This window comes from Nocardia sp. PLKS1-43 (genome assembly GCF_059510335.1).
In genome coordinates this window covers 230,687-457,054 of sequence record NZ_JCAJZQ010000006.1, presented here as the reverse complement: position 1 = coordinate 457,054, position 226,368 = coordinate 230,687, and the positions used below count along the sequence as shown (strand labels likewise).

Genomic DNA, 226,368 nt, shown 5'->3' with positions numbered 1-226,368 from the left:
GTCTACGACTATCGGAGTGATCCGGCCACGCCGCCGGTGTCGACGATGCGGTACCCCGCCTCCTCGCCCGTACGACGGCGGCACATCCATGACTTTCCGGCGCTGTGGTACGTCTCCACGACCGGAGTGGTACATGTGGTGGCGGCCGGACAGGTCGTCGACGGCGCGATGATCGATACGATCGGCCCCGGCGTCGGAGTGTTCTTCGATCCGGCCGCGCTGGGTGATCAGGCGGCGGCCCCGTGGCCGGCCTGGCGCTCGCACCCGCTGCTGTATCCGTTCCTGCATGCCGAACGTGACGGACTGTTGCAGCTCACCGTGCCCCGGGCGCGACGTCCGCTGTGGGACAGCGCGATCGCGGCCATCGAGGCCGAGTTGGCGCAGCGGGAGGAAGGATATCGGCAGGCGGCCTGTGCGCATCTGACTCTGCTGCTGATCGACCTCGCGCGAGTGGCCGCCGACGTGGTCGGTGATGTGCGCCGCAGCGGCGAACCCCTGCTGACCGAGGTGTTCGAGGTGATCGACGAACGTTACGCCGAGCGGTTGTCGCTGCGCGATGTGGCGCGGGCGGTCGGCATGACGCCCGGCTATCTGACCACGGTGGTGCGTCGCCGCACCGGCCGCACGGTGCAGGACTGGATCCTGCAGCGCCGGATGGATCAGGCCCGCCGACTGCTGTCCGGTACCGATCTACCGATCGCCGAAATCGCCCGTCGCACCGGGCTTCCCGACCCCGGATACTTCAGCCGCCAGTTCCGCCGCACCTTCGGTGTATCCCCCCGGAACTGGCGGGCGGTCCCACTCGCCTGAGCGTTGAACCTGTCGGTCGCTCCGGTGTCCGCCCCGCCCACAGACCGCTGTCGTGATCCCAGCGCCATCGCGTTGTCGATTGTGAAGTTGAACCGGCCGGTCATTCCCGTGTGCCCCACGCGCGCATCATTTCGTGGTCCTTGCGAGCATCAACGTGTCGCCGTTCGGGAGGCTGAACGGGCCAGTGGGCGCTCACGCGCAGATTATTTCGTGACCCCCGCGAGCATCAGCGCGCCCCGAACGGCAGTTGGCAGTCCTTCGCCGGCAGCGTCTCCGCGCCGGTGGTAGCCGGGCGGATCGGAGACGGTGGCGGTGCAAACGGCTGTGGGCGGTCCACGTGCGTACCTGGACCGCCCACAGCCGGCGAGCGAAAACTACAACCAGGTGTCGAGAGTGGTTGTGGTGAGGAAATGTTCGAGGTCGGCGCGCCAGGGTGCCGGGGTGGTCTTGTCCGGTTCGATGGCGGTGTACTGGCCTCGGTAGAAAAGCAGCGGCCTGCCGGAGTCGGTGGACTCCGACAGGGCCTGTACTCGGCCGATCACCACGTAGTGATCGCCGCCGTCGAGCACGTTGTCCACTGTGCACTGGATCGTGGCCAACGCGCCGTCCAGGGCGGGGAGGTTCAAGTCGGTTGTGTGCCAATCGATTCCGGCGAACTTGTCGGGTTCGCGGGAGCCGAAACGGGCACAGACGGGCTGCTGTTCCTCGGCGAGCATGTTGACGCAGAAGCTTCCGTTGCGCTCGATCGCCTTCCAGGAGCGGGATTCCTTGGTCGGGCAGAACAACACCAGCGGCGGGTCGAGCGACAACGCGGCGAAGGACTGGCACGCGAAGCCGATCGGCGCCGCGTCCTCACCGAAGGTGGTGATCACGGTGATGCCGGTGCAGAACTGCCCCAGCACGTTTCGGAACTGGCGCGGGTCGATGACGGGTTGCTCACTCGTGGTCATGGTTCGCGGCCCTCTACTTGAATCCCACCGAGAAGTCGTGACCCCACAGGCTCACCGCGGTGGACTCCCGCGCGATCCAGGAGTGATCGTCGACTTCCAGTCCCTCGCAACCGTATTCGATGTCGAAACCGCCGGGGGTCTTCATGTAGAACGACAGCATCTTGTCGTTGATGTGCCGGCCGAGCGTGGCGGACATCTTGACCTTCTTGCGCATCGCGCGATCCAGGCACAGCCCGACGTCGTCGGAGTTCTCCACCTCGACCATCAGATGCACGATGCCGGTCGGGTTCGGCAGCGGCAGGAACGCCAGCGCGTGATGGCGCGGATTGCAGCCGTAGAAACGCAGCCAGGCCGGATCGCCGTCGGCAGGACGCCCCACCAGCTGCGGGGGCAGCCGCATCGAATCGCGCAGCCGGAAGCCCAGCACATCCTGATAGAAAGCCTGTGCGGCGGCGTCGTCGGTGCAGGTCAGCACGACGTGACCGAGACCCTGTTCAGCGGTGACGAACTTGTGCCCGTACGGACTGACGAACCGCCGGGCCAGGTACTGCGCGCCGTAGAACGCCTCGAGCGTGTTGTCCGAGGGGTCCTGGAACCGGATCATCCCCTCGACGCGGCGGTCGGTGAGTTCTTCCTTGGTGGCTTCGGTGAACGCGACGCCCGCCTTGGACAACGTCTCCCGAAGACGTTGCAGCGCAGGGGCATCGGTGACCTCCCAGCCGGACACCTGCAGCCGGTCCTGCTCGCCGGGGAGGATGACCAGGCGGGCGGGGAAGTCGTCCATGCGCAGGTAGAGGGCGTCGGGGTTGGGGCCCTCGCCCTCCATCATGCCGAGCACCTTCAGCCCGTACTCGCGCCAGGCCGCCATATCGGTGGCCTCGATGCGCATATACCCGAGCGCACGAATACTCATGATCGCCTCTCCTGTGACTTGCGGGACACCCGCACTCGGTCGGCCGGATGACAGGCTGCGCCACGGTATGTCATCGGGCCTCCTTGACGCCGAGCAGGAAATCGGTTGTCAGGCGGTTGAATTCGTTGAACTTCTCCGCCTGAGCCCAGTGGCCGCAGCCACCGAACACGTGAAGTTGTACCCGGGGAATGGACTTGACCGCCACCAGTGCGCCGTCGAGCGGGTTGACCCGGTCCTCGCGGCCCCAGATCAGCAGGACGGGCTGACGCAGCTTGTAGGCGTCGCGCCAGAGCATGCCCTTCTCGAAATCGGCCGAGGCGAAGGATTTACCCATCGCGCGCATGGCCGCGAGGGATTCGGGCGTGCGGGCGAGTTCGAAACGCTCGTCGATCAGCTCGTCGGTGACCAGCTTCTGGTCGAAAACCATGATCCGGATGAACTTCTCGATGTTCTCCCGGGTCGGCTCGCCGACGAAGGTGCTCAACGCCTTGACGCCCTCGGTGGGGTCGGGGGCGAACAGGTTGGTGCTCACGCCGCCGGGGCCCATCAGCACGAGTTTGCCCGCGCGATCGGGATAGTCGAGTGCGAAACGCACCGCCGCACCGCCGCCGAGCGAGTTGCCGAGAATGTGTACCCGGTCGGTGATTTCGAGGGTGTCGAGCAGGTCCTTCAGCGCCGAGGCGCTGTGCACGAAGTACTGCGGATGCTCGGTCGGCTTGTCGGACAGGCCGAATCCGGGCTGGTCCACGGCCAGCACATGGAAGTCCTTGGCCAGCACCGGAATGTTGCGCGCGAAATTGGCCCAGGACGACGCGCCCGGACCACCGCCGTGCAGCAGCACGATCGTGGGGCCGTTGCCCACGCCCGCCTCGTGATAGTGCAGCTTCAGATCCGGCCGCACCTGGGCGTAGCGGGAGGTGGACTCGAAGGTGATCTCCGAAACCGTGGTCATCACACCATCCCGTCGGTGACCGGCATGCCGAACGCGTGCGTGCCGTACATCGTGTAGGCGCGCTCGGGATCGTTGGCGGCGTGCACGCGCCCGGCGTGCGCGTCCCGCCAGAAGCGTTGCAGCGGAGTGCCGTTCGCCAACGCGGTGGCGCCGGAACTCTCGAACATCTTGTCGATCGAGGCGATCGCGCGGCCGGTGGCGCGGACCTGATCACGACGCGCGGCCACGCGCAGATCGAATGGGATCTCCTCGCCCGCGACCAGCAGTTTGTACTCGTCGGCGACGTTGCCCGAGAGCTGGCGCCACGCGGCGTCGATATCACTGGCGGCCTCGGCGATGCGGACCTTGGCGAACGGATCGTCCTTGGCCTTCTCCCCGGCGTAGGCGGCGCGCAGGCGCTTGCCCTGGTGCTCGACGTGCGCCTCGAGCGCGCCGTAGGCCATGCCGACGATCGGGGTGGAGATGGTGGTGGGATGGATTGTGCCCCACGGCATCTTGTAGACCGGGTCGGTGTTCTCGGTCAGGCCCGGCGCGGTCAGGTCGTTCATGGCCTTGTAGCTCAGGAAGCGGTGCCGCGGTACGAAGACGTTCTCCAGCACCAGGGTGTTGGAGCCGGTTCCCTTGAGGCCCACCACATTCCACACGTCGTCGATGCGATAGTCGGTGCGCGGCACCAGGAAACTGCCGAAGTCGACCGGTTTGCCGTCCTTGATCACCGGGCCGCCGACGAAGGTCCAGCTGGCGTGGTCGCTGCCCGAGGACCACGCCCAGGAACCGTTGACGATGTAGCCGTCGCCGCTCTCGGTGACCACGCCCGCGCCCATGGGGGCGTAGGAGGACGAGATGCGCACCGAGGGGTCCTCGCCCCAGACCTCTTCCTGGGTCTGCTGGCTGAACAGCGCCAGATGCCAGTTGTGCACGCCGATGATGCCCGAGACCCAGCCGGTGGAACCGCAGGCGCTGGCGATCTTGCGCACGGTGTCGTAGAAGATGACCGGATCGCACGCGTACCCGCCCCACTGGCGCGGCTGTAGCAGCTTGAAGAAACCGGTTTCCTGCAGCGCCTTCATGGTCTCGTCGGGGATGCGGCGCAGATCCTCTGCCTCCTGCGCCTGTTCGCGCAGCTTCGGCAACAGCGCTTCGACCCGTTCGGTCACTTCTTGCGTCATCTCGGTGGCTGCTCCTGGCTCGATCGGTGCGGTGATCCTTCACCCCGGGGGCCGATATGTCCCCGGGACTGATGCTTACTCTGAGACTAGAACACGTTCTTGTTCATGTCGAGAACGGGTGTTCGCCGAGGGTGTCGGGTGACCCGTGCCTGGTAGTAGCGGGAATAACTGGCGCGCGGCCGGACAATTTTGTAACGTGTTCTAGTAATCGTAGAGGAGGGATCGCAATGGCAGTAACCCCACCGCGGGGCGGTAAGGTCCGTGAGATCGATGTCGGCACCGTGCCCACCCGGTATGCGCGGGGATGGCATTGCCTCGGCCTGGCCGCACCGTTCCGGGACGGCAAGCCGCACGCCATCTCGGTGTTCGGCACCAAACTGGTGATCTTCGCCGATAGCAAGGGCGAATTGCAGGTGCTGGACGCGTACTGCCGGCACATGGGCGGCGACCTGAGCATGGGCGAGATCAAGGGCGATTCGGTCGCCTGCCCGTTCCACGACTGGCGCTGGGGTGGCAATGGCCGCTGCACGGAAATTCCGTACGGCCGCCGGGTGCCTCCGCTGGCCCGGACTCGTTCGTGGACGACGCTCGAACGCAACGGCCAGTTGTTCATCTGGCACGACCACGAGAACAACCCGCCGCCGGACGACGTCACCATCCCGCACATCGAGGGCCCCTACACCGACGCCGACGGAAATCCGACCGAGACGATCGACGACGGCTGGACCGAGTGGACCTGGAACTCGATGCTGATCGAGGGCGCCAACTGTCGCGAGATCATCGACAACGTGGTCGATATGGCGCACTTCTTCTACATCCACTTCGCCTATCCGACGTTCTTCAAGAACGTGTTCGAAGGGCATGTGGCCTCGCAGTTCCTGGAGACCAAGTCGCGTCCGGACGTGGGAATGGGCTCGCAGTACGGTGATTCGCTGCTCAAGTCGGTGGCGGCGTACTACGGCCCCTCGTACATGATCAATCCGCTGCACAATTTCTACGGCGGATTCGAGGTCAAGAGCGTCCTGATCAACTGCCACTATCCGGTGACCCAGGATTCGTTCGTGCTGCAGTACGGCATCACGGTGCAGAAGCCTCAGGGCCTGGACGCGGAGTCCTCCCAGAAGCTGGCCGAGAAGATGACCGAGGGCATCGGCGTCGGCTTCCTGCAGGACGTGGAGATCTGGAAGCACAAGTCCAAGATCGAGAATCCGCTGCTGTGCGAGGAGGACGGGCCGGTCTATCAGCTGCGCCGCTGGTACGACCAGTTCTACGTCGATGTCGCCGATGTCGATCCCAAGAGCACCCAGCGTTTCGAGTTCGAGGTCGACACGACCAAGGCGAACGAGGCGTGGGAGGCGGAGGTCGCCGAAAACCTGCGCCGCAAACGGGAATCCGATGAGGCGGCCGCCGCGGAGGCGGGAGTCTGATGACCACCTGGGCGAAAGCACCGGACTTCGCGGACCGTCCGGAACGGCGGGAGCAGGTGCGCGCCCAGACGGTCGCGGACAAGCAGCGCTATCTCGAGGACGGGATGACTCCGGTCTCCTGTGTGACTTGTGCGGCGAAAGTCCTTGTGCGCAAGTCCAGTGCGCAACAGACCTCGGTGCAGTGGATGGTGAATCCGGCCGATCACTGCCCGGTGTTCCAGGAGTTGGCCGGCGGGCCGGGCCGTCCCGAGGGGTGCCCGAACCTGCATCGCGCGATCGAGCACGCCGTGCACGAGGGGATCATCCCGGTCGGGGATTAGCGGCAGAGCCGTTGCGCCCGAACGCATCCCGCCCGATCATTCGGGCGCGATGCGTTCGCGTGTCCGCGGCGCGGTGCTCGTGCCAGGAGAGGCGGGTTCAGGGCGCCGGGCAACCCGGTGGCTTGGTGAAGTCACAGGGCGTGAAGAGCAGCAGGAGTTGCTGCGACCCCGTGGACAGCAACGACGCGGAGCCGGTCGCGGGCAGGTTGGCGACCTTCTGTCCGGACGGCGTATCCGTGGCCGGGGTGGCGGGCTGTAGCGGGATCGTCGCAGAGGCCGGGCTGACGACCGGTCCCAGCATCGTCGCGCCCGCGATCGCAGTGCCGAGTACGAAGCGTTTGATGGCCACTATGATTCTCCTATCGATCCATCGAACGTAAGAACTGTAAAAGTGAGAAGTACGTTCTGGAACGACACGATTTGCAGTGCCCCGGAAAAGGGGGTTCCGCCTTCGGGTTCAGTCGAGGCGGAAGTCGGCGAAGTCGAATCCGGGGGCGACGATGCAGCTGACCAGGACGTACTCGTCGGTGGCCGGTGCGGCGGACTGGCTGACTCCGCCGGGGACGACGGCCTGGAGTAGTTGTCCGCCTTCGACATCCGGCCCAAGGGTGATTTCGTCGCCGCCGATGTTCAGCAGCAGCGGTCCGCCGCGCTGCCAGAGCCAGATCTCGTCCGAGCGGACCGTGTGCGGTGCGGAGTGTTCGTGCGGAAGCAGCAGGAAGTGGATCGCGGTCGCGGCCGAGCGTCGGCCCTCGTACCCTTCGGGCGCGAATTCCACTGGGCTGCGGTAGGTTTCGCGGAACCAGCCGCCCTCGGGGTGGGGTTGCAGGTCGAGAGCGCGGGCGAGTTCGGGGCGGTCGGTCACGGTGTCCTCCTGGGCTGGCGGATGCGGTCCATCGAGACGATCGTGTCGTGTGGTGCGGGTGAATGCGAATCGGGGCCGCGCTCAGCCGTTCTCGCGCGGCCGGCTGTAGGCCAGGGCGACGTGGGTGAACAGGTCGACGCGCTGGGCGTGCGCGGTGCTGCTGTCCGGCTCGAGCAAGCATTGGGTCCCGGTGCCGTCGTGGACGGCGACCAGGGCGCGGCCCAGGGCACGCGGATCGGTCACCGTGCGGCCGGCACGGTCGAGCAGAGCTGCCCACACCGGCAGCAGCGCGGCGACGATCGCCTCCTCGCGCGCGGCCATCACGCGCCGCAGCGCGGGATTGCGCAGGGCGTGCGCGGTGAACTCGTAGGTGATCCGAAACCATTTGTCGTCCAACGGGATCGCGCGCAGGACCCGTTCGACTCCGGCGTGCAGGTCGTCGACTTCCGCGACCTCGTCGAGCACCACGGACAATTCGCGCAGCATAGCCGCCGACCGCTGCTCCCACATCGCCAGGAACAACTCGTCGAGCGAGGTGAAATTCGAGTAGAACGCCCCGCGGGTATATCCGGCCCGCTCGCAGATCTGCTCGACGGTGCAGCGGCCGAAACCCTCCTGCGCGAACGCCTCGAACGCGGCATCCAACAGCCGTTGCCGAGTTTCGGCACGCCGCTTGGTGACCCGGGGTGCGCGCGGTGTCGGCGCGCCGGTCTCGTCGGCCTGCACGGACATCGCCACCTCCCGCTCCAATGGATACACGACCGTATCAAACTCCGGATCAGCGCTGGTAGCTCGGTGTACGCCGAGCGGTTTCGGGCATTGCGGCCGATGCGCGGATTAGTGTGTGGAGTATGAGCTGGCGGCGGCGTGGCGGCTCGGTCGGAGTACTGACCGGCGCGGGAATTTCGACCGATTCCGGAATTCCGGATTTTCGTGGACCGCGCGGGGTGTGGACCGAGGATCCGATCGCGGAATTGCTCTCCACCTACGACAACTACATGGCCGATCCCGAATTGCGCCGACGTGCCTGGATCGCGCGGCGGGACAATCCGGCCTGGCAGGCGCGGCCCAATGCGGCACATCGCGCGCTGGTCCGGCTGGCGCGCGAGCGCACGGTCGGCATCATCACCCAGAACATCGATCGACTGCATCAGCGCGCCGGATCGCCGCCGGAATCGGTGGTGGAAATCCACGGCAACATGTTCGAGGTCGAATGCACCGTCTGCGATTTCCGCACGACGATGTCGGCCACCCTGGCGCGGGTGGCCGCCGGCGAGCCGGACCCGCCCTGCCCCGAATGCGGCGGCATCCTCAAGGCGGCGGTCATCATGTTCGGCCAGCAATTGGATCTGCGCAGCATGCTCACCGCCCAGCTCGTCGCCGAAACCTCGGAAATCTTTCTGGCCGTTGGTACTTCACTCCAGGTGGAACCGGCCGCCTCCCTCTGTGCCGTCGCCGTGGAGCACGGCGCGGACCTGATCATCGTCAACGCCGAGCCCACTCCCTACGACCTCATGGCCACCGAGGTCATTCACGAACCCATCGGCACCGCCCTGCCGCACCTGGTCGAAGACCTGCTCGTCGCGCCCTGAGCATGGCGCCGGTCAGGCCTGGCGACCGGGCCGGTCGGTGACGAGGAAGTCGCGGACCGCGGTCAGGATCTGCTCGGACAGGTCGTCGCCCGCGGTGGCTCGGGCGAGTATCACCGCGCCCGTGATGGCGGCGAGTTCGACCAGGACTTCCCGGTTGTCCTCGGGTGCAACCGGATTCAGGCGGCCGAGATCGTCGACCATCTGCCGCAGGCCCTCGAGATACGCCTCACGCAGCGGGCTGCCGGGGGCGGTGCGGGCAACATCGCCGGCCAGGGCGGCGATGCCGCAGCCTTGCGCGGGTGTGTCGCGATGTCCCGGGGACAAGTAACGGTCGAGGAAGGTGCGGCGTGCGGCGCGTTCGTCGGGACCGGCTTCGAGCAGATCCGCTCGTTCGCGTTCCTTTTCCGCGCACGCGGCCGAACATGCCTGTGCCACAAGGTCTTCCTTGGATCGGAAGTGCCGGTAGAAGCCGCCGTGGGTGAGTCCGGCCGCGGCCATCACATCCGGCACTGTCACGCCGCCGATCCCGTCGCGGCGCACCAGTGCCGAGGCCGCGTCGAGGACCTCCCTGCGGTGCGTCTCGGCCTGTGCGCGCGTTGCTCGCGGCATGGCGTCCCCTTTCGCTGATCTGTGCGTCGCCTCACCAGTCTTGCGCATCAGAATAGATGATGGACATAATCTAAACACTGCCGGGTGCGGGCGGACGTACCCGAACCGAATCGAAAGGACGGATATGACCAGGATCGAAGGGGTGAACGCGCTCGTGACCGGCGGTCAGCGCGGTCTGGGCGGCGCGTTCGCCGAGGAGTTGTTGCGGCGTGGCGCGCGGAAGGTCTACGTCACCGCCCGCCGTCCGGTCGATGTCGAGGATCCCCGCATCGTGCCGCTGGCGCTCGAGGTCACCGACCAGAATTCCGTCGCGGCCGCCGCGGCCCGAGCCACCGATGTGAGCATCGTGGTCAACAATGCCGGTGTTCTGCGGCCGGGCTCACTTCTGACTGCCGAGATCGCCGATGTCGCAGCGACTTTCGAGACCAACGTCTTCGGCCCGCTGCGCGTCGCGCAGGCCTTCGCGCCGATTCTGGCGGCGAACGGCGGCGGCGCGCTGGTCGACATTCATTCGGTGCTGTCGTGGGGCTCGGGCGCGGCGGCCTACGGCGCGTCCAAGGCGGCGTTCTGGTCGCTGACCAATTCGCTGCGGACCGAGCTCGCCGCGCAGCACACGCAGGTGGTCGGGGTGCATCTGGGGTTCGCCGACACGGATATGACCAAGAACATCACCGCCGAGAAGATCAGTCCCGGACAGGTCGCGGAGGCGGTGGCCGACGGTCTGGAAAAGGGGGAGACCGAGGTGTTGGTCGACGATCTGACCAGGCGGGTCAAGGCCGCGCTGTCCGGTCCCGTGGAGAACCTCGCATTGCCTATCGGTGGTTGAGCGCCGCCGGACCCATCCGACCGTAAGGATTCGACCCATGCCGCTGTGGCACATCCACCACCCCGCCGACGTCTACTCCGAACAGGACAAACGCAATTTCGCCGCCGATATCACCAGGTATTACACCGACGTCGGTCTGCCCGCGTTCTACGTCGTGGTGCAATTCCACGAACTGGCGGCGTCCGATTTCTTCGTCGGCGGCGCTCCGTCGTCGGACACCGTGCGTATCGTCGTCGCGCATCTGGCTCGGAGCATCGATGATCCGCAGCGGCGAAAGCGGATGACCGAGGGCATCAACGCGATTACTCTCCCGTACACCCGAGAACGTGGGCTGCACTGGGAATTCCACATCGACGAGAGTGCGCGCGATCTGTGGATGATCGAGGGACTGTGGCCGCCCGCCGCGGGTAGCGATGCCGAGAAGGCCTGGGCCGCAGCGAATTCACCGATACCGGAATCCTGATCCACGACACCGGAACGGGCGGCGGCATCTCGGGGTGATGCCGCCGCCGTGACTTGTGTTCGGCTCATTCGCCGCTCGGCCGTCCTGCCTGTACCTGGCGTTCGGTCAGGCGAACGGGGACTTCGGGCGGGTTTGGAGTTCACCGTCGAGGTAGATGTCGACTTTTTCGTTGTAGAAGCAGGCCAGGCCGGTTATCTTCTGGCTTTCCGGTACCGGGGTCCGGTAGATCCAGACCAGGTCTTTGTGCTTGGTGCCGTCGATTTCGAGATCGAAATAACCGGCGGTGCCCTTGTACGGGCAGTGGGTTTGCGTATCCGAGGGCGCGAGGAGGTCCTGGCGGGTATCGGTGAGCGGCAGATAGTAGCGCGGCGGAAGGCCGGTCTCGAACAGAATGCGCGGGGTGTGGGAATCGGCGACGGTGACGCCGTCCACCACGACCCGGACGTGCCGGGAACTGCTCAGAATGTCCACGCGGGTGTAGGGATTGCGCGGGTGGACGTAAATCGGTTCGTCCTCCTCGAACCATTCGTCCATCGCACTCCACTCGAGCCGGACCAGATCGCGCAGTTCCGGGATCGGGGAATCCGGATAGCGCAGCGCCGCACCGGATTTGACGACGCCGTCGACGGCGACGTCGTACACCTGGCCGTCGCCGCGGCTGGGGGAATGCCGGGTCTGCCCGGTCGCCTTCAACTCGGCGCGCACATCGTCCAGCGGCACGTAGTAGGCGGGATAGTACGGAATTTCCCAGACCAGGGTGGGATGAATGGTGTCGGCGATGAGCCGACCGGCGGCGTAGGCGCGTACACGCTTGTGTCCGGGTTCGGTCCTGACCCGGCCCCGATTCGTCTCGCTCATACCCGCCCAAGGTACGCCCGCGAAATGACGTTCCCCGGTTTATCGGCGGCGGTTCTGCGACCGGTTTCGATGGAAACGAGGACGGCCGCCGCGGCATCTCACCGAGGAGATGCCGCGACGGCCGCGCCGCGAGCTACCGGATCAGTTGCCGGTGATCAGGCGGAAGAAGGTGGAGTTGATCTGGGCGCTGTTCGGGCTGCCGATCGCGCCGCCGATGGCCGCGCCGAGCGCGCAACCGGGCAGGACGAAGAACCAGAAGCCCAGCAGGCAGCCGATGATCGCGCCGACCGCGCCGCCGTGCTGCACACCCCAGACCCACTGGTTGATCAGCGCGTTGCCGGTGTCGGTGAACGCGACCTGCTTGAGGGTCATCGAGCGGCCGTTGTTGCTGATGGTGGCCGCGACCGGAACGGCCTTGCCCTTCGTGGTCATCGGGATGGACTCGGTGGTCTTACCCGCGGCGTCGAGGATGTCGATCGAGTGGGTGGTCGTGTTGTCGACGAAACGACCCGTGGGCAGCGTCGCGGTGATGGTGTGCGCCGACGTGTCGTTCGTGGCGGAGACCACCTGGGTCTCGACGTTCTGCGGCTGCTTGACCGGGGCTGCGCCCGAGGTGCTGGAACCGATGATCACCGCGCCCGCGGTGAGGACGGCGAGGGCCACGCTGCGGCCGAGGGTCTGGATCGAAACTGACACGAGGATTCCTTCATCAGCGCAATAGTGTCGGGTCATGGCGAAAGGGAGCGTCGAAAAAACAACGCCCCGTTCGACATTGCGCTCACACTATGTGGAAATCGGCCGCATGTAAATTGGTGATCACCCGACGTCCGAATCGGCGAACCGGGCAATCGATGTTCTCGTCCGGTAGTTGTCGCAAATGTGCCATGAATTCGCTGTGGGCCGCTCCGAGATGGAGCGGCCCACGATTCGAGCCTCACGAACAATCCGCGATCAATCCTCGCCGACGCTGATCGCCTGCGCCTCCTCGACGCTGTGCGGCTCGGGATCGTGATCGTCCACGTGGGCCAGGTACGAACGCCCGGCCAGCAGAACGATCACACCGGCCGCGGTGCACGCCGCGCCGACCCAGAACGGCAGCGCCATATGCTCCTCGCCGAGCTTGCCGGCCAGGTAGGGCGCCGCCGCGCCGCCGACGAAACGGACGAAGCTGTACGCGGCCGAGGCGGTCGAACGCTCCACCGGCGCGGAGATCATCACGGCCTCGGTGATCAGGGTGTTGTTCACGCCGAGGAACAGTCCGGCCAGGACGGTTCCGGCGATCAGCACCACCCTGTGGTCGGCGCAGATCGCCATCACCGCGAGGTCCGCGGCGAAGAGGGCCAGGGCCAGGGCGATCATCGGCACGGTGCCGAACCGGCGTTGCAGTTTCGGTGCGAGAAATACCGAGGCCAGCGCGAGCATCAGACCCCAGCCGAAGAAGATGAACCCGATCGAGTAGGTGCCCATGTTCAGCGGGAACGGGGTGTAGGCGAGCAGGGTGAAGAAGCCGTAGTTGTACAGCAGTGCGGTGATGCTCACCAGCAGCAGGCCGCGGTGCCGCAGTGCCTTGAACGGTGCGGTGATGGAGGTGTGGTGTGCGGGCTCGGGCATGTCCGGCAGGAGGGTGACGATAGCGATGAAGGCCACGGCCATCAGCACCGAGACGCCGAAGAACGGTGCGCGCCAGCTGATTCCGCCGAGTACGCCGCCCACCAGCGGGCCGGCCGCGATGCCGATGCCCAGGGCCGCCTCGTAGAGGATGATCGCGCGCGCGACGCCGCCGGTGGCCGCGCCCACGATGGTGGCCAGCGCGGTCGCGATGAACAGCGCGTTGCCCAGGCCCCAGCCCGCGCGGAAGCCGACGATCTGCCCGACGGTGCCGGAACTACCCGCCAGGGCGGCGAACACGACGATGACCGCCAAGCCCGCCAGCAGCGTCTTCTTCGCGCCGAAGCGGCTGGACACCACGCCCGTGATCAGCATGGCCACGCCGGTTACCAACATGTAGCTGGTGAACAGCAACGTCACCTGCGAGGTGGACGCGTGCAGTTGTTCGCCGATCGGTTTGAGGATCGGATCCACCAGGCCGATGCCCATGAAGGCGATGACCGAGGCGAATGCGACGGCCCAGACGGATTTGGGCTGTTTCGCCGAGGTGGAATGGGCGGTGTGCGGTGCGTCGGCGGTGTCGGCGCGCGGAGACACAGTGCTGCTCATCAGAGACGCTCCTGGGTGATCTGCTTGTTACGCGGCCGATTTCAGGGCCTCGAGCAACTCGTCGAGCTCGCCGCGCAGATGGGCGAGCCGGGCCGCGTCGAAGCCGGGCAATCGTGTCGTGAGGGCGGTGCCGATCGCGCGGCGGGACACGGCCAATCGGTCGCGTCCCGCCGGCGTCAGCGCGACGACCACTGCTCTGGAGTCGCCGGGATCTGCTGTGCGGCTGACCAATCCGGCTGTCGCCATTCTGCCGATCAGCGTCGTTGCCGTCGGCTGTGAGCAGCCGTCGATCCGAGCGAACTCGCTGACCCGCAGGGCGCCCCGCTCGTCCAGGACCGACAGCGCACGCAGCATCGCATGCGGTAGATCGTCCTTGCGGAGCACGCGGGCCAGCCGAGTCAGTTGCGCCGTCGCGACCACGATGTCGACCAGGTGCTCCTCCCGCGGTGTGGGGGATTCGGACTCGACTGCCTGGTTCAACTGCACACCTCTAATTTACATAGACTAACTATCTATGTACATAGCCTACCTATGTAAATGCTTGTGAGGTCCCCCACCGGTGGAGTCGAGTGGGTTCGGCTCGGCCGGTCAGTGCTGGTGAGAGCGTCGGCGAGGCCTTCGGTCGAGGGCCGGAGCGAATCGGGAGGCGGAAGTGAATTCCGCGATTCGAGGATCGGTGGGAGCCCTGCTGGGTCCTGATGTGCGGAGCGGCAAGGCGGCGGTGCGGGTGCGGATCCGGCCGGAGACCCTGTCGAGGCCGACATGGGTCGGATGGCCGGTCGGTAAGCTCGGCACTGCCGCGGGCCGGTGGTCCGCGAAGATCGATCGTGCGGTGCTGTCCAGTGGGCGATACATCCCGGGCTCGTATGCGGGGCACCTGCCGCGTACCGGTGCGGCGGCTGCCCGGGGCGGACGGTTCACCCAGGTCAGGGCTCTGTTTGCCGGTGCGGCGGCATCCCTCGTGACGCCTCGTGCCGCAAGTGGCGGGACGAGCGTCCGCGCGGCGCGACCGACGCGCTCTGTTTGAACCGGAGACGCTCGGGAATTGCGAGTTCATTGCATCCAACAACGTTGGGATACATCATGATTGCACTCGTCGGTTTGATCGTATTGATTGCTGCCGTGGTCGCCGGTGTCGCGGCAGTGACCGGGAACATCGGCCAAAGTCACCTTCTGACAACGGATTTCAACATCTTCAACCAGCACTACACCGGCTCGGCGGGCGAGGTGTTCGCCGCGGGCATCGTCGTCGGCGCGGTCGGCGCGATCGGTGTGGCTCTCCTGCTGGTGGGGTCTTTGACCTCGACCCGCCGCCACTGGGCGACCCGCCGCGAGCTGCGCCGGTCGCGGCGTGAGGTCGACGCCACGCGCCGCGATCTCGACCGCACCGCGCCCGGCAAGACCCGGACCGCGACGACGCGCCGGGCTCAGCCGCAGGCCTGACGCGCAGGTCCCGGCCCTCGCACGGGGCTGTCCCCCGAGGCGGACGTCATATCGAATGAGCGAGGGGCGGACCGGTTGGTCCGCCCCTCGTTTCATATCCGGATCAAGCCGGTCGGGCCAGCGGGCGCGCGGGTTGGCCGAACAACTGGGCGTCGCCATGGGCGCGCTTGAAGTACAGATGCGCCTCGTGCTCCCAGGTGATGGCGATGCCGCCGTGCATCTGCACGGTCTCCCCGACGATCGCGGAGAAGGCGTGCGAGCAGTGAATGCGGGCGGCCGCGATGTCCAGCGGATCGACATCGCCCGCCGCGAGATCGGCGATCACGGCATAGGCGGCCGACCGGGCCGATTCCACCAGCACGTACATATCGGCCATGCGGTGCTTGAGAGCCTGGAAGCTGCCGATCGGCCGGCCGAACTGCACGCGGGACTTGCTGTATTCGACCGTCATCTGCAGGCAGGCATCGGCCGCGCCGACCTGTTCGGCCGCGACCGCGGCCCAAGCGATTTCGCGCAGCCGGGTGATCGCGGCCGCATCGCCGCCCAGGGCGCGCGCGGGTGCGTCGGTGAAGGCGATCTCGGTCAGGCGACGGCTCGGATCCATCACCGGTGCGGCGGTGCGGGTGAGTCCCGGTGCGGCGGCGTCTATTTCGTACAAGCCGTCGGCGGTGACCACTATCAGTGTGTCGGCGATCTCGCCGTCGAGGACGTAATGCGCTGTGCCGGTGAGCTTTCCGGCTTCGGCGCGAACTCCCGGCTGGTCCCAGCCCGCCGCGCTCGCCCAGCAGACCGCGAGGGTGCGGGCGCCCTCGGCGACGTCGGGCAGCAGCCGCTCGCATGCCTCGGTATCGCCCGAGAGCAGCAGGGCCTGCACACCCAGCACCGCCGAGCCGAGCATCGGCGGCGTGTGCAGGGTGCGGCCGAGTTCCTCGACCACCGTGAGCGCCTCGACCAGTCCGGCGCCGATCCCGCCGTATTCCTCCGGTACGGCCAGCGCGGCCACCCCGACCTGCTCGCACAGCAGCGTCCACAGCGCCGGGTCGTAACCGGCCTCACTGTCGATCGCGCGGCGCAGCACAGCACGATCACCGTGCTTGGTCAGCACCGCGCGCACGGTGCTCACCAGTTCCTGCAGTTCGGCCGTGCTGCTCACGGTGTTCCTCCTGTGTTCTCGGCGTCGGAGACGCTCATGCGGCATCCGGATCGCGCAGCGCGGCGGCAACCCGCGAACGATGGAAATCTGCTGTGCCCCAAGCAGATTGCAGCGCGGTAACCTTGGTGAGCCACAGCGACAGGTCGAATTCGGCGGTATAGCCGATCGCGCCGTGCACCTGCAGAGCGATGCGAGCGGTGCGGTGGGCGGCGTCGGCGCAGGCGATCTTGGCCGCCGAGATGTCGCGGGAGTTGGGTTCCAGGGCGGCGCGATACAACAGCGGCTGGGCCATTTCGAGGCCGATCAGGGCATTGGCCAGGTGGTGTTTGATCGCCTGGTACTGGCCGATCGGCTTGCCGAACTGATGCCGCTGCTTGACGTACCCGACGCTGGTGTCCAGCAGTGCCCGGCCCGCGCCGAGCAGCACCGCGGCGGTCGCCAGGGCGCCGGCGTCGAATGCCGCGGTGGCGGCCGCGCGCACCGAATCACCCTCGGCCAGAAGCTCGTCGGGAGCGACGGAGAACAACCGGCGGGCCCGGTCGACGGACCGGACGTTCGCCGTGCGGCGCGCGGTGTACAGCCGGTCGCCGTCGACCAGCAGGATCACCTCGGCGGTGTCGGCGTCGACCGCGGGCTGATCGGGGGACAGCGCCAGCGTGCCCAGGGCGCTGCCCCCGGCGAACCCGCCCAGCCAGCGCGAGGCCGGTGCGCTGTCCGGAAGCGCTTGCAGCAGTGCGGGTATCGCCGCGGCGGTTTCCACCAGCGGGCCGGGCACCGCGGCGCGGCCGAATTCGGTGAAGGCGACCACGGAGTCGATCGTCTCCGCGCCCATGCCGTCGTGCGCCTCGTCGATCGCCAGGCCGAGCGCGCCCGCACCGGCGAGCTGGCGGATCAGTCCGCGTCCGCCGTTCTGGTCGCCGTCGCCCCAGGCGCGGATGATGCCGGGGGTTCCGGCAGCGTCGCTCATCTTGCGCAGGCTGTCGGCGAAGTCGCGCTGTTCGGGGGAAAGTGCAAATCTCATCGATCGGTCCAATCCGGGTCTGGCGAGGTCAGCGGGGCAGGCCGAGCAGGCGTTCGGCGATGATGTTGCGCTGAATCTCGTTGGTGCCCGCGTAGATCGGGCCCGCGAGGGAGAACAGGTAACCATCGGTCCAGGCGCTCTCCTGTTCGGCGGCCGGGCCGAGCAGTTCCAGGGCGGTCTCGTGCATGGCGATGTCCAGGTCGGACCAGAACACCTTGTTGACCGAGGATTCCGCGCCGAGCTTGCCGCCCTCGGACAGCCGGGTGACGGTCGCGAACGTGTTCAGCCGATACGCCTCGGCCCCGAGCCAGGCGTCCACCACGCGATTTCGCGACGCGGTGTCGCTCGCCTCGGTATTCGACCGCCACAGTTCGATGAGCCGTTCGGCGGTAGCGCTGAACCGGCCCGGACTGCGCAGTGACAGTCCGCGCTCGTTACTGGACGTCGCCATCGCCACGCGCCAGCCGTCGTTCGGCTCACCGATGACGTCGCGGTCGGGCACGAACACGTTGTCCAGGAAGATCTCCGCGAAGCCGGGTTCGCCGTCGAGCTGCGGGATCGGCCGCACGGTGACCCCGTCGGCGGACAGCGGGAACATCAGGTAGGTCAGCCCGCGATGACGTTCGGCCTCGGGGTCGCTGCGGAACAGCCCGAATCCCCAGTCCGCGAAGGAGGCTCGCGAGCTCCAGGTCTTCTGCCCGTTGAGCACCCAGCCGCCCTCGGCGCGCCGGGCGCTGGACCGGATGCCGGCCAGGTCGCTGCCCGCCTCGGGCTCGGACCACGCCTGCGCCCAGATATCCTCTCCCCGAGCCATTCTCGGCAGGATCCGGTCGAGCTGCTCGGGCGTGCCGTGTTCGAACAGCGTCGGCGCGAGCAGGAAGATGCCGTTCTGGCTGACCCGTCCGGGCGCACCGGCCGCGTAGTACTCCTGCTCGAACAGAACCCATTCCAGCAGGGAGACATCGCGTCCGCCGTATTCGCGCGGCCAGGCGACCACCGAGAGCCGGGCCTCGGCCATGGTGGCCTCCCAGCGCCGGTGCGCCTCGAAGCCCTCCGCCGTGTCCATCGACGGCAATGGTGTCGCCGGGACGTTGGCGCGCAGGAATTCGCGCACCTCCAGCTGGAATTGCTCTGCGGCTGAACCGAGTTCGAGATCCATTCAATTCGCCCTGTTCTGTGCGGTGCTCGCGTCGGGTCCGGCGGCGGCAGCTCGCGTGACCATCCGGGGTCCGCGAGCGCCGCCGTCGGACACAGTGGATACGGTGGCGGTGGTCTTCATCGACCGGTCACGACTTCTCCTCGCGCAGTTGCCGTTTGAGTACTTTTCCGGCCGCGCTGTAGGGCAGCTCGTCGCGGAACTCCACGTAGCGCGGGACCTTGAAGTTGGCGAGTGTCTGCTTCGCGTGCGCGATCACGTCCTCGGCGGTGAGCGTCGAGCCCGGACGCCGCACGACGAACGCCTTGCCGACCTCGCCCATGCGCTCGTCCGGCGCGCCGATCACCGCGGCGTCCGCGACGCCGTCCAAACGGGCCAGCACCTGTTCGACTTCGGCGGGGTAGACGTTGAATCCGCCGCTGATATAGAGGTCCTTGAGCCGGTCGGTGATCTTCAGGTAGCCGCGCTCGTCCAGGACGCCGACATCACCGGTGTGCAGCCAGCCGTCGGGGTCGATGGTCTTGGCGGTGTTCTCGGGATCGTCCAGGTAGCCGAGCATGACGTTGGGCCCGCGCAACAGCACTTCGCCCTGGTCGCCGATGCGCACCTCGAAGTCCGCGATCGGGCCGCCGGAGGTGTTGGCGACCGTCTCCGTGTCGTCGTCGGGCAGGCACATGGTGCCGAATCCGGCCGATTCGGACAGCCCGTAGGCGGTGACCACGACGTCGAATTCGAGTTCCTCGCGCATCCTTTCGATCAGCACCACCGGAACCGTCGCCGCGCCGGTGACCGCGACCCGCAGGCTGCTCAGGTCGAAGTCGGCTCGGGCGGGGTGGTCCAGGATGGTCTGGTAGATCGTCGGGGGGCCGGTCAGCACGGTGATCCGCAGCTCGTGCACCATCCGCATCGCCTGCGGCACATCGAAACTCGCCTGCGGCACGATGGTCGCGCCGGTCACCAGGCAGGCGAGCATCGCGGCCTTGTAGCCGAAGTTGTGGAAGAACGGCGGGATGACCAGGTAGCGGTCCTGGCTGTTCAACGTCGAGCACGCCACCCACGCGCGCACCACGCTCAGCGCCTGCCGGTGCGCGACGAGGGTGCCCTTGCTGCGCCCGGTGGTGCCGGAGGTGAACAGGATGTCCGAGATATCCTCGGGCCCAACCGATTCCCCGCGTGCGAGGACGTCCTCGCGGGAGACCCGCGACGATACCGCGGCAAGTTCGGTCCAGCGCAGAACCCCCGCGTCCGGCGCCGTGCCCGCCGAATCCCATTCGGCCGGTTCCACCGGCATCACGATGATCGTCTCGATATTCAGATTCGGTGCGGCAGCGCGCAATTCGGCCAGACGATCGCGTCCCAGGAAAGGCCCGGAGATGAACAGCGCCTTGGCGTGCACCCGCTCGAGCACATCGACGGCCTCGTCGGCGACGTAGCGGGTGTTCAGCGGGACCAGCGCCGCGCCGGCGTAATGCGAGGCGAGGGCGGCCACGACCCAGTGGAACGTGTTCGGGGCCCAGATCGAGATGCGATCACCGCGCTGCACGCCGCGGGCGATCAGCGCTCCCGCGACCTGTTGGACCTGGTCGAGCAGTTCGGTCCAGCTCAGCCGCACCTCGCCGTCGTGGACGGCCGGTGCGTCGCCGTAGGCGCGCGCCGCATCGTGCAGGGCCCGGGGGGTGGTCTGCGAAAGGGTGGTCACGGGCGTCCTCCCGCGGCGAGCCGCGATTCGAAACTGTCGGTCTACAAAGCAAGTGCTTGGTAGGTTACTCTACCGGAGTGAGTGTGATCCAGACCCCCGATACCGCGGCCGGTAGCGATACGTCCGCGGATCTGAAGTTCCGCGCCGACGTGCGCGAATGGCTGGTCGAGAACCTCGAGGGCGAGTTCCGCGAGCTGCGCGGACTGGGCGGGCCCGGTCGCGAGCACGAGGCGTTCGACGAGCGGCTCGAATGGGATCGCCACCTGGCCGCGGCCGGCTGGACCTGCCTGGGCTGGCCCGAACAGTACGGCGGACGCGACGCGACCCTGCGCCAGCAGGTGATCTTCCACGAGGAATACGCCAAGGCCGATGCGCCCAGCCGCGTGTCGCATCTGGGTGAGGAGCTGCTCGGGCCGACGCTGCTGGCATTCGGTACCGAGGAGCAGAAGCAGCGCTTCCTGCCCGGCATCCGCTCGGTCACCGAACTATGGTGTCAGGGTTATTCCGAGCCGGGTGCCGGTTCGGACCTGGCCGCGGTGACCACCTCGGCGCGGCTCGAGGGCGACGAGTGGCGGATCAACGGCCAGAAGATCTGGACCTCGCTGGCGCACCTGGCCGACTGGTGTTTCGTCATCGCCCGCACCGAACCGGGGTCGAGCCGCCATCACGGCCTGTCGTATCTGCTGGTGCCGATGAAGCAGGACGGCGTCGAGGTGCGCCCGATCATCCAGCTCACCGGGACGGCCGAATTCAACGAGGTGTTCTTCGACGACGCCCGCACCGAGGCGAGTCTCGTGGTCGGCGAGCCGGGCAAGGGCTGGGGCGTGGCCATGGGCACCCTCACCTTCGAGCGCGGCATTTCCACTGTCGGACAACAGATTCGGTTCGCCCGGGAGCTGGCCGACCTGGAGGCGGTCGCGCGCGAGAACGGCGCATTGGAGAACCCGGTGCTGGCCGAACGCATCGATCAGGCGTGGGTGGGTCTGCGGGTGCTGCGCGCGCACGCGTTGCGCACCTTGGCCTCCGCGCACGGCAACGTCGACGCCCGCACCGCCGCTGGGCAGGCGTCGGTCTCGAAGTTGTTGTGGGCCAACTGGCATCGCGATCTCGGCGAACTCGCCATGGACGTACTCGGCGCCCCCGGCCTGATCGCGCAGAATCCGCTGGGCGGCCGCGCGGGGTCCCCCGTGGTTACGCGAGCTGCCGCCGCCGGGGCCGCCGGCCGGCCGGCGGCGGACGACCTGAACGAATGGCAGCGGCTGTTCCTGTTCAGCCGCGCGGACACCATCTACGGCGGTTCGAACGAGGTGCAGCGCAACATCATCTCCGAACGCGTGCTCGGCCTCCCGCGTGAGGCCCGCTAACCCCTGACCGGATCGGCCGCACATGGCCGGATCGACCGATCGGACGTGCAGATCCGATCAGACCTGGAGGAATAACAGTGACCGATCTTTCTGTTGCGCCGCAGCCGGTTTCCGGACATGGGCTGCTTGCCGGGAGGGTTGCGGTGATCACCGCCGCGGCGGGCACCGGGATCGGATCGGCCACTGCGCGACGCATGCTCGACGAGGGCGCGGACGTCGTCGTATCCGACTGGCACGAGCGACGTTTGAAGCAGACCGAGGAGGAACTGGCCGCCGCCTACCCGCAGCGCCGGGTGGCTTCGGTGGTCTGCGACGTCACCAGTACCGAACAGGTGGACGAGCTGATCGCGGCGGCCGCGAAAGCGCTGGGCCGCATCGACATTCTGGTCAACAACGCCGGATTGGGCGGTGAGACGCCGGTCGTCGAGATGACCGACGAGCAGTGGGACCGGGTCCTGGACATCACTCTCAACGGCACGTTCCGCTGCACTCGCGCGGCCCTGAAGTACTTCCGCGAGGCCGGGCACGGCGGCGTCATCGTCAACAACGCCAGCGTGCTGGGCTGGCGCGCCCAGCACGGCCAGGCCCACTACGCCGCGGCCAAGGCCGGCGTCATGGCCCTGACCCGCTGCAGCGCGGTCGAGGCCGCCGACCTGGGCGTCCGCATCAACGCCGTGGCCCCGAGCATCGCCCGCCACCCCTTCCTGGACAAGGTCTCCTCCACCGAACTACTGGATCGCCTAGCGGCGGGCGAAGCCTTCGGCCGCGCCGCCGAACCCTGGGAGGTGGCCGCCACCATCGCCATGCTCGCCAGCGACTACACCTCGTACCTGACCGGCGAGGTCGTCTCGGTCAGCAGCCAGCGGGCGTAGCCGCCCGGACTTCGCGACCGCATATCGCCGATCACGCCTTCAGCGACGTGCGGTTGGCGTTGATCTCGTCGCGGTGCGCCATCGCCCACTCGGCGAGGGATACCAGTAGCGGTAGCAGCGTACGGCCGAGCGCGGTCAGCTCGTATTCGACGCGGGGCGGCACCTCTGCGTAGGCAGTGCGGCCGACCAGGCCGTCCTCGACCAGGTGGCCGAGGGTGAGGGTGAGCATCCGCTGGGAGATGCCCGCCACGGCCTCGCGCAGGTCGCCGAACCGCATGGGGCCGTCGCGCAGCGTGCCGATCACCAGCAGGCTCCATTTGTCGCCGATGCGATCCAGCACCTCCCGGACCGCGCCGCCGTCGGGGATCCGCACCGGCTTTCGTGTGACTTGCGTCATACGGAGGGCTCCTTCCTGGACACACACATTCTTGTGCCTTTTGTCGCCGCATCGGCGTTCACCCACGATATGACCACGTACTGACGTGAGGATCGGGGAAATACGGTGAACATCTCGCTGTGGACAGCGCAGGGCCTGCTCGCGGTCGTCTATCTGGTCGCCGGTGGGCTGAAGGTGGTCCGCTCGCGCGAGCAACTCGTGGCGACGGGGCGGCTGGACTGGATGAAGGACAACTCCGATGCCGCGGTGAAGGCGGTCGGCGCGGTCGAGATCCTCGGCGCACTCGGCCTTATCCTGCCCGAGCTGACCGGAATCGCTCCCGTGCTGACGCCGATCGCCGCGGCCGGTCTGGTCGTGGTGCAGATCCTCGCGCTGCGCGTCCACCTGCTGCGCGACGAGCGACAACCGTTGCCCGCCAACGTGATTCTGCTCCTGCTCGCCGCCTTCGTCGCGGTCGGCCGCTTCCTCGGCTGAGCCCGTCGAAGACGCTCGCCGCAGGGTGCGGTTCCAGCTGGTCGGGCGCTTGGATATCGAAGACCGCGCGGTCTCGTGTTGGCTATGATCGATCCTGCTCTTCGAGGTATCGCAGACAAGTTCGCAACCACAGAACGGAGAGATCTATGCCTGTGCGCGACACGTCGTGGCCGGCGGGGACCCCGTGTTGGGTCGACTGCCAAGTTGATGACCCGATCAAGGCGAGCGAGTTCTACTCCAGCCTGTTCGGCTGGCAAGTTCAGGACAGCGGGCCGGAATCCGGCGGATATCTCATGGCAACCGTGAACGGCGCGGACGCCGCCGGAATCGGTCCCAAGCCGCAACCCGGCATGCCCTCGGTGTGGACCACGTACTTCGCCACGGAGGACAGTGAGGCCGTGACCAGGCGGGTTGCCGCCGCGGGCGGCCAGGTGATGATGCCGCCGTTCGACGTACTCGACGCGGGCCGGATGGCGGTCCTGGCGGATCCCGGCGGCGCGGTGTTCGGCCTCTGGCAGGCTCGCGCGCACAACGGCTCCGCCGTCTACAACGAACACGGCGCGTACTGCTGGAACGAATTGCACACCCGCCAGTTCGAGGCGGCGAAACAGTTCTACGCCGACGTTTTCGACTACACCTATGCCGATGTCGGCGACGACGCGAATATGCGCTACACGATGTTCATCCCGCCCGGCGGCACCGAAGGGGTGGGCGGCATCAACGACGACACCCGCATGCCCGGCGAGCCGATGCCCTCCTACTGGCTGACCTGGTTCCAGTTCGACGGCGTCGACAACGCGGCGCAGCGCGTCGCGGAACTGGGCGGGACCGTGCTGATGCCTCCGGCCGATTCACCGGCCGGAAGGATGACGACGGTCGTGGCGCCGCAGGGTGAGATGTTCGGTCTCATCGACACGTCGGTTCGCGGCGGGTAACACCTGGCCGCATGAGTTGCCGGTGAGGGCTGGTGCACTGTATTCGGCCGGCCCTCAACCGTTTCCGCTCCCGGATGCGGCACCGGATCATGCCGCTGATCAGCAGCAGTCGTCGCCGCGCCAGGACTGCACGCCCTGCCGCAGCGCCGCGCCCGCTACGCCGAGGCCGACGATCGGGTCGAGCCACCAGCCGCCGCCCCACAGTGCCGTGAGCGCCAAGGAGACCAGGACGGCGGCGGCTTGGATCGCACACAGATAGTTCTGCGTTCCCTCCCCGGCGGTTGCCGCCGAACCCAGGCGGACGGCCAGCCGGTGTTTCGCCCGGCCCAGCAGTGGCATGGCCACCAGCGACAGGGCGGTGACCACGATTCCCAGGACCGTGCTTTCGGATCGGTGTTCGCCCAACATGTTTCGCACGGACGCCACGGCGATGTACGGAGCGAGCAGCCAGAACGACACGGCCACAAGCTTTTGCGCGGTTCGTTCGGCGGCTTCGGACGTGGTGCGCTCACCGGTGAACCGCCACACCACGATCACGCCGGCCACGCCTTCGACCACGCTGCCCAGCGCCCAGCCGAGCAGGGCGATCGACCCCGCGGCCGCACCCTGGCAGAGTCCGATCGCGCCCTCGGCGAGCATCCATACCAGGCTCACCCAGGCCAAACGCCGCGCCCAGCGAGCGGCGCGATGCCACGCCGCGTCCTTGCTGACCGGCGCTGCGCACGCGCTCGCGCTCGCGCAGCAGCCCGGTGTAACAACCGCATTCGTGGTCGCATCCAGATCTGTCACGACGCGTCCTGCGGGCAGCAAGTCTCGATGCCGTATTCGGGACACAGCGCGACCGCGTTTCCCGTCGCGGCCAGCACCGCCTCCGCCGCGGCCAGCATCTGCACCAGTTCCGGACGGGTCAACCGGAACAGCGACGCACGACCGACCGGCTCGGAATCCACCAAGCCGCAATCACGGAGGCACGCAAGATGTTTCGAGACCGTGGACTGAGCGAGCCCGACCGCCTCCACCAGATCCGTCACCCGCGTCGGCCCCGCCGCCAATCGGCGCACGATCGCCAACCTGGCCGGATCGCCCAACGATCGGAACAAGGCCGCGGCGGGAATCAACTCCACCCGCTCGACATCGACACTCTGCGCTTTCATCGCCATATGGCGATGCTAGACCGCGCGGTGGCTCTCACCAAGTGTCGGGTTCGTCTTCGCGCAGGCGCTGGAGGGTCCGTTCGATCCAGGTTTCGAAAGTCGTGGTGAGATCTTGCGGGCCGGCGGGTCGCACGGTGAGGTGCTCCCGGGTGCGTTGTTGTAGATAGCGGCCATCTCGGGCGATATCCACCCACTGGACGGTGTACCAGGGATCGAGAATGTGGAAAACCGAGCCAGTGAACAGCGCCGCGCCGCCACCGCCGTCCACGGGACGCTGAGTGAAGCGGTCGTAGCGGTCGCGGGGAGTGTTGCGGCTGAAACCTTGGGCGGGGCGCCGGATGTCCTCCAGATGGAAGGTGTCCGGCTTCTCCTGGCCCGGCGGAAAGGACGGCACGATGGTGGCCAAGCGAGCGGCCAGCTGTTCGGTCCGGAACAGGCGGCAGCGCACCGTACCGTCGATGCTGTCCCGAGGCCCCGGATCAGCGGTCTGGGTGAGCATCATCGCGTTGAATCTCGTTCGCGCGCCGATGATTCGGTAATCCTTCGGCTTACCGCGGCCGAGAGTCGTGGACTGCCCGAGGATCTGGATGCGCAGATCGGCGTCGGTCAGGGTCCGGAAGGCGAGTTCGATGAGGTTGCGTTCGTCCGCGTCGTACCGGCCGTGCACCTGCTGACGGTGCAGGCGCACCTCGTCCTGAGTCGGGAAGCGGCTGGTGTAGCTCAGCGGGCTCGGCAGCCGATCGCGCGCCTGACCGAGCCACATCGCAGCGAAATCATCGGGCTCCCAACTCCATTCCGCCATGGAACATCCTTCGATCACGAATTCCGGTCATCTGAAAACACTCAGCCGCGGGGTTCGGAATTCTGGTCGAAATCCCCGCCGATGACGCCGCCCGGAAGGCTCTTGGGCGTCGGGCCGAGCAGTTCCTCGGCATTTTCCATATTGCGCAGCCAATCCGGGAGCGAGTGCTCTTTGTCGTCCTCGCCCTTGCCTTTTCCGCCCGCGCCGCCGAATCCGCCCATGCCGGCCAGGTTGCTGGTCTTACCTGCGGCGTTGGCGGCGTTCGCGGCCGCAGCGGCCGCGTTGGATCCGGTTCCCGGCACACTCTTGCCCAGTCCGCCGCCGGTCGCCGAGCCCAGCCCGTTCAACGCGCTATCGCCGCCCGACCCACTGCCGATCCCGCTGTAATTGCTCGGCGTGGTGGAGGTCGGTGAGGTGCCGCTGTAATAGCCGGCGGGCGTGGTCGCCATCGAACTCGAATACCCGGACATCGACGGCATCGACGAGGAGCTGTAACCCGCCGTCGACATGGAATCCGACTGGCTCGAGGAGGTACCCGACCGACTCCCGCTGTCACCGCTCGTACCGCTCTGACTCGGCCCGGGGGTACTGGGACCGTTACCGGAGTTGGGCGTGTACGCGCTGGAGCTGGTCGGCGTGTAGCTGTAGAGCGGGTTGCTGATCTCGTTCGGCTTCGGGATGACCGGAATCTTCTTGTCCGCGTCGACGAAGTTCTTGACGTAGTTGTTCTTCATCGCCTCGCGAGCTTCGTCGCGCGCTTGGTCGATCTTCTGCTTCGACCGGTCACCGTGCCAGAAGAGGAGGTCGCCTTCCCAGAAGTTCAAGCGGCTTACATGCTGCATCGGTACGGCGACACCGTTTTTGGTGCCATTGACGCCGTCGATCGCTGAGGTCACCTGAGTGGACATGGCGTTCAGTGCCTCGGTCAGATCCTCAGCCCGCTGGGCGTAGTTGGAGATCGCAGTCCGAGAGGCCTCGGCAGCTTTGCCTTGCCACGCCGCTGAACTCGATTGACGAATGCGAGCAGCAAAGAAGGATGCCGCCGATGACCATTGACTTGCGAGCGTGCTGTAATTTTGGGAGGCAGTGTGCGCTTTATTGGTGTCCAGCGGGTGAAACTTATTGTAGATATCCCAGTGGGAAAAGCTGTCTGGGTTCTCGCCACCGCCGGGAATCTTAGCGGGCTCGTTGGTGACTGCCATTACTTGGACTTCCCCAGTGCAGGGTTGGTGGTTACCCCCGGCTGCATCGGTGTACCAATAGGACTCTTCTCGATGTTCGCTGTGATTCGGTTGTACTCGGCAGCGAAATTGGAGTCCTGCTCGCAATATTGTTGTGCAATCGTGTGATGGAGAGTCTGAAGGTCGTCAACTATCTTATAGTGCTGATCGAGGATGCTGTAGAGGTTATCATCGGAGTCGGTGGGGAGCCCGGCGTGATTGGCCTTGCTACGAAAGCGGGCTACAAGGGTATTCGCGGACGGCAAGCCCTCTGTTGATTCGCCGAGGCCCCAATCCGACTGTTCAGAAATGGTTCGCGCCAGGGCCTGAAGCTTCGTAATTTCCGCTTTGAACGCCTTGCAGTCACGTTCTATATAAGCGAACTCATCCGCATTGAGAAGGAAATCTGTCGCCACGCCATTTCCGAAACTGACGCTGAGATTGCCATTCTGGGCCTCGGTAATCAGACTTGCCAGCGGGCCGGTCTGGGTCGGCTTGCTGTCGTCGGCCATCCTGTCGGCCTCCTCCCCACTGAAGTTTTGCCAAATCGAAAAACCTACACCGATGCCGGAAAGGTGGGTACCAAATCGCCAGCTAATTTCTTGGCGATTGTGCAGGAATCCTGAGTTCCAGTCGCCTTGTGTGATGCCGGATTAGTTACCAATATTTCCAGCCCCCCGCCCTTCATCTCGACATTGAGGATGCAATCTGCGCGCAAGTCTGCCAGATCAGCTTCGTGATAGGTGATCGCTTGCCGCCCATCGATCGTCAAATGCTCAATATTGTTGAACTTTTTATTGGCCTCGATCAGAGGGATCGTAAGGTTCGTAGTGCGGATGGTCGTCCCGTAGCCGTCCCCCTCGTACGTCGAGTAGACACACCCTTTCCATGCGGCGCCGCTGGTGGGATCGGTTGAGTCGGCCGGTATTGGACCAGGATCGATGTGATCGGCATCGGTCACCGATTGGGGCAACTCACACGCATTGAAGGCGGTGGGTGCGCTCGGCGCGATCGTTGACGCCGCGGAGGACGCCGATGAGTTGACATTCGACGTCCCGCCCCCGCCGCCGTTGCACCCGGCCAGCACTGCGGCCGCACCGACTCCCACTGCCGCACAACGGATTACGCGTCCCCAGTCGGTCATGTCGTCCTCTCGGCCCCGATACCACGATGAGGAAGGGCCGGATCGACTCCCACCCCTCAACGGCTCGCAACGAACCTACCTGTTCGCGGTGTCCGCTTCAATACACTTGGGCATCGCCGCACCCTCTACAGCCAGGCTGTGAGGTGGATCGCTTCGCGGGCGTCGCGATGGTCGATAAAGATGGCGCCCCAGTCGAACTTGGAGTGGACGCCCCGCATGCAGCGCCATTCGCGGGCTCTCTCGCGCTGGCCAGGAAGAAGGCCGGACTGGGTGACAGCCAGTCACGGCGCTGACACTGCGGCGTAAACGATTGGGCCGCATGATCCGAAGAGAGATGTGCTGGTTCCGGCGGTCGCGGGCTGCGTGTCCGATGTGACGCTAGATCGTCCGGTCCGGCCAGCGATTTTTCCTGCGCGTCAGGCCATGGCAGTGCTGGCCTTTTGTGCGGGCGGATGGATGACGCCGTCGACGTAGCTGCTGCCAGGCGGGTATTTGTGCTGGCGTACCGCATCGCCCGAGTTGCCCTCGATGGTGTAGATGGTGCCGTCGGGATCGACCTTCTTCACCACGCCGATGTGTCCGACGCCGTTCATGACGATGAGATCGCCGACACGGGCATTGGACGCCCTGTCGGCAAGCCCGTGGCGCTTGGCGTCGGCCCAGATCGTGGGCACATAGGTGGTGCTGGTGGTCCAGTTCAACGGGATATGCGCCTGCTTCCAGGCCCAGGTGGCGAAGGACGCGCACCACGGCCCGCCGATGTCGTATGCCTTGTGACCCGGCAGGTGGTTGGTGCTGCCTATCTCGTGAACATTGAGCTGGGACAGCGCAGCCTGCACCGCGCCAGGAGCGCCGGGGGCCAACGGAATCGGGACGATGCTGCCGGTCCCTCTCGTCGGGTCCGGCGCGGACGAAAATGTCACGGCGGGATGGTAGTTCGGAACCGAATTCTCGATCACCTGCTTCTGCCGGCGGATCTGCTTCCCGGCGGAGTCGACCCTGCCGTGCACGTAGTCGACGGCGTCGAGGGCGGCGGTGATCACGGCCCGTTGCTGACTCGGTGTCAACGGTGTGCCGCTCTCATTCCTCTTCGACATGTCCGCGAGCGCGCCCTGGAGCTCGTGCACCTTTCTCATGCAGGCGGTGAAGGTCCCGTTCGATACGTCGAAGGTCGAGTAGACGGCCGCGCGAACGTCCTCGTTGTGCTCGTTGATCGCCACCTTGGCGGCGCGGATCTTGTTCAGCATCGAGGCGTAGTTGTCGACCATGACGGCGTGGTCGTGCTTGTCGTCGAGTCCGTCCTGGAGCAATCCTCGCTTACCCAATTCGTGCAGCAGATCCGGTTGTTCCGACGGCTTCCCCGACGCCAGTAACCCGATCGATTGACGGAGCGCTTTCTGCGCCGTGTGGAGTACGACGATCAGGCCTGGTTGCGCACCTTTCGGGGGCGTCAGCGTTATCTCGCTGATGTGAAATATGTTCGGGCTCATCGTGTCTCACATTGCGGTCGATCCGGTAGCGACGGGCGGTGCTCACGAGCAAGCGACTGGTCGGCAGTACGCCGGCCATCTTGATGCAAAACAAGTTGCACCATGCTGATCATAGGCAAATTATATTGCATCGATCGGTCGTGTGGGGCGAACCGAAGCGGCTCGCTGCACAGGACCGGCACTGCGACTCGCTCGGCCGTCGACGCCGCCGTCGGATGCGACGACACGAACCGATGCGGGTATCGCATCGAAGGTTCGGGTTGTGCTGCTGACGCAGGCTGAGCCCGGCGCCTTGCCGGTGCAGGACAACGGGATTCGTCATCGCCGGCGTTTGCTGGGGTCGGTCAGATCCACCGGGTCAGTTCCGGGCGGGTGAGTTCGCACCAGAGGACGGTGCGGCCGTGGTGTTCGTGGCGGCCGCAGTGGTGGGCTATGTGTTCCACCTGGTCGGAGATGAGGTTGTCGGCTGCCGAGATGAGGTGGGCGTTTTCGGGGGAGTCGTGGATCTCGATGACGAGGCGGCCCGCGGAGAGGGCTCGCAGGCGCAGGGTGAGGCGGGTTACGCGGCTCGGGTCGTCGTCGGCCACGGCGGCCACGAACGCTTTGACCAGTTCGTAGGTGACCAGGACGGCGTCGAAGACGACATCATGCCACCACCACGCGGTCAGTTTCTTGCGGACGAACCATCCGGCGACGGTGACCGCATTCCATTGGGCCGCAAGGTCTATGCGCTCGTTACCCGCACCCGGGAAGGTGCCCGGCGGCGGCATGCCCCGACCGATTCCGGCGCGGGATGCCAGGTGCGCGGCGATCATGCCCAACTTTCCTGCCAGGATATTGATTTCGCGATCGTCGAGCAGTTCGGCGACAGCGTCGAGGGTGGCGTGGTCGCACCAGCCGACCCGGCGTAGCTCATCGCGTACAAGGTGGAACCTGTTGTCTGCGTTCATATGCCGGCCTGCGGGACGGGCGGTGCGAATGTGTGCAATCGTGGACCGGGGAAATCCGGCACCCTGCGGCGACCCGCGTGGATTTCCCACACCAGATCCTCGTAGGCGACAGCGAGTTCGGACATGCGCTGCCAGAGGTAATGCCGATGCGGTTCCAGAGTCCCTTGCGCCGAACCGGCTTGTGCTGCGATCGAATACTCCGCGATTCGGTCTATCACCATGCCGACGGTCTCGGTGTGCAGAAATGGTGCGTTCGGCGTCTGCGCGCCGCTCGCCGACAGCCAGCGATCGACTTCCCGCACTGCATTCCGGCGCGCTTCAGCAATTTCGGGAGTATCCGCATTGGAATGGTCCAAACGGGCCTGATGCAGACACGCCAATTCCCGAGATGCCAATAGAACTGGATGACTCGGTATCGCACTGCCCATGCACGCTTGAACGAGCAGAACTTTCGATGGAAGTGCGATCATGCCGTCCCCTCCAACGGCACGACCTGTGCGGTGCGTCCGCCCTGTTGCCGACCGCATAACGCCAGGCGAGGCGTCATCGCAGGACAATCGAGGTTCGCACATTGTTCAGCAGTCGAACACTCGACAAGGACAGTGCCTTTCGCTCGAACTGATGATCGATTCACTCTTGTCGAGACCTCTGATCGCATGGTAATCATGGAGTTCCCCGGATTTGAGTCGGAAATGTGGGACGAACGCCCGAAACCTGGCCGGTGGGTGGTGCGTTCGAAGCCTCTGTGCGGCTGCGGTTCCATGTCACACCGTCGTCGCTGATTTCACAATCCAAAGCCGAGAATCGGTCCGCTTCGAAAAAACGAATCGAGCCGATTCGGGACCAAGAATGCCCAGGTCATGTCGAGGAGGATCGTTCACAATGCCCGCCGTACCGAATGTTCCGTCCGTGCCGCGTCGTCAGGTGGCACACATCCTGTCCAAACTGCACGGCGAGTCCGGCCTGTACATCAAGGACATCGCGGAGCAGATCGATCTCCATCACACGACGGTGTCCAGGATGCTCAAAGGTGAGCCGTGCAAGCTCAAAGCGATCTATATCGACAAGCTGTGCGACATCTACGGCGCTTCCGATGTGGTCAGACGGGAGCTGAAAGTACTTGCTGTAGAGGCGGAGTCGGCGCACGGGTGGTGGCACACGCTCACTGACGTAGAGTCCGCGAGCCAGTTGAGTACATACATCACCCTCGAAACCACTGCGGCATCTATAACGACGTATCAGAACACCCGTCTGCCTGGCCTGATCCAGACTTCCGAGTATGCACGGGCTCTCTTGCGAACCAGTCCGTACCTCACTTCGGAAGAGGTGGAGCACAACGTGGAGATCAGGATCGGGCGGCGGGTGACTCTTACCAGGGCTGGAGCGAAGCTGGATATCGTGTTGGATGAGAACGTAATTCGACGCTTTCTCGACGAGCCCGATGTAGCGGTGGGCCAGATCCGGCACATCATCGACACGTCGAAAATGCCGAGTGTGCGGATCCGTCTCGTCCCCTTCGATGTAGGAATCTATCGCGGCACCGAGACTGGTCCCTTCAGCATTCTCGAGTTCGCAGCCATCGGGAACCTCGCCCCCGATCCTCCCGTGGCGTACGTAGAGTCGGGAGTTGGGAGCGCTCTCTACTTCGACACGCCCGGTCAGGTGGCGCGGTATCGTAAATCGTGGGCTGAGATCGAACGGGTTGTGCTGAACGCAGCCAAGACTCGGGCCCGTTTGACCGAGATCATGCAGGAGGTATCCCAGTGAACGCTCCGAATGTCGGGTGGTTCAAGAGCAGCTACAGCACTCAGAGCGGTGACTGCGTCGAGGTCGCGTTCCAGGCCGCTGGCATGATCGCTCTCCGCGACTCCAAGAATCCCTCGGGACCTGCCCTGTCCTTCACGTCATCCGAATGGGATGCCTTCACCGCCGCGCTTCGGTCCGGTTCGCTCGCCGATCCCTTCTGAGTCATGGACGCGGGTCCTGCTGCGTGAGTAAGGTTTCGCACCGCATCTGATTTCCGGCAAGGCCGCTGATCGGTCGGGCACCCAGCGAAATCTGCTGTGCGGCAGCGTTGTACAGCTCAGTGCACCCGACGCGGCGCTGCAGGTGAGAGTCACGAGAACGCGCCGGATAGCCGGGATTTCATATGACAGTCGGAGCGCTGCGGCGGCCTCAGCGCAGCGTCTCGATTGCCGCCATCAGGTCTCGCAGCGCCTGCTCGGCGAGTCTGGCCATGGACGTCCGATTGCTGGGTTGCAGCCAGCGGTGGAAGGCGTCGCCGAGGGCGAGCGCGCCGATGTTGGCGGCCACGCTCGCGGTACATTGCTCCACTCCGCGCGCAACGAGCGCATCCGCCATCGCCGTGGTCAGCGCGGCGGACTTGAGCAGGTCGCGCTCCTGCAGTTCGGGATTGTCGGCGATGACTGCCTGGCGTTTCGCCAGAAATTCGCGGCGATCGTCTGCGAGGCCGTCCGCGAACGCGGCCAGTGCCGCACCGATCGCTTCCATCGGGGTGGCTTCGGCGGGCGCACCGGCAATGGCGGTGGCGAACATCTCTCGGTACGCATCCTGGCCGCTGGACAGGATCTCGCGCTTGTCGGCGAAGTGACGGAAGAACGTGCGTTTGGTCAATCCCGCACGCTCGGCAATCTCCACGACGGAGACGTGCTCATATCCCCGGGCGGCGAACAACTCCACCGCAGCCACTGCCAACCGCTCCGCTGCGTTGGGCTCCCACCGACTCATGCCCACATCGTAGAGCGCCCGACGAGCTGACGACACTAAGTGTCATAAACGGTGATAGCCTGATGGCACTTGGTGTCATGACGGCAGTCGTCGGTGCCACCGGCGCCACTGCGCAGAGAGGAATCAGCATGAAAGATCTTCGCGTCACATACGGCCGGTATGCAGTCGTCACCGGGGCGTCCTCGGGTATCGGCGAGCAATTCGCGCGGCATCTGAGCGCCGTCGGAGTCAATGTTGTTCTCGTGGCGCGCCGCAAAGACCGTCTGGAGGTTCTGGCCGACGAGCTGTCCCGCGACCACGGCACCGACAACATCGTGTTCGCGCTGGACTTGCTCGCCGACGGCGCCGTCGACGAATTGGCCCGTGGGGTAGCGGATCTCGACGTCGGGATCGTCGTGGCGAACGCCGGAATCTCTTCCGCCGGACCGCTGGTGAACAATTCGCTGGCCACCGAACTCGATGTCCTGACCCTCGACGCGGCGGTGCCGCTGCGGATGACGCACCACTTCGGGCGTGAGTTCGCCCGCCGGGGTCGCGGAGCCATCATCCTCGTGGCGTCCAGCCTCGAAGCCAGCGCCACACCGTACACCGCCAACTACGGCGCGGTGAAGGCTTACGTGTCGTCACTGGGCCAGGCGTTGCACTACGAACTGAAGAATCAGGGCGTCGACGTCCTGGTCGTTTCCCCCGGGATGACGAAAACCGAAGGCGCGCAGCGGTCCAACGGCCTCGACTTCCAGAAGATCAGCAGCCCGAGGATGGCGCCGTCGCAGGTGGTCCAGGCCGCGTTGCGCAACCTCGGCAAGCGCGCCCGCGTCATCCCCGGCGTCACCAACAATGCCGCGGACCTGCTGATCAAACATGTCCTTCCGCGATCGTTGTCGGTCACCATGTTCGGCCGGCTGTTCGGCCGCGCGCTCGTCGACACCGCACCGCGCGAATCCTGATCCGAACGAAAACCATTCTGCCGCAACTTGTTCAGAGAGGAACCAGTCATGCCGACAGCTGGTGCGCCAGTGGACATCCCCGCAGAGATGATCTCCACCCTTATCCGGCCCGAATTCGCCGCGCTGCCGCCGGTGGAGGTATTCCCCGGGGTAGCGAGCCATCTGGATCGCATCTATGCCACCCTCGCCGGATTCCGGCCGCTCACACTGGACCTGCACATCCCGCACCGTCCGGTGACGACACCCATTCCCGTTGTGGTGTACGCACATCCGGGAGGATTCTTCGCCGGAATCAAACAAATGGGGCCGTGGCGATATCTGCTCGAGGCGGGACTCGCTGTGGTGTCGGTCCAGTACCGGCTCAGCGGCGAGGCCGTCTTCCCCGCTGCCATCCAGGATGTCGCCGCCGCCGTTCGCTGGGTGCGGGCCAACGCCGATCATTACGGGCTGGACACCGACCGCATCGTGGGCTTCCGCTCCAGCGCAGGCGCATATCTCATCAGCGCCGTGGCACTTGCCGGCGACGGCAGCGATCTGGTCGGCAGCATCGGACCGCACTCGGAGGTGTCCTGCGGACTCGCCGCCGTCGTCGAGCACTACGGACCCACCGATTTCCTCAGACACGACGAGGATGCACACCCCGAGGCCATCGAACTGATGACGGGCCCGGACAGCACATTCGCCCGCTTCTTCGGATTCCCACCCGCCGTTCGCCCGGACGTGGCCGAGCGCGGAAACCTCTGCCTTCTCGCACACCCCGGCGCGCCGCCCTTCCTGATCGCTCACGGGGACCATGATCGCCGTGTCGGGATCGAACAGAGCCGACGCCTTCACCGCGCACTCACCGCGGTCGGAGTTCGGGCGGATCTCGTGGAAATCGCCGGTGGCGACCATGGATCCTCCGACTTCGACGCGCCGCCGCTGCACCGGACGACGCTGGCGTACCTCGAATCGGTTCTCGCACCGCCCTTGCATCTTTGACACACGACATCACCGAAGGGAGAACTCACATGACGATGAGACGGATCCAGTACCACCGCTACGGCGGACCGGAGGTCATGCGGCTCGAAGACTTCGAGCCCAGAGAACTCGGCGCTCAGGATGTTCGCGTCCGGGTGCGAGCGGCTGCCGCGAATCCCATGGACTTCGGGATCCGAAACGGTGCGATGAAATGGATGACCGGGCGAAGCTTTCCGCGTGGGATGGGATACGACTTCGCCGGCGTCGTCGAGGCCGTCGGCGACGATGTCACCCGGCTGCGCGTCGGTGACGAGGTCCTCGGCGGCGCACCGATCAAGTGGTCGGGTGCGTTCGCCGATGTGGTTGTCGCCGAACAAAAAGGCGTGGTCGGCAAGCCCGCCGGACTGTCCTTCGAGGCGGCGGCAGCGCTTCCCACCGTCGGCCTCACCGCGTATCAGGCCTTGTTCGACAAAGCGAGGCTACAGCCCGGCGCTGCGGTGTTCGTGCACGGGAGCCTCGGCGGAGTCGGTCGCGCGGCCGTGCAACTCGCGTCCGCGCACGGTGCGACGGTGGCGGGAAGCTGCCGCGCCGGTTCGACGGACGAGGCACGCGACCTCGGCATCGATCCCATCGTCCACTTCGACTTCGACCCCGCGGCGCTCGCGCGGCGATTCGATATCGTCTTCGACACCGCCGGTCGAACAAGCCCGGAAGATGTTGCGGCCGAACGGTCGCATCATCAGCACACGCCCCAGCCCGGCGAACATGGTGAGAAGCGCTCTGCCCGGCCCGTTCCACGTGGTGATCGCCCGCGCGGTGACGGCCGATATCGAGGCGGTCGCGCGAGCCGCCGGCGAGGGCCACCTCGAGCTACCGATCGCCCGGACCGTGCCGCTGGCCGACGCGGTCTCGGCGCTCACGGAACTGGAACGAAACGGGAGCGCGAAACGGGGCAAGCTCATCATCGTGCCCGGGTGAGCCCCTCGGTCCCCGGGCAGTTCGACCGCGTCGATTGGAAACTGTTGGCGCACAGTGACTTCCCCGCCCATTCCGCACTGGTGGACGGCAGGTATTCGATTCGTGCGGTATTCGGGCACTGTGCGCACCTTTCCTGGCACCGCATGTGTCCATGGGCTCGCAGATTCTCGCGGCGACAGAGCGTGCTGAGGGCTGGGTGTGGCGTGGCGAGCGTCGGTGCGCACGACCTTGTCCATCGTCGGAGCGGTCGAACGGTGAGTGCAACGGGCGTTGCTCTGGTGTGCCGCAGCGGCTGTCCGTGTTCGCGGCGCTCGCTCTGTCCGCCCGGCGATCCTCGCTCTGCGATTGAGTCACGCGGGGATTCGGGATGTCGCCTGTCAAGGCGTTGGTTCCTCGGCGTGCCTGCCGTGGGTATGGCCGCTGTCCACGCCGAGCCGACGGCTCCCGAATATGTGGGCGCGTGCTCCGGTCGCATCGCTTCGGCGGGCATGTCCGGCTGCTCATCCGCCCGGCGGAATGCCCAATTCGTCGAGTAGGGCGCGGATGCGGTGTTCGATCTCGTCGCGGATGGGACGGACCGCGTCGAGGCCCTGGCCGGCCGGATCGTCGAGTTTCCAGTCCAGATAACGCTTTCCGGGGAAGTACGGGCAGGTGTCCCCGCAGCCCATGGTGATCACCACATCGGAGGATTCGACCGCGTCCGTGGTGAGAACCTTGGGGATTTCGGTGGATATGTCGACGCCGATTTCGGCCATGGCCTGTACGGCTGCGGGGTTGACCCGGTCGGCGGGCTCGGAGCCTGCGGAGCGAACCTGGACGCGATCGCCCGCGAGGTGGGCCAGGAATGCGGCGGCCATCTGGGAGCGTCCGGCATTGTGGACGCATACGAACAGCACGCTGGGGATGGCAGGCATCGGCGAGCGTCTTTCAGTTGGCGGCCGGGACAGGGCGCTGAGTGGTGTTGTGGAAGAAGCGGTTTCGCAGGGCCAGGGATACGTAGACCAGCCCGACCAGAACGGGCACCTCGATCAGCGGGCCGACGACTCCGGCGAGGGCCTGACCGGAGGTGGCGCCGTAGGTGGCGATCGCGACGGCGATGGCGAGTTCGAAGTTGTTGCCCGCGGCGGTGAACGCGAGGGTGGTGGTGCGTTCGTAGCCGAGGCCCGCCAGACGGCCGTAGAGGTAGCCGCCGCCCCACATGATGGCGAAGTACGCAAGCATCGGGATCGCGACGCGCACGACATCCCAAGGGCGAGAGGTGATCTGGTGGCCTTGCAGCGCGAACAGGACCACGATCGTGAACAGCAGCCCGTACAACGCCCACGGCCCGAGCCGCGGCAACAACCTCGATTCGTACCAGTCACGGCCGCGGACCTTCTCGCCGAATCGGCGGGTGAGAAAACCTGCGACCAGCGGGACACCCAGGAAGACCAACACCGATTTCGCTATCTGCCAGGGCGAGGTATGGATCGTGGTCTGCGCCAGGCCGAGCCAGCGGGGCAGCGCCGAGAGGTAGAACCAACCCAGCACGGCGAACATGACGACCTGAAAAATCGAGTTCAACGCGACCAGCACGGCGGCGGCCTCCCGATCGCCGCAGGCCAAGTCGTTCCAAATGATCACCATCGCAATACATCTGGCCAGGCCGACGATGATCAGCCCGGTCCGGTATTCGGGCAGGTCCGGCAGCAGCAGCCAAGCCAGGGTGAACATCAGCGCGGGACCGATGAGCCAGTTCAACACGAGCGAGCCGAGCAGCAGGCGGCGGTCGCCGGTCACCGAGTCCAAGCGGTCGTAGCGGACCTTGGCCAGCACCGGGTACATCATGATCAGCAGGCCGATCGCGATCGGCAGCGAAATTCCGTCCACCTGTACCGCGGACAGCGCACTGCCCAGCCCGGGGACTCCGTGCCCGAGCAGCAGCCCCGCGGCCATGGCCACACCGATCCAGACCGGCAGAAACCTGTCCAGGGTGGACAGTTTTCCGGCGACCGCCGGGTGAGTGATGTGGTCGGTCGCGGTCATACGGTCGCCTCGATTCCGGCGTTGTGGCCCAGTACCTCGGACAGGTGCGCCAGAGCGTCGGGGACGATGCGGTAGTAGACCCAGGATGCGCGGCGTTCGCTGGTGACCAATCCGGCCTCGCGCAGCACTTTCAGGTGGTGCGAGATGGTCGGCTGGGTGACATCCAGGCCGTCGGAGACATCGCACACGCACGCCTCGCCCCCGGCGCGCGCGGCGATCGCCGACAGCACCCGCAGCCGGACCGGATCGGCCAGCGCCTTGAACATCATCGCCAGCCCAGCGGCCTGCTCCGCGGTCAGCGCCGGTCGCAGCCGGGCCGTGGGCTCACACGATGGTCCGGCCACCGCTGACGACACCGCTGGATTAGACATACATCGATATTGATAGGTATCGATGCGGAAGAGCAAGCGAATGTTCGGTGAATAGATTCACGCCCGAGTGCCGTATTCACGGCCGGTTCGGCCAGCAGCCTTTGCGTGACGTGCGCATTCCGGGTTCGGCAGTGGCAGGAGCACTCGGCGGCTCGAACACCGAAATCGCGGCAGGGTCCCGCGACTCGGGACAGGGCCATATGGCATCGAACGCTTCGACATCGCTCCCGCGGGCTCCGGCTACGCCGCGATGGCCGGGCAACTGCGCGATACCGTCAACTCCATCGCCGATATCGGTGCCGCTGCATAAGTCACCGGCGGCGGGTTGAGGGACGGTTCTGGTGAGCTGCCTTCGGTATCGCGGCGGGGCTCGGTGACTCGAATATTGCTGTTGCGGTGGAAGTTTCCGGTAGCGGGTTGAGGGGCCGGTTCTGGTGAGGGCGCCTTTGGTATCGCGGTATGGTCCTGCGACTCGGATATCGGTGTCGCGGCATAAGTCTCCGGCGGCGGGGTGACGAGTGGTTCTGATGAGGGTGCCTTTGGTATCGCGGCGGGGCTCGGTGACTCGAATATTGCTGTTGCGGTGGAAGTTTCCGGTAGCGGGTTGAGGGGCCGGTTCTGGTGAGGGTGCCTTTGGTATCGCGGTATGGTCCTGCGACTCGGATATCGGTGTCGCGGCGTAAGCCTCCGGTGGAGGGGGGTGAGGGGCCGGTTCTGGTGAGCTGCCTTCGGTGTCGGGCGGGCTTGGCGACTCGAATATTGCTGTTGCAGTGGGAGTGTCCGATGGCGGGTTGTGGAGCGGTTCTGATGAGGGTGCCTTCGGCTTTGGTTCGATCCGCGGAGAATTCAAGGCCGATCGCCGTGGCCAGTTCCAGGGGCGATGTCACATCGGCTGCGATACCTCGAGGAGCAGGGGCGCGGCCACAGCGTTCCGGGTGATGGCTCGAGCGCCGGGGTGCGGCAGGGATTTTCGGTGGCGCGAGCGTCGCGGGCGCAACGGAAATCTCTGCTGGTGGCCCGGTTTGGTGTCGCCGTGGATTCAGGTGGCGGTCGGGGGTTCGGTGTCGCGGTCGGCGTTCCGGGTGGTGGCTCGAGCGGCCGGGCTGCAGCAGACGTTTCCGGTGGTCTGGTCGTCCGTGTTGCAGCATGTTTGCACGTTGGCGCTGTCTACCTCGAATTCTTCTGCGGCGCTGAATGTTTCGCTGTCGGCGAGTACGGTGTAGACCTCCCATCTCTCGGTGTCCGGGCCGGTGACCCACACCTTGTCCTGGGTGGCGAAGCAACATGTGGTCGCGATCTGCTCCTCGGTGAACAACCCCGCCTGCGACAGGCGGGCGATTTCGTCGTGGACCTGTTCGGAGGACTCGACCTCGACCCCGAGATGGTTGAGCGTGCCGCCCTGGCCGGTGTTCTCGAGCAGCACCAGCTTCAACGGTGGGTCGGTGATCGCGAAGTTGGCGTAACCGGGCTTGCGCTTGGCCGGTTCGGCATCGAACAGCGTGGAGTAGAACGTGATCGCCTGCTCGAGGTCGTCGACGTTGAGTGCGAGTTGGATGCGAGACATCGGAAACCTCCATTGTGTGACATATGTCGAAAAGGTTGTGCGGTCGATTCTTGCACCTTTTCGACATATGTCAATGCCGTCGCTAGCATGGAATCCATGCCCAAGACGCTGCCCGTGATCGATATGTCCGCGCCGGTGTGCTGCGCGCCGGTGGCCGCGGGCCCGGTCGACGACGCCGCCGCGCTCGAAGTCGCCCTCCGGCTCAAGGCCCTGGCCGACCCGGTTCGGGTGAAACTGATGTCGCTGCTGCTGGCCGGGCCGGAGACCGGCGAGAACGGGGGTGCGCTCGCCGCTGCGGTCGGGCTGTCCGAGTCGACGGTCAGTCACCATCTCGGCCAGCTCCGCAAGGCCGGGCTCGTCGAATCCGAACGCATCGGGATGAGCGTCGTCCATCGGGCCAGGCGTGACGCGCTGTCCGCGTTGTGTGTTGTGCTGGACCCGAATTGCTGCCGCTGACCAGAGAAACGAATATGGCCACGTCGATATTCGTATCGAGGGTGACGTGCGGTATCTGACCATGCCGACCGGAGCCGTGGTCCGGGAGTATCTGGTGACCGTCGACGACGAGGCTCGTCGTCTGGCGTATTCGGCCGTCGAAGGATTTCGGTTGCCGATCGAGCATCATCACGCGTCGTTCCAGGTTTTTCCGGACGGCGACCGGGCGCGATTTGTGTGGATTACCGCTGTGTTGCAACGAGTTCCGAAGGGAAACGTCGATGTCCGGATCGATCGCGGCGCGCATCGGCCGATCGGGCCGCGGACTCGGGCGAGCGGTCGGGGATCTATGCGGATCGGACAGGTTGCGCCAGGGGGCCGGTGTGGGATCATGAATTGGCGGCGGCCAGCGGTCCGATGAATCGGCTGTCGCGGTTCACAGTTTCATGAACACCCGAGTGCAGTTCGGCTTTGCATGCTCAATGTCTGCAATCCACGGCAACAACTTCGGGAGGCTTGTCATGAACGATGCGATCGACCAGTTCGCTGACCTGTCCGAGGTCAGGATGTGCTACCGCGACGAAGGTGATCCGGCCGGGCCGCCGATGCTGATGATCATGGGGCTCAACTCGCAGCTGATCCACTGGCCGCAGCCGATGATCGACGACCTCGTCGCGCGCGGCTACCGGGTGATCCGTCCCGATAACCGCGACAGCGGCCTGACCTCGTGGAACGCCACCCCTCGTCAGTACTACCTGCGAGCGATCGCACGGGACTGCGCCGAGTTGCTCGATTACCTCGACATCGACCAGGCGCATATCGTCGGTGCATCGATGGGCGGGATGGTCGCTCAATTGTTCGCGATCGAGTACGAGCCGCGAGTGTTGTCGCTGTGTTCGATGATGAGCACTCCGCATGCCGGCATCGGCATGGCCCACAGCGACGTGCTCCAGGAACTGCTGAAACCGCTGCCGGCGGATCATGACGCCGCGATCGAGCAGATCGCCGCGCTGTACGCGCTGATCGGCTCGAAGACCTACGCCGAGAGCGAGCGGGCCCGCCGGTACGACATGGCGACTCGGGCCTACGAGCGCGCGCGTCATCCCGAGGGTGCGGCTCGTCAGGTGACCGCGGCCGTCATCGCGCCCGACCGCACCAGCAGACTCCAGCAGTTGGAGGTGCCCGCGCTGGTCATCCACGGTGCGGAGGATTCGCTGATCAGGATCGCCGGAGGCGAGGCGACGCGTGCCGCGATCCCCGGGTCGAGCTATATGCCGCTCGACGCGATGGGGCATGATCTGCCCGCACCGCTGCTCGGTGCGGTGGTCGAGGCCATCGCCGAGAACGCCGCTCGGCGACCCGCTGTCGTGTAAATCCGCATGCTCTGCCGTCGCCGGGTGGCCGTCAGCGGTCACCCGGCGACGCGCGTTCCGGCGGTTTTCGAGTTCGTTGCGAAATATGTTGATGCGCAGTGCATTTCACTAGCGTTGGTGTTCATTTCGGGGCGCTCTTCGCCGTGGGGTGGGCCGACCTAGGACGGCGGCAAGATCATCGAGGGCGTTGACGGTGATGGCTTCCGCGCTCGGAGTAAGCGCGAAAGCGTTTGTCGCGCAGGGTAATCAGTTCGCCGGTGCAGTCTCCAGCCTGGATCTGCCGTGCACGGGGAATACAGTGTCGATCCGAACCGGCTCGACGATATCGTCACTCGGCTGTCGAGTCCGGCCCAGTTCGTCGAGGAGCATCTCGACGCTCTGGATCAATCGGGGCAGTGCACGCCGGGTCCTGGTCCGGCGCACGAGCCAGCGCATCGTGAATGAAATTCCGCCGCAACGGAATTCGTCTCGAGAATGTCGAGATGAGTACGGCCGCCCGGAACGCGCACATCCAGTACGCCGCCGCCAAGACGGCGAACATCCGCATGTTCGGCAGACGGGAGCTGGTCTCCGCCGACTCGCGGATCTACGACGACGCAGCCGAGAAACTGGCCGATCGTCGTCTGTCTTCCTCAGACCACGTCCGTTGACGCGCCGTCGTCCGTTGGCATCCCGGCGTCGTGGACGGTCGGCTGTGGGGCGGAGGCGGGCGGGTGCGGTGGCGATGCATCGGACATACCTCGCACAGGTTGATGATCACCTGCGGAGCGAATCCCGGGCATCCGGAAAATCGGTGGCGCTGACCACCCTGGATTGTGCGATCCTGAGGTAGGCCGGTTCGGCGGAAATTTTCGAAGGGACCATGGCCCATGGGTCTGGACCACCGTGACAACGAAGAGCTGGAACTCGAGCTGGTGCGTGAAGTGGTACTGGCCCGCAGACGGCTGGACGGCAAGGTGATGGCCGCGTTGGCGCTGGGCGCGGAACTTCTCGATCACGAATCGGATGATGTCGCCGCGGCGAGGGCTGCGCAGATGCTCGAGGAGTATGCGGTGGATGAGGACGAGGTCGCACGCGATCCGCGGTGCGCGCTGCGGGCCGATATGGCCCGGGACCGGGCGCGGGCGGTGCGGATCGGGCGCTCGGCCGCGCCGGGGAGTGTGGAATCGGAGGAGGATCGGCGGCGGCGTCAGCGCACACTGCTGCTGTGCGAGGTGCGGTCGGATCTGCTCGCGGTGGTGCGGCGGTGCCGCAGATTCAGCTATGACCGAGTGGCCTTCGCCGACGGGATCGCCGAAGGATTGTGTGCCGCGACGGACAAAATGGTGAACGGCGCGGATATGGACACCTACCGCGCCTGGCAGCGGGGGATGGTGCTGAAACTGATCGAGGAGCCCGTCGCGAGCGGACCGCCGCGGGTGCTGGCGACGGTCGACGCCGGACCGGGCCGTGGACCGCTGACCGTCGAGTGGGACAGTTGTGAACGGCGGCTGGCACTGGTCGCGCGGATGGCGCGGGCGGGGATATCACCGGTGGCGATCTGCGATCGGCTGCTCGCGGATCTGTCGGTGTCCTCGCCGCTGCGTTATTCCGTGCGATGAGCCATCGGGTGATGGAGATCCGGGGTCGCCGAGGACACAGATAGACCAAGCAAATGCTTGGTTGTACGATGGGCGGGTGCCCCCACCCGACGCATCCAAATCCGCACGTCGCGCCGAACTGCTCGCCATCGCGGCAGGTCTGTTCGCCGAGCGTGGGCTGCGTGCGACCACGGTCCGCGATATCGCCGACGCCGCCGGAATCCTGTCCGGCAGTCTCTACCACCACTTCGATTCCAAGGAATCCATGGTGGACGAGATCCTGCGCGGCTTTCTCGACGACCTGTTCGGGCGATACCGGGAGATCGACGCGTCCGGTCTGCCCGCGCGTGACACGCTCGAGGCGTTGGTCATCGCGTCCTTCGAATCGTTCGATCGGTCGCACGCCGCGGTAGCGATCTATCAGGCCGAGGCCAAAAGACTCAGCGGCACAACGCGTTTCGAATACATCGACGAGTACAACCGGGAGTTCCGGGAGCTGTGGCGGCGAGTGCTCGACAAGGGCGTCGGCGACGGCAGCTTCCGGCCCGAGCTCGATACCGAACTGGCCCTTCGTTTTCTGCGCGACACCGTCTGGGTGTCCGTGCGCTGGTACAAGCCCGGCGGCCGCATCACCGTGGACAACCTGGCCAAGCAATATCTGACCATCGTGCTGGACGGACTCACCAACCCCGAGCCCGGCGCGAAACCCACAGTCCAGCAAGGTAAGTAGGAGTCATCCATGTCAGCACCTGCCCGTCGTCAGTATTCGCCCGTGCGGGAGGCGTACGTCGTCGATGCCGTGCGCACGCCGGTCGGCAAGCGCGGTGGCGCGCTGTCGGGTGTGCACCCGGCCGATCTCGGCGCGGCGGCACTGCAGGGTCTGTTGGGGCGCAACCCGATCGATCCCGCCGCGGTGGACGACGTGATCGTCGGCTGTGTGGACAACATCGGCCCGCAGGCCGGCAATATCGGCCGCACCATGTGGCTGACCGCCGGATATCCCGAGCAGGTGCCGGGGGTCACGGTGGACCGGCAGTGCGGATCCAGCCAGCAGGCAATCAATTTCGGCGCGCAGGCCATCATGAGCGGCACCGCGGAGGTCATCGTCGCCGGCGGTGTGCAGAACATGAGCGCGATCCCGATCTCGTCGGCCATGCTGGCCGGTAGGGAGTACGGGTTCGATTCGCCCTTCGTCGGCGCACAGGGCTGGGATCACCGGTACGGCACCGGCGAGGTGTCGCAGTTCAACGGCGCGCAGCTGATCGCCGAGAAGTGGGATATCAGCCGCGAGGATATGGAGCGCTGGGCTCTGCGCAGCCACGAGCGCGCCCGAAAAGCCATCGCGGAGGGCACTTTCGACCGCGAGATCGTGCCGGTCGGCGATTTCTGGATCGATGAGGGCCCGCGCGAGACGACGCTGGAGAAGATGGCCGGACTGAAGCCGCTGAGCGAGGGCAGCCGCCTCACCGCCGCGGTCGCGAGTCAGATCTCCGACGGCGCGAGCGCGACTCTGCTCGCCTCGGATTGGGCCGTCGCGGAGTATGGGCTGAAGCCGCGGGCGCGCATCCACCACGTCAGCGCGCGCGGCGCGGACCCGATCTACATGCTCACCGCACCGATTCCGGCGACCAGGTGGGCGTTGGAGAAGACCGGGCTGAGCATCGAGGACATCGACGTCATCGAGATCAACGAGGCCTTCGCCTCGGTCGTGCTGGCCTGGCTGAAGGAGACCGGCGCCGATCCGGAGAAGGTCAACGTCAACGGCGGCGCGATCGCGCTCGGACATCCCCTCGGCGCAACCGGCGCGAAACTGTTCGCGACACTGCTGAACGAACTCGAGCGGGTCAACGGCCGGTACGGGCTGTTGACCATCTGCGAGGGCGGCGGCACGGCGAACGCCACCATCATCGAGCGACTGAGCTGAGTCCGTTTGTGGCCGAGGAGCTTTCGTAGCGCCCCTCGGACCCGGGAGCTAGTCGACGCGGGTTGCCACAACCGCCCACACGGGCAGGTGCACCCGATCGTTCCGCAGCAGCGGCGCGAGGATCCGGAATTGTTCCTGCACCGGCCTCATCCGTTCGGCCCATCCGGAGTCGCCGTCCATCTCCTCGGTCAGCCGGATGAACGTCTCCGGGGAGAAGGTGGCCTGGTACGTGGTGGTTCCCAGGTAGTCGATGCGCCATCCGGCCGCGGGCAGCACCCGGTCGAAGTTCTCCGCCGGTAAACCTTCGGGTTGCAGGCCGTTGACGTTGTGGCGGCCGAATTCGAACATGAACAGTCGCGCCCCGGACCTGGTCGCGCGGTGCAGGGCCTGCGCGTACCGGTGCTGGGTTTGCTCGTCGTCGAGGAACACGTGGTAGAACGCGCTGTCGACGACGGTGTCGAACCGACCTTCGAGGCCCTCGAGCCGGGTGGCGTCGGCCACCTGGAAGTCGACGCGCACCCCGGCGTGCTCCGCGTTGCGTTTCGCCCGCTCGATCGCCGCCGGCGCCGCGTCGATTCCGGTGGCCGAGTAGCCCTTGGACGCGTAGTGGATCGCATGATGTCCCGGGCCGGTTCCGGGGTCGAGCACTTCGCCCCGCACGGCGCCGTAGGCCACCAACTGCTGCACCGCGGGTTGCGGGCCGCCGATGTCCCAGGGGATCGAAGCGGGGGCGTTCTGCTCCGGCGGCGCGTCGCGGTACAGCGCTTCGAAGTCCGGTGTGCGGTTCGGTTCCCTGTCCATGACTCCTCCTTCGATTGCGGACGGGCCACACCTGAGGGGTCGTGCTGGAGATGAGACCAATGGTTCCGCAAGTCCGCGGCGGGCGCCAGCGCCCCGGAGGCCGGCCGGCCGCAATCAAGGTCGTTCGGCTGTTGCCTTCGACGTCGGACAGGGGGACGCTCGGGTTCATGGCCAAGTCGTATCGGGCGGGGTGGGCTGTCAGGGCGTCAAACGCGTGGATGCGGGTCGTGATACGCGCTGGACTGCCGATGTGGACGTTTCGCGTGCTCACGGTGGCCGGACGCCGGACCGGCCGGGCGGTACAGACGCCGTTGACGGTGTTCGAACACGACGGGCGGCGCTATCTGGTGGCCGCCTACGGAACGGTGAACTGGGTGCGCAACCTGCGTTCGGCGCGCGGGGCGGCGACGCTGCGACACGGTAAGCACGTCGAGCGCGTGACGGCTGTGGAGCTGCCCACCTACGAGGCGGCCCGGGTGTTCCGCGCGGCGCTGGTGTCCGGGCCGCCGCGCGTTCCCAAACCCTTCGTGGCGCTGTATCGGCGGTATTTCGTGCTGCCCTATCTGGATGTCGACGAGGATTCCTCGCCGCAGCAATTCCTCGACAACGCCCGCACCCACCCGGTCTTCGAGATCGTTCCGGCCTGATACCCGAGCTGGACCACGGACCGTCGTCGGATACCGCCGTGGTATCGGCCGCCGCGATCGGCGCGCGATCCTAGGTACGGCTCACCGGGAACTTAATGAGATCCGGCGTGCGTGCGAGAGCCGGAGCCGGTCAGAGGCATCTCGGGCCTGCCGGCCGGAGCGGGGGACGGGGCCGGGCAGCGGATCTGCTGGTTACGATCGATCGGGTGAAGGTGTTCGGGGCTTGCGCGCTGGATTGTCCCGACGGGTGCTCGTGGGAGGTGACCGTCGAGGACGGCGTCGCCGTGGGGATGCGGGGGACCAAAGCACACCCGGTGACCAGGGGTGCGTTGTGCGTGAAGGTGAACCGGTATCTCGAGCAGTTGAACGCTCCGGACCGGATTCGGTATCCGATGCGTCGGGTCGGTCGCAAGGGCGAGGGGCGATTCGAGCGGATCGGCTGGGACGAGGCGCTGGACGAGATCGCCGGACGTCTGCACGGAATCATCGACGAGTATGGGGGAGAAGCGATCTGGCCGTTCCTGGGGACGGGGAACCTGGGCTATGTCCAGGGCACCGAGGGGCTTTCGGTGCGGCGGCTGTTCAATGTGCTGGGGGCCTCGCTGCACGATCCGACGATCTGCTCGGCGGCCGGGTCGGCGGGGCTGAAGTACACGCTCGGCACGGCCGGCGGGATGGATCCGGAGGATTTCGCGCATTCGGAACTGGTGTTGCTGTGGGGCACCAACCCGCTGACCTCCGGGCATCACCTCTGGAAGTTCGTCCAGGACAGCGGGGCGTACACGGTGGCGATCGATCCGGTGCGCAGCCGCACCGCCGAACGGTGCGACGAGCATCTGGCGCCGCTGCCGGGTACCGATGCCGCGCTGGCACTCGGATTGATGAACGTCATCGTGTCGATGCGGGCGCACGATGCGGGGTATCTCGCCGAACACACCGTGGGCTGGGATGAATTCCGCAGCCGGATAATGGAATTCACGCCCGATCGGGTCGCCGGGATCACCGGGCTGCCGGTCGAGCGGATCGTCGGGTTGGGGGAGCGGATCGCCCGCACCCGGCCCACCGCGATCCGGGCTTCGCAGGGCATCCAGCGGCATGCCGGTGGCGGGATGGCGCTGCGGACCATGGCCTGTCTGCCCGCGGTGACCGGTGACTGGGCAATTCGCGGTGGCGGACTGCACTATTCGACGTCGGGGCATTTCCAGCTGGACGTGCCGGGGCTGGCGCGGTTCGATCTGCTGCCGCATCCGGTGCGCACGTTGTCGCAGACGCGGGTGGGCGCGGGATTGCTCGAGGCGTCCGACCCGCCGGTCAAGGCGTTGTTCGTGATCGCGGCCAATCCGGTGGGATCCAACCCCGAACAGCGCGCCGTGGTCGAGGGCCTCTCCCGCGAGGACCTGTTCACCGTTGTGCTGGAACACTTTCCGACCGACACCGTCGACTATGCCGATATCGTGCTCCCGGCGACCATGCAGCCCGAGCATACGGATTTCGTCGCGGCCTACGGGAATCTCTACCTGGTCTGGAACGAGAAGGCGGTCGAGCCGCCGGGTGAATGCCTGTCCACGACCGAGACGTTCCGCAGGCTCGCACGCCGGATGGGGCTGACCGAACCGGCGCTGTACGACTCGGACGAGGAACTGCTCCGAGTCGTGTTGCAGGGTTACGACATCGACCGTCTGCGCTCGGAGGGTTTCCTCAAGATCGAGCCGCGTCCGGTACCCATCGAGAAGATCAACTTCACCTCGACCCTCGCCGAACGGGCCGGGCACGATCGGCTGCCCGGCTACACCCCGCCCGCCGACCCGGGAACCGGGCTGGTGCTGATATCCGCTGCGCCGCACTATTTTCTGAACACCACGTTCGGCTCGAACCCGGAATTGCGCCGTCGTGCAGGTGAATCCCGCATCGCCATCCACCCCGAGGACGCCGCCGTCCGCGACATCGCCGACGGCGCACCGGTTCTGGTCGCCAACGCCCGCGGCTCCTTCGAGGCGGTTGCCGAGGTCTCCGATCGGGTCCGTCCCGGCGTCGCGGCCACCACCAAGGGACGCTGGGCCAAATTCACCAACGGCGCCACCGTGAATGCGACCATCGCCGAACGTGATTCGGATTTCGCCGGCGGCGCGGTGTTCCACGACAACCGGGTGGAGATCACTCCACGCTGAGCGATCGGTCCGCGCTCAGGCCGGTTCGGTGCGCGCGGCGTGATGTGCCGGGGCGCAGGCTGAAGCGTCGCCGGTCGAAGTCCCAGAAGCGGTAGAGCGGCCACTGGATGGTGTGCGTCAGCCAGGCGGCCGAGATGAGCATTCGATGGATGGGCTGCACCGGCAGGCTGTGGTCCCGCAGGGTGCGCAGGCCCAGTAGATGGAACCGCCAGCGGTTGATCGGGGTGTCGCGGCGACGCCGGGCCGAGGTCCGGGCGCGCATGTGAATCAGCTGGTCGATGCGAATCCCGCTCTTGCACAGGCATAACGCCAGATCCAGATCTTCGATGACGTCGCGTCGCGTCTGGGTTTCGGCACGGACTTTCAACCATGCGTCCTTGCGTATCGCCATATTCGGCCCGTACATATTGCCGACCTGACCTCCCAGTCTTCCGGCGCGGATCAATATCCGCTGGCCGAATTGCAGGAAGAAACCGATCGGGGAATCGTGGTATGTGCACAGGCCGGTCAATGCCCCGGTTTCCGGGTGGCCGACGAAGTAATCGCGAACGGTCGCCGCCCAGTCCTGGCCGACGATGGTGTCGGCATCGGTGCGAGCGACGAATTCGCCACGCGCCGCGTCGAATCCGGCGTTGCGAGCAGGGGCGATACCGCGATTCGGCTCGTGCAGCAGGCGCACCCGCGGATGCTCGGCCAGGAAAGCGCGGACGATCTCGACGGTGCCGTCCGTGCTGCCGTTGTCCACGACGATCACCTCGTCGACCGCATCCTGAGCGACCAGACTTCGCAACGTGCGTGAAATATTCGCGGCTTCGTCGAGAACGGGAACGACTACCGACAGAACGATCGGTGAATTGGTTTCCGTCATGAATGCAATCCGTCCGGGGGCCCGTACTCGACGACCAACATATCGCACGAAAGTTACGCCGAATACCGAACTATGGCATCCTCCAACGAGTTACCGGCCGCGATTGGAGTCGATCTCGGCGCTACTGTCGGCATTCTGCCTCGCAGGACCCGATCGAGGAACAGCGGCGGTGATGTGCGTCACGCTCGTACCGCGAGCGCTCGGTGCGCCACCCGCTCGGCGTCGTAGGTTCGCAGCTGCAAGCGGTCGTAGATGGCGACGATCCGCTCGGCCTGCTGCTCCGGCGACATAGCGGACGAGCGATATAGCAGTCCGGCCTCCCGGGCGCCCTCGCGGACCTGGCGATTGCGTTCGACGCGTAACTCCTCGTAGCGCCGCAGAAGCGCCGGAATGTCTGCGGCGCAGGCATTTTCGAGCAGTACGGCGAGCGTGATGGCATCCTCGACGGACTGGTTCGCGCCCTGCCCGAGGTGTGGGGTCACCGCGTGGGCCGAATCGCCCAGCAGCGTGATGCGCTCGGTCGACCAGCGCCGCATGGGCTCGCGATCGTAGATTCCCCACCGGAAGGTCTGGTCCATGATCGCGATGACGTCCTGAACCTGCCGGTCCCAACCGTCGTATGCCGCGGCGAGGGCGGCGACATCGCCCGGCGCACTCCAGCTTTCCTCGACATTCAGGTCGGTGGGGACGAACGCGACGAGATTGAGCAACGCCCCGTCCGAGACCGGATAGGTCAGGAAGCTCTGCCCCGGCCCGACCCACAGCGACCACAGGCCCATGTCGTAGACGCCGTCCAGGCGCTCGGCCGGGATGAGTCCGCGATAGGCCATGATCCCCTCGCTGACCGGTTCGCTCTTCGCGCCGACCAGCGGCTGGATCGCCGAATGGATGCCGTCGGCGCCGATCAGCAGGTCCGCGCGCGCCGCGCTGCCATCGGCGAAGTCGATTCGCACCCCCGCGCCGTCCTCGGCGGCGGCCACGCACTCGTGACCGAGCCGGACCGTACCGGGAGGCATCGCGGCTACCAGCAGGTTCTGAAATTCCGCCCGATGCAGGGAGTAGGTCTCCGTGGCGGGATACGGCGGCCGGTAACCGGGCAGCGCCTGGCCCTGCCAGGTCTGCATCGTCACCGTCGAGGACTTGCCGGCGATGGCGGCGATCGAATCCAGCAGGCCCAGGCTGTGGTAGACGCGGGCCCCGTTGGCGCCGATCACGACCCCGGCGCCCAATTCCCGCAGTTCGCGCGCTTTCTCGTAGATCGTCACGTCGATTCCACGCCGGTGCAGCGCAATTCCCGCTGTGAGCCCGCCGATGCCGGCTCCCACGATCGCGACCCGTAACCCACTCATGATCCACAGCCTCCGATTCCCGCAAACGCCTTCTCCTCCTGCACAGCCTCGCCCCACCGGACCCGCCGGCGCCAGTGCCGAGCACTCCTAGGAGTGCCGCACCCACGGCACCCGGTCCGGCGGTCTGACCTGGACTAACATTGGCGCTGTGCTGAACAGGCTGGGGGAATTCCTTCGCGCCCGCCGAGCGGCCGTGCAACCGCCTGCCGACCCGCAGCGCCGCCGGCGGCAGACACCCGGCCTGCGCCGCGAGGAGGTGGCCGTGCGCGCCGCCATCAGCACCGACTATTACGTCCGGCTGGAGCAGGGCCGCGAACGGAATCCGTCACCGCAGGTACTCGATGCCCTCGCGAAGGCGCTGGAACTGTCGACGGCCGAGACCAGTTATCTGCACGGCCTGGTCAGGCAGCCTCCTGCCGCGCGCAAGCCGACCGGCGTTCGCGAGGAGGTCAACGAATTCCTGTCGCTGGTCATGCGATCGTGGGAGCCGGGCCCGGCCTACATCGTGAACCACCGCAGCGACGTGCTGGCGGCCAATCGGTCGGCGCGGGAACTCTTCGAGCGTTTCGAGATCTCGGACAACATTCTGCGCATGCTGTTTCTGGACCCGGCCGCCCCGCGGATATGGGCGGACTGGGACGCGTTCGCGCGGTTCTTCGTCGGCGGCATCCGCCGCATGATCGGCCCTGTGCCCGAGGACGATCCGGTGACCAGCGCACTGTTGGCGGATGTCGCGGCCCGCAACCCCGCGTTCAGCGAGCTGTGGAACCGGCACGAGATCGGCGTACCCGAACGCAAGCAGAAGTGGATTCACCACGAGGAACTCGGTGAGATCGGGCTCGACTTCGAGCTAGTGGCCGCGCTGGACACCCCGCATCAGTATCTCGTGCTGCACCGAATCCAGCGGCAGTGATCAGCGGTCCGGTGCCGCGATGACCGACGGCTCCCGCTGCGCCGCAACGGTATCGGCGTATCGGTCGGCACGCGAAGCGCAGGCCGCCCCGTGAGAGGCGTTCGGGGCGGCCTGCGGTGATCGGCTCGTGAGAAGCCGATCACGTTGTGGGGGTGGCGCTTCCCGCGTTGCGCAGTTCGGCGAGGGCGTCGATGCGGGCGACCGCCTCGGCGATGATGCGCTCGATCAGGTCGGCCACGGTGGGCAGATCCTCGATGATGCCGGTGACCTGCCCGGCGGCCAGCACGCCGGCCTGCGTATTGCCCTCGACCAGACCGGCTTTGAGCAACATGGGGGTGTTGGCGGCCATGATGACCTGGGACCAGGTCAGGTCCTTCTGCTTGCGCATGGTGAGGCCGTCGCGGACGATCGTGGACCACTTCATGCCGGTCATGGACTTGAACTTCGCGGCGTTGGCGACCGCGGCGGCCAGGCCGCGCCAGCTGCCCGAATGCTCCAGGCGGTCGACGAGATCTGTGTTGAGCACGCGGTGCGGCATGCCGTCGACCTTGCGGGAGACGACCGTGTCCTGCAGGCCGCGGCGCAGGTATTCCTGCTTCACCGAATCGGGCACGCTGCTGTCCTGGGTGAGCAGGAAGCGGGTGCCCATCGCGACGCCCGCGGCACCGTAGGACAGGGCCGCGGCCAGCCCGCGACCGTCGAAGAAGCCGCCGCCCGCGATCACCGGGATGTCGACGGCGTCCAGGACCGAGGGCAGTAGCAGGGTCGTCGCGACCGGGCCGGTGTGGCCGCCGCCCTCACCGCCCTGCACGATCACCGCGTCCGCGCCCCAGGAGGCGACCTTCACCGCGTGTTTGGCCGCGCCGATCGACGGGACGACGACCACGCCGTTGTCCTTCAGTCGCGCGATGAGCTCCTTCTTGGGCGCGAGCGCGAACGAGGCCACCTTGATGCCCTCGCGGATCATCAGCTCGATCCGGTCCGCGGCGTCGGTGGCGTCGGCGCGGATGTTGACCCCGAAGGGTTTGTCCGTCTTGGCTTTCGTCTTGGCGATTGCCTCCTCGAGTTCGGCGAGGGTCATCGTCGCCGACGCCAGAATGCCCAGTCCGCCCGCATTGGCGGTGCCCGCGACCAGGCTCGGACCGGCGACCCAGCCCATGCCGGTCTGCACGATCGGATGCTCGATGCCGACCAGTTCGGTCAACGGGGTGCGCAACCGCTGCCCGGTCACGACTGAACCTCCTTCTCGCGAATGCCCTTGGGGTCCAGCACATTCCGGATGATGTCCAGTTCCTCGTCGGTAGGCAGCCGGGTTTCGCCCGCCTCGGCCAGGCCCGCGACCTCGAACGAGGTGTTCTCCGCTACCTCCTCGGCGCTCACGCCCGGATGCAGCGACAGCGCGCGCAGCGTGTGGTCCGGCCCGCCGAAGTCGAACACGCCCAGATTCGACACCACTCGGTGCAGGTGGTGGAACCGGTACGCCGGATTGGCGGGATCGACCTTGTCGTAACCGATTCCGGAGACGATGTCCACGCTGTCGCAGAACACCCGCTTACTGTGCCGGGGGACGAAGTAGCTGGTGGGGTGGTTGATGGTGTTGCCCGGGGCGCCGCGCACGCCGAACATCTGCCGGGTCGGCTGTTGCAGCGGGCCGAACGCGGACAGGTTCTGATTGCCGTGGCGGTCGATCTGATTCGCACCCATGACCACATGGCGACGCCCGGAGTTCACCACGTCGAACACCTTCGAGAACGGAATCCAGCCCTCGATGGGAGCCTTCCCGCCGATCGGCGGAACCTCGGCGAAGAACAGTGCCTCGCCGTCGGACAGCAGCAGATCGGGTTCGAAGGTCAGCCGTGCCAGCCGGGCGCCGATGGTGGTGATGGTGGACATCGGCGAGGCCATGATTTCGCCTGCGCCCCGGAATATTTCGGCCGCGGCGATGACGCAGACCTCGGCCCGCGTGATTGTGCTGGTGTCTGTCATTACTTCTGCTCCTCGGCGAAAGCCTCGACGGCGGCCTGGTATTCGTCCTCGGACACGTCCAGATAGCGAGCCTTGAACTCGGCCCACGACTCGGGTGTCTTGGCCGCCTCGACGTAGTGACGCTGGAACTTCTCGTCGCGACGGTAGCTGCCGGAGAAGGTGAAGTGCGCGCCGCCGGGCGCCTCGACCACGCCGTCGACCATCATCCGGTTGAGCAGCAGTGCTTGCTGCGGAACGGTTTTCACCAATTCCTCGGTTTCCACCAGGCGGTCCACCGACAGGTAGCGCTTCTGCCCAGCGAGGGCGAACAGATCGTCCATGTACGGATCCACGCCGGTGTACGCGGCATTGCCGTGCTTGTCGCCCAGATCCAGGTGGAAGAATGCCGCGTCCAGATTCAGCGCGGGCATGGCGACGAGGGTCTCGGCCTTGCCGTCGGTGGGGTACGGGGAGGTGACCGTCTTCAGCTCGCCCTCCCAGAAATCGATGACCGAGGAACCCAATCCGGCCCGCACCGGCAGGAACGGCAGCCGGGCCGCGGCGGCCTGCAGGCCGGATTTGACCATGCCCTCGTCCATTTCGCGGACGGTGATCGCGCCCTCGGTGCGGGCCTTGGCGAACCACGGATCGTAGAACGGCGCGGAGTCCAGGGATACGAAGCCGTAGTAGGCCTTTCGCACCTTGCCCGCCGAGCACAGCAGGCCCAGGTCCGGGCCGCCGTAGCTGACGACGGTGAGATCGGTGACGTCCGAACGCAATAGCGCCCGCACGAAGGCCATCGGCTTGCGTCGCGAACCCCAGCCGCCGATGCCGACGGTCATACCGCTGCGCAGCTCGCCGACGGCCTCGTCGAGCGTCATTCGCTTGTCGCGCATGGCTTCTACTTCTCCTTCTTCTGTGCGGCCAGATCGTCGTCGAACCGAGCCCGGATCTCGTCGGCCACGCCGGCCAGGTTCAGCTCCATCGTGAAACCCTGCTCGAAACGGTAGGAGCGGTGCACGTCCTGGACGTCGATCCCGTTGAGGGCCTTCTTGGCCGCCCGGATCACGCGTCCGTCCTTGTTCGCGATGTTCTTCGCGACTTCCAGTGCGGCAGCGTCGAGTTCGGCCCGCGGCACCACCTGGTACACGGAGCCGAAGTGGTGCAGCTGCTGCGCGGTGAGCTTGCCCGCGGTGAAGAACATCGTGCGCATCAGATGCTGGGGGACCAGGCGCGCGAGATGGGTGGCCGCGCCGAGCGCACCGCGATCCACCTCGGGCAGGCCGAAAGTGGCGTCATCGGAGGCGACGATGACATCGGAGTTGCCGACCAGGCCGATACCGCCGCCGAGGCAGAAGCCGTTGACCGCGGTGACGACGGGGACCTGGCAGTCGTAGACGGCCCCGAATGCCTCGAAGCAGCCGTGATTGGCGCGGATCAGCGCGGTGTGCCCGGAATCGGCGTTCATCTCCTTGATATCCACGCCCGCGTTGAACCCGCGGCCCTCCGCGCGCAGCACCACCACCCGGGTCTCGGGGGCGCGCCCGGCCTCGCGGATCGCGTCGGCGAGGGCGAACCAGCCGTCGGACGGCAGGGCATTGACCGGCGGGTAGTCGACGGTGACGACCTCGACGCCGTCGGATTCGGTGTGACGGTTGATCCCCATCTCGAGTCCCATCGTTGGCAAAGCAAGCAAGTGCTTGGTAGGTTATCACGGTGGCAATAGAAGTGGACCTCTCCGGATCCGTAGTTCTCGTGACCGGCGGCGTGCGGGGCGTGGGCGCCGGGATCAGCCGGGTCTTCCTGGACGCCGGGGCGACCGTGGTCACCTGCGCGCGCCGTCCCGCCGAATCCCCGGTCGAGAGTTCGGGCCGCGCGGCCGAATATCTGCCCTGCGACGTGCGCGACGGCGATGCGGTGACCGCGCTCGTCGATGCGATCGTGGCCCGCCACGGCCGGCTGGATCATGTCGTCAACAACGCCGGTGGCGCACCGTTCGCCCCGGCGGCGACGGCCAGCAAGAACTTCCACGCCAAGATCGTCGAGCTGAATCTGCTTGCCCCGCTTCTGGTTTCGCAGGCTGCCAATGCGGTCATGCAGAAGCAGCCGGAGGGCGGTTCGATCGTGATGGTCTCCAGCGTCAGCGGGCATCGGCCCTCGCCCGGCAGCGCGGCCTACGGTGCGGCCAAGGCCGGGGTCGACAGCCTGGTTTCCTCGCTGGCCGTCGAATGGGCGCCGAAGGTGCGGATCAATTCGGTGATCGTGGGCATGGTTCACACCGAGAGCAGTCATCTGCACTACGGCGATCAGGACGGAATCGACGCGGTCGGCGCGACGGTGCCGCTGGGGCGCCTGGCCGCGCCCGAGGAGATCGGCCGGTGCGCGCTGTTCCTGGCCTCGCCGCTGGCCTCCTACGTCACCGGCGGCACCCTGCTCGCGCACGGCGGCGGTGAGCGCCCGGCCTTCCTCGATGCCGCGACCGTCAACGAGCCGGCTGCGGCTCCGCGCTGAAATACACTGCACCACAACGGAAATGAGAGCAGAAGAGATGGCTGACCGAGACAAGCTCTGCGCCGGACGCACCGTCATCGTGACCGGGGCCGGCGGCGGCCTGGGCCGGGCGCACGCGCTGGCCTTCGCGGCCGCCGGGGCGAATGTGGTGGTCAACGATATCGGCGCGGAACTCGACGGCACGCCGCGCACCGATTCCCCGGCCGCGCAGGTCGTGGAGGAGATCCTGGAACTGGGCGGCAAGGCCGTGGTCAACGGCGACGACGTCGCCGACTGGGCGGGGGCGAAGCGCCTGATCACGCAGGCAGTGGAGACCTTCGGCCGGCTGGACGTGCTGGTCAACAACGCCGGAATCGTCCGGGACCGGATGCTGGTGAACCTTTCCGAGCAGGAGTGGGACGCGGTCGTGCGGGTGCACCTCAAGGGCCACTTCGCGACCATGCGGCACGCCGCGGAGTACTGGCGCGGGGAGTCCAAGGCGGGCAACGCCGTGGACGCGCGCATCATCAACACCAGCTCCGGCGCGGGCCTGCAGGGCAGTGTCGGGCAGGGCAACTACGCCGCGGCCAAGGCCGGTATCGCCGCGTTGACCATCACCGCGTCGGCCGAATTCGGGCGTTACGGCGTCACCGTCAACGCGATCGCCCCTTCCGCGCGCACCCGGATGACCGAGACGGTGTTCGCGGACATGATGGCCAAACCCGAGGACGGGTTCGACGCCATGGCCCCGGAGAACGTCTCACCGCTGGTGGTCTGGTTGGGCAGCGCCGATTCGGCTGGTGTGACGGGCCGGATGTTCGAGGTCGAGGGCGGTAAGGTCGCGCTCGCGGACGGCTGGCGGCACGGTGTTCCCGTCGATCGCGGCGCGCGCTGGGAACCGGCGGAGGTCGGCGCGGCGGTGCGCGAGCTGATTGCCGGATCGACGCCGCCGGAGGCCGTCTACGGCGCCTGAATCACGCGTGCGGTCCCGGGGCGCCGAGCCCGGGACGATGCGGACGGACCGGATCGCGTGAGCTTCCCCCGCGCCCGATCCGGCCCGGTTCGGCACCGAATACCCCTGTGCGCGTTGCGATGATCGTGCGACCCGCGCACCCGCGAGAGCGTGCACATCGCCGGATCGCGTTCACCGCCGAGGTCGTCGCCGACCGTGGAACGTGACGTCCGCGGACCATGTGTGCCGACCGCACGAGTGGGATGTCTCACATCATCCGACTGCGCGAGCAAACAACCCGCAGTTATGATGATCGGCATCCGTTCAACTCCCGGATGATCCGCGACCGGGTACAGATCTGCGCTGAAGATGATGAGGGGAAGGCAAGCGCATGGCCATAGGTCGCATTCTGCGCGTCCTGACCGTGACCGGGTTGGCTGCCGGTTACGGGCTACTGGGGGCGTTCGCCGCCCAAGCGCAGCCCGCCCCGCTCTGTCCTCAGTGCACTCCGGCGACGCCGAACAGCCCTGCGAAACCGGGCAATCCGCTGAAACTCGGCAATCCGCTGACGCCGGGCGGTCCGATCGGGCCGGGCAACCCGTTCTCTCCGGGCAACATCTTGACGCCGGGCTCCGCTGTGCGGCCGGGCAACTCGCCGAAGCCGGGTGATCCGGTGCCGCCGGGCAACTCCACGAACCCCGGCAACGCGGTGCGGCCGGATAGTGCGCCCGATCCCGACCAGGGCATTCCCCTGCAGATCCCGGGCCGGTCGACGGCACAGTCCGGCGTACCTGTGCGGCAGTCGCCGCAGCGGAATTCCGCCGCGGGTTCCACGCCCGCGCACGCCACTCGCCCGGCACCGGGCCTGCCCGTCAGGCCCGCTCCGGCCGCCGGAATCGAAGGCCTGGCGGGGCTGCTGGGTCTGCTCGGCACCGGGTCGGCCGCGGCCGGATCGGCTGCGGCGGGCCCTGCCGTGGCACTGGCCGGTACCGGCTCCGCGGCCGTCGGCTCGGCCGCCGCGGGGACCGGTTCGGCCCTGGCCGGCACCGGGTCGGCCGTCGCGGGCGTCGGGCTCGGCGCAACCGGTTCCGCCGCAGTGGGTTCCGCCGCCGCGGGTACCGGTTCGGCCCTCGCCGGAACCGGATCCGCCGCCACCGTGCTCTTGGCGACGTTGCTCGGAACCGGTTCCGCCGCAGTCGGTTCCGCGGGTGCGGCCACCGGCGCGGCGCTGCTCGGAACCGGTTCCGCCGTCGGCCCGGCGCTGGCTGCCATCCTCGGAACTGGTTCTGCCGCAACGGGTTCCGCTTTGGCAGGGCTGGCCGGAACGGGTTCCGCGCTGACCGGTTCGGCCGCGCTCGGTTCGGCCGCTGCCGCCTCGCCACTGCTGCTCCTGCTGCTGTTGCAACCGCCGCCGTCCCCGCCGGCGCCCTCCGCGCCGCTGGCCGTACCGCCCACCCCCGGTGGGGCCGGGGCCCCGGCTCCCTCGGTCCCGATTCCGGGCGCGGCGGCCCCCGCCGCGGCCCCGGCCGCGCCGGCCCCAGCGCCCGCCGCGCCGCCGGCCGCCTCCCCGGCTCCCGCGTCGCAGGCCCAGCCGAATCCCGATGTGCGCCCGACTTCGGCGAACTCCGCACTGCCCAAGCCCGCGGTGCTGACCGTCCTCGGCGGTCTGGTCGCCATGGCCCTGGCGGCGGCCGCATCCGGCGCGATCAGTTTCCAGAGCGCTTCGGCCGCGCAGGCGCGCATCGACGCCGCACGCGCGGAATTCTTCGGACCTCGGGCATAGGGGGTTGAGGTCATGACCGGGAGTCGTACCCAGAGCGGCCGTTCGTATCGCCGCGTCGCGGCCGCGGTGGACGCGGTGTGCGCGGTGGCAGCCGATTTCGACGCGACCGATCTGGACGAGGTGGTCCTGGCCGTCTCGGCCGAACGCCGCCGCCCGATCGAGATCGCCAGTGCCCAGCTCGGACCCGGGGTGTGTGGTCAGCGACGGAGTTATCCGGAGAAGGACGTCATCGTGCTGGCCTCGGCGCTGCCGGGCCGCGAGCACACCCTCGCACACGAGTTGGGGCACATCATCTTCGATCATCCGGGCGAGGCGGCCACCGAGGTCACCCTCGAGGCCAGCGACGATCTCATCGCGTACATGCTCAGCCAGCGCTCGCATCAGCAGATCGTCGACGACGGTGAGGACGAGCAGGCCGAATGGGAAGCCGAGACCTTCGCCAACATGCTGATGACACGTCTGCGCGTATTCCACAATCGCGGTGCGGGCGTCTCGGTCCTGCGCTTCGACGAGGCTCTGGGATGAACGCGCGGATCCCCGAGCGGACAGCACGCGCGGGCACACCGGGTGGCGGCGACGTGCGCGGTGGGGCACAGCTCGAGTGGGCCCCGGACACGACGAACGCTGCGATGACGGGTCGTCCTGTGGCGCAACGGATCAGCACGCGCCGGGCGTGGTCGTCACGAACCTCCGTGGACATGCCGCGGTGCCGTATCGGCCCGTGCCACGGGGAAGAGTTCACCCGCATGCTGTCGGTGACCGGCGAGCCATCCGGTCACCCGGACGCGCGCCGAGGCGACCTCCGTGGCGGCGCGCGGCTCGGACGGGCGTCGCCCATGGCGAGCGCGGCAGTCGATTACGCAGGCGCACAGGGAAATTCGCGAGGGGAAGCGGCATGACATTCTGGTTGACCGCGCTGCTGATCTGGATGGCGGCGGGGGCCCGGGTGGGCCGGGTGCTGGTGAAACCGGCGACGACCGCGCGGGTGGCGATCGTGATCGCGGTGGCCTCGGTCGCGGCCGCGGCGACCGTCTCGGTCCCGGAAATCGCTCTGGCACTGGACAATCTGGTGCCGCACGGCATTCACGGCATGATGTTCGGCGACCGGATGGTCGTCGCGGCCTGGTTGTTGTTCGCCGTGGCCACCTCGGTGGTGGCCGCGGCGGCCTGGCCGGTGGTGTCGCGGCGGAATCTGCGGCAGATCGCGCTGGTGATCTACGGCGTCGGCCTGATCGCCATCGCGCTCACGCTGGCCTGGTCGGTGCTGTTCGGCTGGGTGATGACCCTGGCGGGCTGTGTGTTCATCGCCGTGACGGGCCTGCGCAACCTCGACTGGACCGCCCTGGGCCGCGGTATCGCGCTCTACACCTTCGGCACCCTCGTGGTCGGTGTGCTCGCGGCGTTGTCGATCCGCCGGCTGGCGATCGGCGAGGTGCCCGCGCGGCCCTCCACCGCGGGGTGGTACTGGCCGGTCTGGCAGATCGCGAGCCTGCTGATCGCGGTGGGCGCGGTGTGGATCGTCATCGAGCTGTGGGTGCGAGCGCGCGTGCTACTGCGGCAGATTCGGCCGCTGCACCACACCATGATCAAGCGTTTCCCGGAGGTCGTCGCGCACGATCAGACCGGCTCCACGACGCAGCTAAAGGCCTCGGACCACGTCGCGCAGATCATGGACGCGCTGTATCTGCAGTCCGGCGGCGGCGTCGAACTGGCCGCGGCCGGGACGCCGCCGGGGTCGGCCGCCGAACGCGCCGAATTCGTCGCGCGCTGGGCGCACAACCCGCTGGGCGATGTGGTGGTCGACGCGCGCTGGATCGCGCCGCCGCAGGGCCTGAGCCCACGCGGATGGGTGCAGGCGATTGCCCGCGCATTCGATGCCGAACCGGGACGTCCGGCGATATCGCGACGCACATGAAATACCCGGCTCGAAAGTCCGGTATGCATGTTTTGTCTTCTGTGTTTACGGGAACACCAATGGGTTTTTTCGTGCTCGGTCACAAACGCTCGGTGTTCGCCGAACCAACCGGTATGGCGGCGTCGATCACATCCGCTAATCCGTTGTGTACACATGTGTGTGCATGACAGATCGCCGGAGCGCAACCTCGAGGTATGTGCTCGCACTTGTGACCGAAGCGTTGTCCGCTTCGGTTTTCGACCCAAAAGCGACACAGCGCGGAAATCGGACTCCGCACTGTGTCGCTTTGTGGGACTTCCTATTCCGTGCCGTCCGGCGGAATCTCGGGTAGACCCTCACTCGCCCGCAGCTTCTCGGCCATGGAGGTCAGGAGATTCTGCGATTCCTCGGAGAGATCGAACGCCCTACTCGACAGACGACGCAGTCCATAGCCCTGGAGCTGGGACAGCAGCTCGAGATCATGATCGATCTTGGCCGCGTAGATGTCGTTGAAGAAGTAGTCCGGTTTGACCTTGAAGAACTTCGCCAGCGCGGCCACCGTCTCGTCAGAGGGGTTTGTGCGCTGTCCCGACCGCAGCTGAGAGAGATACGGTTTCGAGATCGGATGGCCGGAGGCCGTCAGCGCAGCCGCCACCTCGGCGTTGGTGTGCGGCTTACGCCCCGGGGGATGCACGGTTTCGAACAGCTTGTTCAGCCGCGCCGCGAAATCAGCCATTGTGAGCCGCCCAATTCCCTTCGCTGTACTAACAGTCGTTATCTCGGATACGTATCATTGATATTAGCGGCTGAGTAACTGAAAACCTACGCCTGATTCGCGATTTCCTTGAAGCTTCCAGACACCGGGTTCGTGAACCGGCGGTGGCGGCGGCGTTTGCGGGCCACCGCAACGGTTGTCGGGAACCGCAGGTAGACGCCGGTTCTGGCCCGTCGCAAGGGTCGTTCGACCCAAACCGTTGATTGCCTCGTAATAGCTGACGTCTCATCGTCCTGTCTGTACCGGAGATTGTGTGGCGTACGACACGTTCGGATATTTCGGGCGTGAAGGTTCAACAACGGCTGATAAGAGCCCTGATCGAATCCGCGTGGCCCCTGATCTGGGCTGTCACATGTACGCCAGCGACGCACATGAGGACCATACTCACAACTCCGCCCCGGCGCGCGGGAAGGTGCGCGCCGGGGCGGAGATGCCGGGATCGTTGCTGACCGATTTGTCGGGTATCAGATCCGCTCGATGATGGTGCCGGTGGCCAGGGCGCCGCCGCAGCACATCAGGATCATCGCGGTGCTGGAGTCCGAACGCTCGAGTTCGTGCAGGGCCGTGGTGATCAGGCGAGCGCCCGTGCTGCCCACCGGATGCCCGATCGCGATCGCGCCGCCGTTGACGTTCACCCGGTCCAGATCCGGCTTGTGCACCGAGGCCCAGGACAATACGACCGAGGCGAAGGCCTCGTTGATCTCGAACAGATCCAGATCGCCGATGCTCATGCCGCTGCGCTCGAGCAGTCGCGAGCACGCCTGCACCGGGCCGTCGAGGTGGAATTCCGGCTCACCGCCGACCAGGCACTGCGCCACGATGCGGGCGCGCGGGCGCAAACCCGTTCGGGCCGCGGCCTTTTCGTCCATCACCAGCACCGCGGCGGCGCCGTCGGAGATCTGCGAGGAGGTTCCGGCGGTGTGCACGCCGCCCTCGAGCACGGGCTTCAACTTGGCCAGCCCCTCGCGGGTGGTCTCGCGCAGACCCTGATCCCGGCTGACATCCAGTTTCTCGCCGGTGAGGTTGCCCGCCTTGTCGACCTGTGGCGCGCCGGTGACGGTGAGCACCTCGCGATCGAAACGCCCCTGCGCCCATGCCTGCGCGGCCAGGCGCTGGGACCGCTCGCCCCACTCCTCGACATCGTCGCGAGTCAGCCCGCGCCGCTTGGCGATTCGTTCCGCGGCCTCGAACTGGTTGGGCATATCGATATCCCACGACGCCGGGCGGCGCGGTCCGGCGTTCTCGCCGACGTTGGCGCCCAACGGAACATGACTCATCGACTCGATGCCGCAGGCGAGTCCGATCTCGATGGCGTCGGTGGCGATGAGTCCGGCGACCATGCCGACGGCCTGCTGGGCGGAGCCACACTGGTTGTCGATCGTCACCGCGCCGGTCTGCCACGGCAGTCCGGCGTGCAGCCAGGCGGTGCGGGTGACATTGTTGCCCTGCTCGCCGACCTGCATGACGCAGCCGCCGACGACCTGCTCGACGAGGGCGGGATCCAGCTGAGCCTTGTCGAGCACACCCTGTTGTGCGACGCCGAGTAGTTCGGCGGCGTGCAGGCCGGCCAGCCAACCGTTGCGCTTACCGATCGGGGTGCGCGCTGCCTCGACGATGACGGGTGTTCCCATAGCTATCCTCCCGTACATAAACTGTAACAAGTTCCCCAGATGTCATGCGAGCAGAATCTGGCTTCTTTACTACTGATACCACCTATGCTGCAATGAAGATAGAACGTGTTTCAGTTAGTCGAAGGAGACAAGCTGGTGGTTGACACTCGCATCGCGCCGAATCTGCCCGAGGGCTTCGATGTGACCGATCCGCAGATCTGGGCGGAACGCGTGCCGGTCGAGGAATTGGCCGAGCTGCGCCGTAGCGCACCGATCTGGTGGAATCCCAAGTCGCCGGAGGTGGGGGGTTTCCAGGACGACGGCTTCTGGGTCGTCAGCAAGCATGCTGACGTCAAGGAGGTGTCGCGTCGCAGCGATGTGTTCTCCAACTACGAAAACACCGCCATCCCGCGGTTCAACGACGACATCCAGCGCGAGAACATCGAGATGCAGCGTTTCGTGCTGCTCAACCAGGACGCGCCGCAGCACACCCGGATGCGCAAGCTGATCTCCAAGGGCTTCACCCCGCGCGCGGTCAACGGACTACGTGACGAGCTGTCCGCGCGGGCCAAGGGGATCGTCGAGGCGGCCGCCGCGTCGGGCGCCGGCGATTTCGTCACGCAGGTGGCCTGTGAGCTGCCGTTGCAGGCCATCGCGGAACTGATCGGCGTGCCGCAAGAGGACCGGATGAAGTTGTTCCAGTGGTCCAACGATATGACCGGGTACGACGATCCCGAGTCCACCGCCGACCCGCTGCTCGCCTCGACCGAGATCCTGGGTTACGCCTGGCAGATGGCCGAGGCGCGCAAGGCCAGCCCGGCCGGTGACATCGTGACCGAGCTGGTCAACGCCGATATCGACGGCGAGTCGCTGACCTCGGAGGAGTTCGGCTTCTTCGTGATCCTGCTGGCCGTGGCCGGTAACGAGACCACGCGCAACGCCATCTCGCACGGCATGGTCGCCTTCCTGGAGAATCCGGATCAGTGGGAGCTCTACAAGAAGGAGCGTCCGGCCACCGCGGCCGACGAGATCATCCGCTGGGCCACGCCGGTCTCCTCGTTCCAGCGCACCGCGCTCGAGGACACCGAACTCGGCGGCGTGCGGATCGAGAAGGGGCAGCGGGTGGTGCTGGTGTACCGCTCGGCCAACTTCGACGAGGAGGTGTTCGAGAATCCCTTCTCCTTCGACATCACCCGAGACCCCAACCCGCACTTGGCATTCGGCGGCACGGGCGCGCACTTCTGCATCGGCGCGAACCTCGCCCGGCTGGAGATCGACCTGATCTTCAACGCGATCGCCGATCACCTGCCCGACATCTCCAAGCTGGGTGACCCCAAGCGCCTGCGTTCCGGCTGGCTCAACGGCATCAAGGAATTCGAGGTCAAGTACTGAGAGCGCGAGAAAGGGGCGGGCACCTGATGGTGCCCGCCCCTGTTTGTCTCGATCCTACCGAGACCCGTTGTCAGGTACGGGGTTTCACTCCTGGGGGCGGATTGTCCGCATCGCGCGGTCGGTCTCCCAGTAGGCGCGCAGGGCGGCGATCTTGCCGGTGTCGTCGACGCGGTAGGTGAAAACGCCTTCCGCGTCGATGATCTGGCCGCCCATGCGGGTACGGATCAGGCCGGTGTAGGCCACCTCGTTACCGCAGGCGAAGGAGTCGCCGAAGACGAACTCGATGGACTCCGTCGCGGCGATCGCCTTGTCCCAGAACGCCGAAATCGCGTCGCGGCCACGGTGGCCCTTGCCTTCGGGGTCGAAACCGGACGGGCCGATCGGGTCCTCGACGATGCCGTCCGCGGCGAACAGGTCGAGCCAGGCCTCCTTGTCGCGGGCGCGGACCGCCGCCTGGGAGGCGCGACCGGCCCGCCGGGCAGGATGTTCGTCCTGCCCGCTCGCGGCCGTGCTCATTTCGCCCCCTGGATGTGCTGATCGGCGAAGCGGCGCAACGAATCCTGTTTCGCGGAGAGTTCGGAATCGAAGCCCAGGCCGTCGAAGACCCACGGGACCACGATGGAGTCGGTGACCCCGGCCGCGGCCAGTTCCTCGTAACCGGACTTGCCGAAGCGGTCGATGCAGACCACCTGGATCTCGAATGGCTCCGCCGCGCGGCCGTATTCGGCGCGGAGCTTGGTCAGTTCGGCGATGGTGCTGACGATATCGTCGTACTTCATCATCGCCGAGGTCCAGCCGTCGCCCACCCGGGCGGCCCGGCGCAGGGCCGGACCGGTGTGGCCGCCGATGTAGAACGGCACGGGTTCGGTGGGCGCCGGGCTCATCTGCAGCTTGTCGAAATCGTAGAACTCGCCGTGGAATTCGACCATCCCGCCGGCCAGGACCAGCTTGATCACGTCGATCATCTCGTCCACACGCGCGCCGCGACGCGCATAGGGCACCCCGCACCAATCGAATTCCTCAGGCGCCCAGCCGATTCCGACGCCGAAGCCGAACCGGTTGCCGCTCATGGCCGCGACCGACCCGACCTGACGCGCCAGCAGCAGCGGATTGCGCGAACCGAGTTTGAGCACGTTGGTGTAGAAGTGGATCTTCTCGGTGACCGCGGCCATGGCCGTCGCGCCGATCAGCGGATCCACCCACGGTGTGTCCGGGCCCCAGAAGCGGTTGCCGTCGGGGGTGTACGGATACTTCTCCGACTGGGACTGCATGTAGAACAGCGAATCCGGCAGCGCGATGCTCGAAAATCCGCATTCCTCGGCCGTTTTCGCGAGCTCGGGCAGCTGCTCGAGCGGGCTCATCGCGATTCCGACGGTGAATTTCACGGCTGCTTGCTCCCGACCACCCACATCGAGAAGTACTGCGAACCACCGCCGTACGCGTGCCCGAACGCCTTGCGGGCGTTTTCCACCTGGTAGTCGCCGGCGCGTTGCATGACCTGCTTGGCCGATTCGGCGAAGCGGATCATCCCCGAGGCGCCGATCGGGTTCGAGCTGAGCACGCCGCCGGACGGGTTGACCGGCAACTTGCCGCCGATGCGGGTCTCCCCGGCGTCGGTCAGCTTCCAGCCCTCGCCTTCGGGCGCGAAGCCCAGATTCTCCAGCCACATCGGCTCGAACCAGGAGAACGGCACGTAGATCTCGGCCGCGTCGATCTCCTCGACCGGATTGGTGATCCCGGCCTGCTTCCAGAGTGCGGCCGAGGCGTCCTTACCGGCCTGCGGGCTCACCTGATCGCGGCCGGAATAGGCCAGCGGCTCGGTCCGCATCGCGGTGCCGTGGATCCACGCCACCTTCTTGCCCGACGCCTCGACCGCGCGGGCCGATGACTCGTCACCGAAGACGATCGCGCACGCGCCGTCGGAGGACGGGCAGGTCTCGTCGAAACGGATCGGGTCCCAGAGCATCTGGGAGGCGAGCACCTTCTCCAGGGTGATGTCCGACTGCTGCAGATGGGCCAGCGGGTTGCGCGACCCGTTCAGCCGGTCCTTCACCGCGACCATCGCACCGATGTGCAAGGGGGCGTTGGCCCTTCGGATGTAGGCGCGCACGTGCGGGGCGAAATATCCACCGGCGCCGGCGCCTACCGGCTTGGTGAACGGCACCGGATTCGACAGCGCCCACATGGCATTGGACTCCGACTGCTTCTCCCACGCGACAGCGAGCACCTTGCCGTGCACACCGGCCTGTACGTGGTTGACCGCGACGATCGCGGTCGAACCGCCGACCGAACCCGCGGTGTGCACGCGCAACAGCGGTTTTCCGGTGGCGCCCAACGCATCCGCCATGAACAGCTCGGGCATCATCGAACCCTCGAACAGGTCCGGAGCCTTGCCGATGACGACGGCGTCGATCTCGGCCATGGTGACGCCGGCGTCCTCGAGGGCGCGATCGATCGCCTCGCGACACATCCCCGACATCGAGACGTCACCGCGTTTCGTCACATGATGGGTTTGTCCGGTGCCGAGCACCGCGGCGGGGGAACTCATTTGGCCTCCAGGGTGGCGACGAGGTTCTGCTGCAGGGCCGGGCCGCTCGAGGCGTGTGCCAGGGCGCGGTCGGCGGTGCCGTTGATGATTTCGGTTGCCGCGTAACCGATCCGCTCGAGTCCGGCGGAGAACATGGGGTTACCGGACAGCGCACCGCCGGACGGGTTGATCCGGGTCTTGTCGCCCAAACCGATGGCCTGCTTCAGGATCAGCTGCTCGTGGCTGTACTGCGCGTGCAGTTCGGCCACGTCGAAGTCGGCGGAGTTCGAGCCGAGCACCGCTTTTGCCGCCGCTGCGGTCGAGGGGGAGGTGCTCAGGTCACGCGCGCCCAGCATCGGGGTATCGATGCGATGCGCGATGCCGGTCAGCCAGGCGGGGCGCTCACACAGCTCGCGGGCGCGATCGCCGGCCGCGAGCACGATGGCCGCGGCGCCGTCGGTGATCGGCGCGATGTCGTGCTGGCGCAACGGATCCGCGACGAACGGTGCGGACAGACGCTTATCGATTTCGGCGTCGTCGGCGGCGTTGACAGCGGCCATATCGCGTTCGGTCCACTTCCCGGCGTCCAGACCCGCGCGGGCCTGCAGGCCGGCCATCGAGACCGCGTCCGGCCACAGCGGCGCGACCAGATACGGATCGGTCTGCAGCGTCAGCACCTGACGCAGCGTGCCCGCCGAGGCCTTGCCGAAGCCGTACACCAGGGCCGTTTTCGCCTGGCCAGAGCGGAGTTTCACGTACGCCTCGTACAGCGCCCACGCCGCGTCCATCTCCACGTGCGATTCGTTGATCGGCGGCACGGCGCCGATCGAGTCGATCGCCGAAATGAACGAAAAGGCCCGTCCAGCGAGGTAATCCGAGGATCCCGAGCACCAGAAGTCGATATCGGACACGCCGATGCCCAACTTGTCGTACAGGGTGTGGAAGCAGGGGATCAGCATTTCGACACCATTGGTGGTGCCGTAGGTTTCCGCGACATGCGGAGCGTGGGCGAAACCCACCACCGCGATGTCATTGGTGTTGTCGCTCACGCCTGCACCTCGCTGATGCTCGGTTCCGGCGTGCGCGACGCGCGCTGTGTCGATGATTCGTTCGCAAGCTCACTCATTGGTTCTCCTACAGATGCTGCGAGAAGGACTCGTAGTCGGCGTCGGGCTCGCCGCTGGGTTCGAAGTGGGAGACGTTGTCCAGACCGTCGTAGGTCCACTCCTCGCGGGGCTTCCACACCGCCTTGACCCGCATGCCCATGCGGACCTCGCCGGGCTCGCAGCCGAGCACCAGGTGCAGGAACGGGATGTCGCTGCCGTCCAGCAGCACGTAGGCGGCCACGTACGGCGGCTTGATGCGCTGGCCCTGGAACGGCACGTTCACGATGCAGAACGTGGTGACGATGCCGGTATCCGGCAGGTCGACGTAGTCCTCGGTGGGATCGCCGGTGCGCGGATCCGCACCGCGCGGCGGGAAGTACACCTTGCCGTCACCGGCGCGGGCGCCGACCAGGCGGCCCTCGGTGATCGCCTTCAGGAAGACGGTTTCCTGCGGCGAGGCGGTGTGCTTGTAGCGCAGGTCGATCGGGGTGACGATGCCGGTCACCGGCTCGGCCGCGGCGTCGCCGGATGTGCTTGGCGCGGCGGCGGTTTCACCGGGTTCGAAGGCGGCGATGTCGTGGATGTCGCCGGTGCGCTCGGCGGCCCAGCGCGCCCGCACCCGCAGGCCGGTGTGGATCTGATCGGGGGAGGTGACGTCGACCGCGTGCAGCAGTGCGGTATCTGCGCCGTCCAGCTTGATCAGCGCCCAGGCGAAGGGACGGTCGAACGGCTGGCCGGGCAGCGGCTCGGCCACCCAGCTCCAGCTCTGCACCGTGCCGACATCGGCGACGTCGACGAAGTCCGTCAACGGCTCGGCGGTGCCGGGATCGAATTCGGCCGGCGGAACGATCACCCGGCCGTCGGAGCCGCGCACGCCGACGATGCGGCCCTCGCGCAGTCCGGTCAGGAATCGTCCTATGGTCGGGCCGACCGATCGGGTGTAGTCGAACTTCATCCGCAGCTCTGCGGCCAGTACTTCGGGAGCGGGTTCCGATTTCGAACCGCTTCCTTTCGCAATTGTGCCGGTCATGGTGTTCCCCTGAGTCACGATATCGAGTAGAACAGGTTCTTATTCTGGTGGCAAGAGTAGCGCGGGCAAGGAGATGATCATGCGGTTCGGGTTGCAACTCGGATATTGGGGCGCGAGCCCGCCGGTCAATGCGGCACAGGTGGTGGCCGCCGCCGAGGAGGTCGGATTCGACGCGGTGTTCACCGCCGAGTCCTGGGGTTCGGATGCGTTCACGCCGTTGGCGTGGTGGGGTGCGGCCACGCGGCGGGTGCGGCTGGGCACCTCGGTGGTGCAGATGTCCGCGCGCACGCCCACCGCGACCGCGATGGCCGCGCTGACCTTGGACCATCTCAGCGGCGGGCGGCACATCCTGGGCCTCGGCGTATCGGGGCCGCAGGTGGTCGAGGGCTGGTACGGCCAGCCGTTCGCCAAACCGCTGGCCCGGACCCGCGAATACGTCGGGATCGTCCGGCAGGTGCTGGCCCGCGAGGCCAAGGTGACCAGCGACGGAGCGCACTATCCGCTGCCGTACAGCGGTCCGGGCGCGACCGGGCTGGGGAAACCGCTCAAGCCGATCACCCACCCGCTGCGCGCGGATCTGCCGATCTGGCTGGGTGCGGAAGGTCCCAAGAACGTCGCGCTGACCGCGGAGATCGCCGACGGCTGGCTGGCCATCTACTACACCCCGCGACTGGCCGGAATGTACGACGAATGGCTGGCGGAGGGTTTCGCCCGGCCGGGTGCGCGGCGCACGCGGGAGGAGTTCGAGATTGCCGCGAGCTGCCAGGTCGTGGTGACCGACGACGCGCGCGCGGAGATCGACCGGATCAAGCCGGTGATGGCGCTGTACATCGGCGGTATGGGTGCGGAGGAGCTGAATTTCCACGCTCAGGTCTACCGCCGGATGGGGTACGGCAACGAGGTCGACGAGATCACCAGGCTCTTCCGGTCCGGGCGCAAGGAGGAGGCCGCCGCGGTGGTGCCGGACGAGCTGATCCTGGACACCATGATCGTCGGCGACGAGGCGCAGGTCCGCAGCCAGTTGCAGGTCTGGGAGAAGGCCGGGGTCGACATGCTGCTGGTGTCGGCTCGCGATACCGAACAGCTGGCGAAGCTGGCGCCTCTGGTGCAGTAACTTTGGCCTCCGCTTCGCTCCGGCGGGTTCGCGGCCCTCTGGGCCGCGAACCTTGGGGTCGGCGTTGTTCGGGGTTGGTGGAACAGGGTGTTCGGGGTGTTGCAGGGCGCAAGCTGGTGAGATGGGTCACTCCGGGGTGAAGGCCCTCCAATTAGTGAACCCCGTAAATCAAGTCTTGTCAGAGGCGAGAACACGTTCTATTTTTGTCGTGTGAGCCATAACATAGCGGACCTTGTCGAACACACGATCGACCTCGTGCCGGAGCGTGTCGCGCTGGCCGATGACACCCGCTCGGTGACCTATGCCGAGTTGGAGGATCGGGCCAACCGGCTGGCGCATCACCTGCTGGAGCACGGTGTGCGACCCGGCGACAAGGTCGGCATCTACTCGCGCAACACCATCGAGGCCGTCGAGGCCATGGTGGCGGTGTTCAAGGCGCGGGCGGTCATGGTCAACGTGAACTTCCGGTACGTCGAGAACGAACTGCAGTACATCTTCGACAACTCCGACATGGTCGCGCTCATCCACGAGCGCCGCTACACCGATCGGGTCAGCGCGGTGCGGCCGAACACCCCCAAACTGAAGGCCGTCCTGGTGGTGAACGACGGCACCGAGGAGCAGTATCCGCTCGCGGAGGACTCGGTGGAATACGAAGCGGCCCTTGCCACCTCGCACGGCGAACGGGACTTCGGCGACCGCTCGCCCGACGACATCTTCATGATCTACACCGGCGGCACCACCGGCATGCCCAAGGGCGTGATGTGGCGGCAGGAGGACTGGTGGCGGGTGCTCGGCGGCGGCATCAACTTCGTCACCGGCGATTACATCGACGACGAGTGGCAGCAGGCCAGGAACGGCGCGAACGGCGCGCAGATGGTCCGTTATCCGATTCCGCCGATGATTCACGGCGGTTCGCAGGCGGCGACCTTCCACAGCCTGTTCGACGGCGGTAAGGCCATCATGCTGCCGGAGTTCACCGGCCACGGCGTATGGCAGGCCATCGACCGGCACAATGTGAACCTCATCTTCATCACCGGCGACGCCATGGCGCGCCCGATGCTCGACGCGCTCGAGGCGGGGAACCCGGAAACCGGTGAGCCCTACCAGCATTCGAATCTGTGGGCGATGGCCAGCAGTGCGGCGCTGTTCTCCCCGGCGCTGAAGGACAAGTTCATGGAGCACCTGCCCAATACCGTCATCACCGACTCGATCGGTTCCTCGGAGACCGGCTTCGGCGGACTGTCCATCGCGGCCAAGGGCGCCACCCACACCGGCGGCCCGCGAGTCAAGATCGATGCGGCCACAGAGGTTCTCGACGAGGACGGCAATCCGGTGACGCCCGGATCCGGTCAGGTCGGCATCCTCGCGCGCAAGGGGCACATCCCGCTGGGCTACTACAACGACCCGGTCAAGACCGCGGCGACGTTCAAGGAGTTCAACGGGATTCGCTATTCCATCCCCGGTGACTTCGCCCGCGTCGAGGAGGACGGCACCGTCACCATGCTCGGCCGCGGTTCGGTCAGCATCAACAGTGGCGGCGAGAAGATCTACCCCGAAGAGGTCGAGGGTGCGCTCAAATGCCATCCGGAGGTCTTCGACGCGCTGGTGATCGGCGTGCCGGACGAGCGCTGGGGGCATCGGGTGGCCGCGGTGGTGCAGTGTCGCGGCGCGGTCCGGCCGACGCTGGAGGAGTTGCGTCCTGTTCTGTCGCAGGAGATCTCGTCCTACAAGCTGCCGCGCAGCCTGTGGTTCGTGGACGAGATCAAGCGCTCGCCCGCGGGGAAGCCCGACTACAAGTGGGCGCACGCGCACGCGGAGTCGCGTCCCGCCGACGAGGAAGCACACGCTCCCGCGACGAAGTAGGGCACCACGAGAAGTGAAGCCTCTCCGGCCGGAGACGCCCCGTATGTGGGGCGGCGTCTCCGGCCGGATACGTTGCGTGTCCGGGATATCCGCTGAGGTGTGGCTCTGCCCGTCGCGACGCTGGGGCCGGTGAGATCACCGAATTCGGCGCGAACGGTTCGGTGGTGTGACAGGCCGGGGCGCCATCGGTCCTCGGGCCCATAGGCAGACCGATGGATGGAATCGGAAAGTCTATTGGCGCGGATCGGGTCACCCGGCGACGATGAGGGCATGCGACAACGCACTCTCGGTAGTTCCGGACCAGTGGTTTCCGCGATCGGTCTGGGTTGTATGGGATTCTCCCAGGGGTACGGCGCGGTGGACGACGACGAGTCGATCGCCGCGATTCACACGGCGATCGATTCCGGTACAACGCTTTTCGATACCGCGCAGAGTTACGGCAGCGGGCACAACGAGCGGCTGCTGGCGCGAGCGCTGCGCGATGCGGGCCCGGATGTGCGGGTGGCGACGAAATTCGGCATCGTGCGCGGCGAGAACGGCGTGTACCTGGACGCGAAACCCGAACGGGTGCACGGGTATTGCGACGCCTCGCTGGCTCGGCTCGGGCGTGAGGCGATCGATCTGTACTACCTGCATCGCGTCGACCCCGAGGTGCCGATCGCCGAAACCATCGGCGCCATGGCCGAACTCGTGCACGCGGGCAAGGTTCGCCACCTCGGTGTGTCCGAGGTGAATCCGGAGCAGCTCGCCCAGGCCGCGGCGGTGCATCCGATCGCGGCGGTGCAGTTCGAATGGTCGCTGCTGTGGCGCGAACCGGAGCGCGACGTGGTGCCCGCGGCGCGCGAACTGGGCGTCGGACTGGTGCCCTACAGTCCGCTCGGGCGCGGATTGCTCACCGCCACACTGACTTCCGAGACCGTGGCCGCCAGCGACTTCCGCCGAAATGATCCGCGGTTCTCCGGTGAGAATCTGGCGAACAATCTGACGCAGGTGGCGGCGTTGCGCGCACTCGCGGACCGGCTCGGAATCACGGCTGGACAGCTGGCCCTGGCCTGGCTGCTGGCGCAGGGGCCGGACGTGACGCCGATTCCGGGCAGTCGCCGGGCGCAGCGCATCGTGGAGAACGCCGCGGCCGCGGCGATCGAGTTCGATGCCGAGGATCGTGCCGAACTGGAGAAGATCGTCGCCGCGGGGTGGTCGGGCGATCGGCAGTCCTTCGCCGCGCACGGCACGTCGCGGTCGGACTCCTGAACACCCGGATACGCGGTGACTCTCGGATTCGCACGCCGCCGGGCGCACCGGATCGCGGCACCGTTCGACCTGGGAGTTTCCGCGTTGGTCAAGTGATGTGAATCACGTTTGAATTTGTCTACCCCCGGATTCGGGGGCACTTACTTGTCGGTGGCCTGTGCCAGAGTGTGTGACATGAGCCATCGAATCAGATTCACAGCCGAGCGCTAGCGGGGTCCGGAATGAACCAGACGCGTTCCACCGGCGCCGTCGACGAGGTGCTGCAGCAGTTCGAGGGGTATCGGCGGGAGCTGTGTGCTTACGCCTACCGGATGTTGGGGTCCTCGTTCGAGGCCGAGGACGCCGTTCAGGAGGCCTTCACCCGGGCGTGGAAGTCCTACGACTCGTTCGAGGGCCGGGCCAGCGTCCGGTCCTGGTTGTACAAGATCACCACCAACGTCTGCCTGGACATGCTCGACGGCCCGCAGCGTCGCGCCCGGCCGATGGATCTGAACGGGCCGTCCAGCCCCAGCAGTCCGATCCCGGCCCCGCAGCCGGACTACGTCTGGATCGAGCCCATCCCCAACGGCCTGGCCTTCGGGGCCGATCCGGCCGAGCACGCCACCGCGAAGGATTCGCTCCGGCTGGCGTTCGTGGCCGCGGTGCAACATCTTCCGGCAACTCAGCGCGCGATTCTGATCATGCGCGAGGTGCTGCGCTTCTCCGCCAACGAGACCGCCGACATGCTCACCATGTCACCGGCTTCGGTCAACAGCGCGTTGCAGCGGGCGCGGGCGACCATGTCCAAGGTGCAGCCGGACAGCGGCGACGGTTACGACGAGTCCGACGAGAAGCAGCGCCGGCTCGTCGACGGCTTCGTCGAGGCGTTCGAGGCATACGATATGGACGCGCTGACCACCCTGCTGAAAAAGGATGTGGCGCTATCGATGCCGCCGATCGAGCTGTGGGTCTCGGGGCCCGGCCACGTCGCGGACTTCATGCTCAGTCCAGGGCCCTCGGCCTGCCGGGGTTCCCGGCTGGTTCCGCTCGAGGGGGCCAACGGCCTGCCCGCCTTCGGTCAGTACAAGCCGGGGGAGCGGCCGGGCGTGCTCGAGCCGTGGGCGGTGGTCGTCCTGGAGCTCGACGGTGACGGTATCGGCGGGCTGAACTTCTTCCTCGACACCGACCGGATGTTCCCGTTGTTCGGGCTGCCGCCGGAGTTGCGGGTATAGGCGGGATCAAGCGCTCGGGAGGGCCATACAGAACGGTTCCCACTGATGGCCGTCCGGATCGGCGAAGGTCCGCCCGTACATTCCGACCTCCCGTTCCTGTGCGCGCTTGTCCTCGTTGATCTCCTCGGCCCCACCGGCGCGCAGGGCCGCGCCGGTGAGGTCGTCGACCTCCTGCGCACTGGCCAGGGCCAGCGCGTAGATGGATCCGACCGAGGCGGTGGTCTCGGCCAGGGGCCGGTGGGTGAAGGTTTCGAAGAACGGTTTGATCAGCAACATCAGGCAGATGTTGTCGTCGATCACCACGCAGGCGGCGTTGTCGTCGGTGAACTCCTGATTCACCGTCCAGCCGAGGGCCGCGTAGAAGCTCTTGGACCGTTCCAGATCGTCGACCGGGAGATTCACGAAGATCATTTTGCTGGCCATATCGGTCCTCTCGGCACACAGTCCCGTCGTTGTCACCTATGCCGACGATGCGAGCGGGCCAAACTCATCGGATGATTCGCAGGCCGTCCATGAGTAGATCCATCATGCGTCCCGCCTGCTCGCGTTGTTCGGGTGCGCCGCAGGCCAGGAAGATGCCCAGCAGGCTCGCGACCACGTCCTGTGCGGGCACGTCCGGGCGCAGTGTGCCCTGGGCCGCACCCGCATCGATGAGTTTCTGTACGGCTGTGGACAATTCGGCGCGCGCCTCCTCCGCGGTGATCGCGCCGGAGGCGATGATCGCGCGCAGGGCGTCGGCCATCTCGCGTTTGGCGCAGATGTAGTCGCCGAAGCGGTCCATCCAGATGCGCAGCGCCGCCGCGGCGTCGGGGCCGGTGACCAGGTCGTCGACGGCATCGCACAGGCGTCGGCGTTCGGCCCGGTAGACTGCCTCGATCAAATCCTCGCGGGTGGGGAAATGCCGGTAGAGCGTGCCGATGCCCACTCCGGCCGCGCGTGCGATCGATTCCAGGGACACCTTGTCACCCTCGGCGAAGGCGGTTTTGGCCGCCTCGAGCAGGCGCTCTCGGTTTCGATGCGCGTCGGCGCGCGGTGCCCGGGTTCTGTTCACCAATCGGAGGACCCTCCGTTTCTGCTACGCTCGAACTATACGGAGGATCCTCCGCATAGTCGTCGACTCCACTATCCCACTCGGAACAGGATCACGCAGATGGCAGTCCAACAGGAATTCACCGCTCCCGGCGGCACCGCATCGCTCGGTTCGCGGAAGGTCGCCCGGATCGGTTACGGCGCAATGCAATTGACCGATCACGACGGCCGCTCCTGCGACCGGCAGGCTGGTATCGACATTCTCCGCCGGGCCGTCGAGCGGGGTGTGAACCACATCGATACCGCGCAGTTCTACGGGGCCGGCGCGGTCAACGAGCTGATCCGCGCGGCATTGTCGCCCTATCCGGCCGATCTGGTGCTGGCGACCAAGGTCGGCGCGGTCTACGACGCGGACGTCCGTTTGCTGGCGGCGCAGCGGCCGGAACAGTTGCGCGCCCAGGTAGAGGCCAATCTGGTTGCGCTGGGCGCGGATTCGCTCGGCGTGGTCAATATGCGCCGCGCGGACGTACCGCCCGGCATCGTCGCCGAGGGCGATCAGGTCGTGGATCTGGACGATCAGCTCGCCGAGCTGACAACCCTGCGCGACGAGGGCAAGATCGCCGGAATCGGCCTGAGCCACGTCTCCGCCGAGCAGCTACGTCAGGCCCTGCCCGCCGGAATCGTCTGCGTCCAGAACCTGCACAGCCTCCTGAACCGTTCCCACGAACCCGTCCTGGACCTGTGCCGCGCCAACGACATCGCCTGGGTCCCGTACTTCCCGCTCGGCTCGGCGTTCCCCGGCTTCCCGAAGGTCACCGAGCACCCGGCCGTCCTATCCGCCGCGGCTGCCCTGGACGCGACCCCCGCTCAGATCGGCCTGGCCTGGCAACTGGTCCACTACGACCACACCCTCCTGATCCCCGGCACCTCCAACCCCGCCCACCTCGACGAGAACCTCGCCGCGGGTTCGATCCACCTCCCCTCCGACGTGATCCGAACCCTCGACAGCTTGGCCGCATCCGAAAAATAGTTCAGCGCAACGCCATCGCGGAAGTTCAGCGGCGTCGGCTGGTTTCGCTCACCCCTGAAGGTGTGAGGACTCTGGACGGCGCTGCGAGTTCGTGATCGCGTCGGTTGCTACGCCCAGGGCCGAAATAAGTCGTTCGGCAATATCGGCGACTTCTGTCAGCGCGCCCGATGCGACGTCGATCATCATGTCATAGGCCAGATCATCGTCGAGAGCGTCGACGTCGATACCGTTGCGGGCCAGGAAGATCACGGCGGAAGTAAGAGAAAGCCGCTTGTTGCCGTCGACCAGTGGGTGGTTGCTTGCGATCGAGTGCAACAACGCCGCGGCCTTCTCCCAAATCGTGGGGTATGCGTCCGTGCCGAATACCGTCGTCTGCGGCCGGGCAGCCGCGGACGCCAGAAGGCCCGGATCTCTGAGGGCGAAGGCGCCGACTGCATCGTCCGCGATGACCCGAAGGTCGGCAACTGTCAGATAATAGACCGAATCTTCGCTCATTCGGCCAGCCGATCGAGCAGTGTGCGGTGCTTGGCCGCGAAACGTGCTGACAGAGCCCGTACCTCGTTGTCTGCGGTCTCGGCCATCGGCTCGGGCACAACTGCCGCAACGCGGCGACCATGCCGCGTCAGGTGGACAACGGTGCCTGCCTCCGCCGCGGCTATGACCTCGGCGAGTCGATCACGCGCCTCGGTCACCGGTAGTTCCCAAGGGTCGTTCGCGAAGGGTGCCGTCATGCTTTGAATTGTACAGTCGGCGCGCAATTACGTACGAAAGCGTTCGCCTCGTCCGTAGTCGTGACGAGGCGAACGCTTCACCGGGAGATTCGGTCAGGCCGGGGATTCGGCCAGTTCGGCGCCCAGGGCGCGAAGGTGGTCGGTGGCGCCGCCCAGGGCGAATTCGTTGTGTTTGGCGGCGGTGAAGAACTGGTTGACGATGTGGTCGCGGTCGATGCCGACGCCACCGTGGACGTGCACCACGGTGTGTGCGACGCGGTGACCGGCCTCGGCGGCCCAGAACTTGGCGGTGTGAATCTCCGCGGTGGCGGGCAGGTTCTCGGACAGGCGCCAGGCGGCCTGCTGCACGGCCAGGCGGACGCCCTGCACGTCGATGTAGCCGTCCGCCAGACGCTGTGCCACGGCCTGGAAGCTGCCGATCTTGCGGTTGAACTGCTCGCGTTCGCGCGCGTAGCCGGCGACCAGCTCCAGGCCCTTCTCCACCACGCCGAGCTGGTGTGCGGACAGGCCCAGCCAGGCCCGGTGCAGCAGCCAGTCCAGGATTTCCGCGCCCTGCTCGACGGTGCCGACCAATTCGGCAGGGGCGCCGGAGAATTCGATCTCCACCTCGGGCGTGCGATCGGTGACGATCTGATCGGTGATCCGCACCCCGGCCTCGGCCGGATCGACCAGGAAGACCGCCGCCTGCCCGGACACGCTGGCGGGCACCAGGATTCGCGACGCCTGCCGCGCGAACGGCACGGTGATCTTCAATCCGGTGATCCGCCAGCCGGCGCCTTCCCGCGCGGCGGTGGTGACCGGTTTCGACGGCTCCCAGTTGCGCTCCTCGCTCAGCGCGACGGTGAGAACCTTTGTGCCCGAGGCGGCTTCGGCCGCTTGCGCGCGCTGAGATTCGGAGCCGAACTCGGCCAGCGCCCCCGCGCCCAGCACGATCGACCACAGGTAGGGCACCGGCGCCACCGAACGTCCGAGTTCGCGCAGCACCGCGGTCTGCTCCAGGACGCCGAAACCGCCCCCGCCCACGGCCTCCGGCAGCGCCGCGGCCAGCACGCCGGTCTCGGCCAGCGATTTCCACAGCGGTTCGTCGAAGCGCGCGGTGTCCGAGTCGGAATCCAGTTCGCGCAGCCGATCGGCGGTGACCAGCTTGCCGGTCACCTCGGCGGTGAGTCGCGCCAGATCCTGCTGCGCTTCGGTGAGAGTGAAATCCATTGTGTTACTCAGCTTTCCAATCAGCGCGCAGCGGCGGGCTGCTTCAGGGCGGTCATGGCGATGATGTCGCGCTGCACCTCGTTGGTGCCGCCGCCGAAGGTGAGAATCAGGCAGGCTCGGTGCATGCGCTCGAGCCGGCCGAGCAGTTGCGCACCGGCCGAACCCTGACGCAGATAGGCCTGCGGGCCCAGCACTTCCATCAACGTGCGGTACGCCTCGGTGGCCAGTTCGGTGCCGAGCACCTTGCAGGTGGAGGCGTTCCACGGCTTGGGGGCGGAGTCGCCGCCCGCGTCCGCACCGGACGCGATTTCCCAGTTCAGCAATTTGAGGTACTCGACCTTCGCGTGCACCCGCGCCAGATTCAGCCGCACCCATTCGCTGTCGATCACGCGACCGCCGTTGGAGTCCTTGTTGTTCTTGGCCCACTCCACCGTCTGGGCCAGCGCCAGCTGCAGGGAGGCGGCCGAGGTCAGCGCGACGCGTTCGTGGTTGAGCTGGTTGGTCACCAGGGGCCAGCCGCCGTTCTCCGGGCCCACCATGTTCGTGTGCGGGATGCGCACGTCCTGGTAGTAGGTGGCGCTGGTGTCCGGACCGGCCATGGTGTGCACCGGCGTCCAGGAGAAGCCCTCCGCGGTGGTCGGCATGATGAACATGCTGATGCCCTTGTGCTTCTTGGCATTCGGATCGGTGCGCGCGGCCAGCCAGACGTAGTCGGCGTACTGGATGAGGCTGGTCCACATCTTCTGCCCGTTGACGATCCAGTCGTCGCCGTCGCGGACCGCGCTGGTGCGCAGCGAGGCCAGGTCGGTGCCCGCGCCCGGTTCGGAGTAGCCGATGGAGAAGTGCAGCTCACCGGCGGCGATCTTGGGCAGGAAGAACTTCTTCTGCTCCTCGGTGCCGTAGTGCATGATCGTCGGCGCGACCGAGTTGATGGTCAGGAACGGCACCGGTGCGCCGGCGATGGCGGCCTCGTCGGTGAAGATCAGCTGATCCATCGTGGAGCGGTCCTGGCCGCCGTACTCCTTCGGCCAGCTCAGCGTGAGCCAGCCGTCGTGGCCCATCTGCTGGACCACCTCGCGATAGACGTTGCCCTGCCCGTATTCGCCGGTCTGCGAGGAGAGCGCCTCCCGGCGCTCTGGGGTGATCAGCGTGGCGAAATAGTCGCGCAGTTCCGCGCGTAGCTGTTCCTGTTGCGGGGTATACGCAATCCGCATGGCAATCACCTCGTCCGTTCTGCTGGTGGCCGGCTCGTTCCATAGCCAGCCGATATGGGCTGCGCCGGTTGTCCCGATCATTGCACAACCACTGAAACATGTTCCAGTATGGACCCCGAACGGGCCGCTTCCGCCTCCTTGGCCGAGGCGGGCTTGTAGGCTCGGGCTATCAGTGGCGAAGGAGTTGTCAAAATGAAGGTCAGTGTGGATTTCGACCAGTGCGAGGCCAACGGCATCTGTGTCGGATACGCCCCCGACGTGTTCGAACTCGACGACGAGGACAACCTGCACGTCACCTCGGGTGATGTGCCGGAGGACCAGCTCGACGACGTGAAGACCGCGGTCGCCCAGTGCCCGAAGGCGGCGTTGAAGCTCGTCTGAACCGATGCTTGCCGTTAACTGGAACACGTTCTAGAGTCGCCGTGTGAGCGAGCGGAGCGAGGGAACCGAAAATACAGCGCGCGTCGCGGGCGGCAGCCCCGAGCGCCAGCGAGGGGCTGACGGGCGCGAATCCGAAATCAGCTTGTCCGGTCGGGTGGCCATTGTGACGGGCGCCGGTGCCGGGCTGGGGCGGGCGGATGCGCTCGCCTTGGCCGCTGCCGGCGCCTCGATCGTCATCAACGATCTTGTCGAGAACGACGCGGTGTCGGCCACGCTCGCCGATATTCGCGCATTGGGAGTCAAGGCTGAATTCGTCGCCGGCAGTATTGCCGAACGCGCTACCGCGGATGCTCTGATCAACACGGCGGACGAGACGTTCGGCGGCGTCGACATCGTGGTGAACAATGCCGGAATAGTCCGTGACGGAATGCTTTTCAATCTCACCGACGAGGATTGGGATTCGGTCCTCGCCGTTCATCTGCGCGGACATTTCTTGTTGTCCCGCAATGCCGCCGCATACTGGCGCGGCAAATCGAAGGCGGCCGGTGCGCCGATCTACGGCCGTTTGATCAACACCTCGTCCGAGGCCGGTCTGCTCGGTCCGGCCGGGCAGCCGAACTACGGCGCCGCCAAGGCCGGAATCACGGCGCTGACCTTGTCCGCGGCGCGCGGGCTGGAGCGATATGGCGTGCGCGCCAACGCAATCTGCCCCCGTGCGCGCACATCGATGACCGAGAAGGTCTTCTCCGACGCGCCCGAAGAGGGCATCGATCCGCTCTCGCCCGATCATGTCGGACGATTGGTCGCCTATCTCGCCTCGCCCGCCGCGGACAAGGTGAACGGGCAGGTATTCGTCGTCTACGGCCCGATGGTCGCACTGATGGCTGCGCCGGAAGTCGAACGGCGTTTCGATGCCGCCGGCGCGGAATGGCGTCCGGAGGATCTCGCCGACACGCTCGGCGGATATTTTGCCGAACGCCCGGCGGGGCGTACGTTTTCGGCGTCATCGTTGCACGAACTGGGCTAGTAGCCGACAACTACCGGCCGCATTGTTGATCGCCGGTCCGCCACTTGGTAGACATGGGGATCGACGGTGTGGGGTGACTCACACAGTTTTTCCTCATGCCGTATGAACAAGTTCTATCTTCCGATCACAGTTCGGCAGGAAAGAGCAGTTCGATATCGCCAAACTGGGTTCGGCAACAGAGTGAACGTGTTCTAATCTTCAGACCGACGGGCCGGTTGTTACCGCCGTCACGAGCTCGACGTGCAAGGCATGGCAAGGAGGAATCGGGAATGAACGAGGTTCTTGCCGTGCCGTTGCGGGCGGTCGGCGGGTTCTTCGAACTCACCGCCGCGGTGGCCAAGGCGACCGTGCGGCCGCCCTTTCAGCGTCGTGAATTCGTGGACCAGGCGTGGTTCATCGCCCGGGTCTCGATCCTGCCGACCCTGCTGGTCGCCATCCCGTTCACCGTGCTGGTGAGTTTCACGCTCAACATCCTGCTGCGCGAGATCGGCGCGGCCGACCTGTCCGGCGCGGGCGCGGCCTTCGGCACCGTCACCCAGGTCGGCCCGATCGTGACGGTGCTGATCGTCGCGGGCGCGGGCGCCACCGCGATCTGCGCGGACCTGGGCGCGCGCACCATCCGCGAGGAGATCGACGCGATGAAGGTGCTGGGCATCGACCCCATCCACCGGCTCGTCGTCCCGCGCGTGCTGGCCTCGATGTTCGTCGCGGCGCTGCTGAACGGCCTGGTCTGCCTGATCGGCATCGGCGGCGGCTTCCTGTTCTCGGTTTTCCTGCAGGGGGTGAATCCGGGCGCGTTCGTCAACGGGATCACCTTGCTGACGCACCTGCCCGAACTGGTCATCGCGGAGGTCAAGGCGACGTTGTTCGGCCTCGCGGCCGGGCTGATGGCCTGCTATCTGGGACTGAACGTACGCGGCGGACCCAAGAGCGTCGGCGATGCGGTGAATCAGACGGTGGTGTTCTCCTTCATGGTCCTGTTCGTTTTGAACGTGGTGGTCACCGCGGTCGGTATCAAGTTCACGGTGCGGTGACCACATGGCCTTCGTAATCCACGCTCGCTTCCCGCGTACTGTTCGACGAGTGCGCCGCCTGTCAGACTCACTCGACAGTGTCGGCAGGCATGCGCTCTTCTACGCCGAATCACTGCGCGCCGTGCCCAAGGCGCTGGTGAGCTATCGCACCGAAACGATCCGGCTGATCGCCGAAATCAGCATGGGCACGGGCGCATTGGCCGTCATCGGCGGCACGGTCGTCATCGTGGGCTTCCTGACGCTGTTCGCCGGCGGCACCATCGCGGTGCAGGGATACAGCTCACTGGGCAATATCGGCGTCGAGGCGCTGACCGGATTCTTCGCCGCATTCCTCAACGTTCGCATCGCCGCGCCGGTGATCTCGGGGATCGGCCTGGCCGCGACCATCGGCGCGGGCGCGACCGCGCAGCTGGGCGCGATGCGCGTCGCGGAGGAGATCGACGCACTCGAGTCGATGGCGATCCGGCCGGTGCCGTTCCTGGTCGGCACGCGCGTGCTGGCCGGGATGATCGCGATCGTCCCGCTGTACGCGCTGGCGGTGATCGCCTCGTTCATCGCGAGTCGCTTTGCGACCGTGGTGATCTACGGGCAGTCGGCCGGTGTGTACGACCACTACTTCTCGACCTTCCTGATTCCCAGCGACATTCTGTGGTCGTTCGTGCAGGCGATCGTCATGGCGTTGGCGGTCATGATGATTCACACCTATTACGGCTACCACGCGACCGGCGGACCGGTCGGCGTCGGCATCGCGGTCGGTAACGCGGTGCGCACCTCGCTGGTGGCGGTGGTGACGGTGACCCTGCTGGTCTCGCTGGCCATCTACGGCACCTCCGGCAATTTCCATCTCTCCGGGTAGGCGGTATGGCGAGAAATACACTTGTCGAAAAGGACGGTGCCGGAAGGGTCTTCGGCGCGGGATGGGGCGTCAAGCTGGCGGGCCTGGGCCTGGTGCTGAGCCTGGTGGCGATCGTCGCGCTCGCGCTGACCATGTTCGCGGGCGGATTCCAGAGCACCGAGGCGATCTATGTCGATTCGCCGCGGGCGGGCCTGGTCATGGACAAGGACGCCAAGGTCAAGATGCGCGGGGTCGACATCGGCACGGTCAAGGCGATCTCGTACACCGGCAACAGCGCGCGGCTGAGGCTGGCGATCGATCCCGATCAGCTGAAACTGGTTCCGGCCAATGCGGGCGTGGATATCCGCTCCACCACGGTATTCGGCGCTAAGTACGTGAATTTCACTGTGCCGCAGAATCCTTCGTCGGATCATCTGCGGCCGGGCGCGACGCTGAGCGCGACGCAGGTTACCGTCGAATTCAACACGCTGTTCCAGCATCTGACCGATGTGCTGAGCAAGGTCGCCCCGGAGAAGCTGAACGCCACGCTGACCGCGCTGGGCACCGCCCTGCAGGGCCGCGGCGACGAGCTCGGGCAGCTGCTGGCGAACAGTGACCAGTACCTGAAGGACATCAACCCGAGCATGCCGGACCTGCAGCGCGATCTGCGCACCAGCGTTCCGGTGACGAATCTGTACGCCGACGTCGCGCCGGATCTGCTGCACACCACCGACAACGCCGCGGTGACGAGTAGAACGCTCGTCGATCGCAAGAGCGATCTGGACGCGGTGCTGCTGAACCTCATCGGCCTGGTGAACACCACCGACCCGATCCTGAAGCAGAACCAGAAGCCGCTGGTGACCGCGCTGGATCTGCTGCGGCCCACGACCGCGCTGCTGAACGAGTACAGCCCCGGGCTGTACTGCATGGTGGTCGGTATCGCGAACGCGGTGCCGGTGGCCAATCAGGTCTTCGGCGGCCTGGGCCCCTACGTGACGCTCAACGCCAGCTTCATGCCCGGCGGCACCCCGTACCAGTATCCGAAGGATCTCCCGAAGGTGAACGCCACCGGCGGGCCGCGCTGCGACAACATTCTCGATCGCAAACCCGGCAGCCATTCCAACTATCTGGTCACCGACACCTCCCAGGGCGAAGTGTGGACGCCGTCGCTGAGTTCACATCTCAACGACCCGAACACCAGCGTCTTCCAGTTGCTGTTCGCCGGAATGCCGGGGGTGCGCAAGCCGTGAGCGTCAAACCACGGGCCGTCACGGTCAAACTCTCGATCTTCACACTGGTGATGGTGCTGGTCCTGGCGCTGCTCGCGGTCGTCTTCAGCCAGATGCGGTTCGCCAGCGAGACCGGATACCACGCGGTGTTCACCAGTTCCTCGGGCATGCTGCCCGGAGCCAAGGTGCGCATCGCGGGCGTGCCGGTCGGGTCGGTCAAGCGGGTCTACGTGGGCAAGGACCATCTCGCGCACGTCGATTTCCAGGTCGATCATCAGTACCACCTCTACGAGAGCACCCAGGCCGCGATCCGCTACGAGAACCTCGTCGGCGACCGGTATCTGGAACTCATGGACGGGCCCGGCAACGCGAAGGGGATGTCCGAGGGCGGCACGATCGGCACCGACCGCACCAAGCCGGCCCTCGACCTGGACATGCTGCTCGGCGGGATCAAACCGCTGCTGCGCGGCCTGAATCCGACGCAGGTCAACGATCTGACCAACGCGCTGCTCCAGGTGTTCCAGGGTCAGGGCGGCACGCTGGTGGCCCTGCTGAACAGCTCCGGCTCGTTCGCCAAGACGCTGGCCGATCGGGACGCGCTGATCGGCAGCGTGATCAACAACCTGAACACCGTGCTGTCCACCATCGACGCGAAGAACAAGGATTTCGACGCCACGCTGGTCGAACTGCAGCGCGTGGTCAGCGGGCTGGCCGCGGACCGCGACCAGATCGGCGATTCGCTGCCGCGTCTGGCCGGGGCGACCGGTGACCTGACCGGTCTGCTGCGCCAGGCCCGGCCCGATCTGAAGAACGACTTCGACCAGCTGGGCCGGTTGTCGAGCAACCTCGACTCCCGCACCGACGACGTGCAATGGGTGCTGGACCGGCTGCCGGAGACCTACAAGAAACTCGTGCGGCTCGGTTCCTACGGTTCGTTCCTGAACATGTACGTCTGTGGGACGAACTTCCTCATCGACGGACCCGACGGCAAGCCCATGCATATCAACCTGCCCGGTTTGCAGACGACCGGAAGGTGCTCGGCGCAATGAAGGAACAACGCTCCCCCCTGATCGAGATCGGCGTCGTCGGCGTGGTCCTCGCGGTCGCGATCTCGTTGTCCGCCTTACAGTTCCAGCGGCTGCCCTTCATCCGCAGCGGTGCGGAGTTCAGTGCCTTCTTCGCCGATGCCGGTGGCCTGCTGCCGGGTGATCCGGTGCAGGTGGCCGGGGTGCGCTCGGGACAGGTCGAGGACGTCACCCTGGCCGGTGCGAAGGTGAAGGTCCGGTTCAGCCTGGACGAGTCGATCGTGTTGGGGCGCAAGACATCCGCCGCGATCAAGACCAACACCGTGCTGGGCCGCAAATCGCTCGAGGTGACCCCCACCGGCGACGGTGCGCTGCGTCGCGACGACACCATCCCGCTGTCCCGAACGACCTCGCCGTACTCGCTCAACGACGCCCTCGGCGATCTGGCCTCGACCGTGCACGACCTGGACACCGATCAGGTGAACAAGACCCTGGACACGCTCTCGGCCGCGTTCGACAAGACTCCCGGGCCGCTGCGTTCGGCCCTGGACGGCGTCACCGCGCTCTCGCGCAGCCTGAACACCCGCGACCAGGCCCTGACCCAACTGCTCTCGCACGCGCAGGACGTCACCAAGGTGCTCTCGGATCGCGCGGACCAGATCAACGCGCTGCTGCTGAACGGCAACGATCTGCTCGGCGAACTGAACGCCCGGCGCACCGCGCTGAGCCAGCTCATCCAGTACGTCAACGGCCTGGCCCAGCAGCTCACCGGGTTCGTGCGGGACAACGAGGCCTCGCTCAAACCCGATCTGGACAACCTGAATTCGCTGCTGGCCCTGCTGCAGAAGAACAAGGACCAGCTGGGCAAAGCCCTGGACGCGCTCGGCCCCTACGCCGGTGCGCTCGGTGAACAGGTCGGCAGCGGTCCGTACTTCCAGGCGTACGTGTCGAACGCGTCGAGCAAGGTGCTGCAACCGCTGGTCGACGCGCTGGTCTGGCCGCAGCACGTGCCGGACTCGTTCCGGAGCTATCTGAACCCGCTGCCCAGTATCGGTCCCTCCATCCAGGAGCCTCCGCGATGAAAGCATTACCGAAGTTGCGCACGGTGCCCCGCTGGGTGCGGGCCGTCGCCGCCGCGCTGGTCGTCGCCCTGGCCGGATGGATCGTCTACGGCGCGGTGACGAATATCGGCAAGACCCACATCACCGCGTACTTCCCGTCCACGACCGGCATCTACAACGGTGACGGGGTGGAGATCCTCGGGGTCAAGGTCGGCAAGATCAACTCGATCGAGCCGGGCCGGGACAACGTGAAGGTGACGATGACCGTCGACCGCGGCGTGGACATCCCCGCGGACGCGAAGGCGGTCATCATCGCGCCCTCGCTGGTCTCGGCGCGCTTCATCCAGCTGGCCCCGGCCTACACGGGCGGGCCGAAGATGCACGACAACGCGACCATTCCGATCGAGCGCACCGCCGTTCCGGTGGAGTGGGACGACATCAAGGCCGAGCTGACCAAGTTGTCCAAGGCGCTGGGACCGATCGGCCAGGACAAACAGGGTTCGTTCGGACGGTTCGTGAACACCGCCTCGGACAACCTCGCCAACGGCAACGCGCAGGCGTTCCGGGATACGTTGAAGGAGCTGTCCAGCACGCTGGGCACGCTGTCGGACGGGCGGACCGATCTGTTCGGGACGATCAGGAATCTGCAGCACTTCGTGGACGTGCTGTCCAAGAGCGACGATCAGATCGTCCAGTTCGGCGGTCGGCTGGCCTCGGTGTCCTCGGTGCTGAACAACGTCTCGGGCGACCTCGGTGCGGGACTGGACAATCTGGACGTCGCGGTCGCGGATGTGCAGCGTTTCCTCAACGAGCGCGGCCCGGCGCTGACCGACAGCGTGCAGCGCCTCGCCGATGTCACCCAGCTGCTGGTGGACAAGAAATCCGATATCGAGCGCGTGCTGCATTCGGGCCCGACCGCGCTGGCGAACTTCTATCAGATCTACAAGCCGGCCCAGGGCACGCTGACCGGCGCGGTCGTCGGCACCAACTTCGCCAACCCGTTCGCCTTCCTCTGCGGCGCGATCGAGGGTCTGCAGACCGACGATTCGGACAGGACCGCCGCGTTGTGCAAGCAGTACATCGCGCCGGTCATCCAGTCGCTGATGATGAATTACCCACCGCTGCTGTTGAATCCGGCGTCCGGACAGGGTGCGTTCCCGAGTCAGCTGACCTACAGCACGCCGGATCTGGCCAAGCGGGTGAACACCAACCCCGATGCCGGCGCGCCCGCCGCGGCCCCGGCGGCCACGCCTGCGGTCGTGGTCCCGAACGGCATTGCCGGACTTCTGCTTCCGGGAGGTGGGCACCGATGAGCTGGAACGGTTCGGGTAGGACGCGCAGGCGGCTCGCGGGCGCGGCGATCGGCCTGGTGCTGGCGCTGGGCGTCACCGGCTGTCAGTGGGACGGGCTGAACACCCTGCCGATGCCGGGAGCGGCCGGAACGGGCGACGGCTCGTGGCAGGTGCGCATCCAGATGCCGAATGTGACCACGCTGACCCGCAATTCGCCGGTCATGGTGGACGACGTCACGGTCGGCACGGTGAAGAATATCGAGGTGCAGGACTGGCACGCGCTGGTCACGGTCAGCCTGGATCGGGGTGTTCACCTGCCCGCCAACGCGATCGCGCGCATCGGGCAGACCAGCCTGCTGGGCAGTAATCACGTCGAACTCGCCGCGCCGCCGTCGAATCCGCAGGGCCAGTTGAAGAACGGCGACGTGATTCCGCTCGATCGCGCCGGTGACTACCCGACCACCGAACAGACGCTGTCCTCGCTGTCGGTGGTGCTCAACGGCGGCGGTATCTCGCAGCTCGAGACCATCACCCACGAATTGGACGCGACGTTCCACGGGCGGACCGACTCGATCCGGGACCTGTTGCCGCAGTTGCAACAACTGACCGGCACATTGGATCAGCAGACCCAGGACATCATCGCCGCGATGGGCGGCCTGGACCGCCTGTCGGGTGTGCTGGCCCGGCAGAAGGATCAGGTCACCACCGCGATCACCAAGATCCACCCCGCGTTGACAGTACTGGCGGATCGTCGGCAGAACATCACCAAAACCCTTGTGGCGCTGGGTAATCTGAGCGACGTCGTGCAGCAGATCATTCAGCAGGGCGGAGACAGCCTGAAGACGGACCTGGCGAATCTCGGTCCGGCGCTGAAGTCCTTGTCCGACACCGGCGGGAAACTGGCCGATTCGCTGCAGATCCTGCTGACCTTCCCGTTCCCGATGAAGAATCTGGACAAGGCGCTCAAGGGCGACTATCTGAATCTGCTGATGACGGTGGATATCACCGGCGCGCGACTGGATTCGAACTTCCTCACCGGAACTCCGCTGGGCGGCCGGTTCGGCGGCGTCGAGGGCGCGTTGGGCGCCATCGCCCCGCAGACCGCGCAGGGTAAGGGCGATCCGGTGCGCGGGCCGCTGCAGACCCAGTCCAGACCGGCCACCCCCGCACCCACGCCGAGTATTCCCGGGTTGCCCGCGATTCCGGGGCTGCCCGCCATTCCGGGGATCACCGTTCCCGGCCCGTCGCAAGGAGGCGGCCGGTGAAGCTCACCAAGTTCGTCCGCACCCAGCTGATCATCTTCGCGGTGCTGACCGTGGTCGGCCTGGTGGTGATGGCGGGGGGCTATGTGCAGCTGCCGGCCATGTTCGGGATCGGCCGGTACGGGGTGACGGTGCGGCTGGCCGCGACCGGCGGGCTGTATCCGACCGCCAACGTCGCCTATCGCGGGACCAATATCGGCAAGGTGCAGAGCGTTCGGCTGACCCCGCAGGGAGTGGACGCGCAACTGTCCATCAAGAGCGGTTACAAGGTGCCCAGCGATGTCGAGGCGTACGTCCGGAGCGTCTCGGCCATCGGTGAGCAGTACGTGGACCTGGTACCCGCCGAAAACCCCAGGGGCGGAAACCTTTACGACGGTGCGGTGATCCCGCGGGAGCGCACCAGGCTGCCGCAGGATGTCGGCGCGATGCTCGATCAGGCCGACCGGCTGCTGTCCAGCGTCGCGGACACCAAACTGCGCGAGCTGATCGACGACGCGTTCACCGCGTTCAACGGCGCGGGACCGGACCTGCAGAAGTTCATCGACTCCGCCTCGCTGCTGGTGCAGGAGGCGCAGAAGAACACCGCGCCGACCAAGGATCTGCTGAAAAAGATCGGCCCGCTGCTGAACACGCAGAACCGCTCGGCGGATTCGATCCGCACCTGGACCCATGACCTGGTCGCGGTGACCGATCAGCTGCGCCAGCACGATCCGTCGCTCAATCAGCTGCTCCAGCGCACACCGGCGGCTGCGCAGCAGGTCAGCCAGACTTTCCAGGATCTCCAGCCCACCCTGCCGATCCTGCTGTCGAATCTGGTCAGTACCGGCCAGGTCGCGGTGACCTATCACGCCGGTCTGGAACAGATCCTGGTGATCTACCCGCAGATGATCTCGGCGCTGCTGACCGCCGTGCGCGGGCCCGTCCAGTACGGCGCGATGGTCGACTTCATGCTCGGCCTGAACGACCCGCCCGGCTGCATCACCGGCTTCCTGCCGCCGAGCCAGCGTCGTTCGCCCGCCCAGACCGACACTCCCGACACGCCGGGCAATCTGTACTGCAAGGTTCCGCAGAACGCCAAGGAGGCCGTGCGCGGTATCCGCAACACGCCGTGTCAGGACGTGCCGGGTAAGCGTGCGCCGACTCCGGAGCTGTGCCACGATCCGCGCGGTTATGTGCCCGAGGGAAACAACCCGCCGTTCGGCCCGCCGCAGCCGGTCGACAATTCCGGTGCGCCGCTGCCGAATCCGGCCGCGAAGCCCGGAACGGTCCATCCGGCCGCATTCGAGAACAGGAGTTACGACCCGACAACCGGAACCTTCACCGGACCCGACGGGCGCACCTATCGGGAGGGGGACGTCAAGCCCGGCGGCTCGGGCACGGTACCGTCCGGGTGGCAGGCGATGCTCGAGGAGCAGCAAAAATGAGCGAAACCACACCCCCAACACCACCTACATCGGGACGAGTCCGGCGGCGTGCGAGCCGCCAGGCCGGTCCCGTCGGCGACCAGGGCCGGCCCGCTGCCGAGGTGACGGTCGTTCCCACCGGTAGCACCGCGAACTCGGACGCCGCACGGACGCCGCCGACCGATACCGCGACGTCCTCGGCCGCTGTTCCGGTGCACGCGCACGAGGCGGATGCCGCGGCGGCGGGGAAGTCCGCCGGGGCGGTGGGCGACGCCGGTGCGACTTCCACGATCGCGACTGGATCGTCAGCGAAAGCTACTGCGGCTGAAGGCGTTTCGGACGCCGAGCTGCGCGGTCCGGAGGCCGGGGGCGCGGGCGGCTCCGCTGATATCGATGCGGGCTCGACCTCCGGTCAGCACGCCGCAGGAGCCGCGAAAATCGTTGCCGCCGAAGCGGATTCGACGGTGGAGCGCGATTCTGCCGGGAATCCGGCGGCCTCCGGTGCAGAGCCCGTCGACGCGCCGGTGGACGAACCGGTCGACGCGCCGGGCACCCAGGGCGAGGTCGTCTCGGGAAAACGCCGGTTCCGGAGCTCGATGCGGCCGATCGAATGGGCGGCCGCCGCGGTCGCGGTCCTCGCACTGCTCGGCCTGTTCGGCAGCGGCGGGGCGTACGCCTACCACCGGTCGCACGCCGACGCGCTGGCCTCACAGCGGGCCGAATACATCCAGACCGCCAAACAGGCCATCCTGAACCTCACCAACATCAAGGACGACACCGCCTCGCAGGACATCGACCGCGTACTCTCGGTGGCCTCGGGCGATCTGAAGGCCGAGTACTCCCAGCGCAAGGACGCCTATGCGCAGGTCGTCAAGGAGGCCAAGGTCAAGGCCAGCGGCGAGGTGATCGAGGCCGCGATCGAGAGCCAGAACGACGATTCGGCCCAGGTGCTCGTCGCGGCCAAGCAGACCCTCACCAATGCGGGCGATTCGCAGCCGCAGGACCGGTACTACCGGTTCCGGGTGACCGTGAACCGCGGTGACGGCGGCGTCACCGCGTCGAAGGTGGAGTTCGTGGCATGACATCGCGAGGAAAGCGTCTTCCGATCCTGCTCGCCGCGGCGGGCGTGCTGCTGATCGCGGCCGTGGCGGTCGGTGCGTTCACCGGGTACCGGTTCTGGAACGACCGGCAGGCCGAACAGGCGCGCAGCGCCTCGGTCGATGCCGCGCGCCGCACGGTGGCGGCCATGTTCACCTACGACTTCAACAGCGTCGACACGCAGCTGCCCAAGGCCGCCGACGCCCTGACTCCCGCCTTCAAGAGCGATTACCTGAAGCTGGTCGACAAGGCCATCGCCCCCGGCGCGAAGCAGAAGCAGCTCACTGTGCAGGCCACCACGCAGGCGGCCGGGGTCGTCAGCGCCGACAGCTCGCACGCGGTGGTGCTGCTGTACCTGAATCAGGTGACGACCAGCAAGGACTCCCCGCAGGGCACGGTCACCCCGAGTCGCGTGCGGGTATCGCTCGAGAAGGACGACGACCACTGGCTCGTCGGCCAGGTAAGCCCGATCTGAGGTCGGTTCGCCGCGCACCGGCGCCGATCCTCGGCGCGAAAGACGTTGTCAGCGGCCCGGATCCAGGTCGGCATCGGACAGCAGTGCGCTGCCGGCCACCTGATCCTGGGCGAGCGCGTCGAGAAACGCTCTGGCCCAACGGTCCACGTCGTGCGCGAGGACCTGGCGGCGCAGCGCGCGCATGCGGCGGCGACGGGTGTCGGGATTGTCGGTGAGCGCGGCCATGATGGCGTCCTCGACGCTGTCCAGGTCGTGCGGGTTGCACAGGTACGCCTGACGCAATTCGGCTGCGGCGCCGGTGAATTCGCTCAGCACCAGGGCGCCGTTCAGACCGCTGTGGCTGGCCACGTACTCCTTGGCGACCAGATTCATCCCGTCGCGCAGCGGGGTCACCAGCATCGCGTCGGCGGCGACGAAGAAGGCGAGCAGTTCCTCGCGCGGAATCGGCCGGTGCAGGTAGTGCACCACCGGATAACCCACGCGGGCGAATTCGCCGTTGATGCGCCCGACCTGACGTTCGATATCGCCGCGCATCTGGATGTAGCTCTGCACCCGCTCCCGGCTGGGCGTGGCCAGTTGCACCATGGCGATCTCCGCCGGGTCGATCCGGCCCTCGCGCAACAGTTCTTCGAGCGCGGCCAGGCGGATATCGATGCCCTTGGTGTAATCGAGCCGATCCACGCCCAGCAGAATATGTTTCGGGTTACCCAGCTCGTCGCGGATCTGCGCGGCCCGCTCGCGCACCGAACGCCGCCGGGACTGCTCGTCGAGTTCGGCCGAGGAGATCGAAATCGGGAAGGCGCCGACCCGTACCGTGCGGAAACCCACCTGAACCACACCGAGTTTCGAGCGCACGCCGACGGTGCCGCGGGAAGTCGGTTGTCCGGCAAGGCGTTTGGCCAGGTACAGGAAATTCTGGGCGCCGCCGGGTAAGTGGAAGCCGATCAGATCCGCGCCCAGCAGGCCCTCGACGATCTCGGTCCGCCACGGCATCTGCATGAACAGTTCCACCGGCGGGAACGGGATGTGCAGGAAGAAGCCGATCGTCAGGTCCGGGCGCAGCATCCGGAGCATCTTCGGCACCAGTTGCAGTTGGTAATCCTGCACCCAGACCGTGGCCCCCTCGGCGGCGACCTTCGCGGTGTACTCGGCGAAACGCCGGTTGACCTCGACGTAGGCGGTCCACCAGTGCCGCCGGTACTCCGGCCGCACGATCACGTCGTGATACAGCGGCCACAGGGTGCCGTTGGAGAATCCCTCGTAGTAGTCCGCGACCTCGGCCGAGGACAGCGGCACCGGATGCAGTTCCAGCCCGTCCTCGATGATCGGGTCCAGATCCACGTCGGGGACGCCGGCCCAGCCCACCCACGCGCCGTTGTTGTTGCGCAGGACCGGTTCCAGGGCGGTGACCAGGCCGCCGGGACTGCGCTTCCAGCGGGTCGTACCGTCGGGAAGCTGCTGCAGATCCACCGGCAGGCGGTTGGCGACCACGACGAATCCGGAACCCGCGCCATGTGGAGCTGTCGCAGGCGGTTGGGCTCCCGCATCCGATCGTCGCTGATCCGATGGGTTTGCGCTCATCTGGTCCATTACTGGAACCTCCGGTTTGCCGCGGGCCGGGAGAGCCCTGTGGAGTTGTAAGTGCGGGGTCGGGGTCGGTTATTCGCCCCGGCCGCTGGGACCGATACCGAGCATCGACAGCAGCATCCGGCATTCGTCCGCATCTTCAGCGTAAGCGGCGACGACTCGTTGGGCCTGTCGAGCAGTCTCGTCGGCGAGCGGCTCCAGATCGTCGTCCGCGATGTCGTTGGCGCCCTTCGCGGCCATCATCGTGTCCTCTCGACTATGGGTTGAGTTCTCACGGTTGCGAGAAGTCAATCGTATCGGTCATGGGAATGGGGCCGGTTGGGCGGCAACCGCGTGAAGCGGCAACCCTGAAACGATGAGGTTCGCGATGCCTATACCGTGGGAAGACTGTATGTGTCGGCAGAAAGGGTTCGGATCATCATGCCGTTGGCCACGGTGAACGGAATAGCACTGAACTACCAGGTCAAGGGGGACAAGGCCAAGGGCAGCGATATCAAGGGCGCCGCCCCGCTGGTCGTGCTGATCATGGGAACCGGGAGTCCGGGCCGGGTGTGGGAGCTGCATCAGGTCCCCGCGCTGGTCGCGGCCGGATACCGGGTGTGCACCTTCGACAACCGCGGCATCGCCCCCTCGTACGAGGCCGCGCACGGAATGACCATCGATGACCTGGTGAAGGACACCGCCGCGCTGATCGAGTTCCTGGACGAGGGTCCGGTGCTGCTGGCCGGCACGTCGATGGGTGCGCGGGTCGCGCAGGAACTCGCGCTGGCTCGTCCCGACCTGGTTCGCAAGGCGGTATTCCTGGCCGGTCACGGGCGGTTGGACCAGTTCCAGAAGACACTCTCGCTGGGCGAGCACGAACTCGACGCCAGCGGGGTGAAGCTACCGCCGAAGTACGAGGCCGCGCTGACCGCTGTGATGAATCTTTCACCGGCGACTCTCTCCGACGTCAACGCGGCGCGGGATTGGCTCGACCTGTTCGAGTTCACCGGCGGGCCGGTCGCGCCCGGAATCCGGGCGCAGCGCGCGATGGATCACGATTTCGACCGGCTGCAGGCCTACCGCGGGATCAAGGTGCCGTGCCTGTCGGTCGGATTCGCCGACGACCGGATGATCCCGCCGTATTTGGCCAGAGAGGTCGCGCAGGTGATTCCGGCCGCGCGGTATCAGGAGATTCCGGACGCGGGGCACTATGGTTACCTGGAACGCCCCGACGCGGTGAACAAGGTGCTGCTGGAATTCTTCGGCGGCTGAGGCGGTCCGTTCGCGAAGGCGGCCCCGGTGTCGTGGCGGCCAGGTAACTCCCCGGCGGTAACGCCGGTCTTGCTAGGGTCGATATCAGGTATTGGGGGTCGCTCCGCCCGGAGGGCCGTCAGTGTTTCGTACCCGTAGCGCATGCCCAACACACAGTGCCAGTATCAGTGAGGTGAGATGAGCACCAACCCCTTCGACGACGAAGACGGCCGCTTCTTCGTTCTGGTCAACGACGAGGAGCAGCATTCCCTCTGGCCAGCTTTCGCGGAGGTTCCCGCCGGGTGGCGGGTCGTGTTCGGTGAGGACAGCCGGGCTGCCTGCGTCGAGTACGTCGAGAAGAACTGGACCGATATGCGTCCCAAGAGCCTGCGCGACGCGATGGCGGCCGACGACGCGGCCCGCCAGGCTTCTCAGTCCTGATCCCGGCTACTCGACACCGCGTGAGCACGACGACCCGGCGACCGCATGTATCCCGCATGCGGTCGCCCGGCCCTGCCCATCCCCGCTGACCACGCTTTTTCGCCCCCAGCCATCCCCCCGGTTATGATGGCTCCGCTTTTTCCGCCTCCTTAGCTCAGTGGTAGAGCACTCGCCTTGTAAGCGAAAGGTCGTCAGTTCAATCCTGACAGGGGGCTCCAATAGGCTCTGACCTGCGAATCGGGTCGGAGCCCATTTTCGCTGACCAAGCGCGCCGTCCGGACAACGCTGAACTTTGCTGTCGCCGCATGACGGCAGCGCGCCCACGGCATACGGGGTTGATGCCGGATAGGTGGCATCGTGACCTGCCCGGTCGGGGTCACAGCACCTGGCGAAACTGCGCACGGCCCAGGTCGTACAGACCCGAGGCTCAGGCGCCGGGATCTAGTCCAGCGTTGCTGACCGGATCGCTGGTTCCGTCGGTGTTCCTCGCCGGCGCCGCAGTGGCGGCCCGATGGTCACGGCTGCGATGATCGGGCGGCCGAGTCGCGGTGAACAGGGTGCGTCACTGCACATACGACAGCACGGTCATCATGCCGGCCTCGCCGTGGTAGGCGTTGTGGCAGTGCAGCATCCACTGCCCAGGGTTGGTGGCGTCCAGTTCGGCTTCGACTGTTCGCATGGGTAGCACGATGGCGGTGTCCTTGCGTGCGCCGGTGCCGTCCGCGGTGACGATCTGGAAGGTGTGGCCGTGCAGGTGCATCGGGTGGAACATCATGGTCTTGTTCACGAACCGCAGCCGAATTCGTTGCCCGGCAGACACATCCAGCGCCGTGTGCTCGCGGTAGGCCTTGCCGTTGATCGTCCAGATGTATTCGGACGAGGCGGTTCCGAGGGCCACCTCGAGGGTGGTGTCCGGGGCGCGGCGAGGCAGGCGCACCGCCTCGGCCGCCGCGAGCCGGGCCGCTGTCAGCGGTGCGGCCGCCAGTTCCGAAAGCCGCGTGTCGGCGGCGGGCGGGGCGCCTCCGCCGGTGCGGATCAACGCGAAGGCCTGTCCGGTTTTGCCTTCCGCGGCGGCGATGAGCGGGAACACGCCGTCGCCGAGGTCGATGATCGCGTCGTAGCGTTCTCCCATGCCGATCAGGACCGAGGCCGTGGTCACCGGCTGGACGGGGTAGCCGTCGCTGTGGGTGACGCGCAACCGGTGGCCGCCGACCGCGACGCGGAACGCGGTATCAGCGGCGGCGTTGATGATCCGCAGCCGCATCCGCTGCCCGGGTCTGCCGCTGAAGACGACCGGGTCGGCAGCGATACGTCCGTTGATCAGGTAGTACGGATAGTCCTTGATGTCACCGGCATCCGAGCCCAGCGGCGCATTCGGATCCATCGGCATCGACATCGGCGAGGAACCCATGTTCATGCCGCCCATCGCGCCCATATCCATCCCGGGCATGCCGGCCATCCCCGTGGCGCGTAGCCGCCGCAACTGTTCGTCGGGGTTGCGGCCGTCGACACCGTCGAGCCAATCATCCAGCACGACAACGGCTTCCAGATCGTAGTCGGCGCCGTCGGCGGGGCCCTCGACGATCAGCGGCGCGTACAGACCACGGTCGAGCTGTACTCCCACATGCGGGTGAAAGAAGTAGGTGCCCGCGTCGGGCACGGTGAACTCGTAACGAAAGGTGCCGCCGGGCGCGATCGCGGACTGGGTCAGATCGGGCATTCCGTCCATGTCGTTGCGCAGCGCGATGCCGTGCCAGTGCACCGTCGTCGGGGCAGGTAGGGCGTTGGTGAGATCCGCACGAAGGACCTCGCCGCGTCTGAGCCGGATCTCGCTTCCCGGAAGCCGGTCCGCATAGGCCCAGGTCGACACCTGAACGCCACCGAGGTCCACATTGGCCGGTGCGGCACGCAGGCGCACCTGCCGGACGGGAGCATTCGCGGCGCGGCGAGCGTTCTCGACTGTTCGGACGGCCTCGGAATCGGGGCGCACGAGGCGGGGCGAGCTCGACGAGCCGGTCGAACACGAGGCAAGAACAGCGGCGGCACCGGCACCGAGAGCTAGAAAGCCTCGCCGAGTCACCGGCGCCGAGGTCGCGGGTAGTTGTCGCGGTAGCCGCTGATCAGCCATGACGCGATGATACATAACCCCGGTGGGGTATGCGTTTGGTGTGTCCGGAACACGTCCACTCTCTGCTGTGAGAGCGGTACCGAGGTGGGCATTCCGGTCGCAGGTCACGATGTGGCGGTGGGGTGAACATCGGATTCATCGGCGGCTCTCGGTTCTCGTTGAGCGAGTGACCGTATGTCGGCGTGCCCGCACGGTTCGCAGCCGGGTGAACAGCATCCGGCTGTCCGAACTCGGCTACCGCCCGGGAGAGCCTGCTGGTATGCCTCGACATGAGGCCTCACGAGCCGGGTGGCGCTTCGGGCGGCTCGGCTGAGCTACGTCCGCGCGACGCATGAAACTTGTTGTCCGCCAACGTGGTCAGCGACTCGGTAGCGACCTCACCAGGGCGTGTTCCACTCCCGCGAGACTTCGGGCGGGTCGGTGGCCGGGGGTAGCGGTGCGGGGGTGCGGGTGACCGGCCAACCGGCGGCGCGGGCGACGGCGGCGAAGCGGATGGCGTTGTGGATGGCCGCGCCGCCGGGGTCGTTGTTGAAGTAGACGTAGATGTCGTGACCGGCGTCCCAGGTTTCGCCGAGGCGGTGCACCCAGTCGTCCAGGACGTTCTCCTCGTAGCAGGGCCACGGCATGCCGGTGCCCTCGTGAAAGCGCAGGTAGCCCCAGTCTGTTGTGCGCCACAGCGGGGTGACGGGCCGGTCCAGCCGGTCGGCCCAGCACAGCGCCGCGCCGCGTTCCGCCAGGACGGCGCGCACCTCGTCGGTCCACCAGCTCTCGTGGCGGGGCTCCACCACCACGCGCACATCCGCCGGGATCAGCCGCAGCGCGGCCGACAGGCGGTCCGGTGCGGCGGGCAGGTTGGGCGGCAATTGGATCAGCAGCGGACCCAGCTTGTCACCGAGCCCGCGCGCCGAGTCGAGCATCCGCTCGAGCGGGATCTCCGGGTCGAGCAGTCGCCGATGATGGGTGAGCACGCGGCTCGCCTTCACCGCCATGACGAAGTCGTCCGGGGTGCGGGTGCGCCAGCCCTCGAAGGTCGTGCGCGCCATCGGGCGGTAGAAGGCGGCGTTCAATTCCACCGTGGCGAACGCGCCCGCGTAGTGCTCCAGCCACCGGCGCTGCGCGACGCCCTTCGGATAGAGGACCCCGCGCCAGTCCGCGTACTGCCATCCCGACGTGCCGATGATGATCGCCATTCAGGGAACGTTCCCGCCCGCAGCCACCGCAATCTCCCGTGCCGGTGAGGTACGCGGTCGCGAACGAACTCGGGGCGCCGCGTTTCAGCCGCCCGCGCCGCCGTCGACCGGGATGATGTCATGGCGGCGCGGAGGTCCACGGCCGATACGACGCCGTTGTATGGCATCTCCGATGCCGCGGAATTCCGGCACCACGTCGTGATGCACCTGCCCTCCACCATCGCCCGTTATCCGTCGGGTCCGGCGGTGATCGAACTGGTTGACGAATTACGGTCCGGCAGTTCGGAATTCGACCGGCTGTGGGATCGGCACGACGTGCACGCGACGCCGATGCTCCGCAAGACCTTCGATCACCCCGCCCTCGGCGAGGTCACCGTCGACTGCGATGCTCTCGCACTCGTCGACCGCGACCAGACCTCGTGCTCTACAGCGCGCCGACGGGATCCCGCGATGCGGAGGCACTGGCATTGCTCGGTGTCCTCGGGGCCGACGTCGGCGATTATCGGCGATAGCTCCCCGCGAGCGTCCTCAGTTCTTGCGGGCGACGCCCGCCCAGCACCCCGCTTCGGCGTCGCGCCAGTCGGGCAGGTCGGATTCGGGACGCCAGCGGTGCACGCCGACCACGCCGGGGTCGAGAAGTTCGTAGCCGTCGAAGAAGCGGGTGACCTCGTCGCGGTTGCGATTCTGGGCGTGCACGCCGCTGGCGCGATAGGTGGCCAGGGCGCGGCGCATGGTCTCGGGGTCGAAATCGGCGGTGACATGCGAGATGACCAGGTACGAGCCGGGAGCCATGGCGTTCATCAGGGTGTCGACGATGCGGTACGGCTCCTGTTCGTCACGGACGAAATGCAGGACCGCGATCAGGCTCACGGCGACCGGTTCGTCCAGGTTCAGGGTTTCGGCGAAGGCCGGTGCGGACAGGATGGCCTCGGGATCGGTGGCGTCGGCATCGATGTAGGCGACCTTGCCCTCGGCGGTACTCGCCATCAGAGCGTGTGCGTAGGCCAGGACCAGGGGATCGTTGTCCACGTACACCACGCGGGCGGCCGGATTGAGCTTCTGGGCGATCTGGTGCAGGTTCGGTTCGGTCGGGATCCCGGTGCCGATGTCGAGGAACTGCCGCACTCCGAGATCGCTCAGCGTGCGCACCGCGCGGGTCATGAAGTCGCGGTTGTGGTGCACGCCGGAGGCGACGGTCGGCCACACCTCGAGGATTTTGGCCGCGGCCTGACGGTCGACCTCGTAGTTGTCCTTGCCGCCCAGGAAGTAGTCGTAGATGCGAGCGCTGCTGGGTTTGGTGGGATCCACGACCCGGTTGTTCGCCATCACTCGACCTCCTAGTCGACAAATGTTGCTACGCAAGAGCCAATATCGAGCGGACGCAATGCAATTCGCATGATAATACGGTTTCGGCGGGTGCGTCCGAGGAACGCCCCGAGGTTGCCGGTATCCGCGCGGGCGTGGTGCGCGCGACTCGGGTTCCGAGCCGCGCCGCGATCGTGGTTGGCGCTCAGCTGATTTCCGGACAATCTGCGCGTATCCGGTTGGGCGGGACGGATTCCCGGACGTTGCAGGGCACGTGACCGATCCGCTCCGGTCACCCGGCGGGCTGCGGGACACCGGCCGGGTGGTGCTTGCCGCATACCGGCTCTCACCAGCGATATCGCCGCCGCTCGCGGCCGGTTCCGAGCAATGCCCGAGATGCTTCCCAGGAAACTCCCAGGCTACGTTCAGCAGGTTCCGCACTGGGCGAGGGACGATGTCCCTCATGAATGGTGTGCCAGCGGACCGGGCGCCCGAGGCCAGGATTCTGGTCGTCGACGATGAGCCCATGATCGTCGAACTGCTGTCGGTGAGCCTGCGCTACCAGGGGTTCGAGGTCACCTCGGCGGTCAACGGCGCCGAGGGCCTGGACAAGGCCAAGACCTTCCGGCCCGATGCGCTCATCGTCGATGTGATGATGCCGGGCATGGACGGCTTCGGCCTGCTGCGCCGGCTGCGCGCCGACGGCATCGAGGCGCCCGTGCTGTTCCTCACCGCCCGCGACGAGGTGGAGGACAAGGTCACCGGCCTGACTCTCGGCGCGGACGATTACGTCACCAAACCCTTCAGCCTGGAGGAGGTCGTGGCGCGACTGCGGGTCATTCTGCGCCGTTCCGGCCACGCGGTGGAGGAACGCAAATCCTCGCGAATCCGGTTCGAGGACATCGAACTGGACGACGATACGCACGAGGTGTGGAAGGCGGGGGAACCGGTTTCGCTGTCCCCGACCGAGTTCACCCTGCTGCGCTATTTCATGGTGAACGCTGGCACGGTGCTGAGTAAGCCGCGCATTCTCGACCACGTCTGGCGCTACGATTTCGGCGGTGAGGTCGGCGTGGTCGAGACCTATGTCTCCTATCTGCGCAAGAAAGTGGACACCGGCCCGGATCAGTTGATTCACACGCTGCGCGGAGTGGGCTACGTCATGCGTTCACCGAGCCGCAGGAATTCCCCGGCGAAATGAGCGCCCGCCCGATCGCGCGCGTCGGAGGTTCCCGGCCATAAACGACACTGCTTCGGCCGATATGGAGAATACGGGCATGGCTGGTGGCGTCGCGAGAGTTCGCCGGGCGATCACGCATCGTCTGGCCGCGGTGCCGTTGCGCGTGACGCTGGTCGTCGCACTGGTATTCCTCGCGGCCCTGGGACTGCTGATATCCGGTGTGGTCGTCACCTCGGTCATGCAACGCGTCGTACTGGGCGGTGTGGACCGCCAGTTGTTCGACGCCGCGCATATCTGGGCGCGCCCGGAAGCGCGTCTGCCGAGCAGGCTGCCGCCGATGTTCTACGTGCGCACGACGAATGCGCAAGGGGTGGTGGAATTGCGGTCCGCGCCATCGTCGTCGGTGCCCGATCTGCCACCCGACCTGGACAACCATCCCCGGACGGTCGGCTCGGTGGGCAAACCGTCCGATCGCTGGCGGGCGCTGGAGGTCGTCCACCCCGACGGCGTCAGCGTGGTCGCGGTGCATCTGGATCAGGGCAAGAACATCGTCGACCGTCTGGTTGGTCTGCAGATCTTCGTGGGGCTGGCGGTGCTGGCGATCCTGGCCGCGGTCGCGCAACTGGTCATCCGGCGCAGTCTGCGGCCCCTGCGCGAGGTGGAGGAGACCGCGTCCGCGATCGCCGGGGGTGATCTGCATCGGCGAGTTCCCGTGCGCGGCACCCGCACCGAGGTCGATCTGCTGTCACAGTCGCTGAACAGCATGCTCGCGCAGATCCAGCAGGCATTCGCCGCCACCGAGGCATCCGAGGAGGCCGCGCGGCGTTCGGAGGCCAAGATGCGGCGGTTCGTCGCCGACGCCAGTCACGAACTGCGCACGCCGCTCACGACGATCCAGGGGTTCGCCGAACTGTACCGGCAGGGGGCCGTGCCGGAATCGGACATGCTGATGGACCGGATCGAGCGCGAGTCCAAGCGGATGAGCCTGCTGGTGGAGGACCTGTTGATGCTGGCCCGGCTGGATGCGCAGCGTCCGCTCGAGCGCCGGCCGGTGGATCTGCTGGCGATCGCGAGCGATACCGTGCACAACCTGCGCGCGGTCGACGCGACCCGGCACCCGGACGGCCCGCCGCGGCCCATCGATCTCGAAATCCGTTCCGGCGAGGGAACTCTGGAGGTTTCCGGCGACGAGGCGAGATTGCGTCAGGTGCTGGGAAATCTGGCCGGTAACGCGCTCGTGCACACCCCGCCGGGCACCCCGGTGACGGTGCGGCTGACCCCCGCCGGGCACGAGGTGCTGATGGAGGTCGTCGATACCGGCCCCGGTCTGCCGCCGCAGGAGGCCGAGCGCATCTTCGAGCGCTTCTACCGCACCGACACCTCACGCAGCCGGGACAGCGGAGGCACCGGCCTGGGGTTGTCCATCGTGCAGGCGCTGGTCGCCTCGCACGGCGGCACGGTGTCGGTGGACAGCACCCCGGGGGAGGGCACGACGTTCACGGTGCGGTTGCCGCGCGAGGCGTCCTGAGCCGGTTCAGTCCGGGACGTTCGCGCCGTAGCCCAGGTCGCGCAGGGCCTGTTTGATCTTGGCCTGCGCCTCGTCGAGGGATTCCTTGCTGGGGTCCGGATCCGCGCCGGAGATGTTGAAATCGCCGAGTTGGAACGCCGGGAAGACGTGCACGTGCAGATGCGGGACCTCGAGTCCGGCGATCAGCAGGCCCGCCCGGGGAGCGCCCCACGCGGCGCGCACGGCCTTGCCGATCTTCTGCGCCACCGCGTTGATCCGGGCGAACACCTCGGGGTCGAGATCCTGCCACTGATCGATCTCCTGGCGCGGCACCACCAGCGTATGCCCCTGGGTGATCGGGTTGATGGTGAGGAATGCGACGAATTCCTCATCCTCCCAGACGAACCGTCCGGGCAGTTGACCGGCGATGATCGCGCTGAAAACAGAAGCCATGGTCTGCATTGTGCCCTGTCCTGGGCCGGTCACCTAAGCTGTGCTGCGTGCGCGTACTCGTCATCGGTTCCGGAGCTCGTGAACACGCCTTGGTAGTGGCCCTGCGCCGGGATCCGGGGGTGAGCGCGGTCTGCGCTGCGCCCGGCAACCCCGGCATCGGGCAGCAGGCCGATGTCCGGCCGGTCGATCCGTGCAGCGCGGAGGCCGTGGTCGCGCTGGCCACCGACTACGACGCCGATCTGGTGGTGATCGGGCCCGAGGTGCCGCTGGTGCTCGGCATCGCCGATGCCGTGCGCGCGGCCGGGTTCGCGTGTTTCGGACCGTCCGCCTCGGCCGCGCGGATCGAGGGGTCCAAGGCGTTCGCCAAGGATGTTATGGCCGCCGCCGGCGTGCGCACCGCGCGCAGCGAGATCGTGGACCACCCCGGTGAGCTCGATGCCGCGCTGGACCGCTTCGGCCCGACCTGGGTGGTCAAGGACGACGGGTTGGCAGCGGGTAAGGGCGTGGTGGTCACCGCCGATCGGTCCGCGGCCCGCGATCACGCCGCCGAACTGCTCGAGCAGGGCCATCCGGTGCTGCTGGAATCCTTCCTGGACGGCCCCGAGGTCTCGCTGTTCTGTCTGGTGGACGGTGAGACGGTGGTGCCGCTGCTGCCCGCGCAGGATCACAAGCGGGTCGGTGACGGCGATATCGGTCCCAACACCGGCGGCATGGGCGCGTACACGCCGCTGCCGTGGCTGCCCGCGGGCGCGGTCGGCGAGATCGTCGAGACGGTGGTGAAACCCGTTGCGGCGGAAATGGTCCGGCGCGACGTGCCGTTCTCCGGACTGTTGTACGCCGGGCTGGCGATGGGGCAGGCCGGACCCGCGGTGGTCGAATTCAATTGCCGCTTCGGCGATCCCGAGACCCAGGCCGTGCTCGCCCTGCTGGACAGCCCGCTCGGCGAACTGCTGAACGCCACTGCCACAGGGACTCTGGCGCGGACCGAGGCTCCGCGCTGGAAGGACGGCGCGGCGATCACCGTGGTGCTGGCCGCCGAGAACTACCCCGCCCGCCCGCGCACCGGCGATGTGATCACCGGCACCGGACCCGAGGCCGCCGAGTCGAATACCGAAGTGCTGCATGCCGGTACGTCCCTGCGCGCGGACGGCACCCTGGTCTCCGCCGGCGGCCGCGTCCTGAACGTCGTCGCCACCGGCGCCGATCTCGCCGAGGCTCGCGCCCACGCCTACGCCCGCATCGCCGCGATCAAGCTCACCGGCAGCCACTTCCGCACCGATATCGCCCTGGGCGCGGTCGAGAACCGCATCGCCATACCGTCGGCCTGACCGGCCACGATGCCCGGTGACGTGCTCGACCGTCGGTGAGCGCCGGGAACGTGTCGTCTATCCCACTTGGATGCCGTGCAGGGCGAGCCAGGGCTGTGGGTCGACGTGCTGGCCGTTGATCAGGATCTCGAAGTGCAGGTGGGGCCCGGTGGAATCGCCGCGGTTGCCGATGCGGGCGATCTGCTGACCAGCGCGGACGCGTTCGCCGACCGAGACCGAGAAGTCGTACATGTGGCCGTAGACGGAGATGGTCCCGTCGTCGTGCCGGATGCGCACCCACAGGCCGAAGCCCTGGGCGGGGCCGGCGTCGATGACGGTGCCGTCGGCGACCGCGTAGATGGGCGAGCCGATCGGCGCGGCGATATCGATGCCGTAATGGAAAGTGCCCCAGCGTGATCCGTATCCGGAGCTGAACACGCCGCGGGCGGGCAACGCGTACCCGCCGATACTCGGCTCGAGTCCGCCGGGCAGGGCGGTGCTCGGGCCGATGAGCAGGGGCGAGGGTTGCCCGGCCGCCGCGGCGGCGGCCTCGGCCCGGGCCCGGTCCAGGGTCGCGCGCGCGGCCGCGGCCACCACGTCCTGTTCGCGCAGACGCTCACCGTTGTCGATGGCCGCCAGATCGCGGGCGCTGGTGGCGGGCTCGGCCTGCACCTGTAGCGGGTAGGGCACCGGAATACGTTGGGCCACACCAGGAGCGGGCGTGGAGTCGACCGTGCGCGGTGCGATGGCGTCGCCGGCGGCCAGCAATCCGACGATCACGATGCCACCGACCAGCACCCGATGTGCGCGGGCGAACTCGCGTCCCCGCCACCACGCGCCGCGCACCTCGCCGGGCCAGTCCCGGCGCACGAACCCTCGCCAGTCGAGGCCCGCGATCATCCGGACGATCCGCCGGATCGCACTCCGGAAACGGGTGAAACCGCGGCGAATCCGCTCGATTCGCGAGGGACGTTCCCGATGCAGGTCGGTACGCCAGTCGGGGCGGATCACCGTCTGGGTGCCCCCGGAAATCGTCGCGTGGCGTGCCTCGTCGGGCATTCGCCGACGATAACAGGGCCGTGCCGCCCCGACAGCACGCGTGATCGTCCGGCGTGGTCCGCTACTCGGCGCGCGAGCGGGTGGGCCGGCCAACCGACCCCGGCGGTGTCGGCTCGAACGGGTGGCATGCCGGATCAGGTGTGCATCGCCGGGCACCGGTGCGATGTCGATCGGAAAACCGCGGGCAGCCGGCCCGCGACCCCTGGTTCACCGCATCGGGCGTCCAGTCCCGTCCTGGTCTGGCGGGCGGTACTCGTCCGCAGTTCTCGGAGCGTGTTCTACCGTCGTCGGGTGCGCAGTGAATCCCGTCGGTCGACCATTCCCGCCTTCTACGTCATGGATGTGTGGAAGGCGGCCGCCGAACGCGCCCGCACCCACGGTGACGTCCTGGTACTGGCCGCCGGGCAGCCGTCCACCCCGGCGCCCGCGCCGGTCCTGCGGGCGACCAGGAATGCCCTGGACGCCGAACTGCTCGGCTACACCGAGACTTTCGGCACCCCCGAGCTGCGCGCGGCCATCGCCGCCTACCACCGCGACGGCTACGGCATCGAGGTCGACGCCGAGGACGTGGTGGTCACCACCGGATCCTCCGGCGCGTTCACGCTGATCTTCCTGGCCGCCTTCGATGTGGGCGACACCGTCGTGGTGGCCCGGCCGGGTTATCCGGCGTATCGGAACACGTTGTCGGCCTTGGGATGCCGCGTGGTGGAACTGGACTGTGGTGCACGGACCCGGTTCCAGCCGACGGTCGAGATGCTCGAGGCGCTGCCCGAACCGCCCGCCGGGCTGATCGTCGCGAGTCCGGCCAATCCGACCGGAACCATGATCGCCCCGGCCGAGCTGGCGGCGTTGGCGCGCTGGTGCGATGCGCACGGGACGCTGCTGATCTCCGACGAGATCTACCACGGGATCGTCTACGAGACGGGCCCGGACACCACCGCGACGTCATCGGCCTGGGAGACCTCCCGCGAATCGGTGGTCATCGGCTCGGTCTCGAAGTACTTCTCCATGACCGGCTGGCGGCTGGGCTGGATGCTGGTCCCGGCGGGCCTGCGCCCCGCCCTCCAGCGCCTGGCCTCGAATATGACCGTGTGCCCGCCCGCGGTCTCGCAGTTCGCCGCGGCGCACGCCTTCGACGCCGAATCGCGACGCGAACTGGACGGCCACGTCCGCCGCTACGCGCGCAACCGCGAACTCCTGCTGGACGGGCTGCCCCGGTTGGGTATCACCGAACTGGCCCCGGCCGACGGCGCGTTCTACGCCTACGCCGATATCGCGCACCTCACCGACGACGCCACGCGCTGGTGCGCGGACCTGCTCGCGAGCACCGGAGTGGCCCTCGCGCCGGGCACCGACTTCGATACCCGCGACGGCAGTCATACGGTCCGGCTGTCCTTCGCCGGGGCCACCGCGGATATCGAGGAGGCGCTGGTGCGGATGGGCCGCTTCCTGGGCGTTTGACCAGGCGCCCGAAGCGGATTGTGGCGCAAAGACTTTCCTCAGACATCCACCGCGACGCCCGCGAACGGTGTAGAAAAGCCATGGTTGTATTTTCAACACCTGCACGTTCGCCCACTCGAACTGGATTCTCACAGATCGCACCGATTTGGCACGGATGAACCGATGATGACTGGCACGATGACACGGTGATCACCGCGACGACCCCGAAAGGTGAAAGGCGTCGCCAAGCGTTGGTCGCGGCTGCCGCCGAGTTGCTACTCGAGGGAGGATTCGACGCAGTGCGCCACCGCTCGGTGGCCACCCGTGCGGAACTTCCCCTGGCCTCGACGACCTACTACTTCGAGTCGCTCGAGGATCTGATCGCCCGCGCGGTCGAGTTCAGCGGCAACGCGGAACTCGAGACGATGCGCCGGCGGGTCGGCGATATTCCGCACCGCCGCCGCGGCACCGACGCGACGGTCGACCTGATCCTGGACCTGCTGGTCGGCGCGGAGGTGTCCGACGAATCGGCTCGGGGCCGGTTGATCGCCCGCTACGAGCGTTCGGTGGCCTCGGCACGGCATCCGGAACTGCGCGAGGTGCAGCTACGACTACGCGCGCAGCTCGAGGAGCTGCTCGCCGAGGCGCTGCGCCGATCCGATCGGGTGGTGCGCGCCGAACAGCTGCGACGGCTGGTCGCCATGGTGGACGGCGCGGTCGTCGCGGCGCTGACCGAACTGGATCCGCAGCCGCGGCGCACGGCCCGCAGCGCCCTGCTCGAGCTGATCGATGTGATCGCCCCGCCCGCGCCGCAGCACCCGATCGCGCCGCATCCGATGGCAGCGCACACGATCGGGCCGCATCAGGTTCCGCAACACCAGGTCCCGCAGCATCGGACCGAGCCCCAGCAACTGGACAGGCACCGACAGCTGGACTGACGGCGAACATTAGACTGGACGTCCGTGACCATCGTTCCGAACGTCCTCGCCACCCGCTATGCCGGCCCGCAACTGGTGCGGCTGTGGTCGCCCGAGCACAAGGTCGTGCTGGAGCGCCGCCTGTGGCTCGAGGTGTTGCGGGCGCAGTCCGAGCTGGGCATCGAGCTGCCCGACGGGGTGCTCACCGACTACGAGCGGGTGCTCGAGCAGGTCGACCTGGCTTCGATCGCCGAACGTGAGCGGGTCACCCGGCACGACGTGAAGGCGCGAATCGAGGAGTTCAACGCCCTCGCCGGGCACGAGCACATCCACAAGGGCATGACCAGCCGCGACCTCACCGAGAACGTCGAGCAGTTGCAGATCCGCCTGTCGCTCGAGCACGTGCACGCGCACGGTGTCGCCGTGGCGGCCCGGCTTGCCGAGCGGGCCGCGGAGTATCAGACGCTGGTGATGGCCGGCCGTTCGCACAACGTGGCCGCGCAGGCCACCACACTCGGTAAGCGATTCGCTTCCGCCGCAGACGAAGTGCTGATCGCGCTGACCCGCGTGCGGGAGCTGATCGACCGATATCCGTTGCGCGGCATCAAAGGTCCGATGGGCACCGCGCAGGACATGCTCGACCTGCTCGGCGGCGACGCGGGCAAACTCGCGCAACTGGAACAGAAGGTCGCGCGGCACCTGGGTTTCGCGACGGTGCTCACCAGCGTCGGGCAGGTGTATCCGCGCTCGCTGGATCACGACGTGCTCTCCGCGCTGGTCCAGATCGGCTCGGGCCCTTCGTCTTTCGCGCACACCGTGCGGCTGATGGCCGGGCACGAACTGGTCACCGAGGGGTTCGCACCGGGCCAGGTGGGCTCCTCGGCGATGCCGCACAAGATGAACACCCGGTCCTGCGAGCGCGTCAACGGCCTGCAGGTGGTGCTGCGCGGCTACGCCTCCATGGCCGCGGAACTGGCTGGGGCGCAATGGAACGAGGGGGATGTGTTCTGTTCGGTGGTGCGCCGCGTCGCGCTGCCGGACGCGTTCTTCGCCGTCGACGGCATGATGGAGACCTTCCTGACCGTGCTCGCGGAATTCGGCGCGTATCCCGCGGTGATCGATCGTGAGCTGAACCGCTACCTGCCGTTCCTGGCCACCACCCGCATCCTGATGGCCGCCGTGCGCGCCGGGGTCGGCCGCGAGAGCGCGCACGAGGTGATCAAGGAACACGCCGTCGCGGTGGCGCTGGCCATGCGTGAACAGGGGCGCGAACCCGATCTGCTGGACCGGCTGGCCGCCGACGATCGCATGCCGCTGGACCGTGCCGCCCTCGATGCTGCCCTGGCCGACCGCTCGGCTTTCGTCGGCGCGGCCCAGGCCCAGGTCGCCGACGTCATCGCGCAGGTCGAGAAGCTGGTCGAGGCGAATCCGGAAGCCGCGCACTACGTTCCCGCGCCGATTCTGTAGCCGAATCCCTTCGCGCGCAGCGAGATCGGTGCGGTCCGGCCTCGGCGCCGGTCGCGAGCGATCGAGGTCGTTCCCGCCCGCGGCATCGCAGCCGCTGATGGGTGCGCGGTCCCGGTGCGGCTGTCCCGTACGCCGAGCCGGGGCCGTGGCCGAGGTTGCGAGCCGGTCGCCGCACCGGTCCCGGATGCCCTATAAACGGATGATGGATCCCTACACGATCTTCGCCGACATCATCGCCGGGCGCGCTCCCGCGTCCGTGGTGCACGAGGACCCGGATGTGCTGGCGTTCATGGATATTCGCCCGATGACGCCCGGGCATCTGCTGGTGGTGCCGAAGGTGCCCGCGCGGTCCCTGGCCGAGTTGGATCCCGAGATCGGCGGCAAGCTGTTCCAGGTGGGGCAGCGCCTTGCGGCGGCGCTGCGGGCCAGCGAGGTGAACTGCGACGGGGTGAATTTCTTTCTCGCCGACGGGGTCACCGCCGGACAGGAGGTCTTCCACGTGCATCTGCACGTCATTCCGCGCACTCCCGGCGACGGGTTCGGGCTGCGCGGGCGGCCACGCACGCCGCCGCGAGCCGATCTGGACTATCTGGCCGGATCCATTCGCGGCGCGATGCGGCGTTCGGCATCCGATTAGGTCCCCGTTCGGCTGGGTGATCCGCTCGGACCGATTGCTCGTGGGAAGCCGCACGGTCAAACCACCCCTGGGCGTGTTCTGCGAGGTTATCGTGGATGTTCTGGTTCATTGGGCCGATGGAGGTGGGGATATGCGGCGCGGTTCGATAGCTGTCGTGGTGCTGGCCATGGTTGTCGGAGTTTCGGCGACGCTGATCGGACAGCCGCATGCCACCGCGGCGCGGGTGGTGGGGCTCACGCGGCTGGGACCGACCAGGTCCGCGCTGTTCATCGACTCGCCGGCGATGGGCCAGGTCATGCAGGTACAGGTGCTGCATCCGGCCGGATCACGCTCCCGCCCCTCGTACTATCTGCTCGACGGCCTGGATCCGGGCCGGGACCAGAGCACCTGGACCAATGCCACCGACGCCGAACCGTTCTTCGCCGACAAGAGCGTCAACGTGGTGCTGCCGATGGGCGGCGAGGCCGGCTACTACACGAACTGGCAACGCGACGACCCCTATCTGGGCCGCTATCAGTGGGAGACCTTTCTGACCCGGGAGCTGCCGCCGATCATCGACGACACGTTCGCGGGTAACGGCGTCAACGGGATCGGCGGACTGTCGATGGGCGGAATGGCGGCTTTCGTACTGGCCGTGCGCAATCCGGCGCTGTACCGCGCGGTCGTCGGCTACAGTGCGTGCCCGGACATGGGGATGGCGCAGGGGCCGATCATGTTCTCCATCGCCAATCGCGGCGGTGACCCGGGCAATATGTGGGGCGCGCCCGGCAGCCCGGACTGGGGTGCGCACGATCCGGCGCTGCTCGCGAATCGATTGCGCGGCAAGACCATCTACCTGTCCGCTGGTTCGGGTGTGCCCGGACCGCACGAGAGCGAGCTGAAACCCGAACTGGCGGAGAACATCCTGACCGGCGTGCCGATCGAGGCCGCCGTGGACACCTGCGTCACCTCGTTCGCACAACGCTTGCGCGCGTTGAACATTCCGGCGAATATCGTCCAGAGTCCGGTGGGCACGCATTCCTGGGCCTACTGGAAGGACGATCTGCACAGCTCCTGGCCCGCGGTGTCGCGGGCGCTGGGCGTGTGAACGGCGCGGCGACTTCAGGCTCCGGGCCGGTTGAATTCCCCGTCCTTGGCGCCGGCCACGAAGGCCCGCCACTCGCCGGGGGTGAAGATCAGCACCGGACCATCGGGATTCTTGGCATCGCGCAGGCCGACGTTGCCGGTGGCCAGGAACGCCACCTCCACGCCCCCGGTCTCGCTGCTGCGGTGCCAGACGGCGTCGGGGTTGATCTCACGGTTCTTCGCTTCCACGGATGCTCCTGTGCTGGTTCGTGACGCGGTGAAAGGTGACCGCTGCTAATCGTTTTCGCGGTGTCCGGCCGGTCGGGCCGGATCTCCTAGACACTAGCGGCGGCGCGACGCATCGTGAAACGAACCGATATGAACCGCAGGAAAATAGTGATGTTCAACACCTGAGACAAAAGCGTAATTCCGATGCGAATATCCGGTCGTGTTGGTTTGAACTACATCGGATTGGCGTTATTCCGATGTGGACCCGTACCTTCCGGAATACCGGTACGCCCGCGTGCGCCCGGAGGCGCACGTCGCTCGGTCCGGCCGCGCCGGCGGCGGCCGGGCCCGAATCCGGTGAACCGGCGGCCGGCATCCGAAGGCCGCGATTGGAGCAGGTGACGGCAGGTTTAGCTGATCATCCAGGTGGTAGTCGGTGGTGTCCGCAAGGTGATCGGCGCGCTGCGCGGCGCGTGGCGGGACGGCTGCGATTCGCGCCGGATTCGCGGCAAACCGGACGGTCGAACTGGTATCAGGACGGAATTTTGGGTCGTTTACGACGGCATTCGGTGGACAACGGGCATTTCTCCTGTGTTGTCCGGCTCGTTTGGTTTATCCGGCAAGCTGAGCGGAAACCCCGAACTTTGTGGCGGGAATACAGCGTCCACCGGCCCTCGGTGAGGACCGGCGCCCGCGCCGCTGCACAGCACGGCACGACAATGGATGGAGCACCGCATGGCACCCGTCTTCGACAGTTGCGCGGTAGTGCCCCGGCACCTTACCGTCGAGCAGGCTCACAACATCTTGCGTATCCACAACACCTGCCCCGCCGACCAGTGCCTGCGTCGGAAGGCAGCCCTGTACTTTCTGATGGAGTCCCGCCGCGCGACCCGCGGCGTTGTCGGGCCGCGCCTCCCGGGACCGACGCCGCGCGCCCAGGGGTTGTCCTAGCGCAGGGTGGTTCCGTCGCCGGCGCACCGCTTCCGGATGCGGCGGCGGCCGGCCGCAGCGGGTCCGACCAGCCCTGTCGGACCGGCACACTACGGTGGAGCGTATGGCTCTCGACACTGGTACCGGCCCGATCCGCAACGCCGCCGATCCGTCCGTGGTGACGCCGCCGATCGCGAAGCGGGTTCCGGCGCAGCGCGTGCACCACGGCGACGTCGTCGTCGACGAGTACGAGTGGCTGCGCGACAAGGAGGATCCGGAGGTCATCGCCTACCTCGAGGCCGAGAACGCCTACACCGAGGCCTGCACGGCGCAGTTGCAGCCATTGCGGGAGAAGATCTTCGGCGAGATCAAATCGCGCACCCAGGAGACCGATCTGTCGGTCCCGGTCCGGATGGGCGATTTCTGGTATTACTCGCGCAGCTTCGAGGGCAAACAGTACGGCGCGCACTGCCGATGCCCGATCGGCTCGGCGGACGACTGGACCCCGCCCACGCTCGACGTCGACACCGAGGTCCCCGGCGAGCAGGTGCTGCTGGACAGCAATGTACTGGCCGAGGGGCACGAGTATTTCGCCGTCGGCGCGTACTCGATCAGCCACGACGGCACTCTGCTGGCCTATTCGGTGGACACCGTCGGCGACGAGCGATATGTGCTGCGGTTCAAGGATCTGCGCACCGGCGTCGACCTGGCCGACGAGATCGCGGGCACCGTACCCGACGCGACCTGGTCGCTGGACGGCACGCACGTGTTCTATCAAACCTACGACGAGGCCTGGCGCTCGGACACCGTCTGGCGGCATCGGCTGGGCACGCCGAACGAGCAGGACGTGCGGGTATTCCACGAGCCGGACGAGCGTTTCTCGGTGGGCATGGACACCACCCGTTCGGAGAAGTACCTGATGATCGGGGTGCATTCGAAGATCACCACCGAGATCCGGATCCTGGAATCCGACGATCCCGAGGGCGAGTTCCGGGTGCTGCTGCCGCGCCGGGAGGGCGTGGAGTACGTGGCCGAGCACGCGGTCATCGGCGGGCGGGACCGATTCCTGATCCTGCACAACGGCGAGGTGCCCGCGCCCGGCGGCGGAACGGTCAAGGCGGAGAATTTCGTCCTCGCCGAGGCGCCGGTGGACGATCCGGCCGCCATGACCATTCTGATCGATCACCGCGAGGATGTGCGGCTGGACGGCGTGGACTGTTTCGCCGACCATCTGGCGCTGTCCTATCGCCGCGGCGCGCTGCCGCGAGTCGCGGTGTGGCCGTTGACCTCCGACGGTTACGGCGAACTTCGCGAGCTGGAGTTCGGGCTCGAACTGTTCTCCGCGGGCGTGCTGGGCAATCCGGAGTGGGCGCAGCCGACGCTGCGGCTCGGCGTGACCTCGTACATCACGCCCGTGCGGGTTTTCGACTACCTGCCCGCGACCGGCGAGCTGCTGTTGCGCAAGGAGCAGGCGGTACTGGGCGGCTACGACCCGAACGACTATGAGCAGCACCGTGATTGGGCGGTCGCCGAGGACGGCACCCGGATTCCGATCTCGCTGGTGCGCCGCAAGGATCTTCCGGCGGACGGGCCGAAACCGTTGCTGCTCTACGGGTACGGCTCCTACGAGGCCAGCATGGACCCCGGTTTCTCGGTGGCGCGGCTGTCACTGCTGGATCGCGGCATGGTGTTCGCGGTCGCGCACGTGCGCGGCGGCGGTGAGATGGGCCGGCTGTGGTACGAGCACGGCAAGACGCTGCGCAAGAAGAACACCTTCACCGATTTCGTCTCCTGCGCAAGGCATCTGATCGATGCCGGCGTCACCGCGCCGGATCGCCTGGTCGCCGACGGCGGCAGTGCGGGTGGCCTGCTGGTCGGCGCGGCCGCCAATCTCGCGCCCGAGCTGTTCGCAGGCATTCTGGCTGCCGTGCCGTTCGTGGACCCGCTGACCTCGATCCTGGATCCGTCCCTGCCGCTGACCGTGACCGAATGGGACGAGTGGGGCAATCCGCTGGAGGATCCGGCGGTGTACGAGTACATGAAGTCGTACTCGCCGTACGAGAACGTCCGGGCGGTGGACTATCCGGCGATTCTGGCCACCACCGGCCTGAACGACACCCGCGTGCTGTATGTCGAACCGGCGAAGTGGATCGCCAGGCTGCGGGCCACCGCGACCGGCCACTCGCGGTTGATGCTGAAAACCGAGATGAGTGCCGGTCACGGCGGCGTCAGCGGAAAGTACGAGAAGTGGAAGGAAGTGGCGTTCGAATACGCCTGGGTACTGGACACGCTCGGCCTCGGCGACCGCTGAGGTAGCGGCGCCGAGCCGACGGGCTCAGCGGATTCCGCAGGCGTGGATCAGCTGTAGCAACTGCTGGTGCTGCTGCCCCTGGACGAGCTGGTAGCCGGGCACCTTGGCGGCCATCATCTGGTCGTAGCTGTCGGCGATCTGATCAGGGGTGGCGTTCGGATGCTGTGCGCGCACCGTGTTCACGATCTGCTGGGTGCTGTCGCACATCTGGTCCTGCGACGGGTTCAGGTTCGGGAGCGGGGGCGCGGCCTGCGCGAACGCGGGGGCGAAGAACAAAAGGGTGGCTGTCAGTGCGGTGAGTGCTGCGGCTTTCACAGGGGCGGAGCCTATTGAGGTGACGGAGCTGGTGTGGATCGGTTGTCATCAAAGAATGTGCGCTCCGTCACCTCCGCCGACTAGGCCAGATGGCAGCTGGTGATGTGGTCCAGGATGTACTGGCGCTGCCGCTCGCGGGCACTCGCCGGGAGATTCTTGAACGCTCCCTTCTGATCGAGGAACGTCATATAGCCGTCGGTGATCTGCTGCGGAGTCGCGTGCGGGTTCTGCTTGCGCTCCATGTCGACCACCGCCTTGGTCGCCTCGCACTCCTGCTGCGGAGTGAAGATGTGCGGCGGCGGATCTGCTTGTGCCACAACAGGTATGGCGATGAACAACGGAACTGCCAGGGCGGTCAGTAAGGCTGCTTTCACCCGGTCGATCCTAAGCCAGGCGGCGGCGGGCAGCCGCGAAGACCGGACGGTATGTCACGTGACCGGACGGTATTCGCCCGAATCGGTCCGCGCGCCGGTCATCCGATGATGGTCCGATTCGGTAGCGCGAATTCGTCGGCGCGTCACCGGGACTGCACGGTGCGGACACCTCCCGCGCGCATCGTAGGGCTATCAGCGACATCGGCAGAGGGGCGCGGATATGCGTGCACAATTGATCGTCTCGGTGTCCGGCATCCGGGATACCACCCGCGCGCAGGCACAGGATTTCGCCGCGGAGATGGACAAGCGCGGAATTCCGCTGTCCCTGCTGGTCGCCCCGCGGCTGAAGGGCAAGTACCGGCTCACCGACGACGCCCGCACCCAGGAGTGGCTGCGAGAGCGTCGCGAGGGAGGTGACGCGATCGTGCTGCACGGGTACGACCAGGCCGCCACCAAGCGCCGCCGCGCGGAATTCGCCACGCTGCCCCGGCACGAGGCGCGGTTGCGGTTGATGGCCGCCGATCGCGTGATGGAGCAGGTGGGCCTGCGCACCCGGCTCTTCGCCGCGCCGCGCTGGAACGCGTCCGAGGGTGCGATGGCCGCACTGCCGGACGTCGGCTTCCGCCTCGCGCTGAGCCTGACGACCGTGCACGATCTGGAACGCGATGTGGCACAACGGTCTTGGGTGCACGGAATGGGCGAGGGCTTCCGCGCCGAACCCTGGTGGTGCCACGCGCTGGTGATGAGCGCGGCCCGCACCGCGCGCCGCGGCGGCGTGCTGCGACTCGCGGTCTCGGCCACTCAACTCGGCCGTCCCGGCCCGCACCAGGCCGTGATCGACGCGGTCGATCTGGCGTTGTTCCACAACGCCCGGCCCGAGGTGTACCGCTGGGAGCCGTACGCCACGGGCGCTGCCCGCGCCGCCTGATCCGGTTCGCTACCGCGTCGCGGCCTGCCGACGCCGCAGTTCACCGCTGGACACCTCGGCCGTCGCGTTGTGGGTGAACCCGCCGGACTCCTCCCGAGTCAGCGAGCTGCTGGGCGGGTGCTTGTCCAGTTGCGCCAGGGCGCGGTCCATATCCGCCAGCAGCAGGTCGGCCATATCGTGGCTGAAGCCGTGCCGGACCAGAACGCGCATGATCGTCTCGTCCTGGCGGTCGGCGGGCAGCGGATAGGCGGCGACCAGCCAGCCGCGGGTGCGCAGCCGGTCGGACAGGTCGTAGAGGTTGAAGCTCTGCTCGCCGGCCAGCCGCCACGACACCGCCGCGATACCGCGCAGCGGATCGCCGTCGTGGATGAGTTCGAACGGCCCGAGTTTGCGCACCCCCTCGGCCACATGCTGGGCTACCGCGTAGGCCGTGGACTGCACCCGGGTGTACCCGTCGCGGCCGAGCCGGATGAAGCCGTAGTACGAGGTGATGACCTGACCGCCGGGGCGGGAGAAGTTGAGGTTGAACGTGGCCATATTGCCGCCGAGGTAGTCGACGTTGAAGACCAGTTCGTCCGGCAGGTCCGCGGCCTCGCGCCAGATCGCCCAGCCCACGCCGAGCGGCGCCAAGCCCGTCTTGTGCCCGGAGGCGTTGATCGACTTGACCCGCGGCAGCCGGAAATCCCACACCAGATCGGGTGCGGTGAACGGCGCCATGAACCCGCCGCTGGCCGCGTCCACGTGGATCGGGATGTCGAGGCCGGTGCGTTCCTGCAACTCGTCCAGCGCCCGGCTGATGCCCGCGACGTCCTCGAACAGGCCGGTGAAGGTCTGGCCGAAGGTCGGTACCACCATGATGGTGTTCTCGTCGCAGTGGGCGGCGATATCGTCCGGATGCAGGGTCAGCCGGTCCCCGCGCAGCGGAACCTGCCGGATCTCCACATCGAAATAGCGCGCGAACTTCTCCCAGCACACCTGGACCGGTCCGCAGACGAAATTCGGGATGCCGCGGCCACCGCGCGCCCGCCAGCGGAACTTCGCGGCCAGTCCGCCGAGCATCGCGGCCTCGCTGGAACCGGTCGTCGAGGTGCCGCGGGTGCCGTCCGGGTCGGGGGAGTGCCACAGGTGCGCGAGCATCCGCGTGCACCGCGACTCCAGTTCGGCGGTCTGCGGATATTCGTCCTTGTCGACGATGTTCTTGTCCAGCGACTCGTCCATCAGCCGTCGCTCCTGGTCCTCGACCCAGGTGGTGCAGAAGGTCGCCAGATTCATTCGGGAGACGCCGTCGAGCATCAGTTCGTCGTGCACGAGCTGATAGGCGGCCTGTGGAAGGATCTCCGACTGTGGGAATTGCGACTTGGGCGCACCGTCTCGGAACGGGGATGTCGCGAACAGATCCTCGGAATCGGGTGATTCGGGCATCGTCATCTCCTGGTCATCGCAACGTGACGAATTCGCGGACGGTCGCCAGCATCTCACAGTGCGAGCCGCCCGCGGCGCAGGGGCGAATCCCGGTCGGCGGGTCGGCTGGGCAATGCTCGTCACGTGACGACAACCTCGCGGTCCGGGCGAAGTGCGGCTGTCGTGCAAGAGTGATGGCGACGATGGCGACCGGTGGCGTAGCGGCGGGCGGCGGAGCTGCGGAGTTGCGACGAGACGACGAAATGGGTTGAGATGAACGACGATTCACGGACAGCCGGCCTGCGCGCACAGGTGCGGGCGCTCATGGGCCGGGCGAAAGACGATCTGGCGGAACTGGTTTCGTATCGATCCGTGTACGATCCGCGGCAGTTCCCGGTGCAGGAGTGTCAGCGGGCCGCGCAGTGGGTGCTGGACGCCTTCGTCGAGGTCGGCCTGACCGACGCGGGCCTGCACGAGACCGCGGACGGCAGTCTGGCGGTGGTGGCCCGGCATCCGGCCCCGGCTGGTGCGCCGACGGTATTGCTCTACTCCCACTACGACGTTCAGCCCCCGCTGGACGAGGATGCCTGGCACACGCCGGTGTGGGAGCTGACCGAGCGGGGCGGGCGCTGGTACGGGCGCGGGGCGGCGGACTGCAAGGGTAACGTCCTGGCGCATCTGACCGCATTGCGCGCGTTGCGGGAATCCTTGGGCGGCAAGGAGTTTCCGGTCGGCATCACGCTGGTGTGCGAAGGTTCGGAGGAGCAGGGCACCGGCGGGCTCGAGGCATTCGTGCCCGAGCATGCCGATTTGTTGCGCGCGGATGCCCTGGTGATCGGCGACTGCGGCAACGCGGCGGTCGGCGTGCCGACCTTCACTCAGACCCTGCGCGGCACGGTCAACGTGATCGTCTCCGTGGAAACCCTTGCCGGACCGATGCACTCGGGCATGTTCGGCGGGTCCGCGCCCGATGCGCTCGCCGCGCTGATCCAGTTGCTCGCGACGTTGCGTGACGAACACGGCAATACGACCGTCGCCGGGCTGCCCGCCGGCCAGGTCTGGGAGGGAGCGCAGTATCCGCCCGAGCGATTCCGCGCCGACGCCGGTGTGCTGGACGGTGTCGATCTGCTCGGCGACGGCACCGTCGCCGATATGGTCTGGGCGCGGCCCGCGGTGACCGTCCTGGGCATCGATGCGCCGAGCGTGGTCGGCTCGGCCGCGGCCGTGCAGGGTTCCGCCCGGGCCCGGATCAACCTGCGCATTCCGCCCGGTATCGATCCGGAGTCGGCACTGAAAGCCCTTACCGCACATCTGGAATCGAAGACGCCGTGGCATGCGCGCATCACCGTGGAACCCGAGGCCGCGGGTGCGCCGTTCCGGTCGGGCACCGGCGGTCCGGCCCGCCGGGCGATGCAGGCCGCCTTCGCCGCGGCGTACGGCCGGGAGGCGACCACGCAGGGGCAGGGCGGTTCGATCCCGCTGTGCAACGTGTTCGCCGAGACCTATCCCGAGGCGGAGATCATGCTGATCGGCGTCGAGGAGCCGAGTTGCCTCATCCACGCGCCCAACGAGAGCGTGGATCCGAGCGAGATCGAGCACATCGCCCTGACCGAGGCGCTGTTCCTGGCCTCCTACGGATCCTGAGCCCCCGCGCGCCTCGGCGGCATTCCCGCCGGGGCGCGCCGGAAACCCTTGGCGCAGATCAGAATTCGGCGTCGGTTTCCGGTGTGACGACGGAGAATTCGGTATCGGCCGGGCCCATCTCCCGCAAGCGTCCGAAGTAGATGCCCTGTGCCGCCGGCTCGATGATCCCGTAGTGGATGGGCATGGCCGTGCGCGGCGCGACCGCGCGCAGATAGTCCACCGCCTCGCTCAGGCGCATCCACGGGGCGGCCGCCGGGACGGCCAGCACGCCGACCGGCGAGGGCGGAACCCACAGCGAATCGCCCGGGTGGACGAACTGTGCCGGATCCTGCGCAGTGCCCAGCTGGAAGACGGTGTTGTCGATGACCGGGATGTCCGGGTGGATCACCGCGTGCCGCCCGCCGCCGCCGGTGATCTGCACCCCGCCGACGCTCAGCACGTTACCGGCGTGCACCGCCTCCCACGGCTCCTCGCGCAGCTGTGCGGTCTGCGGATCGCTGAGCAACCGCGCCTGCGGATTGTTCTCCACCAGCGCCCCGATCCGCGCCGGATCGATGTGATCCGGGTGCTGATGCGTGATCGCGATCGCGTCCAGCCCGGTGAGCCCCTCGAAACCGTGCGAGAAATTGCCGGGATCGAACAGAATCTTCACTCCGTCGATCTCGACCAGGACGCAGGAATGACCGAAGTGAGCAATGCGCATGCGGTAATTCTGCCTCCGCTCCGCTCCGGCTGTTCGCGGCCCCCGAAGTCTCACCGGTCGGCCCGGTGTCGGGCACTCGTTCCTCGCACTCGCCATGTGTCCGAACGGCGAGTCGGGTCGCGAGCCGTGTTGGATTGCGGCTGCTTCGCTCCGGCGGGGGCGCGGCTCTGCGGGTCTCACTGTTCGGCCTCTTGGTGCGGGTGCTTGTTCTTCGTACTCGCCATGTGCCCGAACGGTGGGACGGGTCGCGAGCCGTGTTGGATTGCGGCTGCTTCGCTCCGGCGGTCCGCGTTGCATCGCGTCGCGGAACCGGGTGCGGGGGGCGCTGTTCCGCGGTTCGTGGCCGGGTTGAGCGCGCCCCGGCGCGGCGTGTGCGAGCTGCGGCGATTAGGCTGTGCGGGTAATCCCCCCACCAGCGTGAGGAGCAAGCGCGTGGCACGAGTCGTGGTCGAGGTGATGCCGAAGGCCGAGATCCTGGATCCGCAGGGTCAGGCCATCGTCGGCGCACTCGGGCGCCTGGATATTCCGGGCGTGTCGGATGTTCGGCAGGGCAAGCGATTCGAACTCGACGTCGACGACAGCGTCAGCGATGCGGAGCTCGAGAAGATCGCCGAATCGCTGCTGGCCAACACCGTGATCGAGGACTGGAAAGTGGTGCGGCTGTAATGTCCGTGCGCATCGGTGTCATCACCTTCCCGGGAACGCTGGACGATGTGGATGCCGCCCGCGCGGTGCGGCTGGCCGGCGCCGAGGCGGTCAGCCTGTGGCATGCCGACGCCGATCTGAAGGGCGTCGACGCGGTGATCGTGCCCGGCGGCTTCTCCTACGGCGACTATCTGCGCGCCGGCGCCATCGCCCGGTTCGCGCCGGTGATGGGCGAGGTCGTCGAGGCCGCGCGCAAGGGGATGCCGACGCTCGGCATCTGCAACGGCTTCCAGGTGCTGTGCGAGGCCGGACTGCTGCCCGGCGCGCTGACCCGCAACGAGGGCCTGCACTTCGTCTGCCGCGATCAGTGGCTGCGCGTGGACGCGACCGACACCGCGTGGACGGCCCGGTACGAACCCGGCGCGCAGATCCTGATCCCGGTCAAGAACGCCGAGGGCCGCTACCAGGCATCGCAGTCGGTGCTGGACGAACTCGAGGGTGAGGGCCGCGTGGTCTTCCGCTACGCGGGTGACAACCCGAACGGCTCGCAGCGCGATATCGCCGGAATCTCCTCGGCCGACGGCCGCGTCGTCGGGCTGATGCCGCACCCCGAACACGCCACCGAGCCACTCACCGGACCCAGCGACGACGGTTTGGGCATGTTCCTGTCGGTGGTGGATACACTCGTCGCGGCCGCCTGAACCGAACCGCGCGGCGGGTTCAGTTGGCCAGATCGTCGATGACGTGCAACCGCACGCCCTCGGCGCGGGCGATCAGCCCATCCGCCCGCACGGCCCGGTCTCCGCGGAAAACCTTTCCGCCGGAAGGGGTTTCGAGTCGCAGCCCATCGGCAAGGGCCGCGCGCATGCGCGGCACCTCGAGTGAGCCGAGGGTCCGCGCCATTGAGCCGATCAGATGGATCGCCTCGTAACTGGTATTGCTGAAGAAGGTCAGGGCGGGCGCGAACCGGCCGTGCATGCGGTGATACCGCGCCAGCCGATCCGGATCGCCCACCCGATCGGGGAAGAAGGCCGAGGCGACGTAGAGATTCTCGTTCGCCGCCGGACCGGCCGCGAGCAGGACGGTCTCATCGATCGCCGGACTCACCCGCACCTGGTACGCGGACCGGCCGGTATGCGCGAACTGCTGATTGAACCGCACGGCGTCCGTGCCGACCAGCAGCAGGATGACACCTTCGGCCCGGTCCAGCCGGGGATCGTTCAGGAACGCCGAGAAATCCTCGGTGCCCAGCGGCACGAAGCGTTCCAGCACCATCGCGCCCGGATAGGCGGCGCGCACCGACCGCGCGGTGGCCAGCGGCCAGATGTAATCGTTGCCGATGACCGCCCAGCGCCGGGTGCCGAACTGGCGGTGCAGCCAATCCAACGCGGGCAGCACGTTCCCGGCCGGACTCTCGCCGACCATCAGCACGCCGGGCGGCTCGTCGGGCAGATCCTCGTGGATCGTCGCGAACAGGTAGGGAACCCGGCCGTCGGCGGCGCGCGCGACCGCGCGGCGGACCGCGGAGATGTGCCAGCCGGTGATGGCATCGATCATTCCGGTGGCCAGCAGCGCCGAGACCTCCGCGGCGACCTCGGCCGGTTCGCGGCCGCCGTCCACGGTGGTCACGCGGAGTTCGCGCCCGAGAATTCCCGCGCCGTCGTTGATTTCCGCCACGGCCAGCGCGACGGCCGCCTCGCAGGAAGGAGCCACGATTCCACCGGAACCCTGCAGCGGAACGATGTTGAGGACTTCTATCACATCGTCCGAGCCCTCGTGGAACGGCGGCATTCGGTACCCTTCTCCTCGTCGGAGGAAAATAGGAAATGGGCGGAAGAAATATTATGTCGACCATTGTAAGCGGATTTTCCACGCTGCACGGTGCACTGCGGGCAGCGGAACGCGGTTGGCTGCGTCACCTCGAAACCGCCCTGTCCGCACGGCGACTCTCCGCGGACCACTGGGCGATGCTGGCCAATTTGTCCGATGAGGTCGGCATCACCATGACCGAATTGGCCTGCCGCGCACAACTTCCGCCTTCTTCGGCCACCCGCCATGCCGATGCCCTGGCCGAACGCGGGCTGATTTTCCGTATCGCCGCCGAGGACGACCGCCGCCGCATTCTCATCGGCCTCAGCAAACGCGGCGTCGAGATCGTCGAATCGCTCCGCGCGGAGGAGCAGCGCGCCGAGGAACAATTGCGCAGGCGAATCGGCGCCCGCAATCAGGCCGAACTGCTGCGCCTGCTGGAACTCGTCGCCCAGGTGCCCGCAGGCGGCCGCTGAACTCGGCGGGATGACCTCCACCCGGTGCCCCCACGAGTGTCACCTCGCAGCCCATTCGGTCCCAGTGCTCCGCGCCGAATGGACACCCGACCCGCTTACCTCTGACAAACATAGTCTCCGCTGTCACCCAGGCTTCGTTCACCGTGGGTGACGTCATTGCCGCTGTCGCTCCAGGCTCGTTCACTGAGGGTGAGGTCAATGCCGCTGTCGCTGCGGGCTCGTTCACCGTGGGCAACGCCAACTCCGCTGTCACCCCAGGCCCGTTCACCCTGGGCAACGCCAACTCCGAAGGCCGCGGCCCGGGTCGATTCTGGACTGACGGAGCGGGGAGCGAAGCGGAGGAGCGCCAGGAGGGAAGAATCGACCCTTCGGGGGCCGCGGCCCGCCGGAGCGGAGGCCAAAAATCCAGCCCCGTTAATATCGGGTGATGCCCGTTTCGACCACCGCTACACCGTCCGGACTGTGCGCCTTCGTCGACGCCTCGCCCTCGCCGTTCCATGTCGTGCACACCGTCGCGAACGAATTGATCGCCAACGGATTCCGGGAACTGCCGCAGGCGCGGCCGTGGGATGCGCCCGCGCAGGGGCGGTATTTCGTGGTACGCGGGGGTTCGCTGGTGGCCTGGGCGCAAACCGGTGCGCCGCAACCGTTTCGAGTGATCGGAGCGCATACCGACAGTCCGAATCTGCGCGTCAAACAGCATCCGGATCTGAACTCGGCCGGATGGCAGCTGGTCGGGCTGGAGCCCTACGGCGGCGCATGGCTCAACTCCTGGCTGGACCGGGATCTGGGCATCTCCGGGCGGATCGCGGTCCGCGAGGGAAACGTGTTGTCCGAGAAGCTGGTTCGGATCGACGAGCCGTTGCTGCGAGTGCCGCAGCTGGCGATCCACCTGTCCGACGACCGGCGCGGGGTGAGCCTTGATCCGCAACGTCACGTCAACGCGGTGTGGGGCGTGGGCGGTGCGCCGCGTTCATTCCTGGGGTATGTGGCCGAGCACGCCGGAATCGATCCGGACGCGGTGCTGGGCTGGGAATTGATGACCCACGACCTGACTGCGAGCGCGCCGGTTGGTCGTGATCTCGATCTGATCAGCGCACCCCGCCTGGACAATCAGGCCACCTGCTATGCCGGTCTGCAGGCCTTCACCGCGGCGGTGGCCGAGCCGGGCGCGGCTACGCCGGTGCTGGTGATGTTCGATCACGAGGAGGTCGGCAGTCAGTCCGATCGCGGCGCGCAGTCGGATCTGCTGCCCTCGATCCTGGAGCGGATCGTGCTCGCGCGCGGCGGAGGGCGTTCGGAATACCTTGCGGCACTGTCGGGTTCGATCCTGGCCTCGGGTGATATGGCACATGCGACGCATCCCAACTATCCCGAACGGCACGAGCCCGCGCACACGATCGAGGTCAACGGCGGTCCGGTGCTGAAGGTGAACCAGAACCTGCGCTACGCCACGGATGCGGTCGGCGCGGGGGCGTTCGCCCTGGCCTGCGCGCAGGCGGGGGTTCCGTTGCAGCGCTACGTGCATCGCGCGGATCTGCCGTGCGGTTCCACCATCGGCCCGATGTCCGCGGCACGCACCGGGATGACCACCGTCGACGTCGGCGCGCCCCAGCTGGCCATGCACTCGGCTCGCGAGCTGATGGGTGCGCGCGACGTGTCCGCCTATTCGGCGGCGCTGGCGGCTTTCCTGACGCCGGCCGAGGTCACCGCACGGTAGATCGGCCGATAGGCCGCGACCGCGATGACCAGCACCGCGAACGTCACCAGCACGTAGCTCGAACCGATCAGCTGCTCCCACAGCGACCAGTGCCGCTCGTGATCGCCGCCGTGCGGCAGCAGCCACTGCGGGCCGACCATGAACATCACCACGATCGCCGCGATCGCGAGCAGATAGGGACGGCTGCGACCGCCGCGTTCGACGGCGTCGGCGGCCACCAGCGCGGCCGGCGCCACCCACACCCAGTGATGCGACCAGGAGACCGGCGAAACCAGAAGTATCGCAGTCGCATTGACGGTCAGCGCGGCGAGATCCGCGGCGGCCGAGCCGGGCGCGGGCGCGGCCGGGAATTCGTGGCGGCGGGCGAACGCGGCGTCGTCGAAGAGCCGTTTCATCAGGATCGCGGCGAGCACGAGCGCTGCAAGCGAGGTCGCGAGCCAGACGATCGTCGCGTCGGACGAATCGAGCCCGAGCCGGAAGGCGAAACCCTTGAGCGACTGGTTACCTGCGTAGTACGGCGGTCCGATGCGGCCGGTGTCGAGCAGCGTGTGGAACCAGTACTGGGCCGATTCGTGCGGGAACAGCGCGAACCCCGCCGCGATCGCACCCAGCGCCGAGAGCGTCACGGTCAGCGCGGAACGCCGATCGCGGCGCAGCAGGAAGTACAGCAGGAATCCGGCCGGAGTCAGTTTGATCGCCACCGCGATGCCGATCAGCATGCCACGTGGCCAGAAAGGCTTGCGCGCCAACAGGTCCAGCGAGATCGCCGCCATCAGCAACAGATTGATCTGGCCGAAGTTGTAGGTCTGGCGGATCGGCTCGGACAGTCCCAGCATTCCGGCCGCGCCGATCACCAGGGCCAGGGTGAGTGTCGGGTCCAGCCGTGGCCGCAGCCGCCGCAGCACCAGCCACACGGTCAGCGCCAGGCTCGCGACATTCAGTGCGAGCACCAGCCATTCGGCGGGGAGCAGCGGTAGCAGCGCGAGCGGGGTGAACAGCAATGCGGCCAGCGGGGGATAGGTGAACGGCAGACCGAGCCCGCCCACCTTCGGCATCGGTCCGTACAGATCGCCGCCGTCGAGCCAGATGCGCGCGCCGTTGCGATAGACCTGCAGATCGATGTAACCGCGCCACAGTCCGGCCGCCATGCAGACGATCGCGGACACCACGAACAAGGCGATCGCGATCGCCACCACGCGCCGTCGTCCGGCCGGCTGATCAGGACGCGAGTGGTCCACCGAGTTATTCGGGGGCAATTCGTCCGGATCCGCGACCTGGGATCGCTCGTTCACGCGCCAAGAATATCCGGTGGGCCGAAGTGTGCAGCGCAACACGGTGCGCGGCGTCGTTTCGGCACGCATTAGACTCGCGGGGTATCCGCCGAACTCCTGCATTAGGGCTCATGGCATTCGCATGCCCGCCGAAAGGACCCTGGTACTCATCGTGACTGTCCACGTCGACACCGTCAGCGCCGCCGCGGCAACCCCGGATACCCCGCAGCCGTACAAGGAGCTGGGTCTCAAGGACGACGAGTACACCCGGATCCGGGAGATCCTGGGCCGCCGTCCCACCGACGCCGAGCTCGCGATGTACTCGGTGATGTGGAGTGAGCACTGCTCCTACAAGTCCTCGAAGGTGCATCTGCGTTATTTCGGGCAGACCACCACCGACGAGATGCGCGCGTCCATGCTGGCCGGTATCGGCGAGAACGCGGGCGTGGTCGACATCGGCGACGGCTGGGCGGTCACCTTCAAGGTGGAGAGCCACAATCACCCGTCCTATGTGGAGCCGTATCAGGGTGCGGCGACCGGCGTCGGCGGCATCGTGCGCGACATCATGGCGATGGGCGCGCGGCCGATCGCGGTGATGGATCAGCTGCGATTCGGTGCGGCCGACCACCCCGACACCCGGCGCGTGGTGGACGGCGTGGTCCGCGGCGTGGGCGGCTACGGCAACTCGCTGGGCCTGCCGAATGTGGGCGGCGAGACGGTGTTCGACGCGTCCTATCAGGGCAACCCGCTGGTGAACGCGCTGTGCGCGGGTGTGATGCGGGTGGAGGATCTGCATCTGGCCTTCGCCTCGGGCGCGGGTAACAAGATCATTCTGTTCGGCGCGCGGACCGGCCTGGACGGTATCGGCGGCGTCTCGGTGCTGGCTTCGGACACCTTCTCCGGCGACGAATCCGGCACCGGCCGCAAGAAGCTGCCGAGTGTGCAGGTGGGTGACCCGTTCACCGAGAAGGTGCTCATCGAGTGCTGTCTCGAGCTGTACGCGGCCGGTCTCGTGGTCGGCATCCAGGACCTCGGCGGAGCCGGATTGTCCTGTGCCACTTCCGAACTCGCGGCCGCGGGCGACGGTGGGATGCATATCGAACTGGATCGGGTGCCGTTGCGCGCGGCCAATATGACGCCCGCGGAGGTACTTTCCAGCGAATCGCAGGAGCGCATGTGTGCGGTGGTGACGCCGGAAAACGTGGACGCGTTCATGGCCGTCTGCCGCAAGTGGGACACCCTGGCAACCGTGATCGGCGAGGTCACCGACGGTGACCACCTGGTCATCACCTGGAACGGCGAGACCGTGGTGGACGTCCCGCCGCGCACCGTCGCGCACGAGGGGCCGGTCTACGAGCGCCCGGTGCGGCGTCCGGACTTCCAGGACGCGCTCGTCGCGGACACCAGCGCGAGCCTGACCCGCCCGAAGACCGGCGACGAACTGCGCGCGACGCTGCTGAAGATGATCGCCAGCCCGCAGCTGAGCAGCCGCCGCTGGATCACCGAGCAGTACGACCGCTACGTCCGCGGCAACACCGTGCTGGCCGAACACGCCGACGCGGGCGTCATCCGCATCGACGAGTCCTCGGGCCGCGGTATCGCGCTGGCCACCGACGCCTCGGGCCGCTACACGAAACTCGACCCGTACACCGGCGCGCAGCTCGCGCTGGCCGAGGCGTTCCGCAATGTCGCGACCACCGGCGCTACCCCGAAGGCGGTCACCAACTGCCTGAACTTCGGTTCTCCGGAGGATCCGGGCGTGATGTGGCAGTTCCAGCAGGCCGTGCGCGGACTCGCGGATGGCTGTGCGGCCCTCGGCATTCCGGTCACCGGCGGCAATGTGAGCTTCTACAACCAGACCGGGCAGACTGCGATCCTGCCGACGCCGGTGGTCGGCGTGCTGGGCGTCATCGATGACGTGCACCGCCGCATCCCGACCGGCCCGGGGCTCGAGCCCGGCGAGACGCTCATCCTGCTCGGCGACACCCGCGACGAGTTCGACGGCTCGATCTGGGCGCAGGTCGAGCACGACCATCTCGGCGGCGTCCCGCCGCGGGTCGACCTGGCCCGCGAACAGCTGCTGGCGGAGGTGCTCACCTCCGGCTCCCGGGACGGATTGATCAGTGCCGCACACGATCTCAGTGAGGGTGGCCTGGCGCAAACCGTCGTGGAGGCCGCGCTGGCCGGCGAGACCGGCTGCCGGATCGTGCTTCCCGAGGACGCCGACCCCTTCGTGATGCTGTTCTCCGAATCCGCCGGCCGGGTTCTGGTCGCGATCCCGCGTTCGGAGGAAACCCGCTTCACCAAGATGTGCGACGCTCGCGGATTGCCTTGGGAGCGTATCGGTGTCGTGGATCAGGGCTCGGATTCGGTCGAGGTGCAGGGCCAGTTCACCGTCCCGATGACCGAGTTGCGCGCGGCCCACGAGGGCACTCTGCCTCGGCTGTTCGGTTCGTCCGGTCACTGAGCAGCGCGGCAGCAGTTCACGGGATGAGATGGATGAATGACCGACATCTTGATCCGGGACGTCTCGGACGCGGCGCTGGCCGAGATCGATCGACTCGCGGCGGAGGCCGAGATCTCTCGTAACGAGTACTTGCGGCGCTGGGTGAACAACGGATTTCGCCAAACGGCCAAGGTGACACGAGCCGATCTGGCTCGTTTCGCCGAAATGGCCAAGGACCTGGCCGACCCGGAGATCATGCGCCAGGCATGGTCGTGAGCGTGCGGCCATGGCTGATCGATAAGTCTGCTCTCGTTCGCCTGGTAACCAGCCCGGATGCGGACGATTGGATCACGCGGATCGAGTGTGGTCTGGTGCGGATCACCACGGCAACGCTGCTGGAAACAGGCTTCTCCGCCAGGTCGGCAGAAGAGATGGATGTCTTACTCGATTGCCCTCCGGTCTCTGATATGCCGGTCGAATACCTCACCCCAGCTGCGGAAACGCGCGCGGTCGAGGTCTTGCGGCTGTTGGTACGCGGTGGAAGGCGCCGCGCGCCGTCGGTTCCGGACCTGCTGATTGCGGCCACAGCCGAACAGGCCAAGCTCACTGTGCTGCACCTGGACAAGGATTTCGAGCTGATCGCCGAGGTGACCGGGCAGCCGATGGAGCGCCTGCGCGTCGAATGACTCCGTCCGGCTGTGCCGACGGGTAGTTATCAGCGGCGAAATATGCTGTCGCGGAATCTGTTTCAGGCCGCGCGGAACGGATCATGTTCGGCCATCAACTTTTCCAGGCGCGCCTCGTCGATGCGGTGGTGGACGCGCGCGGCCTCGTGCTGGTCGCGCACGACCTTGGCGAGGGTGAACGTGCTGCTGACCAGAAAGAGCATGGTCATCAGCAGGAAGCCGCGCTGCCAGATGTCCAGCGGGAGGTAGACGATGCCCGCGGCGGTGGCGACGAAGGCGACGCCGAAGGCGATGGCGGCCTGGGCGAGGAAGGCCGAGGTGCTCTTGCTCGTGGTTTCGGGAGTGCTCATGGATCGAGTGTGCTCCAGCGCTGGGGCGGCCGGCCTGCGTACAACTACTCGAGACGGGCAGGTAGTTCGCGCAGTCGGTGATGTTCGGCTCCGCGCGACCTCCCAGGATTTCGGTGGGCCGGCGGCCATACTTGACGAGTGCTCGACACTTCCGAGACTTCGACGACGCTGCGTTCGCGCGGCGCCGACGTCGCTCGCAGGGCGTCCGGGCTGCTGCATCGCCTGGAGAAGGACGTCATCGGTCTCAACTATGCCGGACTGGTCGTCGCGACGGTGTTCTTCGCCTGGTCGGTTACGCCGTCGCTGCTGCCGCGCGACTGGCTTTTCCAGGGGCTGATCAGCGGTTTCAACGCCGTCATCGGATACGGCGTCGGCTGCGTGTTCGACTGGGCCTTCCGCCGGTGGGTCCGGCCGAAGCTGCCGTGGCCGCCGCCACCGCTGCGAGTGGAGTACGCGGTGAAGCTCACCGTACTGGTCCTGTGCGTCCTGACCGCGGGATACATGCTGGTGCTCTCGGCGGACTGGCAGCGGCAGATCTACGCGCTGATGAATATGACCGGCACCACCACCTCGGGTTATCTGCGTACGGGCGGGCTGAGTCTGCTGGTCGGCGCGGCGGTGGTCACGGTGTACCGGACGTTGCGGATCATCGTGCGGTTGCTGGCCCGGCTGCTGAGCCGCTGGGTGCGGATTCCGCCGCGGTTCGCGCCGACGGTGGGTGCGGCGCTGCTCGCCGTGCTGATCGTGTCGCTGTTCAACGGTCTCGCGATGCGGGCGTTCTTCGCGACGGCCAATTCGGCGTTCAGCGTGCGCAACGACAAAATGACTCCCTATGCTGTGCAGCCGCAGGTCCCGGAGCGTTCCGGCAGCCCGCAGTCGCTGGCCGCCTGGGACACGCTCGGCTCGGAGGGGCGCTGGTTCGTCTCGCACGGGCCCGATGCCTTCCGGATCGGCGCCGTCACGGGAAGGCCTGCGCTGGAACCGATTCGCGCCTATGTCGGCCTGGACTCGATGAAACACGGTGAGAGCCAACCGGATCTGGCCGTGGCCGAACTCGAGCGGACGCACGCGTTCGATCGCAAGGTGCTGGTGGTGGTCACCACGACCGGTACCGGATGGGTGAATTCCATGACGGCCAACGCGATCGAGTACATGTACGGCGGCGATACCGCGATCGTGGCCTCCCAGTATTCGTATCTGCCCAGTGTGCTGTCCTTCCTGGCGGACCGGCAGAAAGTCGCCGAGTCCGGGCGCGCGATGTTCGACGCGATCTATCGGGCGTGGTCGCGGCGATCACCGCAAACCCGGCCGAAGCTGCTGGTATACGGTGAATCGCTGGGGTCGCAGGGTTCCGAGGCCGCCTTCTCCGGGCTGGCCGATCTGCGCGCGCGGGTGGACGGTGCGCTGTGGGTGGGGCCGCCGAATTCGAACCGGTTGTGGAGTCAGTTCGTCACTCGGCGTGATCCCGGATCGCGCGAGGTCGAGCCGGTCTATGCCGACGGACTTGTGGTGCGTTTCGCCGCGAACGCCGCTGATCTGTCCAAACCCTCTGCGGAATGGCGGCTTCCGCGTATCGCCTATCTGCAGCACGCGTCGGATCCGATCGTGTGGTGGTCACCGGATCTGATCTTCTCCCGGCCGAATTGGCTGTCGGAACGGCGCGGTTCGGATGTGTCCACACAGATGCGCTGGTGGCCTTTCGTGACCTTCTGGCAGGTCGCCGTCGACCTGACCAATGCCCAGGGCGTCAGCGACGGCCACGGACACAACTACGGCAGTCTCGTTCTGGACGGCTGGGCCGCGGTGCTGCCGCCGCCGGACTGGAATCCAGACCTCGAGGAACGGATCCGCACCCGGATCGAACTGTCCGAAGCCTTCGAACGCGCCGTCAAGTGACCGCGAGAACCCTTGCTGCCATGGCCCTTCCGGTGCTGTGGAACGGTTGGCTGCTGCCGCGTCTGCGTCTCGGTGTGCGTGGACGCACCGTCGCCACCGCCGCTTTCGCCACGGCCTACGCCGCCGGGTTCGGCGTGCGCGGGTGTCACTGTCCGCGGAAGCCGGCCGATCGCCGATTGGACAGGCGAGCGCAGTCTTCGCGCGAATTATTCTGGGGCGCATCGCTTTTCTGTGCTGTCGGTGCGGGATATTCGGTGGCGCTGGTTATTCCGCCCGCACGCAGGGCGCTGGCCGAACTCGGCGCGGCCGGCCCGGAGGTCGGCATGCTCGAATGGGTGGGCGTGCACATCCCGGTCGGCACCGTGTACAGCGAGGAACTGATCTTCCGGTGTTCCCTGGACGCGCTGCTGACCGAGACCGCCGGCTCGAACGGGATCTGGCTCGGCGCAGCATGTTTCGGCCTCTGGCATATCGGTCCCGCTCGTGCGGACGGAGACGGCGTGCTCATGACGGTCGCCGCGACCACGGTCGGCGGCCTGGCTCTGAGCTGGTTGCGCCGTCACTCCGGCGGTGTGGTCGCACCGGCATCGCTGCACCTGGCCCTCAACGCGGCCGGTGCGATCGCGTCCCGGTCGGCGCGGCGGTCTCTTGCGCGCTGTGCGCCGCAGCGCGCGGGGACGGGCCGGGCCGGGACCGCCGGCGCCGAGTTTTCGTGAGTATTCCCGCCGCGGGTTCCCACGGTATGGAAATCGGGCTCGGGTCGGATTGTCGGAATTCAGGTACAGTACCTGCGTTCCTCGCATTTCCGAGCCTCGTGCCGACGAAAGGTTGCCGATGGTGTTGTCTGCCTGCTAGGTGATTCGTCGCATCCGGTCGAGAAGATTTCGGCGAATTCCATGCGAGCGAATCGCGTGATGGGGCCGACTTATCGATTCGGGGCGCTCTGGCTGGTCTGACGTGCGGGGAGCTGGCCGTGACCGCATGCGGTGCCGCCGTGGAACGGTATTCGCATCCGGAGTCTCGTGCGGTATTTCGCTGTCCGGGGAATCCGATTCCGAATTAGGTCCGGACCGGAAATCGACCACTTGTCCGCGCGATCACCGATTGCGTCGGACGGTGGTATTTCGCAATTTCGTTCATCAATCCCGATTCGTGCAGGAGAACGCCCGATGAAGACCATGAAGAAGTTCGCCGCCACCGCCGCGCTCGCGATCGCGACGCTCACCGTCGCGGCGGGCACCGCATACGCCGACACTCCGGCCGCGAACGCTCCCGCCAAGCCCGGTGCGACCGTGAGCACCGATGTGCTGCCCGGTATCCACTACACGGCGAACGTGGTGGACCACTCGGTGGTGCTGCGCACCGACGGCGGCAAGTTGGTCACCCGTGGCAATCAGTTCGAAATCCTCGACGGCAGTGGGCATCTCGCCTTCGGTATGCCGCTGACGTATCAGCTCGACCGCAAGGACTGGCCGATCGCCGCGAAGATCGACGCCGCCGGCCGGACCGTGACGCTCACGCCCAGCCGCAACCCCGCCGACGCGGTCACATCCACCCGGCCGGAGTTGAAACCCGTGTTCTCCCAAGAGGATTTCAACGAGGCCGTCGGCGTGGCCGCGAATCAGGTCGGCCTCGCGACCGGCATCGGCGTCCTGGTCGGCACCGCCATCGGGCTGGTCGGCGGATGTGTGGCCGGAGCGGTCGTCGGCACGGCGCTGATGCCCCCGCTGTTCCTGGCCGGCGCCCCCGGCGGCTGCCTCGCGGGCGCCGTCGCGGGCGCAGCGCTGGGCGTGGCTGCCGGCACGGTGATCGTCGGCGGCCCGGTCGCGGTGGTCTCGGTCATCCAGTTGTTCAACACCGTCACCGCGGGCAAGTGATCCGTTTCCCGCTGTCCCCGCCGCGACCGCAGGGGACAGCGGGACCGGTCACTCGAACGTGCCGGATCGGCCACACGCCCGCCGCTCTGCGGCCGTGGGCGATGTAGGCCGGCCGTCCGTGTCACACCCGCTGGGTAATCTCGCGATCGTGGCGCGACGAGGTGTGGTTGATCCGGCGGAGGTGCGGGCGGCGGTGGTCGCTGTGAGCGGGTGGTTGCAGGAGGAGTCCGCCCAGGCTCCGGCGCGGACCGAACTCGCGGCGGCGGTGCGCGGTACCGCGCGCACACTCGCGGCCAACGCGCCGGGGGCGTCGGTGGAGGTGCGGGTGCCGCCGTACGTGGCGGTGCAGTGCATCGAGGGACCCAGACACACCCGCGGCACCCCGCCGAACGTGGTCGAGACCGATCCGCGCACCTGGTTGCTGCTGGCGACGGGCCTGCTCACCTATCAGCAGGCCGTCGATTCCGGGGCGTTGAGCGTGTCCGGTATCCGCGCCGCCGAACTCGCGCACTGGCTACCGCTCGTCCCGCTCTGACTCTCGCGGGCGTAAGGCGGGCTGTGCGGTGTGGTTCAGCGGTTTGCGCTCGAGTCCCTTGTGGTCGTAGTACCGGGTGATGCACAGCCCCAGCACCAGCCCGATGGCCAGTCCCAGTGCGGCCATCCAGAATCCGCGCGCCAGTCCGGCGTCGGCGCTGCCGTTGAAGTAGAGGATCGAGCGGGTGCCCAGGAACACCTGGTGCATCGGCTCGAACGAGGCCAGCCAGCCGAAATACCGCGGAGTCGCCTCGATCGGGATGGTGCCGCCGGAGGACGGCAGGCCCAGGATGATGAACACGATCATGTTGACGATCAGTCCCGAGGTGCCGATCGCGGCGAGTACCGCGGTACAGGTGAAGCCGACCGCGAGCATCACGAACGCACCGTAGAGGAACAGCGTCAGCGGCTTGTCGATCTGCATGCCCAGCGTCTTGCTGATTCCCATCAGCACCGCGGAGACGATCACCGACATGGTCGCGACGGCGGCCCATTTGAGCAGCAGCGTATGCGTCCGGGAGATGCTCGCGCGCGGATAGTGCAGGTACCAGGGACCCCATTCGGTCGGCAGGAAGCCCAGCGCGGAGTCGATCAGCTGATGCACGATCATCGCGCCGACCATGCCGATCAACAGCAGCAGCAAACCGTAGAAGAAGGCCGTCAGACCCTGACCGGAGCCGCCGGGCAGCGGGCGGAACTGGTCGGTCACGATATTCAGCGGGTGGGCCAGCACTATCCGCGTCGCGCCCGAGAGCGCGGGCGCCGCACCGCCGCCGGGCGGGACCAGTTGCGCCTGCACCTGTTCGGTCAGCTGTTTGCCGACGGTGTCGTCGACCTGCGTCAGCGCCTGATTGCCGAAACGCTGCACGATCTGCGTGGCGAACGCGCCGGTGCGCGGATTGGTCTGCAGGGTGATGATCGGGCGTTCGATATCGCCCGGCAGGACACTGCCGGCGCCGAGGATGCCCAGACGTTTGGTGAAGTCGCTGGGGATGATCACCGTGCCGTAGAGCTTGCCGGCCTGCATCTGCAGCTGCGCCTCGTTCAGGCCCAGCACCCGCAGGTCGATCTTGTCCGTGGGTACGGCCTTGCGCAGTCCGTCCTCGACCTGATCGCCGAAATTCACGTGCCGGCCGCTGATCGTGTCGCCGACGTCCTGATTGACCAGTGCGATCGGGAAGTCGTGCAGATTCTTCTCCGGGTCGATGACGTAGTCGAGATACATCACACCCAGCAGCGCGCCCAGCAGGGTCATCACGATGATCGGAAAAGTCCATCTGACCGGGCTCAGCCGCCGAGGTTTCGCAGGCACATCCGCACTGTCCGTAGACGCCACTCCTGGCACGGTAGCAGCAAACCGCGTGCCACCCGGGTGATCCCGGCGGAGGTTTCGCGCGGATGACCCGTAGAATGATGGAAGCCACCAGCCCGCCGAACTTGGAGCAAACGGTGACCAACGACGATCTGTCGGTCGAGAGCCAGAATCCACCCGTCGAACCCGACTCGGATCGGCCCGAGAACGAGCCACGCGAGGAGTGCGGCGTCTTCGGTGTCTGGGCTCCGGGCGAGGATGTGGCCAAGCTCACCTACTACGGTCTGTACGCATTGCAGCACCGCGGTCAGGAGGCGGCGGGCATCGCGGTCTCCGATGGATCGCAGGTGCTGGTGTTCAAGGATTTGGGCCTGGTGAGCCAGGTGTTCGACGAGCAGACGCTGGCGGCCATGCCCGGCCACGTCGCGGTCGGTCACTGCAGGTATTCCACCACCGGCGCGGTCACCTGGGAGAACGCTCAGCCGATCTTCCGAACCACCTCCGTCGGCACCGGAATCGCCTTGGGGCACAACGGAAATCTGGTCAATACCGCCGAACTGGCCTCGCGCGCACGAGAATTCGGCCTGATCAACCGGATGCCGGGCTCGGTCGCGGCCACCTCGGATTCGGATGTGATGACCGCGCTGCTGGCGCACGCGGCCACCGACAAGAGCATCGAGCAGGCCGCGATGGAACTGCTGCCGACGCTGCGCGGCGCGTTCTGCCTGACCTTCATGGATGAGCACACGCTCTACGCCGCCCGCGATCCGCACGGTGTGCGGCCGCTGTGCCTGGGCCGGTTGGACCGTGGCTGGGTGGTTGCCAGCGAGACCGCCGCGCTGGATATCGTCGGCGCGTCCTTCGTGCGTGAGATCGAGCCGGGCGAACTGCTGGCGATCGACGCGGACGGGGTGCGTTCCTCGCGGTTCGCCAATCCCGAGCCGAAGGGCTGCGTCTTCGAATACGTCTACCTGGCCCGCCCGGACAGCACTATCTCCGGACGTTCGGTGCACGCCACGCGCGTGGAGATCGGCCGCCGCCTCGCCGGTGAGCATCCGGTCGAGGCCGATCTGGTCATCCCGGTCCCCGAATCCGGCACCCCGGCCGCGGTCGGGTACGCCCAGGGGTCGGGCATACCCTACGGCCAGGGGCTGATGAAGAACGCCTATGTCGGGCGCACGTTCATCCAGCCCAGCCAGACCATCCGCCAGCTCGGCATCCGGCTCAAGCTCAACCCGCTGCGCGAGGTGATACGCGGTAAACGCCTCGTCGTGGTGGACGATTCGATCGTGCGCGGCAACACCCAGCGCGCGCTGATCCGCATGCTGCGCGAGGCCGGGGCGTTGGAGATCCACGTCCGCATCGCCTCGCCGCCGGTGAAGTGGCCGTGCTTCTACGGCATCGACTTCGCCTCGCGCGCGGAGCTGATCGCCAACGGGGCCGAGTGCGAGGGTTCGGTCGAGGAGATGGTCGAGAACGTGCGTCGCTCGATCGGCGCGGACACCCTGGGCTACATCTCGCTCGACGGGATGGTCGCGGCCACCGAACAGCCGCGGTCGCGGCTGTGCTGCGCGTGCTTCGACGGCCAGTACCCGATTCCGCTGCCGACCGAGGCCGCGATCGGAAAGAATGTCCTGGAGACGCTTCTCGGTGACAAGTCCGAGTCCCAGCTGCTGGGTGAGAACGCGAATGCGAGCGCCCTGAGCCGGCCGTAGGCCTGCGCAATTTCCGCACAGTCGACTAATTGTTGCGAAACGCAACATATCCGCAACGCCCTGGCGGTACTGTCCCGCCATATCGAAGTTGGCGCGACCGCACCCGTCCCGTGACCCGGAACGGTGCGCGTCGCGTGTGCGAGATGAGGGACAGTCATGCGGTTAGCGGCGACACAGGCGTCGGCGGCCCGATCGGGCCGAGTGAAAACTATTGCGGCAGTAGGAATGGCGGGACTCGCGCTGGTCGCGGTCGCCGGGTGCGGTGCCGGCCGCACCAACGGCGGCGGCAGCGGCAGCGGGCTGGTCATCGGGACCACGGACAAGATCTTCTCGCTGGATCCCGCCGCGGCCTACGACCAGGGTTCGTACGTGCCCGAGACGCAGGTCTACCAGCACCTGCTGAACTTCGCCCCGGGGGCGACCAATCCGACCCCCGATGCGGCGCAGAAATGCGAGTTCGCCACGCCCACCACGTATTCCTGCACGTTGAAGCCCGGACTGAAGTTCGCCAACGGCGATCCGCTGACCTCGGCCAGCGTGAAGTTCTCCTTCGACCGGATGGTGAAGATCAACGATCCGAACGGGCCGGCCTCACTGCTGGGCAATCTGGATCACACCGACGCCCCCGACGCGAATACGGTGACCTTCACCCTGAAGAACGCCAACGACCAGACCTTCCCGGCGATTCTGCCGACCCAGGCGGGCCCGATCGTGGACGAGAAGGTGTTCCCGGCGGACAAGGTCATGGACGACGACGCGATCGTCAAGGCCAAGCCGTTCTCCGGGCCGTACACGATCAGCAGCTACGACAAGAACAAACTCGTTCAGTACCAGGCCAATTCGGGATACAACGGGATCCTGGGCACGCCGAAGACCGCGACGGTCTCGGCCAAGTACTATGCCTCGGCCGACAATCTCAAGCTCGACATCCAGAACGGCAACATCGACGTCGCCTATCGCAGTCTGAGCCCGACCGATCTGGAGTCGCTGCGCAAGAACGACAAGGTCGAGGTGCACGAGGGCCTGGGCGGCGAGTTGCGCTACATCGTGTTCAACATGAACACCATGCCGGGCGGCACCCCCGAGCAGAAGCTGGCGATCCGGAAGGCCGTGGCCTCCAGTGTCGATCGCGACGCGCTGTCCACCGGCGTCTACAAGGGCATGTACCAGCCCGCGTATTCGACTGTGCCGCAAGGCTATGAAGGCGCGACGGAACCGTACAAGGATCTCTACGGGGCCAAGCCGAACAAGGCCGCGGCCGCCAAATTCCTCGCCGACGCCGGGGTGCAGACACCGGTGCAGCTGAATCTGCAGTACAACCCGGATCATTACGGCGGCAGCAGTTCCGAGGAGTATGCCGCGATCAAGAACCAGCTCGAGGCGACCGGGCTGTTCACGGTGAACCTGCAGTCCACCGAGTGGGTGACGTATCAGAAGGAGCGCGCCCGCGACGGCTATCCCGAGTACCAGATGGGGTGGTTCCCGGACTTCCCGGATCCGGACGACTACCTGACCCCGTTCTTCGCCCCGAACAACTTCCTGCAGAACCACTTCGAGGATCCGAGCATCACCTCGCAGCTGACCGCCGAGATCACCCAGCCGGACAAGACGCAGCGCGTCGCGATCCTGCAGCAGGTCCAATCCGATCTCGCGCAGAAGTTCATTCCGGTGCTGCCGCTGCTGTCCGGTAAGCAGATCGCGGTGTCGGTCAAGGGCGTCAAGGGCGTGGAGAGCACGCTGGATCCGTCCACCAAGTTCCGCTACAGCGTGCTGAGCAAGTGACGAGCACGGCGACCGTGCGGGAGCCGGACGCCCCGGCCCCCGCCTCGAATACGCAGCGCCGCAATGGGTCTCGCTACGGTGTGCTGCTGCGTTATCTGGGTGTGCGACTGCTGCTGATCGTGCCGACGGCCTGGATCCTGGTCACGGTCGTCTTCTTCCTGATGCGGGTGGTCGGCGATCCGATCAGCGCCGCGCTGGGCGGGCGGCTGCCACCGGAACAGATCGCCGAACGCAAGCGCGCGGCCGGATTCGACCGGCCCATCCTGACCCAGTACTGGGACTACATCTCCGGGCTGGTGCGCGGGGATTTCGGTCGCTCCCAGGACAATCGGGCGATCAGCGACATCATCACCAGTTACGGTGCGGCCACGCTGGAACTGGTGGTGTGGGCGCTGATCGTGGCCTTCCTGGTCGGGATTCCGCTCGGGCGGCTGGCGGCCAAGCGCCGGGACAAGCCCGTGGACGTGGGGTTGCGGCTGTTCGCGATCCTGGTCTACGCCGCGCCGGTGTTCTTCGTCGGACTGTTGCTGAAACTGGTCTTCGCGATCGAGCTGGGCTGGCTGCCGGTGGCCGGGCGGGCGAGTACCAATGTGGAACTCGCGCTGCAGAACGTCTCGCCGAAGACCAATATCCTGTTCATCGACGCGATCCTCTACGGCGACAGCGGATACCTGCTCGACGTGGTGAAACACGCTGTCCTGCCCGCCATCGCGCTCGGGCTGCTGACCGCGGGGATCTTCCTGCGGCTGGTGCGGATCAATCTGATCCAGACCCTGCGCAGCGATTTCGTGGACGCGGCGCGGGCGCGCGGACTGTCGGATCGGGTGGTGACGGGGCGACACGCGTTCCGCAACGCCATGATTCCGATCGTCACCGTGATGGGGATGCAGATCGCGATGATGCTCGGCGGGGCGGTGCTCACCGAGATCACCTTCGAGTGGAAGGGCCTGGGCTATCAGCTCGCGCAGTATCTGCAGGCCCGCGATTTCGTCGCGGTGCAGGGCATCGTGGCATTCCTGGCACTGGTCGTCGCGGTGATGAGCTTTCTGGTGGATATCGTTGTGGCCCTTATCGATCCGAGGGTGAGGTTCTAGGTGACCGCTCCTGAGCTACTGGCCGAGCCGGTCGTCGTGCCGCCGGCGCCGCGGCGCGGAATTCCGGGGACGCGGCTGTTCTCGCTGACCTCCGGATTGCAGCGGGTGACGTTGATCGCCGGGCTCGCCCTGATCGGGCTGTTCGTGATCGTCGCGGTGTTCGCGCCGCTCATCGCACCCTACGGATTCGCCCAGATCTCCGATCACGGCGTGGATTTCGTGCGGCAGCAGGCGCCCTCGGCGCAGCACTGGTTCGGCACCTCGGTGCGCGGGGAGGACGTGTTCTCCCGAGTGGTCTACGGCGCGCGCACCGCGCTGATCGTCATCGCGATCTCGCTGGTGTTGTCGCTGTTCGTCGGTGTGCCACTGGGTTTGGTGTCCGGATACGTCGGGCGCTGGGTGGACCGGGTGCTGGTGCTCTTCATGGACGCGATGTACGCGTTTCCCACGCTGCTGCTGGCGATCGTGGTGTCGATCGTGGTGGCGGGCGGCAATTCGTCGAGTTTCGGCGGTGTGCTGTCGGCGGCCGTGGCGATCACGGTGATCTATGTGCCGCAATACTTCCGGGTGGTGCGCAACGCGACGGTCGCGGTGAAGACCGAGCCGTACGTCGACGCCGCGCGGGTGACCGGCGCGTCGATCGGGCGAATCCTGTTCCGGCACATCTTCCCCAACGTCACGCAGTCGCTACCGGTGATCATCACACTGAACGGCTCGGAGGCGATTCTGACGCTGGCGGCGCTGGGATTTCTCGGTTACGGCATCGAACCCACGCAGGCCGCGGAATGGGGTTACGACCTGAACAAGGCGTTGGCCGATGTCTCCGACGGGATCTGGTGGACGGGAATTTTCCCCGGTGTGGCCATCGTGCTGGTCGTGCTGGGGATGACGATGGTCGGGGAGAGCTTGAACGAGGCGCTCAACCCGTTGCTGCGGACGCGCCGGGCGGCCGCCGGCGCGACTTCCGCCGGGAACGATGCCGGAGGCGGGAATGACTGAGACATCCGAACGTACCGCGGCCCTGTCGATCACGTCGCTCTCGGTCACCTTCAGCACCGATGCGGGAACGGTCGATGCGGTGCGTGATGTGTCCTACGAGGTGTTCCCCGGCGAGGTGCTCGCGATCGTCGGGGAATCAGGCTCGGGGAAATCGGTGAGCTCGCGCACCGCGATCGGACTCCTGCCGCACACCGCCCAGGTGCGTGGCACGGTCACCGTCGGCGCGCACGCGATCACCGCGCTGTCGGACAAGCAGCTGACCGCGATCCGCGGCGGTGAGATCTCGATGGTGTTCCAGGAGCCCGGCGCCGCCCTGGACCCGCTGTTCACCGTCGGCTTCCAGATCGCCGAAGCCGTTCGCGCCCATACGAATACGAGTCGCCGAGCGGCCAAGGCCCGCGCGGTCGAACTGCTGCGGACGGTCGGGCTGCCCGATCCGGAGCATCGGGTCGACTTCTATCCCCATCAACTCTCCGGCGGCCAGAAGCAGCGCGTGATGATCGCCATCGCGATCGCGTGCGAGCCGAAGGTGATCATCGCCGACGAACCCACCACCGCGCTGGACGTCACCGTCCAGGCCGAAATCCTGGAACTGCTGCGCGATCTGCGCGATCGGATCGGCAGCGCCGTCGTCCTGATCACCCACAACATGGGCGTGGTCGCGGATCTCGCCGATCGCGTCGTGGTGATGCGTTCGGGCCGGGTGGTGGAAACCGCACCGGTCGACGAACTCTTCGCCGCCCCGCAGGAGCAGTACACCCGCGATCTGCTTGCCGCCGTCCCGCATCTGGGTGCCGGTCTCGAACCCACCGCCGAGCCGGTGTCCCCGATCGCGCCGCAGGTGGATTCGACGGCGGCGCGGCCGCAGGCGCCCGAGCATGCCGATGATTCGGTCTCCGGGCCGGCGGGCGTCGAGAGCCTGCCGGTCGAGCAGGGTGTCGCGGGCGAAGCGCCGGGTGCGGGCTCGGTTGCGGCCGGGGGAGGTGCGGTGGCTGCGGGAGTGGGGTCGGATGATTCGGTTGCCGGGCCGGTGGCCGTCGAGGGCGCGGCGGCCGGGGAAGGGGCGGTCGAGCAGGGTGTCGCGGGCGAAGCGCCGGGTGCGGGCTCGGTCGTGGCCGGGGAAGGTGCGGTGGCCGAGGGGGTAGGGGCGGCCGAGGTCCGAACGGTCTCCGAAACCGTGCTCGAGGTGCGCGATCTGGTGGTGGAGTTCCCAGGTTCGCTGGGGCGGACGGCTTTTCGTGCGGTCGATGCGGTCACCTTCGGCATCGCGCGTGGTGAAACCCTCGGCCTGGTGGGCGAATCCGGATCGGGGAAGACGACGATCGGGCGCTGTGTGGCTGCGCTGCAACGGCCTTCGTCCGGGGTGATCCGGGTGCAGGGGCAGGAGCTGACCGGACTGTCCGAGCGGAAGTTGCGCCCGGTGCGCAAGCGGCTGGGGTTCGTGTTCCAGGACCCCGCGACATCGCTGAATCCGCGGTTGACCGTGGGACAGTGCGTCGCCGAGCCGCTGGTGGTGCATCGCGCGGCAGGCGGAGCCCGACTGCGTTCGCGAGTGCGGGAGATCCTGGACGCGGTGCAGCTGCCCGAAGGCACCGAAAAGCGTTATCCGCATGAGCTTTCCGGTGGCCAGCGGCAGCGCGCGAGCCTGGCGCGGGCATTGGTGCTGAATCCGGACCTGCTCATCGCGGACGAGCCGACCAGCGCCCTGGACGTCTCGGTGCAGGCTCGGGTGCTCGAGCTGTTCGCCGAGCTGCAACGCGAATTCGGCTGGGCCTGCCTGTTCATCAGCCACGATCTCGCGGTGGTGGATCAGCTCGCCGAACGAATCATGGTGCTGCGCAACGGTTCCGTCGTCGAGTATGGCACTCGCGACGAAATCCTGCGGCACCCGTCCCAGGACTACACCCAGCGCTTGGTCGCGGCCGTACCGGTCCCGGACCCGGTCGAACAGCGCCGCCGCCGCGCCGCCTCGGCCGCCCTGTTCGCAGCGGACAACACGGGGTGACCCACCGGGTGCGGTGCGCAGGACTCGTCTCCCCAGGCGGAAGCCGCTGCACCGCACCCTTTCCGGGCGGACGCTGGGCCGGTGGTAGGTATCGGCCGAGCGTTCACCGATCCGGGGCGGCGGCCGGTGCCGGACTGCCGCCGCCCCACCGGATTTCGCGGTCGCTCACCTCATGCACGCCCGTGCCGATCGGCCGTTCGGTGTGCAAAGCCCTTGCGTATGTATCGAATTCGCGGCAGGTTGCGGTGCGCGGCGCAGATGTGGGCTCGGCCGCGATCAACGCTGGGACAGACGGGGCCGGGTGTCTCGACGAGTGCCGGGGTGGTGTGGATGTGGCTGCCCACGTGTGGTTTCCGCTGAGCGCGGCTGTCGGCGATCGGGTTCCAGAGCCGGGATTCGGGATCAGGTCCCGGGTGCGGCCGGGGGGCGCAGCAGGCCGCCGATCATCAACAACATGCACTGTTCCGCTTCCGCGCGTGCGGTTTCCGGATCTGCGGCGTTGGCCACGAGCATGCCCGCTTCGGTCACCGCGCTCAGGATCAGGTGCGCCAGCACGCGGACGGGCGCGTCGACGGCCAGGCCCGCCGCCACCGCGCGTTCGAGCAGGTCGGTGATCAGGCCGAGGCCGTGGCGGCTCTCCATCTCGCGCCAGCCCGCCCAGCCCAGGACGGCCGGGCCGTCGGCCATCGCGATGCGTACCGTTTCCGCGCGGCTGCACATATCCAGGAAGGTGCGCAGGCCGACGGCCATCGCGGCCATCAGATCGTCCGGATCGGGCAGGGCCGCTACGGCACGCTCGATCTCGGCGGTGTTGTCGGCCTCGAGTTGTTCGAGCACGGCCAGGAACAATCCTCTCTTGTCGCCGTAGTGATGGTGCAGCGCTCCGCGGGTGACTCCGGCCTCGGACACGATCTCCTCGGCCGACACGCCCGCGTAGCCGCGCTCGGCGAACAGCCGGTAACCGGCCTGTTCCAGTGCGGAGCGGGTGCTGCGGGAGCGATCCTCCTGACTACGGCGTGGCATGCAGCCGAGTGAACTCCACGATCAACGCGGTGAGCAACTCGGGCTGATCCTCGGCGATGAAGGTGTAGGAATCCTCGATGGTCCTCAGGGTCGCGTTGGGCAGGTCGCCCGCGAGCCGTTGTGCGAAGGACAGTTTGAACGCCTTGTCCTCGGGCGCCCACGCCAGCAGGATCGGCAGGTCCAGTTCTCCGAACCGCTCGGCGGCGGCCAGGGTGTAGCGGTTGTGCACCCCGCGCACGAAGCGGCGCAGATCCGCCCGCACCGCGGCCGAGCCGCGACTGGGCAGCAGATACGAATCGGTGATCTCCGCGGGCGGCTGCCGCTTGGTGACCAGGCCGAAAGCGATCGGCAACCGCAGTGCGGGCCGGAAGCGCATGAGTTCGAGCATCGCGCGCAGCAGACCCGGGACCGCGGCGAGCCGGGGCAGCGGGGTGAACGGCTGCGGGAAGAACTTCTCGTACGCGTCGCAATTGGTGAGCACCACGCGTGCGACTCGGGATCGGTTGCGCGTCAACAGGATCTGCGTTATGGCCCCGCCGGTGTCATTGGCCACCAGCGTCACGTCCCGCAGGTCGAGCCGGTCGAGGAAGGCGGCGATGAGATCGGCCGCGCCAGTGGGGGACAGGTCCGCGTCCGGCACCGCGATGGTGTGCGCGCCGAACGGCCAGTCCGGGGTGATGCATCGATGTCCCGCCGCGGCGACACCGGGCACCACCTTGCGCCACAGGTCGGCGTTGACGAGCAGCCCGTGCACGAACACCACCGGATCGCCGGTGCCGGTGTCGTGATAGCGGATCCGGGCGCCGGGCAGGTCCACATGATCGATCGGTCCGAGTGCGGTACTGGTTGCCATGATTCCTCCGGGGGTCGCGGGTGGTTGTTCGCTCAGATTCACATACATACGGTATGTATGTCAATGGTCGACGTGGTCCGCGAACAGCGCGCCGACGGGCGGAATTACCGGTGGCGCGGGTATGCCGCATCCGGATAAGGGGGCTGGACAGCGGCGTAATCGCAGCGGCGAGATTTTGTCGATCTGCCAAGCCGATACCGGTGCCTGCCCGTTACTCCGCTCCGGTAGCGTGATCAGGCATCTATCCGCCGATTCGGTTTGGAGCTTTCCCCGAAAATGACTGAGCAGACCCCGAGTGGTGCCGGTATGGACGACCGGGGCGGCGCTTCGTACGCTGCCGCCGGTGTGGATATCGAGGCGGGTGACCGCGCAGTCGAGCTGTTCGCGCCCCTGGCGCGCAAGGCCACCCGGCCCGAGGTACAGGGCGGCCTCGGCGGATTCGCCGGACTGTTCGCACTCAAGGGCGGCTACCGCGAGCCGGTGCTCGCCTCTTCGACCGACGGCGTCGGCACCAAACTCGCGGTCGCGCAGGCCATGGACAAGCACGACACGGTCGGGCTGGACCTGGTCGCCATGGTCGTGGACGACCTGGTCGTCTGCGGCGCCGAACCGCTGTTCCTGCAGGACTACATCGCGGTCGGCAAGGTCGTCCCGGAGCGGGTGGCGCAGATCGTGTCCGGTATCGCGGAGGGCTGCGTCCAGGCCGGATGCGCACTGCTCGGCGGGGAGACGGCCGAACACCCCGGCCTGATGGAGGACGACCACTACGACATCTCGGCGACCGGCGTCGGCGTGGTCGAGGCCGACGCGGTACTGGGTCCGGATCGGGTGCGCCCCGGTGACGTGGTCATCGCCATGGGTTCCTCGGGTCTGCACTCCAACGGCTACAGCCTGGCCCGCAAGGTGCTGCTCGACATCGACCGGATGTCCCTGGCCGGCCATGTCGAGGAATTCGGCCGCACCCTCGGCGAGGAATTGCTCGAGCCCACGAAGATCTACGCCAAGGACTGCCTGGCGCTGGTCGCCGAGACCGATGTGCGCACCTTCGCGCACGTCACCGGCGGCGGGCTGGCCGGCAACCTGTCCCGGGTGCTGCCCGCGGGCCTGGTCGCCGAACTCGACCGCGGCACCTGGAACCCGGCGCCGGTGTTCAAGCTGATCGCCCAGCGCGGCCGGGTCGAGCGCTCGGAGATGGAGAAGACCTTCAACATGGGCGTCGGCATGGTCGCCGTCGTCGCCCCGGAGGACGCCGATCGCGCCCTCGCCGTCCTGACCGCGCGCCACATCGCCTGCTGGACCCTGGGCACAGTGAAGAAAGCCAAGGACGCCGACTCCGATCGGGCCATCCTCCTGGGCGAACATCCTCGGTTCTGACGATGTGATCGACCCCGGACCGAGACCGCCGGCTGCTGCGACGGTCTCGTCCGGTGGCGGACGGCGCCCGGTAACTCATCGGGTACGCCGAGGTAGCTCGCTACCTACCGCCTGCCCGAAACGCAAAATTCCCCGCACCGCACGACTTTGCCGAAGTCGCGGGAAAGCGGGGAGGCACCGAAGTCCCGGTAGGAAAAACGGGACGTCGATGCGATATGGAGCCCATCAGCTGGTGTGGCGAATCCACCAACCGGGCCGGAGACAGTACTGACGTGTGAAGGGGGAGGCCGGTGTAGCCTCCCCCTTCACACGTCGGTCCAGGTCAGCGGCGCCAGTTGTCGTAGTCGTCGTCGGTGTCGTTCCAGCGTGACAGCGAATCGTCGCCGTCGTGCTCGTCGGACAGCACATCACCGCGCTGCGAGTTGTGGGAGTGTCCCGACAGCTCGCGCTGAAGGCTCGTGAAGTCGGTCGATGGCGAGCTGTACTTGAGCTCGCGAGCGACCTTGGTCTGCTTTGCCTTAGCCCGGCCACGGCCCATGGCTGACCCCCTCACGTCACTGCGGAGCGGCCTGGGGTGGTTTGGCGGCCCCGTTCGAATTAATACTCTTCCTGACAGACACTTTAGCGTGTGTCACGCGGTCGCGCTTCCAGGAGTGGTCGAAGACTCCCGATCCGTCCGCGTTTGCCGGGTTGTCGCCCTCGGTCAGGAGTTATCCGAACAGGCCGGGCACCGCGCGGATCACCCCGACCCGCGCACCCCCGCCGAGCACCGCGGGAGTCGCCAGATCCGCGTGCGCATCGGTCCACTCGACCCCCATCCGGCGCAGAATTGCCTGCGTCAGGGGCATGCGGGCGCGGTCGTGACCGTCGTCGATCTTGTACGCGAACGCGCGTCCGTCCGGCAGCGCACCCGCGTGCACGCCGTCCGCGCCGATCTTGCAGACCAATCCGGGGGTGGCCCGCATGGTCAGCAGGTCCGGGCCGTCCGTGCCGGAAATCACTCGCGGATTCGCCCGGATCGCCTCGGCGACGCGCCGCTGCGGCGTTCCGGGCTCGCCGGTCGCCATCGACGCGTAAGCGCGGGCCAGGTTCACCAGCGAGACCGGCACGATCGGCAGCCCGCAGCCATCGATGCCCAGGTCGGTCTCCGGCTCTCCGGTGATCTCGGCGATCGTCGCGGACACCGCCTGCTGCAGCGGATGCGCCGAATTCAGGTAGCCGGTCGTCGGCCAGTCGTTGATCTTGCAGGTCGCGAGCATGGCGGCGTGTTTGCCCGAACAGTTCATATAGATTTTGCGCGCGGCCTTCGCGCGGTCCTGCCCGGCCAGTGCCTGGGCTCGGGCGAGCTCGTCGGCGGGCAGATCCGGCGGGCATTCGAGCTGATCCTCTTCGAATCCGAACCGGTCCAGCAGGCGCTGCACCAGTGCCACATGGTCCGGCTCGCCGAAATGCGACGCGGTCGCGATGGCCAGCTCCGCCTGATCCACGGGCTCGAAACCGTTGCGCAGCAAGGTGATCGCCTGCATCGGCTTATTGGTCGAACGCGGGAATATCGGCAGATGCACTTCGCCGAGTGCGATCTCCGGCTCGCCGTCACCGTCCAGCACCACCACCGAACCGCGATGCACGCACTCGCGGAACCCGGACCGCACCACCTCGACAAGCTCGACGCTCACGACCGCACCTCGCCGGCGCTCGGCTCCGCCGTATGCGTCGCGCGCTGTCTCGATGATTCCCCCCGCTGCGCTGCGTTCATCGCCCACGCAACCTCTCCACCGCGAGGCGACCGGCCTGCGGTTCGTCGTCCGCGGGGATCGAATCCGGATCGATCGCCGCGGCCATCGGCCCCGCCTCGAGCCGGGCGTCGGCGGGAACGGCCCGCTTGATCAGGGCCAGGGCGATGGGGCCGAGTTCGTAGTGGTCGACGAGGGTGCCCAGGCGGCCCACCGCGCGCCCGCCCGCGGTCACCGGATCGCCGGCCTCCGGACGGGAGTCGGCCGATCCATCCAGATGCAACAGCACCAGACGACGCGGCGGCTTGCCGAGATTCTGCACTCGCGCGACCGTCTCCTGACCGCGATAACAGCCCTTGTTCAGATGGACCGCGCCGAATTCGTCGACTCCGCCGATCCAGCGAACCTCGTGCGGGATGGTGCGATCGTCGGTGTCGACTCCGATGCGCGGTCGCGCGGCCGCCACCCGGAGCGCCTCGAACGCCCACAGCCCGGCCGGGACCACACCCGCGCCGGTCAGCCGGGCCCACCAGGAACTCAGCTCTTCGCGCGGGACGAGCAGGTCGAAACTGTCACCGGTGGGCCATGGCATACGGCGCAGGAATCCGCCGGACGGTAGCGCAATTGCGCCATACGTCGGCGGTAGCTGTTCCACGCCGAGCGTCTCGGCGAGTGCGGCGATTGCGGGGCCGAGCAGGGTCAGTACCGCGTGGTCGGGCGCGGCCTCGGGTTTCGCGTCGGCCCAGAACACCATCTTGCGCAGATAGTCCAGCAGAGCCTGGCCGCGTTCGCCCTCGGTGTCGACCCACAGCGTGCCGTCCAGATCGGTGAGCACGAAATGGTGCAGCACTCGTCCGTTCAGGTCCAGATCCAGGTCCTCGGCCGATTCGCCGTCGCCGAGGTCGGTGATGTGCTGGCTGGAGATGGTGTGCAGCCAGGACAGCCGCTCCGCGCCGGTGATGGTGAACACGAACCGATGCGACCGATCGACCACGGCCGCGCGCTCGACCGCGGCTCGCTGTTCGCCGAACGGATCGCCGTAATGCCAGGCGACCGCGGCGTCTGGGGTGCCGGGCGGGCCCGCGACGGCCCCCGAAACGGTCAGCAGCGGACTGGGCGGGAGATCCACGGACACGTCATCCACAATAGGCGACTTCGGACTCCGGGGTCGGCGCGCGATGCGCGGTGAGATTTCACGACCCGTTTGCTGTGGGGTTCCTCACTGGTTGCCGGGTGATCGGGGTGCGTGTGATGGTGACCGACGGCAGTTCGGTACCCTCTCGCGCGGGCGTCCGTTCGCCTAGGCTGCTGCCCATGGTGGATCGAGTTCTGGTGACACTCGACGGCGCGGTCCAGGACCCGGACGCGCCGTTGCTCTCTGCGGACGACTTCGGCGCACTGCGCGGTGACGGCGTCTTCGAAACGGTTCTGGTGCGTGAGGGCAAGCCCTGTGCGTTGGAACTGCATCTGGCCCGGCTGCGTCGTTCGGCGCAGATTCTGGAGCTACCGGAACCCGATCTCGGCCAATGGCGTTCGGCGGTCGAGATCGCGACCAAGGAGTGGGGCGCCGAGCACGAGGGTCAGCTGCGCATGGTGCTGACCCGCGGTCGCGAAAGTACCGGTCCCGCATCGCGAGTCACCTCCGGCGCCCTGTCCGGGACTCCGGACTCGACCGCCTACGTCCTCGTCGCCGCCGTCCCCGAACGGGTGAACAAGGCTCGCACCGAAGGGGTTTCGGTGATCACCCTGGCGCGCGGGATCTCGGTCGATCTGGCGCAGAGCGCGCCGTGGTTGCTGATGGGCGCGAAATCCCTGTCGTACGCGACGAATATGTCCGCGTTGCGCTTCGCCGCCCGCCAGGACGCGGACGACGTCATCTTCACCAGCACCGAGCACCGTGTGCTGGAGGGCCCGCGTTCGACCGTGGTGATCCAACGCGACAAGGAGTTGCTCACCCCGCCCGCGAAACACGGTGTGCTGCCGGGCATCACCCAGCGCGCGCTGTTCGCCGAGGCCGAGCGTGCGGGCTGGAAATGCGAGTACAAATCCTTCTTCGTCGCGGACCTGATCACCGCGGAGAGCGTGTGGATGTTGGGTAGCGTCACACTGGCCGCGCGGGTGGCATCACTCGACGGGCTGCGGATGTCCGCTCCGGACTGTGCCCCGGAAATCAGTGAACTGGTCGATCGTGGTGTCGCGCGATCGTGGAAGCTCGCCGACTGGTGAGGTCCGACACGTGCGCGTCGTGACCTAGGACTCGTTGTTTCGGAGGGTATCCGGCGTAGCCTTTACTACGACATGTAGTAGGGGCAGGAGGCCGGATGAGCGTTGTCGACATATCGCGGTGGCAGTTCGGTATCACCACCGTTTATCACTTCATGTTCGTGCCGCTCACCATCGGCCTGGCGCCGCTGGTCGCGGGGATGCAGACCGCCTGGGCGGTCACCGGCAAGGAACATTGGTACCGGCTGACGAAGTTCTTCGGCAAGCTGTTCCTGATCAACTTCGCGCTGGGTGTCGCGACCGGCATCGTGCAGGAATTCCAGTTCGGGATGAACTGGAGCGAATATTCGCGATTCGTCGGTGACGTCTTCGGCGCGCCGCTGGCGATGGAGGGCCTGGTCGCCTTCTTCATGGAGTCGACGTTCCTGGGCCTGTGGATCTTCGGCTGGACCCGGCTGCCCAAACTGGTGCATCTGGCCACGATCTGGCTGGTCGCGATCGGAGTGAACGCCTCGGCGTACTTCATCATCGCGGCCAACTCGTTCATGCAGCACCCGGTCGGCGCGGTCTACAACCCGCTGACCAAACGCGCTGAGCTGCACAGCATTTCGCAGTTGCTCGGCAACAACACCGCGCTGGCGGCATTTCCGCACGTGGTCGCGGGATCGTTCCTCACCGCCGGGACTTTCGTCGCCGGGATCGGCTGCTGGTGGATGGTGCGCGAGGCGCGCCGGGGCCGCGGCGCGCCCGGCGGGCCCGGAGGCGGCAGCTTGCGTAACCACGCAGGGATCTCGGAAACGCCGCCATCGGACACTGTCGAGCTCGCACACGACATCTGGCGCCCGGCCGCGCGCATGGGTATGTGGGTGGTCATCATCGCGGGAGTCGTCCTGGTGTTCACCGGCGACGTGCAGGGCAAGCTGATGTTCAAACAGCAGCCGATGAAGATGGCCTCGGCCGAATCGCTGTGCCACGGGCAGACCGATCCGGACTTCTCGGTGCTCACCGTCGGCACGCACAACAACTGCGACAGCGTCACCCATCTCATCGAGGTGCCGGGCGTGCTGCCCTGGCTGGCCGAGGGCAAATTCAGCGGCGTGACCCTCGGCGGGGTGAAGGACCTGCAGGTCAGTTACAACAAGAAGTACGGTTCGGGTGACTATCGGCCGAACCTGTTCGTGACCTACTGGACGTTCCGCGCCATGATCACCTGGGCCGGCGGCTCCGCGCTGATCGCCCTGCTCGGCCTGTGGCTCACCCGGCGCGGTCGGATCCCCGGACAACGCTGGTTCGGTCTGCTGGGCCTGCTGGTCATCCCGACGCCCTTCCTGGGCAACAGCGCCGGCTGGGTGTTCACCGAGATGGGGCGTCAGCCGTGGGTGGTCGCGCCCAATCCGACCGGTGATCCGAGCATCCGGATGACGGTGCAGCAGGCGGTATCCGGGAACACCGCGGGATCCGTGGTGACCTCGCTGATCGTGTTCACCGCGCTGTACGGGGCGCTCGCGGTCGTCTGGTTCTTCCTGATGCGCCGGTACGTCGTGGAAGGGCCCGAGGAGGTCACCGCCGCGGTGAACGCGGAAGACGGTGCCGTGGAAAAGCTTTCGTTCGCCTACTGAGGGAGTCGAGGCAATGAGTCTGCCGGAATTCTGGTTCCTGCTGATCGGTGTGCTGTTCACCGGCTATTTCGTGCTGGAGGGCTTCGACTTCGGCGTCGGCATGCTGATGCCGATCCTGGGTCGCGGGTCCGAAACGCGAAAGCGCGTGGTGCTCAACACGATCGGGCCGGTCTGGGACGGAAACGAGGTGTGGTTGATCACCGCGGGCGGCGCGCTGTTCGCGGCGTTCCCGGAGTGGTACGCGAGTCTGTTCTCCGGGTTCTATCTCGCGCTGCTGCTGATTCTGGTGGCGCTGATCGTGCGGATCGTCGGCATCGAATACCGCAGCAAGATCGACGATCCGCGCTGGCGGGCGGCATGTGACGCGGCGATCGTCTTCGGATCCTGGGTGCCCGCCCTGGCCTGGGGACTGGCGTTCGCGAACATGGTGCACGGCGTGAAGCTGAACGAGCACAAGCAGATCGGGGGAAACCTGCTCGATCTGCTCGGGCCCTACGCGCTGCTGGGCGCGCTGACCACGGCACTGCTGTTCCTGCTGCACGGTGCGGTGTTCATCGCGCTCAAGACCGGTGGCGAGGTGCGCGAGAGCGTGCGCCGGATCGCGCGGCTCGTGATCGTCCCGACCGTGGCCGCGGTGGCGGCCTTCGGACTCTGGACGCAGCTCGCCCACGGTACGGGCTGGACGTGGATTCCGTTGGCGCTGGCCGTGTTCGGGCTGGTCCTCGCGGCCGCGTCGACGTCGCGCGGGCGGGACGGCTGGGCGTTCACCGGGACCGCGCTCACCGTGGTGGCGGCGATCGTGCTGCTGTTCGGTGCGCTGTTCCCGTACGTGTTGCCGTCGAGCGTCGATCCGTCGTTCGGGCTGAGCGTCGACGGCCGGACGGTGGACGGGCATCGGACCGTGAGCGCCTCCTCGACGCATTACACGCTCATGGTGATGAGTTGGTGCGCGCTGATCGTGACGCCCGTCGTGCTGCTGTACCAGGGCTGGACGTACTGGGTGTTCCGGAAGCGGTTGACGGTCGAGCAGATTCCACCGGCGACCGGGCTGCCGCTACAGCGCAGCGCCGTGGGCTGAGCCATGGCCGGACCCGTCGACCCGCGCCTGTGGCGGTACGCGCGTTCCGCGCGTCGGTATCTCGTTCTCAGCGTGGGGTTTTCGCTGGTGACGACCGGTTGCATCGTGGTGGCCGCGGCGATGTCGGCGCGGGTGCTGGCCGGGGTGATCACCGATCCCGGACGTCGCACACTCGGCTCGTGGACAGTGCAGATCACGGTGCTGGCCGCCGCGGTCGCCTGCCGGGGCCTGGCGACCTGGTGGCAGTCCAGGCTGGCGCATCGGGCCGGGGCGCAGGTCGTGGCCGAGTTGGAGCAGGCCGTCCTGGCGCGCGGGGCCGGCCTCGCACCGCGCGAGCTGGATTCGCGGCGAACGGAATTGGCGGTCGTGGTCGGCAGCGCGCTGAGCGGGTTGCGGGCGTATCTGACCGGTTATCTGCCCGCGCTGCTGCTGGCCGCGCTGGTGCCGCCCATCGTCCTGGCGGTCATCGCATCGCACGATCCGACCGCCGGGGTGATCATCCTGGTCACGCTGCCGCTGATCCCGGTGTTCATGGTGCTGATCGGGTTGATGACCCAGGGGCGGTCCGCCGCGACGCTGGCCGCCGCCACACGGCTGTCCGATCAGTTGCTCGACCTGTTCGCGGGAATGCCTACGCTGCGCGCACTCGGACGTGAAACCGCCGGTGCCGCAGCAGATTCCGCGATGACCATGCGGCATCGGGTGCGAGCGCTGGGGGAATCCCTGCAGGCGCGGACGATGTCGGCGCTGCGGGTGGCCTTCCTGTCCTCGATGGTGCTGGAGATGCTGGCCACGCTGTGTGTCGCACTGGTGGCGGTTTCGATCGGAATGCGCCTGGTATTCGGGCACATGAGCCTGTACGCGGGATTGCTCGGGCTGATTCTCGCGCCGGAGGTGTATCTGCCGCTGCGGGCGGTGGGCGAGCGCTTCCATGCCGCGCAGGACGGTATGGCCGCCGCCGAGAAGGCCTTCGCGATACTGGAATCCGATGATCGCGCGGTGGAAGTCACCGGCGCGCGGGAGATCGCGGATCTCCAGGGTGTGATCGAGATTCGCGATCTTTCGGTCGGGTCGCGCGACGGATTCGCGCCCGCCGGACTGTCCGCGCTGCTGCGACCCGGCGCGATCACGGTGCTGGCCGGCCCGAACGGCTGTGGTAAATCTACTGTGCTGCAATCGATCCTGGGCCTGGTCCGACCCGATGACGGAACGGTTCTGGCGGACGGCTTTCCGGTGCCGGAACTGGACCATGAGTCCTGGTGGGACCATGTCGCCTGGTTGCCGCAGCGTCCGGTACTGCTGCCCGGCACCCTGCGCGAGAATCTCGAACTCCTCGGCGCGAGCACCCGGGCCGATCGCTTGGCGTCTGCCTGCGCCGCAACGGGATTCGACGAAGTCCTGAACGGACTACCCGACGGCTGGGGCACCGTCGTCGGCTCCGGCGGCCTCGGCCTGTCCCTCGGCCAACGTCAGCGCCTCGCCCTGACCCGGGTGCTGGCCGCCGATCGCCCGATCCTGCTGCTGGACGAGCCCACCGCCCACCTCGACGATGCCAGTGCCGCCACCGTCCTGGCCGCCCTCACCGACCGAGCCCGCGCCGGCGCCACGGTCGTCGTCGTGGCCCACCGCCCCGACCTCCTGGCCGTCGCCGACCACGTCGTCGAGGTCCGTGCCTCGCACCGCGATCGGCCGGAAATGCCGGCCGCACCGGATGTTCCCCCTCCAGCACCCGCACCGCCGCCACGCGTTACTCCCGCACCGACCGGGAATACCGGTCCCAATGCCGCCGAAGGGCTTCCCGTGGGGCGTGGCGTGCGGACTGTCCGAAGGTCTCGGGAGGCTGTCCGATGAGGGGAATGTGGGGCGAGTTTCGGCGGATGCGGGAGATGCTGGGGCTGTCGGGGTGGCGGGTCGCGGTCTCGATCGGGTGGGGAGTTCTGGCGCTGGGCAGTGGGCTGGGGTTGGCGGGGCTGGCCGCGTGGTTGATCGCGCGGGCTTGGGAGATGCCGCCGGTGCTGGATTTGAGTGTTGCGGTGGTCGCCGTTCGGGCGCTGGGGATTTCGCGCGGATTGTGCCGGTATCTGGAGCGGCTGGCTACTCACGACGTGGCGTTGCGCGCGATGACGACCGCCCGGACCGGGGTGTACACCGCGTTGGCTCGGGCCGACATCTGGACGCCGGGTTCGCGCGGCGACGCGGAACCTGTTGTGGCTCAGGACGACCCGATGCGCCTGCGGCGTGGAGACCTGCTGACGCGGATCGCCGGCGATATCGATGATCTGGGCGCCGTGGTGGTGCGGGCCGTGGTGCCGATCGCGGTCGCGCTGGTGTTGTCGATCGCCGCCGTAGCCGTGCTGGCAACCGTATCTCCCGCTGCCGCAGCACTTCTGGCCGCCGCACTGGCGGTCGCCGGAATCTTCGCGCCCTGGTTGTCCGCGCGGGCCGCACGGGAGGCCGAACTCGCTGTTCGAGCCGACCGTGCCGAATTCACCGCCGCCGCGATGACGGTGCTCGATCACGCACCCGAGCTGCGCGTCGCCGGACGCCTCGAGCCGGCTCTGGCGACCGCCTCGGCCGCGAGCCGCCGTGCGGTGGCGGCCGAGGATCGCGCCGCCGCGCACAGCGCCTGGGCCGCGGCGGCGACCCCGGTATCGATCGGCGTGAGTGTCCTGGGCGCGCTGCTCATCGGCATCGTGCTCTACGGAGGTCCGGGAACCGTGCGGATGCCCGCCGGCGCACTGCAATCCGTGCCGCCGGGCGCGATCACCCCGATGGCGATGGCCGTGCTGGTCCTGCTGCCGCTGTCCGCGTTCGAGGCCGTGGGCGTACTTCCCGCGGCCGCTCAGGCGCTGACCAGAGGCCGAGCCGCACTGCATCGGATCACCACCGCCGAGAAGACGAAAGACATTCGCACCCAACGGGTTCCACTGAGCGATCTGCCCGCCCTGCCCGCGGGCCGCCGGATCGCGGTCCTCGGCCCGAGCGGCGCGGGTAAGACCACACTGCTCATGGCCTGGGCCGGGCTGTTCGGCACGCCGCGTCCGGGGGTCACCTTCTTCGCCGAGGACGCGCACCTGTTCGGCACGACTGTCCTGGAGAATCTGCGGGTCGCCCGTGGCGATATCACCGAGGACGAGGCTCGCGCGGCCCTGCGCGCGGTCGGCGCGGGCGACTGGCTCGACGACCTGCCCGAGGGCCTGCACACGGAGTTGATCGGCGGCGCGGCGGCGGTATCGGGCGGCCAGCGCCGCCGCATCCTGCTCGCCCGGGCCCTGCTCTCCCCGGCCGAGGTCCTGCTGCTGGACGAACCGACCGAGCATCTGGAAGCCGACGCCAGCGCCGACCTCCTGCGTGCGCTGCTCGACGACAGCAGCGGCTTGATCGCCCCCGATCGAAAGGTCGTGGTCGTCACCCATCAACTGCCCCGGGACCATCGGGCGGACACGATCGTCCGGGTAGCCTCCGGCGGCCGTGTCACTGTCGAGCCCGCCGCAACCGTCCTCACCAGCGATTTCGCCTCCCGCGAAAATACGTTGCCGACCGGCGGAACCAGCTATTAGATTCGTTGGTACACGGGAAGGAGGTGGTTCGAAGAATGAGTATTCATAGGACACGTGAGGTGGCTGTCAGCTGAGCGCCACCGCTGCGACGGGTTGACCGTCCGCGCGAGCGCGCGGCGAATCCCAGGCAGTCACCCGGCCCCCGAGTCCCCGGCACGTCCGACCGGGACCGCAGGATGATCCGTCATCCGCGGTACGACTCGGGGGTCGTTCCTTTTCCCAGTGAGTCGTCTTGGACCAGGGGTTACGCTATGGGCATGACCGTTGAGCCGGTACCTGATTGGGTGATCCCGCCACCAGAGGGGTTCACGGTCGACGCATTCCTGCAATTGCCCGGCCTTCCACGCCATACCGAACTGATCGACGGGAGTCTGATCTTCGTGAGCCCGCAGGTCAAGTGGCACAGGCAGGTCATCGACCACCTGCGACGTGAGCTGGACCTGCAGGCACCGCAGAACCTGCGGGCCGACCGTGAGATGGCGGTCAAGCTCGGGGTACGCCAGATGCCGGAGCCGGATGTTCTCGTCGTCACGTCCGAGGCGCTCGATCGGGCAGATCCCGAGAGCTACTATTTCGCCGAAGACGTGGTCTTGGCGGTCGAGGTGGTCTCACCGGACTCGCAGGAACGAGACCGGGATACCAAACCCGCCAAGTACGCCAAGGCCGGGATTCGTCACTACTGGCGAGTGGAGCGCAACGGTGCAGCGCCCGTGGTGTACGCCTACGAACTGGACCCCGCCACCAACGTCTATGCGCTGCTGGGGATTTTCCACGACAGTCTGAAAATCTCGGTACCGTTTCCGATCGAGATCGACCTGTCCGAGAAGACGCGGCGCGGCTGAGGCGGAGCCTCAGCCGATGTAGCGCTGCAGGCGAGCCGACAAGCGGGGTTCGAGGGCGCCGTCGGCTACCACGCGCTCCTCGACGTAGCCCAGGTCGCCGCCTTCGACGATGCCGTAGAGGCGTTTGGCGCCGCCCACCACCGCGCCGGACTGGCTGCGGATGACAACGTCGGTGGCGAGTTCCCAGGAGGACTGGGTGAGGGCCTGGCCGTAGAACAGCTCGACGATGCCGGAGCTGTGCGTGAGCAGCAGTTCGATGACCTCGTCGTCGCCGTCCATGCCGACTCGCCAGAACCCGCTCTCGCGCAGGTCGGGGCCGTCGTACTTGCCCTCGGCGTCGATCACCCAGGAACGGGACTGCCAGGTCAGATAGTCGCCGCCGTCGTGCGAGACGATGATCTGCTGGCCGAAGTGGTAGTCCCCGCGCTCGGGATCGTTACCCTCGCCTTCACCACGCCACACGCCGACCAGCGGCAGCAGCGCGAGCATCGAGGAACTCAGATCCGGCCCCAGCCGCAAATTGGCGGTGTCCTCGGGCAGCGGCAGGTCCGGAAGCTGCGGAATGTTGCGCACGCCGGTGGACTTCGCACGCTCGGCCGCCTCGCTCACCGCGGCATCGCCACTGCGATGCGCGGGCTCGGCCCCGTTGCCCGTAGCGGACGCGGAACCGTTCGTCGTCGAGTTCTCGGCGTGCTCGGCCTCGGTCACGACTCGGTGAAGAGCCGGTAGAGGACGTACAGACCGAACCAGGCGATCAGCACGGAGACGAGAACCAGCAAAATCTCGAAGGTAAGGACCACACTCGGAGTCTATCGACCTCGATGCCCGCTACGGAATCGGGTAGGTGTGTGGTGTCTGTATTTATCTGAACGACGAGCCCGCGCCGAAAACCTTGCAGGTCTTCTTGCTGAGCCTTTCGCTTCGCGGGCGATTTCCAGCGGGACGCCAGACGCTTCGCCGCTGGGCGCGTCTGGCTTTGGCCTCGCTTCGCTTCGGCGGGTTTTCGGTGTGGTCGGTGCCGGGCCTTGGGTGTTGTTGGTGAGCCTGGCCAGTTCCACCGCGAAGACGGCTGCTCGACATCCGAGCTCCTGGGATGTCCCAACGTTTCGTGGGCGACTTCCGGCGGGACGGAGACGCTTCACGTCGGAGCGGCCCGGGTGGCAGGGGACTTACGTTCGGTGCGGGTTCGCCTGCGGCGCAGCGGGATTGGGGTTGCGCTGGTGTGTGTTGTCCGGATATGACTGAGCGGCAGCCTGTTCGCACAGGCTGCCGCTCGGTCCGGTTGCCCGGCAGGCTATTTCGCTACCGACACGTCCACGTTGTGGATGCCGGCGCCCTCGGGGGCGACCTTCGCGGTGCCGTTGCCCGCGGAGGACAGGGCGCGGATGGTCCAGGTGCCGGGGGCGGCGAAGAACCGGAAGTCACCGGTACCCGAAGCGACGACCTCGGCGGTGAACTCGTCGCTGGAGTCCAGTAGACGGACGAACGCACCACCGACGGGATTGCCGTCGGCGTCGAGGACACGACCGGTCAGGACCGTCTCCTTTTCGGTGTCGACATTGGCAGGCAGGGTCTGGCCCTGAGTAGGTGCTGCGCACATAGGAATTAGGCTCCCAACTCGATCGGTGCTCCCACGAGGGAGCCGTACTCGGTCCAGCTTCCGTCGTAGTTCTTGACATTCTTGTGGCCGAGCAGCTCCTGCAGCACGAACCAGGTGTGCGAGGAACGCTCGCCGATGCGGCAGTAGGCGATGGTCTCCTTCTCGCCGTCCAGGCCCGCATCCTTGTACAGCTCCGCCAGCTCCTCGTCGGAACGGAAGGTGCCGTCCTCGTTCGCGGCCTTGCTCCACGGCACGTTGATCGCGCCGGGGATGTGGCCGGGACGCTGGCTCTGCTCCTGCGGCAGATGCGCCGGGGCGAGGATCTTGCCGGAGAACTCATCGGGCGAACGCACGTCGACGAGGTTCTTGGTGCCGATCGCGGCGATCGCGTCGTCCCGGAACGCGCGAATGGACAGGTCCTGCTCACCGGCCTTGTAGGTGGTGGCCGGTCGGCTCACCGCGGCCGTCGACAGCGGGCGGCCGTCGAGCTCCCACTTCTTGCGGCCGCCGTCGAGCAGCTTGACGTTCTGGTGGCCGTACAGCTTGAAGTACCAGTAGGCGTACGCGGCGAACCAGTTGTTGTTGCCGCCGTACAGGACCACCGTGTCGTCGTTGGAGATGCCGCGCGCGGACAGCAGGTCGGAGAACTGCTCACGGTTGACGAAATCGCGACGGACCGCGTCCTGCAGGTCCTTCTTCCAATCGATCTTGACGGCACCTTCGATGTGGCCCGTGTCGTAGGCGGAGGTGTCCTCGTCGACCTCGACGATGACGACGCCGGGGGCGTTGAGGTTCTCTTCTACCCAGTCTGCGGAGACCAGGACATCGGAGCGAGCCATGTTGTTCCTTTCGATGTGACTTGCCGGGCTAGGTGGGGGACTGTGTGGGCGCGGGAAGGACCCGCTGCACGAGGGGGTAGATCTTGCACCCCAGGCAGATGCCGAAGGCCGCGTTCAGGAACGCCGCGAACAGTGCGAAGGCCGTGAAGATCGCGCCGGCCACGACGCTCCCGGCGGCGAAGCCGATCAGGCCGGCCACCGCGAAGACGAGGCCGACCAGCTGGGCGAACCGCAGCGGCGCGACGGGCTCGACCTCGGTGGGCGGGCCGACGCGCGGTGCGACGAGCCTGGCGTAGATCTGCCCGTACGGGCTGCGTCGCGGTCCGAGTAGCGCGCCGAGTGCGAACACCACCGCCTGCAGGGCGATGAGTACCGCGGCGGCCGGTACCGAGACGGCCGAGACGATCAGGACAACGACCAGAACGCCGGTGGTCAGCCACGCCGCGAAGCGGGGACCACGGACATCGACCTGGCCGGGCCGGGACTGCCGGGTGAATAAATCGGTGTCGGGTTGGGACATCGGAAGAACTCCTGCGCTGCGTATGTCTGTCGGGATTCGAGTCGGATCACCGGGGGATCGACGAGATCACTCACGCGGTAGGACAACCGGTCGGCAGCGAAAGAAAGTAAAGGCCGACCGGCTACATGCACAGGCAGCAACAACCGCCGAGGCGGCACAGATCGACTGTGCGGCGACGGGTGAGCATCAGCTCTCGGCGGGTTTGCACGTCGATCAGTTTACCCGGTTCGGCGCGGAAATTGGGCCCGGGGTCCGGAATCGATGCGTTCGACCTGCTCACAGCCGGTCAGTGAGCGGTTTCGTACCCAACGGGACGGGTTCTCGCCCCCGGCTCAGGCGCAGCGGGGTTCGGGCTGCGTGAGCGGGATCAAGGCGCTGCGCAGATCCGCTGTCTTGGGCACGCCGGAGATCCGGAAGCGTTCGCGGCCCTCGGCGTCGAAGACGAAGGTGGTCGGCAGGGACAGCACGTTCAGCTCGCGGGCCAGTGCCGGCTCGGCATCGATGTCCACCTCGATATCGCGCGGCGGGGCCTGCGTCTCGGACAGGTCGGCCACGACGCCGCCGACGACCCGGCGCACCGCGGCGCACGGGCCGCACCACTCGGCGGAGAAGTGCAGCACCGCGGGTTGCGCCGCGCCGACGCCGACCGTGGCCAGCAGCGCCGCGCGCTCGGCGGCCTCGGGCGCGTTCGCCTCGGCCGCCGGCGCGTTCCGTACGCGCCCTTCGCGGCGGCGCACCAGAATGCCGACGACGGCGGCGATGAGCAGCACCGCCACGAGAATCATGATCTGCGTCATGGCTGGGCGAACCTGTCCATATCGATCGTCATACTGTGGCCCTCCCCTTCGACGATGATATTGCCGCCGAGCGCCTTGACGCTGGTCGGGTGCACACCGAAGGGAAGATCGCGGGTGTCGATGGTCCGGCTGAACCGGGCCAGCACCGCGGTTTTGTCCAGGTCGGGGCTCAGCTCCACGGAATTCGTGGTGGTGGTCTCGTCGCCGTGATACAGATCCGTCGCGACGATGCGGACCTGGTCGCCGTCCAGCATCAGATCGGCCTTCACGCTGACGCGCTCGGTACTGCGCGGTTCGGGCCCGAGCGGGATGGTGCCGCTGAGGATGAGCGCGCCCTGGGTGGTCACACCCGAACCGCCGGAACCGCCGGTGCCGTCCGATTTGTCGGCCGGTGGCCCGCGCATGTCCAGGTCGGGGATGTTGAACAACCGGCCCAGCTCGACCGGCTCGATGCGCATCCGCCCGGCCACCCGGTCCACCGAGACCGAGCGGGTATCGCCGTCCAGCAGCGCGTGCGCCGGCAGATGGACGCCGTTGAGCGTCGCCTCGACCAGGATCTGGCCCGGGATGTCCGGCCGGTTCGCGCTGGCCCGGATCTCGACGTTGCGGAAATCGCCGTGCCAGGCCTGCAGGACGAACGGGAAGCCGTGCATGGTCACGTCGGGGTCGGCGCTGAGTTCGCCGCCCGCGCGCAGCGACCGCGAGACCCGATACTCCGAATAGGCCGCCGCGGTGAAATCCACCACGACCGCGGCCGCCACGAGCAGCAGCAGCCCGAGGACGAGTCTGCGCACCACGACCGCGCGGATCGGCGCGCGAACGTTCTCGGCGGGTGCGCCGGATTCGGCGCTGGAGCGCTGCGGGGCCGGGCGGAGGCCCGGCGTCTCCGTCGGGTTACTCATGGATGCGGCCGTCTCTGCGCGGTTCGCCGGACACGGCCGGGCCGGTGCGCGGGCGTGGTGTCTCAGCCATCCGCTCGCCCGCCCGTGCGCATCTCGGACGGGGTGAGCGCGTGCTCGCGAGGCGCGCCGCCGGGTCGGCGGGGTGCGACAGGTCGGGTCGTCGGGGTACCCGGTGAGTTACCCATGCATGCACGATATCTGTTGCCGCCGCGATCGGCCCGGGGCGTTCGCTGATCGCGGACCCGCTCGGCTCGGCGCGAGATGGGCCATCGGTTCGGAATGCATGGGCAACTCGGCAGACGCGCTAATGTAGGCACGAATTACCAGTGCTAACCAGCATGATGTCGCGGACGTACAGCGAGGTTGCCGCGGACATGCCAGATTGGGAGGAGAGCCGGTGGAGCTGCTCCTGCTGACCTCGGACCCGAACCCGGAGTCGGTCCTGCCCTCGCTGGCGTTGTTACCGCACAACGTCCGTCCCGCGCCTACCGAGGTGTCTTCCCTGCTCGAGGCCGGGTCCGCCGATATCGCGCTGGTGGACGCACGGACCGATCTGGCCGCCGCGCGCGGGCTGTGCCGGCTGCTCGGCAGCACCGGATCCTCGGTCCCGGTCGTCGCGGTGCTCACCGAGGGCGGGCTGGTCGCGGTCAACGCCGACTGGGGTCTGGACGACATCCTGCTGCCCGGCACCGGCCCCGCCGAACTCGACGCCCGGCTGCGTCTGCTGGTGGCGCGCAACGGCGGTTCGGCCAGCCCCGAGAACACCGGCAAGATCACCCTGGGCGAGCTGGTGATCGACGAGGGCACCTACACCGCCCGGCTGCGCGGCCGCCCGCTCGACCTGACCTACAAGGAATTCGAACTGCTGAAGTACCTCGCCCAGCACGCGGGACGGGTGTTCACCCGGGCCCAGCTGTTGCAGGAGGTCTGGGGTTACGACTTCTTCGGCGGCACCCGCACGGTGGACGTCCACGTGCGACGGCTGCGCGCCAAACTCGGCAGTGAATACGAATCGCTCATCGGCACGGTGCGCAACGTCGGCTACAAGGCGGTGCGCCCGGCGCGTTCGAATGCCAAGTCCGACACGGCCCCGGCGGCCGAGGAGGGACAGCCCGCCGAGGATGCGCAGCCGGCTCCGGTCAACGGTTCGCTCTCGTGACCGCGGCCGCGTTGTCGGGGTGGACCGGCGAGCTGTCCGCCGACACGGTCTCCCAGGTTCGCGAACTGCTCCGGCGGTCGGACGAATTCGACGGCGTCGCACCGGTTTCCGAGCAGGCGGTGCTGTCCCTGGAGGTGTCCGGCGCGGCCCGGCATCTGCTCGCGACGCGCGAGGGAGTGGTGGCCGGATACGCGAATCTCGTTGCCGCACATGGTGAACACCCCGCGATGGCGGAGGTCGCGGTGGATCCGCGACATCGCGGCCGCGGGATCGGCGCGGCCCTGGTGGGCGCGGCCCTGGGCGAGGGCGGCCGGGACGCGCGGGTGTGGGCGCACGGCAATCTGCCCTCGGCGCGCGCGGTGGCCGGACGTCTCGGGCTGAGTGTGGCACGCGAACTGTGGCAAATGCGCCGCCCACTGGCAACGCCGGAGTTACCGGCGCTGTCGATTCCGGCCGGAATCACCCTGCGGACCTATGCCGGTCCGTCCGACGACGCCGAACTGCTGCGCGTCAACAACGCGGCGTTCGACTGGCATCCCGAACAGGGCGGCTGGACCGAGGCGGATTTCGCGGTGCGGCGCGAATCGTCCTGGTTCGATCCGCAGGGACTGTTCGTCGCGGTGGACACCGCGCGGCCCGAAACCATCCTGGGCTTCCACTGGACCAAGGTGCACGACGCCGCGGAGAACACCGGCTCGCCGGTGGGCGAGGTGTACGTGGTCGGTATCGATCCCGCCGCGCAGGGCCGCGGCCTGGGACGGCTACTGACCCTCGCGGGCCTGCATTACCTGCGTGATCGCGGTTCGGCCGAGGTGCTGCTCTACACCGAGGCGGACAACACCGCCGCGGTGCACACCTACACCAGGCTGGGTTTCGGTACCTCGCACGTCGACGCCGCGTACGCCGCGCGCTGATACCCGACGCGATCGGCGGGCGCTAGGGGCCTTGGTCGATACGCCGGTAACTCTGCGGCAAATGTCACAGCAGCAAATCGCAATAGCGCCGGCTTGTTCACTCCGCGTTCACTTACCCAGGTCCAACTGTCAACCGGCCGAACCTACGTTACTTGTGGGCAGTACCCGCTGCCTGGTGTGCGAGTTCTGCGAACAGCCACCACGGTACCCGTCCGGTCGTTGAGGGATCGGGCGTGTCTCGAGCGTTACCGGAGGATTAGGTGAATCTCAAGCGCAGCAGCGCTCTCATCGGCGTGCTGGCGGCAGCCGGCGCCCTGACCTTGTCGGCCTGTGGGAGTGACAACAACACCGCGTCGACCGGGGGCACCGCATCGAAGGTCAACGTCGACTGCGGTGGCAAGAAGGCGCTCAAGGCGAGCGGTTCCACGGCCCAGAAGAACGCCATGGACCGCTTCATCGCCGCTTACCAGCAGAACTGCGACGGCTACAAGCTGGACTACACCGGCAGTGGTTCGGGTGCGGGCATCAACGACTTCATCGGTGGCCAAACCGATTTCGCCGGTTCGGACTCCCCGCTGGACCCGAAGAAGGGCGAGCCCGACAAGGCCGCACAGCGGTGCGGTTCGACCGCCTGGGATCTGCCGACCGTCTTCGGTCCGATCGCCGTCACCTACAACATCACCGGTGTGGACAACCTGGTGCTGGACGGCCCGACCGCGGCCAAGGTGTTCAGCGGCCAGATCAAGAACTGGAACGACCCGGCCATCAAGGCGCTCAACACCGGCATCGCCGACAAGCTGCCGGATCTGGCCATCAACGTGGTCTTCCGCAGCGACCAGTCCGGCACGACCGACAACTTCCAGCACTACCTGGATGCCGCGTCCAAGGGCGCGTGGGGCAAGGGCGCGGGCAAGGTCTTCAACGGCGGCGTCGGCGAGGGTGCGCAGGGTAACGACGGCACCTCGGCCGCGATCAACCGCACCCCGGGTTCGATCACCTACAACGAGTGGTCGTTCGCCAAGGCGCAGAACCTGCACATGGCGCGCATCCTGACCGACGCGTCGGTGAAGCCGGTCGAGCTGACCACCGACTCGGCCAGCAAGGCCGTCGCGAGCGTCAAGGTCAAGGGCACGGGCAACGACCTGGTGCTGGACACCTCCTCGTTCTACAACCCGACCGATCCGGCCGCGTACCCGATCATGCTCGGCACCTACGAGGTGGTCTGCTCGAAGTACAGCGACGCCGACACCGCCAAGGCCGTCAAGGCGTTCCTGACCTCCGCGGTCAACAACGGTCAGGCCGGTCTGGACACAGCCGGGTACATCCCGCTGCCGGACTCGTTCAAGGCCAAGCTGACCACCGCCATCAACGCCATCTCCTGATAGCTGCCACCCATGACCGTGCACGACGATGTCACCGCCGCGGGCCAGTCGGAATCGACCGGCCCGCGGGCGGGCGGCGATACTGCTCGAATGCCGAGTGATCCCGTCACCGATCCGGCGAAGTCCACCCGGCCGGGTGTCAGCAGGAAACCGGAATTGATCTTCCGGTCGCTGGCCACCGCGGCGGGTGCGACGATCGTCGCCGCCATCGCGCTGATCGCACTGTTCCTCCTGATCCGGGCCGTGCCCTCGATCGGGGCGAACAAGGCGAACTTCTTCACCAGCGGCGAGTTCAACACCAACGATGCCAACAACCTGAAGTTCGGCATCAGAGACCTGTTCATGGTCACGGTGATGAGCGCGCTCATGGCGCTGGTGATCGCGGTGCCGGTGGGCGTCGGTATCGCGCTGTTCCTGACCCAGTACGCGCCCAAGGCGCTGGCCCGCCCGTTCTCGATGCTGGTGGACCTGCTGGCGGCGGTGCCATCGATCGTGTTCGGTCTGTGGGGGTTCCTGGTGCTGGCCGAGAAGCTGGTGCCGGTGGAGAAGTTCTTCCACGACACTTTCGGCTGGTTCTTCCTGTTCAAGTTGGGCAACGTCTCGATCGACGGCGGCGGCACGATCTTCACCGCAGGCGTCGTGCTGGCGGTGATGATCCTGCCGATCATCACCTCGGTCAGCCGCGAGGTGTTCAATCTCACGCCGCGTGCGCACATCGAGGCCGCGCAGGCGCTCGGTGCGACCAAGTGGGAAGTGGTGCGGATGACCGTGCTGCCCTACGGTCGCAGCGGTGTGATCGCCGGGTCGATGCTCGGTCTGGGGCGCGCCCTGGGTGAGACCATCGCGGTGCTGATCGTGCTGCGCACCGCACAGCAGCCGGGTCACTGGTCGCTGTTCGACGGCGGGTACACCTTCGCCTCCAAGATCGCTTCGGCCGCTTCGGAATTCAGCCAGGCGCTGCCGACCGGCGCCTACATCGCCGCGGGCTTCGTGCTGTTCGTGCTGACCTTCGTGGTCAACGCGCTGGCCAGGATCGCCGCGGGCGGGAAGGTGAACGGGTGATGACCACAGCCACCTTGGACAAGCCCATCAAGGCGCGCGCCTTCCGCGAGATCTCACTGGGTCGCAAGGTCCGCAACAACATCGCGACGCTGGTGATGTGGTTGTGCTTCGCGATCGCGCTGGTGCCGCTGGCCTGGGTGCTCATCGTGGTGGTGAGCAAGGGCGTCAGCTCGATCACTCGCAGCGGCTGGTGGACCAACTCGCAGTACGGCGTGCTGCCCGAGCAGTACGCTGGTGGCGTCTACCACGCGATCTTCGGCACCGTCGCCCAGGCGCTGGTCGCGGCGGTCATCGCCATCCCGCTGGGCGTGATGGCCGCGGTCTACCTGATCGAATACGGTGGCGGCCGGTTGGCCAAGGTCACCACGTTCATGGTCGACATCCTCGCCGGTGTGCCGTCGATCGTGGCCGCGCTGTTCGTGTTCTCGCTGTGGATCGCGACGCTGAAGTTCGGGCAGAGCGCACTGGCCGTGTCCTTCGCCCTGGTGCTGCTCATGCTGCCGGTGGTGGTGCGCAGCACCGAGGAGATGCTCAAGCTGGTCCCCGACGAATTGCGCGAGGCTTCGTACGCGCTGGGCATCCCGAAGTGGAAGACCATCGTGCGGATCGTGGTCCCGACCGCCCTGCCCGGCATGATCAGCGGCATGCTGCTGGCCGTGGCGCGCGTGATGGGCGAGACCGCGCCGGTGCTGGTGCTGGTCGGCTATTCGAAGTCGATCAACTTCAACATCTTCCAGGGCAATATGGCCTCGCTGCCGCTGCTGGTCTACCAGGAGCTGTCCAATCCGCAACCCGCAGGTGTGGCGCGGGTGTGGGGTGCGTCGCTGACGCTGATCCTGATCATCGCCCTGCTGTACGTGGGGGCCGCGGTCGTCAACAAGCTGCTCACACGGAACCGATAGAAGCGAACGGAATAACGACATGGCCAAGCGGATCGACGTCAAAGATCTGAACATCTACTACGGCAGGTTCCACGCCGTCTCCGATGTGTCGCTGACCGTGCTGCCGCGCAGCGTCACCGCCTTCATCGGTCCCTCCGGTTGCGGTAAGTCCACCGTGTTGCGCTCGCTGAACCGCATGCACGAGGTCACCCCCGGCGCCCGCGTCGAGGGCGCGGTGCTGCTGGACGGCGAGGACATCTACGGCGCGACGATCGACCCGGTCGGCGTGCGCCGCACCATCGGCATGGTGTTCCAGCGCCCGAACCCGTTCCCCACCATGTCGATTCGCGACAACGTGGTGGCCGGCCTGCGGTTGCAGGGCGTGCGCAACAAGAAGGAACTGGCCGAGGTTGCCGAGCGGTCGCTGCGCGGTGCGAACCTCTGGAACGAGGTCAAGGACCGGCTCGACAAGCCCGGCGGCGGCCTGTCCGGTGGTCAGCAGCAGCGTTTGTGCATCGCCCGCGCGATCGCGGTCTCGCCCGACGTACTGCTGATGGACGAGCCCTGTTCGGCACTGGACCCGATCTCCACCCTGGCGATCGAGGACCTGGTCTCGGAACTGAAGAAGCAGTACACGATCGTCATCGTGACCCACAACATGCAGCAGGCCGCCCGCGTCAGCGACCAGACGGCCTTCTTCAACCTCAAGGAGCAGGGCAAGCCCGGCAACCTGGTGGAGATCGACGAGACGGAGAAGATCTTCTCCAACCCCTCCCAGAAGGCCACGGAAGACTACATCTCCGGCCGCTTCGGGTAGGAGGGATTGCGCCCCCCAACCTGCCCAAGCTGAATACCGCCGAAACACTGTTGCGCTGCGAGTCTGGACCGTTGGTCACCAGAATCGCAGCGCAACAACTGATTTCGGAAGCATATGGCAACTCGAAGGGGATGCTCGAGGCGCTCTCGCGCTCGACCGCCGACCCTGAGCAATAGTCTCCGGCGCTCGACGACACGTCGCAGTCGCGCAGGCGCGGTGAGTACGCAGGTACTCACCAGCCACCAAAGCTCAGCACACCAACTTATTTCGCAAGCGCATGGGCAACTCCCGGGACCCCGAAACCCGGCCAGGCTCTCGATCGCCGGCCCGACGCCCAACTCTCCCCGTACCCAACGACCCGCTGGCGTCCCGAGGAAGCGGAAGCGCGTTAGATCCTTTCGACGTCCGCGTCCTCTTGGTCGGGCGGCAGCACGCCGGTGACCAGGAAGACCACCCGGCGTCCGATCTCGACGGCGTGGTCAGCGAACCGCTCGTAGTAGCGGCCCAGCAGCGTGACATCGACCGCGGCCGCGACGCCGTGTTTCCATTCGCGGTCCATCAGCAGGGAGAACAGGTGGCGGTGGAGATCGTCCATCGCCTCGTCTTCCTCGTTGAGCTGGGCGGCGCGCTCGGGATCGCGGCTCTCGAGCACCTCCTTGGCCGTGGCGCCCATACTCACCGCGATCCGGCCCATCTCGGCGAAGTAGCCGTTGACCGCCTCGGGCAGCGCGTGGTTGGGATGACGCCGCCGGGCGACCTTGGCCACGTGCAATGCCAGCGCGCCCATGCGGTTCACGTCCGCGACGATCTGAATGGCGCTGACGACCTGACGCAGATCACCCGCGACCGGGGCCTGCAAGGCCAGCAGTGCGAATGCCCGCTCCTCGGCGAGCGTGATCATCTCGGCGATCCGGTCGGAGTCGGTGATCACCTGTTCCGCGAGTGCGAGATCCGCCTGCAGGAGCGACTGCGTCGCCCTGTCCATGGCCGAACCCGCCATACCGGCCATTTCTCCCAGCATGGTGGCGAGTTCGCCCATTTGCTCGTTGTAGATGACACGCATGATACGAACACTAGCTCTCGGCGCTGACCAAGTCACGAACGAGGGATGAATCACTGGTGCATCCCCGGTGGGACACATCTGCGCAGGTGGCAGCGCATCTCAGCGGCAGTTGTCGTCCGCGGCGTTGACGTGCTCGAGATCGCTGGGAAGCGTGACCGAAACCGCCGAGCCGGAACCGTCGGGCGGGGCCGAGGCGACGGTCGGCAAGGGAGTGCCGAACGTCGGCGGAGTACGCACCACGCCGGTGAAATTCTTGCCGAGCGCCACCTGAACGATACTGCCCAGATCCGAGGTGACCTGCAGTTTCGCTCCCGGAAGCGCCGCGGCCACGGTCGCGGCCTCGTCTCGGTGACCGTTCGAATACCGCACCAGGGTTGAGGACAGCACGCCCTGGGGATAGGTGTCGACGCTGTAGATCTGGAAGCCCGGGGCGGCCAGCTTGGTGGCGGTCGCGCTCGCGGCGCCCGAGACCCCCGAGGCATTGGAGACCTGCACCGATACCGTCGTCGGGTCGACCGCGGTGAGTGGTGGCGGTGCGGCGGCCGAGGTGGGCGCGGGCTCGGGTGAGTGTCGCTCGCCCGGCAGCGGTTCGTCGTCGATGATGGCGCTGAAGATCGCCTTGATATCCGATTCGCGCGGAATTTCGTTGCCGTAGGACGTGGTGCCCGCGGTCGGCACGGTCAGGAAGGTTATCGCGTCTGCGGCCACCTTCTGCAGGGATCGGCCGAGCATCAGCAGATCCTGGGTGTTCACGTTGTCCATGAAGGCGTGCGAGGTGAACGCGGCGATGAATCGGTTCAGCTTCACCGGGTCGAACAGCACCCGGTTCGACAACGCACTGCGCAGTAGGGAGGACAGAAAAAGTTGCTGGCGGTGGATTCGGTCGTAGTCGCTGCGTTCCTCGCCGACGACGTGCCTGGCACGCACGTAGTCCAGCGCGGTGACACCGTTGATGACCTGGCGGCCGGCGTTGGACAGGACCGTGCCCAGTTCGGTGTCCACGATCGGCATCTCGGTGCACACCTCCACGCCGCCGACGGTGTCGACCATCGATTCGAATCCGGCGAAGTCGAGGCCGACGAAGTGGTTGATCTTGAGTCCGGACAGTTTCTGGATCACCTTGATCAGACATCTGGGCCCGCCGAGGGCATAGGCGCCGTTGAGCTTGTCGCCCAGCGCCGAGGGATAGTCCGTGTCGGTGTACTGCGCTCGGTCGTTGTTCCAGCCCGTGCAGACCGGTCGGGTGACGTCGAGATCGCGCGGAAAGGACACCACCACAACGCGTTTGCGGCTCGCTGGGATGTTCACAAGCATGACCGTGTCGGAGCGGGCTCCCTCGGCGTCGGCGGTGGTGCCCGCGCCGACGCTGCTGTTCGCGCCCGCACGCGAATCGGTGCCCGCGATCAGGAAGTTCTCGTCGCCGAGCTGACCGACCGGATCCACGATGTCGTGTGATCCGACGTCCAGCGCCTGTACCTTGGTGAAGCCTTTGTCGGTGGCGCGCAGATAGTTCCAGCCCGCGCCGGTCAGCACGAGCGTCGCCACCGCGGCCAGCGCGGCCACGGTGCGCCCGGCGATGCGCAGCCGTCTGCGCTTGCCACCCTGACCTGAGACGCAGGGGATGTGGGGAAAAGGCAGTGCGCCAAAGGTTTTCGGCGCCACCGTGAGTCCGGGCCGGTCGAGATCCGGAACCGGAACCGCCGCGTGCCTGGTTTGCGTTCCGGTGCACAGGTTCTCGGCATCCTGTGACGATTCGGCGCGTGCTCCAGGGCCGGTATCCGATGCGGCCGTGACGGATTCGCCGGGCCCCGCGACAGCGCTCGTCTGCGCATGCGGCACGCCGCTGTCGAGCCGTGTGCTCGGCTGTACGGCAAGCGAAGTGCCGGAGCGGAGACCTCGCCTCGCCTCGTCCGAGGGGCGCGTGTCCGGTCGGGTATCGGCCACCGCCTCGTCGATGTGACGTCGCGAGTTCGGATCCGGCAAATATGTCGCATACCAGGCTTCCGCGGTACCCGCGGCAGCGATCGAGCGACCGAGCACGGTCGGTGCCGCACCCGGTCGCTCCCACGGAGCACGTCCGACCGGAGGCGGTGAGTCTCCGCTCTGATCGTCGTCGCCCATCAACGAACCTCACCTCGCCTAGTGCCGACGATGAAACCGCGCCGAGAGCAAAGCCGAGTCGATGATAATGACCGACCCCGGAGAAATACCTGAACACGGCCGTTTCAGGCGTGTACGCATCTGCGGCCACAGGAATGGGCCGAGAAATTCGTCCGCGTTCAGCCGCCGCTGTGCATGACGTCGGCGGCCTGCGGGACGGTGTCGTCCTCCGGGTCGTCGAGCCAGCCGTCGGGGAGGGAGACCTTGGCCTGGGGTGAGCCCTGGCGACCGCGCGGGCCGGTGGCGGCCTCGGTCGGGAACGGTGCGGCGGGGTCCAGCTGGGCGGCCAGATCCCGGATCTGCTCGAGACTCGAGACGGTGGCGAATTTCCGGCGAAGTTCGGATCCCACCGGGAAGCCCATGAAATACCAGGCCATATGTTTGCGGATATCGCGCATGGCCTTGTCGTGCCCGTCGTGCTCCACGAGGAGTTCGGCGTGCCGGATCAGGATCTCCCCGACGCGGCCGAGGGCCGGGGCCTCGGGGATGGGTTCGCCGCGCAACGCGGCGGACAGCTCGGCGAACAACCAGGGCCGGCCGAGGCAGCCGCGGCCGACAACGACTCCGTCGCAACCGGTTTCGGCCATCATGCGCAGGGCGTCGTCGGCGGTGAAGATATCGCCGTTGCCGAGTACCGGGATGGTGGTGACGGCCTCTTTCAGCCGGGCGATCGCACTCCAGTCGGCCGTGCCCGAGTACAGCTGGGCAGCCGTGCGCGCGTGCAGCGACACCGCGGCGGCGCCCTCGGCCTCGGCGATGCGGCCGGTGTCGAGATACGTCTGGTGATCCGCATCGATGCCGACGCGGAATTTGAAGGTGACCGGAACCTCGCCCGCGGCCGCGACCATCTCCCGGACGATGTTGGCGAACAGCCGCCGCTTGTACGGCAGCGCCGAGCCGCCGCCGAGCCGGGTGACCTTGCGCACCGGACAGCCCAGATTCATATCGATGTGATCGGCCCAGCCCTCGCCGACGATGATTCGCACCGCCTCGCCGAGGGTTTTCGGATCGACGCCGTAGAGCTGCATCGAGCGCGGACTCTCGTCGGGTCCGAACGCCATCATGTGCAACGTCTTCTCGTTGCGTTCCACCACCGCCCGCGCGGTGATCATCTCGCACACGTAGATCGCGGTGGAACTACCGAACTCCCGGCACAGCGTGCGGAACGCCACATTCGTGATCCCGGCCATCGGCGCGAGCACGACCGGCGGATCGACCGGGTAGGGGCCGATCCGCAGCTGGGGCCTGGCCTCGATCACCGCAGTCATGAATTCCATTCTCGCATCCGGGTATCGGTGGCCCACATCACGTCGCTGGATGCCGCGCGAGTAGCGAATCCGCCGGTCGTGCGAGCGGGCCGGGTACCTCGCCTGCGGCCGATCCCGGTCGGCCGCAGGCGATCAGGCGGAGAAAGATGTGATTCAGCTCACGGCGACGGTGGCCAGCTCGCGCTCACGCTTGGCGGCTTCGCGGGCGAGCATGCGGTCGCGCTGCTCCTCGAACTTGGTCACATCCTTGGACAGCTTGTCCAGGAAGGTCGCCAGGCGATCGCGGGTCTGCTCGCCGCGAGCGGTGAAGTCGTCGCGCTCGAAGATCCGCCACTTCTTCAGCACCGGCTGGACGACCTCCTCGAGGTGCTGACGCAGGTCGTAGATACCGTGCTTGGCCATCAACACGCCGTTGCGGCGGAAGTTGGGCATGCCCGCGCCGGGCATCTGGAAGTTCTCCAGGATGAGCGCGACGGCGTCCAGGGCCTGGTCGGGCGCCAGATCCAGTGCCGCACCGCACATGTTGCGGTAGAAGATCATGTGCAGGTTCTCGTCCGCGGCGACGCGCTGCAGCATGCGGTCGGCGATGGGGTCGTCGCAGACCTTGCCGGTATTGCGGTGCGAGACACGGGTCGCCAGCTCCTGGAAGGTCACATAGGCGACCGAGTGCAGGAATCCGGCGTCGACCTCCGTGGGAGAGGCGAATCCGTTGGTCATGTGGATCATTCGCGCCTGTTCCAGGGCGACCGGGTCGACGCCGCGGGTGACCACGAGGTAGTCCCGGATGACGATGCCGTGCCGGTTCTCCTCGGCGGTCCAGCGGCCGACCCAGGTGCCCCAGGCGCCGTCCTGGGAGAAGTTCTCGGCGATCTCGCGGTGGTAGGAGGGGAGGTTGTCCTCGGTGAGGAGATTGGTGATCATCGCGGCCTTGGCGACCTCGTTGAGCTTCGACTGCTCCGGCTCCCAGTCGACACCGCCCATCGCCGCGAAGTTGCGGCCTTCGTCCCACGGGACGTAGTCGTGCGGGTGCCACTCCTTGGCCATGGAGAGGTGGCGGTTGACGTTTTCTTCGGCAACCGGCTCCAACTCCGTGAGCAGCTCGAGTTGAGTCAGATCCCTTGCCATACTTGAACCCTTCGGTCTCGTCCTGCCATCGTGCTCGTCGCCCCCGCTCGTCCAACGCCTCACGGCGGCATTGCGGCCCATACCTTACGGCACCGTAGGTGTGATGCGAAACGCATCGGACGTGGTTTGCCATCAGGTGATGGAACCCGCGGGTTCCCGATTGTGAGCTGGCACAATGCGGGAGACGGCCCCTCCGAGTGTAGGGGGAGCACGGCCGTCGTGGGGTTCATCGTCCCCGGCGGCGGTCCCGTTAGCGCCCGGTTGCCGATGCGTGCCTGCGGGCCGTCGAGTGAGATGCCCGACGACGGTCACCGAGGTCCGCATGCGATGCGAATATTAACCACATAATCGCTCCGGCGGTCGATCCGGCGCGCCCGCAGTGCATTTCGTCACAGATGCGGAAAGTCCGCCGGAACCTGCGTTCCGGCGGACCCGAGTGCCCCCACCAGGGCTCGAACCTGGGACCTGCGGATTAAAAGTCCGTAGCTCTACCAACTGAGCTATAGGGGCGCGGGTGGCAAGTCTAATGGGCGGCTCGCGGAAGTGGTAACCGGTATCCGTTCCGGGTGTCGGACCGGACGATCCGCCCTGGTCGGCGCGGTCGGCGGCGGCCTTCGGCGCGGCGGGCGCGAATCTCCGGCGGCGGCGCGGCGTCCGGCGGGGTCGCCGCGCGGGCTCCGCGAGGCCCCCGCGCGGGCCGGACCCGCGCTCGGGCGCGTTCGAGATGCGGGGTAATCCCGTTGGCTTCCAATTTGTTTCAGCGGAGAAGTGTGTAAATATCAACCAATCGCGGTGCGTGGCAAGGAAATTGGTAGTGGAGGTGCGAGTGTCGAGGGATCGGCCCGACCGGCGGCCCGCCGGCGGGGTGGCGCGTCCGGCCGGCGATGGTTCGCGGCGGCCGGGGCGTGGCGGTGGCGAACCACGCTGCGGGATGGTGGAATTCGCGAAAGGAACGTCGCGAGGTGATGGTAACCGAAGATTTGCCGCAAACTTCGGAAAGCGGATTTCGCGAACTGACTTTCCGGTAGTTGCTCCGGTCGACATCGATACGGAGTACGGTGACCTGTCGGTGAATTCCGAAAGAACCGGCTCTGCCCGGTGGGAGGGGATTCCGCCCATGGTTGATGTGCCCGCTTGCGTCGCGATCGGTCCGGCCGTTCGCGGGGCTCTGGAGATTCGGTCGCAGGAGGCAGATCCGAGAAGAACATGCCCGGGTGCGCACCCCCTGCGGCGCACCCGGGCTCGGAGAACTATACCAGCTGGTGTGTTTCCGGTTTTCCCGCGACTTTTCGTACTCAAAGTTTGAAAAACCGGGCAGAAGCCCGAATCTCGGTATTAAAAAAATCTCATAACTCGCATCGAGGACTGTTCCCATCGGGGGTCCTGCGGCGGTAAGTAGCTTCGGAGGCGTTTCGAGCATGGCACGGCAGCAAGAGCGGGCCCGCCGGACTCGCGCGGCGATCATCAGGTCGGCCGCGGTGGAATTCGGGAAAAGCGGCTATGCCGCTGCATCGTTGAACCGCATTCTGGAAGGGTCCCGCGCGACCAAGGGCGCGATGTACTTCCACTTCGATTCGAAGGAGGATCTGGCGCGCGCGGTGCTGGACGCCGCGGTCGAACGGTACCGGGCCAGCATCGAACGATGGCTCGGCAGAACCGATCTCGGCCCTCTCGACATCCTGCGGGGGATGCTCGACGAGATCGCGCTGCGGCTGGACAGCGACATCATCATCCAGGCGGAATTCCGGTTGATCATCGAACCGGAGTTCCATCGCGACGTCCAGGCCGGCGGCGGGCGCATCCTCGGCCGCGCCATCCGCATGCTGGCGGCGCGCGCGATCGATCAGAAGCAGCTGCGCCCGGACGCCGATCCGGACAAGTTCGCCCGCACCCTCACCGCGGCGCTGGCCGGGCAGCGCTACGTCACCGACATGGCCGGCGGGCCGGTCGATATGCGCACGCGGTTCACCGAGGCGCTGGAGATCATCGTCGAGGGGATGGGGACGCCCGAGTGGCTCGGGGAGTTCCGGGCGGTCGGCTGGCGCGCCAGTGCCCGCCCGGACGATCTGAACGTCGGGACGGCGAGTTCCTGACCAGCCGATTTGGGTTTCTCGCCGGAGCTGTCATAAGCTATCCCAGCTCCCAACGGAAGCCGTTGAGGTACGGACCGGAGAGATCCGGCGGGCCCCCTTCGTCTAGCGGCCTAGGACGCCGCCCTTTCAAGGCGGTAGCGCGGGTTCGAATCCCGTAGGGGGTACGACGGTGGAAACACCGTTGAGAGCAGAGCAAGGCCCTGTGGCGCAGTTGGTTAGCGCGCCGCCCTGTCACGGCGGAGGTCGCGGGTTCGAGTCCCGTCAGGGTCGCAAGACTGTATAGGCATTCACGTCGGGTGCCCCGGCCAGGTAGCTCAGTTGGTACGAGCGTCCGCCTGAAAAGCGGAAGGTCGCCGGTTCGATCCCGGCCCTGGCCACACGGGACCGCCTCTCCGACACTTCAGCGTGTCGTGGGAGTGCGGTCATTTTTCGTTTCGGGCCGGTGGTTCGCGTGGATCACCTTTTGGGCATACATGATGAGTTACCCCTGTTGTTGCGAGATCAGTTGCTTCGGTTGGTCGGGGCTTCGCCCCTTGCCCCCTGAATATCGGTGATATCGCTGGGGCGTGGTCGGTGTGACGGCGATCATGTAGTTTATTGTTGGGCGTGGCAACAAATGCGTTCTTTCTGGTTGGATTGATTTCGGGAATTGTTGCTGTGTCATTTATTTCTGGCGTAGAAGTCGGTGAGGTTTTCATTCCGAATGCTTCGTCGTGTGGGATTTCGCATAGCGGATGATGTTCGGAGAGTGGGGAAGTGCGCGTCCGGTCGGTGCGGGTATGGGCTGTGGCGGGGTTCGTGGATGGGATCATCGGGGTATGGGTGATTCCGAATCGGATTGGTACTACTGCCTGAAGCATCGTCGGGCCGAGCAGAGCAAGCGGTGCTGGTTCGCGGATCGGATGGGGCCCTATCCGGATCGGGCGACAGCCGAGCGGGCGCTGGAGATCGTGCGGGAGCGTAATGCCCGCGAGGATTCCCGCGACGAGGGGTGAGGGGCGGGCCGACACGGTGCGGGGGTGGGAAGTCGATGGGCTACGGTCAATGCTGTACACACGCGCGCGTGAACGAGCGGGAGGCTGACCCTTGAAGGTGACCGTTGTGGTGCCGACCTATAACGAGCGGGACAACCTGCCCGTGGCGGTGGAGCGGCTGACCTCGCTGCCGGTCTCTGACCTGCATATTCTCGTTGTCGACGACAACTCGCCGGACGGCACCGGAGAACTCGCGGACAAACTCGCCGTCGAGCGGCCCGATACGGTCGGTGTGCTGCACCGGACCGAGAAGGACGGGCTGGGGCGCGCGTACATCGCGGGGATCACCCGGGCGCTGGAGGAGGGGGCCGAGGTCGTCATCCAGATGGACGCAGATCTGTCTCATCCGGCCGAGGTCATTCCGGCCATGCTCGACAAACTCCAGACCTCCGGCGCCGGTGTCGTGCTCGGATCCCGGTACGTTCCGGGCGGTTCGACCGCCGAGGAATGGAAGTGGTACCGCAAGGCGCTCTCGGCGTGGGCCAACTTCTATGTGAACCTGATCCTGCGGCTGGGCGTGAAGGACGCCACGGCCGGCTTCAAGGCGTGGCACGCCGATACCCTGCGCGCGATCGACGTCGCCTCGATCCGCAGCAACGGATACTCCTTCCAGGTCGAGATGAACTACCGGACCATCAAGAAGGGCATCGCCATCGCCGAGGTGCCGATCCGCTTCGAGGAGCGCACCAAGGGCGCGTCCAAGATGAGTCTGAAGGTGCAGCTGGAGTCGGCGGCGATGCCGTGGAAGCTGCTGTTCGGGCGGCAGGTCTAGGACCCGGCCAGGCCCCGGACCGGGTGCGCGTGCCGCTCGTCCGGTACCGGCCAGTCCAGCAGGGTCGCGACGAACAGTTGCCGCACCCGTTCGACCTCGGCGTTCATCTCGTCGGGATCCCAGCCGCTGACATCGATCGGCGGCAGGACCGCTACATCCACCGTGCCGCCGCGCACGATCGCCGAATTACGCCAGGCGATTTCACCGGCATTGCGGATCACCACCGGAATGATCGGCACCCCCGCCTGCGCGGCGATATGGAATGCGCCCTTCTTGAACGGGCCCACGCGCGGCGTCAGTGAACGGGTGCCTTCCGGGGCGATGACAATCGACAACCCGGCCCGCAGTGTTTCGACCACGGGTGCCAATGCCGCACGTGTGCCGGAGGTATCGGAACGATCGATGAAAGTAGCCCCCGCGAAACGCAACAGCGGCCCGAACACCGGATTGCTGGTCACTTCTTTCTTCACGATTCCGGTAAAGCCCGCACCGAGCACCGCGGCCAGAACGACCATGTCGAATTGACTCTGATGATTGAATACGAATACCGCGGGCCGGGGTGCGTGAGCGTATTCGGCGCCGGTGATCCGCATGCGTATGCCCGTCGCCCGCAGGGTGCCGGTCGCGGCGTGGGTGATCATCGAATCGGCCATCCGCCGCCGGTCCCGGGTGGCCGCGGCGGCCGCCACACCGGCTGCCGCGCCGCCCAGCAACCCCGCGAAACCCGCTGCGGTGCGGGCGATATCGCGTGCGCCGGCCGTGTCCCGAGGGCGGAAGGACAGCACCGGCCAATTCTGTTCGACCGCCCGCATCGCCATGCGAGGACCCGGATTCACCGCTGTCGGATGGGCGACGAGGTCGAGCAGCGGGATGTCGGGAGCGGCGTCGGCATAGGCGTAGCCGCGGGCGAGATCCAGGTCGCGCTCGGCCGCGAAACGTCGCACGGCGTCGGCCTTACCGTTGCGCCACAGCGGTTTTCCCTCCACATGTCCGGTGAGTACGCCCTCGCTCACGGCCATTCGGGTGGACAGGACGTTCGGGAAGCCCAATTCCGTTGCGGCGGGCAGGACCTGGAACTTCGACAGGCAGGAAGCCAGCACCAGCGTGTGCCCGGCGGCCTCGTGCGCGCGGATCAGCCGCCACGCCTCCGGATACACGTGGGCGTGGATGGTGTCGCGGAACAGCCGTTCGCCCAGAGCGGCGAGTTCGGACTCGGCGTGCCCGGCCCACAGATGCATCGCCCGCTGCAGGAAGCGCTCGTATTCGCCCTCCGCGCGGGAGCCGCGAATGGTGTTCACCAGCGAGGCGGCCAGATCGGCGCGGCTGCCCCGGCGCAGGAGCCGCTGGACCGTCGTGTCGGGAGTGAAGCCGTGCACGACGGCGCCGCCGAAATCGAAGACGGCCGGGACGCGCGGCCCCTGCGGTCCGGAGCGCACGGCTTCGATCGCCTGATCGAGCGTGCGCGTCGCGACGGAATCCGGTGTGTCCGAGACGCTCATGGTCCCTCCGTGCGACTCGACGGGTCCAGGGCCGCCGCGCGGGAGATGCGCGCCCCGATGACGCGCAGTTCGTCGGCGAAAGCCCTTCTGCGGGCGAGGAGATCGGCGCCATCCGGATCGAGCAGTCCGTGATTGTCGGCGAGTTTCAGTGCGGTGGTGAACAATTCCGAGGATACCGATTCCGGACTGTGCAGGCGCTTCTGCAACAGCATCTGGTGGCCGACCGCGAGGCATTCGTCGATGAACTGTTTGCGGTCCAGCGGTCCGGGGACCCGGGCCGCCAGACGTTCGGCGACGACCAGCTGGGCATCGAAGAACGAGCGCAGCACGCGGTGGGCCATGATGAATCCGGACTCGGTGAACACGGCCAGGATGTCGGCCCCGACCGTGCCGTCGGCCGTGCGGTCGTGCCAACTCGGGTCGGCCAGCAGCATTTCCGAGATCATCTCGGTCGCGAATTCGGTGCGCTCGGGGAAGAAGAATTCGAATTTCAGCAGGTCACGCAGCCGGTAGGCCGATTGCCACCCGGCATCGAGCTGTTCACCCTCGGGGGCTTCGACCGCGGCCAGCACGGACAACTCGAGGATGGCGCGGTTGACGAACCAGTGCACGGCGCTGTTGCGATAGAACGCCGCCTCCAGGTACGCGCCGGTCTGGATGGAGTACACCGGCTCCACACCGCCGCGATAGACGGTCACCACGCGGGCGAGGGAGAGTTGCTCGAGCACCGCGGCCAGGCCCGAATCCTCGTCCACCGTGTCGAATTCGCCGCTGGGCAGGCCGCGTCGGCGGATGTAGTCGCGTACCGGTTCCAGCGCCATGCGGACCTCGCCGAGGGTCAGCGCGCGCTCGTGCACGCCGAGCAGCACGAGAGTGACCAGGGCGTTTACGGTGATCGGGGTGACCGCGTTGATGCCGACGGCCACCTCGAAGGCCAACAGCTGCACGGCCTTTCGCTCCTGCGCGCCGACCTCCGCGGGATTCGGATCGGCCGCGGCGGTGGGCAGCAGCGGATCGCCGTACGCGCCCAGGCGTTCCCGGGCGGACAGCGGTGCGCCGAAGCGGATGTAGACGTTCCCGGCCGAATGTTGCTGATTGCGGATGTAGCGCGCCAGCCAGGGCAGGCCCTCGGGCTTCTTGACGCCGCCGGCCTGTTCGCTGGCGATCGCGCCGAGTTCGTTGAGCCGCTCGTAGGTGATCGAGACCGGGACCAGCACCACGTCGTCGATCCGGCGCGAACGGATCGCCGCGGCAAGGTAATTCAGCAGCCCGTAGCGCGGTGGGCGGAGCTTTCCGGTCCGGGTGCGCCCGCCCTCGAAGTACCACTCCAGATTGAACCGCTTGGCCAGCAGGTAGGCGAAGTATTCCTCGACCACCGCCTTGTACACCTCGTCGTCGCCGAAGCTGCGGCGGATGAACACCGTTCCGGTGCGCCGGGCGATCGGGCCCATCGGCCAGAATCGCAGATTCGCGCCGCCGATCACGTGATTGGGCGGGAAGTCGTTGCGGGCCAGCGCATCACCGAGGACGAACGCGTCGACGTAGGACCGGTGCGAGGGCAGGAAGACCAGCGGATGATCCTGATTGATCCGGCGCAGCTCGGCCAGACCGGACCGGTCGTAGTCGACCTTCCAGGCCGAGGCGTGTACCGGTCGCATGGCCTGGGTGAACAGATCGGAGACCAGACGGCTCTGTGCCGCAACGAGTTCCCGCAATGCCTTCTCCGCGCGGCGGTACACCTCGCGCGGGCTCGCCCCGATGTCGTCGGCGATGCGGTCGAGACGGCGCAGGAATTCCGGCGAGTCCAGGATTTCCTCCGCGACCAGGCGCGGCACCTTGTAGCGATCGCCGATGACGGCGCGTTCGGCGCGTTCGAGCGCGACGATTCCGGCCCGGACGATGGCGCGGGCGAACGGATCCGCGGATCCGGCCGTGGCGGGATTGTTCGCGCGCAGTTCGCTCAGGCGGGCGGGCTGCCCGGTGAGCACGAGATGGCGATCGGGCGCCTTGTGCACCAGACGCCGTTGCAGCAGCCGGTGGGGCCGCCGGGGGTTGCTGAGCGTGACCAGATCGGCGAAGGTCGTGCGGCGCACGCCGTCTCGCTCGGGCGGCAGCCACAGTACGCGGATCGGTACCACCAGCGGATCGTCCCGGCGGCCGACCAGTCGCTGGGCCACCACTTCGGCATCCAGGTCGAGCTGGGTGATCGGGGCGTCCACGCCGAACTCCGCGTCGATACCACCCTCGTCCAGCCAGCCGCCGATCAGCTCGCGTTCCACCGGGGAACGGGCGTCCACGAGGGCGACCACCGACTGCGGCGCTCCGCCCGGTGCGGGCGTCGCCGGAACGTCGGGGCGATGATCGAGCATGGCGGGGACCTCCTACATATGGCGCAATCCCCATTGAAGCCCCGCCGACGCCTTTCCCGCAGGAGGTTCGCGAGGAGTCTTCGTCCGGTTCGACTCTCCGGCCGACGACGCCGCCGAACTGCCGCAGCGAACCGCAAGCAATCCGATGCGGTCCGCGCCCGCCTCGCCGCCGAGACATCTGCCGATGCGAGCAGCGAGTCCCGGGCGGAGGCCGAGCGTGAGACTCCAGGCGGTACGAACTGGAGACGATCGAACACGGTTCGCGGCATGTCTTGCCGGCCTGATGCGTGAAGAGCGTGGGTCGCCCGCGCGGGGTCGGGCTCCTGCGACTGGAGCGGCGTGGGCAGCTGCGGCGACGTGGAGGTGATCGAGCGTGGTTCGGGCCTTGTCTTGCGGCCTGATGTATGGCGAGTGCGAGTTGTTCGGCGCGGGGTCCGGGTGCCGGGCCTCGAATGGGCGGGCTTGCCTCCGCGGCGCGGCGGAGTCGATTCGGCCGATCGTGGCATGTCTTCCTGGTCGGTCGTGCGGAGGTGGGTGGAATCGGATCGGTGTTCGCGTTGGGGGCCGCCCAAATTGGTCAGGTAATGCTAACCTCACTTCTTGATTAGGTAAGCATAACCTTGGAGGATCGGTGTCGACCACGGACGACCGCGTGCGGATCGGATATGAAGAGGGTCCGGGGGCGATGATCACCGCGGATCGCGGCGGTGCCGGGGGATTCGACGCGGCCGCGGCGGTGGCCGCGCTGGCGGCCTGTGATCGGTTCGGCGAGTACGTGATGTACGAACGTCCCGGCGAGTGGGTGTTCGCGGCCGATCCGGTCGGCAGCGTCGAACTCGACGCGTCCGAGCTGCGGATCGGTTGGGACGGAAGCCATTCGGCGCGGCCGTGGCAGGGCCGCCCGGCGCATGTGATCGACCGGGCGCTGGCCGGCCTGCCGCTGGCTGGGCGTCATGCCTACGGCTGGATCGGATTCGAGTTCTGTGCCTGGGCGTTGGAGGCCACCGGTCACCTGTCCGAGCGCACGCCGCTGGCACACCTGATGATTCCGCGCATCGAGGTTCGCATCGATGCCGACGGTGTACGAGTGCGCGGCGCGACCGATTCCGAGAACGCCGAGATCCGCGAATTGATCGAGGCGGCGCAGGACACCGCGCTGCCCCGGGCGCATCCGGTCGACGTCTCCGCCGATCCGACCGGTTATCGGGACCGGGTCGGCCGGGCGGTCGAGGAGATCCGTGACGGCCGCTATCAGAAGGTGATCCTTTCCCGCCGAGTCGAACTGCCGTTTCCGGTGGACGTACCCGCCAGCTATCGTCTGGGCCGGGTGCACAACACCCCGGCGCGGTCGTTCCTGTTGCGGCTGGGCGGGCTCGAGGCGGCCGGATACAGTCCGGAGCTGGTCGTCTCCGTCGACGAGGACCGGGTGGTGACCACCGAACCGCTCGCCGGGACAAGGGCATTCGGCCGTGGCGCGGAGGCCGACGCGGCCGCGCGCGCCGAGCTGGTGGCCGATCCGAAGGAGATCGTCGAACACGCGATCTCGGTACAGACCTCCTTCGCCGAGATCGCCGCGGTCGCCGCGCCGGACACCACCGTCGTATCGGATTTCATGGCCGTGCGCGAGCGCGGCAGCGTGCAGCATCTCGCCTCGACGGTGCACGGCCGCCTGGATGCCGGCCGAAGCTCCTGGGAGGCATTGGAAATGCTCTTTCCCTCGGTGACCGCGTCCGGAATTCCCAAGCGCGACGGCGTCGATGCGGTGTTCCGGCTCGATCACGACGCGCGCGGATTGTATTCCGGTGCGGTGGTGACGGTTTCGGGCAGCGGCGCACTCGAGGCGACGTTGGTGCTGCGCGCGGTCTACCAGACCCCCGACGGCGCTTGGCTGCGGGCCGGAGCCGGGATCGTCTCCCAGTCCACCCCCGCGAGGGAATTCGAGGAGACCTGCGAGAAGCTGCGCAGCGTCGCCCCGTACGTGGTCGAGGCGTGACCGCACACGAGTGTGGCCGCGTCGGGGATGCTCACAACGATGCGCGCAGGGCCTTCTTGTCGATCTTGCCGACCGCGGTCAGCGGCAGACTCGTCGAGAAGTGCAGCAGGTCAGGATGTTTGAACGCGGCCAGGCCGCGGCCGGTGAGGAACTCCTTCAGCTCGGCGAGGGTGGGGGCGTCGCCCGAGCTGACCAGGACGACGCAGACCTTCTCGCCCAGTACCGGATCGGGCAGGCCGACCGCGGCGGCGTGCCGGATGGCGGGGTGGGCGAGCAGGTGTTCCTCGAGTTCGTCGCAGGAGACGTTCTCCCCGCCGCGATTGATCACATCCTTGATCCGGCCGGACACGATCAGATGCCCGCTCGGCAGCCGGCGCACCAGGTCGCCGCTGCGGTAATAGCCGTCGGAAGTGAAGCAACGGGAATTGTGTTCCGGCGCACGGTAATAGCCGCGCAATGTGTACGGGCCGCGGGTCAGCAGTTCACCCTCCGCGCCGGGCGGGACGTCGTTGCCGGCGGCATCGACGATCCGGATCTCGTCGCCGGGGGACAGCGGGCGGCCCTGGGTGGTGCAGGCGATGTCCTCCGAGTCGTCCGGACGGGTGAAGTTGATCAGGCCCTCCGCCATGCCGAACACCTGCTGGACGGCCGCACCCAGCGCGGGCCGCACCGTGCGGGCGTTCGCCTCGGCGAGTTTGGCCCCGCCGACCTGCAGCAGTCGCAGCGAGGACAGATCGGCGTCCTCCCATTCGGTTGCGGCACACCATAATTGCGCCAGCGGCGGGACGACCGAGGTCACCGTGACGCGATGACGTTCGATGGCGGCGAAGGCGCATTCCGGGCTCGGGTCGGTCAGCAGGGCGATCGCCCCGCCGCTCGCGATCGTGCCCAGGATTCCGGGGCAGGACAACGGAAAGTTGTGCGCCGCGGGCAGAGTCGCGAGATAGACGTCCTGCGGGCCGAATCCGCAGATCTCGGCGCTGGCACGTGCGTTGTATCCGTAGTCGTCGTGGGTGCGGGCGATGAGTTTGGGCAGACCGGTCGTTCCGCCGGACACCAGCATCACCGCGATGGCCGATGACGCCACCTGTGGTAGCGAATCACCCTCGCGGGGAACCGAACTCAGCGCTGTGAACGGGCCCGGATCACCGACGACGAACACCTGTCGCAGTCCCGGCACCCGGGCCCGCACCTGCGCCGCCAGCTCGCGATGGTCGAAGTCGCCCGCTCGATCGGCGGTGAGATATGCCACCGCACCGGATAATTCGGCCAGATGCTCGATCTCCGCACGCCGATGCGCGGGCAGGGTCAGCACCGGGATCGCCCCGGCGCGCAGCAGCCCGAACAGCGCCACCACGAATTCCGGGACGTTCGGCAACTGCACGAGCACCCGGTCGCCGGGTTCGATGCCGGTGGCGAGGAAGCCGTGCGCCATCCGGTCGGCCGCGGCGTCGAGTTCCCGATAGCCGAGTGTTCCGGACGCGTCCAGCAGCGCCGGGCGATCCGGCCACCGCCGGGCCGATTCGCGCAGCAATTCACCGAGCGTTCGGCCGTCCCAGTACCCGGCAGCGCGATACGCCTCGGCGAATTCGGCGGGAATGGGGGTGCATCCGTCGTGTGCCATCGATGTCACAGGTGCTCACCTCACGCTCACGGTGCAACCCGAAATGCGGTTACACAGGTTAGGCAACCCTATCTCATTGAGCTTCGAATGTGCCTTCCGACCGTTGTGGGGCGGGACGCGCCCGGCGCGGGGCTCTAGACTCTGGAGCGTGAGTGATTGGGATATCGCCGACATCCCCGATCAGAGCGACCGGACGTTCATCGTCACCGGCGCCAACAGCGGGCTGGGTGCGGTCACCGCGCGAGCGCTGGCCGGCGCGGGTGCGCGAGTGATCATGGCCTGCCGTGACGAGGTGAAGGCGCGGGCGGTCGCGGACACCATCGGCGAGCGGGCGCAGGTGCGCCGCCTGGACCTCGCCGACCTGGATTCGGTGCGCGAATTCGCCGACTCCGTCGATGCCGCCGATGTGCTGATCAACAACGCGGGCGTGATGGCGCTGCCGTTGCGCCGTACCGCGCAGGGCTTCGAAATGCAGTTCGGCACAAACCATCTCGGTCATTTCGCACTCACCGGGCTGCTGCTGGACAAGCTCTCCGAGCGGATCGTCACCGTTTCCAGCGGTGCGCACCTGATCGGGCGGATCGATCTGGCCGATCTGAACTGGGAGCACCGCAGGTACCAGCGCTGGAGGGCGTACGGACAGGCCAAACTGGCCAATCTGATGTTCGCCCGCGAGTTGCAGCGCCGCCTGAGCGCGCACGGCTCGTCCAAGATCTCCGTCGCCGCCCATCCCGGATACGCCGCGACCGATCTGCAGTTCCACACCGAATCGCTGATCAGCGTGCTCATGCCGGTGGGCAACCGGATCCTGGCGCAGAGTGCGGAGATGGGCGCCCTGCCCAGCCTCTACGCGGCCACCGCCGAGGTCGAACCCGGCGGCTACTACGGTCCGAGCCGCCTGGGCGGCATGCGTGGCCATCCGAGTCCCAGCACGTCCTCGGCCGCGTCCAAGGACGAGGTCACCTCCCGCCGCCTGTGGGACATGTCCGAACAACTGACGAAGGTCACCTACCGCTTCGGCCGGTGAAGTGAGGCAGGTCACTTCCGGAGCTGTCACACCGCGGCATGCTGTCGCGTCTTCTCTGTGTAGCGCCGCCGATGCGGCGGAAACAGTGAGAGTGAGGACACGGTCATGGAAGCTCGCCTGAACGCATTCGAAATCGATGTCGTCTCGAAGGTCATCAAGCGGCTGGGCGCCGTCGGGCAGGTGCTCGACCAGTCGACACTGCCCAAGCGCACCCAGGAACTGGTGAAGTTGCGTGCCAGCCAGATCAACGGCTGCGGCTTCTGCACCGATATGCACGCCAAGGACGCGGTGGCGGACGGGGAGAGCTGGGTGCGCCTCAATCTGGTCGCGGCCTGGCGCGAGGCCACCGTCTTCACCGAGGCGGAGCGGGCCGCGTTGGCGCTCGCCGAGGAGGGCACCCGGATCGCCGACGCGCAGACCGGCGTCAGCGACGAGGTCTGGGAACAGGTGCGCAAGCACTACGACGACGAGCAGATCGGCGCGTTGATCTCGGTCATCGCGGTGATCAACGCGTACAACCGGTTCAATGTGATCGTGCAGACGCCCGCGGGTGGGTACGAGCCCGGCATGCTCGGCTGAAATGCGGCGAAATATGGTCCGGCGCAGGGTCTTTCGATCCTAGCCGGGCCCTGCGCCGGTCCGCGCGAGCCGGTCCGCGAGATGCGTGTCGGCGACGCCGCGCCGGCCGTCTGCCGGTGCGGTACCGACCTGATGACATGTAGTGGTGCGCGTCGTACGCTCACTGCATACCGAAGGTGTCGATCAGTGCCTGACAAGCATGTCCCGAAGGGGCATGCTCCGCTCTGCTCGTTACCGGAGGTGGACGATGGCCAGGAAGTTCGAGGGAAGAATTTCGCTCGACATCCGCGATTCGGAGCCCGACTGGCGGCCTTTCGCGGAGCCGACCGCACCGCAGGACGCGCCGAATGTCCTGTATCTGGTGTGGGACGACATCGGGATCGGCACCTGGGACTGCTACGGCGGTCTGGTCGAGATGCCGAATATGAAGCGGATCGCCGATCGTGGTGTGCAGTTCACCCAGTTCCACACCACCGCACTGTGTTCACCGACGCGCGCCTCGCTGCTGACCGGTAGAAACGCGACCTCCGTCGGAATGGCCACCATCGAGGAGTTCACCGACGGGTTCCCGAGCATGTGTGGCCGGATACCGGCCGAGACCGCGCTGTGCTCGGAAGTTCTCGCCGAACGCGGGTGGAATACGTACGCGGTCGGAAAATGGCATATGACGCCATTGGAAGAGGAGAATCTGGCCGCCTCGAAGCGGCACTGGCCGCTGGCGCGCGGGTTCGATCGCTTCTACGGATTCCTGGGCGGGGAGGCCGACCAGTGGTATCCGAATCTGGTCTACGACAACCACCCGGTCTCGCCGCCGTACGCACCCGAGGACGGATATCACCTGTCGAAAGATCTGGCCGACAAGGCGATCGAATTCATTCGCGATGCGAAGGTGATCGCGCCCGGCAAACCGTGGTTCACCTATCTGTGCCCGGGGGCCGGGCATGCGCCGCATCACGTGCCACGGGAATGGGCCGAGGAATACCGCGGCCGGTTCGACATGGGCTACGAGAGGTATCGCGAGATCGTTCTGGAGAATCAGAAGCGCTTGGGTCTGGTACCGGAGAACACCGAATTGTCGCCCATGAACCCGTACGCGAATGTGACCAGCGCGGACGGCAAGCCGTGGCCGATGCAGGACACCGTGCGGGCATGGGATTCGCTGTCGGAGGACGAGAAGCGCTTGTTCAGCCGGCAGGCGGAGGTCTTCGCGGGATTCCTGTCCTACACCGACGCGCAGATCGGCCGGCTGCTGGACTACCTCGAGGACAGCGGCCAACTGGACAACACCATCATCGTCACCTTCTCGGACAACGGCGCCAGCGGCGAGGGCGGTCCGAACGGCTCGGCCAACGAGATGAAGTTCTTCAACGGCTACATCGACACCATCGAGGACAGCCTGGCCAAACTCGGCGAGCTGGGTTCGCCGACGACGTACAACCACTACAGCATCGGCTGGGCGATGGCGTTCAACACCCCGTACAAGCTGTACAAACGCTACGCCTCACATGAAGGCGGCATCGCCGATCCCTGCCTCATGTCGTGGCCGGCCGGAACAGCGGCCCGCGGCGAGGTTCGCCATCAGTACCTGAACGTCTGCGATATCACCCCGACCGTCTACGACCTGCTCGGCATCACACCCCCGGACACCGTGCAGAACGTGCGGCAACGTCCGCTGGAAGGAATCAATTTCCGGGCGTTGTTCGATGACGCCGACGCGGACGTCGGCAAGCACACCCAGTTCTATTCGATGCTGGGCACCCGCGGAATCTGGCATCGCGGCTGGTTCGCCGACACCGTCCACGCGGCCTGTCCGTCCGGCTGGGGTCATTTCGACCAGGACCGCTGGGAACTGTTCCACATCGAGCAGGACCGCAGCCAGATGCACGACCTCGCCGACGTGCATCCCGAGAAGCTCGAGGAGATGAAGGAGCTGTGGTTCTCGGAGGCCGCGAAATACAACGGCATGCCGCTCAACGACCTCGACATCATTTCCGTCCTGACCCGCTACCGCCCGACCTACGGCGCCGAGCGGGACAGCGCCGTCTACTATCCGGGCAGCGCGGAGGTGGGACCCGGTGCGGCGCTGGAGATCCGGGGACGGTCGTTCGCGCTGCTGGCGAAGACGACGATCGACAGTGCGGATGCCGAGGGGGTGCTGTTCGCCCACGGCGGCCGACTCGGCGGGCACACGCTGTATCTCGAGGACGGTCACCTGCACTACACCTACAACTTCCTGGGTGAGCAAGAGCAGACCATCGTCTCCGATCGCGTGATGCCGGTGGGTGACCACATTCTCGGGGTCCGGTACGAACGGCGCGGAACCCGGCCGGACAACTTCACCCCGACCGGTGAGGGCGTTCTCTACATCGATGAGAATCCCGTCGGCTCACTGGAGGACATGCGGACTCAACCGGTCGTGTTCTCCGGTGTCGGGGAGGGAATCCGCGTCGGCCGCGACAACGGCCAGTCCGTTTCCGCGCGGTATCGCGCGCCGTTCCCGTTCACCGGAGGGACCGTGCACGAGGTCATCGAGGACGTGAGCGGCAAGCCGTACCAGGACCTGGAAATGGCTGCGGCAGCGGCGTTCTCGCGGGATTGAGGCCGGAACCCGTGGCGGTGCGGGCACGCGACGGGGCAGGTCGCGGCATGATCCGGATACCCGGTGGCAGCTTCGCGATGGGGTCCGAGGAGTTCTTCCCCGAGGAGCGGCCGGTGCGGGTGGTGCGGGTCGATTCGTTCCGGATCGACCCGCATCCGGTGACCAACGCGGCGTTCCGGCGTTTCGTGAAGCAGACCGGATACGTCACGGTCGCCGAACGAACCCCCGCGGCCGAGGACTATCCGGACGCGCGGACGCGGGACCTGGTTCCGGGCGCGCTGGTCTTCCGGCCCACCGGAAGGCCGGTGCGGCTGGATGATTGGCGCCGCTGGTGGCGGTATGTGCCCGGCGCATCCTGGCGGCACCCGCGTGGGCCCGGCAGCACACTCGACGGGCTGGACCGCCACCCCGTCACCCAGGTCGCCTACGCGGACGCGGCCGCCTACGCGGCCTGGGCCGGTAAACGGCTGCCGACCGAGGCGGAATGGGAGTATGCCGCCCGCGGCGGATTGGACGGGGCCACCTACGTCTGGGGCGACGAGTTCGAACCCACCGGCCGCCGCATGGCCAATGTCTGGGTCGGCGCGTTTCCGTGGCAGTTCCACCCCGGCCGGGGCCAGACCGCGAAGCCGGGCACCACAGCGGTCGGCACCTACGCACCCAATGGTTACGGTCTGCACGACATGACCGGCAACGTGTGGGAGTGGACCGTGGATCGTTTCCGTGCCGAGCGTTTGCCGGGAACCTGCTGCGCCCCAGGCGATCCGCCGGGTTTCGCGCTCGAAACAGCAGCAGCGCAACGCTTTTCGCGATACGTGGTCAAGGGCGGATCGTACCTGTGCGCGGCCGAGTACTGCCTGCGGTACCGGCCCGCCGCGCGGCAGGGCCAGACCGAGGACACCGCAACCTGCCATCTCGGGTTCCGGTGCGTCGCGTCCGAAGGGTGAGATCGTGTCGCGCCGGTACCGCAGCGGCCGGCGTGCCGGGGCCGGCCGGCCATGCGATCGCGCTGTGCTACTGTCGCTGGCGTGCAGCGCGCGTATTTCTGGTTTATCTCCCCGGCCCCGGGTGGGCCGGTCGGTGAACCGCGCTGACCCAACCACCCCGAGCCGGACTACCGGCTCGACGGGTATTTCCGCTCGGTGGGCCGGATCTACAGATCAGGAACCCATACGATGACAACCGCAGCCGATGCCGCCGCGAACCCCCTTGCCGATCTGGATGATCGCCGCACCCTGAGCGTGAGCCCGTTGCTCTCGCCCGCCGACGTGCGACGTGCGCACCCGATCGATAACGCCCTCGCGGACGTCGTCCGGGCGGGCCGAAAGGCCACCGTCGACGTGCTCAACGGTGCCGACGACCGGCTGATGGTCGTGGTCGGCCCGTGTTCGGTGCACGATCCGGAGGCCGCGATGGACTACGCGCGGCGACTGGCCGCCAAGGCCGCGGAGCTGTCCGATCGGCTGCACGTGGTGATGCGGGTCTACTTCGAGAAGCCGCGCACCACCCTCGGCTGGAAGGGACTGATCAACGATCCGCACCTGGACGGATCGTTCGACGTCAACACCGGCCTGGGACTGGGACGCCGGCTGCTGGTCGACATCACCGCGCTCGGGCTGCCGGTCGCCTGTGAATTCCTCGACCCGATCACCCCGCAGTACATCGCCGATCTGGTCTCCTACGGCGCGATCGGCGCGCGCACCGCGGCCAGCCAGGTGCATCGGCAGCTGTCCAGTGCGTTGTCCATGCCGGTCGGCATCAAGAACGGCACCGACGGTGATGTGCAGGTGGCGGTGGACGGTGTGCGTGCGGCCGGGGCCAGCCACGTCTTCCCGGGGACCGATCTGGACGGGCGTTCCGCACTGATCCGCACGTCCGGAAATCCGGACTGCCACGTCATCCTGCGCGGCGGCAGCAATGGCACCAACTACGACGCCGCCTCCGTCGCCGAAGCGTGCCTGCGGCTGGAGAAGGCGCAGCTGCCCCAGCGTGTCGTGGTCGACGCCAGCCACGGCAACAGCAACAAGGACCACAACCGCCAGGTCGACGTCGTCACCGATATCGCCGAACGTCTCGCCGCGGGCGACCGCCGCGTCGTCGGCCTGATGATGGAGAGCTTCCTGGTCGCGGGCCGCCAGGACCTGACCCTCGGCCACGCCGCGGACCTCACCTACGGCCGATCGATCACCGACGCCTGCCTCGATTGGGACACCACCGCAACACAATTGGACCGCCTGGCCCAAGCCGCCTAGCTTGCCCGCCTCGCCGCGTCTCGAGCGTGCCGTCGGGGGCACAGGGGCTTTCGTGTCGGGCCGGAGGCAGGGTGCGCGGTGCTTTCGGGCGTGCCCGTGAGTTACCCGTGTGCGACCGAAATCCGTTGTCGCGGAACCCCGGTCGGTCGGCGCCGCGCGGTTCGGGGTGGTGCCGGTCGGCGGGTGGGTGCGAGGTCGAGTTCGGGCGTACGGAGGACTTACCCATGTGGCTGCGAAAACAGTTGTTGTGCGGAGCTTTACAGGGCTCGGGCAGTGATTCGTGGCGTCGGAGTTCCGGTCCGGCGTCATGAACCGCGACTTCCGTTGGCAGGACGGTTGGTCGAATCCGATCCTGCTGGAAGTAGCATCGAGGTGCCGTCTCGGAGAAGCCGGGACGGGGTGGTTTCGGGAGTGCTCGGCGGTGGACCTGGTTCTTTCATGAAACTTGTTGTCGTGCAAGGGGTCTGTTGTAGCTTTGGGTGGATCGCGATGTCCGTGTTCGGTCCGGCGTCACCGGGCGGATTCGGCCGGCCTCGGCGCGAGTGGGTCGGCACGGGCAGGCCAGCGGGTTGGGAGTGGACCGCGACAGGGGGCGGGTGAGCGGGCCAGTATGGGGGCATGATCGGGATGACTGCGGTGGTCGGGGTTCTGGTGGCTGCGTTCGGGCTGGTGCTGACGCCGGGGCCGAACATGATGTACCTGGTGTCGCGGACGGTGTCGCAGGGGCGGCGGGCCGGATTGGTGTCGCTGGGCGGGGTCGCGGTGGGATTCCTGTGCTACCTGGCGGCCGCGGCGGCCGGGATCACGACGATCTTCGCGGTGGTGCCCGAGTTGTACCTGGCGGTGAAGTCCGCCGGGGCGCTGTATCTCGGGTGGTTGGCGTGGAAGACGTTGCGGCCCGGCGGAATATCGGCGTTCGCGCCCAGTGCGCTACCGGCGGATTCGACGCGGCGGCTGTTCGGCATGGGACTGCTGACGAACCTGCTGAATCCGAAGATCGCGATCATGTACATGGCGCTGATCCCGCAGTTCGTGGAGCCCGCGCACGGACGGATCTGGTTGCAGAGCCTGTGCCTGGGCGGGCTCCAGATCGCCGTCGCGCTGACCGTGAACGGCCTGATCGTCCTCGGCGCGGGCGCCATCGCGGGATTCCTCGGCAAACGCCCCGCCTGGCTGCGGATGCAACGCTGGATCACCGGAACCCTGCTCGGAACCATCGCCGTCCTGCTCGCCTCCGATCGAACCCGGCCCCTGGCAGCCGTTTCCTGACCGTCCCGCCCACGCCACGGATCCGCAAATCAGGACCTGCCGCGGAGACAGCCCGCGCAACGGCAGCCGGGTTCCCGGCGTCCGGGGTGCGCATTCCCCCGGCACGCCGACGGCGCGGACGGAGAGGCGGAATCAGTGCGTGAGGCGGCGAACGGCTTCGGTGATGGTTTCCTCCTTCTTACAGAAGGTGAAGCGCACCAGGCGATTCCAGGAGTCGGCGTGATCGGCGAAGGCGGACAGCGGGACCGCGGCAACGCCGAGGCGTTCGGGTAGTTCGCGGCAGAACGTCATGGCGTCGGCGGAACTCAGCGGGGTGATGTCGGCGCAGACGAAATAGGTTCCGTCGCTGCGTTTGACGCCGAATCCGGCTTCGGCCAGCGCCCGGGACAGGCGAACGCGCTTGTCCGCCAGGTCGTCTCGCAACTTCGCGACCCAGGGCAGTTCGTGTTCGAGGGCGTGTGCGACCGCGGGCTGGAACGGGCCGCCGCCGACGAAGGTGAGGAACTGCTTGGCCGCCAGCACGCCGTCCAGCAGTGGCGCGGGTGCGCACGCCCAGCCGATCTTCCAGCCGGTCACGCTGAAGGTCTTCGCGGCGCTGGAGATCACGACGGTCCGCTGGTACATCCCGGGCAGCGTGGCGATGCTGATGTGCTCGTGCCCGTCGAAGGTGAGATGTTCGTACACCTCGTCGGTCACCACGATGAGGTCGTGTTCGTGCGCCAGCTCGGCGATGGCCAGCAGATCCGCGCGGCCGAGCACCGTCCCGGTCGGGTTGTGCGGCGAATTCAACAGCAGTACACGGGTTTTCGGGGTGATCGCGGCCCGCAGGCTGTCCAGGTCCAGCGCGAAGCCGTCGCCGTCGGGCACCAGCCGGGCGGTGCGGCGGGTGGCACCGGCCAACGCGACCGCCGCCGCATAGGAGTCGTAGTACGGCTCGATCAGCACGACTTCCTCGCCGGGCTCGACCAGTCCGAGCACCGCGGCGCTGATCGCCTCGGTGGCCCCCACCGTGACCAGGATCTCACTGTCGGGGTCGTAGCGGGTGCCGTACCGCTCGGCGCGATCCCGCGCGATCGCCTGCCGCAGCACCGGCACACCGCGACCGGGCGGGTACTGGTTGAACCCCTCGGCGATGGCCCGCTCGGCCACCTCGAGCATGGCCGCCGGACCGTCCGAATCCGGAAATCCCTGGCCCAGGTTGACCGCGCCGTGCCGCACCGCCAGTTCGGTCATCTCGGCGAAGATCGTCGAGGCGAACGGGCGCAAGCGGGCGACGGTCGGCGGATTTCGCATGGTCACAAGGTAGCGCGTGTCAGCCGGAGCTTCAGCGGTGGCGGTGGCCCGGTACCGGCCTACGGCCGGCCCGGCGAGGCGAAGGGCCGCCGTCTGCGGCCCTGTGAGCGACGCCACGGCCGATGCGGCGATCGAGCGCGCGGGATCAGGGAAGACAGCCGGAGTGAACGGTGTTCCACGGGACGGATGGGCGCGCGGCCGATATGCGGCCGGATATATCCGCCGAACGCGGTTCGTCAACCGCTCGAGCAGGTACATTGCGTGCTCAGCCCCGGTGGCGGCGGCCGTGTCGGTCCCATCGGCAAGAATGGACCCGGCCCGCGAACCGCAGGAGGTGCCGTGACAGACGGACCACTCATCGTTCAGAGCGACAAGACCCTCTTGCTCGAGGTGGAGCACGAGCAGGCCGATGCCGCCCGTCAGGCGATCGCGCCGTTCGCCGAGTTGGAGCGCGCGCCCGAACACGTGCACACCTACCGGGTCACCCCGCTGGCGCTGTGGAACGCGCGCGCGGCCGGGCACGATGCCGAGCAGGTCGTCGACGCTCTGGTGAAGTACTCCCGGTACGCGGTGCCGCAGCCGTTGCTGGTGGATGTCGTGGACACCATGGCCCGATATGGCCGGCTGCAGCTGATGAAACATCCCGCGCACGGTCTGGTACTGGTCAGCCTCGATCGCGCGGTGCTGGAAGAGGTGTTGCGGCACAAGAAGATCCAGCCGATGCTGGGTGCCCGCATCGATGACGACACGGTGCAGGTGCATCCGTCCGAGCGCGGCCGGATCAAGCAGATGCTGCTCAAGGTGGGCTGGCCCGCCGAGGATCTGGCCGGATACGTCGACGGTGAGGCACACCAGATCGATCTGGACTTCGGCACCCATGCCTGGCACCTGCGCGATTACCAGGAATTGGCCGCGGATTCGTTCTGGGCCGGCGGCTCGGGCGTGGTGGTGCTGCCGTGCGGCGCGGGTAAGACCATGGTCGGCGCGGCGGCGATGGCCAAGGCCAAGGCCACCACGCTGATCCTGGTGACCAATACGGTCGCGGGCCGGCAGTGGCGGCGGGAGCTGCTGGCGCGCACCTCGCTCACCGAGGACGAGATCGGCGAATACTCCGGCGAACGCAAGGAGATCCGCCCCGTCACCATCGCGACGTACCAGGTCATCACCCGCAAGACCAAGGGTGAGTACCGGCATCTGGAGCTGTTCGACAGCCGGGACTGGGGCCTGGTCATCTACGACGAGGTGCATTTGCTGCCCGCCCCGGTCTTCCGGATGACGGCCGATCTGCAATCGCGTCGCCGCCTCGGTCTCACCGCGACCCTGGTCCGCGAGGACGGCCGCGAGGGCGATGTGTTCTCGCTGATCGGGCCCAAACGGTACGACGCGCCGTGGAAGGATATCGAGGCGCAGGGCTGGATCGCCCCGGCCGACTGCATCGAGGTGCGGGTGACGCTCACCGACGCCGAACGGATGGCGTACGCCACCGCCGAACCCGAGGAGCGCTACAGGCTGTGCTCCACCGCGCGCACCAAACTCCCTGTGGTGGAGTCGATTCTCGCGCGGCACAAGGATGCTCCGAGTCTGGTCATCGGCGCCTATCTGGATCAGCTGGACGAATTGGGTGAACATCTGAACGCGCCGGTGATTCAGGGCTCGACCCGCACCAAGGAGCGCGAGGCGCTGTTCGACGCGTTCCGCAACGGCGAAATTCCGGTGCTGGTGGTGAGCAAGGTCGCCAATTTCTCCATCGACCTTCCCGAAGCGTCTGTGGCAGTACAGGTTTCGGGCACCTTCGGCTCCCGTCAGGAGGAGGCTCAGCGGTTGGGCCGCCTGCTGCGCCCGAAGCACGACGGCGGACAGGCGCACTTCTATTCGGTGGTGTCCCGCGACACGCTGGACGCAGAATATGCTGCGCACCGACAGCGTTTCCTGGCCGAACAGGGGTATGCCTACCGAATCACCGACGCCGACGACCTGTTGGGCCCCGCGATCGGTTAGACCACTCGAGGAACCGGACGGAGGACCTGAACATGGTTGAACGCCCGCCCGGCCGGAGCGAGCCAGGTGCCGGCCCTCTCCACCCGGATCGCCCGCCCGGCGATCAGCGGCCACCCGGCGCGCTCCCTCCGCACAACGCCGAACCCGAGGCCGCGCCCGGGGGCGATTCCAGCCCAACCTCGGCACAGGAGCGAAGCCGGGAAGCGGTGCCACTCACCCATGGCACGTGGCCGCAACGTCGCCCGGATCTGTCCACCTCGGACAATGGCGACTCCGAGGGCGGGGGCAGCGGCGATGCGGGATCGGCGCAGCGTGCGAAGCGTGACGGAGTCCGAGGTCGGCCAGGTTCGCCCATGCCGGACAACGCCGAAGGCCGCGGCCCGGCTCGATTCCGGACTGACGGAGCGGAGGAGGGAAGAATCGAGCCTTGGGAGGCCGCGGCCCGCCGGAGCGAAGCGGATGCGGAAAAGAGAGCGTTCGAATTCGTGGTGGACCGGGAACATGCGCGGGCGGTGAACGAGGTCGTCGCGGACACCCGCAAGCTTCGAGTTCTGGCGTTCACCACGACCGTCGTGCTCGGGCTGGGTACCGCCGGTTTGATCTGGTTGGACCACCCGTATTCGTTCCTGCTGGCCGTCGCCTTCGGGCTCGGCACGGTGACCTCGCTGTTCGTGGCGCTGTGGACGCCGCATCGCGCCCGGATCGAAAAGCTCTATGCCGAGGGCGAACTCGTCCCGGCGATCGTCTCGGATCGGCATCCGCGCGGAGCGCTGCTGCTGGCTCTGGTCAACCTGGCCAAATCCGGTGCGGCGCCGCGCTATGCGTTGATCACCCGTACCGTGCGGTCGCTGCCCGGCCATCGGTCCTGGCCCGGTGAGCAGATCCCGTCGGTGACCGTGCGGGCCGACCGCGCACCGCTGTCGGTGGGCGGATTGCGGCAGTCGGTCGGCGCGATGCCGATCGCCTGGGGCACCCGCGATCCGGAGGTCATCGCCCGTGCCCGCGACGCCATTCCGGCGGCCGAATGGAAACTACTGGCCGACAACCGTTCCCTGGCCGACAAGGTGCGCACCGCCGATTTCGGACGTCTCCTGCTCGATCCGCACCAGTTGCCCGAGGAACTGCGCGGTTAGCCAAAAACCCTTGCGCGCCTTCGTATGATCGAAAGATGCCGTCCGCCGCAAATCTGCTCGCATTCATCGTGGCCGGAACGATCATCATCGTGATTCCCGGTCCTGGCGTCCTGTTCACGGTCGGTCGCGCGCTGACCGATGGCAAACGGGCGGCACTGGTTTCGGTGCTGGGGCATGCCCTCGGCGTGCAGATCATGCTGGCGCTGGTCGCGGCCGGTCTCGGCACGCTGGTCGCGGCGTCCGCGATCGCCCTGACGATCGTGAAGGTCGGCGGCGGACTGTACCTGATCTATATCGGCGCCCAGGCGATCCGGCAGCGGCGATCGCTACGCACTGCGTTGGCCGCCTCGACATCGACGGAGCCGACGGCGCATCGCCGGGTGTTCCGGCAGGGGGTCATCGTCGGGGTGACCAACCCGAAGGCGATCATCTTCTTCTCCGCGATGCTGCCGCAGTTCGTGGATCGCGAGCACGGTTCGGTGCCGTTGCAGATGCTGGCCCTGGGCTGCATATTCGTGTGCATCGCGCTGGTCTCGGACAGCACTTGGGCGCTGCTGGCCGGTACCGCTCGCGATTGGTTCGCGCGGTCGCCGCGGCGTCTGGAGGCCGTCGGCGGCGCCGGGGGCGTAATGATCATGGGGCTCGGCGCGAGCGTGGCGGTCTCGGGTTCGGGCGGATAGCCGACGGTTCGCCTGGTGTGCCGCTCCGGCCTGGGCTTTCGGGTGGGTTAGCATCGACCGTCACCGGAACCGCATGCCGAGAAGGGGGTGGACAAGTCCGCATGACATCGCGCAAATGGGTGTGCGCAGTGCTGTCCGGTGTGTTGCTGGCGGCCGGGTTGTCGATTCCGGCGCAGGCGCGAACGCCTGCCGATCCCCTGGTCGGCGCGCCGGGGCTCGGCGATCCCTACTATCCCGACGACGGCAATGGCGGATACCACGTCGACCACTACGCGGTCGCCATCGATTACGACCCGCCGACACATCACCTGACCGGCGCCGCACGGCTGGACGCGGTCGCCGGCCAGCCGCTGCGCGCATTCACGCTGGACTTCAGCGGCCCTGCCGTGCAACAGGTTTCGGTGAACAATCTGCCCGCCGGATTCGCCCGCAGCGGTGATCACAAGGTGAATGTCACACCGGCCCTGCCGATCCTGCCCGGACTGCCGTTCACCGTGACCGTCCGATACTCCGGCATCGAGTCGAACAACTCCGATCACGGTTGGACCTTCTCGCCCAGTGGCGGAGCGTTCGTCGCGGGTGAACCGCATTCCGCCGCGACCTGGTACCCGCTCAACGACACTCCGCTGGACAAGGCCACATTCGACCTGACCGTGACGGTTCCGCGGGAATGGCAGGTCATCTCGAACGGGCTGCGCGTGCGCGACGAGGTGCACGGCTCGCAGCGGACCGCGCAATGGGCGACGCAGCATCCGGTGCTCGGCTATCTGACCACCGTCGCGATCGATCATCTCGATTTCCTGAATCAGCGTCGTGCCAACGGAACCCCGCTGATCAGCGCCTTCGCCCCGAGGTCGGAGTCGCGCAAGGATCTCGAGCGGCGGCTGCCGGAGGTGCTGGACTTCCTCGAATCCCTCTACGGCCCTTACCCTTTCGAGAGCGGCGGCGGCATCTACGTCGACACCGATCTGCATTTCTCGCTGGAGACGCAGACCCGCCCGATTTATGCCCCGTGGGCCGAACTGCACACGGTCGTCCACGAGAACACCCATCAGTGGTGGGGCAATTCCATGTCGGTGCGGAACTGGTCCGACGTCTGCCTGAACGAATGTTTCGCCAGCTATACCGCCGACTACCTGTGGCCGGAACGCAAGCAGGGCAAGGACGCCGACGCGCAGTACCGCAGCACGCTCGCCGAATACCGCAACCGAGCGGACTTCTGGCAGATCCCGCTGCAGAACCCCGGCGCCGGGAAGGAATTCACCTCGGTCTACTACCGCGGCCCGTTGTTCCTGCACGCGCTGCGCCGCCTGATCGGCGACGGTGTCTTCTTCCCGTCGATCGCCCAATTCGTGCGAGCACACGCCTACGGCAATGCCTCGATGCCGGAGTTCCGCCGGTACATGCAGTCCAGAACCCCGATCGACCTGTCCGGCTTCTTCGCCGCCTGGCTCGACGGCGCGACCCGCCCCGCCGACAGGTTCCTCTACCCGGGTTCTCTGCACACCTGAGCCGACGGTGGCCGTCGGGTGTGGCTGCCGGACAACCGCATTCGATACCGACGTCTGTCGCCGCGGTTCGTGCGATCGGGATTACTCGAGGTGGGGCTCGGCCACGCTTTCCGATGCCGCCTGCGGAACCCGGACCGGAACCGGTTGTCCGCTCGGCTGTTTCGGGCGGTGACGTGTCTGAGCCATCTCCATCGACGCAGCGCATACACCGTGTCGGAGGGTGATGATGGCAAGTGTGTATCGACCGAACAGTCCGTTGGGACAGGTAACGATGCACCACCGTTAACAATTGTGCTTACAATCTGTCCGCACAACGTCTCGAGGGAAGGCCGGACAAATGAATATCTACGGACTCATGCTGCTCAGCAACACTCTGGGCCGGTCCCTCGGATATCTGATGCTCGGCCTGCAGGGCCTGTCCCAGCAGTACTCGACCGACTACTGAGCCTTGCGGTCGGCGCGGGCGGCTACTGATCCACCAGCGCCACGGACGCGATCCGGTGCAGGGTGAAATTCCGCACCGCGCCGGTGACCGGATCCAGGGCGTTCAACTGGCCGCCGGAAACCTGGAGTGGTTCCACGATGCGTTGCGTCGCGACACCCTGGGCGTCGACGTATCCGATGTGCACCGGCCGTCGCACCCGCACGGCCAGCTGAAGCAGGGCCATGGTGGCCGCGGTACTGGTGCGGGAGCCGTCGGAACGCACGGTCCGACCCGATTTCGCCTGTGCCGCAAGTTCTCCGGCACGTAGTTCGGCCACCAGCTGTCCGAGCTGTACGGTACTGGGCAGGCTGGGCCGCCAGGCGTTGCGGGTGTTCGGGCGAGCCGCAATGCGCGCGCCGCGCGGGCGCAGATCGACGATCGCACCCGAGGAGTCTTCCCCGGCCGGACTGAATCCCGCCGCCCGCAGCTCATCGAGGACCTCGGCGAGCGTGGCCTGTGAGATCGCCACGGTCGGTGCGACCGCTCGCAACGCCAACTGCTCGGCCACCGGCGCGGCGAGCACCTCGGCCAGAAGCGCGGGATCCTCACTGCGGACGAAGGATTGGGCGATACCGGCTCGCAGCCGTCCGTGCCGGCGGGCCACATCGTCGATCAGATAGGTCAGCGACTGCGGAACCGGGGTGCGCGAGTACGTGGTGAACAGCTGATGCAGTTCGGCCGCGGTCATCCCGGCGTCCAGGGCGCGCCGCACCGATGTTTCGCCGATCCGGTAAACGGTTGCCGCACCGGCGGATTCGATATCGGCCACCAGCGCGATCCGGCTCTGCAGATCCGGGATGAGCGGTCCGGGGGCGATCACCGTCAGGTCCGCCTGCACCAGCACGTGGTCGACCGGCTCGGGTAACGCCGAATCCATTTCGGCCTCGGCGTTGCGCAACGCCTCCTCGGGGACGGCGGCATCGCCGGACGCGCCGGGGCCGTGCAGTAGCGCGCGTCCGGCGGAGGCCAGCGCGCCACGGCCGATCAGTCCCAGCGTCGCGGCCTCGGCGAGGGTGCGTTCCACGGCGTCGGTGTGAAAGTGCCTGCGCAGACGCGGCTGTCGCCAGGCCAGCACGCGTGCCAGGTCCGCGGCCGAAACCGCGGCGCCCGGCGGGAATTCGGCCAGCAGCCGCAGAATCGCCCGGCGGTCCCGGATCGCGTGCATATTGCGCAATTCCATCGATAGTGCCGCCAGCGGTTTGTCATTGGCGTCGCGCAGACCGATCATCCAGGGGAAGCGGTCCAGTTCCAGCCAGGCGTGCGCGAGGACCACCCAGCGGCGAGCCGGCGAATGTTCGCGCCAGCCGTCGGCAGTGGCCGTGGGTGCCCAGCTGTCGTCCAGCGAGTCGTCCGGCGGGGGTGGTTCAGGAATGCCCTTGTCCAGCAGGCGTGCTGCCGCGAGCACCTCGGCGAGCAGTCCGACGCGGGTCTCCTCGACGCCGGTCTGCTTGGCGATGCGGCGCAACTCCCGAACGCCGAGCCCGCCGGAGCGCAGCGCGGGTGCGGGCGCGGTGCCGAGCACCTCGAGGATGTCCCCGCAGTGCCGCAGCAGTTCGCCCACCTCACCCGCGGCCGCGGCGTTGACGTCGGTGGCGGTGTGCTTGACCGGTGTGGGCCGTGGCGGCACGAGCGCATGCGGATCGGTTACCGGTTCGCGGCGCAGTACCTGCCCGACCGCCGGCGGCAGTTCGACGGTCTCCGCGTCGACCCAGTTCAGCAGGCGATGGGCGAGCAGCCGTTGAATCGGGCGGTCCGGTGCGGTGCCGGGTGCGGCGTCGCGGGTGCGGCCGCGCGGACCGGTGGCGGCCAGTTTGTCCAGCAAAGCGCGTTCGGGAGGACCGATCTCGGTCAGCGCCTCGACGATCTCAGGTTCGGTGAGTGCGTCGGGAAGTTCGGTGGTGCTGCCCAGCTGCCAGGGCAGCGCGTCCTTCGCGGCCGCGACCAGATGCAGCTCCTTCGTGCCCCAGACCAGAGCGCGGGCGGTGAGCCGGGCGACGGACAGATCGACCGTCTTGGCGGGTACCCGATCGCTCAGCAGTTTCTGCAACTGCTTGCGCGGCAGCGGTGCGGCTGTGCGGCTCGGAAAGGCCGCACCGTGCACGGCCAGGGTCTCGATGATCGCGAAATCGAGTGTGTCGAGGTCGTCGCAGACTCGCAGCACCGACGCTCGCTGTTCGGCGCGGGCGGCCAGGACGGCCATTGATCCGGGCAGCGGTACGGCCAGATCCGGGCGCAGTTCCAGCAGGGTCACCAGCTCGTCGTCGGTGCGGGCGGACAACCAGTCGGCCAGCTGGGCGACACCGGCCGTGCCTCGGGCGGCGGGAGCGGCTCCCGTGGGACGGTCGTCCCCGGTCCGGGGCGTGCGGTCGGTCGTGGTCATCCTTTCCAGCCTACGGCGACACGCGGGTGGGCGCTGGGGGACCGGTCGGTGCGCCGAGCGGCCATGGGAGCGTGCGGCGATCGAGGCGGCCGTGCCAGAATGATGCCGTGGTGAACAAATCGAAGAAACCCTACGTCGATAACGGCTGGCCGCAGCTCGACAATGGTGACCATGCGGTCACCGAGCTCTCCTCGACCCGTTCCGGTGGTCTTTCGCCGTTCGGTGAGGACACCGAGCTTCCGGTGCCGGCGGAAGAGATTGCCTACGTGCACCCGCGCACGGTGATCAACCGCTGACCGCGAAACAGAAAAGGCCCCACATCCTTTCGGATGCGGGGCCTTTTCTTGTGTCCCGATAAAAAGCTGAAACGTGCCTCAGGCAGACCGGATCAGTTGGGCAGGAAGCTCTTGTTGGCCTCGAAGAAGTTGATCACGCTGGGATCGAGCTTGACGCCGCTGGCCTTGGCGGCCCGGTAGGCGTCCATGGCCTGCTGCGGCAACTGGATGCCGCGCTGCTGGGCCAGGGTGATGCCCTTGTCGACGGTCTGGAAGACCTGCTGGCTGCCGTCCGGCGCGGCCTGCTGCTGCACGGGGGCCTGCGAATGGGTCGCGATATCCGGCTGAGCCTGCGTGTGCGGCGCGGCCTGCATGTGCGGAGCGGCCTGCTGGGTGGTGGTGCTGGAGGCGGGCGCGGTGCGCTGCGACGGAGCGCTGTGCAGGCCCAGGTGCGAAGAGCAGGAAGGCCAGGCGCCCCAGCCCTGGGTCGCGAGAACCTTCTCGGCGACCGCGATCTGCTGATCCTTGCTGGCGTGCTCGGGGGTCGAGGCGTACTGCGTGCCGCCGTAGGAAGCCCAGGTGCTGGGCGTGAACTGCAGTCCGCCGTGGAATCCGTTACCGGTGTTGATACCCCAGTTGCCTCCGGACTCACACTGCGCGAGCTTGTCCCAGTCGGAGTCCGGAGCCGCGGCGGCGTGACCGGCGAGGGCCACTCCTGCACCGCCCATCATCGCGCTCGTAACGGCGACCTTGGCAACGGTACGGCCGGTGTTGGTCGGCTTGCGATGGCGTCCACTCATATCGGGTGTCTCCCTCTCGTACGCGCCTGCGAGGTGAGCTGTCGGGTTCGGACTGAGAGGCCGTCCGGCCCTGGCTCACCGGGTGGTGCGCCGGGGCTTCACCCCAAGGAATCGGTCGTTTCCGGCCGATTCCGCTTCCCTGCCTGTAGGGAACGTGGGTTCCCCGCCCTCGCCCCTGTCTCCTTGGGGTCCGGTACCCGCGGGGCGAGGTTCGGTGCGGCGGGCCGGTGGCGTCGGGACTGCTCCCGACTGGGATAGACGGTACGACGATCGCCGCGAAAAATCACTATTTGGTAACCGGCGTGTGCGGGCGGGTCGCGCACGCGCCCAACGTGTTCCGCGCGGCTTCGGTGCAGGTTGATGCGTTGTCACGTATGCAAGTACGGTCCGTGACCCGCCCGTGACCTAGCCGTGATGTGATGAACATCACACGTGTAGCGGGATTACGAACAGGGCATTCCTGTTGTCGGCCGAAGGGATCGGTCCCGGAGTCGCGGAGGTTCAGCGCGCCCGGCGGCCGGACCACAGTGCGAACACGGTCGCCAGCAGAAGTCCGCCCGGAGTCGCCACCATCGCGACGAGATAGAGCCACAGTCCCGGATGCGCGTCGGACACCACCGGGGTCAGGAATATGGCGAGGATCGCCAGCAGCCCGATCACGAAAAGGCCGACGGCGACGGGCAGCAGCCGATCCGCGGCGCGCCGCGGGGAACGGTCGGAAGAGGAATCCGGCATTGCTGCACCGTAAAACTGATGTGCTTCGGGAATGGTCACCGGGGTAGACTCGACGCAAATCGCGTCCTGCATGCCTGTGTGGGGCGCGTTCTTTTCGCGAACGCAAGGGCGCCGGACACACCTCCGGCGCCGATGACTGTGCCCGGGCGGTCCGGGCATTCGAAGATGAACGGGTGAGCGCAGTGCCGACCGGCAAGGTGAAGTGGTACGACGTCGAAAAGGGCTTTGGCTTCCTTTCCCAGGATGAGGGGGAGGACGTCTATGTTCGGTCGTCTGCATTGCCCAAGGGTGTCGAGGGGTTGAAGCCCGGGCAACGGGTCGAATTCGGGATGGCGGCCGGTCGCCGTGGCCCGCAGGCGCTGAGCCTCAAACTGCTCGAGCCGCCGCCGTCCGTGCGCGGCGGACAAGGCCAGGGGCACAAGGATTCCGCGCCGCAGCATCCCCGCAAGGGCCCCGACGATCTGCACGGGATGATCGAGGACATGATCACCCTGCTGGAGGCCAAGGTGCAGCCGGATCTGCGCAAGGGCAAGTATCCGGACCGCAAGACCGCCCAGCGCATCGCCGAGGTGGTGCGCGGCGTCGCACGCGAATTGGATCACTGAGCCGATCGGCTCCCGCGGCCCCGGCACGCCTGGTGCGCCGGGGCCGCGGTCTGTCCCGGGCCCGCGCTCAGGCGGTCTTGATCGACCAGGCCTGGTACGGGGTGAAGAATTCGCGGCCGGTCTCGTCGCGGGCGGGCAGCACCAGCTGCAGTTCGATGCCGGCCAGGCGAAGGTCGGGGCTCGGGCGGGACGGGACGGTCAGCGCGAGGGTGCCGGGTGCGAAGTCGCGGTAGGTCTTGACGTCGCGGACCGCGGTCCGATTGTCCGGAAGGACGTACTCGCGCACCATGATCCACGGCGCGTCGGCGATCTTCTTCGGCAGTGAGATCTGCACCGGATGTCCGGCCGGATCCAGTGGCACGGTGATATCGCTCTCCCGGCACTTCATGTTCAGCCGTCCGGAATCGGCGACCCCGGCCACCGTGCAGTACCGGTAGGGGGCCACGGTGGCGGATTTTCCGTGGGCGTACACGGTCAGCGCCGGATCCGGTGTGGTCGTGTTCCGCACGGCCACGATGACGGCGGCGGCGACGGCGACGATCACAACGAGCACGCCCGCCGCGGCCAGCGCGACGATCGTGCGGGGGCTGGGCTTGGTCACGGATTTCCTGTCGCTGGTCGGGAAGCGGCGCCCGGCTCGGAGCCCATCGAGGCCTCCTGCTTGGCGTGTTGCGGTCGGTTGCCGCCCAGACCGGGCAGCAGCGAATGCCCACGGTAGCTCACGAAGGTTTGCGTCAATCCCAGTGCCAGCACCGCGGCGACCACGGTGAAGCCCTCCCACCACGTCGTCGGCAGCAGGACGCCGCCCGCGCCGCCGACCACCCAGGACAACTGCAGCACCGTTTCGGATCGGCCGAATCCCGACGCGATCGACTCGGGCGGCAGATCGTCCTGGATCGAGGCGTCCAGCGAGACCTTCGCCAAGGCGCTGGCGCACGCGCCGACCAGGGTCGCCAGCGCGGCGCCCAGCAGATTGTCGGTCAGCGCCGCGACCACGGCGACGATCGTGCACGCGGCCGTGCACACCAGCACGATCAGAGCCGGACGTCCGAGTTTCATCCGCGCGCCGGTCGCATTGCCCGCGAAGTTGCCGATCGCCGCGGCCGCGCCGACCGCGCCGAGCATCGCGGCCTGCTGCACCGGACGGTGTTCGGTCGATTTCGCCACGAAGGCGACGTAGAAGGTGAGGAACCCGGTGAGCACCCGGATCGCGCTGTTCCCCCACAGTCCGGTCACCACCGACCGGCCCAGCGGCTGACGACGTTTGCTCGGTTTGATCGGCGCCGTGCCGTCCTTGTCCAGGATCTCGCTGTCGCGGTGGTAGCCGAGTGTCGCGGGGACCTCGCCTTCGGTGACCTCCACCCAGGACGGGATGCGCAGGCTCAGATACGTTCCGGCCGCCGCGATGAGGGCGGCGAAGACCAGCGCGCCCGGCGATCCGGCGACCGCGGCGACCGCCCCGGCTAGACCGCCTGCACCCAGCGTGCCACCGACCAGTCCGAAGACGGTGAGCCGAGAGTTGGTGCGTACCAAGTCGATTTCCGGCGGCAGGACGCGCGGGGTCACCGCACTCTTGAGCACCGCGAACGATTTGCTCAGGATCATCATCACCAGGGCCAGCGGATACAGCGCCCACCCGTTGAAGTTGAAGATCAGCACGATCGCGACCACCGCGCGCACGGCGAACGATCCCGACAACGCCAGTCTGCGGCCGCGTTGCAGGCGGTCCAGCATGGGGCCGATCAGCGGGGCGATCACCGCGAACGGCGCGATCGTGATCAGCAGATACAACGCCACCTTGCTCTTGGATTCCGCGGTCTGCGCGGCGAAGAACAACGTGTTGGCCAGGGATACGGCGATGGCGGCGTCCAGGGCGAAGTTGGCCATCGTCGCGTAAACCAGTGCGGTGAGCCCGGATTCGCCGGCACCGTCGGCCTCGGCCGCGCGCTGGAAGGTGCGCAGGCCGCGTCCGGTGAGTTCCACGCTGCGCATCGCCACGACCCGGGTGACGGTCAGCTTGCGCGGCGGCTTGCGGGCGCCGGAACCGGCATCGTCGGCGGGCGGATCGGCCTGCGGCGGGCTGTCGCGCAGCGGCCGGGTCGGCGGCGTATCTCGCGGCGGCGTGTCCTCCGGTCTCGGCGCTTGCCCCGCGGACAGGCGGCGGGTGACGAATTCGGGCACATCCGGCTCGCCGCCGCGCCGCGGCAGGGGCGGCAGCCGATCGCGGGACGCGGTGTGCGGCGGGGGATACCGGTCGTAACCGGGATGTCGCTGAGTGAGCGGAGATTCCTCGCCGTCCCGACGCCCCGGATCTGTGCCGGAGGGTTCACGGGAGGCAGTCACAACGTCGATTCTCCCGCACGCGCGATGAATGCGTGGCCGGGGCCGGGTGTGACCATGCCGTGCGACGCCCGGGTGCGGCGGGAATCGGACGTCGCACGTGGCCGGCCGGTTGCGGCCGGGCGGCAAGTGGTCGATCCCGAGAAGACCGCGGCGGACGCGGGTACGGGTTGCCGCCGAGTGCGGCGCGAGTGTGATTCTGTGCACACCCCGCTTCACCGGCCTCGGTCCGGCACGAATTGCACCTCGAAGGTGGCGGGCCGAGTTCTTGCCGGTGATCGGCGCGGAGGTGGGCGATGTCGTTGAGACATCGAGCCCGGCATGCGGGGCTGGGGACGATCGGCCTGGACTCGGGTTCGGCGGCCGGTTCGCCCTGTCGCGGATTTGCTTTCGGCAGGGGACGGATCGCGCTTCGAAGGCGTTGGCCGGTTCTCGGCGGTGATCGGGCAGCGGCCGGTGCCGGGCGATGCCGTCGGGATGTCGCCCCCGCTTGGGCCGTTTCGGCGAGCTGGTTGTCCGGCCCGGATTTCAGTGGGGCACGAATTGCACTTCGAAGGTGGTGGGCCAGTTCTTGCCCGTGATCAGGAAGTGGTCGGTGCCGGGGATGTCGGCGATGCCGTTGAGGACGTCGGCCCCGGCTCGCTGGGTGGGCGTGAGCAGGCCCGATGCGTCGATATCGCCGAGTACCCGGCCGGAAGCGGGATCGATGTGCAGGATGTGGTCGGTCGGCCAGTCGTTGGCGTAGACGGTGCCGTCGGGGGCGCAGTCGAGTTCGTTGAGGCGGGCGCCGGTGTGATCGGTGAGCCGGACCGACCCGGTCGGGGCGAAGCCGACCGGGTCGCGGAAGGTGAGTGTGCTGGTGCCGTTGCTCATGACCAGGCTTTTTCCGCGTGTGCACAGTCCCCAGCCCTCGCCGTCGAAGTGCACTCGCCGGCGTTCTGCGAGAGTGGCCGGGTCACGGTCGAAGGCGATGCCGTTCTTCCAGGTCAGCTGCCACAGGGTCGTGCCCACGCGGGTGACGCCCTCGCCGAAGTAGTCCGGGTCCAGGTCGATGCGGGCCAGTTCCGCGCCGGTGCCGAGATTCGTCGCGCGCAGACCGGATCTGCCCTCGAGCCCGGTGCTCTCGTAGAGGACATCGCCGTCGATCTCCAGGCCCTCGGTGAACGCGGTGTGGTCGTGTGGGCGGGTTGCCAGCACCTTCACCCCCAGGCGCGGGGTGTTGTCGAGCACATCACATCCGGTCGCGGCACACAGCGCCACTGCCAGCACGATCAGCCCTGTCGCGGCCAACGAACGGGGTTTGCGTTCCATGCGGCAAAATGTAGGGCGTGAGCGCAGTTTCTGTTTCGGAGCCCGATGTGCGACCGATCCTGGCGGAGGCGGTCGACATGGCTCGCCGTGCGCTACTGGAGTTGCAGCCCGAAGGAGTGGGCGAGCATCTGGGCGTGACCGCCGAGGACGAATACGCGGCCACCCACCATTTCGCGACGACCCTGCCCGGCTATCGCGGCTGGCAGTGGGCGGTCGTGGTGGCCGCGCCGCCGGAGGCCGACCGGGCCACGGTCAGCGAATCGGCCCTGCTGCCCGGTCCCGACGCCCTGGTCGCCCCCGATTTCGTGCCGTGGGATCAGCGGGTGCGGCCCGGCGATCTCGCGCCCGGCGATCTGCTGGCCCCGCTGCCGGACGATCCGCGCCTGGCCCCCGGCTACCTCGTGACCGGCGACCCGGTCGTCGACGACGTCTGTGAGGAAGTCGGCCAAGGCCGCCCGCAGGTGCTGAGCCGCGAGGGGCGTGCGGAGGCCGCCGAACGCTGGTTCACCGAATACGGCCCCGACACCGAGATGGCCCGCGCCGCCCCGTCGACCTGTCGTCTCTGCGGTTTCTACGTCCCCCTGGCCGGTGCCCTGCGCGCCTCGTTCGGTGTCTGCGCCAACGCTCTCGGCGCCGACGGCCACGTCGTGCACGCCGAATACGGCTGCGGAGCCCACTCCGACACCGAACTTCCCACCGGCGGCGGTTCCCCCCTCTACGAGGCCTACGACGATGCCGCCGTCGAACTCGTCGCGCCGGAGGAACTGCGCAAGCCCGCGGCCACGACGCCGGATGATGCGGTCGAACCGGACGAGTCCGGCGCGGTTACCCGCGAGGGCGACCGGACATCGGCGAACGAGAGTGCGCAGCAGGAAGCCACCGCGCCGGCGGGTGCCGTTGTCTCGGAGAGCGCGAGCGCGCCGGTAGTTGATGCCCCGGAGACCGCGGCCCCCTCCGCCGATGTCGCCGCGCCGCAGACGGCAACCTCCGCGGTGGATGTCGCTGCGCCGCAAACGGCTGCTGCGGAAGTCACTGCGCCAAAAGGCGATTCGATATCAGCGGTTGCATCCGAAAGCTCCGCTGCGTCGCCGGATGACGCCGTAGCGGAGGGCGCGAGCCCATCGGCCGATGCCGTTGCGGGAGAAGGTGTCGCGCAGCCCGGTGTCGCCACGTCAGCCGACACGACCGTGCCGGAAAGTGCTGTTGGTTCTGCCGACGCTGCTGCGGGAGAAGGCAGCGCGACGTCGGATGTTGCTGCGCGGAACGACGCTGTGGCCGCCGGTGTGACCGTGCCGGAAGGTGCTGTCGGCGCGGCCGATGCCGTTGCGGGAGAAGGTGTCGCGCAGCCCGGTGTCGCCACGTCAGCCGACACGACCGTGCCGGAAAGTGCTGTTGGTTCTGCCGACGCTGTTGCGGGAGAAGGCAGCGCGACGTCGGATGTTGCTGCGCGGAACGACGCTGCGTCGGCCGATGCCACCGTGTCGCAAGATGCTGTTGGCTCTGCCGATGCCGTTGCGGGAGAAGGCATCGCGCGGTCGGATGCGGCTGCTGCGCCGGATAGCGCGGCGGAGCCTGCGAATGAGGTTGCGCCGGAGGGTGTTTCCGGAGCATCGGATTCTGGCGAGGGGTCCGCTGGGCTCGCGCGGGAATCCGGGCAGGCGGTCCGGTCCGCGGAGACTTCCTCGATCGCGGATGCGGCCCCATCGGCTGCCGAGGCCGTAGGTGAGCCTCGGGCCGTCCAGTCCGGACAACCTGAGAACGCCGCCGACACCACGAGTCCCGTTGCGGCAGCGGCAGAGTCGGCGCAGAGCGGTGCGGCGGATGAAACGCGCGCGGGGACCGCCGATGTCGTCGCATCCGGCACGGTCGAGTCGGTACCGCTGGCCGCCGCGTCCGCACCGGCTGCGGAAGGCCACAAGGAGGCGACAGCTGCTGCCGAAGCGGCGGATGTGCGTGCGGAGTCGTCGACGAGTGCCGCTGACGTGAGTGTTTCCACCGCCGGAGAGGCGGCGTCGGCCACGGCCGAAACGGCGACCGGGCCGACATTCGAGAGCTCCGCGTCCACGGCGGGTTCGACGTCGGCGACTGTGGATACTTCGCCGAGTGCGGCAGATACTGGTGAGTCGGCATCGGTGGCGGGGGTGTCCGCACCGGCTGTGGAGGCCCATGAGGCGGCGAGTGCTGATACTGGGTCGGCTGCTGAAGCGGCGGATGTGACCGCGGAGTCGCCGGTGGATGCCGACGTGAGCGTTTCGCGCGCCGGGGAATCGGCGTCCGCGGCTGAGTCGGCGGTCGGGCCGACATTCGGAGAGTCGGCGTCCGCTGCCGAGTCTTCGGTGGCTGCGACTGGTGAGTCCGGGGCTTCCGCTGGTTCGGCCGTCTCGGGCACGGACGAGTCGGCATCGGCGGTGGCGCAGGAGCGCGGGGGCTCGTCTGCCGCCGAAGGTTCGGCGGGAACCTCGCCTCCGGGCGGTCCTGTTGCGGCGGAGAGCGTCTCGTCCGGCAGTAGTGGTGAAGATCAAGCGTCGCCGGTGACCGAAGGCACTTCGACCGACGCCGATGCCGACCGTGCGAGTCGAGCGGCTGATTCTGTATCGGAGGTCGATGCCGGGGCCGAGGATGCCGCGAACGAACCGGTCGAGGATCGCTCGCCCGCGAGCGGTGCCGACGCCGTGACGAGCGCCGACGCGACGCCAGATTCCGGTGTGGCCGAGGGGGTTTCGGGCGACGACCATGCGGCGGCCGATTCCGGTGCGCCGGGTGGCGTCGAGTATCACGACGCCTGGGCGGTGTCGGCGGTGCGCGTGCGGCATGATGCCGGAGGCGCTTCCGGAGCGGCGGATCCGAGCTGAGCGAGGTCGTGGGGGATCGATTCGGCTCGGCGGCCCTTCGGGCGGGGGTGCTCGATGCGTGGCGCGGATCGCCGACGCGGCTGCGTGAGGATGCGGCCACCGAGGCCGATCTGGTGCGCGCCGGATACCGCGATCGGCTGCTGACCGAGCTGGCGCAGAACGCCGCCGATGCTGCGGCCCGGGCCGGCGTTCCGGGGCGGCTGGCAGTCTGGTTCGAAGGCCGGACGCTGCACGTGGCCAACACCGGTGTGCCGCTGGAACTTTCGGGTGTACACGCGCTGACCGCACTGCGGGTTTCGGCGAAGCAGGGCGAGGACCCTGCCTCGGTCGGCCGGTTCGGCGTCGGGTTCACCGCCGTACTCACCGTCGGCGATGACATCGAATTCCGTTCCAGCACAGGGTCTTTGCTGTTCTCGCGGGACCGCACGCGGGAGGAGCTGCGACGCAACGCGATCCCCGAACCCGAGGACCCGGAGTTCGCGCCGCCCGCGCTGCGCCTGGCCTGGCCGCTCGATGCGGGGCCGGTCGCCGGATTCGACAGCGAGATCGTCATCCATCTGCGCGCCGACGTCGATACCGCCGCGTTGTCGGCCGCCATGCGCACCGAGGCCGCCGATCTGCTCCTGGAACTGCCCGCTTTGCGTTCCGTGCGCATCGAAAGCGAGGAAATGCGCAGTGCGTCGATCGAACTCGGCGGCGGGCTGCGTCAGCTGACCCTCTCGGGTGCGCAATTCGGCGAACGGATCTGGTGGCAGTTCGACACCGGCCGCGCCCGCTGGCTGCTCCCCGTCGTCGACGGCCGTCCGGTTCCGGCCGGACACGATGTGCTGCGCGCCCCGACTCGCTCGGACGAGGAACTCTCCCTGCCCGCGCTGCTGATCGCGCAGGTCGCCATGCAACCTGATCGCCGTCGCCTCCTGCCGGGTGCCCGGCCGGCCGAATTGGCGACGGGCTACGCCGATTTCGCCCGCGCCCTCCCGCCTCGCGATCGCCTGGTCCTGGTACCCGCCGCCGGATTCGCGCGCAGCGAGACCGACGCTCTCCTGCGCGAGGCGCTCCTCACCGAGCTTCGCACCGAGCGCTGGCTCCCGGTGGTTTCGGTCCCCTCCGGCGGAAGCTTCGGCCGGCACGACCGGATCGCCACACCTTCAGAGCAACCGATCAACCTGATCGACGCGTCGCCGCGCCGGACGGGGGAATCCGCTGCCACGGTGGGCGATTCGGCCGCCTCCCCGACGGTCGCACGCACTGCCGCGGACGACCCGGTCACCGACCCGGCGCAACCGGATGCCGTCGGCATCCCGGTCGATGACCTGGCGGAACCGGCGGTCGCGGAACCGGGCGTTGCCGCCACCCGGTACCCCGGGACCGCGCTCGCATCACCAGCTCGCGCGAGTGTATTCCCCGCCGTGTCAACGGAATTGGCGGACCTACTCGCCGATCTGCTGGGCCCTCTGGTGATTCCGGAACTCTCCGGCCGAGCCGCTTCCGATGCGCTGGCGGTGCTGGACGTGCACCGGATCGGCCTGGCCCGGATCGCCGAATTGTCCTCGAGCCTGGAACGTCCACCGCAGTGGTGGTATTCGCTCTACGACGCACTCGAGCCGTTCGTGGTCGATCCGCTGACCGCCGAGGCACTCGGCGCGCTCGCGGTGCCGCTGGCCGACGGCCGGCGGGTGACGGGGCCGCGCACGGTGGTGCTGGGCGACGACCTCGAACTCGTCGACGTTCCCTACGGGGACGCTCTCACCGTGGAGATCGCCCTGCCGGTGCACTGGGCGCGGTTGGTGCATCCGGAGGCGGCGCACGATCTCCTGGGCCGGCTCGGCGCGCGCCAGGCCACCGTCGAGGATCTACTCGCGGATCCCGCGCTGGAGGCGGCGCTACAGGATGATCCGGCCGATCCGGACACGGTCGAGGCGGTGCTGCGCCTGGCCGCGCAACTCGCCGACTCGTCCGCGCTCCCGGCCTGGCTGGGCACGCTGGAGCTGCCCGGCGAGGACGGCGAACTACTACCCGCGGACGAACTGCTGCTGCCCGGCGCGCCGCTGGCCGGCGTGCTCGCGGCCGATTCCCCGCTGGGCACGGTCGATTCCGCGACTCTCGACCGCTACGGCGAGCAGGCATTGCGCGCGGTCGGTGTGGGCTGGGGATTCTCGGTGGTCACCGAACTCGACCCCACCGGTCCGGACCACCACCTGGACGACGAGGAAATCTGGTGGGAGAGCCTCGTGGAGGATCCGGCCGAACTGGTCGCCGTCCGCGACCTGGATCTGGTCGACGACGACGCCTGGCCGAATGCGTTGCGGCTGTTGCTTTCCGAGCCCGGCACCCGGCGTTGCCTGGCCGATCCCGACGGCTACACCGCCTGGTGGTTGCGGCACCACGCCCGGATCGCCGGCACGCCACTGGGCCTGTTCCGCGCACCCGGTGACGCGGTGTTCGCCGGGCTGCTGCCCGTGCCGCCGGATCTCGATCCGGCCGAAACCGCCGCCCTGTCAGCGGTATTGGCAGATCCGGAAACCATCGGCCCGGAACTTGCCGCCGCACTGCTCGAAGCGCTGGCCGATCCCGCGAAAAGCCCGTCCCCGGAAGCGATTTCGCAGACGCACCGCAGGCTCGCGGCCAATCTGGATCTGCTCGACCTGGACGAGCTGGTGCTGCCCGAGCGGGTGCGCGCACTCTCGGGCGCGGTGATCGATTCGGCCGATGCCCTGATTCTCGACGAGCCCTGCTACGGCCTGGCGATTCCGCCGGACCGGCTGGTCGCGGGCGATGCCGGCACCGCGCGAGCCTTGTCGACCCTGCTGGATCTACCGCTGGTCTCCCAGGCGGTCACCGCCGAGGTACTCGGCTCCGGCCGGGTGAGCACCTGGCGGGACGAGCCACTGGGCGTGATCCTGCGGCAGCGGTTCGGCTCGGTTCCGGCCGATACGCCGTTGATCCTGCACGAGAACCTGCGCGTCCGCCTGAGCGGCGCGTACGAGGCGACCGTCGAGGTGCCGTGGTGGTGCGAGGGCGAGGTCACTCACCTTCGCGCGCAACCTATTGCGCGTACGTCGTGATCATCTCCGCGAGCACGTCCAGCTGAGTCCGGACCGCCTCGCTGTCGTCGTCCACCAGCCAGCGCAGCACGATGCCGTCGATGACCGCGAGGGTGAATCGGCTCAGCGTGGTGACCGGAACCGACCATCGGGTGCCGGTGGCATCGCGGGCGTGTTCGAGTACGTCGCCGACCGTCGAGTCGTTGAATGTGTATTGTTCGCGCGCGATCGCGAGTTTCGCCGGAGTTTGTTCGCTTTCCCGTAGTGCATAGGTTGTCGTTTCATAGGTGAGCAACTGCCGTTCGGGTGTGGCTTCGATGTTCAGCCACAGAAGTTCCAGGCTCGCGCGCACCAGATTTTGAAGCGATTCTTTTCCACTTCCGACGCCCTGCCAGACCGTTTCGTTGGTCTCGACCGAATCGCGCAATTCCATCGATAGCGCCTTGACCAGTTCGGTCATCAGCGCGTCCTTGTTTTCGAAACAGTAATGCACCACACCGAGCGAAACACCGGCGGCTTGCGCCACGTCACGGGTGGTTACCCCGGCCACGCCCTTTTTCTCGGCCAAGCCGATAGCGGCCTCGATAAGGTGGGCGCGGCGTTCTTCGACGCTCAATCGGGAGGACACCCACGCAGTTAAGCGGGAAGGACGCCGTCAGTCAATTCGCGAGCGCGAAAAGTCGCCCTCAGAGTCCTTTCTGCGCGCCCTTGTCGCCACGCCGGGCACTGCGGCGTTGAATCGTGAAGATGAGGTAGCCGAGCAAACCGACGGCCAAGCCCATCAGACAGATCGGCCGCGCGGGAGCCCAACTGTCGTTCACCCAGACCGCGATCGCCGCGATCGCCCACAGAATGCTGCCGATGGCCAGTACCGGACGCGGATCGGTCAGACGCGGCGGAATTTCGGGCACATCGGAGGTCACGATGCCAACGATACCGCTGTGATCGGACATCTCCCGTACGACGTGTCACGTATCGTTCTGCACTGTGACAACGGCTTCCGACATACGAGCCCTCGCCGCCGAGCTGTCTTTGGCGGTGGTTCGGCTGACCCGGCATCTGCGGGGTCGCCGCGCCGAGGCTCAGATTTCGCTGACCCAGCTGTCGGCACTGGCGACCCTCAATCGGGACGGCTCGATGACTCCGGGCACCCTCGCGGCCAAGGAGCGCGTGCAACCGCCCTCGATGACGCGCGTTATCGCATCGCTGTCGGAAATGGATCTGGTGAACCGCGATCCGCACCCCACCGACGGCCGGCAGGTCATCGTCTCGCTCTCCGATGCCGGCCGGGCACTGATCGCCGACGAGGCCAATGCCCGCGAGGAGTGGATGACCGAACAACTCTCCGGCCTGAGCCCGGCCCAGCTCGACGTGCTGCGCGAGGCGGTCGGAATCATGACGCAGATCGTGGACGAATCGGAATAGCGCCCAGACGGGAAGCTACCCTTTCAGTCCGAAAACGCTTTCACTCGGTACGATTTCGCGGCCCAGCGGCATCAGCGATACCGGGATGAGTTTCAGGTTGGCCCAGCCGAACGGGATTCCCACGATCGAGACGAACAGCGGAATACTGGTCAGCAAATGCCCCAGGGCCAGCCACCATCCGGCGAAGATGAACCAGATGACGTTCCCGACCGTCGACGGTGCGCCCGCGCCCGGCCGCACGACGACCTCTCGCCCGAACGGCCACAGCACATAGCTCGCGATCCGGAACGAGGCGATCCCGAACGGAATGGTGACGATCAGTACGCAGCAGATCACTCCCGCGAGCAGGTATCCCAGCGCCATCCAGAAACCGGCCAGCACCAGCCAGATCACATTCAGCACGAACCGAATCAAGTCCACAATGCCAGCATGCCAGTGTGTACCCGGACCGGCTACCCCGTAACGACGTGCCGCGCCGGGACGGGGGATCCGTCCGGCGGTTGGCACCGGAAGGGCCCCACCCGACGGCCACGCGTCACGGTGACGCCGCCGGGTTCGTGTCTGCTCAGAAGGGCCAGCCCAGGACGGGATCACGGTCGGCCCGGAAGGCCGAGTCCAGCGCCCGCAGCGCGGCCGGATTCTTCGCCCGGATGCGATGTGCCGCAGCCAATCTCCGTATCCGATGGGCGCCGAGGTAGACACAACCGAGCACCCCGATATCGAGTTCGACGTCGGCCTCGCGGGTGGTCGGCGCGCATTCGGCGCGGCCCTCGCGCACCCGAAGCGCGAAGACGCCGCCCGCCGCGCGGAACGGATCACGCACCGCGACAACGACATCCAGGTCCGACTCGTAGGATCGGGCGGTCAGCGCGGCGGGAACGTCCATGATCCGCAACCACAGCGCGTCGCGTAGTGCGGTGGTCCGGACCAGCCGCGGGTCGGTGAACAGGTGCGGGAGCGGGTCGTCCGGTGCGATCACCGCTTCGATCCGATCGAACAGCTCGAGTGCGCTCAGCGCCCGCCAGAGCGCGGCGTGCGCGTCCGGGGTGACCGCGCGCAGCTCCACCACCTCGATCGCGGTACCCGATTCGCGCCGGTGGTAGCGATACAGCGCGTAGCCGTCGGCGTGGATGAAGGCGAACAATCCGGTCCCGCCGCCGCGGTAGCGCGGCTCATCGGCGAACAACGCGTCCCAGACGGGCTCCGGGCGCAGCTGCGCACCGGGCTGCGCCGGCCGCCAGCGGTCGTAGATCGCGGGCACGATGTGCCGGGCGCGGTCGGCAGGAGTCGGCTCGACGCCACCCGGATCCGGTGTGCCGGAATGGAATTGCGCGAAGCGGCGATCGAACCAGATGTGCTGCTGGACGATCGCGGGCCCGTAGCCGAACCGACCATAGATGCCACCCTGGCTGGCCGTGAAGATGGTCAGCGGCAGCTGCTTCGCCTCGGTGCGCCGATGCTGTTCGGTGTACATCGCGCGCAGGATGCCGCGGCGCCGATGTGTCGGTGCGACAGCGACATTCGCGATCGACTCCACCGCCACCGGATGGCCGCCCGGAACCGTCAATGTCTGCGTATACGCAGCGGTGTAGCCGACGATTCGATCACCGTCCCGCGCCACGAGGCCGTTCTCCAGAGCGAAGACCCGGCGATTGCGTTCGATCTCCACCGGATCGCTCACCACACCGAAACCGGTGTCGCCCAGCAGCCGGACCGCATCGGCGTCGGCCGCGGTACCGGAGCGCAGAGTTATCCCCGACGTCTCTGTCATACCTGCACCATCGCATGTACCGGGACCGCTCCGCACTCCGGTTTCGCCCGGCCCCTCGTCCGCGGCGGGTTGCCGGGGCGATCCGGTCCGTCCCCCGACGAGACGGGCCGAACCGTTTCCCGGCCCGTCCTGCCATCCCCTCCGAGGCAGGCCGAGCCGGTGGCCGGATCGCGAGGTTCGCCGAACCTCACAGCAGAGACGATCCCGCACCGGACTCGACGGGCGCTTAACAAGACCTTGCAGCCGTGAGCGAGCGGCGGCCTACTTCCGCGAACGTCGCCACAGCCGCCGATAGCGGGAGGTGGTGCGTTCGATCCGCGGATCCTCGGCGACCTCGTACCGCCTGACGTATTCGCTCAGGAATGCCTGCACCGTGGCCGTCGCCGGAATCGCCAGCAGCGCACCGACCGCGCCGAGCAGGGCGCCGCCCGCAAGCACCGCCAACAGCGCCACGGCCGCGTTCACGTCGACGGTGCGTGCGGTGATGCGCGGTTGCAGCAGATAGTCCTGGAACCACTGGTAGACGACCGAGAATCCGATCACCCACACCGCGTCGATCGGCCGGATGGTCAGTGCCACCAGCACCGGCAGGGTGCCCGCGATATAGGTGCCGATGGTCGGGACGAACGAGGCGACCACGCCGAACCACACACCGAGGGCGAGCGCGTTGGGCAGTCCGAGGATCTCGAGGAACACACCGTGCGCGAGTGCGGAGATCACCGCGAGCAGGGCTCGGGAGTAGAGATATCCGCCGGTCTTGGAGATGGCCAGATCCCAGGCCCGCAACACCTCCTGCTGGCGGGTGGGCGGCAGCAGTGAGCACACCGTGCGCCGCAACTTGGGACCGTCGGCGGTGAGGTAGATGCTGAACAGCGCGATCGTCAGCACCTGGACCAGTCCGCCGAGCACTGTGCTGGACAGGCCCCACGCGTTGTTGGCCGCGGTCTGGGCGTAGTTGTTCAGCACATTGGAGTCGTGCAGCAGCCGATCGCGCAGCTGATCCACCGTGAAGTGTTGGTGGAACGTGTGATTGACCCATCCGACGAGTTCGTTGATCAGTCCCGGCAGTTCGTGCAGCAGATTGGTCACCGTCTCCACCAGCAGGGTGACCAAGGCCGCGATGAACCCCGCGACAGAGGCGAAGAGCAGAACGAAGACCACCGCGGTGGCCAGTCCGCGGTGCACCCCCCGCGCGGACAGCACGTTCACCGCCGGTTCGGTCGCCAGCGAGACGAAGAACGCGACCAGCATGATCGTGAAGAGTCCCAGCAGCTTGTGCGCCGCCCAGTCGGTGATCTGATACGCGCCGAGCAGCGCGAAGGCCAGCAGCATCGCCCGCGGCAGCCAGGCCGGCATGCGGTGGGTTCCGTTCGAGGAGGGCTCGGGCGATGCGATCTCGTCCTGGGCGGCCGGCTCGTCCGGATGTTCGGTCATTTCATCCAGTCTGCCCGCTCGGGCCGGGTTTGCCCGGCTGCGACCCGCCCGATGAAGGCTCGCTCGACCGGGGCGCACGTGTGCGGGTGTCCGTCATTGCCCGACGACTTTGCGGCGATCGCGACCGGCCTGCTGATCGACGGCCGAGCCGCCGAGTTCCACTCGGGCCGAGGCGCGCAGGAATTCGGTGGCCGCGGCGCTGGCGGTGGGGTCGGCGTGGCGGATCGCGGTGGTGAGCCGGCTGCCGCGATAGAGCAGGCCGGGATCGCGGTCGGTGGACAGCCATTCGGCCGCGTCCTCCTCGATTCGCTGACGCCACAACAGGAATGCGCGATTCTCCGCGATCCAGCCGCGCAACCGGTCCCAGCGCAACAGGGTGTCGTGCACCAGGTCGGCGTGCCTTACCTCCACCACGATCATGCGCCACCGGACGAGACGATCTACCAGATCGTGGCTCGATCCGGTGCGGGCGGCGATGCGCAGCAGATCGGTCGTCGGGATGCGCCGCCGCGAGTAGCTGCCATCGCGGTGCACGGTGATCAGGGCCAGCAGTATCTGGCGCGCGTCGGCCTGTTCCGCCGGAGTCAGCTCGGCCCAACGTCTTTCGGCGGCCCGGGCGATCTCCCCGGCCGGGCCCCCGACCTTCCGGTACGCGGCGATATCGATCCGGTCGCCGGTGTGCGCGGCCCACAGCGACCGCATGGTGGCGGACAGCACGGCCAATTCGCCGGGACTGGGAGCCGTGCGGTCCAGGCTCAGCCGATCCGATTCCAGGGCGCTGAGCAGCAGATCGACCACTCCCGGATCGACCGCGGCGCCACAGCTGCGCACGGGGCCGACGATGACCGAGGTCAGCTCAGGTCTGAGCATCGGGCTGAGCGTGAAACTGTTGTGCTGCACCGCGTCCGCGAGCCACGGGTACTGCGCGCAGGAGACCAGGTCGTCGGAGCGGATCGAGATCAGCACGGTGCCGATCGTGGCGACCTGTTTGAGCCAGATCAGGAAGGCCGCCCGTTCGGTCGGGTCGATCTCGGGGCGGTACAGCTGCTCGAACTGGTCCACGATCAGAACCGGGCGGGCCTCACCCGACCATTGCCGCAGCACTTCCAGATCCGGGCCGCCGACGGCGAGATCCGTTGTCCCGCCGAAGGTTCGCACCGACGTGGCGAGCGGATCTCGGCCCGGGACGAGGGTCGTGACGGCCCACCGGCCGCCCTCCGAGCGCAGCGCCGGAACGAGCGCGGCGCGCAGCAGCGCGGATTTGCCCACGCCCGATGCGCCGGTCAACACGATCACATCGGCCGGGCGCTGCGGCGTCGCGGACATCCGGACCATGCTCAGCAGCGCGGTGAGCGCCCGCCGGCGACCGAAGAAGATCGCCTCGTGTTGTTCGGTGTAATCGCCGAGCGGATACGGCTGCTGGGACACCGCGCCGGTGGCGTCGGCCGGACTCGACCGCGCCGCCGTCCACAACATCCGCCAGGCTCGCGTATTGACCGGCTCGCCGGCAACTCCGGTGCGGCGCTTGGCCTTCGCGCCCAGCACCTGCAGCACCGGAAGCAGGGATTCGAACCGGGCCGGCACATTGCGCCCGCTGAGCCAATCGCTGATGCGCTGCGCCGAGGCGAGCGCGGACCGGGTCTCCCCACCCGCCTCGTTCGCCCGCAACTGGGCCAGCATCGCGACATTGCGCAACGACGGCGCCCCCGCGGCTCGATGCAGTGCCGACAGGTGCCGCGCGAACTCGCTGCGCGCCGACCCGCCCTGGACCTGCCGACCGTGACCGACCTCTTCGGTAGTCATGTAGTACCCCCGAACGGACTTGGGGATCCGCCCGGTGCCGAGCGGATCGTTCGTGTTCTCGAAGGTTTGGACGGATCGAACCGCGATTCGGTTCCCGCCGCGGCCGTTCGTTTCGCCGCTTCGGTGGCCGGGCCGCACGCGAGCGGGCCGGATGTCCGGACCGTACATCGTCCCGGATCCGCTGACCTGGCGGTCTCTCGACCGCGACGAACTGCCCTGTTGCTCCGGCCGTTTCGGATTTCTAGCGTTCTGGCCGTACTTGCGGCCGAGACCGAGACGTCCGGCCGGTCCATGGTGAATCAGTGGGGGAGTCCCAATGCGAGCAGGTTTTCCGATGTCCGTGGCCGCCGCCGCGGCGGCCATTCTTGCGGTCGGTGTTCCGACGGCACACGCCGACGTGATTTCGATTGCCCCGCACGAACAGTCGATCACCATGCCGGACGGCTGGCAGCTGAAGGTGGGGCAGCACGACGAGCAGGCCAACCGGGTGCTTCCGCTCAACGGCATCGGCACCACCCGCGAGGTGTTCGTCACCAACCAGGCCTACGGATCGGTCGGTGCCAGCGGATCACCGCTCGCCGGCGTCGTGCTGCGGACCGGCTACAACGTCGGATGCGCGGTGGACCTGACCACCATCACCCTGGGCGCGACGGTGAGCCTGGGCATCACCCCCGGTATCGTCATCGCCGCCGGTATTCCGACGCCGACGGTCGGCGCCAACATCGGGCCCACGGCCAGCATCGCGCCGTCCTTCAACGTCACGCTGCAGCCCGGCAAGGTTGTCGACGTGCCGCTCGGCGAGAAGCCGCTGACCGGTACCAAGGCCTTCGTCACCAGCCGCAATGCCCACCTGCACATCGACGGCTGCGCCGGCCCCGCGAGCATCCGCTCCTATACGATCATGGCCGCGAAATCGAGCGAGGCCGACGATTCGGTCGCGGTCTATGGCGCCCCGATCGCGCTGTGATTCGCGGCGCGGGCGAATGCGTATCCCGGTATGGATCGCGGCGGTCCTGACCGCGGCGACGTTCTCCACGTCCCAGGCCGCCGCGGACACGCTCGAACCCGCGTCGCCGCACGAGCTGATTGCCGAGACCGGCGACGGCCGCACGGTCGTCCTGGGACAGCGCGGCGAAACCATCCAGCACGTCACCGGTCTGCCGGTGACCACGCGGGAGGCGCGGGTGACCGCCGAGGCCTACGCCACCCTCGCCGGGTCCTCCGCGTCCGCCGCGCTCGAAAAGGGCACGCTCACAATCGGTTACGAGGTCGGCTGTGCCATCGCCACCGGCCCGGTCGTGCTCGATCTGCAGAGCATGGTCTCGGTGCTGGGCCTGAACCCGAATCCGGCCGTGGGCGACTCGTCGACGATCACCGTCACCCCGGATGACAAGGGCTCGCCGACCACCATGGCCACGTTGTATCCGGGCATCGCCGTGTCGCCATCGATCACGATGTCCTTCGCCACCGGAACGATCCGCGACGTTCCGCTCGCCACCATCCCGATCCACAACGGACGCAACAAAGTCGGAATTCGACGGTCCGAGGTGAAGGTGACGGGTTGTCTGGGCGCGGCCGCGATCCGCTCGTACGCCATCCTCACCACGAAATCCGCGCTGTCGGACGACACCGTCGTCGTCTACGGCAACCCGGTGGCGATATAGCCGGCGCCGTTCCGGGCGCGGCGGCGGTGGTGCGGCTCGCGCGCCTGTCGATGATCCGCGCGTGCGAATGGGAAAGGCCCGCTTCCGAATCGGGAGCGGGCCTTTCCGCGAGCTGTTTCAGCGGCCGGCGATCTCGGTGAAGTCGCGGGCGCCGTAGCCGGTGTAGATCTGGCGGGGGCGGCCGATCTTCATGGGCTCGCCGTGCATTTCGCGCCAGTGCGCGATCCAGCCGGGGAGGCGGCCCATGGCGAACAGCACGGTGAACATGCGGGTCGGGAAGCCCATGGCCCGGTAGATGACGCCGGTGTAGAAGTCGACGTTCGGGTACAGGCGGCGCTCGACGAAGTAGTCGTCACCGAGGGCGGCCTCTTCGAGCTGCTTGGCGATGTCCAGCAGCGGATCCTGCACGCCCAGCTTGGTGAGGATCTGGTCGGCGGTCTTCTTGACGATGGTCGCGCGCGGATCGTAGTTGCGGTAGACGCGGTGCCCGAAGCCCATCAGCTTCACGCCGTCTTCCTTGTTCTTGACCTTGCGCACGAACTCCTTGACGTCGCCGCCGGAATCCTTGATGCCGTCGAGCATTTCGAGCACGGCTTGGTTCGCGCCGCCGTGCAGCGGGCCCCACAGCGCGTTGATGCCGCCGGAGACCGAGGTGAACAGGTTCGCGTCCGAGGAGCCGACCAGGCGAACGGTGGAGGTCGAGCAGTTCTGCTCGTGGTCCGCGTGCAGGATCAGCAGCATGTCCAGGGCCGCGGCGACGTCCGGGTCGACCTCGTAGGGCTCGGCCGGGAAGCCGAAGGTCATCCGCAGGAAGTTCTCCACCAGCGACAGCGAGTTGTCCGGGTACAAGAACGGCTGGCCGACCGACTTCTTGTAGGCGTAGGCCGCGATGGTCGGCAGCTTGGCCAGCAGGCGGATCGTGGACAGCTCGACCTGTTCGGGATCACGCGGGTCCAGCGAGTCCTGGTAGTAGGCCGACAGGGCGTTCACCGCGCTGGAGAGCACCGGCATCGGGTGCGCGTTGCGGGGGAAGCCGTCGAAGAAGCGCTTGAGGTCCTCGTGCAGCAGGGTGTGCCGCCGGATCCGGTCGGTGAAATCCTCCAGCTGAGCGGCGGTCGGCAGCTCACCGTAGATCAGCAGATAGCTGACCTCGATGAAGTTGGAACCTGCGGCGAGCTGCTCGATCGGGTATCCGCGATAACGCAGGATGCCGGCCTCGCCGTCGATGTAGGTGATCGCCGACTTGGTCGGTGCCGTGTTCACGAAACCGGGGTCGTAGGTGACGTACCCCGTGCTGGCCAGCAGCTTCCCGAGGTCGATCCCGTCATTGCCCTCGGCGGCCTTGGTGACTGTCATCGGGTAGTCGCCACCGGGGTAGGACAGTACCGGCTTGGCGTCGTCGTCGACGTTGATGATGTTCTCAGCGGGCACGGAAGGATCCCTCTCAGGCTAGAACCGGTAGGCATCGGGCACGGTCGGTGTCCGATGCGCTCAACCGTCAACGCTAGCCGCTGGCCGTTAGCGGCGGATCGCGAGGGTCTGGTTAACTACCTCACGGTCACCTCCGCTCGAGATGAGTTCGGCGGGGGTGTCGTGATAGTGGGCCGCGGTGCTCAGGCAACCGGGATTTCGGCATGTGCGCGGCTTACTCGGTATCGTACGAAGGCCGGGAAGGCCAGCGTCGCGAGCACCATGCCGACCACCACGAGCACACCTCCTCCGGCCGCCGCGACGGCGGTACCCAGGGTGGCGGCCGCAAAACCGTGGGCAACATCACCCAGCCGCGGTCCGCCGGCGACCACCACGGTGAAGACGCCCTGCAGCCGCCCGCGCATCTCGTCGGTGGCGACCTGCTGCAGCATGGTGGTGCGCAACGTCGCGGAGAACATGTCCACCGCACCGCCGAATGCCAAGCAGCCCACCGCGATCCAGAGTCCGACGGTGGTGCTCAGCAGATGTCCGGTGACGCCGACCGCGACGCCGAAACCGACCATGGCCACCCCCCACAGCGCGATGCACACCACCACCGCCAGGCCCTGCCGGCTCAGGTGCGAGAGCCAGCCGGAGAAGATGCCGCCCGCCACCGCGCCCGCGGACAGCGCGGCGAACAGCAGACCCAGCGCGGTGCCGCCGGTGATCGGATCGCCGAAGGTGTCGTGGGCGAGTTCGGGGAACAGCGCCCGCGGCATGCCGAAGACCATCGCGATGATATCCACCGCGAACGAGGCGAGCAGGATCCGTTGCGTGGTCAGATAGGCGAATCCGTCTGCGACAGTGCGCAATCCGGCCCGGCGGGCCTCGCCGGTCGGCGGCACCCCGGGCAGTCGCCACACCGCCCACAGCGTGGCCAGCAGGGCGATGGAATCGATCAGGTACAGCGCGGACAGGCCCACGACCGGAATCAGCGTCCCGGCCAGTACCGGCCCGGCGATAGCGCCGAACTGCATGACCGTGGCGTTGAGCGAGTTGGCGGCCGGCAACAGGTGGCCGGGCAGCAGCCGCGGGTAGACCGCGCTGCGCGTGGGCTGATTCACGCCGAAGAAGCCCTGCTGCACGGCGAACAGCCCCAGCACCAGCCAGACGTTGTTCACTCCCGCCAGCGCCTGCACCCAGAACAGCACCGAGGTCAGACCGGTTCCGGCACTGGTGATCAGCAGCAGTTTGCGGCGGTCCATGACATCGGCCAGCGCGCCGCCCCACAGCCCGAACACGATGAGCGGCACCAGGCCGAACAGCCCCGACAGCCCGACGTAACCGGAGCTGTGCGTGATCTGGAAGATCTGCTGCGGCACCGCGACGACGGTCAGCTGCGCCCCGACGACGGTGACGATATTGGTCGTCCACAGGCGGCGGAAGTCCTGGTTGCGCAGCGGGGTGATATCGGCGAGCAGTTTCACTGACGGAACATTAACGGTTGCGAAAGGCCCGGGAACACCAATTTCGAGTGATTCATCCCATGATTGCAAGTGTGGCGATCCGCTGGGGCCGACTGCTCCCGCCACGGCTCTCGCGCGCTGCGACGCACCCCAGGGGGCACCCGGATCCGATTACGCGGATAACGCCGGCTTTCATCGCGCGGGGCCCGGGGCGATTCTGGACCGACGGAGCAGGGGGAGCGACGAAGCGGAGGCCGAATTACGGCTGCAGGCGCTCTATCTTCATGGCGGACACGTCGGAGTTGCCGACTTCCAGGGTGACGCGGATGCGGTTGTGCAGGCGGCTGCGGCGGCCCTGCCAGAACTCGACCGTTTCCGGGGTGAGCAGGTAGCCGCCCCAGTTCGCGGGTACCGGTAGCTGGTCGACGCCCTCGAAGCGTCTGGTCACGCTGTCGAGCGCGCGATCGAGATCGGTGCGCGAGGCGACCG

At 67.3% G+C, this 226,368-nt stretch carries 212 protein-coding genes, 5 tRNA genes, 3 pseudogenes and 1 riboswitch (2 of these 221 only partly in view); of the genes and pseudogenes, 117 read left to right on the top strand and 103 right to left on the bottom strand.

From position 1 onward, the window contains the following. Positions 1-810, top strand: partial view of a helix-turn-helix transcriptional regulator gene (locus AC5WS7_RS24015; RefSeq protein WP_495956797.1) — the 3' portion only. It extends 45 nt beyond the left edge of the window; 810 of the gene's 855 nt are visible here — the last part of the coding sequence; its start codon lies off the left edge, out of view; it ends in the stop codon at positions 808-810. Between the two features lie 374 nt (positions 811-1,184). Here the strand turns inward: AC5WS7_RS24015 and hsaB are convergent, their stop codons facing one another. The 4 genes from hsaB to hsaA form a co-directional block, all read right to left on the bottom strand. Then, positions 1,185-1,760 carry a 3-hydroxy-9,10-secoandrosta-1,3,5(10)-triene-9,17-dione monooxygenase reductase subunit gene (gene hsaB / locus AC5WS7_RS24010; RefSeq protein WP_495956796.1) on the bottom strand — a complete coding sequence of 192 codons (576 nt, stop codon included), beginning with the start codon at positions 1,758-1,760 and terminating at the stop codon, positions 1,185-1,187. A gap of 13 nt (positions 1,761-1,773) precedes the next feature. Beyond that, positions 1,774-2,676, bottom strand: coding sequence for an iron-dependent extradiol dioxygenase HsaC (hsaC, locus tag AC5WS7_RS24005; protein ID WP_495956827.1), 903 nt, complete (start codon positions 2,674-2,676; stop codon positions 1,774-1,776). Positions 2,677-2,743: 67 nt separating this feature from the next. Continuing rightward, complete coding sequence (gene hsaD, locus AC5WS7_RS24000; protein ID WP_495956795.1) at positions 2,744-3,625, bottom strand: 4,5:9,10-diseco-3-hydroxy-5,9,17-trioxoandrosta-1(10),2-diene-4-oate hydrolase; 882 nt, start codon at positions 3,623-3,625, stop codon at positions 2,744-2,746. Beyond that, on the bottom strand, positions 3,625-4,794 hold the full coding sequence (gene hsaA / locus AC5WS7_RS23995; RefSeq protein WP_495956794.1) for a 3-hydroxy-9,10-secoandrosta-1,3,5(10)-triene-9,17-dione monooxygenase oxygenase subunit: 1,170 nt from the start codon (positions 4,792-4,794) through the stop codon (positions 3,625-3,627). Before hsaA ends, hsaD begins: the two co-directional genes overlap by 1 nt. 227 nt (positions 4,795-5,021) lie before the next feature. On the opposite strand from hsaA, the gene AC5WS7_RS23990 reads away from it, so the two are divergent. Both AC5WS7_RS23990 and AC5WS7_RS23985 read left to right on the top strand, forming a co-directional pair. Next, a complete protein-coding gene (locus AC5WS7_RS23990) occupies positions 5,022-6,221 on the top strand; it encodes a 3-ketosteroid-9-alpha-monooxygenase, oxygenase component (protein WP_495956793.1) in 1,200 nt (399 codons plus the stop codon). Continuing rightward, a complete protein-coding gene (locus AC5WS7_RS23985; RefSeq protein WP_495956792.1) occupies positions 6,221-6,541 on the top strand; it encodes a hypothetical protein in 321 nt (106 codons plus the stop codon). Before AC5WS7_RS23990 ends, AC5WS7_RS23985 begins: the two co-directional genes overlap by 1 nt. Before the next feature lie 97 nt (positions 6,542-6,638). Here AC5WS7_RS23985 and AC5WS7_RS23980 read toward each other — a convergent pair whose 3' ends face one another. From AC5WS7_RS23980 to AC5WS7_RS23970, 3 genes are all read right to left on the bottom strand, one after another. After that, entirely contained in the window at positions 6,639-6,890 is a 252-nt protein-coding gene (locus AC5WS7_RS23980) for a hypothetical protein (RefSeq protein WP_495956791.1), read from the bottom strand. A 108-nt stretch (positions 6,891-6,998) separates the two neighbouring features. Next, on the bottom strand, positions 6,999-7,406 hold the full coding sequence (locus AC5WS7_RS23975; protein WP_495956790.1) for a cupin domain-containing protein: 408 nt from the start codon (positions 7,404-7,406) through the stop codon (positions 6,999-7,001). A gap of 81 nt (positions 7,407-7,487) precedes the next feature. Further along, positions 7,488-8,138, bottom strand: a complete 651-nt coding sequence (locus tag AC5WS7_RS23970; protein ID WP_495956826.1) for a TetR/AcrR family transcriptional regulator — start codon at positions 8,136-8,138, stop codon at positions 7,488-7,490. A gap of 119 nt (positions 8,139-8,257) precedes the next feature. On the opposite strand from AC5WS7_RS23970, the gene AC5WS7_RS23965 reads away from it, so the two are divergent. Further along, the gene (locus tag AC5WS7_RS23965) at positions 8,258-8,998 is read left to right on the top strand and encodes an SIR2 family NAD-dependent protein deacylase (protein WP_495956789.1); all 741 of its coding nucleotides are present in this window, start codon (positions 8,258-8,260) and stop codon (positions 8,996-8,998) included. A gap of 12 nt (positions 8,999-9,010) precedes the next feature. Here AC5WS7_RS23965 and AC5WS7_RS23960 read toward each other — a convergent pair whose 3' ends face one another. Beyond that, positions 9,011-9,607, bottom strand: a complete 597-nt coding sequence (locus AC5WS7_RS23960; protein ID WP_495956788.1) for a TetR/AcrR family transcriptional regulator — start codon at positions 9,605-9,607, stop codon at positions 9,011-9,013. 124 nt (positions 9,608-9,731) lie between these two features. On the opposite strand from AC5WS7_RS23960, the gene AC5WS7_RS23955 reads away from it, so the two are divergent. Next, the gene (locus AC5WS7_RS23955; RefSeq protein ID WP_495956787.1) at positions 9,732-10,433 is read left to right on the top strand and encodes an SDR family oxidoreductase; all 702 of its coding nucleotides are present in this window, start codon (positions 9,732-9,734) and stop codon (positions 10,431-10,433) included. Positions 10,434-10,470: 37 nt separating this feature from the next. Beyond that, positions 10,471-10,896, top strand: coding sequence for a tautomerase family protein (locus AC5WS7_RS23950; RefSeq protein WP_495956786.1), 426 nt, complete (start codon positions 10,471-10,473; stop codon positions 10,894-10,896). Positions 10,897-11,001: 105 nt separating this feature from the next. On the opposite strand, the gene AC5WS7_RS23945 is transcribed toward AC5WS7_RS23950, so the two are convergent. From AC5WS7_RS23945 to AC5WS7_RS23930, 4 genes are all read right to left on the bottom strand, one after another. Beyond that, positions 11,002-11,754, bottom strand: coding sequence for a DUF427 domain-containing protein (locus AC5WS7_RS23945; protein ID WP_495956785.1), 753 nt, complete (start codon positions 11,752-11,754; stop codon positions 11,002-11,004). Between the two features lie 141 nt (positions 11,755-11,895). Continuing rightward, positions 11,896-12,450 carry a DUF8020 domain-containing protein gene (locus tag AC5WS7_RS23940; RefSeq protein WP_495956784.1) on the bottom strand — a complete coding sequence of 185 codons (555 nt, stop codon included), beginning with the start codon at positions 12,448-12,450 and terminating at the stop codon, positions 11,896-11,898. 255 nt (positions 12,451-12,705) lie between these two features. Beyond that, positions 12,706-13,971: an MFS transporter gene (locus AC5WS7_RS23935; protein ID WP_495956783.1), complete on the bottom strand. Its 1,266-nt coding sequence runs from the start codon at positions 13,969-13,971 to the stop codon at positions 12,706-12,708. 27 nt (positions 13,972-13,998) lie between these two features. Beyond that, positions 13,999-14,457: a MarR family winged helix-turn-helix transcriptional regulator gene (locus AC5WS7_RS23930; protein ID WP_495956782.1), complete on the bottom strand. Its 459-nt coding sequence runs from the start codon at positions 14,455-14,457 to the stop codon at positions 13,999-14,001. 597 nt (positions 14,458-15,054) lie between these two features. Here AC5WS7_RS23930 and AC5WS7_RS23925 point away from each other — a divergent pair. Then, a complete protein-coding gene (locus tag AC5WS7_RS23925) occupies positions 15,055-15,414 on the top strand; it encodes a hypothetical protein (protein WP_495956781.1) in 360 nt (119 codons plus the stop codon). Positions 15,415-15,517: 103 nt separating this feature from the next. Here AC5WS7_RS23925 and AC5WS7_RS23920 read toward each other — a convergent pair whose 3' ends face one another. The 4 genes from AC5WS7_RS23920 to AC5WS7_RS23905 form a co-directional block, all read right to left on the bottom strand. After that, a complete protein-coding gene (locus AC5WS7_RS23920; protein WP_495956780.1) occupies positions 15,518-16,612 on the bottom strand; it encodes an acyl-CoA dehydrogenase family protein in 1,095 nt (364 codons plus the stop codon). After that, entirely contained in the window at positions 16,602-17,588 is a 987-nt protein-coding gene (locus AC5WS7_RS23915) for an acyl-CoA dehydrogenase family protein (RefSeq protein ID WP_495956779.1), read from the bottom strand. Before AC5WS7_RS23915 ends, AC5WS7_RS23920 begins: the two co-directional genes overlap by 11 nt. Positions 17,589-17,616: 28 nt before the next feature. Then, positions 17,617-18,747, bottom strand: a complete 1,131-nt coding sequence (locus AC5WS7_RS23910) for an acyl-CoA dehydrogenase family protein (RefSeq protein WP_495956778.1) — start codon at positions 18,745-18,747, stop codon at positions 17,617-17,619. A 127-nt stretch (positions 18,748-18,874) separates the two neighbouring features. Then, entirely contained in the window at positions 18,875-20,443 is a 1,569-nt protein-coding gene (locus tag AC5WS7_RS23905; protein ID WP_495956777.1) for a FadD3 family acyl-CoA ligase, read from the bottom strand. An 86-nt stretch (positions 20,444-20,529) separates the two neighbouring features. Here AC5WS7_RS23905 and AC5WS7_RS23900 point away from each other — a divergent pair, with 86 nt between their 5' ends. Together AC5WS7_RS23900 and AC5WS7_RS23895 are read left to right on the top strand one after the other, a co-directional pair. After that, on the top strand, positions 20,530-21,807 hold the full coding sequence (locus AC5WS7_RS23900; RefSeq protein WP_495956825.1) for an acyl-CoA dehydrogenase family protein: 1,278 nt from the start codon (positions 20,530-20,532) through the stop codon (positions 21,805-21,807). Between the two features lie 71 nt (positions 21,808-21,878). Continuing rightward, on the top strand, positions 21,879-22,679 hold the full coding sequence (locus AC5WS7_RS23895; protein WP_495956824.1) for an SDR family oxidoreductase: 801 nt from the start codon (positions 21,879-21,881) through the stop codon (positions 22,677-22,679). Between the two features lie 31 nt (positions 22,680-22,710). On the opposite strand, the gene AC5WS7_RS23890 is transcribed toward AC5WS7_RS23895, so the two are convergent. After that, the gene (locus tag AC5WS7_RS23890; RefSeq protein WP_495956776.1) at positions 22,711-23,076 is read right to left on the bottom strand and encodes a winged helix-turn-helix transcriptional regulator; all 366 of its coding nucleotides are present in this window, start codon (positions 23,074-23,076) and stop codon (positions 22,711-22,713) included. Between the two features lie 105 nt (positions 23,077-23,181). Between AC5WS7_RS23890 and AC5WS7_RS23885 the strand changes: the two genes are divergently transcribed. Together AC5WS7_RS23885 and AC5WS7_RS23880 are read left to right on the top strand one after the other, a co-directional pair. Continuing rightward, the gene (locus tag AC5WS7_RS23885; protein WP_495956775.1) at positions 23,182-23,550 is read left to right on the top strand and encodes a DoxX family protein; all 369 of its coding nucleotides are present in this window, start codon (positions 23,182-23,184) and stop codon (positions 23,548-23,550) included. 146 nt (positions 23,551-23,696) lie between these two features. Further along, positions 23,697-24,485, top strand: coding sequence for a VOC family protein (locus tag AC5WS7_RS23880; RefSeq protein ID WP_495956774.1), 789 nt, complete (start codon positions 23,697-23,699; stop codon positions 24,483-24,485). A gap of 99 nt (positions 24,486-24,584) precedes the next feature. Here the strand turns inward: AC5WS7_RS23880 and AC5WS7_RS23875 are convergent, their stop codons facing one another. The 9 genes from AC5WS7_RS23875 to AC5WS7_RS23835 form a co-directional block, all read right to left on the bottom strand. Further along, a complete protein-coding gene (locus AC5WS7_RS23875) occupies positions 24,585-25,148 on the bottom strand; it encodes a cation efflux transmembrane domain-containing protein (protein WP_495956823.1) in 564 nt (187 codons plus the stop codon). Positions 25,149-25,270: 122 nt separating this feature from the next. After that, on the bottom strand, positions 25,271-25,645 hold the full coding sequence (locus tag AC5WS7_RS23870; RefSeq protein WP_495956773.1) for an ArsR/SmtB family transcription factor: 375 nt from the start codon (positions 25,643-25,645) through the stop codon (positions 25,271-25,273). Between the two features lie 28 nt (positions 25,646-25,673). Further along, positions 25,674-26,441, bottom strand: coding sequence for an ESX secretion-associated protein EspG (locus AC5WS7_RS23865; protein ID WP_495956772.1), 768 nt, complete (start codon positions 26,439-26,441; stop codon positions 25,674-25,676). A 41-nt stretch (positions 26,442-26,482) separates the two neighbouring features. After that, entirely contained in the window at positions 26,483-27,643 is a 1,161-nt protein-coding gene (locus AC5WS7_RS23860; protein WP_495956771.1) for a WXG100 family type VII secretion target, read from the bottom strand. Next, a complete protein-coding gene (locus AC5WS7_RS23855; protein WP_495956770.1) occupies positions 27,643-28,173 on the bottom strand; it encodes a hypothetical protein in 531 nt (176 codons plus the stop codon). Before AC5WS7_RS23855 ends, AC5WS7_RS23860 begins: the two co-directional genes overlap by 1 nt. Positions 28,174-28,217: 44 nt before the next feature. Next, positions 28,218-28,805, bottom strand: a complete 588-nt coding sequence (locus AC5WS7_RS23850; RefSeq protein WP_495956769.1) for a DUF3558 domain-containing protein — start codon at positions 28,803-28,805, stop codon at positions 28,218-28,220. 416 nt (positions 28,806-29,221) lie between these two features. After that, positions 29,222-30,052, bottom strand: a complete 831-nt coding sequence (locus tag AC5WS7_RS23845) for a CHAP domain-containing protein (protein ID WP_495956768.1) — start codon at positions 30,050-30,052, stop codon at positions 29,222-29,224. A 587-nt stretch (positions 30,053-30,639) separates the two neighbouring features. After that, positions 30,640-31,245, bottom strand: a complete 606-nt coding sequence (locus tag AC5WS7_RS23840; protein ID WP_495956767.1) for a hypothetical protein — start codon at positions 31,243-31,245, stop codon at positions 30,640-30,642. After that, positions 31,242-31,673 (bottom strand): DUF4254 domain-containing protein, encoded by a 432-nt coding sequence (locus AC5WS7_RS23835; RefSeq protein WP_495956822.1) that lies wholly within the window; start codon positions 31,671-31,673, stop codon positions 31,242-31,244. Before AC5WS7_RS23835 ends, AC5WS7_RS23840 begins: the two co-directional genes overlap by 4 nt. A 454-nt stretch (positions 31,674-32,127) precedes the next feature. Here AC5WS7_RS23835 and AC5WS7_RS23830 point away from each other — a divergent pair, with 454 nt between their 5' ends. Together AC5WS7_RS23830 and AC5WS7_RS23825 are read left to right on the top strand one after the other, a co-directional pair. Further along, positions 32,128-33,012 carry a Scr1 family TA system antitoxin-like transcriptional regulator gene (locus AC5WS7_RS23830; RefSeq protein WP_495956766.1) on the top strand — a complete coding sequence of 295 codons (885 nt, stop codon included), beginning with the start codon at positions 32,128-32,130 and terminating at the stop codon, positions 33,010-33,012. Beyond that, positions 33,009-33,212 (top strand): DUF397 domain-containing protein, encoded by a 204-nt coding sequence (locus tag AC5WS7_RS23825; protein ID WP_495956765.1) that lies wholly within the window; start codon positions 33,009-33,011, stop codon positions 33,210-33,212. Before AC5WS7_RS23830 ends, AC5WS7_RS23825 begins: the two co-directional genes overlap by 4 nt. Positions 33,213-33,420: 208 nt before the next feature. Here the strand turns inward: AC5WS7_RS23825 and AC5WS7_RS23820 are convergent, their stop codons facing one another. Then, a complete protein-coding gene (locus AC5WS7_RS23820; RefSeq protein ID WP_495956764.1) occupies positions 33,421-33,954 on the bottom strand; it encodes a TetR/AcrR family transcriptional regulator in 534 nt (177 codons plus the stop codon). A gap of 167 nt (positions 33,955-34,121) precedes the next feature. Between AC5WS7_RS23820 and AC5WS7_RS23815 the strand changes: the two genes are divergently transcribed. From AC5WS7_RS23815 to AC5WS7_RS23805, 3 genes and pseudogenes are all read left to right on the top strand, one after another. Beyond that, the gene (locus AC5WS7_RS23815) at positions 34,122-34,940 is read left to right on the top strand and encodes an SDR family NAD(P)-dependent oxidoreductase (RefSeq protein ID WP_495956763.1); all 819 of its coding nucleotides are present in this window, start codon (positions 34,122-34,124) and stop codon (positions 34,938-34,940) included. 48 nt (positions 34,941-34,988) lie between these two features. Further along, positions 34,989-35,921, top strand: a complete 933-nt coding sequence (locus AC5WS7_RS23810; RefSeq protein ID WP_495956762.1) for an alpha/beta hydrolase fold domain-containing protein — start codon at positions 34,989-34,991, stop codon at positions 35,919-35,921. Positions 35,922-35,950: 29 nt separating this feature from the next. Further along, a pseudogene (locus tag AC5WS7_RS23805) lies at positions 35,951-36,238 on the top strand (alcohol dehydrogenase catalytic domain-containing protein); the annotation flags it as partial. 141 nt (positions 36,239-36,379) lie between these two features. Here the strand turns inward: AC5WS7_RS23805 and AC5WS7_RS23800 are convergent. Continuing rightward, positions 36,380-36,640 (bottom strand): hypothetical protein, encoded by a 261-nt coding sequence (locus AC5WS7_RS23800; RefSeq protein ID WP_495956828.1) that lies wholly within the window; start codon positions 36,638-36,640, stop codon positions 36,380-36,382. Between AC5WS7_RS23800 and AC5WS7_RS23795 the strand changes: the two genes are divergently transcribed. Then, on the top strand, positions 36,615-36,878 hold the full coding sequence (locus AC5WS7_RS23795; RefSeq protein WP_495956761.1) for a zinc-binding dehydrogenase: 264 nt from the start codon (positions 36,615-36,617) through the stop codon (positions 36,876-36,878). The genes AC5WS7_RS23800 and AC5WS7_RS23795 overlap by 26 nt on opposite strands. A gap of 500 nt (positions 36,879-37,378) precedes the next feature. On the opposite strand, the gene AC5WS7_RS23790 is transcribed toward AC5WS7_RS23795, so the two are convergent. The 4 genes from AC5WS7_RS23790 to AC5WS7_RS23775 all read right to left on the bottom strand — a co-directional run bounded on the left by AC5WS7_RS23790 (position 37,379) and on the right by AC5WS7_RS23775 (position 40,838). Beyond that, entirely contained in the window at positions 37,379-37,792 is a 414-nt protein-coding gene (locus tag AC5WS7_RS23790; protein WP_495956760.1) for an arsenate reductase ArsC, read from the bottom strand. A gap of 13 nt (positions 37,793-37,805) precedes the next feature. Continuing rightward, positions 37,806-38,903: an ACR3 family arsenite efflux transporter gene (arsB, locus tag AC5WS7_RS23785; protein ID WP_495956759.1), complete on the bottom strand. Its 1,098-nt coding sequence runs from the start codon at positions 38,901-38,903 to the stop codon at positions 37,806-37,808. Then, positions 38,900-39,274 carry an ArsR/SmtB family transcription factor gene (locus tag AC5WS7_RS23780; protein WP_495956758.1) on the bottom strand — a complete coding sequence of 125 codons (375 nt, stop codon included), beginning with the start codon at positions 39,272-39,274 and terminating at the stop codon, positions 38,900-38,902. Before AC5WS7_RS23780 ends, arsB begins: the two co-directional genes overlap by 4 nt. 1,039 nt (positions 39,275-40,313) lie before the next feature. After that, entirely contained in the window at positions 40,314-40,838 is a 525-nt protein-coding gene (locus AC5WS7_RS23775; protein WP_495956757.1) for an ArsI/CadI family heavy metal resistance metalloenzyme, read from the bottom strand. A 96-nt stretch (positions 40,839-40,934) separates the two neighbouring features. Between AC5WS7_RS23775 and AC5WS7_RS23770 the strand changes: the two genes are divergently transcribed. The 6 genes from AC5WS7_RS23770 to AC5WS7_RS23745 all read left to right on the top strand — a co-directional run bounded on the left by AC5WS7_RS23770 (position 40,935) and on the right by AC5WS7_RS23745 (position 46,150). Continuing rightward, positions 40,935-41,294 (top strand): Rv2640c family ArsR-like transcriptional regulator, encoded by a 360-nt coding sequence (locus AC5WS7_RS23770; RefSeq protein WP_495956756.1) that lies wholly within the window; start codon positions 40,935-40,937, stop codon positions 41,292-41,294. A 500-nt stretch (positions 41,295-41,794) separates the two neighbouring features. Next, entirely contained in the window at positions 41,795-42,646 is an 852-nt protein-coding gene (locus AC5WS7_RS23765; protein ID WP_495956755.1) for an alpha/beta fold hydrolase, read from the top strand. Positions 42,647-43,128: 482 nt separating this feature from the next. After that, positions 43,129-43,296 (top strand): hypothetical protein, encoded by a 168-nt coding sequence (locus AC5WS7_RS23760; RefSeq protein ID WP_495956754.1) that lies wholly within the window; start codon positions 43,129-43,131, stop codon positions 43,294-43,296. Between the two features lie 219 nt (positions 43,297-43,515). Further along, a complete protein-coding gene (locus AC5WS7_RS23755) occupies positions 43,516-44,247 on the top strand; it encodes a hypothetical protein (RefSeq protein WP_495956753.1) in 732 nt (243 codons plus the stop codon). A gap of 76 nt (positions 44,248-44,323) precedes the next feature. After that, positions 44,324-44,956, top strand: coding sequence for a TetR/AcrR family transcriptional regulator (locus tag AC5WS7_RS23750; protein WP_495956752.1), 633 nt, complete (start codon positions 44,324-44,326; stop codon positions 44,954-44,956). Between the two features lie 42 nt (positions 44,957-44,998). Continuing rightward, a complete protein-coding gene (locus AC5WS7_RS23745; RefSeq protein WP_495956821.1) occupies positions 44,999-46,150 on the top strand; it encodes an acetyl-CoA C-acetyltransferase in 1,152 nt (383 codons plus the stop codon). A 48-nt stretch (positions 46,151-46,198) separates the two neighbouring features. Here the strand turns inward: AC5WS7_RS23745 and AC5WS7_RS23740 are convergent, their stop codons facing one another. Beyond that, positions 46,199-46,951, bottom strand: coding sequence for a class I SAM-dependent methyltransferase (locus AC5WS7_RS23740; RefSeq protein ID WP_495956751.1), 753 nt, complete (start codon positions 46,949-46,951; stop codon positions 46,199-46,201). A 227-nt stretch (positions 46,952-47,178) separates the two neighbouring features. Here AC5WS7_RS23740 and AC5WS7_RS23735 point away from each other — a divergent pair, with 227 nt between their 5' ends. Together AC5WS7_RS23735 and AC5WS7_RS23730 are read left to right on the top strand one after the other, a co-directional pair. Beyond that, on the top strand, positions 47,179-47,598 hold the full coding sequence (locus AC5WS7_RS23735) for a nitroreductase family deazaflavin-dependent oxidoreductase (RefSeq protein WP_495956750.1): 420 nt from the start codon (positions 47,179-47,181) through the stop codon (positions 47,596-47,598). Between the two features lie 206 nt (positions 47,599-47,804). Further along, positions 47,805-49,766, top strand: coding sequence for a molybdopterin-containing oxidoreductase family protein (locus AC5WS7_RS23730; RefSeq protein WP_495956749.1), 1,962 nt, complete (start codon positions 47,805-47,807; stop codon positions 49,764-49,766). On the opposite strand, the gene AC5WS7_RS23725 is transcribed toward AC5WS7_RS23730, so the two are convergent. Both AC5WS7_RS23725 and AC5WS7_RS23720 read right to left on the bottom strand, forming a co-directional pair. Beyond that, positions 49,753-50,634 (bottom strand): glycosyltransferase family 2 protein, encoded by an 882-nt coding sequence (locus tag AC5WS7_RS23725; protein ID WP_495956748.1) that lies wholly within the window; start codon positions 50,632-50,634, stop codon positions 49,753-49,755. The genes AC5WS7_RS23730 and AC5WS7_RS23725 overlap by 14 nt on opposite strands. Positions 50,635-50,813: 179 nt before the next feature. Continuing rightward, the gene (locus AC5WS7_RS23720; protein ID WP_495956747.1) at positions 50,814-51,983 is read right to left on the bottom strand and encodes an FAD-dependent monooxygenase; all 1,170 of its coding nucleotides are present in this window, start codon (positions 51,981-51,983) and stop codon (positions 50,814-50,816) included. 148 nt (positions 51,984-52,131) lie between these two features. Here AC5WS7_RS23720 and AC5WS7_RS23715 point away from each other — a divergent pair, with 148 nt between their 5' ends. Beyond that, entirely contained in the window at positions 52,132-52,896 is a 765-nt protein-coding gene (locus tag AC5WS7_RS23715; RefSeq protein ID WP_495956746.1) for a helix-turn-helix domain-containing protein, read from the top strand. A gap of 139 nt (positions 52,897-53,035) precedes the next feature. Here AC5WS7_RS23715 and AC5WS7_RS23710 read toward each other — a convergent pair whose 3' ends face one another. The 4 genes from AC5WS7_RS23710 to AC5WS7_RS23695 are packed head-to-tail and all read right to left on the bottom strand — an operon-like array spanning position 53,036 to position 56,527. Continuing rightward, positions 53,036-54,127 (bottom strand): NAD(P)H-dependent flavin oxidoreductase, encoded by a 1,092-nt coding sequence (locus AC5WS7_RS23710; protein WP_495956745.1) that lies wholly within the window; start codon positions 54,125-54,127, stop codon positions 53,036-53,038. Next, a complete protein-coding gene (locus AC5WS7_RS23705) occupies positions 54,124-54,882 on the bottom strand; it encodes a CoA-transferase subunit beta (RefSeq protein ID WP_495956744.1) in 759 nt (252 codons plus the stop codon). Before AC5WS7_RS23705 ends, AC5WS7_RS23710 begins: the two co-directional genes overlap by 4 nt. Further along, a complete protein-coding gene (locus AC5WS7_RS23700; protein ID WP_495956743.1) occupies positions 54,882-55,757 on the bottom strand; it encodes a CoA transferase subunit A in 876 nt (291 codons plus the stop codon). Before AC5WS7_RS23700 ends, AC5WS7_RS23705 begins: the two co-directional genes overlap by 1 nt. A 5-nt stretch (positions 55,758-55,762) precedes the next feature. Continuing rightward, a complete protein-coding gene (locus AC5WS7_RS23695; protein WP_495956742.1) occupies positions 55,763-56,527 on the bottom strand; it encodes an enoyl-CoA hydratase family protein in 765 nt (254 codons plus the stop codon). A 50-nt stretch (positions 56,528-56,577) separates the two neighbouring features. Here AC5WS7_RS23695 and AC5WS7_RS23690 point away from each other — a divergent pair, with 50 nt between their 5' ends. From AC5WS7_RS23690 to AC5WS7_RS23670, 5 genes are all read left to right on the top strand, one after another. After that, positions 56,578-57,372: an SDR family oxidoreductase gene (locus AC5WS7_RS23690; RefSeq protein ID WP_495956741.1), complete on the top strand. Its 795-nt coding sequence runs from the start codon at positions 56,578-56,580 to the stop codon at positions 57,370-57,372. Between the two features lie 37 nt (positions 57,373-57,409). After that, positions 57,410-58,324 (top strand): SDR family oxidoreductase, encoded by a 915-nt coding sequence (locus tag AC5WS7_RS23685; protein ID WP_495956740.1) that lies wholly within the window; start codon positions 57,410-57,412, stop codon positions 58,322-58,324. 370 nt (positions 58,325-58,694) lie between these two features. Beyond that, positions 58,695-60,086 (top strand): hypothetical protein, encoded by a 1,392-nt coding sequence (locus AC5WS7_RS23680; RefSeq protein WP_495956739.1) that lies wholly within the window; start codon positions 58,695-58,697, stop codon positions 60,084-60,086. A gap of 12 nt (positions 60,087-60,098) precedes the next feature. Then, positions 60,099-60,611 carry an ImmA/IrrE family metallo-endopeptidase gene (locus AC5WS7_RS23675; RefSeq protein ID WP_495956738.1) on the top strand — a complete coding sequence of 171 codons (513 nt, stop codon included), beginning with the start codon at positions 60,099-60,101 and terminating at the stop codon, positions 60,609-60,611. 370 nt (positions 60,612-60,981) lie between these two features. Further along, entirely contained in the window at positions 60,982-62,001 is a 1,020-nt protein-coding gene (locus AC5WS7_RS23670) for a hypothetical protein (RefSeq protein WP_495956737.1), read from the top strand. A gap of 298 nt (positions 62,002-62,299) precedes the next feature. Here the strand turns inward: AC5WS7_RS23670 and AC5WS7_RS23665 are convergent, their stop codons facing one another. Both AC5WS7_RS23665 and AC5WS7_RS23660 read right to left on the bottom strand, forming a co-directional pair. Next, positions 62,300-62,716 (bottom strand): helix-turn-helix domain-containing protein, encoded by a 417-nt coding sequence (locus AC5WS7_RS23665; protein WP_011207048.1) that lies wholly within the window; start codon positions 62,714-62,716, stop codon positions 62,300-62,302. A gap of 503 nt (positions 62,717-63,219) precedes the next feature. After that, positions 63,220-64,386 (bottom strand): steroid 3-ketoacyl-CoA thiolase, encoded by a 1,167-nt coding sequence (locus AC5WS7_RS23660; RefSeq protein ID WP_495956736.1) that lies wholly within the window; start codon positions 64,384-64,386, stop codon positions 63,220-63,222. Between the two features lie 135 nt (positions 64,387-64,521). Between AC5WS7_RS23660 and AC5WS7_RS23655 the strand changes: the two genes are divergently transcribed. After that, complete coding sequence (locus tag AC5WS7_RS23655; protein WP_495956735.1) at positions 64,522-65,757, top strand: cytochrome P450; 1,236 nt, start codon at positions 64,522-64,524, stop codon at positions 65,755-65,757. 84 nt (positions 65,758-65,841) lie between these two features. Here AC5WS7_RS23655 and AC5WS7_RS23650 read toward each other — a convergent pair whose 3' ends face one another. The 5 genes from AC5WS7_RS23650 to AC5WS7_RS23630 all read right to left on the bottom strand — a co-directional run bounded on the left by AC5WS7_RS23650 (position 65,842) and on the right by AC5WS7_RS23630 (position 70,420). After that, positions 65,842-66,273 carry a nuclear transport factor 2 family protein gene (locus AC5WS7_RS23650; RefSeq protein ID WP_495956734.1) on the bottom strand — a complete coding sequence of 144 codons (432 nt, stop codon included), beginning with the start codon at positions 66,271-66,273 and terminating at the stop codon, positions 65,842-65,844. Further along, the gene (locus AC5WS7_RS23645; protein ID WP_495956733.1) at positions 66,270-67,142 is read right to left on the bottom strand and encodes a TIGR03619 family F420-dependent LLM class oxidoreductase; all 873 of its coding nucleotides are present in this window, start codon (positions 67,140-67,142) and stop codon (positions 66,270-66,272) included. Before AC5WS7_RS23645 ends, AC5WS7_RS23650 begins: the two co-directional genes overlap by 4 nt. Further along, positions 67,139-68,305, bottom strand: a complete 1,167-nt coding sequence (locus tag AC5WS7_RS23640) for a thiolase family protein (RefSeq protein ID WP_495956732.1) — start codon at positions 68,303-68,305, stop codon at positions 67,139-67,141. The genes AC5WS7_RS23645 and AC5WS7_RS23640 overlap by 4 nt, the downstream gene beginning before the upstream one ends. Then, on the bottom strand, positions 68,302-69,333 hold the full coding sequence (locus tag AC5WS7_RS23635) for a thiolase family protein (RefSeq protein ID WP_495956731.1): 1,032 nt from the start codon (positions 69,331-69,333) through the stop codon (positions 68,302-68,304). The genes AC5WS7_RS23640 and AC5WS7_RS23635 overlap by 4 nt, the downstream gene beginning before the upstream one ends. A gap of 85 nt (positions 69,334-69,418) precedes the next feature. Next, positions 69,419-70,420, bottom strand: coding sequence for a Zn-ribbon domain-containing OB-fold protein (locus AC5WS7_RS23630; RefSeq protein WP_495956730.1), 1,002 nt, complete (start codon positions 70,418-70,420; stop codon positions 69,419-69,421). A gap of 79 nt (positions 70,421-70,499) precedes the next feature. Here AC5WS7_RS23630 and AC5WS7_RS23625 point away from each other — a divergent pair, with 79 nt between their 5' ends. The 4 genes from AC5WS7_RS23625 (at position 70,500) to AC5WS7_RS23610 (ending at position 75,859) form a co-directional block, all read left to right on the top strand. Beyond that, a complete protein-coding gene (locus tag AC5WS7_RS23625) occupies positions 70,500-71,534 on the top strand; it encodes an LLM class F420-dependent oxidoreductase (RefSeq protein ID WP_495956729.1) in 1,035 nt (344 codons plus the stop codon). A gap of 210 nt (positions 71,535-71,744) precedes the next feature. Then, complete coding sequence (locus AC5WS7_RS23620) at positions 71,745-73,397, top strand: acyl-CoA synthetase (RefSeq protein WP_495956728.1); 1,653 nt, start codon at positions 71,745-71,747, stop codon at positions 73,395-73,397. Between the two features lie 270 nt (positions 73,398-73,667). Beyond that, a complete protein-coding gene (locus AC5WS7_RS23615; RefSeq protein ID WP_495956727.1) occupies positions 73,668-74,648 on the top strand; it encodes an aldo/keto reductase in 981 nt (326 codons plus the stop codon). A 221-nt stretch (positions 74,649-74,869) separates the two neighbouring features. Next, positions 74,870-75,859 carry a sigma-70 family RNA polymerase sigma factor gene (locus tag AC5WS7_RS23610; RefSeq protein WP_495956726.1) on the top strand — a complete coding sequence of 330 codons (990 nt, stop codon included), beginning with the start codon at positions 74,870-74,872 and terminating at the stop codon, positions 75,857-75,859. Positions 75,860-75,865: 6 nt separating this feature from the next. On the opposite strand, the gene AC5WS7_RS23605 is transcribed toward AC5WS7_RS23610, so the two are convergent. Both AC5WS7_RS23605 and AC5WS7_RS23600 read right to left on the bottom strand, forming a co-directional pair. Beyond that, on the bottom strand, positions 75,866-76,282 hold the full coding sequence (locus AC5WS7_RS23605) for a VOC family protein (RefSeq protein ID WP_495956725.1): 417 nt from the start codon (positions 76,280-76,282) through the stop codon (positions 75,866-75,868). Positions 76,283-76,346: 64 nt separating this feature from the next. Continuing rightward, on the bottom strand, positions 76,347-76,910 hold the full coding sequence (locus tag AC5WS7_RS23600) for a TetR/AcrR family transcriptional regulator (protein WP_495956724.1): 564 nt from the start codon (positions 76,908-76,910) through the stop codon (positions 76,347-76,349). A gap of 99 nt (positions 76,911-77,009) precedes the next feature. On the opposite strand from AC5WS7_RS23600, the gene AC5WS7_RS23595 reads away from it, so the two are divergent. Beyond that, positions 77,010-77,918, top strand: coding sequence for an aldo/keto reductase (locus AC5WS7_RS23595; RefSeq protein WP_495956723.1), 909 nt, complete (start codon positions 77,010-77,012; stop codon positions 77,916-77,918). Positions 77,919-77,966: 48 nt separating this feature from the next. Here the strand turns inward: AC5WS7_RS23595 and AC5WS7_RS23590 are convergent, their stop codons facing one another. From AC5WS7_RS23590 to AC5WS7_RS23575, 4 genes are all read right to left on the bottom strand, one after another. Beyond that, on the bottom strand, positions 77,967-78,413 hold the full coding sequence (locus AC5WS7_RS23590; RefSeq protein WP_495956722.1) for a type II toxin-antitoxin system death-on-curing family toxin: 447 nt from the start codon (positions 78,411-78,413) through the stop codon (positions 77,967-77,969). Beyond that, the gene (locus tag AC5WS7_RS23585) at positions 78,410-78,649 is read right to left on the bottom strand and encodes a type II toxin-antitoxin system Phd/YefM family antitoxin (RefSeq protein WP_495956721.1); all 240 of its coding nucleotides are present in this window, start codon (positions 78,647-78,649) and stop codon (positions 78,410-78,412) included. Before AC5WS7_RS23585 ends, AC5WS7_RS23590 begins: the two co-directional genes overlap by 4 nt. A 93-nt stretch (positions 78,650-78,742) precedes the next feature. Continuing rightward, a complete protein-coding gene (locus AC5WS7_RS23580; RefSeq protein ID WP_495956720.1) occupies positions 78,743-79,858 on the bottom strand; it encodes an acyl-CoA dehydrogenase family protein in 1,116 nt (371 codons plus the stop codon). A 20-nt stretch (positions 79,859-79,878) separates the two neighbouring features. Continuing rightward, the gene (locus tag AC5WS7_RS23575) at positions 79,879-81,072 is read right to left on the bottom strand and encodes an acyl-CoA dehydrogenase family protein (protein WP_495956719.1); all 1,194 of its coding nucleotides are present in this window, start codon (positions 81,070-81,072) and stop codon (positions 79,879-79,881) included. A 192-nt stretch (positions 81,073-81,264) separates the two neighbouring features. On the opposite strand from AC5WS7_RS23575, the gene AC5WS7_RS23570 reads away from it, so the two are divergent. The 12 genes from AC5WS7_RS23570 to AC5WS7_RS23515 all read left to right on the top strand — a co-directional run bounded on the left by AC5WS7_RS23570 (position 81,265) and on the right by AC5WS7_RS23515 (position 93,194). Then, a complete protein-coding gene (locus AC5WS7_RS23570; protein ID WP_495956718.1) occupies positions 81,265-81,453 on the top strand; it encodes a ferredoxin in 189 nt (62 codons plus the stop codon). A gap of 136 nt (positions 81,454-81,589) precedes the next feature. Beyond that, on the top strand, positions 81,590-82,480 hold the full coding sequence (locus AC5WS7_RS23565) for a 3-oxoacyl-ACP reductase (protein ID WP_495956820.1): 891 nt from the start codon (positions 81,590-81,592) through the stop codon (positions 82,478-82,480). A gap of 269 nt (positions 82,481-82,749) precedes the next feature. Beyond that, entirely contained in the window at positions 82,750-83,514 is a 765-nt protein-coding gene (locus tag AC5WS7_RS23560; protein WP_040818015.1) for an MlaE family ABC transporter permease, read from the top strand. A 4-nt stretch (positions 83,515-83,518) separates the two neighbouring features. Continuing rightward, positions 83,519-84,370 (top strand): MlaE family ABC transporter permease, encoded by an 852-nt coding sequence (locus tag AC5WS7_RS23555; protein WP_495956717.1) that lies wholly within the window; start codon positions 83,519-83,521, stop codon positions 84,368-84,370. A gap of 5 nt (positions 84,371-84,375) precedes the next feature. Next, positions 84,376-85,599 (top strand): MCE family protein, encoded by a 1,224-nt coding sequence (locus tag AC5WS7_RS23550; RefSeq protein WP_495956716.1) that lies wholly within the window; start codon positions 84,376-84,378, stop codon positions 85,597-85,599. Further along, positions 85,596-86,627, top strand: coding sequence for an MCE family protein (locus AC5WS7_RS23545; RefSeq protein WP_495956715.1), 1,032 nt, complete (start codon positions 85,596-85,598; stop codon positions 86,625-86,627). The genes AC5WS7_RS23550 and AC5WS7_RS23545 overlap by 4 nt, the downstream gene beginning before the upstream one ends. Beyond that, positions 86,624-87,685 (top strand): MCE family protein, encoded by a 1,062-nt coding sequence (locus tag AC5WS7_RS23540; RefSeq protein ID WP_495956714.1) that lies wholly within the window; start codon positions 86,624-86,626, stop codon positions 87,683-87,685. The genes AC5WS7_RS23545 and AC5WS7_RS23540 overlap by 4 nt, the downstream gene beginning before the upstream one ends. After that, positions 87,682-88,977 (top strand): MCE family protein, encoded by a 1,296-nt coding sequence (locus AC5WS7_RS23535; protein WP_495956713.1) that lies wholly within the window; start codon positions 87,682-87,684, stop codon positions 88,975-88,977. Before AC5WS7_RS23540 ends, AC5WS7_RS23535 begins: the two co-directional genes overlap by 4 nt. Beyond that, complete coding sequence (locus tag AC5WS7_RS23530) at positions 88,974-90,221, top strand: MCE family protein (protein WP_495956712.1); 1,248 nt, start codon at positions 88,974-88,976, stop codon at positions 90,219-90,221. Before AC5WS7_RS23535 ends, AC5WS7_RS23530 begins: the two co-directional genes overlap by 4 nt. After that, a complete protein-coding gene (locus tag AC5WS7_RS23525; protein ID WP_495956711.1) occupies positions 90,218-91,642 on the top strand; it encodes an MCE family protein in 1,425 nt (474 codons plus the stop codon). The genes AC5WS7_RS23530 and AC5WS7_RS23525 overlap by 4 nt, the downstream gene beginning before the upstream one ends. After that, the gene (locus tag AC5WS7_RS23520) at positions 91,639-92,703 is read left to right on the top strand and encodes an Rv1363c family protein (RefSeq protein ID WP_495956710.1); all 1,065 of its coding nucleotides are present in this window, start codon (positions 91,639-91,641) and stop codon (positions 92,701-92,703) included. The genes AC5WS7_RS23525 and AC5WS7_RS23520 overlap by 4 nt, the downstream gene beginning before the upstream one ends. After that, positions 92,700-93,194, top strand: coding sequence for an Rv1363c family protein (locus AC5WS7_RS23515; RefSeq protein WP_495956709.1), 495 nt, complete (start codon positions 92,700-92,702; stop codon positions 93,192-93,194). Before AC5WS7_RS23520 ends, AC5WS7_RS23515 begins: the two co-directional genes overlap by 4 nt. Positions 93,195-93,242: 48 nt before the next feature. On the opposite strand, the gene AC5WS7_RS23510 is transcribed toward AC5WS7_RS23515, so the two are convergent. Both AC5WS7_RS23510 and AC5WS7_RS23505 read right to left on the bottom strand, forming a co-directional pair. Continuing rightward, positions 93,243-94,775 (bottom strand): alpha,alpha-trehalose-phosphate synthase (UDP-forming), encoded by a 1,533-nt coding sequence (locus AC5WS7_RS23510; protein WP_495956708.1) that lies wholly within the window; start codon positions 94,773-94,775, stop codon positions 93,243-93,245. A gap of 78 nt (positions 94,776-94,853) precedes the next feature. Then, positions 94,854-95,021: a hypothetical protein gene (locus tag AC5WS7_RS23505; protein WP_169813300.1), complete on the bottom strand. Its 168-nt coding sequence runs from the start codon at positions 95,019-95,021 to the stop codon at positions 94,854-94,856. Positions 95,022-95,201: 180 nt separating this feature from the next. Between AC5WS7_RS23505 and AC5WS7_RS23500 the strand changes: the two genes are divergently transcribed. The 3 genes from AC5WS7_RS23500 (at position 95,202) to AC5WS7_RS23490 (ending at position 96,673) form a co-directional block, all read left to right on the top strand. Continuing rightward, the gene (locus tag AC5WS7_RS23500) at positions 95,202-96,035 is read left to right on the top strand and encodes an alpha/beta fold hydrolase (protein ID WP_495956707.1); all 834 of its coding nucleotides are present in this window, start codon (positions 95,202-95,204) and stop codon (positions 96,033-96,035) included. Positions 96,036-96,212: 177 nt separating this feature from the next. Then, on the top strand, positions 96,213-96,455 hold the full coding sequence (locus AC5WS7_RS23495) for an MbtH family protein (RefSeq protein WP_025346909.1): 243 nt from the start codon (positions 96,213-96,215) through the stop codon (positions 96,453-96,455). A 143-nt stretch (positions 96,456-96,598) separates the two neighbouring features. Beyond that, a tRNA-Thr gene (locus AC5WS7_RS23490) sits at positions 96,599-96,673 on the top strand. 344 nt (positions 96,674-97,017) lie between these two features. On the opposite strand, the gene AC5WS7_RS23485 is transcribed toward AC5WS7_RS23490, so the two are convergent. Both AC5WS7_RS23485 and AC5WS7_RS23480 read right to left on the bottom strand, forming a co-directional pair. Further along, the gene (locus tag AC5WS7_RS23485) at positions 97,018-98,583 is read right to left on the bottom strand and encodes a multicopper oxidase family protein (RefSeq protein ID WP_495956706.1); all 1,566 of its coding nucleotides are present in this window, start codon (positions 98,581-98,583) and stop codon (positions 97,018-97,020) included. Positions 98,584-98,960: 377 nt separating this feature from the next. Continuing rightward, positions 98,961-99,773, bottom strand: a complete 813-nt coding sequence (locus AC5WS7_RS23480) for a DUF72 domain-containing protein (RefSeq protein ID WP_495956705.1) — start codon at positions 99,771-99,773, stop codon at positions 98,961-98,963. A 120-nt stretch (positions 99,774-99,893) separates the two neighbouring features. Here AC5WS7_RS23480 and AC5WS7_RS23475 point away from each other — a divergent pair. Then, a pseudogene (locus AC5WS7_RS23475) lies at positions 99,894-100,172 on the top strand (MmyB family transcriptional regulator); the annotation flags it as partial. A gap of 129 nt (positions 100,173-100,301) precedes the next feature. Here the strand turns inward: AC5WS7_RS23475 and AC5WS7_RS23470 are convergent. Beyond that, entirely contained in the window at positions 100,302-101,099 is a 798-nt protein-coding gene (locus AC5WS7_RS23470) for an SAM-dependent methyltransferase (RefSeq protein WP_495956704.1), read from the bottom strand. A gap of 442 nt (positions 101,100-101,541) precedes the next feature. Here AC5WS7_RS23470 and AC5WS7_RS23465 point away from each other — a divergent pair, with 442 nt between their 5' ends. Together AC5WS7_RS23465 and AC5WS7_RS23460 are read left to right on the top strand one after the other, a co-directional pair. Then, positions 101,542-102,279, top strand: coding sequence for a response regulator transcription factor (locus AC5WS7_RS23465; RefSeq protein ID WP_495956703.1), 738 nt, complete (start codon positions 101,542-101,544; stop codon positions 102,277-102,279). Positions 102,280-102,355: 76 nt separating this feature from the next. After that, positions 102,356-103,786: a sensor histidine kinase gene (locus tag AC5WS7_RS23460; protein ID WP_495956702.1), complete on the top strand. Its 1,431-nt coding sequence runs from the start codon at positions 102,356-102,358 to the stop codon at positions 103,784-103,786. Positions 103,787-103,792: 6 nt separating this feature from the next. On the opposite strand, the gene AC5WS7_RS23455 is transcribed toward AC5WS7_RS23460, so the two are convergent. After that, positions 103,793-104,218: an HIT family protein gene (locus tag AC5WS7_RS23455; RefSeq protein ID WP_495956701.1), complete on the bottom strand. Its 426-nt coding sequence runs from the start codon at positions 104,216-104,218 to the stop codon at positions 103,793-103,795. 47 nt (positions 104,219-104,265) lie between these two features. Here AC5WS7_RS23455 and purD point away from each other — a divergent pair, with 47 nt between their 5' ends. Next, positions 104,266-105,546 carry a phosphoribosylamine--glycine ligase gene (gene purD, locus AC5WS7_RS23450; RefSeq protein WP_495956700.1) on the top strand — a complete coding sequence of 427 codons (1,281 nt, stop codon included), beginning with the start codon at positions 104,266-104,268 and terminating at the stop codon, positions 105,544-105,546. A gap of 57 nt (positions 105,547-105,603) precedes the next feature. On the opposite strand, the gene AC5WS7_RS23445 is transcribed toward purD, so the two are convergent. Then, complete coding sequence (locus AC5WS7_RS23445) at positions 105,604-106,584, bottom strand: M23 family metallopeptidase (RefSeq protein ID WP_495956699.1); 981 nt, start codon at positions 106,582-106,584, stop codon at positions 105,604-105,606. A 291-nt stretch (positions 106,585-106,875) separates the two neighbouring features. On the opposite strand from AC5WS7_RS23445, the gene AC5WS7_RS23440 reads away from it, so the two are divergent. From AC5WS7_RS23440 to AC5WS7_RS23420, 5 genes and pseudogenes are all read left to right on the top strand, one after another. After that, positions 106,876-108,045: a pyridoxal phosphate-dependent aminotransferase gene (locus tag AC5WS7_RS23440; RefSeq protein ID WP_495956698.1), complete on the top strand. Its 1,170-nt coding sequence runs from the start codon at positions 106,876-106,878 to the stop codon at positions 108,043-108,045. A 185-nt stretch (positions 108,046-108,230) separates the two neighbouring features. After that, positions 108,231-108,827, top strand: a pseudogene (locus AC5WS7_RS23435) (TetR/AcrR family transcriptional regulator); the annotation flags it as partial. A gap of 159 nt (positions 108,828-108,986) precedes the next feature. After that, positions 108,987-110,408, top strand: a complete 1,422-nt coding sequence (purB, locus tag AC5WS7_RS23430; RefSeq protein WP_495956697.1) for an adenylosuccinate lyase — start codon at positions 108,987-108,989, stop codon at positions 110,406-110,408. Positions 110,409-110,610: 202 nt separating this feature from the next. Next, positions 110,611-111,045, top strand: coding sequence for an HIT family protein (locus AC5WS7_RS23425; RefSeq protein WP_495956696.1), 435 nt, complete (start codon positions 110,611-110,613; stop codon positions 111,043-111,045). Between the two features lie 130 nt (positions 111,046-111,175). Further along, entirely contained in the window at positions 111,176-112,132 is a 957-nt protein-coding gene (locus tag AC5WS7_RS23420; RefSeq protein WP_495956695.1) for an alpha/beta hydrolase, read from the top strand. Positions 112,133-112,146: 14 nt separating this feature from the next. On the opposite strand, the gene AC5WS7_RS23415 is transcribed toward AC5WS7_RS23420, so the two are convergent. Next, positions 112,147-112,359 carry a DUF397 domain-containing protein gene (locus AC5WS7_RS23415; RefSeq protein WP_495956694.1) on the bottom strand — a complete coding sequence of 71 codons (213 nt, stop codon included), beginning with the start codon at positions 112,357-112,359 and terminating at the stop codon, positions 112,147-112,149. A gap of 1,033 nt (positions 112,360-113,392) precedes the next feature. On the opposite strand from AC5WS7_RS23415, the gene AC5WS7_RS23410 reads away from it, so the two are divergent. Continuing rightward, the gene (locus tag AC5WS7_RS23410; protein WP_495956693.1) at positions 113,393-115,579 is read left to right on the top strand and encodes a S9 family peptidase; all 2,187 of its coding nucleotides are present in this window, start codon (positions 113,393-113,395) and stop codon (positions 115,577-115,579) included. 24 nt (positions 115,580-115,603) lie between these two features. Here the strand turns inward: AC5WS7_RS23410 and AC5WS7_RS23405 are convergent, their stop codons facing one another. Together AC5WS7_RS23405 and AC5WS7_RS23400 are read right to left on the bottom strand one after the other, a co-directional pair. Beyond that, positions 115,604-115,894, bottom strand: a complete 291-nt coding sequence (locus AC5WS7_RS23405; protein WP_495956692.1) for a hypothetical protein — start codon at positions 115,892-115,894, stop codon at positions 115,604-115,606. An 80-nt stretch (positions 115,895-115,974) separates the two neighbouring features. Next, positions 115,975-116,268 carry a hypothetical protein gene (locus AC5WS7_RS23400; RefSeq protein ID WP_495956691.1) on the bottom strand — a complete coding sequence of 98 codons (294 nt, stop codon included), beginning with the start codon at positions 116,266-116,268 and terminating at the stop codon, positions 115,975-115,977. 220 nt (positions 116,269-116,488) lie between these two features. On the opposite strand from AC5WS7_RS23400, the gene AC5WS7_RS23395 reads away from it, so the two are divergent. Beyond that, positions 116,489-117,196, top strand: coding sequence for a DUF2334 domain-containing protein (locus AC5WS7_RS23395; protein ID WP_495956690.1), 708 nt, complete (start codon positions 116,489-116,491; stop codon positions 117,194-117,196). A gap of 9 nt (positions 117,197-117,205) precedes the next feature. Here the strand turns inward: AC5WS7_RS23395 and gad are convergent, their stop codons facing one another. Next, on the bottom strand, positions 117,206-118,618 hold the full coding sequence (gad, locus tag AC5WS7_RS23390; RefSeq protein WP_495956689.1) for a glutamate decarboxylase: 1,413 nt from the start codon (positions 118,616-118,618) through the stop codon (positions 117,206-117,208). Between the two features lie 252 nt (positions 118,619-118,870). Here gad and AC5WS7_RS23385 point away from each other — a divergent pair, with 252 nt between their 5' ends. After that, on the top strand, positions 118,871-120,241 hold the full coding sequence (locus AC5WS7_RS23385; RefSeq protein WP_495956688.1) for a dipeptidase: 1,371 nt from the start codon (positions 118,871-118,873) through the stop codon (positions 120,239-120,241). Between the two features lie 58 nt (positions 120,242-120,299). On the opposite strand, the gene AC5WS7_RS23380 is transcribed toward AC5WS7_RS23385, so the two are convergent. Next, complete coding sequence (locus tag AC5WS7_RS23380; protein WP_495956687.1) at positions 120,300-120,944, bottom strand: MBL fold metallo-hydrolase; 645 nt, start codon at positions 120,942-120,944, stop codon at positions 120,300-120,302. 432 nt (positions 120,945-121,376) lie between these two features. On the opposite strand from AC5WS7_RS23380, the gene purS reads away from it, so the two are divergent. Together purS and purQ are read left to right on the top strand one after the other, a co-directional pair. Beyond that, positions 121,377-121,610 carry a phosphoribosylformylglycinamidine synthase subunit PurS gene (gene purS / locus AC5WS7_RS23375; RefSeq protein ID WP_040818162.1) on the top strand — a complete coding sequence of 78 codons (234 nt, stop codon included), beginning with the start codon at positions 121,377-121,379 and terminating at the stop codon, positions 121,608-121,610. Continuing rightward, the gene (gene purQ, locus AC5WS7_RS23370; protein ID WP_495956686.1) at positions 121,610-122,290 is read left to right on the top strand and encodes a phosphoribosylformylglycinamidine synthase subunit PurQ; all 681 of its coding nucleotides are present in this window, start codon (positions 121,610-121,612) and stop codon (positions 122,288-122,290) included. The genes purS and purQ overlap by 1 nt, the downstream gene beginning before the upstream one ends. A 19-nt stretch (positions 122,291-122,309) precedes the next feature. Here purQ and AC5WS7_RS23365 read toward each other — a convergent pair whose 3' ends face one another. Beyond that, positions 122,310-123,380: a substrate-binding domain-containing protein gene (locus tag AC5WS7_RS23365; RefSeq protein ID WP_495956685.1), complete on the bottom strand. Its 1,071-nt coding sequence runs from the start codon at positions 123,378-123,380 to the stop codon at positions 122,310-122,312. A gap of 35 nt (positions 123,381-123,415) precedes the next feature. Here AC5WS7_RS23365 and AC5WS7_RS23360 point away from each other — a divergent pair, with 35 nt between their 5' ends. Next, positions 123,416-123,874: a MarR family winged helix-turn-helix transcriptional regulator gene (locus tag AC5WS7_RS23360; protein ID WP_495956684.1), complete on the top strand. Its 459-nt coding sequence runs from the start codon at positions 123,416-123,418 to the stop codon at positions 123,872-123,874. A gap of 427 nt (positions 123,875-124,301) precedes the next feature. Beyond that, positions 124,302-125,594, top strand: a complete 1,293-nt coding sequence (locus tag AC5WS7_RS23355; protein ID WP_495956683.1) for a M18 family aminopeptidase — start codon at positions 124,302-124,304, stop codon at positions 125,592-125,594. On the opposite strand, the gene AC5WS7_RS23350 is transcribed toward AC5WS7_RS23355, so the two are convergent. Further along, positions 125,540-126,988 (bottom strand): glycosyltransferase family 87 protein, encoded by a 1,449-nt coding sequence (locus AC5WS7_RS23350; RefSeq protein WP_495956682.1) that lies wholly within the window; start codon positions 126,986-126,988, stop codon positions 125,540-125,542. The genes AC5WS7_RS23355 and AC5WS7_RS23350 overlap by 55 nt on opposite strands. A gap of 49 nt (positions 126,989-127,037) precedes the next feature. Between AC5WS7_RS23350 and purL the strand changes: the two genes are divergently transcribed. The 3 genes from purL to AC5WS7_RS23335 are packed head-to-tail and all read left to right on the top strand — an operon-like array spanning position 127,038 to position 129,997. Continuing rightward, positions 127,038-129,332 carry a phosphoribosylformylglycinamidine synthase subunit PurL gene (gene purL / locus AC5WS7_RS23345; protein WP_495956819.1) on the top strand — a complete coding sequence of 765 codons (2,295 nt, stop codon included), beginning with the start codon at positions 127,038-127,040 and terminating at the stop codon, positions 129,330-129,332. 36 nt (positions 129,333-129,368) lie between these two features. Next, on the top strand, positions 129,369-129,587 hold the full coding sequence (vapB, locus tag AC5WS7_RS23340; protein WP_495956681.1) for a type II toxin-antitoxin system VapB family antitoxin: 219 nt from the start codon (positions 129,369-129,371) through the stop codon (positions 129,585-129,587). Beyond that, positions 129,584-129,997: a PIN domain-containing protein gene (locus AC5WS7_RS23335; protein WP_495956680.1), complete on the top strand. Its 414-nt coding sequence runs from the start codon at positions 129,584-129,586 to the stop codon at positions 129,995-129,997. Before vapB ends, AC5WS7_RS23335 begins: the two co-directional genes overlap by 4 nt. A gap of 62 nt (positions 129,998-130,059) precedes the next feature. Here the strand turns inward: AC5WS7_RS23335 and AC5WS7_RS23330 are convergent, their stop codons facing one another. Beyond that, positions 130,060-130,347: a YiaA/YiaB family inner membrane protein gene (locus AC5WS7_RS23330; protein ID WP_495956679.1), complete on the bottom strand. Its 288-nt coding sequence runs from the start codon at positions 130,345-130,347 to the stop codon at positions 130,060-130,062. A gap of 138 nt (positions 130,348-130,485) precedes the next feature. On the opposite strand from AC5WS7_RS23330, the gene AC5WS7_RS23325 reads away from it, so the two are divergent. The 4 genes from AC5WS7_RS23325 (at position 130,486) to AC5WS7_RS23310 (ending at position 134,655) form a co-directional block, all read left to right on the top strand. Next, the gene (locus tag AC5WS7_RS23325) at positions 130,486-132,243 is read left to right on the top strand and encodes an alpha/beta hydrolase (RefSeq protein WP_495956678.1); all 1,758 of its coding nucleotides are present in this window, start codon (positions 130,486-130,488) and stop codon (positions 132,241-132,243) included. A 254-nt stretch (positions 132,244-132,497) separates the two neighbouring features. Further along, positions 132,498-132,959 carry a CPBP family intramembrane glutamic endopeptidase gene (locus AC5WS7_RS23320; RefSeq protein WP_495956677.1) on the top strand — a complete coding sequence of 154 codons (462 nt, stop codon included), beginning with the start codon at positions 132,498-132,500 and terminating at the stop codon, positions 132,957-132,959. Positions 132,960-133,412: 453 nt separating this feature from the next. Beyond that, positions 133,413-134,120: a DUF8020 domain-containing protein gene (locus tag AC5WS7_RS23315; protein ID WP_495956676.1), complete on the top strand. Its 708-nt coding sequence runs from the start codon at positions 133,413-133,415 to the stop codon at positions 134,118-134,120. Between the two features lie 148 nt (positions 134,121-134,268). After that, a complete protein-coding gene (locus AC5WS7_RS23310; RefSeq protein WP_495956675.1) occupies positions 134,269-134,655 on the top strand; it encodes a sterol carrier family protein in 387 nt (128 codons plus the stop codon). On the opposite strand, the gene AC5WS7_RS23305 is transcribed toward AC5WS7_RS23310, so the two are convergent. After that, on the bottom strand, positions 134,635-135,966 hold the full coding sequence (locus tag AC5WS7_RS23305; RefSeq protein WP_495956674.1) for a YhgE/Pip domain-containing protein: 1,332 nt from the start codon (positions 135,964-135,966) through the stop codon (positions 134,635-134,637). The two genes, AC5WS7_RS23310 and AC5WS7_RS23305, sit on opposite strands and share 21 nt — an antisense overlap. Before the next feature lie 137 nt (positions 135,967-136,103). Between AC5WS7_RS23305 and purF the strand changes: the two genes are divergently transcribed. The 5 genes from purF to AC5WS7_RS23280 all read left to right on the top strand — a co-directional run bounded on the left by purF (position 136,104) and on the right by AC5WS7_RS23280 (position 143,561). After that, the gene (gene purF / locus AC5WS7_RS23300) at positions 136,104-137,681 is read left to right on the top strand and encodes an amidophosphoribosyltransferase (RefSeq protein WP_495956818.1); all 1,578 of its coding nucleotides are present in this window, start codon (positions 136,104-136,106) and stop codon (positions 137,679-137,681) included. Between the two features lie 225 nt (positions 137,682-137,906). Next, complete coding sequence (locus AC5WS7_RS23295; RefSeq protein ID WP_495956673.1) at positions 137,907-139,463, top strand: ABC transporter substrate-binding protein; 1,557 nt, start codon at positions 137,907-137,909, stop codon at positions 139,461-139,463. Between the two features lie 80 nt (positions 139,464-139,543). Further along, entirely contained in the window at positions 139,544-140,557 is a 1,014-nt protein-coding gene (locus AC5WS7_RS23290) for an ABC transporter permease (protein WP_495956817.1), read from the top strand. Positions 140,558-140,575: 18 nt separating this feature from the next. Then, positions 140,576-141,556 carry an ABC transporter permease gene (locus tag AC5WS7_RS23285; protein WP_495956816.1) on the top strand — a complete coding sequence of 327 codons (981 nt, stop codon included), beginning with the start codon at positions 140,576-140,578 and terminating at the stop codon, positions 141,554-141,556. Further along, positions 141,549-143,561: a dipeptide ABC transporter ATP-binding protein gene (locus AC5WS7_RS23280; protein WP_495956672.1), complete on the top strand. Its 2,013-nt coding sequence runs from the start codon at positions 141,549-141,551 to the stop codon at positions 143,559-143,561. Before AC5WS7_RS23285 ends, AC5WS7_RS23280 begins: the two co-directional genes overlap by 8 nt. A gap of 402 nt (positions 143,562-143,963) precedes the next feature. Here AC5WS7_RS23280 and AC5WS7_RS23275 read toward each other — a convergent pair whose 3' ends face one another. Together AC5WS7_RS23275 and AC5WS7_RS23270 are read right to left on the bottom strand one after the other, a co-directional pair. Next, the gene (locus AC5WS7_RS23275) at positions 143,964-144,584 is read right to left on the bottom strand and encodes a TetR/AcrR family transcriptional regulator (RefSeq protein ID WP_495956671.1); all 621 of its coding nucleotides are present in this window, start codon (positions 144,582-144,584) and stop codon (positions 143,964-143,966) included. Next, positions 144,571-145,437 carry an alpha/beta fold hydrolase gene (locus AC5WS7_RS23270; RefSeq protein ID WP_495956670.1) on the bottom strand — a complete coding sequence of 289 codons (867 nt, stop codon included), beginning with the start codon at positions 145,435-145,437 and terminating at the stop codon, positions 144,571-144,573. Before AC5WS7_RS23270 ends, AC5WS7_RS23275 begins: the two co-directional genes overlap by 14 nt. Positions 145,438-145,713: 276 nt before the next feature. On the opposite strand from AC5WS7_RS23270, the gene purM reads away from it, so the two are divergent. Then, positions 145,714-146,811 (top strand): phosphoribosylformylglycinamidine cyclo-ligase, encoded by a 1,098-nt coding sequence (gene purM, locus AC5WS7_RS23265; RefSeq protein ID WP_495956669.1) that lies wholly within the window; start codon positions 145,714-145,716, stop codon positions 146,809-146,811. 322 nt (positions 146,812-147,133) lie between these two features. Here the strand turns inward: purM and AC5WS7_RS23260 are convergent, their stop codons facing one another. The 3 genes from AC5WS7_RS23260 to ygfZ form a co-directional block, all read right to left on the bottom strand. Further along, positions 147,134-147,349: a DUF3073 domain-containing protein gene (locus AC5WS7_RS23260; protein ID WP_067886875.1), complete on the bottom strand. Its 216-nt coding sequence runs from the start codon at positions 147,347-147,349 to the stop codon at positions 147,134-147,136. Positions 147,350-147,521: 172 nt separating this feature from the next. Next, positions 147,522-148,487 carry an asparaginase gene (locus tag AC5WS7_RS23255; protein WP_495956668.1) on the bottom strand — a complete coding sequence of 322 codons (966 nt, stop codon included), beginning with the start codon at positions 148,485-148,487 and terminating at the stop codon, positions 147,522-147,524. Between the two features lie 76 nt (positions 148,488-148,563). Continuing rightward, the gene (gene ygfZ / locus AC5WS7_RS23250; protein WP_495956815.1) at positions 148,564-149,691 is read right to left on the bottom strand and encodes a CAF17-like 4Fe-4S cluster assembly/insertion protein YgfZ; all 1,128 of its coding nucleotides are present in this window, start codon (positions 149,689-149,691) and stop codon (positions 148,564-148,566) included. Positions 149,692-149,858: 167 nt separating this feature from the next. On the opposite strand from ygfZ, the gene AC5WS7_RS23245 reads away from it, so the two are divergent. From AC5WS7_RS23245 to AC5WS7_RS23220, 6 genes are all read left to right on the top strand, one after another. After that, the gene (locus AC5WS7_RS23245; RefSeq protein WP_495956667.1) at positions 149,859-150,770 is read left to right on the top strand and encodes an aminodeoxychorismate lyase; all 912 of its coding nucleotides are present in this window, start codon (positions 149,859-149,861) and stop codon (positions 150,768-150,770) included. A gap of 95 nt (positions 150,771-150,865) precedes the next feature. Next, positions 150,866-152,386 carry a cytochrome ubiquinol oxidase subunit I gene (locus tag AC5WS7_RS23240; RefSeq protein WP_495956666.1) on the top strand — a complete coding sequence of 507 codons (1,521 nt, stop codon included), beginning with the start codon at positions 150,866-150,868 and terminating at the stop codon, positions 152,384-152,386. Positions 152,387-152,399: 13 nt separating this feature from the next. After that, entirely contained in the window at positions 152,400-153,464 is a 1,065-nt protein-coding gene (gene cydB, locus AC5WS7_RS23235) for a cytochrome d ubiquinol oxidase subunit II (RefSeq protein WP_495956665.1), read from the top strand. A gap of 3 nt (positions 153,465-153,467) precedes the next feature. Beyond that, positions 153,468-155,315, top strand: coding sequence for a thiol reductant ABC exporter subunit CydD (cydD, locus tag AC5WS7_RS23230; RefSeq protein ID WP_495956664.1), 1,848 nt, complete (start codon positions 153,468-153,470; stop codon positions 155,313-155,315). A 26-nt stretch (positions 155,316-155,341) separates the two neighbouring features. After that, positions 155,342-157,024, top strand: coding sequence for an ATP-binding cassette domain-containing protein (locus tag AC5WS7_RS23225; protein WP_495956663.1), 1,683 nt, complete (start codon positions 155,342-155,344; stop codon positions 157,022-157,024). Between the two features lie 257 nt (positions 157,025-157,281). Beyond that, positions 157,282-157,866 (top strand): Uma2 family endonuclease, encoded by a 585-nt coding sequence (locus AC5WS7_RS23220; protein WP_495956662.1) that lies wholly within the window; start codon positions 157,282-157,284, stop codon positions 157,864-157,866. Between the two features lie 9 nt (positions 157,867-157,875). Here AC5WS7_RS23220 and AC5WS7_RS23215 read toward each other — a convergent pair whose 3' ends face one another. The 6 genes from AC5WS7_RS23215 to AC5WS7_RS23190 form a co-directional block, all read right to left on the bottom strand. After that, complete coding sequence (locus AC5WS7_RS23215) at positions 157,876-158,475, bottom strand: heme-binding beta-barrel domain-containing protein (protein ID WP_495956814.1); 600 nt, start codon at positions 158,473-158,475, stop codon at positions 157,876-157,878. A 685-nt stretch (positions 158,476-159,160) separates the two neighbouring features. Beyond that, positions 159,161-159,466, bottom strand: coding sequence for a DUF1416 domain-containing protein (locus AC5WS7_RS23210; protein ID WP_495956661.1), 306 nt, complete (start codon positions 159,464-159,466; stop codon positions 159,161-159,163). Positions 159,467-159,471: 5 nt separating this feature from the next. Next, the gene (locus tag AC5WS7_RS23205) at positions 159,472-160,305 is read right to left on the bottom strand and encodes a sulfurtransferase (protein WP_495956660.1); all 834 of its coding nucleotides are present in this window, start codon (positions 160,303-160,305) and stop codon (positions 159,472-159,474) included. Between the two features lie 28 nt (positions 160,306-160,333). Then, positions 160,334-160,825 (bottom strand): DUF4395 domain-containing protein, encoded by a 492-nt coding sequence (locus tag AC5WS7_RS23200; RefSeq protein WP_495956659.1) that lies wholly within the window; start codon positions 160,823-160,825, stop codon positions 160,334-160,336. Between the two features lie 332 nt (positions 160,826-161,157). After that, the gene (locus AC5WS7_RS23195) at positions 161,158-161,622 is read right to left on the bottom strand and encodes a thioredoxin family protein (protein WP_495956658.1); all 465 of its coding nucleotides are present in this window, start codon (positions 161,620-161,622) and stop codon (positions 161,158-161,160) included. Next, positions 161,619-162,416 carry an LmeA family phospholipid-binding protein gene (locus AC5WS7_RS23190; protein WP_495956813.1) on the bottom strand — a complete coding sequence of 266 codons (798 nt, stop codon included), beginning with the start codon at positions 162,414-162,416 and terminating at the stop codon, positions 161,619-161,621. The genes AC5WS7_RS23195 and AC5WS7_RS23190 overlap by 4 nt, the downstream gene beginning before the upstream one ends. Before the next feature lie 505 nt (positions 162,417-162,921). On the opposite strand from AC5WS7_RS23190, the gene AC5WS7_RS23185 reads away from it, so the two are divergent. From AC5WS7_RS23185 to pstB, 6 genes are all read left to right on the top strand, one after another. Continuing rightward, entirely contained in the window at positions 162,922-163,683 is a 762-nt protein-coding gene (locus AC5WS7_RS23185; protein WP_495956657.1) for a winged helix-turn-helix transcriptional regulator, read from the top strand. Beyond that, the gene (mshD, locus tag AC5WS7_RS23180; protein ID WP_495956656.1) at positions 163,680-164,597 is read left to right on the top strand and encodes a mycothiol synthase; all 918 of its coding nucleotides are present in this window, start codon (positions 163,680-163,682) and stop codon (positions 164,595-164,597) included. The genes AC5WS7_RS23185 and mshD overlap by 4 nt, the downstream gene beginning before the upstream one ends. Positions 164,598-164,857: 260 nt before the next feature. Then, positions 164,858-165,979 carry a phosphate ABC transporter substrate-binding protein PstS gene (pstS, locus tag AC5WS7_RS23175; protein ID WP_495956655.1) on the top strand — a complete coding sequence of 374 codons (1,122 nt, stop codon included), beginning with the start codon at positions 164,858-164,860 and terminating at the stop codon, positions 165,977-165,979. A 90-nt stretch (positions 165,980-166,069) separates the two neighbouring features. Next, a complete protein-coding gene (pstC, locus tag AC5WS7_RS23170) occupies positions 166,070-167,041 on the top strand; it encodes a phosphate ABC transporter permease subunit PstC (protein WP_495956654.1) in 972 nt (323 codons plus the stop codon). Continuing rightward, the gene (gene pstA, locus AC5WS7_RS23165; protein ID WP_495956653.1) at positions 167,041-167,943 is read left to right on the top strand and encodes a phosphate ABC transporter permease PstA; all 903 of its coding nucleotides are present in this window, start codon (positions 167,041-167,043) and stop codon (positions 167,941-167,943) included. Before pstC ends, pstA begins: the two co-directional genes overlap by 1 nt. Positions 167,944-167,962: 19 nt before the next feature. Then, on the top strand, positions 167,963-168,739 hold the full coding sequence (gene pstB, locus AC5WS7_RS23160) for a phosphate ABC transporter ATP-binding protein PstB (RefSeq protein ID WP_067670077.1): 777 nt from the start codon (positions 167,963-167,965) through the stop codon (positions 168,737-168,739). A gap of 388 nt (positions 168,740-169,127) precedes the next feature. Here the strand turns inward: pstB and phoU are convergent, their stop codons facing one another. The 5 genes from phoU to AC5WS7_RS23135 form a co-directional block, all read right to left on the bottom strand. Then, positions 169,128-169,802 carry a phosphate signaling complex protein PhoU gene (gene phoU / locus AC5WS7_RS23155; RefSeq protein ID WP_495956652.1) on the bottom strand — a complete coding sequence of 225 codons (675 nt, stop codon included), beginning with the start codon at positions 169,800-169,802 and terminating at the stop codon, positions 169,128-169,130. Between the two features lie 99 nt (positions 169,803-169,901). Beyond that, complete coding sequence (locus AC5WS7_RS23150) at positions 169,902-171,923, bottom strand: LCP family protein (protein ID WP_495956651.1); 2,022 nt, start codon at positions 171,921-171,923, stop codon at positions 169,902-169,904. A gap of 158 nt (positions 171,924-172,081) precedes the next feature. After that, positions 172,082-173,230: a tRNA dihydrouridine synthase DusB gene (gene dusB / locus AC5WS7_RS23145; protein WP_495956650.1), complete on the bottom strand. Its 1,149-nt coding sequence runs from the start codon at positions 173,228-173,230 to the stop codon at positions 172,082-172,084. 153 nt (positions 173,231-173,383) lie between these two features. Further along, positions 173,384-174,355: an acyl-ACP desaturase gene (locus tag AC5WS7_RS23140; RefSeq protein WP_495956649.1), complete on the bottom strand. Its 972-nt coding sequence runs from the start codon at positions 174,353-174,355 to the stop codon at positions 173,384-173,386. A gap of 437 nt (positions 174,356-174,792) precedes the next feature. Then, positions 174,793-174,865: transfer RNA gene (locus AC5WS7_RS23135), tRNA-Lys, on the bottom strand. A gap of 908 nt (positions 174,866-175,773) precedes the next feature. On the opposite strand from AC5WS7_RS23135, the gene AC5WS7_RS23130 reads away from it, so the two are divergent. From AC5WS7_RS23130 to AC5WS7_RS23105, 6 genes are all read left to right on the top strand, one after another. Beyond that, positions 175,774-176,448 carry a TetR family transcriptional regulator gene (locus AC5WS7_RS23130; RefSeq protein WP_495956648.1) on the top strand — a complete coding sequence of 225 codons (675 nt, stop codon included), beginning with the start codon at positions 175,774-175,776 and terminating at the stop codon, positions 176,446-176,448. 91 nt (positions 176,449-176,539) lie between these two features. Continuing rightward, a tRNA-Glu gene (locus tag AC5WS7_RS23125) sits at positions 176,540-176,612 on the top strand. Positions 176,613-176,644: 32 nt separating this feature from the next. Continuing rightward, positions 176,645-176,718, top strand: a tRNA-Asp gene (locus AC5WS7_RS23120). A gap of 33 nt (positions 176,719-176,751) precedes the next feature. Then, positions 176,752-176,825, top strand: a tRNA-Phe gene (locus AC5WS7_RS23115). Between the two features lie 441 nt (positions 176,826-177,266). After that, positions 177,267-177,443, top strand: coding sequence for a hypothetical protein (locus AC5WS7_RS23110; protein ID WP_495956647.1), 177 nt, complete (start codon positions 177,267-177,269; stop codon positions 177,441-177,443). Between the two features lie 109 nt (positions 177,444-177,552). Continuing rightward, positions 177,553-178,254, top strand: a complete 702-nt coding sequence (locus AC5WS7_RS23105) for a polyprenol monophosphomannose synthase (RefSeq protein ID WP_495956646.1) — start codon at positions 177,553-177,555, stop codon at positions 178,252-178,254. On the opposite strand, the gene AC5WS7_RS23100 is transcribed toward AC5WS7_RS23105, so the two are convergent. Together AC5WS7_RS23100 and AC5WS7_RS23095 are read right to left on the bottom strand one after the other, a co-directional pair. Beyond that, the gene (locus AC5WS7_RS23100; protein ID WP_495956645.1) at positions 178,251-179,753 is read right to left on the bottom strand and encodes an HAD-IB family hydrolase; all 1,503 of its coding nucleotides are present in this window, start codon (positions 179,751-179,753) and stop codon (positions 178,251-178,253) included. The two genes, AC5WS7_RS23105 and AC5WS7_RS23100, sit on opposite strands and share 4 nt — an antisense overlap. Beyond that, positions 179,750-182,122, bottom strand: coding sequence for a glycerol-3-phosphate 1-O-acyltransferase (locus AC5WS7_RS23095; protein WP_495956644.1), 2,373 nt, complete (start codon positions 182,120-182,122; stop codon positions 179,750-179,752). Before AC5WS7_RS23095 ends, AC5WS7_RS23100 begins: the two co-directional genes overlap by 4 nt. A gap of 685 nt (positions 182,123-182,807) precedes the next feature. Here AC5WS7_RS23095 and AC5WS7_RS23090 point away from each other — a divergent pair. Beyond that, positions 182,808-184,115, top strand: coding sequence for a salicylate synthase (locus AC5WS7_RS23090; RefSeq protein WP_495956812.1), 1,308 nt, complete (start codon positions 182,808-182,810; stop codon positions 184,113-184,115). A gap of 31 nt (positions 184,116-184,146) precedes the next feature. Here AC5WS7_RS23090 and AC5WS7_RS23085 read toward each other — a convergent pair whose 3' ends face one another. After that, on the bottom strand, positions 184,147-185,739 hold the full coding sequence (locus AC5WS7_RS23085) for a (2,3-dihydroxybenzoyl)adenylate synthase (RefSeq protein ID WP_495956811.1): 1,593 nt from the start codon (positions 185,737-185,739) through the stop codon (positions 184,147-184,149). Positions 185,740-185,887: 148 nt separating this feature from the next. Between AC5WS7_RS23085 and AC5WS7_RS23080 the strand changes: the two genes are divergently transcribed. The 6 genes from AC5WS7_RS23080 to AC5WS7_RS23055 all read left to right on the top strand — a co-directional run bounded on the left by AC5WS7_RS23080 (position 185,888) and on the right by AC5WS7_RS23055 (position 193,465). Beyond that, positions 185,888-186,766: an oxidoreductase gene (locus AC5WS7_RS23080; protein WP_495956643.1), complete on the top strand. Its 879-nt coding sequence runs from the start codon at positions 185,888-185,890 to the stop codon at positions 186,764-186,766. 105 nt (positions 186,767-186,871) lie between these two features. Next, positions 186,872-187,345: a carboxymuconolactone decarboxylase family protein gene (locus AC5WS7_RS23075; protein ID WP_495956642.1), complete on the top strand. Its 474-nt coding sequence runs from the start codon at positions 186,872-186,874 to the stop codon at positions 187,343-187,345. Positions 187,346-187,592: 247 nt separating this feature from the next. Next, complete coding sequence (locus AC5WS7_RS23070; protein WP_495956641.1) at positions 187,593-189,944, top strand: arylsulfatase; 2,352 nt, start codon at positions 187,593-187,595, stop codon at positions 189,942-189,944. Positions 189,945-189,991: 47 nt separating this feature from the next. After that, complete coding sequence (locus AC5WS7_RS23065) at positions 189,992-190,891, top strand: formylglycine-generating enzyme family protein (protein ID WP_495956640.1); 900 nt, start codon at positions 189,992-189,994, stop codon at positions 190,889-190,891. 228 nt (positions 190,892-191,119) lie between these two features. Then, positions 191,120-192,196, top strand: coding sequence for a 3-deoxy-7-phosphoheptulonate synthase (locus AC5WS7_RS23060; protein ID WP_495956639.1), 1,077 nt, complete (start codon positions 191,120-191,122; stop codon positions 192,194-192,196). 618 nt (positions 192,197-192,814) lie between these two features. Continuing rightward, positions 192,815-193,465 carry a LysE family translocator gene (locus tag AC5WS7_RS23055; protein ID WP_495956638.1) on the top strand — a complete coding sequence of 217 codons (651 nt, stop codon included), beginning with the start codon at positions 192,815-192,817 and terminating at the stop codon, positions 193,463-193,465. A 132-nt stretch (positions 193,466-193,597) separates the two neighbouring features. Here the strand turns inward: AC5WS7_RS23055 and AC5WS7_RS23050 are convergent, their stop codons facing one another. Continuing rightward, the gene (locus AC5WS7_RS23050; protein ID WP_495956637.1) at positions 193,598-194,758 is read right to left on the bottom strand and encodes a pyridoxal phosphate-dependent aminotransferase; all 1,161 of its coding nucleotides are present in this window, start codon (positions 194,756-194,758) and stop codon (positions 193,598-193,600) included. 339 nt (positions 194,759-195,097) lie between these two features. On the opposite strand from AC5WS7_RS23050, the gene AC5WS7_RS23045 reads away from it, so the two are divergent. From AC5WS7_RS23045 to AC5WS7_RS23030, 4 genes are all read left to right on the top strand, one after another. Continuing rightward, complete coding sequence (locus tag AC5WS7_RS23045) at positions 195,098-196,756, top strand: DNA repair helicase XPB (protein WP_495956636.1); 1,659 nt, start codon at positions 195,098-195,100, stop codon at positions 196,754-196,756. Between the two features lie 485 nt (positions 196,757-197,241). After that, a complete protein-coding gene (locus AC5WS7_RS23040) occupies positions 197,242-197,889 on the top strand; it encodes a DUF3239 domain-containing protein (protein WP_495956635.1) in 648 nt (215 codons plus the stop codon). Positions 197,890-197,924: 35 nt separating this feature from the next. Beyond that, positions 197,925-198,569 (top strand): LysE family translocator, encoded by a 645-nt coding sequence (locus tag AC5WS7_RS23035; protein WP_495956634.1) that lies wholly within the window; start codon positions 197,925-197,927, stop codon positions 198,567-198,569. 101 nt (positions 198,570-198,670) lie between these two features. Continuing rightward, positions 198,671-200,080 carry a M1 family metallopeptidase gene (locus tag AC5WS7_RS23030; RefSeq protein WP_495956633.1) on the top strand — a complete coding sequence of 470 codons (1,410 nt, stop codon included), beginning with the start codon at positions 198,671-198,673 and terminating at the stop codon, positions 200,078-200,080. Between the two features lie 467 nt (positions 200,081-200,547). On the opposite strand, the gene AC5WS7_RS23025 is transcribed toward AC5WS7_RS23030, so the two are convergent. Beyond that, complete coding sequence (locus AC5WS7_RS23025; protein WP_495956632.1) at positions 200,548-202,944, bottom strand: helicase-associated domain-containing protein; 2,397 nt, start codon at positions 202,942-202,944, stop codon at positions 200,548-200,550. Positions 202,945-203,051: 107 nt separating this feature from the next. Here AC5WS7_RS23025 and AC5WS7_RS23020 point away from each other — a divergent pair, with 107 nt between their 5' ends. After that, positions 203,052-203,240 carry a hypothetical protein gene (locus tag AC5WS7_RS23020; protein WP_495956631.1) on the top strand — a complete coding sequence of 63 codons (189 nt, stop codon included), beginning with the start codon at positions 203,052-203,054 and terminating at the stop codon, positions 203,238-203,240. 92 nt (positions 203,241-203,332) lie between these two features. Here AC5WS7_RS23020 and AC5WS7_RS23015 read toward each other — a convergent pair whose 3' ends face one another. Both AC5WS7_RS23015 and AC5WS7_RS23010 read right to left on the bottom strand, forming a co-directional pair. Continuing rightward, positions 203,333-204,019, bottom strand: coding sequence for a resuscitation-promoting factor Rpf1 domain-containing protein (locus AC5WS7_RS23015; RefSeq protein ID WP_495956630.1), 687 nt, complete (start codon positions 204,017-204,019; stop codon positions 203,333-203,335). Between the two features lie 8 nt (positions 204,020-204,027). After that, positions 204,028-204,225, bottom strand: a riboswitch (cyclic di-AMP (ydaO/yuaA leader). 295 nt (positions 204,226-204,520) lie between these two features. Beyond that, on the bottom strand, positions 204,521-204,754 hold the full coding sequence (locus AC5WS7_RS23010) for a hypothetical protein (protein ID WP_495956629.1): 234 nt from the start codon (positions 204,752-204,754) through the stop codon (positions 204,521-204,523). Between the two features lie 182 nt (positions 204,755-204,936). On the opposite strand from AC5WS7_RS23010, the gene AC5WS7_RS23005 reads away from it, so the two are divergent. Continuing rightward, positions 204,937-205,359, top strand: coding sequence for a cold-shock protein (locus AC5WS7_RS23005; protein ID WP_495956810.1), 423 nt, complete (start codon positions 204,937-204,939; stop codon positions 205,357-205,359). Between the two features lie 67 nt (positions 205,360-205,426). Here AC5WS7_RS23005 and AC5WS7_RS23000 read toward each other — a convergent pair whose 3' ends face one another. The 3 genes from AC5WS7_RS23000 to AC5WS7_RS22990 form a co-directional block, all read right to left on the bottom strand. Next, positions 205,427-205,960 (bottom strand): DUF2771 domain-containing protein, encoded by a 534-nt coding sequence (locus AC5WS7_RS23000; protein WP_495956628.1) that lies wholly within the window; start codon positions 205,958-205,960, stop codon positions 205,427-205,429. Continuing rightward, positions 205,957-207,702 (bottom strand): MFS transporter, encoded by a 1,746-nt coding sequence (locus AC5WS7_RS22995; protein ID WP_495956627.1) that lies wholly within the window; start codon positions 207,700-207,702, stop codon positions 205,957-205,959. Before AC5WS7_RS22995 ends, AC5WS7_RS23000 begins: the two co-directional genes overlap by 4 nt. Positions 207,703-208,227: 525 nt before the next feature. Beyond that, complete coding sequence (locus tag AC5WS7_RS22990) at positions 208,228-209,010, bottom strand: glutaminyl-peptide cyclotransferase (protein ID WP_495956626.1); 783 nt, start codon at positions 209,008-209,010, stop codon at positions 208,228-208,230. Positions 209,011-209,087: 77 nt separating this feature from the next. Here AC5WS7_RS22990 and AC5WS7_RS22985 point away from each other — a divergent pair, with 77 nt between their 5' ends. Both AC5WS7_RS22985 and AC5WS7_RS22980 read left to right on the top strand, forming a co-directional pair. Next, entirely contained in the window at positions 209,088-211,862 is a 2,775-nt protein-coding gene (locus AC5WS7_RS22985) for a DUF3027 domain-containing protein (RefSeq protein ID WP_495956809.1), read from the top strand. An 8-nt stretch (positions 211,863-211,870) separates the two neighbouring features. Next, positions 211,871-214,927, top strand: coding sequence for a sacsin N-terminal ATP-binding-like domain-containing protein (locus AC5WS7_RS22980; protein ID WP_495956625.1), 3,057 nt, complete (start codon positions 211,871-211,873; stop codon positions 214,925-214,927). On the opposite strand, the gene AC5WS7_RS22975 is transcribed toward AC5WS7_RS22980, so the two are convergent. Continuing rightward, positions 214,908-215,534: a TetR/AcrR family transcriptional regulator gene (locus tag AC5WS7_RS22975; protein WP_495956624.1), complete on the bottom strand. Its 627-nt coding sequence runs from the start codon at positions 215,532-215,534 to the stop codon at positions 214,908-214,910. The genes AC5WS7_RS22980 and AC5WS7_RS22975 overlap by 20 nt on opposite strands. A 58-nt stretch (positions 215,535-215,592) precedes the next feature. Further along, on the bottom strand, positions 215,593-215,829 hold the full coding sequence (locus AC5WS7_RS22970; RefSeq protein WP_495956623.1) for a DUF2530 domain-containing protein: 237 nt from the start codon (positions 215,827-215,829) through the stop codon (positions 215,593-215,595). Between the two features lie 64 nt (positions 215,830-215,893). Between AC5WS7_RS22970 and AC5WS7_RS22965 the strand changes: the two genes are divergently transcribed. After that, positions 215,894-216,331 carry a MarR family winged helix-turn-helix transcriptional regulator gene (locus tag AC5WS7_RS22965; protein WP_495956622.1) on the top strand — a complete coding sequence of 146 codons (438 nt, stop codon included), beginning with the start codon at positions 215,894-215,896 and terminating at the stop codon, positions 216,329-216,331. 15 nt (positions 216,332-216,346) lie between these two features. Here the strand turns inward: AC5WS7_RS22965 and AC5WS7_RS22960 are convergent, their stop codons facing one another. The 4 genes from AC5WS7_RS22960 to AC5WS7_RS22945 all read right to left on the bottom strand — a co-directional run bounded on the left by AC5WS7_RS22960 (position 216,347) and on the right by AC5WS7_RS22945 (position 221,339). Continuing rightward, the gene (locus AC5WS7_RS22960; RefSeq protein ID WP_495956808.1) at positions 216,347-216,742 is read right to left on the bottom strand and encodes a YccF domain-containing protein; all 396 of its coding nucleotides are present in this window, start codon (positions 216,740-216,742) and stop codon (positions 216,347-216,349) included. Positions 216,743-216,896: 154 nt separating this feature from the next. Then, complete coding sequence (locus AC5WS7_RS22955; RefSeq protein WP_495956621.1) at positions 216,897-218,102, bottom strand: GNAT family N-acetyltransferase; 1,206 nt, start codon at positions 218,100-218,102, stop codon at positions 216,897-216,899. Between the two features lie 261 nt (positions 218,103-218,363). Then, positions 218,364-219,536: an AI-2E family transporter gene (locus AC5WS7_RS22950; RefSeq protein ID WP_495956620.1), complete on the bottom strand. Its 1,173-nt coding sequence runs from the start codon at positions 219,534-219,536 to the stop codon at positions 218,364-218,366. Positions 219,537-219,629: 93 nt separating this feature from the next. Next, complete coding sequence (locus tag AC5WS7_RS22945) at positions 219,630-221,339, bottom strand: ATP-binding protein (RefSeq protein WP_495956619.1); 1,710 nt, start codon at positions 221,337-221,339, stop codon at positions 219,630-219,632. A gap of 340 nt (positions 221,340-221,679) precedes the next feature. Between AC5WS7_RS22945 and AC5WS7_RS22940 the strand changes: the two genes are divergently transcribed. Together AC5WS7_RS22940 and AC5WS7_RS22935 are read left to right on the top strand one after the other, a co-directional pair. Continuing rightward, positions 221,680-222,306 (top strand): MspA family porin, encoded by a 627-nt coding sequence (locus tag AC5WS7_RS22940; protein ID WP_495956618.1) that lies wholly within the window; start codon positions 221,680-221,682, stop codon positions 222,304-222,306. A 16-nt stretch (positions 222,307-222,322) separates the two neighbouring features. After that, positions 222,323-223,003 (top strand): MspA family porin, encoded by a 681-nt coding sequence (locus tag AC5WS7_RS22935; RefSeq protein ID WP_495956617.1) that lies wholly within the window; start codon positions 222,323-222,325, stop codon positions 223,001-223,003. Between the two features lie 117 nt (positions 223,004-223,120). On the opposite strand, the gene AC5WS7_RS22930 is transcribed toward AC5WS7_RS22935, so the two are convergent. The 3 genes from AC5WS7_RS22930 to pdxH form a co-directional block, all read right to left on the bottom strand. After that, complete coding sequence (locus AC5WS7_RS22930) at positions 223,121-224,434, bottom strand: citrate synthase (RefSeq protein ID WP_495956616.1); 1,314 nt, start codon at positions 224,432-224,434, stop codon at positions 223,121-223,123. A 182-nt stretch (positions 224,435-224,616) separates the two neighbouring features. Then, positions 224,617-225,900, bottom strand: a complete 1,284-nt coding sequence (locus AC5WS7_RS22925) for an MFS transporter (protein ID WP_495956615.1) — start codon at positions 225,898-225,900, stop codon at positions 224,617-224,619. A gap of 238 nt (positions 225,901-226,138) precedes the next feature. Continuing rightward, positions 226,139-226,368, bottom strand: partial view of a pyridoxamine 5'-phosphate oxidase gene (pdxH, locus tag AC5WS7_RS22920; protein WP_495956807.1) — the 3' portion only. 448 nt of this gene lie beyond the right edge of the window; the window shows 230 of its 678 coding nt (coding positions 449-678); the start codon falls outside the window, past its right edge; it ends in the stop codon at positions 226,139-226,141.

What these genes read in the sequence shown, in the direction of transcription:
- hsaB (WP_495956796.1), bottom strand. Translation starts at nt 1,760, where the DNA reads ATGACCACGAGTGAGCAACCCGTCATCGACCCGCGCCAGTTCCGAAAC.
- hsaD (WP_495956795.1), bottom strand. Translation starts at nt 3,625, where the DNA reads ATGACCACGGTTTCGGAGATCACCTTCGAGTCCACCTCCCGCTACGCC.
- hsaA (WP_495956794.1), bottom strand. Translation starts at nt 4,794, where the DNA reads ATGACGCAAGAAGTGACCGAACGGGTCGAAGCGCTGTTGCCGAAGCTG.
- AC5WS7_RS23990 (WP_495956793.1), top strand. Translation starts at nt 5,022, where the DNA reads ATGGCAGTAACCCCACCGCGGGGCGGTAAGGTCCGTGAGATCGATGTC.
- AC5WS7_RS23985 (WP_495956792.1), top strand. Translation starts at nt 6,221, where the DNA reads ATGACCACCTGGGCGAAAGCACCGGACTTCGCGGACCGTCCGGAACGG.
- AC5WS7_RS23970 (WP_495956826.1), bottom strand. Translation starts at nt 8,138, where the DNA reads ATGTCCGTGCAGGCCGACGAGACCGGCGCGCCGACACCGCGCGCACCC.
- AC5WS7_RS23965 (WP_495956789.1), top strand. Translation starts at nt 8,258, where the DNA reads ATGAGCTGGCGGCGGCGTGGCGGCTCGGTCGGAGTACTGACCGGCGCG.
- AC5WS7_RS23960 (WP_495956788.1), bottom strand. Translation starts at nt 9,607, where the DNA reads ATGCCGCGAGCAACGCGCGCACAGGCCGAGACGCACCGCAGGGAGGTC.
- AC5WS7_RS23955 (WP_495956787.1), top strand. Translation starts at nt 9,732, where the DNA reads ATGACCAGGATCGAAGGGGTGAACGCGCTCGTGACCGGCGGTCAGCGC.
- AC5WS7_RS23950 (WP_495956786.1), top strand. Translation starts at nt 10,471, where the DNA reads ATGCCGCTGTGGCACATCCACCACCCCGCCGACGTCTACTCCGAACAG.
- AC5WS7_RS23945 (WP_495956785.1), bottom strand. Translation starts at nt 11,754, where the DNA reads ATGAGCGAGACGAATCGGGGCCGGGTCAGGACCGAACCCGGACACAAG.
- AC5WS7_RS23935 (WP_495956783.1), bottom strand. Translation starts at nt 13,971, where the DNA reads ATGAGCAGCACTGTGTCTCCGCGCGCCGACACCGCCGACGCACCGCAC.
- AC5WS7_RS23925 (WP_495956781.1), top strand. Translation starts at nt 15,055, where the DNA reads ATGATTGCACTCGTCGGTTTGATCGTATTGATTGCTGCCGTGGTCGCC.
- AC5WS7_RS23920 (WP_495956780.1), bottom strand. Translation starts at nt 16,612, where the DNA reads ATGCCGCATGAGCGTCTCCGACGCCGAGAACACAGGAGGAACACCGTG.
- AC5WS7_RS23915 (WP_495956779.1), bottom strand. Translation starts at nt 17,588, where the DNA reads ATGAGATTTGCACTTTCCCCCGAACAGCGCGACTTCGCCGACAGCCTG.
- AC5WS7_RS23910 (WP_495956778.1), bottom strand. Translation starts at nt 18,747, where the DNA reads ATGGATCTCGAACTCGGTTCAGCCGCAGAGCAATTCCAGCTGGAGGTG.
- AC5WS7_RS23890 (WP_495956776.1), bottom strand. Translation starts at nt 23,076, where the DNA reads ATGACGCAAGTCACACGAAAGCCGGTGCGGATCCCCGACGGCGGCGCG.
- AC5WS7_RS23880 (WP_495956774.1), top strand. Translation starts at nt 23,697, where the DNA reads ATGCCTGTGCGCGACACGTCGTGGCCGGCGGGGACCCCGTGTTGGGTC.
- AC5WS7_RS23870 (WP_495956773.1), bottom strand. Translation starts at nt 25,645, where the DNA reads ATGGCGATGAAAGCGCAGAGTGTCGATGTCGAGCGGGTGGAGTTGATT.
- AC5WS7_RS23865 (WP_495956772.1), bottom strand. Translation starts at nt 26,441, where the DNA reads ATGGCGGAATGGAGTTGGGAGCCCGATGATTTCGCTGCGATGTGGCTC.
- AC5WS7_RS23860 (WP_495956771.1), bottom strand. Translation starts at nt 27,643, where the DNA reads ATGGCAGTCACCAACGAGCCCGCTAAGATTCCCGGCGGTGGCGAGAAC.
- AC5WS7_RS23855 (WP_495956770.1), bottom strand. Translation starts at nt 28,173, where the DNA reads ATGGCCGACGACAGCAAGCCGACCCAGACCGGCCCGCTGGCAAGTCTG.
- AC5WS7_RS23850 (WP_495956769.1), bottom strand. Translation starts at nt 28,805, where the DNA reads ATGACCGACTGGGGACGCGTAATCCGTTGTGCGGCAGTGGGAGTCGGT.
- AC5WS7_RS23845 (WP_495956768.1), bottom strand. Translation starts at nt 30,052, where the DNA reads ATGCTGAACAAGATCCGCGCCGCCAAGGTGGCGATCAACGAGCACAAC.
- AC5WS7_RS23840 (WP_495956767.1), bottom strand. Translation starts at nt 31,245, where the DNA reads ATGAACGCAGACAACAGGTTCCACCTTGTACGCGATGAGCTACGCCGG.
- AC5WS7_RS23835 (WP_495956822.1), bottom strand. Translation starts at nt 31,673, where the DNA reads ATGGGCAGTGCGATACCGAGTCATCCAGTTCTATTGGCATCTCGGGAA.
- AC5WS7_RS23830 (WP_495956766.1), top strand. Translation starts at nt 32,128, where the DNA reads ATGCCCGCCGTACCGAATGTTCCGTCCGTGCCGCGTCGTCAGGTGGCA.
- AC5WS7_RS23815 (WP_495956763.1), top strand. Translation starts at nt 34,122, where the DNA reads ATGAAAGATCTTCGCGTCACATACGGCCGGTATGCAGTCGTCACCGGG.
- AC5WS7_RS23810 (WP_495956762.1), top strand. Translation starts at nt 34,989, where the DNA reads ATGCCGACAGCTGGTGCGCCAGTGGACATCCCCGCAGAGATGATCTCC.
- AC5WS7_RS23795 (WP_495956761.1), top strand. Translation starts at nt 36,615, where the DNA reads ATGTTGCGGCCGAACGGTCGCATCATCAGCACACGCCCCAGCCCGGCG.
- AC5WS7_RS23800 (WP_495956828.1), bottom strand. Translation starts at nt 36,640, where the DNA reads ATGATGCGACCGTTCGGCCGCAACATCTTCCGGGCTTGTTCGACCGGC.
- AC5WS7_RS23790 (WP_495956760.1), bottom strand. Translation starts at nt 37,792, where the DNA reads ATGCCTGCCATCCCCAGCGTGCTGTTCGTATGCGTCCACAATGCCGGA.
- arsB (WP_495956759.1), bottom strand. Translation starts at nt 38,903, where the DNA reads ATGACCGCGACCGACCACATCACTCACCCGGCGGTCGCCGGAAAACTG.
- AC5WS7_RS23780 (WP_495956758.1), bottom strand. Translation starts at nt 39,274, where the DNA reads ATGTCTAATCCAGCGGTGTCGTCAGCGGTGGCCGGACCATCGTGTGAG.
- AC5WS7_RS23775 (WP_495956757.1), bottom strand. Translation starts at nt 40,838, where the DNA reads ATGTCTCGCATCCAACTCGCACTCAACGTCGACGACCTCGAGCAGGCG.
- AC5WS7_RS23770 (WP_495956756.1), top strand. Translation starts at nt 40,935, where the DNA reads ATGCCCAAGACGCTGCCCGTGATCGATATGTCCGCGCCGGTGTGCTGC.
- AC5WS7_RS23765 (WP_495956755.1), top strand. Translation starts at nt 41,795, where the DNA reads ATGAACGATGCGATCGACCAGTTCGCTGACCTGTCCGAGGTCAGGATG.
- AC5WS7_RS23760 (WP_495956754.1), top strand. Translation starts at nt 43,129, where the DNA reads ATGAGTACGGCCGCCCGGAACGCGCACATCCAGTACGCCGCCGCCAAG.
- AC5WS7_RS23755 (WP_495956753.1), top strand. Translation starts at nt 43,516, where the DNA reads ATGGGTCTGGACCACCGTGACAACGAAGAGCTGGAACTCGAGCTGGTG.
- AC5WS7_RS23740 (WP_495956751.1), bottom strand. Translation starts at nt 46,951, where the DNA reads ATGGACAGGGAACCGAACCGCACACCGGACTTCGAAGCGCTGTACCGC.
- AC5WS7_RS23725 (WP_495956748.1), bottom strand. Translation starts at nt 50,634, where the DNA reads ATGACGGAAACCAATTCACCGATCGTTCTGTCGGTAGTCGTTCCCGTT.
- AC5WS7_RS23720 (WP_495956747.1), bottom strand. Translation starts at nt 51,983, where the DNA reads ATGAGTGGGTTACGGGTCGCGATCGTGGGAGCCGGCATCGGCGGGCTC.
- AC5WS7_RS23705 (WP_495956744.1), bottom strand. Translation starts at nt 54,882, where the DNA reads ATGACAGACACCAGCACAATCACGCGGGCCGAGGTCTGCGTCATCGCC.
- AC5WS7_RS23700 (WP_495956743.1), bottom strand. Translation starts at nt 55,757, where the DNA reads ATGCGCGACAAGCGAATGACGCTCGACGAGGCCGTCGGCGAGCTGCGC.
- AC5WS7_RS23695 (WP_495956742.1), bottom strand. Translation starts at nt 56,527, where the DNA reads ATGGGGATCAACCGTCACACCGAATCCGACGGCGTCGAGGTCGTCACC.
- AC5WS7_RS23685 (WP_495956740.1), top strand. Translation starts at nt 57,410, where the DNA reads ATGGCTGACCGAGACAAGCTCTGCGCCGGACGCACCGTCATCGTGACC.
- AC5WS7_RS23680 (WP_495956739.1), top strand. Translation starts at nt 58,695, where the DNA reads ATGGCCATAGGTCGCATTCTGCGCGTCCTGACCGTGACCGGGTTGGCT.
- AC5WS7_RS23675 (WP_495956738.1), top strand. Translation starts at nt 60,099, where the DNA reads ATGACCGGGAGTCGTACCCAGAGCGGCCGTTCGTATCGCCGCGTCGCG.
- AC5WS7_RS23670 (WP_495956737.1), top strand. Translation starts at nt 60,982, where the DNA reads ATGACATTCTGGTTGACCGCGCTGCTGATCTGGATGGCGGCGGGGGCC.
- AC5WS7_RS23665 (WP_011207048.1), bottom strand. Translation starts at nt 62,716, where the DNA reads ATGGCTGATTTCGCGGCGCGGCTGAACAAGCTGTTCGAAACCGTGCAT.
- AC5WS7_RS23660 (WP_495956736.1), bottom strand. Translation starts at nt 64,386, where the DNA reads ATGGGAACACCCGTCATCGTCGAGGCAGCGCGCACCCCGATCGGTAAG.
- AC5WS7_RS23650 (WP_495956734.1), bottom strand. Translation starts at nt 66,273, where the DNA reads ATGAGCACGGCCGCGAGCGGGCAGGACGAACATCCTGCCCGGCGGGCC.
- AC5WS7_RS23640 (WP_495956732.1), bottom strand. Translation starts at nt 68,305, where the DNA reads ATGAGTTCCCCCGCCGCGGTGCTCGGCACCGGACAAACCCATCATGTG.
- AC5WS7_RS23630 (WP_495956730.1), bottom strand. Translation starts at nt 70,420, where the DNA reads ATGACCGGCACAATTGCGAAAGGAAGCGGTTCGAAATCGGAACCCGCT.
- AC5WS7_RS23625 (WP_495956729.1), top strand. Translation starts at nt 70,500, where the DNA reads ATGCGGTTCGGGTTGCAACTCGGATATTGGGGCGCGAGCCCGCCGGTC.
- AC5WS7_RS23615 (WP_495956727.1), top strand. Translation starts at nt 73,668, where the DNA reads ATGCGACAACGCACTCTCGGTAGTTCCGGACCAGTGGTTTCCGCGATC.
- AC5WS7_RS23610 (WP_495956726.1), top strand. Translation starts at nt 74,870, where the DNA reads ATGAACCAGACGCGTTCCACCGGCGCCGTCGACGAGGTGCTGCAGCAG.
- AC5WS7_RS23605 (WP_495956725.1), bottom strand. Translation starts at nt 76,282, where the DNA reads ATGGCCAGCAAAATGATCTTCGTGAATCTCCCGGTCGACGATCTGGAA.
- AC5WS7_RS23595 (WP_495956723.1), top strand. Translation starts at nt 77,010, where the DNA reads ATGGCAGTCCAACAGGAATTCACCGCTCCCGGCGGCACCGCATCGCTC.
- AC5WS7_RS23590 (WP_495956722.1), bottom strand. Translation starts at nt 78,413, where the DNA reads ATGAGCGAAGATTCGGTCTATTATCTGACAGTTGCCGACCTTCGGGTC.
- AC5WS7_RS23585 (WP_495956721.1), bottom strand. Translation starts at nt 78,649, where the DNA reads ATGACGGCACCCTTCGCGAACGACCCTTGGGAACTACCGGTGACCGAG.
- AC5WS7_RS23580 (WP_495956720.1), bottom strand. Translation starts at nt 79,858, where the DNA reads ATGGATTTCACTCTCACCGAAGCGCAGCAGGATCTGGCGCGACTCACC.
- AC5WS7_RS23575 (WP_495956719.1), bottom strand. Translation starts at nt 81,072, where the DNA reads ATGCGGATTGCGTATACCCCGCAACAGGAACAGCTACGCGCGGAACTG.
- AC5WS7_RS23570 (WP_495956718.1), top strand. Translation starts at nt 81,265, where the DNA reads ATGAAGGTCAGTGTGGATTTCGACCAGTGCGAGGCCAACGGCATCTGT.
- AC5WS7_RS23560 (WP_040818015.1), top strand. Translation starts at nt 82,750, where the DNA reads ATGAACGAGGTTCTTGCCGTGCCGTTGCGGGCGGTCGGCGGGTTCTTC.
- AC5WS7_RS23555 (WP_495956717.1), top strand. Translation starts at nt 83,519, where the DNA reads ATGGCCTTCGTAATCCACGCTCGCTTCCCGCGTACTGTTCGACGAGTG.
- AC5WS7_RS23550 (WP_495956716.1), top strand. Translation starts at nt 84,376, where the DNA reads ATGGCGAGAAATACACTTGTCGAAAAGGACGGTGCCGGAAGGGTCTTC.
- AC5WS7_RS23540 (WP_495956714.1), top strand. Translation starts at nt 86,624, where the DNA reads ATGAAGGAACAACGCTCCCCCCTGATCGAGATCGGCGTCGTCGGCGTG.
- AC5WS7_RS23535 (WP_495956713.1), top strand. Translation starts at nt 87,682, where the DNA reads ATGAAAGCATTACCGAAGTTGCGCACGGTGCCCCGCTGGGTGCGGGCC.
- AC5WS7_RS23530 (WP_495956712.1), top strand. Translation starts at nt 88,974, where the DNA reads ATGAGCTGGAACGGTTCGGGTAGGACGCGCAGGCGGCTCGCGGGCGCG.
- AC5WS7_RS23520 (WP_495956710.1), top strand. Translation starts at nt 91,639, where the DNA reads ATGAGCGAAACCACACCCCCAACACCACCTACATCGGGACGAGTCCGG.
- AC5WS7_RS23515 (WP_495956709.1), top strand. Translation starts at nt 92,700, where the DNA reads ATGACATCGCGAGGAAAGCGTCTTCCGATCCTGCTCGCCGCGGCGGGC.
- AC5WS7_RS23510 (WP_495956708.1), bottom strand. Translation starts at nt 94,775, where the DNA reads ATGAGCGCAAACCCATCGGATCAGCGACGATCGGATGCGGGAGCCCAA.
- AC5WS7_RS23505 (WP_169813300.1), bottom strand. Translation starts at nt 95,021, where the DNA reads ATGGCCGCGAAGGGCGCCAACGACATCGCGGACGACGATCTGGAGCCG.
- AC5WS7_RS23500 (WP_495956707.1), top strand. Translation starts at nt 95,202, where the DNA reads ATGCCGTTGGCCACGGTGAACGGAATAGCACTGAACTACCAGGTCAAG.
- AC5WS7_RS23495 (WP_025346909.1), top strand. Translation starts at nt 96,213, where the DNA reads ATGAGCACCAACCCCTTCGACGACGAAGACGGCCGCTTCTTCGTTCTG.
- AC5WS7_RS23485 (WP_495956706.1), bottom strand. Translation starts at nt 98,583, where the DNA reads ATGGCTGATCAGCGGCTACCGCGACAACTACCCGCGACCTCGGCGCCG.
- AC5WS7_RS23480 (WP_495956705.1), bottom strand. Translation starts at nt 99,773, where the DNA reads ATGGCGATCATCATCGGCACGTCGGGATGGCAGTACGCGGACTGGCGC.
- AC5WS7_RS23470 (WP_495956704.1), bottom strand. Translation starts at nt 101,099, where the DNA reads ATGGCGAACAACCGGGTCGTGGATCCCACCAAACCCAGCAGCGCTCGC.
- AC5WS7_RS23465 (WP_495956703.1), top strand. Translation starts at nt 101,542, where the DNA reads ATGAATGGTGTGCCAGCGGACCGGGCGCCCGAGGCCAGGATTCTGGTC.
- AC5WS7_RS23460 (WP_495956702.1), top strand. Translation starts at nt 102,356, where the DNA reads ATGGCTGGTGGCGTCGCGAGAGTTCGCCGGGCGATCACGCATCGTCTG.
- AC5WS7_RS23455 (WP_495956701.1), bottom strand. Translation starts at nt 104,218, where the DNA reads ATGGCTTCTGTTTTCAGCGCGATCATCGCCGGTCAACTGCCCGGACGG.
- AC5WS7_RS23445 (WP_495956699.1), bottom strand. Translation starts at nt 106,584, where the DNA reads ATGCCCGACGAGGCACGCCACGCGACGATTTCCGGGGGCACCCAGACG.
- AC5WS7_RS23425 (WP_495956696.1), top strand. Translation starts at nt 110,611, where the DNA reads ATGGATCCCTACACGATCTTCGCCGACATCATCGCCGGGCGCGCTCCC.
- AC5WS7_RS23420 (WP_495956695.1), top strand. Translation starts at nt 111,176, where the DNA reads ATGCGGCGCGGTTCGATAGCTGTCGTGGTGCTGGCCATGGTTGTCGGA.
- AC5WS7_RS23410 (WP_495956693.1), top strand. Translation starts at nt 113,393, where the DNA reads ATGGCTCTCGACACTGGTACCGGCCCGATCCGCAACGCCGCCGATCCG.
- AC5WS7_RS23395 (WP_495956690.1), top strand. Translation starts at nt 116,489, where the DNA reads ATGCGTGCACAATTGATCGTCTCGGTGTCCGGCATCCGGGATACCACC.
- gad (WP_495956689.1), bottom strand. Translation starts at nt 118,618, where the DNA reads ATGCCCGAATCACCCGATTCCGAGGATCTGTTCGCGACATCCCCGTTC.
- AC5WS7_RS23385 (WP_495956688.1), top strand. Translation starts at nt 118,871, where the DNA reads ATGAACGACGATTCACGGACAGCCGGCCTGCGCGCACAGGTGCGGGCG.
- AC5WS7_RS23380 (WP_495956687.1), bottom strand. Translation starts at nt 120,944, where the DNA reads ATGCGCATTGCTCACTTCGGTCATTCCTGCGTCCTGGTCGAGATCGAC.
- purQ (WP_495956686.1), top strand. Translation starts at nt 121,610, where the DNA reads ATGTCCGTGCGCATCGGTGTCATCACCTTCCCGGGAACGCTGGACGAT.
- AC5WS7_RS23365 (WP_495956685.1), bottom strand. Translation starts at nt 123,380, where the DNA reads ATGCCGCCGTTCCACGAGGGCTCGGACGATGTGATAGAAGTCCTCAAC.
- AC5WS7_RS23360 (WP_495956684.1), top strand. Translation starts at nt 123,416, where the DNA reads ATGGGCGGAAGAAATATTATGTCGACCATTGTAAGCGGATTTTCCACG.
- AC5WS7_RS23355 (WP_495956683.1), top strand. Translation starts at nt 124,302, where the DNA reads ATGCCCGTTTCGACCACCGCTACACCGTCCGGACTGTGCGCCTTCGTC.
- AC5WS7_RS23350 (WP_495956682.1), bottom strand. Translation starts at nt 126,988, where the DNA reads ATGCAGGAGTTCGGCGGATACCCCGCGAGTCTAATGCGTGCCGAAACG.
- vapB (WP_495956681.1), top strand. Translation starts at nt 129,369, where the DNA reads ATGACCGACATCTTGATCCGGGACGTCTCGGACGCGGCGCTGGCCGAG.
- AC5WS7_RS23330 (WP_495956679.1), bottom strand. Translation starts at nt 130,347, where the DNA reads ATGAGCACTCCCGAAACCACGAGCAAGAGCACCTCGGCCTTCCTCGCC.
- AC5WS7_RS23315 (WP_495956676.1), top strand. Translation starts at nt 133,413, where the DNA reads ATGAAGACCATGAAGAAGTTCGCCGCCACCGCCGCGCTCGCGATCGCG.
- AC5WS7_RS23295 (WP_495956673.1), top strand. Translation starts at nt 137,907, where the DNA reads ATGGCGGGACTCGCGCTGGTCGCGGTCGCCGGGTGCGGTGCCGGCCGC.
- AC5WS7_RS23280 (WP_495956672.1), top strand. Translation starts at nt 141,549, where the DNA reads ATGACTGAGACATCCGAACGTACCGCGGCCCTGTCGATCACGTCGCTC.
- AC5WS7_RS23275 (WP_495956671.1), bottom strand. Translation starts at nt 144,584, where the DNA reads ATGCCACGCCGTAGTCAGGAGGATCGCTCCCGCAGCACCCGCTCCGCA.
- AC5WS7_RS23270 (WP_495956670.1), bottom strand. Translation starts at nt 145,437, where the DNA reads ATGGCAACCAGTACCGCACTCGGACCGATCGATCATGTGGACCTGCCC.
- purM (WP_495956669.1), top strand. Translation starts at nt 145,714, where the DNA reads ATGACTGAGCAGACCCCGAGTGGTGCCGGTATGGACGACCGGGGCGGC.
- AC5WS7_RS23260 (WP_067886875.1), bottom strand. Translation starts at nt 147,349, where the DNA reads ATGGGCCGTGGCCGGGCTAAGGCAAAGCAGACCAAGGTCGCTCGCGAG.
- AC5WS7_RS23245 (WP_495956667.1), top strand. Translation starts at nt 149,859, where the DNA reads ATGGTGGATCGAGTTCTGGTGACACTCGACGGCGCGGTCCAGGACCCG.
- AC5WS7_RS23240 (WP_495956666.1), top strand. Translation starts at nt 150,866, where the DNA reads ATGAGCGTTGTCGACATATCGCGGTGGCAGTTCGGTATCACCACCGTT.
- cydB (WP_495956665.1), top strand. Translation starts at nt 152,400, where the DNA reads ATGAGTCTGCCGGAATTCTGGTTCCTGCTGATCGGTGTGCTGTTCACC.
- cydD (WP_495956664.1), top strand. Translation starts at nt 153,468, where the DNA reads ATGGCCGGACCCGTCGACCCGCGCCTGTGGCGGTACGCGCGTTCCGCG.
- AC5WS7_RS23225 (WP_495956663.1), top strand. Translation starts at nt 155,342, where the DNA reads ATGCGGGAGATGCTGGGGCTGTCGGGGTGGCGGGTCGCGGTCTCGATC.
- AC5WS7_RS23220 (WP_495956662.1), top strand. Translation starts at nt 157,282, where the DNA reads ATGACCGTTGAGCCGGTACCTGATTGGGTGATCCCGCCACCAGAGGGG.
- AC5WS7_RS23210 (WP_495956661.1), bottom strand. Translation starts at nt 159,466, where the DNA reads ATGTGCGCAGCACCTACTCAGGGCCAGACCCTGCCTGCCAATGTCGAC.
- AC5WS7_RS23205 (WP_495956660.1), bottom strand. Translation starts at nt 160,305, where the DNA reads ATGGCTCGCTCCGATGTCCTGGTCTCCGCAGACTGGGTAGAAGAGAAC.
- AC5WS7_RS23200 (WP_495956659.1), bottom strand. Translation starts at nt 160,825, where the DNA reads ATGTCCCAACCCGACACCGATTTATTCACCCGGCAGTCCCGGCCCGGC.
- AC5WS7_RS23195 (WP_495956658.1), bottom strand. Translation starts at nt 161,622, where the DNA reads ATGACGCAGATCATGATTCTCGTGGCGGTGCTGCTCATCGCCGCCGTC.
- pstC (WP_495956654.1), top strand. Translation starts at nt 166,070, where the DNA reads ATGCCGAGTGATCCCGTCACCGATCCGGCGAAGTCCACCCGGCCGGGT.
- pstA (WP_495956653.1), top strand. Translation starts at nt 167,041, where the DNA reads ATGACCACAGCCACCTTGGACAAGCCCATCAAGGCGCGCGCCTTCCGC.
- pstB (WP_067670077.1), top strand. Translation starts at nt 167,963, where the DNA reads ATGGCCAAGCGGATCGACGTCAAAGATCTGAACATCTACTACGGCAGG.
- phoU (WP_495956652.1), bottom strand. Translation starts at nt 169,802, where the DNA reads ATGCGTGTCATCTACAACGAGCAAATGGGCGAACTCGCCACCATGCTG.
- AC5WS7_RS23150 (WP_495956651.1), bottom strand. Translation starts at nt 171,923, where the DNA reads ATGGGCGACGACGATCAGAGCGGAGACTCACCGCCTCCGGTCGGACGT.
- dusB (WP_495956650.1), bottom strand. Translation starts at nt 173,230, where the DNA reads ATGACTGCGGTGATCGAGGCCAGGCCCCAGCTGCGGATCGGCCCCTAC.
- AC5WS7_RS23140 (WP_495956649.1), bottom strand. Translation starts at nt 174,355, where the DNA reads ATGGCAAGGGATCTGACTCAACTCGAGCTGCTCACGGAGTTGGAGCCG.
- AC5WS7_RS23130 (WP_495956648.1), top strand. Translation starts at nt 175,774, where the DNA reads ATGGCACGGCAGCAAGAGCGGGCCCGCCGGACTCGCGCGGCGATCATC.
- AC5WS7_RS23110 (WP_495956647.1), top strand. Translation starts at nt 177,267, where the DNA reads ATGGGTGATTCCGAATCGGATTGGTACTACTGCCTGAAGCATCGTCGG.
- AC5WS7_RS23100 (WP_495956645.1), bottom strand. Translation starts at nt 179,753, where the DNA reads ATGAGCGTCTCGGACACACCGGATTCCGTCGCGACGCGCACGCTCGAT.
- AC5WS7_RS23095 (WP_495956644.1), bottom strand. Translation starts at nt 182,122, where the DNA reads ATGCTCGATCATCGCCCCGACGTTCCGGCGACGCCCGCACCGGGCGGA.
- AC5WS7_RS23090 (WP_495956812.1), top strand. Translation starts at nt 182,808, where the DNA reads ATGATCACCGCGGATCGCGGCGGTGCCGGGGGATTCGACGCGGCCGCG.
- AC5WS7_RS23085 (WP_495956811.1), bottom strand. Translation starts at nt 185,739, where the DNA reads ATGGCACACGACGGATGCACCCCCATTCCCGCCGAATTCGCCGAGGCG.
- AC5WS7_RS23075 (WP_495956642.1), top strand. Translation starts at nt 186,872, where the DNA reads ATGGAAGCTCGCCTGAACGCATTCGAAATCGATGTCGTCTCGAAGGTC.
- AC5WS7_RS23070 (WP_495956641.1), top strand. Translation starts at nt 187,593, where the DNA reads ATGGCCAGGAAGTTCGAGGGAAGAATTTCGCTCGACATCCGCGATTCG.
- AC5WS7_RS23065 (WP_495956640.1), top strand. Translation starts at nt 189,992, where the DNA reads ATGATCCGGATACCCGGTGGCAGCTTCGCGATGGGGTCCGAGGAGTTC.
- AC5WS7_RS23060 (WP_495956639.1), top strand. Translation starts at nt 191,120, where the DNA reads ATGACAACCGCAGCCGATGCCGCCGCGAACCCCCTTGCCGATCTGGAT.
- AC5WS7_RS23055 (WP_495956638.1), top strand. Translation starts at nt 192,815, where the DNA reads ATGATCGGGATGACTGCGGTGGTCGGGGTTCTGGTGGCTGCGTTCGGG.
- AC5WS7_RS23050 (WP_495956637.1), bottom strand. Translation starts at nt 194,758, where the DNA reads ATGCGAAATCCGCCGACCGTCGCCCGCTTGCGCCCGTTCGCCTCGACG.
- AC5WS7_RS23035 (WP_495956634.1), top strand. Translation starts at nt 197,925, where the DNA reads ATGCCGTCCGCCGCAAATCTGCTCGCATTCATCGTGGCCGGAACGATC.
- AC5WS7_RS23030 (WP_495956633.1), top strand. Translation starts at nt 198,671, where the DNA reads ATGACATCGCGCAAATGGGTGTGCGCAGTGCTGTCCGGTGTGTTGCTG.
- AC5WS7_RS23025 (WP_495956632.1), bottom strand. Translation starts at nt 202,944, where the DNA reads ATGACCACGACCGACCGCACGCCCCGGACCGGGGACGACCGTCCCACG.
- AC5WS7_RS23015 (WP_495956630.1), bottom strand. Translation starts at nt 204,019, where the DNA reads ATGAGTGGACGCCATCGCAAGCCGACCAACACCGGCCGTACCGTTGCC.
- AC5WS7_RS23010 (WP_495956629.1), bottom strand. Translation starts at nt 204,754, where the DNA reads ATGCCGGATTCCTCTTCCGACCGTTCCCCGCGGCGCGCCGCGGATCGG.
- AC5WS7_RS22990 (WP_495956626.1), bottom strand. Translation starts at nt 209,010, where the DNA reads ATGGAACGCAAACCCCGTTCGTTGGCCGCGACAGGGCTGATCGTGCTG.
- AC5WS7_RS22985 (WP_495956809.1), top strand. Translation starts at nt 209,088, where the DNA reads ATGGCTCGCCGTGCGCTACTGGAGTTGCAGCCCGAAGGAGTGGGCGAG.
- AC5WS7_RS22955 (WP_495956621.1), bottom strand. Translation starts at nt 218,102, where the DNA reads ATGACAGAGACGTCGGGGATAACTCTGCGCTCCGGTACCGCGGCCGAC.
- AC5WS7_RS22950 (WP_495956620.1), bottom strand. Translation starts at nt 219,536, where the DNA reads ATGACCGAACATCCGGACGAGCCGGCCGCCCAGGACGAGATCGCATCG.
- AC5WS7_RS22945 (WP_495956619.1), bottom strand. Translation starts at nt 221,339, where the DNA reads ATGACTACCGAAGAGGTCGGTCACGGTCGGCAGGTCCAGGGCGGGTCG.
- AC5WS7_RS22935 (WP_495956617.1), top strand. Translation starts at nt 222,323, where the DNA reads ATGCGTATCCCGGTATGGATCGCGGCGGTCCTGACCGCGGCGACGTTC.